Annotated in this window: 205 protein-coding genes and 4 pseudogenes (2 of these 209 cut by a window edge); 110 read left to right on the top strand and 99 right to left on the bottom strand. The window is 72.7% G+C overall.

Annotation, left to right across the window (positions count from 1 at the left end; translation table 11 throughout):
- The 6 genes from ACIQU3_RS04900 to ACIQU3_RS04875 all read left to right on the top strand — a co-directional run.
- Positions 1-11, top strand: partial view of a PmoA family protein gene (locus ACIQU3_RS04900; protein ID WP_403727569.1) — the 3' end only. Its footprint begins 913 nt before the window's first position; 11 of the gene's 924 nt are visible here — the last part of the coding sequence; its start codon lies beyond the left edge, outside the window; it ends in the stop codon at positions 9-11.
- Positions 5-769, top strand: coding sequence for a cupin (locus ACIQU3_RS04895; protein ID WP_403923362.1), 765 nt, complete (start codon positions 5-7; stop codon positions 767-769). The genes ACIQU3_RS04900 and ACIQU3_RS04895 overlap by 7 nt, the downstream gene beginning before the upstream one ends.
- Positions 770-857: 88 nt before the next feature.
- Positions 858-2141, top strand: coding sequence for an ABC transporter substrate-binding protein (locus tag ACIQU3_RS04890; protein ID WP_403923360.1), 1284 nt, complete (start codon positions 858-860; stop codon positions 2139-2141).
- The gene (locus ACIQU3_RS04885; RefSeq protein ID WP_403727576.1) at positions 2138-3076 is read left to right on the top strand and encodes a carbohydrate ABC transporter permease; all 939 of its coding nucleotides are present in this window, start codon (positions 2138-2140) and stop codon (positions 3074-3076) included. The genes ACIQU3_RS04890 and ACIQU3_RS04885 overlap by 4 nt, the downstream gene beginning before the upstream one ends.
- Positions 3073-3933, top strand: a complete 861-nt coding sequence (locus ACIQU3_RS04880) for a carbohydrate ABC transporter permease (RefSeq protein ID WP_403727578.1) — start codon at positions 3073-3075, stop codon at positions 3931-3933. Before ACIQU3_RS04885 ends, ACIQU3_RS04880 begins: the two co-directional genes overlap by 4 nt.
- A gap of 5 nt (positions 3934-3938) precedes the next feature.
- Positions 3939-4547: a hypothetical protein gene (locus ACIQU3_RS04875; RefSeq protein WP_403727581.1), complete on the top strand. Its 609-nt coding sequence runs from the start codon at positions 3939-3941 to the stop codon at positions 4545-4547.
- Positions 4548-4935: 388 nt separating this feature from the next.
- Here ACIQU3_RS04875 and ACIQU3_RS04870 read toward each other — a convergent pair whose 3' ends face one another.
- The 3 genes from ACIQU3_RS04870 to ACIQU3_RS04860 form a co-directional block, all read right to left on the bottom strand.
- Positions 4936-5640, bottom strand: coding sequence for a phosphatase PAP2 family protein (locus tag ACIQU3_RS04870; RefSeq protein WP_403727583.1), 705 nt, complete (start codon positions 5638-5640; stop codon positions 4936-4938).
- 237 nt (positions 5641-5877) lie between these two features.
- A complete protein-coding gene (locus tag ACIQU3_RS04865) occupies positions 5878-8127 on the bottom strand; it encodes a heavy metal translocating P-type ATPase (protein ID WP_403923358.1) in 2250 nt (749 codons plus the stop codon).
- Between the two features lie 3 nt (positions 8128-8130).
- Positions 8131-8343 carry a heavy-metal-associated domain-containing protein gene (locus tag ACIQU3_RS04860; RefSeq protein ID WP_403727589.1) on the bottom strand — a complete coding sequence of 71 codons (213 nt, stop codon included), beginning with the start codon at positions 8341-8343 and terminating at the stop codon, positions 8131-8133.
- Positions 8344-8542: 199 nt separating this feature from the next.
- Between ACIQU3_RS04860 and ACIQU3_RS04855 the strand changes: the two genes are divergently transcribed.
- Positions 8543-9502, top strand: coding sequence for a hypothetical protein (locus ACIQU3_RS04855; RefSeq protein WP_403923356.1), 960 nt, complete (start codon positions 8543-8545; stop codon positions 9500-9502).
- A 3-nt stretch (positions 9503-9505) separates the two neighbouring features.
- Here the strand turns inward: ACIQU3_RS04855 and ACIQU3_RS04850 are convergent, their stop codons facing one another.
- Positions 9506-11314: a glycoside hydrolase family 15 protein gene (locus tag ACIQU3_RS04850; protein ID WP_403923559.1), complete on the bottom strand. Its 1809-nt coding sequence runs from the start codon at positions 11312-11314 to the stop codon at positions 9506-9508.
- Positions 11315-11457: 143 nt separating this feature from the next.
- Positions 11458-12237: a DeoR/GlpR family DNA-binding transcription regulator gene (locus tag ACIQU3_RS04845; protein WP_403727593.1), complete on the bottom strand. Its 780-nt coding sequence runs from the start codon at positions 12235-12237 to the stop codon at positions 11458-11460.
- Positions 12238-12371: 134 nt separating this feature from the next.
- Between ACIQU3_RS04845 and ACIQU3_RS04840 the strand changes: the two genes are divergently transcribed.
- Complete coding sequence (locus ACIQU3_RS04840) at positions 12372-13253, top strand: SIS domain-containing protein (protein ID WP_403727597.1); 882 nt, start codon at positions 12372-12374, stop codon at positions 13251-13253.
- Between the two features lie 13 nt (positions 13254-13266).
- Complete coding sequence (locus tag ACIQU3_RS04835) at positions 13267-14127, top strand: ketose-bisphosphate aldolase (protein WP_403923354.1); 861 nt, start codon at positions 13267-13269, stop codon at positions 14125-14127.
- Here the strand turns inward: ACIQU3_RS04835 and ACIQU3_RS04830 are convergent.
- Positions 14117-15247 carry a methyltransferase gene (locus ACIQU3_RS04830; protein WP_403923352.1) on the bottom strand — a complete coding sequence of 377 codons (1131 nt, stop codon included), beginning with the start codon at positions 15245-15247 and terminating at the stop codon, positions 14117-14119. The genes ACIQU3_RS04835 and ACIQU3_RS04830 overlap by 11 nt on opposite strands.
- A 67-nt stretch (positions 15248-15314) precedes the next feature.
- On the opposite strand from ACIQU3_RS04830, the gene ACIQU3_RS04825 reads away from it, so the two are divergent.
- The 4 genes from ACIQU3_RS04825 to ACIQU3_RS04810 all read left to right on the top strand — a co-directional run bounded on the left by ACIQU3_RS04825 (position 15315) and on the right by ACIQU3_RS04810 (position 18748).
- Entirely contained in the window at positions 15315-16040 is a 726-nt protein-coding gene (locus ACIQU3_RS04825; protein ID WP_403727603.1) for an alpha-ketoglutarate-dependent dioxygenase AlkB family protein, read from the top strand.
- Complete coding sequence (locus tag ACIQU3_RS04820) at positions 16037-17284, top strand: ROK family protein (RefSeq protein ID WP_403727605.1); 1248 nt, start codon at positions 16037-16039, stop codon at positions 17282-17284. The genes ACIQU3_RS04825 and ACIQU3_RS04820 overlap by 4 nt, the downstream gene beginning before the upstream one ends.
- A 141-nt stretch (positions 17285-17425) precedes the next feature.
- Positions 17426-18316 carry an NAD(P)-dependent oxidoreductase gene (locus ACIQU3_RS04815; RefSeq protein ID WP_403727607.1) on the top strand — a complete coding sequence of 297 codons (891 nt, stop codon included), beginning with the start codon at positions 17426-17428 and terminating at the stop codon, positions 18314-18316.
- Positions 18317-18325: 9 nt separating this feature from the next.
- Positions 18326-18748, top strand: a complete 423-nt coding sequence (locus tag ACIQU3_RS04810) for a PPOX class F420-dependent oxidoreductase (RefSeq protein WP_403923350.1) — start codon at positions 18326-18328, stop codon at positions 18746-18748.
- Between the two features lie 18 nt (positions 18749-18766).
- Here ACIQU3_RS04810 and ACIQU3_RS04805 read toward each other — a convergent pair whose 3' ends face one another.
- From ACIQU3_RS04805 to ACIQU3_RS04795, 3 genes are read right to left on the bottom strand one after another with little or no spacing between them, the layout of a single operon-like run.
- Entirely contained in the window at positions 18767-19675 is a 909-nt protein-coding gene (locus ACIQU3_RS04805; protein WP_403727611.1) for a phosphotriesterase, read from the bottom strand.
- Positions 19672-20250 (bottom strand): DUF4865 family protein, encoded by a 579-nt coding sequence (locus tag ACIQU3_RS04800; RefSeq protein WP_403727613.1) that lies wholly within the window; start codon positions 20248-20250, stop codon positions 19672-19674. The genes ACIQU3_RS04805 and ACIQU3_RS04800 overlap by 4 nt, the downstream gene beginning before the upstream one ends.
- Positions 20251-20260: 10 nt before the next feature.
- Positions 20261-20824, bottom strand: a complete 564-nt coding sequence (locus tag ACIQU3_RS04795; protein ID WP_403727616.1) for a TetR/AcrR family transcriptional regulator — start codon at positions 20822-20824, stop codon at positions 20261-20263.
- A 179-nt stretch (positions 20825-21003) separates the two neighbouring features.
- On the opposite strand from ACIQU3_RS04795, the gene ACIQU3_RS04790 reads away from it, so the two are divergent.
- Positions 21004-21288, top strand: coding sequence for an SHOCT domain-containing protein (locus ACIQU3_RS04790; RefSeq protein WP_403728269.1), 285 nt, complete (start codon positions 21004-21006; stop codon positions 21286-21288).
- A 162-nt stretch (positions 21289-21450) separates the two neighbouring features.
- Here the strand turns inward: ACIQU3_RS04790 and ACIQU3_RS04785 are convergent, their stop codons facing one another.
- Together ACIQU3_RS04785 and ACIQU3_RS04780 are read right to left on the bottom strand one after the other, a co-directional pair.
- The gene (locus ACIQU3_RS04785; protein ID WP_403727618.1) at positions 21451-21984 is read right to left on the bottom strand and encodes an ATP-binding protein; all 534 of its coding nucleotides are present in this window, start codon (positions 21982-21984) and stop codon (positions 21451-21453) included.
- Positions 21985-22167: 183 nt separating this feature from the next.
- On the bottom strand, positions 22168-22491 hold the full coding sequence (locus ACIQU3_RS04780) for a hypothetical protein (protein WP_403727620.1): 324 nt from the start codon (positions 22489-22491) through the stop codon (positions 22168-22170).
- 522 nt (positions 22492-23013) lie between these two features.
- On the opposite strand from ACIQU3_RS04780, the gene ACIQU3_RS04775 reads away from it, so the two are divergent.
- Positions 23014-24138 carry a PLP-dependent cysteine synthase family protein gene (locus tag ACIQU3_RS04775; RefSeq protein WP_403727622.1) on the top strand — a complete coding sequence of 375 codons (1125 nt, stop codon included), beginning with the start codon at positions 23014-23016 and terminating at the stop codon, positions 24136-24138.
- Between the two features lie 40 nt (positions 24139-24178).
- Here ACIQU3_RS04775 and ACIQU3_RS04770 read toward each other — a convergent pair whose 3' ends face one another.
- A complete protein-coding gene (locus tag ACIQU3_RS04770) occupies positions 24179-25009 on the bottom strand; it encodes a DeoR/GlpR family DNA-binding transcription regulator (RefSeq protein ID WP_403727624.1) in 831 nt (276 codons plus the stop codon).
- A 292-nt stretch (positions 25010-25301) separates the two neighbouring features.
- Here ACIQU3_RS04770 and ACIQU3_RS04765 point away from each other — a divergent pair, with 292 nt between their 5' ends.
- Positions 25302-27698, top strand: a complete 2397-nt coding sequence (locus ACIQU3_RS04765) for a hypothetical protein (RefSeq protein WP_403727627.1) — start codon at positions 25302-25304, stop codon at positions 27696-27698.
- Between the two features lie 12 nt (positions 27699-27710).
- Here the strand turns inward: ACIQU3_RS04765 and ACIQU3_RS04760 are convergent, their stop codons facing one another.
- The 4 genes from ACIQU3_RS04760 to ACIQU3_RS04745 form a co-directional block, all read right to left on the bottom strand.
- Entirely contained in the window at positions 27711-30146 is a 2436-nt protein-coding gene (locus tag ACIQU3_RS04760) for a right-handed parallel beta-helix repeat-containing protein (protein WP_403923348.1), read from the bottom strand.
- A gap of 229 nt (positions 30147-30375) precedes the next feature.
- Complete coding sequence (locus tag ACIQU3_RS04755; RefSeq protein ID WP_403727632.1) at positions 30376-30981, bottom strand: hypothetical protein; 606 nt, start codon at positions 30979-30981, stop codon at positions 30376-30378.
- A 163-nt stretch (positions 30982-31144) separates the two neighbouring features.
- Entirely contained in the window at positions 31145-31972 is an 828-nt protein-coding gene (locus ACIQU3_RS04750; protein ID WP_403727636.1) for an MOSC domain-containing protein, read from the bottom strand.
- A gap of 45 nt (positions 31973-32017) precedes the next feature.
- Complete coding sequence (locus ACIQU3_RS04745) at positions 32018-32443, bottom strand: DUF6643 family protein (RefSeq protein WP_403727639.1); 426 nt, start codon at positions 32441-32443, stop codon at positions 32018-32020.
- Between the two features lie 298 nt (positions 32444-32741).
- Here ACIQU3_RS04745 and ACIQU3_RS04740 point away from each other — a divergent pair, with 298 nt between their 5' ends.
- The gene (locus ACIQU3_RS04740; RefSeq protein WP_403728271.1) at positions 32742-34037 is read left to right on the top strand and encodes a TerD family protein; all 1296 of its coding nucleotides are present in this window, start codon (positions 32742-32744) and stop codon (positions 34035-34037) included.
- A 16-nt stretch (positions 34038-34053) separates the two neighbouring features.
- On the opposite strand, the gene ACIQU3_RS04735 is transcribed toward ACIQU3_RS04740, so the two are convergent.
- The gene (locus ACIQU3_RS04735; RefSeq protein WP_403923346.1) at positions 34054-35244 is read right to left on the bottom strand and encodes a glycosyltransferase; all 1191 of its coding nucleotides are present in this window, start codon (positions 35242-35244) and stop codon (positions 34054-34056) included.
- A 39-nt stretch (positions 35245-35283) separates the two neighbouring features.
- On the opposite strand from ACIQU3_RS04735, the gene ACIQU3_RS04730 reads away from it, so the two are divergent.
- Positions 35284-36069, top strand: a complete 786-nt coding sequence (locus ACIQU3_RS04730; protein WP_403727644.1) for a glutamate racemase — start codon at positions 35284-35286, stop codon at positions 36067-36069.
- Between the two features lie 106 nt (positions 36070-36175).
- On the top strand, positions 36176-36730 hold the full coding sequence (locus ACIQU3_RS04725; protein ID WP_403727646.1) for a hypothetical protein: 555 nt from the start codon (positions 36176-36178) through the stop codon (positions 36728-36730).
- A 113-nt stretch (positions 36731-36843) separates the two neighbouring features.
- Here the strand turns inward: ACIQU3_RS04725 and ACIQU3_RS04720 are convergent, their stop codons facing one another.
- Positions 36844-37917: an O-antigen ligase family protein gene (locus tag ACIQU3_RS04720; protein ID WP_403923344.1), complete on the bottom strand. Its 1074-nt coding sequence runs from the start codon at positions 37915-37917 to the stop codon at positions 36844-36846.
- A gap of 215 nt (positions 37918-38132) precedes the next feature.
- On the opposite strand from ACIQU3_RS04720, the gene lnt reads away from it, so the two are divergent.
- The 4 genes from lnt to ACIQU3_RS04700 all read left to right on the top strand — a co-directional run bounded on the left by lnt (position 38133) and on the right by ACIQU3_RS04700 (position 43133).
- Positions 38133-39749, top strand: a complete 1617-nt coding sequence (gene lnt, locus ACIQU3_RS04715) for an apolipoprotein N-acyltransferase (RefSeq protein WP_403727652.1) — start codon at positions 38133-38135, stop codon at positions 39747-39749.
- Positions 39750-39818: 69 nt separating this feature from the next.
- Complete coding sequence (locus tag ACIQU3_RS04710) at positions 39819-40298, top strand: NUDIX hydrolase (protein ID WP_403923342.1); 480 nt, start codon at positions 39819-39821, stop codon at positions 40296-40298.
- Positions 40299-40352: 54 nt separating this feature from the next.
- A complete protein-coding gene (locus ACIQU3_RS04705; protein ID WP_403923340.1) occupies positions 40353-41153 on the top strand; it encodes a 3-hydroxybutyrate dehydrogenase in 801 nt (266 codons plus the stop codon).
- Positions 41154-41228: 75 nt separating this feature from the next.
- Positions 41229-43133 (top strand): helix-turn-helix domain-containing protein, encoded by a 1905-nt coding sequence (locus tag ACIQU3_RS04700; protein ID WP_403923339.1) that lies wholly within the window; start codon positions 41229-41231, stop codon positions 43131-43133.
- 61 nt (positions 43134-43194) lie between these two features.
- Here the strand turns inward: ACIQU3_RS04700 and ACIQU3_RS04695 are convergent, their stop codons facing one another.
- On the bottom strand, positions 43195-44583 hold the full coding sequence (locus tag ACIQU3_RS04695; protein WP_403923337.1) for an MFS transporter: 1389 nt from the start codon (positions 44581-44583) through the stop codon (positions 43195-43197).
- A gap of 372 nt (positions 44584-44955) precedes the next feature.
- On the opposite strand from ACIQU3_RS04695, the gene ACIQU3_RS04690 reads away from it, so the two are divergent.
- Both ACIQU3_RS04690 and ACIQU3_RS04685 read left to right on the top strand, forming a co-directional pair.
- Positions 44956-46791, top strand: coding sequence for a lysyl oxidase family protein (locus ACIQU3_RS04690; RefSeq protein WP_403727664.1), 1836 nt, complete (start codon positions 44956-44958; stop codon positions 46789-46791).
- Between the two features lie 161 nt (positions 46792-46952).
- Positions 46953-47492, top strand: coding sequence for a hypothetical protein (locus ACIQU3_RS04685; RefSeq protein ID WP_403923335.1), 540 nt, complete (start codon positions 46953-46955; stop codon positions 47490-47492).
- A 24-nt stretch (positions 47493-47516) separates the two neighbouring features.
- Here the strand turns inward: ACIQU3_RS04685 and ACIQU3_RS04680 are convergent, their stop codons facing one another.
- The gene (locus tag ACIQU3_RS04680; protein WP_403923333.1) at positions 47517-48356 is read right to left on the bottom strand and encodes a tat (twin-arginine translocation) pathway signal sequence; all 840 of its coding nucleotides are present in this window, start codon (positions 48354-48356) and stop codon (positions 47517-47519) included.
- A 347-nt stretch (positions 48357-48703) separates the two neighbouring features.
- Between ACIQU3_RS04680 and ACIQU3_RS04675 the strand changes: the two genes are divergently transcribed.
- Complete coding sequence (locus ACIQU3_RS04675; RefSeq protein ID WP_403923331.1) at positions 48704-49312, top strand: hypothetical protein; 609 nt, start codon at positions 48704-48706, stop codon at positions 49310-49312.
- The gene (locus tag ACIQU3_RS04670) at positions 49309-49686 is read left to right on the top strand and encodes a peptidase inhibitor family I36 protein (RefSeq protein ID WP_403923330.1); all 378 of its coding nucleotides are present in this window, start codon (positions 49309-49311) and stop codon (positions 49684-49686) included. Before ACIQU3_RS04675 ends, ACIQU3_RS04670 begins: the two co-directional genes overlap by 4 nt.
- A gap of 110 nt (positions 49687-49796) precedes the next feature.
- On the opposite strand, the gene ACIQU3_RS04665 is transcribed toward ACIQU3_RS04670, so the two are convergent.
- Positions 49797-50126: a helix-turn-helix transcriptional regulator gene (locus ACIQU3_RS04665; protein ID WP_403727677.1), complete on the bottom strand. Its 330-nt coding sequence runs from the start codon at positions 50124-50126 to the stop codon at positions 49797-49799.
- A gap of 107 nt (positions 50127-50233) precedes the next feature.
- On the opposite strand from ACIQU3_RS04665, the gene ACIQU3_RS04660 reads away from it, so the two are divergent.
- The 3 genes from ACIQU3_RS04660 to ACIQU3_RS04650 all read left to right on the top strand — a co-directional run bounded on the left by ACIQU3_RS04660 (position 50234) and on the right by ACIQU3_RS04650 (position 57848).
- Positions 50234-50632, top strand: a complete 399-nt coding sequence (locus tag ACIQU3_RS04660; RefSeq protein ID WP_403923328.1) for an STAS domain-containing protein — start codon at positions 50234-50236, stop codon at positions 50630-50632.
- 288 nt (positions 50633-50920) lie between these two features.
- Positions 50921-55192, top strand: coding sequence for a HAMP domain-containing protein (locus ACIQU3_RS04655; RefSeq protein ID WP_403727681.1), 4272 nt, complete (start codon positions 50921-50923; stop codon positions 55190-55192).
- A gap of 97 nt (positions 55193-55289) precedes the next feature.
- On the top strand, positions 55290-57848 hold the full coding sequence (locus ACIQU3_RS04650) for a SpoIIE family protein phosphatase (RefSeq protein WP_403727683.1): 2559 nt from the start codon (positions 55290-55292) through the stop codon (positions 57846-57848).
- A gap of 36 nt (positions 57849-57884) precedes the next feature.
- Here the strand turns inward: ACIQU3_RS04650 and ACIQU3_RS04645 are convergent, their stop codons facing one another.
- A complete protein-coding gene (locus ACIQU3_RS04645) occupies positions 57885-59561 on the bottom strand; it encodes an NAD-dependent malic enzyme (protein ID WP_403727685.1) in 1677 nt (558 codons plus the stop codon).
- 468 nt (positions 59562-60029) lie between these two features.
- Here ACIQU3_RS04645 and ACIQU3_RS04640 point away from each other — a divergent pair, with 468 nt between their 5' ends.
- Genes ACIQU3_RS04640 through hypA form a run of 8 tightly spaced genes read left to right on the top strand, consistent with a single transcriptional unit; the run spans position 60030 to position 66550 of the window.
- Positions 60030-61649, top strand: a complete 1620-nt coding sequence (locus ACIQU3_RS04640) for a hypothetical protein (protein ID WP_403727687.1) — start codon at positions 60030-60032, stop codon at positions 61647-61649.
- A 1-nt stretch (position 61650) separates the two neighbouring features.
- A complete protein-coding gene (locus ACIQU3_RS04635; protein WP_403727690.1) occupies positions 61651-62739 on the top strand; it encodes a hydrogenase expression protein HypE in 1089 nt (362 codons plus the stop codon).
- 49 nt (positions 62740-62788) lie between these two features.
- On the top strand, positions 62789-64582 hold the full coding sequence (locus ACIQU3_RS04630; RefSeq protein ID WP_385659112.1) for a nickel-dependent hydrogenase large subunit: 1794 nt from the start codon (positions 62789-62791) through the stop codon (positions 64580-64582).
- Complete coding sequence (locus tag ACIQU3_RS04625; protein WP_403727695.1) at positions 64575-65126, top strand: NifU family protein; 552 nt, start codon at positions 64575-64577, stop codon at positions 65124-65126. Before ACIQU3_RS04630 ends, ACIQU3_RS04625 begins: the two co-directional genes overlap by 8 nt.
- A complete protein-coding gene (locus ACIQU3_RS04620; RefSeq protein ID WP_403727697.1) occupies positions 65123-65719 on the top strand; it encodes a DUF5947 family protein in 597 nt (198 codons plus the stop codon). The genes ACIQU3_RS04625 and ACIQU3_RS04620 overlap by 4 nt, the downstream gene beginning before the upstream one ends.
- Positions 65720-65759: 40 nt before the next feature.
- Positions 65760-65966 carry a hypothetical protein gene (locus ACIQU3_RS04615; RefSeq protein WP_403727699.1) on the top strand — a complete coding sequence of 69 codons (207 nt, stop codon included), beginning with the start codon at positions 65760-65762 and terminating at the stop codon, positions 65964-65966.
- Between the two features lie 34 nt (positions 65967-66000).
- The gene (locus ACIQU3_RS04610) at positions 66001-66192 is read left to right on the top strand and encodes a hypothetical protein (RefSeq protein ID WP_403727701.1); all 192 of its coding nucleotides are present in this window, start codon (positions 66001-66003) and stop codon (positions 66190-66192) included.
- Positions 66193-66199: 7 nt separating this feature from the next.
- A complete protein-coding gene (gene hypA / locus ACIQU3_RS04605; RefSeq protein ID WP_403727703.1) occupies positions 66200-66550 on the top strand; it encodes a hydrogenase maturation nickel metallochaperone HypA in 351 nt (116 codons plus the stop codon).
- A 70-nt stretch (positions 66551-66620) separates the two neighbouring features.
- Here the strand turns inward: hypA and hypE (ACIQU3_RS04600) are convergent, their stop codons facing one another.
- From hypE (ACIQU3_RS04600) to ACIQU3_RS04570, 7 genes are read right to left on the bottom strand one after another with little or no spacing between them, the layout of a single operon-like run.
- Positions 66621-67691 carry a hydrogenase expression/formation protein HypE gene (hypE, locus tag ACIQU3_RS04600; protein ID WP_403727707.1) on the bottom strand — a complete coding sequence of 357 codons (1071 nt, stop codon included), beginning with the start codon at positions 67689-67691 and terminating at the stop codon, positions 66621-66623.
- Positions 67684-68826, bottom strand: coding sequence for a hydrogenase formation protein HypD (gene hypD, locus ACIQU3_RS04595; RefSeq protein ID WP_403727710.1), 1143 nt, complete (start codon positions 68824-68826; stop codon positions 67684-67686). Before hypD (ACIQU3_RS04595) ends, hypE (ACIQU3_RS04600) begins: the two co-directional genes overlap by 8 nt.
- Complete coding sequence (locus ACIQU3_RS04590; RefSeq protein ID WP_403923326.1) at positions 68823-69143, bottom strand: HypC/HybG/HupF family hydrogenase formation chaperone; 321 nt, start codon at positions 69141-69143, stop codon at positions 68823-68825. Before ACIQU3_RS04590 ends, hypD (ACIQU3_RS04595) begins: the two co-directional genes overlap by 4 nt.
- Positions 69144-69146: 3 nt before the next feature.
- Positions 69147-71459, bottom strand: coding sequence for a carbamoyltransferase HypF (gene hypF, locus ACIQU3_RS04585; RefSeq protein ID WP_403727714.1), 2313 nt, complete (start codon positions 71457-71459; stop codon positions 69147-69149).
- Complete coding sequence (hypB, locus tag ACIQU3_RS04580) at positions 71456-72199, bottom strand: hydrogenase nickel incorporation protein HypB (protein ID WP_403727716.1); 744 nt, start codon at positions 72197-72199, stop codon at positions 71456-71458. Before hypB ends, hypF (ACIQU3_RS04585) begins: the two co-directional genes overlap by 4 nt.
- Before the next feature lie 37 nt (positions 72200-72236).
- Positions 72237-72824 carry a hydrogenase maturation protease gene (locus ACIQU3_RS04575; RefSeq protein WP_403727718.1) on the bottom strand — a complete coding sequence of 196 codons (588 nt, stop codon included), beginning with the start codon at positions 72822-72824 and terminating at the stop codon, positions 72237-72239.
- Positions 72821-74566: an enoyl-CoA hydratase-related protein gene (locus tag ACIQU3_RS04570; RefSeq protein ID WP_403923324.1), complete on the bottom strand. Its 1746-nt coding sequence runs from the start codon at positions 74564-74566 to the stop codon at positions 72821-72823. The genes ACIQU3_RS04575 and ACIQU3_RS04570 overlap by 4 nt, the downstream gene beginning before the upstream one ends.
- 299 nt (positions 74567-74865) lie before the next feature.
- Here ACIQU3_RS04570 and ACIQU3_RS04565 point away from each other — a divergent pair, with 299 nt between their 5' ends.
- Positions 74866-75624, top strand: a complete 759-nt coding sequence (locus tag ACIQU3_RS04565; RefSeq protein ID WP_403727723.1) for an IclR family transcriptional regulator — start codon at positions 74866-74868, stop codon at positions 75622-75624.
- A gap of 127 nt (positions 75625-75751) precedes the next feature.
- Positions 75752-76975, top strand: a complete 1224-nt coding sequence (locus ACIQU3_RS04560; RefSeq protein WP_403923323.1) for a PP2C family protein-serine/threonine phosphatase — start codon at positions 75752-75754, stop codon at positions 76973-76975.
- A 22-nt stretch (positions 76976-76997) separates the two neighbouring features.
- On the opposite strand, the gene paaK is transcribed toward ACIQU3_RS04560, so the two are convergent.
- Positions 76998-78353 (bottom strand): phenylacetate--CoA ligase PaaK, encoded by a 1356-nt coding sequence (paaK, locus tag ACIQU3_RS04555; RefSeq protein ID WP_403923321.1) that lies wholly within the window; start codon positions 78351-78353, stop codon positions 76998-77000.
- Complete coding sequence (gene paaI / locus ACIQU3_RS04550) at positions 78354-78740, bottom strand: hydroxyphenylacetyl-CoA thioesterase PaaI (protein WP_403728273.1); 387 nt, start codon at positions 78738-78740, stop codon at positions 78354-78356.
- A gap of 198 nt (positions 78741-78938) precedes the next feature.
- Here paaI and paaA point away from each other — a divergent pair, with 198 nt between their 5' ends.
- From paaA to paaE, 5 genes are read left to right on the top strand one after another with little or no spacing between them, the layout of a single operon-like run.
- Entirely contained in the window at positions 78939-79925 is a 987-nt protein-coding gene (gene paaA / locus ACIQU3_RS04545) for a 1,2-phenylacetyl-CoA epoxidase subunit PaaA (protein ID WP_403727729.1), read from the top strand.
- The gene (paaB, locus tag ACIQU3_RS04540) at positions 79922-80215 is read left to right on the top strand and encodes a 1,2-phenylacetyl-CoA epoxidase subunit PaaB (protein WP_030844556.1); all 294 of its coding nucleotides are present in this window, start codon (positions 79922-79924) and stop codon (positions 80213-80215) included. Before paaA ends, paaB begins: the two co-directional genes overlap by 4 nt.
- A 10-nt stretch (positions 80216-80225) precedes the next feature.
- A complete protein-coding gene (gene paaC / locus ACIQU3_RS04535) occupies positions 80226-81053 on the top strand; it encodes a 1,2-phenylacetyl-CoA epoxidase subunit PaaC (RefSeq protein WP_403923319.1) in 828 nt (275 codons plus the stop codon).
- Positions 81047-81562 carry a 1,2-phenylacetyl-CoA epoxidase subunit PaaD gene (gene paaD / locus ACIQU3_RS04530; RefSeq protein ID WP_403727734.1) on the top strand — a complete coding sequence of 172 codons (516 nt, stop codon included), beginning with the start codon at positions 81047-81049 and terminating at the stop codon, positions 81560-81562. Before paaC ends, paaD begins: the two co-directional genes overlap by 7 nt.
- The gene (gene paaE / locus ACIQU3_RS04525) at positions 81562-82677 is read left to right on the top strand and encodes a 1,2-phenylacetyl-CoA epoxidase subunit PaaE (protein ID WP_403923317.1); all 1116 of its coding nucleotides are present in this window, start codon (positions 81562-81564) and stop codon (positions 82675-82677) included. Before paaD ends, paaE begins: the two co-directional genes overlap by 1 nt.
- A 28-nt stretch (positions 82678-82705) precedes the next feature.
- Here the strand turns inward: paaE and ACIQU3_RS04520 are convergent, their stop codons facing one another.
- Positions 82706-84355, bottom strand: coding sequence for a PucR family transcriptional regulator (locus ACIQU3_RS04520; protein WP_403923315.1), 1650 nt, complete (start codon positions 84353-84355; stop codon positions 82706-82708).
- 227 nt (positions 84356-84582) lie between these two features.
- Between ACIQU3_RS04520 and ACIQU3_RS04515 the strand changes: the two genes are divergently transcribed.
- Genes ACIQU3_RS04515 through ACIQU3_RS04505 form a run of 3 tightly spaced genes read left to right on the top strand, consistent with a single transcriptional unit; the run spans position 84583 to position 87706 of the window.
- The gene (locus ACIQU3_RS04515) at positions 84583-85851 is read left to right on the top strand and encodes an aspartate aminotransferase family protein (protein ID WP_403727740.1); all 1269 of its coding nucleotides are present in this window, start codon (positions 84583-84585) and stop codon (positions 85849-85851) included.
- On the top strand, positions 85848-86270 hold the full coding sequence (locus ACIQU3_RS04510) for a hypothetical protein (protein ID WP_403727743.1): 423 nt from the start codon (positions 85848-85850) through the stop codon (positions 86268-86270). The genes ACIQU3_RS04515 and ACIQU3_RS04510 overlap by 4 nt, the downstream gene beginning before the upstream one ends.
- Positions 86267-87706: an NAD-dependent succinate-semialdehyde dehydrogenase gene (locus tag ACIQU3_RS04505; RefSeq protein WP_403923313.1), complete on the top strand. Its 1440-nt coding sequence runs from the start codon at positions 86267-86269 to the stop codon at positions 87704-87706. The genes ACIQU3_RS04510 and ACIQU3_RS04505 overlap by 4 nt, the downstream gene beginning before the upstream one ends.
- A gap of 316 nt (positions 87707-88022) precedes the next feature.
- Here ACIQU3_RS04505 and ACIQU3_RS04500 read toward each other — a convergent pair whose 3' ends face one another.
- A complete protein-coding gene (locus ACIQU3_RS04500) occupies positions 88023-88457 on the bottom strand; it encodes a hypothetical protein (protein ID WP_403727747.1) in 435 nt (144 codons plus the stop codon).
- Positions 88458-88541: 84 nt separating this feature from the next.
- Here ACIQU3_RS04500 and ACIQU3_RS04495 point away from each other — a divergent pair, with 84 nt between their 5' ends.
- Positions 88542-89249: a helix-turn-helix transcriptional regulator gene (locus ACIQU3_RS04495; protein WP_403923557.1), complete on the top strand. Its 708-nt coding sequence runs from the start codon at positions 88542-88544 to the stop codon at positions 89247-89249.
- 255 nt (positions 89250-89504) lie between these two features.
- The gene (locus ACIQU3_RS04490) at positions 89505-91472 is read left to right on the top strand and encodes a heavy metal translocating P-type ATPase (protein ID WP_403923311.1); all 1968 of its coding nucleotides are present in this window, start codon (positions 89505-89507) and stop codon (positions 91470-91472) included.
- Positions 91473-91621: 149 nt separating this feature from the next.
- On the opposite strand, the gene ACIQU3_RS04485 is transcribed toward ACIQU3_RS04490, so the two are convergent.
- From ACIQU3_RS04485 to ACIQU3_RS04470, 4 genes are all read right to left on the bottom strand, one after another.
- Positions 91622-92692, bottom strand: a complete 1071-nt coding sequence (locus ACIQU3_RS04485) for a LacI family DNA-binding transcriptional regulator (protein WP_403727752.1) — start codon at positions 92690-92692, stop codon at positions 91622-91624.
- Between the two features lie 86 nt (positions 92693-92778).
- Positions 92779-92904 (bottom strand): hypothetical protein, encoded by a 126-nt coding sequence (locus ACIQU3_RS04480; protein WP_403727754.1) that lies wholly within the window; start codon positions 92902-92904, stop codon positions 92779-92781.
- An 88-nt stretch (positions 92905-92992) separates the two neighbouring features.
- On the bottom strand, positions 92993-94759 hold the full coding sequence (locus tag ACIQU3_RS04475) for a glycoside hydrolase family 35 protein (RefSeq protein ID WP_403727756.1): 1767 nt from the start codon (positions 94757-94759) through the stop codon (positions 92993-92995).
- 162 nt (positions 94760-94921) lie between these two features.
- Positions 94922-96103, bottom strand: a complete 1182-nt coding sequence (locus ACIQU3_RS04470) for an MFS transporter (RefSeq protein ID WP_403727758.1) — start codon at positions 96101-96103, stop codon at positions 94922-94924.
- Between the two features lie 284 nt (positions 96104-96387).
- Here ACIQU3_RS04470 and ACIQU3_RS04465 point away from each other — a divergent pair, with 284 nt between their 5' ends.
- Positions 96388-96786, top strand: coding sequence for an SseB family protein (locus tag ACIQU3_RS04465; RefSeq protein WP_234846955.1), 399 nt, complete (start codon positions 96388-96390; stop codon positions 96784-96786).
- 231 nt (positions 96787-97017) lie between these two features.
- Here the strand turns inward: ACIQU3_RS04465 and ACIQU3_RS04460 are convergent, their stop codons facing one another.
- A complete protein-coding gene (locus ACIQU3_RS04460) occupies positions 97018-97443 on the bottom strand; it encodes a MarR family winged helix-turn-helix transcriptional regulator (protein WP_403727760.1) in 426 nt (141 codons plus the stop codon).
- Between the two features lie 150 nt (positions 97444-97593).
- Between ACIQU3_RS04460 and ACIQU3_RS04455 the strand changes: the two are divergent.
- The 12 genes and pseudogenes from ACIQU3_RS04455 to ACIQU3_RS04400 all read left to right on the top strand — a co-directional run.
- Positions 97594-97993, top strand: a pseudogene (locus tag ACIQU3_RS04455) (glycosyl hydrolase 53 family protein); the annotation flags it as partial.
- A gap of 181 nt (positions 97994-98174) precedes the next feature.
- Positions 98175-98432, top strand: a complete 258-nt coding sequence (locus tag ACIQU3_RS04450) for an ArsR/SmtB family transcription factor (protein ID WP_403727761.1) — start codon at positions 98175-98177, stop codon at positions 98430-98432.
- 48 nt (positions 98433-98480) lie between these two features.
- Complete coding sequence (locus ACIQU3_RS04445; RefSeq protein WP_403923309.1) at positions 98481-99440, top strand: SMP-30/gluconolactonase/LRE family protein; 960 nt, start codon at positions 98481-98483, stop codon at positions 99438-99440.
- Positions 99441-99745: 305 nt separating this feature from the next.
- Positions 99746-100201, top strand: coding sequence for a fluoride efflux transporter CrcB (gene crcB, locus ACIQU3_RS04440; protein ID WP_403727766.1), 456 nt, complete (start codon positions 99746-99748; stop codon positions 100199-100201).
- Positions 100198-100578 carry a DUF190 domain-containing protein gene (locus tag ACIQU3_RS04435; protein ID WP_403727768.1) on the top strand — a complete coding sequence of 127 codons (381 nt, stop codon included), beginning with the start codon at positions 100198-100200 and terminating at the stop codon, positions 100576-100578. Before crcB (ACIQU3_RS04440) ends, ACIQU3_RS04435 begins: the two co-directional genes overlap by 4 nt.
- Complete coding sequence (crcB, locus tag ACIQU3_RS04430; RefSeq protein WP_403923308.1) at positions 100575-100922, top strand: fluoride efflux transporter CrcB; 348 nt, start codon at positions 100575-100577, stop codon at positions 100920-100922. The genes ACIQU3_RS04435 and crcB (ACIQU3_RS04430) overlap by 4 nt, the downstream gene beginning before the upstream one ends.
- 81 nt (positions 100923-101003) lie before the next feature.
- Complete coding sequence (locus tag ACIQU3_RS04425) at positions 101004-101840, top strand: undecaprenyl-diphosphate phosphatase (RefSeq protein WP_403727773.1); 837 nt, start codon at positions 101004-101006, stop codon at positions 101838-101840.
- A gap of 165 nt (positions 101841-102005) precedes the next feature.
- A complete protein-coding gene (locus tag ACIQU3_RS04420; protein ID WP_366709871.1) occupies positions 102006-102683 on the top strand; it encodes a FadR/GntR family transcriptional regulator in 678 nt (225 codons plus the stop codon).
- Positions 102680-104122, top strand: a complete 1443-nt coding sequence (locus ACIQU3_RS04415; RefSeq protein WP_403727776.1) for an amino acid permease — start codon at positions 102680-102682, stop codon at positions 104120-104122. The genes ACIQU3_RS04420 and ACIQU3_RS04415 overlap by 4 nt, the downstream gene beginning before the upstream one ends.
- Before the next feature lie 32 nt (positions 104123-104154).
- Positions 104155-105171, top strand: a complete 1017-nt coding sequence (locus ACIQU3_RS04410) for an asparaginase (protein WP_403727778.1) — start codon at positions 104155-104157, stop codon at positions 105169-105171.
- 123 nt (positions 105172-105294) lie between these two features.
- A complete protein-coding gene (aspA, locus tag ACIQU3_RS04405; RefSeq protein ID WP_403727781.1) occupies positions 105295-106704 on the top strand; it encodes an aspartate ammonia-lyase in 1410 nt (469 codons plus the stop codon).
- Between the two features lie 43 nt (positions 106705-106747).
- On the top strand, positions 106748-107671 hold the full coding sequence (locus ACIQU3_RS04400) for a glutaminase (protein ID WP_403727784.1): 924 nt from the start codon (positions 106748-106750) through the stop codon (positions 107669-107671).
- Between the two features lie 34 nt (positions 107672-107705).
- On the opposite strand, the gene ACIQU3_RS04395 is transcribed toward ACIQU3_RS04400, so the two are convergent.
- The 5 genes from ACIQU3_RS04395 to ACIQU3_RS04375 all read right to left on the bottom strand — a co-directional run bounded on the left by ACIQU3_RS04395 (position 107706) and on the right by ACIQU3_RS04375 (position 112506).
- Positions 107706-108020 (bottom strand): hypothetical protein, encoded by a 315-nt coding sequence (locus ACIQU3_RS04395; RefSeq protein ID WP_403727786.1) that lies wholly within the window; start codon positions 108018-108020, stop codon positions 107706-107708.
- Positions 108021-108503: 483 nt separating this feature from the next.
- Positions 108504-109667: a D-alanyl-D-alanine carboxypeptidase family protein gene (locus ACIQU3_RS04390; protein ID WP_403923307.1), complete on the bottom strand. Its 1164-nt coding sequence runs from the start codon at positions 109665-109667 to the stop codon at positions 108504-108506.
- Positions 109668-109825: 158 nt separating this feature from the next.
- Positions 109826-110968, bottom strand: a complete 1143-nt coding sequence (rho, locus tag ACIQU3_RS04385) for a transcription termination factor Rho (RefSeq protein ID WP_403727791.1) — start codon at positions 110966-110968, stop codon at positions 109826-109828.
- Positions 110969-111211: 243 nt separating this feature from the next.
- Positions 111212-112039, bottom strand: coding sequence for a class I SAM-dependent methyltransferase (locus ACIQU3_RS04380; RefSeq protein WP_403727794.1), 828 nt, complete (start codon positions 112037-112039; stop codon positions 111212-111214).
- A 68-nt stretch (positions 112040-112107) separates the two neighbouring features.
- On the bottom strand, positions 112108-112506 hold the full coding sequence (locus tag ACIQU3_RS04375) for a nuclear transport factor 2 family protein (RefSeq protein ID WP_403727796.1): 399 nt from the start codon (positions 112504-112506) through the stop codon (positions 112108-112110).
- A gap of 69 nt (positions 112507-112575) precedes the next feature.
- Here ACIQU3_RS04375 and ACIQU3_RS04370 point away from each other — a divergent pair, with 69 nt between their 5' ends.
- Positions 112576-113139, top strand: a complete 564-nt coding sequence (locus tag ACIQU3_RS04370) for a PadR family transcriptional regulator (RefSeq protein WP_403727798.1) — start codon at positions 112576-112578, stop codon at positions 113137-113139.
- A gap of 4 nt (positions 113140-113143) precedes the next feature.
- Positions 113144-113887 carry a class I SAM-dependent methyltransferase gene (locus ACIQU3_RS04365; protein ID WP_403727801.1) on the top strand — a complete coding sequence of 248 codons (744 nt, stop codon included), beginning with the start codon at positions 113144-113146 and terminating at the stop codon, positions 113885-113887.
- Between the two features lie 3 nt (positions 113888-113890).
- Here ACIQU3_RS04365 and ACIQU3_RS04360 read toward each other — a convergent pair whose 3' ends face one another.
- The 7 genes from ACIQU3_RS04360 to ACIQU3_RS04330 form a co-directional block, all read right to left on the bottom strand.
- The gene (locus ACIQU3_RS04360) at positions 113891-114712 is read right to left on the bottom strand and encodes an alpha/beta fold hydrolase (protein ID WP_403727803.1); all 822 of its coding nucleotides are present in this window, start codon (positions 114710-114712) and stop codon (positions 113891-113893) included.
- A gap of 175 nt (positions 114713-114887) precedes the next feature.
- On the bottom strand, positions 114888-116054 hold the full coding sequence (locus ACIQU3_RS04355) for a serine hydrolase domain-containing protein (protein WP_403727805.1): 1167 nt from the start codon (positions 116052-116054) through the stop codon (positions 114888-114890).
- Positions 116055-116167: 113 nt separating this feature from the next.
- Positions 116168-117136 carry an acetylxylan esterase gene (locus tag ACIQU3_RS04350; protein WP_403727807.1) on the bottom strand — a complete coding sequence of 323 codons (969 nt, stop codon included), beginning with the start codon at positions 117134-117136 and terminating at the stop codon, positions 116168-116170.
- 112 nt (positions 117137-117248) lie between these two features.
- Positions 117249-117830, bottom strand: a complete 582-nt coding sequence (locus tag ACIQU3_RS04345; protein ID WP_403727809.1) for a hypothetical protein — start codon at positions 117828-117830, stop codon at positions 117249-117251.
- Positions 117831-118044: 214 nt separating this feature from the next.
- Entirely contained in the window at positions 118045-118800 is a 756-nt protein-coding gene (locus ACIQU3_RS04340; protein ID WP_403728278.1) for a ferredoxin reductase, read from the bottom strand.
- 7 nt (positions 118801-118807) lie between these two features.
- A complete protein-coding gene (locus ACIQU3_RS04335; protein ID WP_403727811.1) occupies positions 118808-119413 on the bottom strand; it encodes a sulfite oxidase-like oxidoreductase in 606 nt (201 codons plus the stop codon).
- An 87-nt stretch (positions 119414-119500) separates the two neighbouring features.
- Positions 119501-119938: a MarR family winged helix-turn-helix transcriptional regulator gene (locus ACIQU3_RS04330; protein ID WP_403727813.1), complete on the bottom strand. Its 438-nt coding sequence runs from the start codon at positions 119936-119938 to the stop codon at positions 119501-119503.
- A 272-nt stretch (positions 119939-120210) separates the two neighbouring features.
- Between ACIQU3_RS04330 and ACIQU3_RS04325 the strand changes: the two genes are divergently transcribed.
- The gene (locus tag ACIQU3_RS04325; RefSeq protein ID WP_403727815.1) at positions 120211-121014 is read left to right on the top strand and encodes a putative protein N(5)-glutamine methyltransferase; all 804 of its coding nucleotides are present in this window, start codon (positions 120211-120213) and stop codon (positions 121012-121014) included.
- Between the two features lie 6 nt (positions 121015-121020).
- On the opposite strand, the gene ACIQU3_RS04320 is transcribed toward ACIQU3_RS04325, so the two are convergent.
- A complete protein-coding gene (locus tag ACIQU3_RS04320) occupies positions 121021-123099 on the bottom strand; it encodes a SpoIIE family protein phosphatase (RefSeq protein WP_403727817.1) in 2079 nt (692 codons plus the stop codon).
- 250 nt (positions 123100-123349) lie between these two features.
- Here ACIQU3_RS04320 and ACIQU3_RS04315 point away from each other — a divergent pair, with 250 nt between their 5' ends.
- Entirely contained in the window at positions 123350-123718 is a 369-nt protein-coding gene (locus ACIQU3_RS04315) for a hypothetical protein (protein WP_403727819.1), read from the top strand.
- A 64-nt stretch (positions 123719-123782) separates the two neighbouring features.
- Here the strand turns inward: ACIQU3_RS04315 and ACIQU3_RS04310 are convergent, their stop codons facing one another.
- Entirely contained in the window at positions 123783-124952 is a 1170-nt protein-coding gene (locus tag ACIQU3_RS04310) for a M20 family metallopeptidase (protein ID WP_403727821.1), read from the bottom strand.
- 97 nt (positions 124953-125049) lie between these two features.
- Here ACIQU3_RS04310 and ACIQU3_RS04305 point away from each other — a divergent pair, with 97 nt between their 5' ends.
- Positions 125050-127065, top strand: a complete 2016-nt coding sequence (locus tag ACIQU3_RS04305; RefSeq protein ID WP_403727823.1) for an FAD-dependent oxidoreductase — start codon at positions 125050-125052, stop codon at positions 127063-127065.
- Between the two features lie 28 nt (positions 127066-127093).
- Positions 127094-127642 (top strand): PadR family transcriptional regulator, encoded by a 549-nt coding sequence (locus ACIQU3_RS04300; RefSeq protein WP_403727825.1) that lies wholly within the window; start codon positions 127094-127096, stop codon positions 127640-127642.
- A 148-nt stretch (positions 127643-127790) separates the two neighbouring features.
- Here ACIQU3_RS04300 and ACIQU3_RS04295 read toward each other — a convergent pair whose 3' ends face one another.
- Complete coding sequence (locus tag ACIQU3_RS04295; RefSeq protein ID WP_403727827.1) at positions 127791-128330, bottom strand: hypothetical protein; 540 nt, start codon at positions 128328-128330, stop codon at positions 127791-127793.
- Positions 128331-128509: 179 nt separating this feature from the next.
- Positions 128510-129490 (bottom strand): fibronectin type III domain-containing protein, encoded by a 981-nt coding sequence (locus ACIQU3_RS04290; protein WP_403727829.1) that lies wholly within the window; start codon positions 129488-129490, stop codon positions 128510-128512.
- Between the two features lie 421 nt (positions 129491-129911).
- Between ACIQU3_RS04290 and ACIQU3_RS04285 the strand changes: the two are divergent.
- Positions 129912-130592: pseudogene (locus tag ACIQU3_RS04285) on the top strand (glycoside hydrolase family 75 protein); the annotation flags it as partial.
- A gap of 326 nt (positions 130593-130918) precedes the next feature.
- Here ACIQU3_RS04285 and ACIQU3_RS04280 read toward each other — a convergent pair.
- From ACIQU3_RS04280 to ACIQU3_RS04260, 5 genes are all read right to left on the bottom strand, one after another.
- Positions 130919-131329, bottom strand: coding sequence for a PTS-dependent dihydroxyacetone kinase phosphotransferase subunit DhaM (locus ACIQU3_RS04280; protein ID WP_403727831.1), 411 nt, complete (start codon positions 131327-131329; stop codon positions 130919-130921).
- On the bottom strand, positions 131322-131921 hold the full coding sequence (gene dhaL / locus ACIQU3_RS04275; RefSeq protein ID WP_403727835.1) for a dihydroxyacetone kinase subunit DhaL: 600 nt from the start codon (positions 131919-131921) through the stop codon (positions 131322-131324). The genes ACIQU3_RS04280 and dhaL overlap by 8 nt, the downstream gene beginning before the upstream one ends.
- Positions 131922-131970: 49 nt before the next feature.
- Positions 131971-132963, bottom strand: coding sequence for a dihydroxyacetone kinase subunit DhaK (gene dhaK, locus ACIQU3_RS04270; protein WP_403727839.1), 993 nt, complete (start codon positions 132961-132963; stop codon positions 131971-131973).
- 281 nt (positions 132964-133244) lie between these two features.
- Entirely contained in the window at positions 133245-134210 is a 966-nt protein-coding gene (locus ACIQU3_RS04265) for a glycoside hydrolase family 6 protein (RefSeq protein ID WP_403923305.1), read from the bottom strand.
- Between the two features lie 99 nt (positions 134211-134309).
- A complete protein-coding gene (locus ACIQU3_RS04260) occupies positions 134310-136400 on the bottom strand; it encodes a non-reducing end alpha-L-arabinofuranosidase family hydrolase (RefSeq protein WP_403923303.1) in 2091 nt (696 codons plus the stop codon).
- Between the two features lie 572 nt (positions 136401-136972).
- Here ACIQU3_RS04260 and ACIQU3_RS04255 point away from each other — a divergent pair.
- Positions 136973-137899 (top strand): alpha/beta hydrolase family esterase, encoded by a 927-nt coding sequence (locus tag ACIQU3_RS04255; protein ID WP_403923301.1) that lies wholly within the window; start codon positions 136973-136975, stop codon positions 137897-137899.
- 82 nt (positions 137900-137981) lie between these two features.
- On the opposite strand, the gene ACIQU3_RS04250 is transcribed toward ACIQU3_RS04255, so the two are convergent.
- Positions 137982-138794 carry an EamA family transporter gene (locus ACIQU3_RS04250; protein WP_403923555.1) on the bottom strand — a complete coding sequence of 271 codons (813 nt, stop codon included), beginning with the start codon at positions 138792-138794 and terminating at the stop codon, positions 137982-137984.
- Between the two features lie 206 nt (positions 138795-139000).
- Between ACIQU3_RS04250 and ACIQU3_RS04245 the strand changes: the two genes are divergently transcribed.
- The 3 genes from ACIQU3_RS04245 (at position 139001) to ACIQU3_RS04235 (ending at position 141986) form a co-directional block, all read left to right on the top strand.
- A complete protein-coding gene (locus ACIQU3_RS04245) occupies positions 139001-139855 on the top strand; it encodes a LysR family transcriptional regulator (RefSeq protein ID WP_403923299.1) in 855 nt (284 codons plus the stop codon).
- Positions 139856-139913: 58 nt separating this feature from the next.
- Positions 139914-140531 carry a hypothetical protein gene (locus ACIQU3_RS04240; RefSeq protein WP_403923297.1) on the top strand — a complete coding sequence of 206 codons (618 nt, stop codon included), beginning with the start codon at positions 139914-139916 and terminating at the stop codon, positions 140529-140531.
- A gap of 360 nt (positions 140532-140891) precedes the next feature.
- On the top strand, positions 140892-141986 hold the full coding sequence (locus ACIQU3_RS04235) for a glutamate--cysteine ligase (RefSeq protein ID WP_403727854.1): 1095 nt from the start codon (positions 140892-140894) through the stop codon (positions 141984-141986).
- Between the two features lie 39 nt (positions 141987-142025).
- Here ACIQU3_RS04235 and ACIQU3_RS04230 read toward each other — a convergent pair whose 3' ends face one another.
- Positions 142026-142544 carry a DUF6174 domain-containing protein gene (locus ACIQU3_RS04230; protein WP_403727856.1) on the bottom strand — a complete coding sequence of 173 codons (519 nt, stop codon included), beginning with the start codon at positions 142542-142544 and terminating at the stop codon, positions 142026-142028.
- 85 nt (positions 142545-142629) lie between these two features.
- Positions 142630-143859: an acyl-CoA dehydrogenase family protein gene (locus ACIQU3_RS04225; RefSeq protein WP_403923295.1), complete on the bottom strand. Its 1230-nt coding sequence runs from the start codon at positions 143857-143859 to the stop codon at positions 142630-142632.
- Positions 143860-144182: 323 nt separating this feature from the next.
- Between ACIQU3_RS04225 and ACIQU3_RS04220 the strand changes: the two genes are divergently transcribed.
- Both ACIQU3_RS04220 and ACIQU3_RS04215 read left to right on the top strand, forming a co-directional pair.
- Positions 144183-145283: a winged helix DNA-binding domain-containing protein gene (locus ACIQU3_RS04220; protein ID WP_403923294.1), complete on the top strand. Its 1101-nt coding sequence runs from the start codon at positions 144183-144185 to the stop codon at positions 145281-145283.
- A 111-nt stretch (positions 145284-145394) separates the two neighbouring features.
- Positions 145395-145976 carry a hypothetical protein gene (locus tag ACIQU3_RS04215; protein ID WP_403727861.1) on the top strand — a complete coding sequence of 194 codons (582 nt, stop codon included), beginning with the start codon at positions 145395-145397 and terminating at the stop codon, positions 145974-145976.
- Positions 145977-146128: 152 nt separating this feature from the next.
- Here ACIQU3_RS04215 and ACIQU3_RS04210 read toward each other — a convergent pair whose 3' ends face one another.
- From ACIQU3_RS04210 to ACIQU3_RS04180, 7 genes are all read right to left on the bottom strand, one after another.
- Positions 146129-146584 carry a hypothetical protein gene (locus ACIQU3_RS04210; RefSeq protein WP_403923293.1) on the bottom strand — a complete coding sequence of 152 codons (456 nt, stop codon included), beginning with the start codon at positions 146582-146584 and terminating at the stop codon, positions 146129-146131.
- Between the two features lie 167 nt (positions 146585-146751).
- Positions 146752-148416 (bottom strand): purine-cytosine permease family protein, encoded by a 1665-nt coding sequence (locus ACIQU3_RS04205; RefSeq protein ID WP_403923291.1) that lies wholly within the window; start codon positions 148414-148416, stop codon positions 146752-146754.
- Between the two features lie 125 nt (positions 148417-148541).
- A complete protein-coding gene (locus ACIQU3_RS04200; RefSeq protein ID WP_403727868.1) occupies positions 148542-149804 on the bottom strand; it encodes a hypothetical protein in 1263 nt (420 codons plus the stop codon).
- The gene (locus tag ACIQU3_RS04195) at positions 149801-151075 is read right to left on the bottom strand and encodes a glycosyltransferase (protein WP_403727872.1); all 1275 of its coding nucleotides are present in this window, start codon (positions 151073-151075) and stop codon (positions 149801-149803) included. The genes ACIQU3_RS04200 and ACIQU3_RS04195 overlap by 4 nt, the downstream gene beginning before the upstream one ends.
- Before the next feature lie 135 nt (positions 151076-151210).
- On the bottom strand, positions 151211-151732 hold the full coding sequence (locus tag ACIQU3_RS04190) for a cellulase (RefSeq protein ID WP_403727874.1): 522 nt from the start codon (positions 151730-151732) through the stop codon (positions 151211-151213).
- Positions 151733-151743: 11 nt separating this feature from the next.
- Positions 151744-152250 (bottom strand): SigE family RNA polymerase sigma factor, encoded by a 507-nt coding sequence (locus tag ACIQU3_RS04185; RefSeq protein WP_403727877.1) that lies wholly within the window; start codon positions 152248-152250, stop codon positions 151744-151746.
- A 175-nt stretch (positions 152251-152425) separates the two neighbouring features.
- Positions 152426-152791: a DUF6479 family protein gene (locus ACIQU3_RS04180; RefSeq protein WP_403727879.1), complete on the bottom strand. Its 366-nt coding sequence runs from the start codon at positions 152789-152791 to the stop codon at positions 152426-152428.
- Positions 152792-152909: 118 nt separating this feature from the next.
- Here ACIQU3_RS04180 and ACIQU3_RS04175 point away from each other — a divergent pair, with 118 nt between their 5' ends.
- Together ACIQU3_RS04175 and ACIQU3_RS04170 are read left to right on the top strand one after the other, a co-directional pair.
- Positions 152910-153284, top strand: coding sequence for a ferredoxin (locus tag ACIQU3_RS04175; RefSeq protein ID WP_403923289.1), 375 nt, complete (start codon positions 152910-152912; stop codon positions 153282-153284).
- Positions 153285-153361: 77 nt separating this feature from the next.
- Complete coding sequence (locus ACIQU3_RS04170; protein WP_403727883.1) at positions 153362-154540, top strand: acyl-CoA dehydrogenase family protein; 1179 nt, start codon at positions 153362-153364, stop codon at positions 154538-154540.
- A gap of 66 nt (positions 154541-154606) precedes the next feature.
- Here ACIQU3_RS04170 and ACIQU3_RS04165 read toward each other — a convergent pair whose 3' ends face one another.
- Positions 154607-156178: an MFS transporter gene (locus ACIQU3_RS04165; protein WP_403923288.1), complete on the bottom strand. Its 1572-nt coding sequence runs from the start codon at positions 156176-156178 to the stop codon at positions 154607-154609.
- Between the two features lie 92 nt (positions 156179-156270).
- Here ACIQU3_RS04165 and ACIQU3_RS04160 point away from each other — a divergent pair, with 92 nt between their 5' ends.
- The gene (locus ACIQU3_RS04160) at positions 156271-156687 is read left to right on the top strand and encodes a MarR family winged helix-turn-helix transcriptional regulator (RefSeq protein ID WP_403923287.1); all 417 of its coding nucleotides are present in this window, start codon (positions 156271-156273) and stop codon (positions 156685-156687) included.
- A 283-nt stretch (positions 156688-156970) separates the two neighbouring features.
- Here the strand turns inward: ACIQU3_RS04160 and ACIQU3_RS04155 are convergent, their stop codons facing one another.
- A complete protein-coding gene (locus ACIQU3_RS04155) occupies positions 156971-158494 on the bottom strand; it encodes a long-chain fatty acid--CoA ligase (protein WP_403923286.1) in 1524 nt (507 codons plus the stop codon).
- A 150-nt stretch (positions 158495-158644) separates the two neighbouring features.
- On the opposite strand from ACIQU3_RS04155, the gene ACIQU3_RS04150 reads away from it, so the two are divergent.
- The 4 genes and pseudogenes from ACIQU3_RS04150 (at position 158645) to ACIQU3_RS04135 (ending at position 162861) form a co-directional block, all read left to right on the top strand.
- Positions 158645-159829 (top strand): PucR family transcriptional regulator, encoded by a 1185-nt coding sequence (locus ACIQU3_RS04150; protein WP_403727891.1) that lies wholly within the window; start codon positions 158645-158647, stop codon positions 159827-159829.
- 546 nt (positions 159830-160375) lie between these two features.
- Positions 160376-160546 (top strand): annotated as a pseudogene (locus ACIQU3_RS04145) (alpha/beta hydrolase); the annotation flags it as partial.
- Positions 160547-160745: 199 nt separating this feature from the next.
- Positions 160746-161141 carry a hypothetical protein gene (locus tag ACIQU3_RS04140; RefSeq protein ID WP_403923284.1) on the top strand — a complete coding sequence of 132 codons (396 nt, stop codon included), beginning with the start codon at positions 160746-160748 and terminating at the stop codon, positions 161139-161141.
- A gap of 91 nt (positions 161142-161232) precedes the next feature.
- Positions 161233-162861, top strand: a complete 1629-nt coding sequence (locus tag ACIQU3_RS04135; RefSeq protein ID WP_403727898.1) for a multicopper oxidase family protein — start codon at positions 161233-161235, stop codon at positions 162859-162861.
- A gap of 100 nt (positions 162862-162961) precedes the next feature.
- On the opposite strand, the gene ACIQU3_RS04130 is transcribed toward ACIQU3_RS04135, so the two are convergent.
- Entirely contained in the window at positions 162962-163414 is a 453-nt protein-coding gene (locus tag ACIQU3_RS04130; protein ID WP_403727901.1) for a universal stress protein, read from the bottom strand.
- A 192-nt stretch (positions 163415-163606) separates the two neighbouring features.
- On the opposite strand from ACIQU3_RS04130, the gene ACIQU3_RS04125 reads away from it, so the two are divergent.
- Both ACIQU3_RS04125 and ACIQU3_RS04120 read left to right on the top strand, forming a co-directional pair.
- A complete protein-coding gene (locus ACIQU3_RS04125; protein WP_403727906.1) occupies positions 163607-164323 on the top strand; it encodes a CBS domain-containing protein in 717 nt (238 codons plus the stop codon).
- A gap of 105 nt (positions 164324-164428) precedes the next feature.
- A pseudogene (locus tag ACIQU3_RS04120) lies at positions 164429-164743 on the top strand (Hsp20/alpha crystallin family protein); the annotation flags it as partial.
- A gap of 188 nt (positions 164744-164931) precedes the next feature.
- Here the strand turns inward: ACIQU3_RS04120 and hypE (ACIQU3_RS04115) are convergent.
- The 8 genes from hypE (ACIQU3_RS04115) to ACIQU3_RS04080 are packed head-to-tail and all read right to left on the bottom strand — an operon-like array spanning position 164932 to position 172266.
- A complete protein-coding gene (gene hypE / locus ACIQU3_RS04115) occupies positions 164932-165966 on the bottom strand; it encodes a hydrogenase expression/formation protein HypE (RefSeq protein WP_403727908.1) in 1035 nt (344 codons plus the stop codon).
- The gene (gene hypD / locus ACIQU3_RS04110) at positions 165963-167066 is read right to left on the bottom strand and encodes a hydrogenase formation protein HypD (protein WP_403727910.1); all 1104 of its coding nucleotides are present in this window, start codon (positions 167064-167066) and stop codon (positions 165963-165965) included. Before hypD (ACIQU3_RS04110) ends, hypE (ACIQU3_RS04115) begins: the two co-directional genes overlap by 4 nt.
- Positions 167063-167728, bottom strand: coding sequence for a CBS domain-containing protein (locus ACIQU3_RS04105; RefSeq protein WP_403727912.1), 666 nt, complete (start codon positions 167726-167728; stop codon positions 167063-167065). The genes hypD (ACIQU3_RS04110) and ACIQU3_RS04105 overlap by 4 nt, the downstream gene beginning before the upstream one ends.
- 19 nt (positions 167729-167747) lie before the next feature.
- Complete coding sequence (locus ACIQU3_RS04100) at positions 167748-169079, bottom strand: Ni/Fe hydrogenase subunit alpha (protein WP_403727915.1); 1332 nt, start codon at positions 169077-169079, stop codon at positions 167748-167750.
- Complete coding sequence (locus ACIQU3_RS04095) at positions 169076-169831, bottom strand: oxidoreductase (protein ID WP_403727916.1); 756 nt, start codon at positions 169829-169831, stop codon at positions 169076-169078. The genes ACIQU3_RS04100 and ACIQU3_RS04095 overlap by 4 nt, the downstream gene beginning before the upstream one ends.
- Position 169832: 1 nt before the next feature.
- The gene (locus ACIQU3_RS04090) at positions 169833-170651 is read right to left on the bottom strand and encodes an FAD/NAD(P)-binding protein (RefSeq protein WP_403727918.1); all 819 of its coding nucleotides are present in this window, start codon (positions 170649-170651) and stop codon (positions 169833-169835) included.
- A complete protein-coding gene (locus tag ACIQU3_RS04085) occupies positions 170648-171106 on the bottom strand; it encodes a Crp/Fnr family transcriptional regulator (RefSeq protein ID WP_403727920.1) in 459 nt (152 codons plus the stop codon). The genes ACIQU3_RS04090 and ACIQU3_RS04085 overlap by 4 nt, the downstream gene beginning before the upstream one ends.
- Complete coding sequence (locus ACIQU3_RS04080; protein WP_403727922.1) at positions 171103-172266, bottom strand: 4Fe-4S dicluster domain-containing protein; 1164 nt, start codon at positions 172264-172266, stop codon at positions 171103-171105. The genes ACIQU3_RS04085 and ACIQU3_RS04080 overlap by 4 nt, the downstream gene beginning before the upstream one ends.
- Positions 172267-172607: 341 nt before the next feature.
- Between ACIQU3_RS04080 and ACIQU3_RS04075 the strand changes: the two genes are divergently transcribed.
- Positions 172608-173483 (top strand): universal stress protein, encoded by an 876-nt coding sequence (locus tag ACIQU3_RS04075; RefSeq protein WP_403727924.1) that lies wholly within the window; start codon positions 172608-172610, stop codon positions 173481-173483.
- A 48-nt stretch (positions 173484-173531) separates the two neighbouring features.
- Here the strand turns inward: ACIQU3_RS04075 and ACIQU3_RS04070 are convergent, their stop codons facing one another.
- From ACIQU3_RS04070 to ACIQU3_RS04040, 7 genes are all read right to left on the bottom strand, one after another.
- Positions 173532-175853, bottom strand: a complete 2322-nt coding sequence (locus ACIQU3_RS04070) for a heavy metal translocating P-type ATPase (RefSeq protein ID WP_403727926.1) — start codon at positions 175851-175853, stop codon at positions 173532-173534.
- Positions 175854-176034: 181 nt separating this feature from the next.
- Positions 176035-176781: a CBS domain-containing protein gene (locus tag ACIQU3_RS04065; RefSeq protein ID WP_403923282.1), complete on the bottom strand. Its 747-nt coding sequence runs from the start codon at positions 176779-176781 to the stop codon at positions 176035-176037.
- Between the two features lie 32 nt (positions 176782-176813).
- Complete coding sequence (locus ACIQU3_RS04060; RefSeq protein WP_403923280.1) at positions 176814-179510, bottom strand: GNAT family N-acetyltransferase; 2697 nt, start codon at positions 179508-179510, stop codon at positions 176814-176816.
- A gap of 108 nt (positions 179511-179618) precedes the next feature.
- On the bottom strand, positions 179619-179876 hold the full coding sequence (locus tag ACIQU3_RS04055) for a HypC/HybG/HupF family hydrogenase formation chaperone (RefSeq protein ID WP_403727932.1): 258 nt from the start codon (positions 179874-179876) through the stop codon (positions 179619-179621).
- 6 nt (positions 179877-179882) lie between these two features.
- On the bottom strand, positions 179883-182156 hold the full coding sequence (hypF, locus tag ACIQU3_RS04050; protein ID WP_403923278.1) for a carbamoyltransferase HypF: 2274 nt from the start codon (positions 182154-182156) through the stop codon (positions 179883-179885).
- On the bottom strand, positions 182153-182659 hold the full coding sequence (locus ACIQU3_RS04045) for a hydrogenase maturation protease (RefSeq protein WP_403923276.1): 507 nt from the start codon (positions 182657-182659) through the stop codon (positions 182153-182155). Before ACIQU3_RS04045 ends, hypF (ACIQU3_RS04050) begins: the two co-directional genes overlap by 4 nt.
- 132 nt (positions 182660-182791) lie before the next feature.
- Positions 182792-183355 carry a rhodanese-like domain-containing protein gene (locus ACIQU3_RS04040; protein WP_403727939.1) on the bottom strand — a complete coding sequence of 188 codons (564 nt, stop codon included), beginning with the start codon at positions 183353-183355 and terminating at the stop codon, positions 182792-182794.
- 74 nt (positions 183356-183429) lie between these two features.
- On the opposite strand from ACIQU3_RS04040, the gene ACIQU3_RS04035 reads away from it, so the two are divergent.
- Entirely contained in the window at positions 183430-183711 is a 282-nt protein-coding gene (locus tag ACIQU3_RS04035) for a metal-sensitive transcriptional regulator (protein ID WP_403727942.1), read from the top strand.
- Between the two features lie 25 nt (positions 183712-183736).
- Here the strand turns inward: ACIQU3_RS04035 and ACIQU3_RS04030 are convergent, their stop codons facing one another.
- From ACIQU3_RS04030 to ACIQU3_RS04005, 6 genes are all read right to left on the bottom strand, one after another.
- Positions 183737-184486, bottom strand: coding sequence for a sulfite exporter TauE/SafE family protein (locus tag ACIQU3_RS04030; RefSeq protein WP_403727945.1), 750 nt, complete (start codon positions 184484-184486; stop codon positions 183737-183739).
- Entirely contained in the window at positions 184483-184845 is a 363-nt protein-coding gene (locus tag ACIQU3_RS04025) for a rhodanese-like domain-containing protein (protein WP_403923275.1), read from the bottom strand. Before ACIQU3_RS04025 ends, ACIQU3_RS04030 begins: the two co-directional genes overlap by 4 nt.
- Before the next feature lie 34 nt (positions 184846-184879).
- Positions 184880-186256 carry a rhodanese-like domain-containing protein gene (locus ACIQU3_RS04020; RefSeq protein ID WP_403727949.1) on the bottom strand — a complete coding sequence of 459 codons (1377 nt, stop codon included), beginning with the start codon at positions 186254-186256 and terminating at the stop codon, positions 184880-184882.
- Positions 186257-186401: 145 nt separating this feature from the next.
- The gene (locus ACIQU3_RS04015; RefSeq protein WP_403923273.1) at positions 186402-186986 is read right to left on the bottom strand and encodes a hypothetical protein; all 585 of its coding nucleotides are present in this window, start codon (positions 186984-186986) and stop codon (positions 186402-186404) included.
- A 38-nt stretch (positions 186987-187024) separates the two neighbouring features.
- A complete protein-coding gene (locus ACIQU3_RS04010; RefSeq protein WP_403923271.1) occupies positions 187025-187699 on the bottom strand; it encodes a CBS domain-containing protein in 675 nt (224 codons plus the stop codon).
- 162 nt (positions 187700-187861) lie between these two features.
- Complete coding sequence (locus ACIQU3_RS04005) at positions 187862-188047, bottom strand: BON domain-containing protein (RefSeq protein ID WP_403727955.1); 186 nt, start codon at positions 188045-188047, stop codon at positions 187862-187864.
- Positions 188048-188147: 100 nt separating this feature from the next.
- Here ACIQU3_RS04005 and ACIQU3_RS04000 point away from each other — a divergent pair, with 100 nt between their 5' ends.
- From ACIQU3_RS04000 to ACIQU3_RS03980, 5 genes are all read left to right on the top strand, one after another.
- Positions 188148-190526 carry a glycoside hydrolase family 65 protein gene (locus ACIQU3_RS04000; RefSeq protein ID WP_403727957.1) on the top strand — a complete coding sequence of 793 codons (2379 nt, stop codon included), beginning with the start codon at positions 188148-188150 and terminating at the stop codon, positions 190524-190526.
- 187 nt (positions 190527-190713) lie between these two features.
- Complete coding sequence (locus ACIQU3_RS03995) at positions 190714-191784, top strand: zinc-dependent alcohol dehydrogenase family protein (protein WP_403727962.1); 1071 nt, start codon at positions 190714-190716, stop codon at positions 191782-191784.
- Positions 191785-191887: 103 nt separating this feature from the next.
- Positions 191888-192793: a universal stress protein gene (locus tag ACIQU3_RS03990; protein ID WP_403727964.1), complete on the top strand. Its 906-nt coding sequence runs from the start codon at positions 191888-191890 to the stop codon at positions 192791-192793.
- 125 nt (positions 192794-192918) lie between these two features.
- Positions 192919-193800 carry a universal stress protein gene (locus ACIQU3_RS03985; RefSeq protein ID WP_403727966.1) on the top strand — a complete coding sequence of 294 codons (882 nt, stop codon included), beginning with the start codon at positions 192919-192921 and terminating at the stop codon, positions 193798-193800.
- A 192-nt stretch (positions 193801-193992) separates the two neighbouring features.
- On the top strand, positions 193993-194490 hold the full coding sequence (locus tag ACIQU3_RS03980) for a flavodoxin domain-containing protein (RefSeq protein ID WP_403727969.1): 498 nt from the start codon (positions 193993-193995) through the stop codon (positions 194488-194490).
- Between the two features lie 61 nt (positions 194491-194551).
- Here ACIQU3_RS03980 and ACIQU3_RS03975 read toward each other — a convergent pair whose 3' ends face one another.
- Positions 194552-194935, bottom strand: coding sequence for an STAS domain-containing protein (locus ACIQU3_RS03975; RefSeq protein WP_403727971.1), 384 nt, complete (start codon positions 194933-194935; stop codon positions 194552-194554).
- A gap of 287 nt (positions 194936-195222) precedes the next feature.
- Between ACIQU3_RS03975 and ACIQU3_RS03970 the strand changes: the two genes are divergently transcribed.
- Entirely contained in the window at positions 195223-195900 is a 678-nt protein-coding gene (locus tag ACIQU3_RS03970) for a helix-turn-helix domain-containing protein (RefSeq protein WP_403727973.1), read from the top strand.
- Between the two features lie 21 nt (positions 195901-195921).
- Here ACIQU3_RS03970 and ACIQU3_RS03965 read toward each other — a convergent pair whose 3' ends face one another.
- Positions 195922-196380 carry a Crp/Fnr family transcriptional regulator gene (locus ACIQU3_RS03965; RefSeq protein WP_403727975.1) on the bottom strand — a complete coding sequence of 153 codons (459 nt, stop codon included), beginning with the start codon at positions 196378-196380 and terminating at the stop codon, positions 195922-195924.
- Positions 196381-196555: 175 nt separating this feature from the next.
- Between ACIQU3_RS03965 and ACIQU3_RS03960 the strand changes: the two genes are divergently transcribed.
- From ACIQU3_RS03960 to ACIQU3_RS03945, 4 genes are all read left to right on the top strand, one after another.
- A complete protein-coding gene (locus ACIQU3_RS03960; protein WP_403727977.1) occupies positions 196556-197437 on the top strand; it encodes a universal stress protein in 882 nt (293 codons plus the stop codon).
- A 300-nt stretch (positions 197438-197737) separates the two neighbouring features.
- Positions 197738-198520 carry an oxygenase MpaB family protein gene (locus ACIQU3_RS03955; protein ID WP_403728282.1) on the top strand — a complete coding sequence of 261 codons (783 nt, stop codon included), beginning with the start codon at positions 197738-197740 and terminating at the stop codon, positions 198518-198520.
- A gap of 61 nt (positions 198521-198581) precedes the next feature.
- Positions 198582-200810, top strand: a complete 2229-nt coding sequence (locus tag ACIQU3_RS03950) for a tetratricopeptide repeat protein (RefSeq protein ID WP_403727981.1) — start codon at positions 198582-198584, stop codon at positions 200808-200810.
- Between the two features lie 62 nt (positions 200811-200872).
- A complete protein-coding gene (locus ACIQU3_RS03945; protein ID WP_403727983.1) occupies positions 200873-202450 on the top strand; it encodes a phytoene desaturase family protein in 1578 nt (525 codons plus the stop codon).
- A gap of 4 nt (positions 202451-202454) precedes the next feature.
- Here the strand turns inward: ACIQU3_RS03945 and ACIQU3_RS03940 are convergent, their stop codons facing one another.
- Entirely contained in the window at positions 202455-204236 is a 1782-nt protein-coding gene (locus ACIQU3_RS03940) for a serine hydrolase (RefSeq protein WP_403727985.1), read from the bottom strand.
- Positions 204237-204395: 159 nt separating this feature from the next.
- Here ACIQU3_RS03940 and ACIQU3_RS03935 point away from each other — a divergent pair, with 159 nt between their 5' ends.
- The 4 genes from ACIQU3_RS03935 to ACIQU3_RS03920 all read left to right on the top strand — a co-directional run bounded on the left by ACIQU3_RS03935 (position 204396) and on the right by ACIQU3_RS03920 (position 209566).
- The gene (locus ACIQU3_RS03935) at positions 204396-205508 is read left to right on the top strand and encodes a nitronate monooxygenase (RefSeq protein WP_403727987.1); all 1113 of its coding nucleotides are present in this window, start codon (positions 204396-204398) and stop codon (positions 205506-205508) included.
- Positions 205505-207055, top strand: coding sequence for an acyl-CoA synthetase (locus ACIQU3_RS03930; protein WP_403727991.1), 1551 nt, complete (start codon positions 205505-205507; stop codon positions 207053-207055). Before ACIQU3_RS03935 ends, ACIQU3_RS03930 begins: the two co-directional genes overlap by 4 nt.
- A 117-nt stretch (positions 207056-207172) precedes the next feature.
- The gene (locus ACIQU3_RS03925; RefSeq protein WP_403923269.1) at positions 207173-208675 is read left to right on the top strand and encodes an acyl-CoA synthetase; all 1503 of its coding nucleotides are present in this window, start codon (positions 207173-207175) and stop codon (positions 208673-208675) included.
- 57 nt (positions 208676-208732) lie between these two features.
- Positions 208733-209566, top strand: a complete 834-nt coding sequence (locus ACIQU3_RS03920; protein ID WP_403727995.1) for an alpha/beta fold hydrolase — start codon at positions 208733-208735, stop codon at positions 209564-209566.
- A 131-nt stretch (positions 209567-209697) separates the two neighbouring features.
- Here ACIQU3_RS03920 and ACIQU3_RS03915 read toward each other — a convergent pair whose 3' ends face one another.
- Together ACIQU3_RS03915 and ACIQU3_RS03910 are read right to left on the bottom strand one after the other, a co-directional pair.
- On the bottom strand, positions 209698-211602 hold the full coding sequence (locus ACIQU3_RS03915; RefSeq protein WP_403923267.1) for a sulfatase: 1905 nt from the start codon (positions 211600-211602) through the stop codon (positions 209698-209700).
- Positions 211603-211715: 113 nt separating this feature from the next.
- A complete protein-coding gene (locus ACIQU3_RS03910) occupies positions 211716-213335 on the bottom strand; it encodes an acyl-CoA synthetase (RefSeq protein ID WP_403727999.1) in 1620 nt (539 codons plus the stop codon).
- Positions 213336-213510: 175 nt separating this feature from the next.
- Between ACIQU3_RS03910 and ACIQU3_RS03905 the strand changes: the two genes are divergently transcribed.
- The 8 genes from ACIQU3_RS03905 to ACIQU3_RS03870 all read left to right on the top strand — a co-directional run bounded on the left by ACIQU3_RS03905 (position 213511) and on the right by ACIQU3_RS03870 (position 220444).
- A complete protein-coding gene (locus ACIQU3_RS03905; RefSeq protein WP_403728001.1) occupies positions 213511-214311 on the top strand; it encodes a crotonase/enoyl-CoA hydratase family protein in 801 nt (266 codons plus the stop codon).
- 121 nt (positions 214312-214432) lie between these two features.
- Complete coding sequence (locus tag ACIQU3_RS03900) at positions 214433-215374, top strand: Zn-ribbon domain-containing OB-fold protein (protein ID WP_403728003.1); 942 nt, start codon at positions 214433-214435, stop codon at positions 215372-215374.
- Entirely contained in the window at positions 215371-216435 is a 1065-nt protein-coding gene (locus tag ACIQU3_RS03895; protein ID WP_403728005.1) for a thiolase domain-containing protein, read from the top strand. The genes ACIQU3_RS03900 and ACIQU3_RS03895 overlap by 4 nt, the downstream gene beginning before the upstream one ends.
- On the top strand, positions 216432-217598 hold the full coding sequence (locus ACIQU3_RS03890; RefSeq protein WP_403728007.1) for a thiolase domain-containing protein: 1167 nt from the start codon (positions 216432-216434) through the stop codon (positions 217596-217598). The genes ACIQU3_RS03895 and ACIQU3_RS03890 overlap by 4 nt, the downstream gene beginning before the upstream one ends.
- An 82-nt stretch (positions 217599-217680) precedes the next feature.
- A complete protein-coding gene (locus tag ACIQU3_RS03885) occupies positions 217681-217923 on the top strand; it encodes a DUF397 domain-containing protein (RefSeq protein ID WP_234848283.1) in 243 nt (80 codons plus the stop codon).
- A 160-nt stretch (positions 217924-218083) separates the two neighbouring features.
- Positions 218084-218989, top strand: a complete 906-nt coding sequence (locus ACIQU3_RS03880) for a universal stress protein (protein ID WP_403728009.1) — start codon at positions 218084-218086, stop codon at positions 218987-218989.
- 40 nt (positions 218990-219029) lie between these two features.
- Positions 219030-219686: a CGNR zinc finger domain-containing protein gene (locus tag ACIQU3_RS03875; protein WP_403728011.1), complete on the top strand. Its 657-nt coding sequence runs from the start codon at positions 219030-219032 to the stop codon at positions 219684-219686.
- 260 nt (positions 219687-219946) lie between these two features.
- A complete protein-coding gene (locus ACIQU3_RS03870; protein ID WP_033309560.1) occupies positions 219947-220444 on the top strand; it encodes a hypothetical protein in 498 nt (165 codons plus the stop codon).
- A gap of 69 nt (positions 220445-220513) precedes the next feature.
- Here ACIQU3_RS03870 and ACIQU3_RS03865 read toward each other — a convergent pair whose 3' ends face one another.
- Positions 220514-221653 carry an aminoglycoside phosphotransferase family protein gene (locus ACIQU3_RS03865; RefSeq protein WP_403728016.1) on the bottom strand — a complete coding sequence of 380 codons (1140 nt, stop codon included), beginning with the start codon at positions 221651-221653 and terminating at the stop codon, positions 220514-220516.
- A 232-nt stretch (positions 221654-221885) separates the two neighbouring features.
- Between ACIQU3_RS03865 and ACIQU3_RS03860 the strand changes: the two genes are divergently transcribed.
- A protein-coding gene (locus ACIQU3_RS03860) for a hypothetical protein (protein WP_403728018.1) crosses the window boundary here: on the top strand, positions 221886-222672 show its 5' portion. It continues 707 nt past the right edge of the window; 787 of the gene's 1494 nt are visible here — the first part of the coding sequence; it begins with the start codon at positions 221886-221888; its stop codon lies beyond the right edge, outside the window.

The following is a 222672-nucleotide window of genomic DNA, read 5'->3' as shown; positions in this document are numbered from 1 at the left end:
TGCCGTGGTGAGCGGACCCGGCCCGGCGGGTCTTCCGCACCCGCTGCCCGGCGCGATCGGCCTGTCCCACCTCAGTGCCTACGACTGGGAGGCCGCCGACGGCGTCTGCGGTGGCAGCCCGCATCTGCACCTGGTGTGCACGGAGGCGTACGTCGTCACCGGCGGCCGCGGCGCCGTGCAGACCCTGAGCCCCGACGGCTACCGCGACATCCCCCTCGAAGCCGGCGCGATCGCCTGGTTCTCGCCGGGCACCGTGCACCGCATGGTGCAGGGCGGTGATCTGCGCATCACCGTGCTGATGCAGAACAGCGGACTGCCCGAGGCCGGGGACGCGGTGTTCACCTTCCCGCCCGAGGTGCTCGCCGACCCGGAGGTGTACGCCGCCGCGGCCACCCTGCCACCCGGCACCGGACCGGAGACGGCCGCGGCCGCCCGGCGCCGCAGGGACCTCGCCGTGGAGGGGTACCTCGCCCTGCGCGAAGCCCTCGTCGCCGGTGACGACGGCCCGTACCGGGAATTCCAGCGCGCCGCCGTCCGGATCGTGCGCGACAAGGTGCCCACCTGGCGGGCCCTGTGGCGGGATGGTGCCCTGGCCACCGCGGAGCGCACCGGCGCCCAACTCGACGCGCTGGCAGCCGGCGAGCCCGCCTACCTCGGCGAGGCAACCGCCCGTGTGGCCGCGCCCACCCGGCTCGGCGGCTTCGGCATGTGCGGCCGGCGCGACGAGTACGCGCTGCCCGGCTCCACGCTGCCGTACCAAGGGGAGTGACAGCAGGGGCCTGAGGGGGCCAAGGGGGGGGCTGAGGGGGGATCCGAGGGGGGATCAACGAAATTCCGTCGAGAGGAGCGACCTCGGCATGCCCGGACACAGGACAAAGAGGTTCTGCGCGTCGGCCGCCGCACTGGCACTGTGTGCCGTGCCGGCCGGCTGCGGAGAATCCGGGGAATCCACAGGCGGCGGCACCGTGGTGCTGCGATACACCTGGTGGGGCAATCCCGACCGTGCGGAACGCACCGAGCGAGCCGTCGCCCTGTTCGAGGAACGGCACCCGGACATCGACGTGTCGACGTCGTTCTCCGGCTACGACGCCTACAAGCAGAAGCTCGCCACCCAGGCCGCCGGCGGGGACGCCCCGGACGTGATGCAGCTGGACTACCGCCAGATCGACCAGTACGCCTCCGGCGGGGTCCTGCTCGACCTGGGACGACAGAAGCGGGTCCTGCGCACCCACGAGATCGACCCGGGCCTGCTCGCCACCGGCCGCGTCGACGACGTCCAGTACGCGATCCCCCAGGGCCGCGGCACCGAGACCGTCGCCTACGACGTACGGACCTGGAAGAAGTCGGGCGTCCCCCTGCCCGGCAGGAGCTGGACCTGGAGCCAGTGGGCCGACACCATGCGGGCCCTGGCGGAGAAGACCGGCAAGCCGGGCGCCACCGATCCCGGCCAGAGCGAGGACTCCTTCGAGGTCTGGCTGCGCGGCCGGGGCAAGTCCCTCTACACCGAGGAGGGCGGGCTCGGCTTCACCGCCGACGACCTCACCCGCTGGTGGACCTTCACCGACACGCTGCGCCGTGCGGGCGCCGTCTCGCCCGCCGAGCAGACCACCCAGCTCGACGGGTCCGTCGAGAACACCCCGCTGGGACGCGGCACGTCCGTCACCGACGCCAACTGGGACGCCCCGGCCAGCGGCTTCGCCGCCCTCGTAGAGGGCGGCGTCGCCCTCGCCCCGATGCCGTCCGGTGAGGACGGCACACCCGGCCAGTACTTCAAGCCGTCCATGTTCGTGGGCGTCTCGGCCCACACCGGCCACCCGAAGGAGGCCGCGCAGCTCGTCGACTTCCTGATCAATGACCGGCAGGCCGCGAAGATCCTCGGCGCGAGCCGCGGCATTCCCGTCAACGAGACCGTCCGCGACGACATCGGCCCGGGACTCGAGGGCTTCGACAGGACCATCGCCGACTTCCAGGCCTCCCTGGAGGGCCGGCTCAAGGACCCGCCCCAGGCCCCGCCCTCCGGGGACAACGCCCTGCAGAGCACCTTCCAGCGCGACTACGACCAGGTGTCCTACGCGCGTATGTCGCCACGCGAGGCGGCCGAGAACTACATCACCGAGGCGAGGGCGGAGCTGAGGTCATGACCACCACCGCGATCCCCCCGGAGGCGAGGCGCGCCCCCGCCGCCGCTCCCAGGTGCCGCCCCAAGCGCGAACGAGAAGGCGCGGCCTGGGTGTTCCTCTCGCCCTGGGTGCTCGGCGCGATCGTCCTGACGCTGCTGCCGATGGCCGTGTCGCTGTACCTGTCGTTCACCGACTACGACCTGTTCAGCCCGCCGAAGTGGGTCGGCCTGCGCAACTACACGCAGATGTTCACCGAGGACCCGCGCTACTGGCGCTCGGTGGTGACGACCCTGACGTATGTGGCCGTCGCCGTGCCCCTGCAACTCTCCCTCGCCCTCGCCGTGGCCCTCGCCCTCAAGGGGATGAAGCGCGGCAAGGGCTTCTACCGCTCCGCGTTCTACGCACCGTCCCTGCTCGGCGCGTCGATGTCCGTCGCCCTCGTCTGGCGGGCGGTCTTCAACGACGGCGGGCCCGTGGACAACCTGTCCGGCACCGGCGGCTGGGTCAACAGGCCCGGCTGGGCGCTGCTGGCCGTCGCCCTGCTGACGGTATGGCAGTTCGGGGCACCGATGGTCATCTTCCTCGCGGGGCTCCAGCAGATCCCCGCCGAGCTGTACGAGGCCGCCGCCGTCGACGGGGCCGGGAAGTGGCGGCAGTTCCTGTCCGTCACCGTGCCCATGCTCTCGCCGGTGCTGTTCTTCAACCTGGTCCTGCAGACCATCCAGGCCTTCCAGGTCTTCACCCCCGCCTTCGCGGTCAGCGCCGGCAAGGGCGGACCGGCCGACTCGACCCTCGTCTACACCATGTACCTCTACGACCGGGGCTTCGTCGCCTCCCACATGGGCTACGCCTCCGCCATGGCCTGGGTGCTGCTCCTCGTGATCGGCGTCGTCACGGCCGTGCTGTTCCGCACCTCGCGCTCCTGGGTCTTCTACGCCTCCGAGGGGGACCGGTGACCTCAACGACTTTTTCCCACAGGCCTGTCAGGTGGGGCAGGGTCGCCCTGCACGCGGGCTGTCTGGCCGCCCTGCTGGTCATGCTGTACCCGCTGGCCTGGCTGCTGGCCACCTCGCTCAAGCCCGCCGACGAGGTCATAGCCAGCCTCGACCTGCTGCCCGGGCACCTGGAGTGGTCGAACTACTCCACCGCCCTGGACGGCGTCAACGACGTCTCCATCTGGCGGCTGCTCGGCAACTCCCTGCTGATCGCGGGCGGCGCGGTCGCCGGCAACGTCATCAGCTGCTCGCTCGCCGCCTACGCCTTCGCGCGGCTGCGGTTCCGGCTGCGCGGTCCCCTGTTCGCCTTCATGATCGCCACGATCATGCTGCCGCACCACGCGGTGCTGATCCCGCAGTACATCATCTTCAACCAGCTCGGCATGGTGAACACCTACTGGCCGCTGATCCTGCCGAAGTTCCTCGCCACGGAGGCGTTCTTCGTCTTCCTCATCGTGCAGTTCATGCGCGGCCTGCCGCGTGAGCTGGAGGAGGCGGCCCGGATCGACGGCTGCGGGCCGTTGCGCAGTTTCCTCCAGGTCGTCCTGCCCCTCACCCGGCCGGCCCTGATCACCACGGCCATCTTCACGTTCATCTGGACCTGGAACGACTTCTTCACCCAGCTCATCTACCTCTTCGACCCGGACAAGTTCACCCTCACGCTCGCGCTGCGCTCCTTCGTGGACGCCTCCAGCACCTCCGCGTTCGGCCCGATGTTCGCCCTGTCGGTGATCGCGCTGCTGCCGATCGTGCTGTTCTTCCTCGCCTTCCAGCGGTTCCTGGTGGAGGGCATGGCCAGCTCCGGACTGAAGGGGTGAGGAGGATGCCGACTCGCGAGGCGGGCGAGGTGTTCGGGCCGCGCATGACCTTGTTCGGCGACGTGCTGAGCGTCGGACTCGCCACGGCCGTGGCCTGCCTGCCCGTGGTCACGGTCCCGGCGGCACTGTCGACGGCGTGCGCCGTGCTGCGCGGTGCGGGGGAGGACCGGCCGGTCACGGCGGGGCGGTACGTCGCCCTGCTGCAGCGGCGGTTGCAGGCCGGTGACCTGGTGGCGGGTGTAGCCGCCTTGGCGGGTCTTCTGCTGCTCGCGGCCGATCTGGCGCTGGCCGGGGCCGGGCTGCCGGGCGCGCCGCTGTTCGCGGTGGCCGCCGTGGTGATCGGCACGGGCGCGGCCGTGGTCGGACTGCGCGCCTGCGGACGCCCCGAGTCGCTCAGCGACTGGCCGGCGGCGGTGCGCGGGGCCGGCCGGGACGCCGTGGCGGACCTGGGCGGCAGCGGCCTGGTCCTGCTGGCGGTGGTCACGGCGGCGTCGTGCGCGTGGATGCTGGTGCCGTTGGCCTTCCTCGCCCCCGGCCCGCTGGCCCTGGCACTCACCGCCGTCGACGCACGGCGCTCCGCAACCCCTCGGCCCGGACACACAGCCGGACCGTGAGGACACGCCGACCCCGCTCAGCAGCTCAAGCCGACCGGCTCGGCCGCGCAAGCCGACCGGCTCGGCCGCGCAAGCCGACCAGCCCGGCCGCGCCGCCGCCCGGTCAGCCGCGCAACCCGACCAGCCCGGCCGCGTGAGCCGACCGGCTCGGCCGCGTGAGCCGACCAGCCCGGCCGCGCAAGCCGACCAGCCCGGCCGCGCCGCCGCCCGGTCAGCCGCGCAAGCCGACCAGCCCGGCCGCGTGAGCCGACCAGCCCGGCTGCGTGAGCCGCCCGGCTCGCCCGCGCCGCCGCCCGGTCAGCCGCGCAAGCCGACCAGCTCGCCCGCGCGAGCCGACCCCGCTCAGCCACGCAAGCCGGCAAGCTCGGCCCCGCGCACGCCGCCCCGCTCAGCCGCGTACGAGGCCGCCGATGGTGATCCGTGGCCACCGGCTGGCCGCCGTGACAAGGGCCTGTGTCCTCGCCGAGGGCGTGGCCGCTGCCGCCGCCAGGGCCGCTGCCGCGCTGGCGATGCCGAGCACTGCTCCCGCCGCTACGTCGCCCGGGTAGTGCACGCCGGTGTGGACACGGGAGTAGCCGACGGCGCTCGCCAGCGCTCCGAGCGGCACCGCCGCGGGAGGCAGGACCACTCCGACGGCGGTGGCGAACGCGACCGCCGACGCCGTGTGCCCGGACGGGAACGACGCCGAGGTCGGCATCTTGACGTGCCGGTCCACGGTCACCCGGGCTGCCTCCCGGTCCGGCCGCGCCCGGCGTACCAGGCGCTTGCCGAGCAGGTTCGCGGAGGCCGATGCCACGGCGATCGCGCCGACGCCCGCGAAGGCGGCCCTGCGCGGGCGCCTGCCGGCCAGAGCCAGCGCTGCGGCGATGCCGAACGAGATCTTGGAGTGGTCGGCCGCGTGCGACAGGTGGCGCAGCGTCCGGTCCAGGGTCGGGGTCGGGGTCGCGGCCACCGCCGCGTACAAGGCACCGTCCACGGCCCTGAGATCGGCGAACACGGCGCCCAGCAGCCGCCGGCCGCGTGCACCCGCGGAGTCCCGGGTGTTCCGGAGCGGACGGGGGGCGTCCGCGTCTGTGGTCGTCGGATCGGTCATGTGCTTCTCCCCGCAGTGGCCTTTCCCCAGCAAGGTACCGGCTCACGCCCGGCGCACGCTCGGCGCCCCTGCGAGCCGGTACCTCCCGAGTGCCCGGACGGCGGACGGCCACCCCGTGAGCCGGGACACGGGGCGCAGGTCACTCCCCGCGCAGTCCCCCGGGGAATGGCGGGTCTGCGCCGCCGTCTGTTCCGGCGCCACACGCTGGTCTGGCGCCATTCCTGATCCGCCGGTGCCTCAGCGGGCAGACCGGAACGTGCGCAGCCGCAGCGAGTTGGCGACGACGAAGACCGACGAGAAGGCCATCGCCGCCCCGGCGATCATCGGGGTGAGCAGACCGGCCGCGGCCAGCGGCAGCGCCGCCACGTTGTAGGCGAAGGCCCAGAACAGGTTCGAGCGGATGGTGCCGAGCGTGCGGCGGGCGAGCCGGATGGCGTCCGCGGCGGCCCGCAGATCACCCCGGACCAGGGTCAGGTCGCCGGCCTCGATCGCGGCGTCCGTGCCGGTGCCCATGGCCAGTCCCAGATCGGCCCTGGCGAGGGCGGCCGCGTCGTTGACACCGTCGCCGACCATCGCCACCGACCGGCCCTCGGCCTGCAGCCTCTCGACGACGTCGACCTTGTCCTGCGGGAGCACCTCGGCGATGACCTCCTCGATGCCGACCTCGCGGGCGACGGACCGGGCCACCGCCTCGTTGTCGCCGGTCAGCAGGATCGGCGTGAGGCCGAGCGCCCGCAGCCGTGCGACGGCCTCCGCGCTGGTGTCCTTCACCGCGTCGGCCACTTCCAGCACGGCACGCGCCTCGCCGTCCCACGCCACGGCGATGACCGTGCGCCCGGCTTCCTCGGCCGCCGCCCGGGACCGGGCCAGGCCCTCGGGAAGGCGTATCGCCCAGTCGGCCAGCAGGCGCTCCCGGCCGACGAGCACCGCGTGCCCCTCGACAACTCCCTGCACGCCCAGCCCCGGCACGTTGGCGAAGTCCTCGGGCGTGGGCAGCGCGCCCAGCTTCTCCAGCGCCCCGTCGGCGACGGCCCGGGCGATCGGGTGCTCGGAGGAGTGCTCCAACGCCCCTGCCAGCCGCAGCACTTCGGCCTCGTCGGTGCCCTCGGCGGTGTGCACGGCCAGCAGCGTCATACGGCCGGTCGTGACGGTGCCGGTCTTGTCGAGGACGACGGTGTCGACCCGGCGCGTGGACTCCAGGACCTCCGGGCCCTTGATCAGGATGCCGAGCTGCGCGCCCCGCCCGGTGCCGACCATCAGCGCGGTCGGCGTCGCCAGACCCAGGGCGCAGGGGCAGGCGATGACGAGGACGGCGACCGCCGCGGTGAAGGCGGCCGTCAGCCCGGCGCCGCTGCCCAGCCAGAAACCCAGTGTGCCGAGCGCCAGGGCGATCACCACCGGTACGAACACGGCGGATATCCGGTCCGCGAGCCGCTGCGCGGCCGCCTTGCCGTTCTGCGCGTCCTCCACCAGCCGGGCCATCCGGGCCAGCTGGGTGTCGGCACCGACCCGCGTGGCCCGTACGACGAGCCGCCCGCCCACGTTGATCGTGGCGCCGGTCACCGGGTCGCCCGCACCCACCTCCACGGGGACCGACTCGCCGGTGAGCATCGAGACGTCCACGGCGGAAGATCCCTCGTCGACCGTCCCGTCCGTCGCGATCTTCTCGCCGGGCCGGACCAGGAATCGGTCGCCGACCGTCAACTCCGTGACCGGCACGGTCTGTTCGCGGCCGTCGGCGCGCAGCACCGTGACGTCCTTCGCGCCCAGCTCCAGCAGCGCCCGCAGCGCCGCGCCCGCCTTGCGCTTGGCGCGGGCCTCGAAGTAGCGCCCGGCCAGGATGAAGGCGGTCACACCCGCGGCGGCCTCCAGGTAGATGTTCCCGGCGCCGTCCGTGCGCTCGATGGTCAGCTCGAAGGGGTGCGTCATGCCCGGGGTGCCCGCGGTGCCGAAGAACAGCGCCCACAGCGACCACAGGAACGCGGCCGTGGTGCCCACCGAGATCAGGGTGTCCATGGTGGCCGCGCCGTGCCGCGCGTTGGTGAACGCCGCCTTGTGGAAGGGCCACGCCGCGTACGTCACGACGGGCGCTGCCAGCGTGAGCGACAGCCACTGCCAGTACTCGAACTGCAGTGCCGGGATCATCGCCATGGCGACGACCGGGACCGCGAGCAGCACGGCCGTGACCAACCGCTCGCGCAGCGGCCGCAGTTCGTCGGCCTCCTCGCTCGTGTCGTCGCGCTCGGCGGGCGGAGCGGGCTCCTGCGCGGTGTACCCGGTCGCCTCGACCGTGGCGATGAGGCCGCCGACGGAGACCTCGCCGGAGTAGCTGACCTTGGCCTTCTCCGTCGCGTAGTTGACGGTGGCGGTCACCCCGTCCATGCGGTTGAGCTTCTTCTCGATGCGCGCCGCACAGGAGGCGCAGGTCATGCCGCCGATGGCGAGTTCCACCTCGGCGTCGCTCCCGGTCGTCGTACCGGTGCTCATGGCTCAGACCCTCCCGGTCAGCTCGTAGCCGGCCTCGTCGACGACCTCCGCGACCGCGGCGTCGTCGAGCTCGGCGGCGCCGGTGACGGTGACCCGGCCGGTGTCGAGGTCGACCTCGACACCGCTGACGCCGTCCAGCTCGCCGATGACCTTGGTCAGCGTGGCCTTGCAGTGGCCGCAGGACATTCCGGAGACGGCGTAGGTGGTGGCGGGCATCGGGTGCCTCCTCATGGTGATCCGACAGAAGTGAAGATACGGGGCGGGGGTATCCCCTCGCCGAGTTCATGTATACCCATGAGGGGTATGCGATGCAAGCGTCCGCATGACTTGACTGGGTACCCCCCAGGGGTATGGTGAAGTGCATGGAGGCCCCGCAGTCGAGCGGAGACCCCGGTATCCGAAGGAGCCGACGGCCATGAACACCGGACTCAGGATCACCACCTTCGCCGCCGCCCTGGCGGCGACCTTCGGCGCGGCCTACGGCGTCGGACAGGGCGTCGGCCCCGTCGCGGCCGGCAGCCCCCCGCAGCACGAGGGCGGGCACACCCGCCCCGCGCGGGAATCCCAGGAGGGCGGCGCTCACGCCGGACACGACACGCCACCGGCCGGTGGACTGCAGATCTCCGACGGCGGCTACACGCTCGACCTGCAGACCCCGCGTGTCACCGCGGGCGAGCGGACCGACCTGCGCTTCACCGTCCGGGACGCCGCCGGCCGCGCGCTCACCGCCTACCAGCGCGAGCACGACAAGGAACTCCACCTCATCGTGGCCTCACGCGACCTGGTCACCTACCGCCACCTGCATCCCACCCGTGCCGCCGACGGCACCTGGAGCACACCCGTGGACCTGCCCCGCGCGGGCGGCTACCGCGTCTTCGCCGACTTCACCCCGGCGAAGAAGGACGCCCGGAACCTCACCCTCGGCACGGACCTCGCCGCCTCCGGCCCCTACGAGGCCCGGCGGCTGCCGCCCGCGAGCACCACGGCCCGGGCCGGCGGCTACGACGTGAAACTGGCCGGCGCCCTGCGCCCGGGCCGGGCGAGCGAGCTGACGCTCAAGGTCTCCCGCGACGGCAGGCCCGTCACCGACCTCCAGCCCTACCTCGGCGCGTACGGCCACCTGGTCGCCCTGCGCTCCGGCGACCTCGCCTATCTGCACGTTCACCCGAACGGCGAACCCGGCGACGGCAGGACCAGCCCCGGTCCGGACATCTCGTTCACGGCAACGGCCCCCAGCTCCGGCTCCTACCGCCTGTTCCTCGACTTCAAGCACGAGGGCACGGTGCGTACGGCGGCGTTCACCGTCCACGCCGGGGGAGCGGTCACCGGGCCGGACACCCCCGAGGGGCATGAGGCGGACGGCCATGGCCACTGAGTGTCAGCCCAGCGCCCGGTCCAGGTTGAATGCCGCACTGATCAGCGCGAGGTGCGTGAACGCCTGCGGGAAGTTGCCCTGCTGCTGACCGGTGTGGCTGATCTCCTCGGCGTACAGGCCGAGATGGTTGGCGTACGTCAGCATCTTCTCGAAGGCGAGCCGCGCCTCGTCGATCCGGCCCGCGTGCACCATGGCCTCCACGTACCAGAACGAGCAGATGGAGAACGTGCCCTCGTCGCCCCGCAGCCCGTCGGGGCTGGAGCGTGGGTCGTAGCGGTAGACCAGCGAGTCGGACACCAGCTCCTCGGTGAGCACGTCCAGCGTCGACAGCCACTTCGGATCGGTGGGGGCGATGAACTTCGTCAGCGGCATCATCAGCACCGCCGCGTCCAGCACGTCGCCGTCCTCGTGCTGGACGAAGGCCCCGCGCTCCTCGGACCAGCCCCGGCTCATGATCCGCCGGTAGATCGTGTCGCGGCACTCCCGCCAGCGCGGCAGGTCGGCGGGCAGGCCGCGCCGGTTGGCCATCCGGATGGCCCGCTCGATCGCCACCCAGCACATCAGCCGCGAGTACAGGAAGTTCCTGCGCCCGCCCCGCGTCTCCCAGATCCCCTCGTCGGGCTGGTCCCAGTGCGCGCACACCCAGTCCACCAGTGCGCACACGTCGTCCCAGTGGCCGCTGGAGATGGGCTTGGCCCACTTGTCGTAGAGGTAGATCGAGTCGATCAGCGCACCGTAGATGTCGAGCTGGAGCTGGTCGGCCGCCGCGTTGCCGACCCGCACGGGCGCCGAGCCGTGGTGGCCCTCCAGATGGCCGAGGGTGCGCTCGGGCAGCGCGGTGCGGCCGTCGATGCCGTACATGATCTGCAGCGGGCCTGAGGGCTTGCCGTCGCCCGGGCTGATGTGCCGGGTCACGAAGTCCATGAACGCCTCGGCCTCGCCGGTGAAGCCCAGCCGCAGCAGGGCGTAGACGCAGAACGCCGCGTCGCGCACCCACACGTACCGGTAGTCCCAGTTGCGCTCGCCGCCCAGCTCCTCGGGCAGGCTCGTCGTCGGCGCCGCCACGATCGCCCCGGTGGGCGCGTACGTGAGCAGCTTCAGCGTCAGCGCCGAGCGGTGGACCATCTCCCGCCAGCGGCCCTTGTACCGGGACGCCGACAACCAGTGCCGCCAGTACGCCACCGTCGCCGCGAACTGCTCCTCGGCCTCCGTGCGCGCACAACGGCGGGGCGTCACGTCGCCGCCGACCTTGTCCAGCGCGAACACCGCCGTCTCGCCCTCGGACAGCTTGAAGTCGCTCCGCACGTCCGGGCCGTCGGCCTCCAGCGGCACGGTCGCGGTCAGCGCCAGCGCCAGCCCCTCGGCCTCGAACACCGCGGTGTCGCCGGAGAGCCGGACGGTGTGCGGCAGGGAACCGTAGTCGAAGCGGGGCGCCACCCGCGTACGGAACGGGATCGAGCCGCGCACACACACCACCCGCCGGATCAGCCGGTGCCGCTCGGCCTCGGCCGGCCCGCCGCCGACCGGCATGAAGTCCTGCACCTCGCCGACACCGTCCTCGGTGAAGAACCGGGTGATCAGCACATTGGTGTCGGGGAAGTAGAACTGCTTGGTCCGTGCCGGCGCCGACGCCGCCAGTGCGAAGCAACCGCCGCGCTCCACGTCCAGGATCGAGGCGAACACGCTCGGCGCGTCGAAGGCCGGGCAGCAGTACCAGTCGATGGTGCCGTCGGTGCCCACCAGCGCCACACTGCGCAGATCGCCGATCAGCCCGTGCTCGGCGATCGGCACATAGTGCCGTCCCCCCGGCATGCCCCGGTCCTGCGCGCCTTCGCCCATGACGGCCTCCTGCCGGTAGGCGCCTCAGCCCCAGCCTAGAACCGCCGGGGGAAGGCCGCGCCGCAGGATTGCCGCGTCCTGGCCGCCGCCGGACCACCGCCCTCAGATCGCTGCTCTCACACCGTGACGACCCGCACCCCGGCCTCCTCGAAGCGCCGCACCGTCTCCGTGTCGGCCGCCGTGTCCGTGACCAGGGTGTTCACCGCCTCGGCCGCGCAGATCCGGGCGAACGCCCGCTGCCCGAGCTTGCTGGAGTCGGCGGCGACCACCACCCGCTCCGCCCGCTCGCACAGCAGCCGGTTGACCGCCGCCTCCGCCTCGTCGTGCGCCGCAGCGCCGTGCGTCACGTCGAAGGCGACGACACCGAGCACCGCCACATCGACCGTGATCTGCCCGAGCACCCCGTCCGCGAGCGGCCCGACCAGCTCGTACGACTGGGCCCGCGCCACCCCGCCGGTCAGCACGATCTTGAACTGGGGCCGCACGACCAGCTCGTTGGCGATGTTGAGCGCGTTCGTCACCACGGTCAGCGCCGGCGACCCGGACACCAGGTCCCCCCGCACGGCCAGGGCCCGCGCCACCTCGGTCGTGGTGGTCCCCCCGGTCAGCCCGACCGCCTCGCCCGGCGCCACCAGATCCGCCACCGCCGTGGCGATGCGCTGCTTCTCGGAGGCGTGCCGGGCCGTCTTGTAGCGCAGCGGCAGCTCGTACGACACCCCGTGCACGACCGCGCCACCCCGGGTGCGCACCAGCATCTGCTGCTCGGCGAGCCCGTCGAAGTCACGGCGGATCGTCGCCGCCGACACCCCGAGCTCGGCCGCGGCGTCCTCGACGTCCAGCCGGCCGCGCTCCACGAGCAGTTCCAGCAGCGCCTTCCAGCGGGCGTCGCGCGACATCCGCACCTCCACGTCTCGATCTCCGGCGACCCTAACGCACCCCATCCTGAATCGAATGCTTGATGATGCTCGAAAGGTGGCTATATCTTGCAGGAACAAGCATGCCGGTGGGGCAGTGGAGCGGAGGGTGCGGGATGACGCATGTCGAGGACGAACTGACGAGCCAACCCGAGTGCTGGGAACGCGCCGCGTCGGAAGCGGACCGGCACACGAAGGCCCTGCCGGCTCCGGGGGAGCGGGTCGCGATCGTCGGCTGCGGCACCTCGTACTTCATGGCACAGGCCGCCGCGGCCCTGCGCGAGAGCGCGGGACAGGGCGAGACCGACGCGTTCGCCGCGTCGGAGTTCCCCCACGGCCGCCGCTACGACCGGGTCCTCGCGCTCACCCGCTCCGGCACCACGACGGAAGTCCTGGACCTGCTGGTCCGGTTGAAGGGCGGCACCCGCACCACCGCGGTCACCGGCGACCCGGACACGCCCGTGATGACGGCCGCCGACGACATCGTCGTCCTGGACTTCGCGGACGAACGCTCCGTCGTCCAGACCCGGTTCGCGACGACCACCCTCACCCTGCTCCGTGCCCACCTCGGACTGCACCCGGGAACCACCGTCGCCGACGCGCGCACCGCCCTTTCGGAGCCGCTGCCCGAAGGGCTGGTGGAATGCGGGCAGTTCACCTTCCTGGGGCGCGGCTGGACCGTCGGGCTGGCGAACGAGGCCGGGCTGAAGATGCGCGAGGCCGCGCTGGCCTGGACGGAGGCCTATCCCGCGATGGAGTACCGGCACGGCCCGATCAGCGTCAGCACCACGGGCACGGCGACCTGGATGCTCGGCGACGCGCCGGACGGCCTCGCCGACGAGGTACGCGCCACGGGCGCGCTGTGGGTCGCGGGGCGGCTCGACCCGCTCGCCGAACTGATCCGCGTCCAGCGCCTCGCGGTCGCCGTGGCCGCGTCCCGCGGGCTGGACCCCGACAGCCCCCGCCACCTCACCCGTTCGGTGATCCTCACGCCCTGACCCTGGAGACCCCGTGTCCCTCACCACCACAGGCGACCTCGTCACCCGGGCCGCCGCGGCGGGTTCGGCCGTCGCCTCCTTCAACGTCATCACGCTGGAGCACGTCGAGGCCGTCGTCGCGGGCGCCGAGTCGGTGGGCGCCCCCGTCGTGCTGCAAGTCAGCGAGAACGCGGTGAAGTTCCGCGGCGGGCAGCTCCTCCCGCTCGCCCGCGCGGCCGTCACCGCTGCCGAACGCGCCGCCGTACCCGTCGCGTTGCACCTCGACCATGTGCGGAGCGACACCCTGCTCCACCAGGCCGCGGACGCCGGATTCAGCTCCGTGATGTACGACGCGGCCCGGCTGCCCTACGCGCAGAACCTCACCGCGACCCGGGCGGCGGTCGACCGGGCGCACGCGCAAGGCCTGTGGATCGAGGCGGAGCTGGGGCAGATCGGCGGCAAGAACGGCAGGCCGCCGCTGGACGCGCACGCCCCCGGCGCCCGCACCGACCCCGACGAGGCGCGGGCGTTCGTCGCCGCATCGGGTGTGGACGCCCTCGCCGTCGCCGTCGGCAGCTCCCACGCCATGACCACCCGCACCGCCGTCCTCGACCACGACCTGCTCGCCCGCCTCTCGGCCGCGTTGGACGTCCCGCTCGTCCTGCACGGCTCCTCCGGTGTCCCGGACGACGAACTCACCGCGGCCGTGGCGGGCGGCATCACCAAGGTCAACATCGGTACGGCCCTCAACATCGCACTGACGGGAGCCGTGCGGGAGTACCTCGCCGAGCGGCCCGACGCGGTCGATCCGCGCGGTTATCTGACCCTCGCGCGGGAGGCGATGACACAGACGGTGGCGAGGACCCTGAAGGCCCTCCGCGTTCCTACCTCTTGACGGCCTTCAGCACCACGAACTTCGGGTCGCTCGCCACGAGCCGGCTGTTGCCGAACAGCTTGCGCAGCTTGACGTGGTAGCCCAGGTGCCGGTTGCCGACCACCCACAGCTCCCCGCCGGGCCGCAACGCCCGGCGCGCCCCGGTGAACATCCGCCAGGCCGTCGCGTCCGTCGTCGCCTGGTGGGAGTGGAACGGTGGGTTGTTCAGGACCAGGTCGACACTGCCGGACGGCACACCCGCCAGCCCGTCCCCGACCCGGAACTCCGCCTGCCCCGGCACGCCGTTCGCCCGGTACGTCGCCTCCGCCGAGGCCACCGCCTGGAACGACTCGTCCACGAACACCACCTCGGCGCCCGGGTCGGCCAGCGCCACCGACGTACCCACCACGCCGTTGCCGCACCCCAGATCCACCACCCGGCGACCCCGCCCCTCGGGCAGGTGCCGGAGGAAGAACCGCGTCCCGATGTCCAGCCGGTCCGCGCAGAACACCCCGGCGTGGTTGACGACGGTGCCGTGCGCGGCGGGGCCGATGCCGTCCGGCAGCGTGTACACGTACGGCCACGGGTTGGCGGGCCGTTCCAGGGCGGGGTCCGGCGTGCAGAAGATCAACCGGGCCTTCTTCTCGGCGAGGGAGGTGCGGGTCGGACCGAGGATCCGCTCGAACAACCGCAGCGTCGAGGTGTGGATCTCCTTCACCATGCCCGTACCGACGACCACCGTCCCCGCGTGCACGGCCGGCGCCAGCCGCAGCAACTGGTCCTCCAGCAGCGCCAGGCTCTTCGGCACCCGCACCAGCAGCACGTCGATCCGTTCGGGCGGCGGGTCCTGCGTGGTCAGCAGCCGCACCGTGCCCGCCTCGGCCCCGGCCCGGGCGAGGTTGGCGCGGGTCGCCTCCTGCGCGAGGTGGGAGTCGGTGATCTGCACCGGACGGTGCGCCGCGAGCGCCGTGACCAGCGCCCCCCAGCGGTCCCCGAGCACCACGACCGTGCCGTCCAGTGGCACCCGCTGCTCGGCCAGGTACCTCAGCAGGTACTCGTCGGAGGCGTCCCAGGCGCGCAGCCGGTCGCGCGGGTCCTCGGGGAAACGGGTCAGCGCCGGCTCGCCCCACGGCGTCGTCATACGGTTGTCCATCGTGCGACCAGGCTAGCCGAGCCGCAGCTCAGGGAGTGTCGGGCACCATGGAGACATGGACGGCGAGCTGTTCCCGAGGGCCCGTACGCAGGTCGCGCCCGGCGCCGTGCACGTGCCCGGCTGGCTCGACGCGGAACGCCAGTCGGCGCTGCTCGACGCCTGCCGCGCGTGGGCCCGGCCGCCCGCAGGCCTGCGCACGGTCCGCACCCCCGGCGGCGGCACCATGACCGCCCGGCAGGTCTGCCTCGGCTGGCACTGGTACCCCTACGCCTACGCCCGCACGGTCGCCGACGGCGACGGCACCCCCGTCAAACCGTTCCCGCCGTGGCTGGGCGAACTCGGCCGCCGGGCCGTCGGCGACACCCTCGGCGGATCCCCACCGGACTACGACGTCGCGCTGATCAACTTCTACGACGCCGACGCCCGCATGGGCATGCACCGCGACAGCGACGAGAAGTCCGACGCGCCGGTGGTGTCGCTCAGCCTCGGCGACACCTGCGTGTTCCGCTTCGGCAACACCGCGACACGCACCCGGCCCTACACCGACGTCGAGCTGCGCAGCGGTGACCTGTTCGTCTTCGGCGGCCCCTCCCGCTTCGCCTACCACGGGGTGCCCCGCGTCCACGCGGGCACGGCACCGCACGCGCTGGGGCTGACCGGCCGGCTCAACATCACGCTCCGGGTCAGCGGCCTGACGTCCCCGCCGCCCGGCGACCCGGCGGCGCCCGGCGGGCACGCTCGGCCCCCCACCCGGCGGATCATGGGAGACTCGCCCTCATGAGCGGGAAGGCGGGCCCCCGGCAGGCGGGGAACGGGAGCACTTCGAGGGCACGGCTGGACCGGGGGCGCGCAGCCCTCGGACCCGCACTGGAACTCGTGCACACCGGACGAGCCCCCACCAGGGCCGTGCTCACCGCCGAACTCGGGGTGACACGGGCGACCGCCGGCGCGGTCGCCGTCGAACTGGAGGCACTCGGGCTCATCCGGGTCGACGCCCGGCCCGCCGCGGCCGCCGGCTCGCAGGGCAGGCCCTCCCACAAACTGGCCGTCGCCGACGACGGGCCCGTCGCGCTGGCCGCGCAGGTGCACGCCGACGGGTTCCGGGCGGCACTGGTCGGACTCGGCGGCCGGATCGTCGCCACCGCGCCCGGCTGCGAGATCGTCGACGCCGACCCCGCCAAGGTGCTGGCCTCGGTCGTCACCGCCGGCGCCGAACTGCTGCGCACGACAGGGCTGCGGTGCGTGGGCGCGGGCCTCGCCGTGCCGTCCGCCGTCGCCGAACCCGAGGGACTGGCACTCAACCCGCTGCACCTGGCCTGGCCCGCGGGCGCGCCCGTGCGGGACATCTTCGCCGAGCAGGTGCGCGCGGCCGGCATCGACGGGCCCGCGTTCGCCGCGAACGACGTCAACCTCGCCGCGCTCGCCGAGCACCGGCACGGCGCCGGCCGGGGCGCCCGCGACCTGCTGTGCGTCGCCACCGGCCACCGCGGAGTCGGCGGCGCGCTCGTCCTCGACGGCCGCCTGCACCGGGGCAGTTCGGGCCTGGCCCTGGAGGTCGGGCACCTCACCGTGCACCCCGAGGGGCGCCCCTGCCACTGTGGCAGCCGCGGCTGCCTCGACGTGGAGACCGACCCGCTCGCCTTCCTCACGGAGGCCGGACGCGAACCGGGCCCCGAGGTGTCCCTCCTCCAGCAGTCCATCGACCTGATCCGCCACCACTACGACGACCCGGGCGTCCGCACCGCCACCGAGGCACTCATCGACCGCCTCGGTCTCGGTCTCGCGGGTCTGGTCAACATCCTCAACCCGGACCGCATCATCCTCGGCGGCCTGCACCGCACGCTCCTCGACGCCGACCCCGGCCGCCTGCGCGCGGTCGTTGCCGACCGCAGCCTGTGGGGCCAGAGCGGCAGCGTCCCCATCCTGCCCTGCAGCCTCGACCACAACAGCCTGGTCGGCGCCGCGGAACTGGCCTGGCAGCCGGTGCTGGACGACCCGCTGGGGGCGCTCGCCCCGATGGCGTGAGCGGCCCTCGGGCCCCGCTGCGCGAGACCGGCACCACCGGTATCAGGCTTGTCCGCGTCGCGTGCGGGAAGGCGACCCGCTGAGCGGGCAGGCTGGTTCGGGACAGTCCGCCCGCACCGCACCACCGAGGGATCTGACGCAATGACCGACAAGCTCACCGTGAGCGTCCTGGGCACCGGCATCATGGGTGCCGCGATGGCCCGCAACGTCGCCCGGGCCGGACACACCGTCCGGGCCTGGAACCGCACCCGGTCCAAGGCCGAGCCGCTGGCCGCCGACGGGGTACGGATCGCCGACAGCCCGGCGCAGGCGGTGCAGGACGCGCACGTCGTGCTGACCATGCTCCACGACGGCCCCGCCACCCTGGACACGATGCGCGAGGCAGCCCCCGCCCTGCGGCCCGGCACCGCCTGGGTGCAGTCGACCACCGCGGGCATCGAGGGCGTCGCCGAACTGGCCGCCTTCGCAGACGAACACGGCCTGGTCTTCTACGACGCCCCTGTCCTCGGCACCCGCGAGCCCGCCGAGGCCGGGAAGCTGACCGTGCTCGCGGCCGGCCCCACCGAGGCCCGGGACAGGGTCACGCCGGTCTTCGACGCCGTCGGCGCCCGGACCGTGTGGAGCGGCGAGGACGGGGCGCTGGGCGGTGCCACCCGGCTGAAGCTGGTGGCCAACAGCTGGGTCCTGGCCGTCACCGCCGCCACCGGCGAGGCCCTCGCCCTGTCCAAGGCCCTCGGTGTCGACCCGCAGGGGTTCCTCGACCTCGTCGCCGGCGGCCCGCTCGACATGGGCTATCTGCGCGCCAAGTCCGAACTCGTTCTTCAGGACAGGCTCACACCGCCCCAGTTCGCGGTGGGCACCGCCGCCAAGGACGCCCGGCTCATCGTCCGGGCCGGCCTGGACAACGGTGTCCGCCTGGACGTCGCCGAAGCGGCCGCCGCCCGCATGGAGCGCGCCGCCGCCCAGGGCCACGCCGACGAGGACATGGTCGCGGCCTACTTCGCCAGCTTCGACGAGAAGTCCGACTCCTAGGAGGCTCCCATGTCCAAGCCGCCGCTGCCGCCCGGGGCCGAGGCCCTGCTGAGCCGGCCCAACCCGTGCGTCATGGCCACGCTGCGCTCCGACGGGGCACCCGTCTCCACGGCCACCTGGTACGCGTGGAAGGACGGCCGCGTCCTGGTCAACCTCGACGGGGGCCGGGTGCGTCTGAAGCACCTGCGCCGCGACCCCCGGGTCACCCTCACCGTCCTCGCCGGGGACGACTGGTACACCCATGTCACCCTCATCGGCCGCGTCACCGAGATGTACGACGACGAGGGCCTGGCCGACATCAACCTCCTCGCCCGGCACTACACCGGCAAGCCCTACCCGGACCGTGTGCGCCCCCGGGTCAGCGCCTGGGTCGAGGTCGAGCGCTGGCACGGCTGGGGGTCGATGAAGGACAGCGACCAGGCCGGCGGCTGAGGCCGCTCCCCGCGCCGGTCAGCGCCACTCGGCGCCGAAGGCCCGGCCCGGGTTCTCGGTGAGGATGCGTCCCACCAGCTCCTCGCCCACGGCGTGCGCGAGCCGGGGCCGCACCCGGCGCAGCAGGTACGGCATGCCGGGGCCGCCGTCCACCGAGCGGGCGGCGGCCGTGGTGGTGTCCGCGCCCAGCAGCACCCGGTCACCGAACCCGGCCTCGGCGAGGGCCCGTACGGCCTCCGGCATCCGCCAGTCCGTGGCGTGATGGGCGAGGGACGGCCCGTCGAAGGCCAGGTAGCAGCCGTACTCCGCCGCCTGCCGGTGCACCACGAGGTCGGGGGAGCGGTTGAGGTGCCCGAGCACCACCCGGTGCGGCGGCACCCCCAACTCCGCGCACAGCAGGTCCAGTACGTCCAGCGCGCCGGTGCCCATCTCCAGGTGCACGGTGATCGTCGCGCCCGTGGCGTGATGCGCCTCGGCCGCCGCCGTCATGGTCCAGCGGGCGTGCGCGTCCAGTGCGTGGAAGCCGCCCGCGACCTTGACCAGCCCCGCCCGCACCCCCGACGTCCCGATGCCCTCGGTGAGTTCGGAGACGAAGACCTCGGCGAGCCGGCCGCGCAACCCGGCGAGCGTGCCCTCGTCGTAGTGCACGGCCTGGTGCAGCCCGGTCGCCGCGACCACGTGCACGCCGGTCTCCCGGGACAGCGGAGGCAGATCGGCGGCCCGCCGCCCGAGCCCGTAGGGCGTCCACTGCACGACGGCTCCTCCGCCCTGCTCCCGGAACGCGGCCAGTTCGGCGCGCGCCGCCGCCACGCTGCGCAACTCCTGCCCGGGCAGCCGGGGACTGCCGAAGAACAGGTGGTCGTGGGCGTCGCACACCCCCAGATCCGCGGGAATCACGTCCCCCAGCACCGTGCGGACCGCGCTCACCACTGACGTCCCCGGGGCAGCCGGTGCCGGCCGGGCGCGGACAGGTGCAGCACCTGGAAGAGCTCGCCGTCCGCCTGGGGACTGTCGTGCTCCCAGAGGGAGAAGTGCACCGACTCCCAGCGGCCGGTGTCCACGGCCGCGGCGGCGCACAGGGCGCCGTCCGCCGCCGCCAGTCGCCCGGCCTCGCCCACCGCGTCCGCCACCGCATCGGCCAACAGCCCTCCCTCTGGCACCGGTTGACGCCGCCGCACGGCGAACCGCGGGTGGGAGCCGCTTCCTTCCTCGTACGTGAGCCCCGTCCACTGGTGCACCGACGGCCGCCCGAAGTCGTCACCGACTCCCTGGAACCCGCCGCCGAACAGGAAGGCGTTCATGCCGTCGACGGTGTTCCAGAGGTAGAAGGGCGCGTACTGGTTGACCGGCGAGCCGTGCAGGCCGCGCTCGCGTATCAGGTAGGCCTTGAGGCCGAGGCCCCGCCAGTCGTCGAGCAGGTGCCCCCGGCGGGCGACGCGGTCGCGGATGACGTCCATGTCGTAGTCGGCGGGCAGGGTGAGTTCGTACTGCATGGCGTGCATGGAGGTCTCCTCACGCGGTCCGTGGTGCCAGCAGGGAGAGCAGGCCCCGGACCCCGGCGTCGAACGCGGTGGGGGAGCCGGAGGCGCGGGCGAGGACGTAGCCGCCCTGGACGGTCGCGACGACCGCCGCCGCGATCTCCCCGGCGTCGAGGCCGGCCGCGAACTGGCCCTGCGCCTTGCCCTCTTCGACGATCCCGGCGATTCGTCCGCGTAGCCAGTCGAGCGTCTCGTCGACCGGCGCGCGCAGTTCGGCGCTCGCGATCACATCGGGATCCATCGTCAGCCGGCCGACCGGGCACCCCCGCAGCACGTCCCGCTTGCGCCGCAGATACGCCTCGATCCGCTCGTACGGCGTGCCCGGCCCGTCGAGTACCGCCGCCGCGGTGGCCCGCATCTCCTCGGCCGTCCGCCGGATCGCGGCCAGGGCGAGATCGGGCTTGCCCTTGAAGTGGTGGTACATGCTGCCCTGCCCGGCGTCCGCGCGCTCCAGGATCGCCTTGGGGCTGGTGCCCACGTAACCGCGCTCCCACAGCAGCTCGCGGGTGGACTCGATCAACCGTTCCGGGGTACTCATGACGGCACTGTACATACTGGTAGTTACAGAAGTCGAGACCCCCGCAGGGCGTCCGCGAACCGGATGCCTACTCCCCGCGGGGTAGGCCGACTGCCGCCGGCCGTACGACGACCCGGGGCTTACGCGGGGCCACGCTCGAAAGCGACACAGGACCCGACGTGACCGAGGAGTTGGACGACATGCAGACCCTGGCGAACTTCGGCGAGGGCGGCGGGCCCGGGCCGTGGATCCTGCTCTTGCCGCTGATCTGGGCATGGGCGATCGCCGGCGGCGTCGTGCTGCTGCGCCGCACGGTGTGGCGCGGACGGCGTGGCGGTCCCTGGGGGCGGCCCACGGTCGAGGCGGACTCGCCCATCGCCGTGCTCGGCCACCGATTCGCCTCCGGGGAGATCGACGAGGACGAGTACTGGCGCCGACTGTCCGTGCTGAACGAGGAGTTCGGCCGCAAGGGAGGCGCGACGTGATCACGCGCGGCCGGCGCCTCGCGGGTCCGCGACCGGCCCGGCGCGTGGCCCGCGTGAACGTGTCGCGCGCATCCCCGCGGGAGTGACAGCCGCGTACGCCTAGGGAGCACACCCGAGGGCGTGCGCCCCGGGGCCCCCGAGGGGACGGTGGTCACCGCCCGGTCAACCGGCAACGGCGGACCGGGCGGGAGTATGGTCGGTCCGGAGCGCCTCGGCGGACGCCCCGACCTCGGCGAACCTGCGCGCCGGCTTTTCCTGGACCGTGCGCCGCGAATGAAGGGACGGTGCCGTCACCACGGGGGCGGACGTCGGCAGGGTGAACCACACGACCTTGCCGGACTCGCCGTCCGGCCGGACGCCCCAGCTCTCGCTCACCGCGGCGACCATGGCGAGCCCGCGCCCGCAGGTCGCCAGCGGTTCGGCGTCGTCGACCACGGGCATCCGCGGGTCGCCGTCGCGCACCGAGACCGTGAGCCGGTCGAGCAGCAGCTCTATCTCGACCGTGCACGTCTTGTCGGGCTGGGCGTGCCGGTGGACGTTGGACAACAGCTCCGTCACGCCGAGCGAGGCCCGGTCGATCAGGGGATCCAGATGCCAGTAGCGCAACTGCGCAGATACGATTCTGCGGACCTGGCCGATCCGCGACGGCAGGGCTTGGAGCTCCACCGTGCAGTGCCTGCTTGGGTAGCTGATCACGGCTGCGACTCCCCGACGTGAGGTCCGGAAGAACACGGGATTCGGATCCAGCAGGGCGCCTGCGTGACGCTGCCGCCTGCTGTCGTGGCCGGCGGGCTGGTTCGCAGCGTTATCGCCGGTAAACCCAGAGTGACGTGAGACCAGAGTGGCGTAGGGGGTGAGGTACCGCAACTCGCGGACATCTCAGTCGCCACGCCCCGCTGCCCGGCGCACGGCCTCGATGAAGCGCCGCGCGGCCGGCGGGCCCGGTTCCCCCGGGGCGGGGTCGTGCTCGCCCAGGGTGAGCAGGTACCTCTTGCCGTTGAGATCCGCCGTGGCCCGGTCGTCAGGGCCGAACCAGGGCTTGGAGGCCCGCACGGCCTGCACCGGCGCGCTGTCGATCTCACTGCCGTAGCTGGTCAGGAGCTCGAGCCGGCCGTCGCTGATCCTGACCTGGCCGGCCCGGGTGAGCGAACGCAGCCGCTTCCCGATCCGCACGCCCGTGGCCCTGAACTCCGGCTCTCCCATGCCACCCGCCCCCTAGTGCGCGTCGGTGTACCGGCCCCGCTCGCGCGATGCCCGGTACGGGCTCGTGTCCCGATCCAGTGTGCCCCGTCCGGAGGCGTGGTCCGCTCCGGGACGGTGTCCCGCCCGGTCCGAACCCCGACTCCGAACCCCCGGCCCGCCCGCCGGCCCGCCGTCCCGGAACGTGATGCCCGTACCCGGAAGCCGGATCCTGCTGGCGGTCGTGGTCTGCCGCTGTCCGTCGTGGTCTGCGGGCACCCGTCCGGGGCCTTGGTCCCGCCGTGCAGTCTGCCCCCGCCCGGCGCCCGGCACCAGGGTCTGCGAGCCCGTTGCCGGGGGGCGCCCGCAGCACGCCCGGGAATGCGCCCCCGGGACCACGCGCCCCCTTGCCCCGGCTCTGCTCCTGGGGGCGCTTTGGGGGGCTCAAAGATGCGTTTATGCAGGTGAGAAGCGTGCGCAAGGTGCTTATGATCGGGGGTGTCGGCCGCGCGACGCGTCGTCGGCGCGCAGCGATAGGAGCCCCCCGTGAGTACTTCCCCGCAGATCCGCACCGGTGTGACCCTCGACGTCGACCACAGCGACGACGCCTATCGGACATGGCTCAAAGAAGCCGTCCGCAGAGTCCAGGCCGATGCCAACCGCTCGGCCGACACCCACCTGCTGCAGTTCCCGCTGCCCCAGCGGTGGGGCATCGACCTGTACCTGAAGGACGAGTCGACCCACCCCACCGGCAGCCTCAAGCACCGCCTCGCCCGTTCCCTCTTCCTCTACGGCCTCTGCAACGGCTGGATCCGGCCGGACCGGCCCGTCATCGAGGCCTCCAGCGGCTCGACGGCCGTCTCCGAGGCGTACTTCGCGAAGCTGATCGGCGTCCCCTTCATCGCCGTCATGCCGCGCACGACGAGCGCCGAGAAGATCCGCCTCATCGAGTTCCACTCCGGCCGATGTCACTTCGTGGACGACCCCCGCACGATGTACGAGGAGTCCGCCCGCCTCGCGGCCGAGACCGGCGGCCACTACATGGACCAGTTCACCTACGCCGAACGGGCCACGGACTGGCGCGGGAACAACAACATCGCCGAGTCCATCTTCCGGCAGCTGCGCATGGAGCGGTTCCCCGAGCCGGCGTGGATCGTCGCCACGGCGGGCACCGGCGGCACCTCCGCGACCCTCGCGCGCTACGTCCACTACATGCAGTACGACACCCGCGTCTGCGTGGCCGACCCCGAGAACTCGTGCTTCTTCGAGGGCTGGACCACCGGCGATCCGGACGTCACCTGCGACTGCGGCTCCCGTATCGAGGGCATCGGCCGACCCCGTATGGAACCCAGCTTCGTGCCCGGCGCGATCGACCGGATGATGAAGGTGCCCGACGCGGCCAGCGTCGCCGCCGTACGGGCCCTGGAGCGCGCCATCGGCCGCAAGGCCGGCGGATCGACCGGGACCGGGCTGTGGAGCGCGCTGAAGATCGTCGCCGAGATGGTGTCCGAGGGCCGGCAGGGCAGCGTCGTGACGCTGCTGTGCGACCCCGGGGACCGGTACCTCGACAAGTACTACTCGGACGCCTGGCTGGCCGCCCAGGGGCTGGACATCGAGCCCTACACGGCCGCCATCGACTCGCTCCTGGAGACGGGCGTCTGGCCCGACTGAGCCCGCCCCTCCCGGGCCCTCGACCGCCGGTCCGGCGCGGTCAGGCGTCCGCCTCGTCCTCGGGCTCCCCGGCCACCACCAGGCGCCTCAGATGCTCCGCGACCACGCCGCGCGCCTCCTCCGGCAGACCGGCATCCGTCACGAGCGTGTCCACGCGCTCCAGCGCGGCGAACGAACTCAGGCCCACCTTGCCCCACTTGGTGTGGTCCGCGACCACGACCACCCGGCGCGCCGACTGCACGAGCCGCCGGTTCGTCTCCGCCTCCGCGAGGTTCGGCGTCGACAGGCCGGCCTCGACCGATATGCCGTGCACCCCGAGGAACAGCAGGTCGAAGTGGAGCGCCGCGATCGCCTGGTCGGCGACCGGCCCCACCAGCGAGTCGGACGGCGTGCGCACCCCGCCCGTCAGCACCACCGTCGCCGCGCCCTGCCGAGGGCCCGACGTGCGCTGCGCCGCGTGGAACACATCGGCGACCCGCACCGAGTTGGTGACCACCGTGAGGTCCGGCACGTCCTGCAACTGGTGCGCCAGAGCGAACGTCGTCGTACCACCCGACAGGGCGATCGCCGCGCCCGGCGCGACCAGCTTGGCGGCGGCGCGTGCGATGTCCTCCTTGGCGGTCAGCTCCAGACCGGACTTCGCCTCGAAGCCGGGTTCGTGCGTACTCGCCTCGACAACGGGGACCGCGCCGCCGTGCACCTTCTCCAGCACGCCCTGGCGGGCGAGCGCGTCGAGGTCGCGGCGGATCGTCATGTCCGACACGCCGAGCTTGCGGGTCAGCTCGTTGACCCGGACACCGCCCCGGCGGCGGACCTCGTCGAGGATCAGGGATCGCCGCTGCTCCGCGAGGAGGTTCTGATTCTCGCTCACGTACGCTCCGGTCCTTTCGCCTCAATGCCGTCGACACAACCTCGCACACCGGCTCCTACCGGGACATTCTTCCCGGCTGCGATGCGAGGACGCCCCATCCTCGCATGTCGAGGGCCGGACAGCGCCATCGCCCGCTCGTCGCACTTCCGCCACCCGGCGTTCCTCTCCACGCTCCGGTTTCATCACAGATCGGGGAGATTCCGTGACAGGGGGTGTGCGGCGCCGCGGAACCGGAGATCCTTGTGCCCGCACGGGCAGAGCCGACGGCGTGTCACGGGGGAAGTGCGAAGTAGTGGAACACGCGCAGGAACACGCGCAGGAAAACGAGTCGACCGGGGGACCGGACGGTCCCGCCGCGGGGTCCGGTGAGAGCGGAACCGCCCTGGAACTCCTCGTCCACGGCGTGGGCGGCACCACGCCGCAGGAGATGCTCAACGATCCGCGGACGGTGCGGATCACCGGCGACCACATCGCGGCCGTCTTCCGGCGCGCCGACGACGTCGACGCCGAGCACGGCCCCGACCGCCGCGGCGACGGACCGGTGCCCGAGGCCTACGTCTGGTGCAACCTCACCTCCGGCAACGGCACCCGCGCCCTGTGGCTGTTGCTGCTGCCGTTCATGGTCGTCAACCTCGCCCACTGGATGCGCCCCACCGCCCACGGCCGCCGCCGCACCGTGCGCCTGTACGGCCTCCTGGTGCGGCTCGCGGGACTCACCCTGACAGTGCTGCTCGTCGCGGCCGCCTGCGAAGTCGCCCTCGACCTCGCGGCCTGGCAGTGCGCGGGCACGGCCCCGTGCGCCGACCGCCACTCCTGGCTGGGCTTCCTCTCACCCACCGTCTCGGACGGCGGCTGGTGGAGTGCCCCCGGCCGCCGGCTCGCCCTCGCCGCCGTCGTCCCCACCGCCCTGACCGTCCTGCTGTGGTACCTGTCCCGGCGCACGTGGAGCGACTACGAGTCCCAGCAGCCCATCGAACGGGCGCCGGAGCCCGAGGGCGGCGGCGGCCCGACCGCCCTCGGCCGGCCCGGGTTCTGGTACGGGCGCCGGCTCGTGGCCAGGCTGCGCGCCGCGCACACCGCCGCCGGCCTGATCACGGTCGCCGCCGCCGTAGGCAGTGCCGCCGCCCGCCACGACCGCCGCCCCGGTGGCCCCGCCGTACTCGACACCCTGGGACTGGTCCTGGAAGCAGCCCTCGCGGCCTGCGCGGCCGCCGTCGTGTGGGTGGTGTGCCGCCGTGGCCGCAGCGAGAGACGGCTGGACCGCACACTCGACGAGCGCTTCGTACGGCGCCTGCCGCTCGCCGCGCTCGTCCTGCTCGCTCTCGCGGTCGTGTACGCCGGGTGGGAGCGCCCCGGATGGAGGTCGCAGGGCCGGCTGCCGGGTGACACCACCTTCGGCGGGATCGCCCTGGTCCAGGGCCTGCTGGTCATCGTCCTCGGGGTCGTCGCCCTGGTCCTGCACCGCACCGACCCCGACCGGCGGGCGGTGCTGCGGGGCCTGGGCGGACCCGCGGTGGCGATGCTGGCCTGCGCGCTCGGCGGGGTGATGTCCGGCGGCGTCTCCCAGCGTGTGGCCGACTGGCTGGACGGCACCGGGACGTCGATCCAGGGCCCGCCGGTGCTGCTGACCTGGCAGGCGTCGGTGATCCCGCCGCTGCTGGTGGTGCTGCTGGGGCTGATCGGCTGGCTGGCCCACCGCGCCTGGCAGCTCGCCCGCGCCGAGCGCGTCGAGGTGGCACGCGACTACCCGGAGGAGGCCCAGGACCGCGCCCGGACCCGCCGCATCGCCTACACCCGTGCGATGGCCTCGCTCACCGACCGCGGACCCCGCGTCGTCGCCGTCACCTCCGGTGTCACCCTGCTGCTCGGCGCCGCGGCCCTCGTGGGCGCCCTCGCCACCGACGAGACCCCCGGCGAGGCCGCGCAGGGCACCCACCCCGTCGTCCACGGCGCTGCCGAGACCGCCCAGGCCCTCGGCTCCTGGCTGATCGGCCTCGGCTTCATACTCTTCGTCACCTGGGGCCGGCGCGCCTACAAGGACGCCGCGGCCCGCCGCACGATCGGCATCCTGTGGGACGTCGGCACGTTCTGGCCACGCGCCTCCCACCCCTTCGCCCCGCCCTGCTACGCCGAGCGCGCGGTGCCGGACCTGACCTGGCGGATGGCGACCTGGACCGGGACCACCGGCGGACGGCTGGTCATTTCCGGGCACTCGCAGGGCAGCGTGCTCGCCGCCGCCGCGGCCTGGCAACTCGCCCCCTCCGCGCGTAAACGCGTCGCGCTTCTGACCTACGGATCCCCGCTGGAGCGCCTCTACGGCCGCTGGTTCCCGGCGCACTTCGGGCCCGCGGCGCTCAGCTCCCTGCACCGGGACGTCGACTGCTGGCGCAATCTGTACCGGCGCACCGACCCCATCGGCGGCCCGATGCGGCTGCCGGGCGCGCAGGTCGACCACGCCCCTCTGACGGACCCCCTCGCCTACGGGCGCACCGCGCTCCTGCCGCTGCCGGCGCCGATCCTCGGCCATTCCGACTACCAGGCCGACCCGGTCTTCGCGGAGGAACGCCGCACCCTGCTGGCCCGACTGCGGCCGACGGCCCCGGATGTCCCCGGAGGGGGGACTTCGCAGGGACCGGAGGCGGCGGACGTGCCTTCGCCACGGCACGAGCCCGAGCCGCCGGCCGCGTAGGCGGGCGGCTCCTCAGAGCACCTCGGGCAGATCCTCGGCGTAGAGCAGTGACAGGTCGTCCTTGCTCGGCTCCGGGAGCTGGGCGACCCGGCTCGCGTGCCGCTCGACCATGGCCTCGAACGTCTGCCGCGCGGTGCGGCCGTTGCCGAACGCCGGGCCCTTCGGGAGCACGGTGAAGTACTTCCGCAGCGCCTCCGGCGTGCCCGGAGCGAGCCGGTACTCGTGCTCCTCCGCCTGCTGCTCCACGATCCGCAGCAGGTCCTCGGGGCCGTAGTCGCTGAAGGTGATGGTCCGTGAGAAGCGGGACGCCACGCCCGGGTTGACGGAGAGGAAGCGCTCCATCTCGGCCGTGTAGCCCGCGACGATCACCACGACCGCGTCCCGGTGGTCCTCCATCAGCTTCACCAGCGTGTCGATGGCCTCCTTGCCGAAGTCGCGGCCCGCGTCCTCCGGAGAGAGCGCGTACGCCTCGTCGATGAACAGCACGCCCCCACGCGCCTTCTCGAACGCCTCCTGGGTGCGGATCGCCGTCGAGCCGATGTGCTCACCGACCAGGTCCACCCGGGACACCTCGACCAGGTGGCCCTTCTCCAGCACGCCGAGAGAGGCGAGGATCTCGCCGTACAGCCGCGCCACCGTCGTCTTGCCGGTGCCGGGGGAGCCGGTGAAGACCAGGTGCCGCTTGACCGAGGCGGCCTTCAGGCCGGCCTGCTGACGGCGCCGGCCGACCTCGATCATGTCGGTGAGGGCGCGCACCTCGCGCTTGACGCTCTCCAGGCCCACCAGCGCGTCCAGTTCACCGAGGACGTCCTTGGAGGAGCGGGCCGCTGACTCGGGCTCGGCGACCGGTGCCGGGGGCTCCGGTTCCGTGCGCTGTCCCGGGACCGCGCCCAGCAGGCCCACCGAGTGGCTCACCGTCTGCACGGCCGTCTCCCGCGCCGTCGGCGCCCGCAGCCCCGCGCTCTCGTCGCTCGTGCAGTCCTCGACGAGCGGACCCGCCCCGGACGTCGCATCGGCGCCGCTGTCCGCGAACTCGTAACCGCCGCGCGCGCACCGCTCCGTGCGGCACTTGCGCAGTGTCGTCCGGCTGCCGTCGATGACGTGGAAGCCGTAGCCGCCGCTGCCCGTCACCCGGCAGTTCAGGAAACTTCCCCGGCCGCCGGCCGAGACGTAGACACCGGCCTCGGCGGGGGAGTCGATCGTGCAGCGCTCCACGGTGGGGTCGGCGCCCTTGGTGACGATCACGCCGGTCTGGGTGCCGTCCACGGTGCAGCCGCTGAGCGTGCCGCCGCTGCCGTGGTCACGGAACCAGGCGCCCGTCGCCGCGTCGCGGATCCGGCAGTCGTCGAGCTGCGCCGTCGCCCCGTCGCTCACCGACACGGCCGTGTTGCGCACCTGCGACAGGTCGGTGTCGACGACGTCCGCGCGCGAGCCGCGGTCGAGGACGAACAGCGCGTCCGGCACGTCGTGCACCCGGCAGGAGTCCAGTACGGCGGTGGCGCCGTCGCTGACCCACACCGCGGGGTAGTCGCCCGTGCTGTCGAAGATCTCGCACTGGTTGGCGTCCACCCGCGTGCCCGGGTCCCACACCGACAGGCCGTTGCGCCCGAACTGCCGCACGGTGGTGCGGGTCAGCGTGAGAACGGAACGGGAGCGCAGGTCGACCGCGTTCTCAGGGATGTCGTGGATGCGGCAGTCGGCGAGGGTCAGCACCGCGTCCGTGTCGAGGGTGACGCCGTCGGACGTCGTGCGGTGCACATCGCAGTCGGTGAGGTGGGCGGTGGCCCGGCCGGTGATCTGCACACCGCTGCCCCGGACTTCGTACACCTCGCAGCCCACGGCTTCCAGCGCCGAGCTCTCCCCGGTCGCCGACAGGCCCGAGCCCGCGGTGTGGTGCACCCGGCAGCGCTCCAGACGCGGGTGGGCCCCGCCGCGCACCGCCACCCCCGCCTGACCGGCCGCGACGACCTCGCACTCCTCGAACACTCCGCCCGCGCCGTCGAGTACGGCGATGCCGATGCCCGCCGGATTGTCGACCGCGCAACGCCGCACCGTGGGCCGGGCGCTGCCGCGCACCTCGATACCGGCCGCCGACCGCGTCACGACCCGCACGTCCCGCAGCTCCGGGGTGCCCTCCTCCACGAGTACGGCCGGTGCGGCCGCGTCCTGGCCCTCCACATGCAGGTCCTGCACCACCGCCGAGGCGCGCACGGTCAGCGGCACGCCGTCCACGGGCGCGATCCGCACCGAGCCCGGAGAGCCGTCGGGGCCGCGCAGGGTCACCGCGCGCTGCAGGACGAGGTTCTCCCGGTAGGTGCCGGGCGCGACGGTGAGGACGTCGCCGTCGGCCGCGGCCTCCAGGGCGGCGGCGAGCGATGCGTACTCACCCGTGCGGCGCCGCCACCGCGACGTGCCGGTGTGCGTCACCTGGACCGTGCCCTGTGCCATGGTGTAGCTGTGCCCCCACCTCGGTCGTACTGACGGCTCGTCCGCCTTCGGGGCGCTCCGGCCGGGGTCGCGACCGCGGCCGGGCCCGGACCTCGGGGCCTGGGCGCGCACGCGGCATCGACACCGGCGCGTCCTCGAGGCTCGCTCGCGCGCGGGTTGTTGCCGAACGGTTCGGCCGGACCACCGTAGCGTGCGCACGGCTGGTGGGTTGACCAGAGCCGGAAGGCCGTCAGCTGCCGGCGCCCGTCCTGCCCCAGTCCGGGCCCGCCCTGTCCCATGCCTGGTCCCAATGGGCGTACCGGCGGCGGACCATGCGCCAGACGATCAGCCGTCGGCCGCCCTCTATCAGACCGCCCGCCGCCAGGGCCGCGCCGAAGCCGGCGAGGACCGCGTGCGTGGAGGCGGTCGCGGAGTCGAGCGGCCGGGGAACCAGCCGGCCGTGCCGGTCGGTCCATATCCGGAACGCATCGCCCTGTTGCGGGTCCTTGAGGCTCGTCAGCACCGGTCCCCGGTGCACCGTGCCGTCCGGCGCGGTCCAGTCCGCGAGGACGCGGGTGCGCAGATCCCGGCCCGAGGAGGTCTCCGGGTCGGCGTCCAGCGGGGAGCGGTCCAGCTTGCGGACCACGGTTGCGGTCACCAGATGCCGCGCCTCGTGCTGGGCCCGCGCGGAGCGCTGCAGCGCGTTCTGAGTCGATCCCCCGACGAGCGAGCCGACGACCGGCGCCGCCAGCAGGATGAGCAGCAGGGCGGCCAGTGCCACCCAGGCCTCGGCCAGGTCGGTCGCGCGGCAGAGCGGATTGCGCCGCCAGCGCCAGAGTCCGCTGATCGCTCGCACCGCCTGCACCCCCTTCCCGCTCCGTGATACTCCCCGGCGGAGCCGTACACGCACGGACCCGTCGAAGAGAGAGCGACATCACCTCTCCCCAGGGCCTCTCATGAATTTCTCACACAAGCTCAACGCCCGGCCCGGCGGCACGGTTCCCGCTCCGCTCGAAGTGCTACTCGAGGATCCTGACCGGGTCGCCGAGCCGGATCGTGCCGCCCGACAGCGGTACCAGGTTCTGTCCGAAGATCAGCTTGCCGTCGAGCCGCCGGTGCCGTCCCAGAGTGAACAGGGGCTCGTGGCCCCGCTCGCCGGTGCCCTGGTCGGTGGTGGTCACCACGCACCGGCCGCACGGCCCGGCGACACGGAACACCACGCCCCCGATGGCGATGCGGGACCAGTCGTCCTCGGCCCACGCGGGGGTGCCGGCCACGACCACGCTCGGCCGGAAGCGGTTCATGGGCAGCGGGCCCTCGACGGCGTACTCACCTTGTGCGATCAGGGAGTTGAGGGCGTCGAGCGAGGCCGTGGTGGTGAGCAGCAGCGGGAAGGCGTCGGCGAAGGAGACGGTCTCGCCGGCGTGCGCGTACTCCGGGTCGAGGGGGCGGCGCGTGGCCGGTTCGTCCAGGTACACCAGGCGGGTGCCGACGCCCAGGTAGGAACTGCACCAGTCGTGCGCGGCGTCGCCCTCGGCGGGGACCGCCTCGACCTTGTCGCGGAAGATCTCCACCGGCAGCGAGGCGGCGCGCTGGGGAACGGGCACCGACAACGCCGGCATGCCGGGCGCGGACAGCCGGACGCCACCACCGGGCAGAAGCCCGGCGGCGGCGCGCGTGAGTCGCGGATGACGGCGCTGGGTGACGACCTTTCCCCCGTGGTCGATCAGCACCCAGCGCCGGTCTCCGGCCAGCCCCCAGGGCTCCACGACGGCTTCCCGGGGCGCCAGGCCCCCGACCGCCTTGAGCGGATGGACGTGGATCGAGTGCAGGTGAGCGTTCCCCATGGGGCCATCGTGCCAGCCGGCGCCGACGACCCCCTGGAGGGCGGCTCAGTAACCGCGGTACTGCTGGCTGTTGTACGGGTCCTGGTAGGGAGCCGGGGCCGGCCGGGGAGCCGCGGGGCGCATCGCCTCGTAGCCCGCGGGGGCCGCCGGGCGCGGCTGTTGCTGCGGCCCGGGGTAGCCGCGCGGACCGGTGGCCTGCTGCGGGATGTACGCCGCGGGCGCCTGCTGCAGCGGGGAGGGCTGCTGCGCCTGCGGATAGCCGTAGACGGGCTGGGAGGGGGCTGCCGGAAGAGCGGGCAGGGCCGACGGGAGCGCGGGCAGGCTGCTGCCCGGCATGTCGTACTGGGCGGGGACCCGGATCGGCGCGATCTGCGGGGTGCCCCGCTCGGCGACGAGCCTGTCGTAGATCGGGGTGTCCGGGAAGGAGGCGGAGTAGTAGCCGCCGCCATAGGTGGAGCGGGGGGAGGTCATGGCACATAAGTTAAGCCAACGATGTGCTGATTGGGGAGACCGATAAGAGGGTTGTTTTCCGTGTCCACGGTGACCCGGGACCCCCAATGCGAGCGAACTCGCCAAAAAGGGGCGCGCAACGGGGTCCTGATCGTGTATAGGCCGAGTTCCGGGCGGGTTACCAGCGGTTGGCCGACGGCTCTTCCGGGTGCTCACGCATGGGACTTCGCCGCGGCTGGGAATAGGTTGTGCGCACGGAACTCGACGGACGGCCGGGACGGGCCTGGTGCGGTGCCACGCAATGGGGGCGGACATGCAAATGCTGAAAGGTTCAAATACTCCGGTGCCGACCGCCGCGCTGCGGGTGGAATTGGGGTGGCGGGCCGGGGCGGGCGTGCCCGACGCCGACGCGTCCGCTTTGCTGCTGGCGGGTGGCAAGGTCCGCTCGGACGCGGACTTCGTCTTCTACAACCAGCCCCGGCACGCCTCCGGGGCGATCCGGCACGAGGGCAAGCGCACCACCGACGGGCGGGTGACGGACACGCTCCTCGTCGATCTCGCGCGCGTGGAGCCCGCGATCGAGACGGTCGTCCTCGCAGCCTCCGCCGACGGCGGCGCCTTCGGGCAGGTCCCCGGTCTGTACATCGAGGTCCGGGACGCCGACCGGGGCAACCCGGTGGCCCGCTTCGACAACCCCGGTGCCACCACCGAAACCGCTTTCGTGCTGGGCGAGTTCTACCGTCGCCAGGGCGCCTGGAAGTTCCGTGCCGTCGGCCAGGGCTACAGCAGCGGACTCGAAGGGCTCGCCACCGACTACGGCATCACGGTGGACGAGCCGCAGCACGCGGCACCGGCACCGGCACCCGCACCGGCCGTGGCGCCCGCGCCTCCCGCGGCCACGCCGCCCGCCGCGTACCCGTCCCCTCCGACGGCGCGGCCCACCGCTGCGCCCCCGCCCGCCGCGCCTCCCGCGCCCGTGCGCCTCACCAAGGTGACGCTCACCAAGGCGGCCCCTTCCGTCTCCCTCACCAAGCAGGGCGGCACCTCCGGAGCGCTGCACGTCAACCTCAACTGGGAGGTGCGCAAGCAGTTCTCGGGCTGGAGCAGCAAGTTCGGCCGCCCGACGGCGATGCACTCCGACCTCGACCTCGACCTGTGCGCGCTCTACGAACTCGACGACGGCAGCAAGGGCGTCGTACAGGCCCTCGGCAACAGCTTCGGAGCGCTGCACCGCCCGCCCTACATCCACCTCGACGGCGACGACCGCACCGGGGCCGTGTCCACGGGTGAGAACCTCACCGTCAACCTGGACCACAAGGACGCCTTCCGGCGCATCCTCGTCTTCGTCACCATCTACGAAGGCGCCCGTTCCTTCGCCGAACTGCACGCCTCGGTCACGCTCCGGCCCGAGCACGGGGCGCCGATCGAGTTCTCCCTCGACGAGTGCACGGTCCCCTCACTCGTGTGCGCGCTCGCCCTGATCACCAACACCGGCGGTGACCTGGTCGTCCAGCGGGAGGCGCGCTACCTGGTGCCCGAGCGCGGGGTGAGCCCGCAGCGGACCGTCGACCACGCCTACGGGTGGGGCATGAACTGGACCCCCGGCCGCAAGTGACCCCCGCGGCGGGCCGTCACCCCTCCTCGGGCACGGCGTCCGGGCGCGCGTAGGTGCGGCCCTTCCAGGCCGCGCCCCGTCCCCGGTAGTGCTGCACCGCCGAGTCGACGGTCATGAGGAGATAGAGGAACGCCGTGAACGGCAGCAGGGGGGCGAGCCACAGCGGCTGACGGTAGTAGCGGAGCATCGGGACGTACGTCCCCGTCATGACCAGCCACGCGAGACCGCCGAGGACCGGCGCCGCCGTACCGCCGGCGACGAGACCGGCCAGGACCGCCGCCGGCGGCACCAGATACACCAGCGCCAGCCCGGCGACCGTCCCGGCCAGCAGCAGCGGGTCGTGCCGCAGCTGGGCGTACGCGCTGCGCGAGACCATGCGCCACAGGTCGTGCAGCCGCGGATACGGACGCACGCTGTCCACCCGCTCGGCGAGCCCGAGCCAGACGCGGCCGCCGCCGCGCTTGACGGCCCGAGCGAGCGCCACGTCGTCGATCACGGCGTGCCGGATCGCGTCCGGGATCCGTGTCCGCTCCGCGGTGCCCGCCCGCAGCAGGACGCAGCCCCCGGCGGCGGCCGCGGTCCGGCCCGTCGCGGCGATCCGGCGGAAGGGGTAGAGCTGTGCGAAGAAATAGACGAACGCCGGCACCACGAGCCGTTCCCACACGCTCTCCACCCGGAGCCGGGCCATCTGCGAGACGACGTCGAACCCACCGGAACGGGCCGCCGCCACCAGCTCCCGCAGACTGTCCGGAGCGTGCGCGATGTCGGCGTCCGTCAGCAGGAGGTACTCGGGATCACGCGCGCCTGCCAGCCCGATGCCGTGGCGCACCGCCCACAACTTGCCGGTCCAGCCCGCCGGCGGCTCGCCCGGCGAGCCCACCGTCAGCGGCAGCCCGCCGTGCCGGCGGGCCAGCTCACGCGCCAGCTCTCCGGTGCCGTCCGCGCTGCCGTCGTCGACGAGGAAGATCTCCGCCCGCCCCGGATAGTCCTGCGAGAGCAACGACGGCAGCGCGGCGGGCAGCACGGCCGCCTCGTCGCGGGCGGGGACGACGACACACACCGACGGCCACACGTCCGGCTCCGCACGCGACGGCAGGCGCACATCGGTGCGCCAGAAGAAGCCCTGGCCGAGCAGCAGCCACAACCAGGCGAGGAGTGATCCGGCGGCGGTCCACACAACGGCGCTCACGGCCGCAGTCTGCCCCACCGGCCCTGTCCGGTACCGCTCATCGTCTATCGTGATCGGGTGAAGATCGCGCTGATGGACTCCGGAATCGGTCTGCTGGCGGCCACCGCCGCGGTACGGCGGCTGCGCCCCGACGCCGATCTCGTGCTCTCCCTGGACCCCGACGGCATGCCCTGGGGGCCGCGCACGCCCGAGGACCTGACCGAGCGCGCCCTGGCCGTCGCCGAGGCCGCCGCAGCGCGCGGTCCCGAGGCCCTGATCGTCGGCTGCAACACCGCGACCGTGCACGCGCTCAGCGCCCTGCGCGCCCGGCTCGAGCCGGAGCTGCCGGTCATCGGCACCGTTCCGGCCATCAAGCCGGCCGCGGCCGGTGGCGGGCACCTCGCCATCTGGGCCACCCCGGCCACCACGGGCAGCCCGTACCAGCAGAACCTGATCAAGGACTTCGCCGGTGGTGTGCCCGTCACCGAGGTGCCCTGCTGGGGCCTCGCCGAGGCGGTGGAGCACGCGGACGAGGAGGCGATCGACGCGGCCGTGTCCGCGGCCGCCGCCCTCACCCCGGCCGAGGTGACCACCGTCGTCCTCGGCTGCACCCACTACGAGCTGGTGGCCGAGCGCATCCGGGCCGCCGTCCAGCGCCCGGGCCGCCCGCCTCTCGTGCTGCACGGCTCCGCCGGGGCCGTGGCCGCCCAGGCCCTGCGCCGCCTCGGCCTGCAGCCCGCGCCGGGTGCCGCCCCGCACGGCACGCTCACCGTGCTGCTCAGCGGACGCGAGGGCGCCCTGCCCGCCCCGGCGCTGGCGTACGCGGAAGGGCGCCTGCTGCAGGCGGTCACGCCCGCCCGCTGACCGGAGCCGCGGTCGCCGGCCGACCCGTGCGGCACGGCGTCCACCCGGCGCAGTCACGCTCCGCCACGAGGTACCAGCGGAGCGAAATCTGAGTACCCTCAAAGGCATGAGGGACCACCGCCACGGCGAGAACGCCCCGCACCCGCACCCGGACGTCTGGACCGGCCGGGCCACCAACCGGGTGCAGTGGCTGCTGGCGCTCGTGGGCGCCGCCTGCATGGCACTCGGCATCGAGCTGGCCGTCGACTCGGCGTGGACGTCCGGCGTCGCCCCGCTGGTGATGGCCGTCGTCGGGTGCATCGCCGCCGGGCTGCTGGTCCTCTTCGGAACGCTCGCCTTCGTGCACGTCGCCCTGCGGGTCGACCAGGAACACCTCGAGGTGCGCTGCGGCCACATCGGCGTCCCCCGTCGCCGTATCCCGCTCTCCAGCGTGGTCGGTGCCACGTACATCTCCCACGTCACCCCCCGCCACTGGGGCGGCTGGGGTTACCGGTGGCGGCCCGAGAAGGGCACCGCGGTGGTCGTACGACGCGGTGAGGGCGTCGAGCTGGAGCTGTGGGACGGGCACACCTTCACGATCACCGTCGACGACGCGGAGGCGGCCGTACGGGTGATCGAGGCACGGCTGCGGCCCAGCAAGCCGGGCGCTCCCGCGCACTGAGCCACCGGACCGCCGGGCCGCAGGGGCGCCGGACCGCCGGGCCGCAGGGGCGCCGGGAAGGCGTCACGGTTGTGATCAGCGGCCCGCGGCGCCGGGCGCCGGGTGTCCGCCCGTCATCGCGCGGGGGTGCGTCCCGCTCCGCGCGCCGGGACTCCCGCCGTACGGCTCGACGACTCGTCGGCGAGGGGCCGCGCCGTGGCCATGCCCGCCAGCAGGCCCGCACCGACGGACACCGCCGTGAAGCTCAGCGCGTTACCGAGGGCGGCGATCGCGGCGAGCGCCGTCAGGGCGGCGCCCGCGGTGAGTGCCACCGGGGTCGGGCGCGGGCCGCGCCACAGGGCGTACAGCACCCAGCCGAACACCGCCGCGAGCAGGGCCGCCCCGACGATCCCCTGCTCCGCGGCCTGTTGCAGGGGCGCAGAGTGCGGCTTGTCGTCGGACAGCAGGGACTGCGCGGACGCCGTGCTCAGTTCCCCGAAGCGGCCCGGGCCGGCCCCGGCCAGGGCGTCGTCCCCCAGCAGATGCCACGCGTCCCGCCACAGACTTACGCGGTGCGGTGTCAGCCGCCCCTCCGCGGCCGCCACGAAGCCGCCCGGTACGGCCCGCGCGGCAATCGCCCAGACCAGGGCGGTCACCAGGACGGCCACCGCGGCCAGCGTGGCCATCCCGGCGCCCCGTTGCCGCGTACGGCCGACGGCCAGCGAGCACAGCAGCACCGCGAGACAGGTCACCGAGCCGCTGGTGGAGCCGAGCACGACGGCCAGCACCACGGTCCCGGCGGCCAGCAGCCGCAGGGTGATCCGAACGGCCGGTACCGGCGAGGCCCAGGCCGCGCAGCACGCGGCACCGGCCGACAGGGTCAGTACGGCGGCGGTTGCCCCCGCGTGCCCCAGGGGCGCCGCGATCTGCGGGCCCGGCGCGAGATGGGGAACGGCCGCCGTCAGCGCCATGCCGGCCAGCGCCCCGGCCAAGGGCGCACCGACCGGGAGCAGCGCCCCGCTGATCCGTCCGGCGGCGTACCCGGCTGCCACGGCCAGCACCGCCAGGAGCACCCCCTCGGGCCTGCCGTCGTGCACGGCCGCCGTGATCAGGGACCAGGCGGCACAGGCCCCCAGCACCACGATGCCCGCCGCGTCAGAAACGATTCGTCTGTCACCGTCCGCGTCCGGCCCGGACGCGGACGTCATCCCGCTGGAACCCACCCCGCCCGCCCCCCGGCGCACCGTCGCCCCCGACTCGTGAAGACCCCGGTCGCACCGGCCGTCACGGGCCGTACGAGCGAGGCTTGGCACACCGTAACGGCTGGTGGACGGTTTTGGGATGTGTCGTGACGGACTGAACAGGAAGTCCGCCGCGCGTACCGCGCTGTCGGCTCCCAGGTCACGCGCCTTAGACTCCGGGAGTGACCGTCACCGCAACCTCCGTCGGCGAGTCGGACCAGCTGGAGCCGCGGACCGCGCCCGGGGCGCGACCGTGGGCCCGGCGGCTCGTGCGCCTCGTCCCGGCCGCCTCAGCCGCGCTCTCCGGCCTGCTCCTCTACGTCTCCTTCCCGCCCCGCACGCTGTGGTGGCTGGCCCTGCCGGCCTTCGGCGTCCTCGGCTGGGTGCTGCGCGGCCGCGGCTGGAAGGCGGCACTGGGCCTCGGCTACCTCTTCGGCCTCGGCTTCCTGCTGCCGCTGCTGGTGTGGACCGGAGTGGAGGTGGGGCCGGGCCCCTGGCTCGCCCTGGTGGCGATCGAGGCCCTCTTCGTCGCCGCGGCCGGCGCCGGGATCGCGGCCGTCTCGAAGCTGCCCGGCTGGCCGGTGTGGGCCGCGGCCGTGTGGATCGCCGGCGAGGCGGCACGCGCGCGTGCGCCCTTCAACGGCTTCCCTTGGGGGAAGATCGCCTTCGGCCAGGCCGACGGCGTGTTCCTGCCGCTCGCCGCGGTGGGCGGCACCCCCGTGCTGGGCTTCGCGGTCGTCCTGTGCGGCTTCGGGCTGTACGAAGTGGTCCGGCTGGCCGTGCGCTGGCGGAGGACCGGTGCGGTGCGGCGCGGCGCGGCGGCCGTGGGCCTGCTGAGCCTGGCCGTCCCCGTGGTGGGCGCCGTCGCGGCCCGGCCGCTCGTCAGTGACACGGCCGAGGACGGCACCGCCACCGTCGCCGTGATCCAGGGCAACGTGCCGCGCGCCGGCCTCGACTTCAACTCCCAGCGGCGGGCCGTACTCGACCACCACGCGCGCGAGACCGAACGGCTGGCCGCCGAGGTGAAGGCAGGAAAGGTCGCACGGCCGGACTTCGTGCTCTGGCCGGAGAACTCCTCCGACATCGACCCCTTCGCCAACCCCGACGCCCGGGCCGTCATCGACGCGGCCGCCAAGTCCATCGGCGTGCCGGTCTCGGTCGGCGGCGTCGTCGAGCGGGACGGCAAGCTGTACAACGAGCAGATCCTCTGGGACCCGGCCGAGGGACCCGTGAACACCTACGACAAGCGCCAGATCCAGCCCTTCGGCGAGTACCTGCCGCTGCGCTCGCTCATCGGCGCCGTCAACAAGAACTGGACGGCGATGGTCCGCCAGGACTTCAGCCGGGGCACCGAGCCGGGCGTGTTCACCATGGACGGCGCCAAGGTCGGCCTCGTCACCTGCTACGAGGCGGCCTTCGACTGGACCGTGCGCTCCGAGGTCACCGACGGCGCCCAGATGATCTCCGTGCCCAGCAACAACGCCACCTTCGACCGCAGCGAGATGACCTACCAGCAGCTCGCCATGTCCCGGGTCCGCGCGGTCGAGCACAGCCGGACCGTGACGGTGCCCGTGACCAGCGGTGTCAGCGCGATCATCATGCCGGACGGCAGGATCACACAGAAGACCGGCATGTTCGTGGCCGATTCCCTGGTGCAGAAGGTGCCGCTGCGGTCGTCCCGGACCCCCGCCACCCGGCTCGGCACCCTGCCGGAGATCGCCCTCGTCCTGGTCGCGGCCGGCGGACTCGGGTGGGCCGTCGGCGCCGGGCTGCGCGGGCGACGCGCCGGTGACGTGTAGCCGTACGCCCGTCGCACGCCGTTTGAAGCGCACCGGGGCGCCTGTGAGCGGCCCGTTAGGGTCGACGGCATGGCTACTCCCGACTTCATCCGCACCCTCCGCGCCTCGGCCGGTCAGCAGTTGCTCTGGCTCCCCGGCGTCACCGCCCTCGTCTTCGACGACGAGGGGAGAGTGCTGCTCAACCGCCGGGCCGACACCGGCAAGTGGTCCGTGCTCGGCGGCATCCCGGAGCCGGGGGAGCAGCCCGCCGCCTGCGCGGTGCGCGAGGTCTACGAGGAGACGGCCGTACGCTGCGTCGCCGAACGGGTCGTCGTCGTCCAGGCCCTGGCCCCCGTCACCTACGAGAACGGCGACGTCTGCCAGTACATGGACATCACCTTCCGCTGCCGGGCCGTAGGCGGCGAGGCCCGGGTCAACGACGACGAGTCGCTGGACGTGGCGTGGTTCGACATCGACGCGCTGCCCGAACTGAACGAGTTCGGCCTGCACCGGATCAAACAGGCCCTGTCGGGTGCCCCCACATGGTTCGACCCCACTGCCTCCGGCTGAACTATGGGGCGTGACCACATGGGGTGGGGCGCGGGCGCTGCCTAGGGTCGAACCATGACCGCGCACCGTGCCCTCCCCGTCCCCGACGCCGCCCCGCTCGACCTGGGCGGGCGCACCGCGCTCGTCACCGGCGCCGCCGGTGGCATCGGCCGTGCCTGCACGCTGCGGCTCGCGGCGGCCGGGGCCAAGGTGAGAGCCGTCGACCGGGACGGGGCAGGCCTGGAGGCGCTGGCGGGCCAGGGCCACGGCCTCGCCGGAACGGTGGAGCCGCACGTCCTCGACCTCACCGACCTGGACGCTGCCGAGCTCGCCGCCGCGGGCACCGACGTCCTCGTCAACAACGCCGGGATCCAATTGGTCCGCCCCATCGAGGAGTTCCCGCCCGAGGCCTTCCACACGGTGCTCACCGTGATGCTGGAGGCACCGTTCCGGCTCATCCGCGGGGCCCTGCCCCACATGTACGGGCAGGGGTGGGGCCGCGTGGTGAACGTGTCCTCCGTGCACGGGCTGCGCGCCTCGGCCTACAAGTCGGCCTACGTGGCGGCCAAACACGGCCTGGAGGGACTGTCCAAGACCACCGCCCTCGAAGGCGCGCCCCACGGTGTCACCTCGAACTGTGTGAACCCCGCCTATGTGCGCACCCCACTGGTGGAGAAGCAGCTCGCCGACCAGGCCCAGGCGCACGGCATCCCCGAGGAACGCGTCCTGTCCGAGGTGCTGCTGCGGGACAGCGCCGTCAAACGACTCATCGAACCGGAGGAGGTCGCCGAGGCCGTGGCGTATCTCTGCAGCCCGCAGGCGTCCTTCGTGACCGGCACCTCGCTCGTGCTCGACGGTGGCTGGACCGCCCACTGAGCGGCCGCTCCCGTCGGCCCGGGGAGTTGTCCACAGGGCTGACGGGGCGGCCCGGTCTTGGGGAATCCTGTGAGCATGTCCAGCGATCACGTGCAGTCCGCCGAAGTGCCGTTCCTCGAGCTCCTGGCCAGGGGCGCATCGGCCGACGCCTACGAGCAGCCGGAACTGCTCGCGCGGGCCGAAGGCCGCCCGGCGGAGTGGATCGCCCTGCTCCGGCAGGCCAAGCCGCTCGCCCTGCGCGTCCGCGCCGAGCTGGAGGGGCGACGCCGGCGCGAGGCCGAGCTGTCCGCACTGTTCGAGACCGCCCACGACCTAGCCGGGCTGCGCGACCTCGACGCGGTACTCCAGGCGATCGTCCAGCGCGCCCGCTCGCTGCTCGGCACGGACGTCGCCTACCTCAGCCTGAACGACACGGAGCGCGGCGACACCTACATGCGGGTCACCGAGGGCTCCGTCGCGGCCCGGTTCCAGCAGCTGCGGCTCGGCATGGGGGAGGGCCTCGGCGGTCTGGTCGCCCAGACGGCCCGCCCCTACGTCACCGACGACTACTTCAAGGACGACCGCTTCCAGCACACCCTCACCATCGACGCGGGCGTGCGGGACGAGGGCCTGGTGGCCATCCTCGGTGTGCCGCTGACGCTCGGGCACCACGTCATCGGCGTGCTGTTCGCCGCCGACCGGCGTGCCCGCGTCTTCGAGCGGGAGCAGATCGCCCTGCTCGGATCGTTCGCCGCTCTCGCCGCGGCCGCCATCGACACCGCCAACCTGCTCGCCGAGACCCGGTCGGCGCTCGCGGGCCTGGAGCGGGCGAACGAGATCATCCGGGACCGCAGCGGCGTCATCGAGCGCGCCTCCGACGTGCACGACCGGCTCGCCGAACTCGTCCTGCGCGGCGGCGGAGTGCACGACGTGGCCGCGGCCGTCTCCGAGATCCTCGACGGCACCGTCGAGTTCGCCGAGGCCGCCGCCGCACCCGCCGCGGCCCTGGAGAAGTCCGGCGCGCAGGGCCACGCCGTGCTCCACGAGGACGACTGGATCGCCGCCGTCGCCGCCGGTGGCGAACTGCTCGGGGCACTGGTGCTGCACGGGCACCCGGGGCTCGACCCCGTCGACCAGCGCACGCTGGAGCGCGCGGCCATGGTCACCTCCCTGCTGCTCCTGGCCCGCAGATCCGCCGCCGAGGCCGAACAGCGCGTGCGCGGTGAGCTGCTGGACGACCTGCTCGACGCCCGGGCCCGTGACCCGCGCCTGCTGAGGGAGCGCGCGGCCCGGCTCCACGCCGACCTCGACGCCCTCCACGTGGTGCTGGCCGCGCGACTGGAGGGCGAGCCCACCGATGCCGACCAGGAGGCGGACGCCCGCAGACGTCTGGCAGCGGCGGCGTCCCACCTGGCCGCGACCCGGCACGGCCTTGCCGCGGCCCGCGACGGGGGCACCGTCCTGCTGCTGCCGCTCGGCCCCGGCGGCTCCGCGACCGATCTGGCCCGCCGCGTGGCCCGGCACCTGGGCACGGCGGTCCACGCGACGGTCACGGTCGGCGCCTCCGCACCCGCCGAGGATCTCGCCGCCCGCCCCGGGGCCGTGGCCACGGCCTACGCGGAGGCCCGCCGCTGTCTCGAAGCCCTGCGCGTCCTCGGCCGCCGCGGGGACGGTGCGGCCGCCGAGGACTTCGGGTTCCTGGGACTGCTCCTGGCCGGTGACCGGGACATCCCGGGCTTCGTCGACCGCACCATCGGAGAGGTCGTCGCCTACGACCGGCGACGCGGCACGGAACTGCTGCGCACCCTCGACGCGTACTTCACCTGCGGCATGAGCCCCGTGCGCACCAAGGACGCACTGCACGTCCATGTGAACACCGTCGCCCAGCGCCTGGAGCGCGTCGGGCGCCTCCTCGGCGACGACTGGCAGAACCCGGCCCGGGCCCTGGAGATCCAACTCGCCCTGCGCCTGCACCGGTTGTCGGCACCGACACGGCACTGACCCCCGTACGCGGGACGTACGGGGGCCGGCGGCCGTGGCGCGGGCGTGGATTCCTGGCGGCTCAGACGGTCCGGGCGTCCTCCACGGCCGCCGCCCGGCCCGCCTCCTGCCCGGCGGGAACGGCGACGTCGGCCAGGTCGCGGTGGCGGGTCTCCTTGGCCGCCGCCACCGCGATGACCGTGAGCACGGCGGCGGCGATCACGTACAGGGCGATCGGTGTGGAGCTGCCGTAGTCGGACAGCAGGGCGGTGGCGATCAGCGGCGCGGGCGCGCCCGCCGCGACCGAGGCGAACTGGGCGCCGATCGACGCGCCGGAGTAGCGCATCCGTGTCGCGAACATCTCGGAGAAGAAGGCGGCCTGGGGCGCGTACATCGCCCCGTGCAGGACCAGGCCGACGGTGACGGCGAGGATCAGGTTGCCGAAGCCCCCGGTGTCGATCAGCGAGAAGAACGGGAACATCCACAGCCCGACACCGACCGCGCCCACCAGATACACGGGCCGCCGGCCGATCCGGTCGGACAGCGCGCCCCACGCCGGGATGACGGCGAAGTGCACGGCCGAGGCGATCAGCACCGCGTTCAGCGCGGTCTGCTTGGAGACGCCGGCCGAGGTGGTGGCGTAGACGAGGATGAACGCGGTGATCACGTAGTAGCTGATGTTCTCCGCCATCCGCGCCCCCATCGCCACCAGGACGTCACGCCAGTGGTGTCGCAGCACGGAGACGAGCGGCAGTTTCTCGGCGTCCGCCGCCACGTCCGCCCTGCGGGCTTCGGCTGCCGCCAACGCCTGCTTGAAGACGGGCGATTCATCGACGGACAGACGAATCCACAAACCGACCATCACCAGCACCCCGGAGAGCAGGAACGGCACCCGCCAGCCCCAGCTGCCGAACGCGGCATCCGACAGCAGGGCCGTGAGCAGGGACAGCACACCGGTGGCGAGGAGCTGCCCCGCCGGTGCGCCGGTCTGCGGCCACGACGCCCAGAAGCCGCGGCGCCGCGCATCGCCGTGCTCCGACACCAGCAGGACGGCACCGCCCCACTCGCCGCCCAGCGCGAATCCCTGGACCAGCCGGAGCACGGTGAGCAGCACCGGCGCCGCCGTCCCGATGGAGGCGTGCGTCGGCAGCAGCCCGATCGCGAAGGTCGCCCCGCCCATCAGCAGCAGACTCAGCACCAGCAGCTTCTTGCGCCCGAGCCGGTCCCCGTAGTGCCCGAACACCAGCGCGCCCAGGGGCCGGGCGGCGAACCCGACCGCGTACGTCAGGAACGAAAGCAGGGTGCCGACGAGCGGGTCGGAGTCCGGGAAGAACAGCTTGTTGAACACGAGGGCCGCGGCGGATCCGTAGAGGAAGAAGTCGTACCACTCGATGGTGGTGCCGATGAGGCTGGCGACGACGATGCGCTTGAGATTGCCCGGGGGTGGGGGAGCGGTGGTTGCTGAGGCCATGTGCGCCACTTCCTCGTGTGCGGTGGGGACGGGTGGGTGTGCGCACACGGTAGGAATCCGCACGTCAGTGGCACATGTGGTGGGACTACATAGTTCGGGGGCGGGGTGTGCGTGCAGCCCCTATGCGGGTGATGCGTGGGCCGTCTCGAGGCCTTGCACGGTGGCAGGTCGGACAGCACCGGATCTCGTCACTACGGCGGCATTCGGCCAACACTTCGTGCCCTTTCCGCCTCCGGACAACCGCGCGACCGGTCCGTTCCTCTCACAGCGCGGGCGGAGCAAGACGCCTCTCACCTGACGGCCCCGGCCCGTATCCCGCGGACGCGTGGTGCCGCCTGCTTCCTTCTCACAGCACCGGAGGACGAGCCAACCATGACCAGAAGACGCACCGCTCGGCTGCGGCGTACGCTGCTCGCCGGCACCACGGCCGTCGCCGTGACGGCCGTCACGGCCGGCATCGTGGCCGCGGCGCAGGACCCCGCGAAGGCCGCCAAGGGCCCCCAGCTGAGCATCGTCGCGGCGACCGACTCGGTGACGCTCACCTCCTGGAAGGAGGAGCCGGGCGTGTACCTGGACCTCGGCACCTACCTCATCGCCGAGGGGACGCCGCTGGAGCTCAAGGTGACCCGGAAGTCCTACAAGGACCCGGTGACCGTCACTCAGACCGTGTACGAGGGCGGCAAGCCCAAGGCGAAGAAGCTGCCCAAGGGCACCGTGAAGGACTTCTCCGGGCTGCCCGGCTTCTCGGAGATCACCCTCACCGACAAAGCCGGCAAGAAGGTCCTCACCCGCAGCGAGAGCTTCTGCCCGAACAACGCCAGCGGCCGAGTGCGGCCCGACGCGCCCTCCACCTCCAAGTATCCGGAGAGCTGCCCCACCAACCCCTTCACCCTCGGCTCGGTGTGGGGCGTCGAGAAGGGCTGGGCGGCCAACACCTACGCGGGCTCCTACACGGAGCCGGTGCAGCTGCCCGCCGGTACGTACACGGCCAAGGTCGGTGTCGCCAAGAAGTACCGCGACCTGTTCGGCATCGCCGACAAGGCGGCCACGGTCAAGGTGACCGTGGTGGAACGCAGCGGCGAGGACGAAGAGGGCCCCGTCGGCGCGGCGCCCCGCTCCGCGAAGGCCGGCGAGCACGCCGGGCACGGTGCCGGTCACCAGGCGCCGTCCGAGCACGCCGGGCACGGTGCCGGTCACCAGGCGCCGTCCGAGCACGCCGGGCACGGCGCCGGTCACCGGGCCCCGTCCGCGCACGCCGGTCACGGGCCGGGGCATGCCCCGACCGCCGCCGAGGCCGCCGCGCCGGTGACGAGCGGCGCGGGTCCCTCGTACAACGTGGGCCACGGTCCGTTGAAGGCGGCGCCGCCGGCCCTGCCGTGGGCGCTGAAGAAGAAGCAGATGTCCGCGCAGTCTCCGCAGGCCGGGGACACCGGCGGCCAGACCGACGGCTCGCGTCAGGCGCCCGCTCTCAAGCCGCTGTCGAAGCGCCCCACCGGCAAGGCCTCCGTCCCGGACGTCCCCAAGCCGGACCTGCGCTCGCTGCCGGCCTACGGCATCACGATCAGCGACGGCGACAAGGACATCCCGGGCAAGGACTACCTGGCGTTCAGCGCCAACGTCTGGAACGCCGGCCCGGCGCAGCTCGTGGTGGACGGGTTCCGCAAGCCCGGCAAGGCCAAGATGGACGCCTTCCAGTACTTCTACGACGCCAAGGGCAAGCAGGTCGGCTACACCCCCACCGGCACCATGGAGTGGGACCCGCGCCCGGGACACGTGCACTGGCACTTCACCGACTTCGCCAGCTACCGGCTGCTGAAGGCGGACAAGAAGGAGGCCGTGCGCAGCGGCAAGGAAGCGTTCTGCCTGGCCAACACCGACGCGATCGACTACACCGTGAAGAACGCCAACTGGCACCCGTACAACACGGACCTGGCCACCGCCTGCGGCGAGGAGAACTCGATCTCCGTCCGCGAGGTGCTGGACGTCGGATCCGGTGACACCTACACCCAGGACCTGCCGGGCCAGTCGTTCGACATCACCGGCGTGCCCAACGGCACCTACTACATCCAGGTGCTGGCCAACCCCGAGAAGCGCCTGAAGGAAACCGACCTCGGCAACAACAGTGCACTCCGCAAGATCGTGCTCGGTGGCGAGCCGGGCAAGCGGACGGTCAAGGTGCCGGCGCACGACCTGGTGAACGCCAACTGACCCCGCCGCGCGACTGGTAGGGCGTCCCCGCCCGGGATCAGGGCGGGGACACTGCCGTTCGCGGCATTCTCTGAGCGGGAGTTGATTACGGGCCGCTCAGCGCGGCGTCGGGGCCTCGCAGACCAGGGAGGCGTCGGATCTACCAGCAGATCGGTCACGCCATGTTCGACGGGCCTGCGCCGGACGGTGCTCCAGCTCCCGGTGCGGGCACCCCCGAGCCGGATTCGAACAGCCGCGATTCGGCCGATCTGTGGCCCCGGGCGCTCGACGTCGGCGAACACCTCCACCGCGCCATGGTGGACGCCGAGTTCCAGGCCTACGTGTGGTGGTACATCCGGCGCGGATACGGCCCCATGCGGGAGGACGGCCGGATCAGCAAGCGGGGTGCCGCCATGGCGCACTTCTCCAAGTTCGTCCGGCCCGGGCCGGTACGGATCGCGGCGACCCCGACCCCTCAGCCGAACGTCCACGTCTCGGCGTACCGGGGGATCGGCTCCCGGCTGGTCGTCGTCGCCGTCAACAAGGAGACCTCGCACGTGAGTCAGCAGTTCGTCCTGCGGAACGACACCTCGTCCGGTGTGTCGTCCCGGCTGACGGACTCCGGCCGGACCCTCGCGTCCCAGGGCAGGAGCACCGTGACGAACGGCTCCCTCACCGGTCAGCTTCCCGCTCGGAGCGTGACGACCTTCGTGACCGGGTGACACTCCGCACCGACGGCCGGTGTCCTACCAGCCCCCGTCGAGGAAGGCGGCCAGGGCCTGGGACGAGTGTGCGGCGCTGGTGGTGTTCGCGACGGCGATGACGAGGGTGAGGACGGCGCAGAGGGCGGAGGCCGCGATGCCGGCCTTCGTCGCGCGTCTCGACCGGGCGTCGGGCACCGCCCTGTGCCGCCTCCACAGGACGGCGGCGACGCCGGCCAGGGCGAGTCCGACCGTGGCAGCCATGGCGGCCAGGACCGCGTGGTACAGGGCGAAGTCGCCGGTCATCGCGGTGAGAGCGGGCGAGTGCCCCTCGGTGGGATGGTCGGCGATCTGCTGCCGCATCTGGGCCAGGGTGCGGGCCAGTTCGCCGTCGGAGTGCGCGTCGCCGCCGGTCAGCATGGGGAGCAGGGAAGCGAAGGGGGCCACCGCCCCTTGCACGTTGGCCACCAGCGCGACCAGGGCGAACGGCCCGAGCAACGCGACCAGGGCGCCTGCCGGCACGAGGAGGAGGCGGCCGGGCCGCTCTTCCGCCCGCTGCCGGGCCAGCCGCCCGAGGAGGACGCCGAGCACGACGACCGCTGCGAGGAGCAGGGCGGACAGGGAGGCCTTGACGAGGTGGAAGCGGAACCAGAACTCGACCGTGGAGTCCAGTTGCCGGGGGAAGTCCGGACTGCCGGAATCCCAGTAGGCGACCAGGCCGCGGCGGAAGGACGCCGCGACGTTCCCGGAGTCGACGCCGTCGTGTGCCAGCGTGCCCGGCACCACGAAGAAGGCGGCCAGCAGCGCTCCGCTCGTCGCGGTCAGCACGCCGACCCGCCACCCTGGCGCGGTGGTGAGGCGAGGGTGGGACAAGTGGCTGTTCATGAAAGGGCCTTGGTCTAGGAGGCGACGCCGTTCCGCGCGGACGGAGGGACGGGAAAGCTGCAGCCCTCGGCACAGAAGCTAACGCGGCCGCGCGCAGGCGGTCTGTGGGGCCACCCGCCGAGTTCTTGCTGGGGCTGCCCCCACCTCCACCGCCGCTCCTGACGTCGAGGAGGGGTGACCCGGCCTCTGCGGCCAGGATGTGACGCGCCGGCGATCGCACACCGGGTGACGCACCGGGCCGGGCCGGGAAGCCGTGCGCGCACATGCCGTGTCTGCGCACGTTCTTGATCGTTCCAAGTGACGTGGAAACGAGCGCTGCTTGGGCCCGGGGTGCGGGCAGGACGGCGGTGGCCGCCGTACTCGCGGTACTGCTGGCCGGAGGCTGTGCCGGGCCGCCGCAAACTGAACTGCCCACATCGGAGCAGGCGCGCAACGACCTGATCAGGTCAGCGCAGCAGGTGCTGGTGGACCGGTGCATGACCGCCCGTGAGGCCGCGGGGCCGTCCGCGTCGCGGGAGGACGCGCTCTTCGGCACGGCCCCGGCCGAACTGGAGATCACCCTTGCCACCGGACACACCGTCCGCACCCACACGGACGGCTGCCTGGCGCAGGCGCACCGCTACCTCTACGGCGACCAGGCCCGTTGGTTCCGAGCCGAGGTCACCGTCAACCAGCTGCGCCCCGAGGCGCAGGCCCGGCTCAAGGAGGACCCCCGCTACCGGGCAGCGCTCGCACGCCGGGCCGCCTGCCCAGAGGACGACACCAGGTGTGCGCGAGAGAGCGGGCTCGGCGACCTCAGGGCACGGCTGGAGCCCGCCCGGCTCGCCGCCGTCCGCGCCGCGCACCGTGACGACATCGCCACCTACGAGCGGTTGCGCGACCACGCACTGCACCGCGCGGCACGGCTACTGGCCGGCCGCCCCACCCCCCACCGGAAAGGTCCCGTCCCGTCATGACGCACAGCAGGCTGTTCTCCGCCCTCGCGGCGGTCTTCCTCTTCTTCACCGGCGCGCTCACCACCGCCGGCACGGCCGGTGCCGCGGACTGCCCGAGCGGTGAGTTCTGCGTGTGGCAGAACGCCGACTTCTCCGGTCAGCGCGCCAACTGGTCCGGTGACGACCACTGGTGGGAGAGCTGGATCGCGGACACGGACTCCTCCTGGGCCAACCACGGGATCTCGGGGCCGGGCATCAAGGACCACGTCCGGGTCTACTCCAGTGCCAGTCTGGGAGGACACATGACGATCTGTCTCGCCCCCGGCCAGGAGGTCGGCCACAACGGCGCGGCGAACGACCAGGGTGATTCCCACACCTGGGCCATGAGCTGCTGACACGGCCGAGCGAAGCCCCTGCCCGACGTACGTCACGCAGGGGCTTCGTACTGCGACCGAGCACCCGGTCCCCGCACCGGGACCGGGGCGGGGGTTCCGGGACCGGCCGGCTACCCGGCGACGGGCTTCCTGACGCGGGCGGTCTCGTCCCGCACGAGCAGGGAGAGCAGGGAAGCCACGGAGAGTCCGGCTTCGGCCGGGTGGCGCAGCACCTTGTCCGGTTCGATGCGGTAGGTGTTCGTGCGGCCGTCCCGGGTGTGGGAGAGATAGCCGTCCTGCTCCAGATCGGAAATGATCCGCGAGACGGCGCGTTCCGTGAGACGGCAGCGGGCGGCGATGTCGCGGATGCGGACGTTCGGGTTGTCGGCAATGGCTGCCAGTACGCGCGCGTGGCTGGTGATGAACGTCCATCCGCTGTGGGACTCGGGCACTCCGACCATGCGCAGCATATTAAGGGGCACCGTTGCCTGAACATAGATACATGACATACTTTTCATGCAACGCAGGACGTGCTCCCCTCGGGGAGAGTCACAGAAGGAGCCCGAAGGTGCCCTGGGACGAGACCGGCATGCCGGCACCCGCACGCGACACCGGCGCCCAGGTGCAGATAGCAGGCGCGCACACCCCGGACGGGGCCGTGGTGAAGCAGTACGCATGGCGCGGGGCCTGGGTCATCATCGCCCGCGGCTCCTACGACATGGACTCGATCACGCCACTGGCGGACGCGATGGCGGCGGCCGTCAGGAAGCACCCGAAGGTGATCCTGGACGCCTCCGGCATCACCTTCGCGGACTCGACGCTGCTGAACCTGCTGATCCTCACGCACCAGACGGGCGCCCTGCGGGTGGTCGCGCCGTCCCCGCAGCTCCAGCGCCTCTGTGAGATCACCGGAGTCGACCGTCTCCTGGAGGCACGGGATTCCGTCGACGCCGCCGCCGTCTCCTGAACGGGGCGGCCCGGCTGAACGGGTCCGCTCGGCTCTCGTGACCCGCCTTCCGGCCCGCCTGCCGCCGTCGCCGACGGGGTCCGGGGTGTGCTGACGGAGTTCGGCCGAGGTTGATGACTCCTGCTTTGTTCAGGGCTTGAAATGTGGGTTAACCTGCGGCGTATTTCCACATCGCATACACATCTGTAAGCGTGGAACACGCATGCACGACAACCGGCGCCGCTCATCGGCCCGGGGGTTCCGAGTCCTCGGCTTCGAGGGCTCTTGGGGAGCGGAACGAGGGTGCGCATGACCAGCGACAGCACTGGGGTCGTCGATGCGGTGCCGGGCGACCAGGAGTTGCGTCGGCTGCTGGCAGGTCTGACGGCTGTCCGTGACGGGGACTTCGGTACCCGGCTGCCGGACGACGCCGACGGCCTCATGGGCGACATCGCCACGGTCTTCAACGGCATGGTCGACCAGCTGTCCGTGTTCACCTCCGAGGTCACGCGGGTGGCCCGCGAGGTCGGTACCGAAGGCACCCTCGGCGGTCAGGCGGAGGTGCCCGGGGTCTCCGGCACCTGGGCCGACCTGACCGACTCGGTGAACGCGATGGCGGGCAACCTGACCACCCAGGTCCGCGACATCGCCCAGGTGGCCACGGCGGTCGCCAAGGGCGACCTCTCACAGAAGATCGACGTGCCCGCCCGTGGCGAGATCCTCCAGCTGAAGGAGACCGTCAACACGATGGTCGACCAGCTGTCCGCGTTCGCCGACGAGGTCACGCGGGTCGCCCGCGAGGTCGGCAGCGAGGGGCGCCTCGGCGGCCAGGCGCAAGTGCCCGGCGTGGCCGGGGTCTGGCGCGATCTGACCGACTCCGTCAACCACATGGCGGGCAATCTCACCAGCCAGGTCCGCTCCATCGCACAGGTCACCACGGCGGTAGCGGAGGGCGACCTGTCGCAGAAGATCACCGTGGACGCGCGCGGGGAGATCCTGGAGCTGAAGAGCACCATCAACACGATGGTCGACCAGCTGTCGGCGTTCGCCGACGAGGTGACGCGTGTCGCCCGGGAGGTCGGCACCGAGGGGCGCCTCGGGGGCCAGGCGGACGTCAAGGGCGTCAAGGGCACCTGGCGGGACCTCACCGACTCCGTGAACTTCATGGCGGGCAACCTCACCGGCCAGGTCCGCAACATCGCGCTGGTGGCCACGGCGGTCGCCAAGGGCGACCTGTCGCAGAAGATCACCGTGGACGCGCGGGGCGAGATCCTGGAGCTGAAGAGCACCATCAACACGATGGTCGACCAGCTGTCGGCGTTCGCCGACGAGGTGACGCGTGTCGCCCGGGAGGTCGGCACCGAGGGACGTCTCGGCGGCCAGGCCCAGGTCCGCGGGGTCTCGGGGACCTGGAAGGACCTCACCGACAACGTCAACGTCATGGCGTCCAACCTGACCGGCCAGGTCCGCTCCATCGCCCAGGTCGCCACCGCCGTGGCGCGCGGCGACCTGTCGCAGCGGATCACCGTCGAGGCCGCGGGCGAGGTCGCGGCACTGGCCGAGGTCATCAACACGATGGTCGACACCCTCTCGGCGTTCGCCGACGAGGTCACGCGTGTCGCCCGCGAGGTGGGCACCGAGGGGCGTCTCGGCGGCCAGGCACACGTGCCGAACGTCGCCGGCACCTGGAAGGACCTCACCGACAACGTCAACTCGATGGCCAACAACCTCACCGGCCAGGTGCGCAACATCGCGCTCGTGACGACCGCGGTGGCCCGGGGAGACCTGTCGAAGAAGATCGACGTGGACGCCCGCGGCGAGATCCTCGAACTCAAGACGACGATCAACACCATGGTCGACCAGCTGTCGGCGTTCGCCGACGAGGTCACCCGCGTCGCCCGCGAGGTCGGCACCGAAGGACGCCTCGGCGGCCAGGCCGAGGTCGAGGGTGTCTCCGGCACCTGGAAACGCCTCACGGAGAACGTCAACGAACTGGCGGGCAACCTGACCCGCCAGGTGCGGGCCATCGCCGAGGTCACCAGTGCGGTGGCCGAGGGCGACCTGACCCGGTCGATCAACGTGGAGGCCTCCGGCGAGGTCGCCGAGCTCAAGGACAACATCAACTCGATGGTGGAGTCCCTGCGCGAGACCACCCGGGCCAACCAGGAGCAGGACTGGCTCAAGACGAACCTCGCACGCATCTCGAGCCTGATGCAGGGACACCGGGACCTGCCCGTCGTGGCCGAGCTGATCATGGACGAGCTGGTTCCCCTGGTGTCGGCCCAGTACGGCGCCTTCTACCTCGCCGAGGACGGCGACGACGGGCCCGAACTGCGGCTCGTCGGCTCCTACGGCTACCCGGAGGAGAGCAGCCGGCCCTCCCGCATCGCCTTCGGCCGTACCCTGGTCGGCCAGGCCGCCCGCAGCCGGCGCACCATCATGGTGGAGGAACTGCCGGACGGCTACGTGACCATCTCCTCGGGACTCGGCCAGGTGGTGCCGTCCGCGCTGGTGCTGCTGCCCATCGTGGTCGAGGGTCAGGTCCTCGGCGTCATCGAGCTGGCGTCGGTCACCCCCTTCACACAGATCCACCGGGACTTCCTCGCCCAGCTGATGGAGACCATCGGCGTCAACGTCAACACCATCGTGGCCAACGCCCGCACCGACGAGCTGCTGGTCGAGTCCCAGCGCCTCACGGTCGAACTCCAGGCCCGCTCCACGGAGTTGCAGGTCCAGCAGGAGGAACTGCAGCGCTCCAACGCGGAACTGGAGGAGAAGGCCTCGCTGCTGGCGGCGCAGAACCGCGACATCGAGGCGAAGAACCTGCAGATCGAGCAGGCGCGCCAGGAACTGGAGACCCGCGCCCAGCAGCTGTCGCTGGCCTCGAAGTACAAGTCGGAGTTCCTGGCCAACATGAGCCACGAACTGCGCACCCCGCTCAACAGCCTGCTGATCCTCGCCCAGTTGCTGGCCCAGAACCCGTCGCGCAACCTCACGCCCAAGCAGGTCGAGTACGCCCAGATCATCCACTCCGCCGGTTCGGACCTGCTCCAGCTGATCAACGACATCCTCGACCTGTCGAAGGTCGAGGCCGGAAAGATGGACGTCACGCCCGAGCGGGTGACGCTGCGTCAGCTCATCGAGTACGTGGAGGCCACTTTCCGGCCGATGACCACGCAGAAGAGCCTGGAGTTCACGGTGACGACCGCGCCCGGCGCACCGGCGGACGTGCTCACCGACGACTCCCGGCTCCGCCAGGTCCTGCGCAACCTGCTGTCGAACGCCGTGAAGTTCACCGAACAGGGCGGCGTGGAACTGAGCATCGAGCCCGCGGACGAAGACGAGGTGCCCGCAGGCGTCGTGCGGGGCGCCTCCGTGGTCGCCTTCCGTGTCAAGGACACCGGCATCGGCATTCCGGAGCAGCACCTGGAGACGATCTTCGGAGCGTTCCAGCAGGCGGACGGCACGACGAGCCGGAAGTACGGCGGCACCGGTCTGGGCCTGTCCATCACGCGGGAGATCGCCCAACTGCTCGGCGGAGCCGTCTCGGTGCACAGCACGCCCGGCCAGGGCAGTACGTTCACGCTGTTCCTGCCCGTGGCACGCCCCGACTTCGAGGAACTGCTCCACTCCGGCAGACCCCTGGAGCGCGTCTCGGCGGAGCCCGTACCGGAGGGACTGACCGGTTCGGTGCCGGTGCCCCAGATCGGGCCCGGCCCCCGGCCCCGGCGGCTGCTCGTCGTGGAGGAGCGGTCCCGCGGTCTGCTGACCCTCGTCGCGGAGAGCGTGGTCGCCGACCTGACACACGGCCGGACGGACGGTGCCCAGCGGCCCGCGGTCGATGTCATCACCGCCGTCGGAGCGCAGGAGGCGGCCGGTGCCCTCGCGTCCGAGCCGTGCCACTGCGTCGTCCTGGAGCTGGGCATGCGCGACGACGAGGCGTCCCGCTTCCTCCAGGCCCTGGAGGGCGACTCGGCGCTGACCAGTGTTCCGGTGCTGGTGCACAGCAGCCACCCCATGGACGCCCCCCTGGACGAGACACTGCGCTCCCGTTCCGAGGGCGGCGCGCTGGAGCTGCTGTCCAGCCTCGACGAACTGCGCGAGCGCATCGCCCTGCACCTGTCCGCCGAGGAACCCGGGGACGTGCTCTCCCTCGTCCGCACGGAGGGGCCGCAGCAGCTGACGCCGCCCGTCGCCCATGACGCGTCGGCCGGCCGTACGGTCCTCGTCGTCGACGACGACGCGCGCAACCTCTTCGCGCTGAGCGGGATCCTGGAGCTGCACGGCTTCCGCGTCCTGCACGCCGAGAACGGACGCAGAGGCATCGAGACGCTCGTGAACAATCCGGACGTGGCCCTCGTGCTGATGGACGTGATGATGCCGGAGATGGACGGTTACACCGCGACGGCCGAGATCCGCCGCATGCCGCAGTACGCCGAGCTGCCCATCATCGCCGTCACGGCGAAGGCGATGCCGGGCGACAGGGACAAGAGCCTCGCCTCGGGGGCCAGCGACTACGTCACCAAGCCCGTCGACACGCGCGACCTCATGGCCTGCGTCCGCCGCTGGCTGCCGGCATGAGCACACCGGCGTCCGACCCGTACACCGGCGGGCCGGGCGCCCCCCAGCGCCTGTCGTTCCGCGCCCCAGGGCACCCCAGCCGAGGAGCATCCACACCGTGAGCATGTCCGAGCAGTCGCGCGAGCCGGGTGACGGCGAGCCGAAGCGCGGTTCGGCCGCCGGTCCGGAGCCCTCCCCGTCACCGGTGAGCTCCGACGCGCTGTCCCGCACCCCCGACGCGGTACTCGAAACCCCTGACCAGGAAGCGGCCTCCGGAGGGCCGGTCACCTCCGACGGGCCGCCCGAGTCCGGAGCCGCACCGCCCGCCGACCCCGAGGATCCGTCGGCCGCGACCCCCGTGGGCCGGCTCGCCGCCACCGTGGAACGGCTCAGCCGGGAGGTGCGGGCCGCCCAGGCGGAGGCCGAGGGGCGTGCCCTGATCGAGCTCGCCAAGGGCGTCCTGGTCGAACGGTTGCAGTGCGGTCCGGCCCAGGCCGCCCGGCAGCTCGCCCAGTTGGCCGAGCAGGCCCAGGTCACCCCCCTGGAACTGGCCGTCGACGTCATCAACCAGGCCGCCCGGGACCGGATGTCCGAGGTGACGGACGCCTTCCTCGCCGCCACCCGGGCCGCCGACGAGGCGGACACCGAGTCGGCCGCCGTACGCCTGCGCGCGGCCGAGAGCGGCGTCCTGGCGGCGGACGACGCCCAGGCCGTGGCCGACGCCCTGCTGGAGCAGGCGTTGCGCCCGCTCGGCGCGGTGGCCGTGGCCATATGGGCCGTGGGCGCCGACGGTTCGCTGACTCTGGCCGGCAGCGCCGGTTTCTCGCCGGCCGAGGCGGAGCGCTGGCGTTACGTCCCGCCGGACGTGGTGACCGTGGCGCGGCGGGGCCTCATCGAGCGCGAGGGGCAGTGGATCACCACCCTCGGCGTGACCGGACTGCCCACCATCGGCCTGCACCACCACCCGGACGGCGGCCGGGCCGCCCTGCCCGCCGGCACCGGAGGCCGTATCCACGGTGTGCTGGAGATCGCCTGGCCGGCCCCGCTGGAACCGCAGCCCCCGCAGATCGTCCGGCAGGTGGAGGCGCTGGCCGAACTGTGCGCCCACACCCTGGAGATGTACACGCCGCCGCAGGGAGCGGCCCAGGAGCCGCGCGTGCTGCCGGACGCCGCCGAGCTGATGGACCTCGCCGACGGGCTGTACGACCCCGCCCTCGTCCTGGTTCCGCATCTGGACACCGACGGGCACCTGGTGGACTTCCGCATCCAGCACGTGAACAGCCGCTTCCTCGACCCGGCAGGCCGGCCGCGGGCGGTCGTGAACGGGGCGCTGCTCCTGGAGGCCTACCCGATGGCCGCCGGGGACAGCGAACTGTTCCAGCGCGTCGAGCGGGTCTACGCCACGGGCGAGCCCTTCCGGGCCCGCCGGATGAACCTCACCGCCCTCGTCGACCAGGTCCCCCTGTCGGCCGTCGCGGACATCAGCATCAGCCGACACGGCATGTCCGTCCTCCTCATCTGGCGCATCGAGGACGAGACGGCCCGGCTGGCGAGCCTGCTCCAGCACGCCCAGCGGCTGGGCCGCATCGGCGGGTTCGAGGAGAACGTGCTCACCGGCGAGATCACCTGGAACGGGCAGCTGTTCGACCTCTACGGACGCCCCGAGACGAGCACCCCGGTGCCGCTGGAGGAGCTGCCGGCCCACGCCCACCCGGACGACGGCGTATCCATCGGCCGTTTCCTGCGCACCTTGCTGCACCACCAGCGGCCGGCGGCCGCCGCCTTCCGGCTGCAGCGGCCGGACGGGGTGACCCGTCACATCCGGATCGTCGCCGAACCGGTGCTCGACACCGACGACCGGTTGCTCCTGGTGCGTGGCGCCTACCAGGACATCTCGGCCCAGCACTGGACCGAGGTGGCGCTCGCCGCGACCCGCGACCAACTGGCGCACACCGAACAGCAGGCCACCGAACGCAACCGGCTGACCCTGCAGTTGCAGCACGCCATCATGCCGCCCACTCAGGCGCCGTTGCAGGTGTCCGGTCTCCAGGTGGCCGTGCGCTACCGCCCCGCGGAGACCGAGCAGTTGGTGGGCGGCGACTGGTACGACGCCGTCGTCCTGCCGTCCCGGAAGGTGCTGTTGTGCGTCGGGGACGTGGCCGGGCACGGCATCGAGGCCGCCACCAGCATGGTCGTCCTGCGCAACGCGCTGCGCGGCCTGGCCGTGACCGGCGCCGGTCCGGGCCAGCTGCTGTCCTGGCTCAACATCGTGGCGCACCACCTGACCGGCGCCGTCACCGCGACCGCGGTGTGCGGACTGTACGACCCGGTCACGCGGACGCTGCGCTGGGCCCGGGCCGGGCACCTCCCGCCCGTCCTCGTCCGGGACACCGAAGCGGCCCCCCTGCCCCTGGTCAAGGGCCTGCTGCTGGGGGCAGTCCCCGAGGCCGTGTACGAGGAGACGGAGCTGCAACTGGCCCCCGAGGACACCCTGCTGATGTACACGGACGGCCTGGTCGAGCGCCGGGACCGGCCCGTGGAGGAGTCCCTGACCCACCTCCTGACCACCGCCCGTACGGCACCCAGCACGCTCGACCAGCAGCTGGACCGCCTCCTGACCTACAGCAAGTCGGACACCGACGACGACACCTGCATCGTGGGCATAAGGGTCGGCTGAGGCGACAGTACGTCCCGTGGGGCCGGCGCACGGTTCCTAGTCCTCGTACCGGGGCGTCCACTGCGCCCGGGCGACTGCCTCGCGCAGTTCCTCCTCCGTGGCTTGCGGTGCCACCCCGTCCTCGACGGCGGCGAGGGCCGCGGCCAGCGCGATCTCGCGGGCGGACTCCCGCATGCCGGTCAGCGGCGGCAGCAGCGGCACGGGGAGGTCGTCGCCGTCCGCCGCACGCACCGCGCACCTCGCCACGGCCCGGGCGGCCGCCACGAGCATGCGGTCCGTGACCCGCGTGGCCCCGCTCGCGGTCACCGCGAGGCCCATCGCCGGGAAGACGTACACGTTGTTCGACTGCGCCACGGGAACCTCGCGCCCGTCGACCTTCAGCGGCGGGAAAGGCGAGCCGGTGGCGATCAGCGCCCGCCCGTCGGTCCAGCGGGTGAGGTCGGCGGGGTCGGCCTCGGAGTGCGAGGTGGGGTTGGACAGCGGGAAGACGACGGGCCGTTCGCAGGTGGAGGCCATCTGCCGCACGATCTCCTCGGTGAACGCGCCGTGCGCCGTCGACAGCCCGATGAGCGCCGTCGGCTCGGCTCGGCGCACCACCTCGGCGAGGCCGGTGCCGTCCCAGCGGGCCACCTCACTGTCGTCTCGCGCGAACACTCGCTGCTGCGGGGTCAGTTCGGTGCGGGTGGACACCAGCAGTCCGTCGACGTCGACGATCCAGAACCGCGCCGTCGCCTCGTCCTCCGACAGGCCCTCGTCGACCATGGCCGTACGGATCATGCCGGCGACGCCGATGGCGGCGGACCCCGCGCCGAGGATCACCACGCGCTGCTCGGTGAGCGGGGTGCCGGCCACGTCCGCCGCCGTGGACAGGGCGCCGAGCGTGACGGCCGCGGTGCCCTGGATGTCGTCGTTGAACGTGAGCAGCCGGTCCCGGTAGCGGGCGAGGATCGGGTGGGCGTGCGCCGTGGCGAAGTCCTCCCACTGCAGCAGCGTCCCGGGCAGCTCCGCCTCCACCGCCGAGACGAACGCCTCGATCATCTCGTCGTACTCGGCGCCGGTCAGCCTCCGGGCGCGCCGGCCGAGGTAGCGGGGGTTGTCGAGCAGGGTCTCGTTGTCGGTGCCGACGTCGAGCAGGACCGGCAGGGTGCGGGCGGGGTGGATGCCGCCGATGGCCGTGTAGAGGCTGAGCTTGCCGATGGGGATGCCCATGCCGCCGACGCCCTGGTCGCCCAGCCCGAGGATACGCTGCCCGTCGGTGACGACGATGACGTCCACGTCGTGGTCCCGGTGCGGGCGGTTGCGCAGGATGTCGCGGAACCGGTGCCGGTCCTCCCAGGTCAGGAAGAGACCGCGCGGCCGCCGGTAGATCTCGCTGAACTTCTGGCAGGCCTCGCCCACCGTCGGCGTGTAGACGACGGGCAGCAGTTCCGACAGGTACTCCGTGACCAGACGGTAGAAGAGCACCTCGTTGGTGTCCTGGAGCTGCCGCAGGTAGATGTGCCGGTTCAGGGCCTTGTCATAGCCGTGGAACGCCTCGTAGGCGCGGGCGACCTGCTCGTCCAGCGTCTCCACGGCGGGCGGCAGCAGCCCTTCGATCCCGAGCTCTTCGCGTTCCTTGCGGCTGAAGGCAGTGCCCCGGTTGACCAGCGGGTCGGCCAGGGTCGTGACGGCGGGGCTGGTGGTGGGGCGGGGGTGATGTGTCGGCTGGTCCATGAGATGACGCCTTCCCGTGACGCGCCGGTTCGTGCGGGTGACGTGTGCCATCCGGACCAACCACAGGCCCCGTGAAAACGTCCCCGGGCACCGACGAGTTCCGCGCCGCCCTCCGGTCCGCCCGTCCGTACGCCCCACCGCGCCCCAACCCCCCGGCAGGAGACAGTGACATGAGGTGACGGCACCTCAGACGCCGCGTCCCATGGGGTGGCCGCCGCCCTCATCGTCCCGCTGCCGGCGCGCAGGCTCCCCCCATGCGGCGCTGACCCCGCACCACCGGCACGGGCCCGTCGCGCGCCCTGGCGCCGGACGGGCCCGTAGGCGAGCCCCTGCCCTGCGCAGCGCAGGGCAGGGGCTGGACGACCACCCCGAACGGCCCAATCGCGCTGCGCCGGAGGAGGCGACCTCGGATGAGCGGTGTGACCGTGGTGGAAGGGATGAGCGTGCACACAGGAACGAGGAGGCGCGATGGCGGAGGCACTGGTCGAGGACGGCACCGATGGCGCTGCCACGACGGACGGCGCAGACCCCTGGCCGGGCGTCTTCGAGCAGCTCAGCGCCGTCGCCGACGCCGTCCTCTACGAGGGCTACCTCCTGTACCCCTACCGCCGCTCCTCCACGAAGAACCGCGTCCGCTGGCAGTTCGGCGTGCTCTTCCCCCGGGACTGGGTGGAGGCGGACGGCCCCGTCACTCCCGGTGTCTCGGGTTCCGCCGACTCCTGGTACCAGCAGACCGAGTGTCTGCTGCGCGTCCGGCGGCCGGACAGCGCCCGCGTCCGGGTGCGGGTCCGCTACCTCCAGATGCAGCGCAAGCAGGTGGAGGAGGCGGGCCGGCCCGTCGAGTCGGTGCGCACCGACGACGGCACCGTGCACCTGACCTTCGACGAGGCCCTGCCGCGCGAGTGCGAGGTCGGGGTCCCGCTCGGCCAACTCCTCGGGGACGCGCGGGTTGTCGCGGTGAGCGCCGCGGCGGGCGAGGACGTCGAGACGCTCCCCGGCGACGCCGGGCGGGTGGTGCGCAGCCGCGAGGAGATCCGGGCCGAGACCGCCGTCACCGCCGAGCGGCTCTCCGGTGACCTGTACCGGATCCGCGTACGGACCACGAACACCGCGCCCGCACCGCCGCCGCGCACCCCCCGGGACGAGGCACTGCGCCGGGCCCTCATCGCGACCCATACCCTGATCGGTGGCGACGGGGTGGAGTTCGTCTCGCTCATCGACCCGCCGACGGACCTGTACGCACCCGTGCGCGCGTGCCGCAACGAGTTCACCTTCCCGGTGCTCGGCGGCGAGACCGGGGACACCGCACCCGTTCTGCTGTCCGCGCCGATCATCCTGCCCGACCACCCCCAGGTCGCCCCCGAGAGCCCCGGCGACCTGCACGACGCCGCGGAGATCGACGAGATCCTCACCCTGCGCACGATGCTGCTGACCGACGAGGAGAAGCGCGAGGCGCGTGCCACCGACCCGCGTGCCGCGGCGATCCTCGACCGGGTCGACACCATGCCGCAGGAGGTCTTCGAACGACTGCACGGCGCCGTCCGCTCCCTCACACCGGCCGCCCCCAGAGCGCAGGCCGGCCACCCCGTCACCCACGTCACGCCCACGGCGCAGGCCGGCCACCCCGTCACCCACGTCACGCCCACGGCGCAGGCCGGCCACCCCGTCACCCCCACGGCGTCCGCGGACCGCGCCGCCTGGTGGCAGGAGGGCGGCGACGACGGTCTCTCCCCGACCACCGACACCGTGCTCGTCGACGGTGTCCGGCTCGGCGGCGGCAGCCGGGTCCGGCTCCGCCCCCGCGGACGCGGCGCCGACGCCCAGGACATGTTCCTGGCCGGGCGCACCGCCGAGGTCGCCGCCGTCTTCCACGACGTGGACGGCAGCGTGCACCTCGCCGTCACCCTCGACGACGACCCGGCCGCCGAACTGAACAACTGGTACGGCCGCTTCCACTACTTCCGGCCCGACGAGCTCGAACCCCTCGGGCCCGCCGGATCCCCGGACGAGCCGTCGGCACCGGCTCCCGCCGCAGCTCCCGCGCGGCACACGACCGACTCCGAGACCCCCGCAGCGGAGGCCGAGTGACATGACCACCCACAGCAGCACCGAAGAAGTCAGCAAGGAACCCGAACGGTCCGAGGACCGGCAGGGCATGGACGAGATCCACATCCTCTGGATCTCCGAGGGCATGAGCTGCGACGGCGACACCGTCTCGCTCACCGCAGCCGACCAGCCCTCGATCGAGGACCTGGTGCTCGGGCTGATCCCGGGCCTGCCGAAGGTGAACCTGGTCAACAAGGTGCTCTCGCCCAGCCTGGGCGGCGAGGACTTCCTCGCGCCCTACCGGGCGGCCGTACGCGGTGAACTGGGCCCGTTCATCCTCGTGATCGAGGGCTCGATCCCCAACCAGAACATCATCGAGGGCGACGGCTACTGGACGTCCTTCGGCAACGACCCGGAGACCGGTGAGCCGCAGACCCTCAACTGGTGGATCGACCAACTGGCCCCCAAGGCCTGGGCGGTGGTCGCCGCCGGCACCTGCGCCACCTTCGGCGGCATCCACGCCATGTCCGGCAACCCCACGGGCTGCATGGGCCTCGCCGACTACCTGGGCTGGGACTACACCTCCCAGGCCGGCCTGCCCGTCGTCAACGTGCCCGGCTGCCCGATCCAGCCCGAGAACTTCATGGAGACCCTGATCTGGGTCCTCTACCACGCGGCCGGCTCCGCACCCCCGCCGCCGCTGGACCACATGCTCCGCCCGCAGTGGCTGTTCGGGAAGACCGTCCACGAAGGCTGCGACCGCGGCTCGTACTACGAGCAGGCCGGTTTCGCCAAGGATTACAACTCGCCCAAGTGCCTGGTCAAGACGGGCTGCTGGGGTCCGGTCGTCAACTGCAACGTGCCCAAGCGCGGCTGGATGGGCGGTCTCGGCGGCTGCCCCAACGTCGGCGGCATCTGCATCGGCTGCACCATGCCCGGCTTCCCCGACGCGTTCATGCCGTTCATGGACGAGCCTCCCGGCGGCACCCTGTCGTCCCTGGCCATCAAGCCGTACGGAGCCGTCATCCGCAGGCTGCGCGGCATGACCAACGAGCTCGTCAACCACGAGCCCAGGTGGCGCCACAACAAGCGCAAGCTGACCAGCGGTTACGACCCGCGCTGGCGCCCGTGATGAAACCCCCGACCCCACCCACCACCGACAGCGAGGGGCAGTACCGCAGATGACCACCACCGAGGCCCGGCCCACGGACCGCAAGCCACCACAGCTCGTGGACATGTCCTGGGATCCGATCACACGGATCATCGGGAACCTGGGCATCTACACGAAGATCGACTTCGCCAACCGGGAAGTCGTCGAATGCCACAGCACCTCGTCGCTGTTCCGCGGCTACTCGGTGTTCATGAAGGGCAAGGACCCGCGCGACGCGGGCTTCATCACGTCCCGGATCTGCGGCATCTGCGGCGACAACCACACCACCTGCTCCGACTACGCCCAGCAGATGGCCTACGGCGTCAAGCCGCCCCCGCTGGCCGAGCACATCGTCAACCTCGGCGAAGCCGCCGAGTACATGTTCGACCACACGATCTTCCAGGACAACCTGGTCTTCGTGGACTTCTGCGAGGCGATGGTCAAGGCCACCAACCCCGGTGTCCTGGCCCGCGCCGAACGGACCGACGCCCCCCGCGGCGACATCCACGGCTACCGCACGATCGCCGACATCATGAAGGCCTTCAACCCCTTCGAGGGCGAGGTCTACAAGGAGGCCCTGAAGGTCAGCCGGGTCACCCGCGAGATGTTCTGCCTGATGGAGGGGCGCCACGTCCACCCCTCCACGCTGTACCCGGGCGGCGTCGGCACGATGCCGCAGCCGACCGTCTTCACCGACTACCTCAGCCGCCTCATGCGGGTCATCGACTTCGTGAAGAAGGCCGTCGCCATGAACGACGACGTCTTCGACTTCTTCTACGAGGCACTGCCCGGCTACGAGGAGGTCGGCCGCCGCCGCGTCCTGCTGGGCTGCTGGGGCGCCTTCCAGGACCCCAAGGTCGTCGACTACCGCTACGAGACGATGAACACCTGGGGCAAGGCGATGTACGTCACCCCCGGCATCATCGTCGACGGTGAACTGGTCACCAACAACCTCGTCGACATCAACCTCGGCCTGCGCATCATGCTCGGCAGCTCCTACTACGAGGACTGGGTCAACGAGCAGCCGTTCGTCACCCACGACCCGCTCGGCAACCCCGTCGACATGCGCCACCCGTGGAACCAGACGACCGTGCCGGTGCCGCAGAAGCGCGACTTCGACGACAAGTACAGCTGGGTGATGAGCCCCCGCTGGTTCGACCAGCGCACCGGCGACCACCTCGCCCTCGACACCGGCGGCGGCCCCCTGGCCCGCCTGTGGTCGACGGCGCTGAGCGGCCTGGTCGACACCCCGTACGTCAAGGCCACCGGCCACAGCGTGCGCATCTCACTGCCGAAGGGCGAGTCCCTGCCGGAGACCACCCTCGAGTGGCGCATCCCGCAGTGGAGCAACACCATCGAACGCGACCGCGCCCGGCCGTACTTCATCGCCTACGCGGCCGCCATGGCCCTGCAGTTCCTCGAAGAGGCCATGGGCATGGTCCGCGCGGGCGAGACCAAGGTGTTCGAGAACTTCGAGGTGCCCGACGAGGCGATCGGCTGCGGCTTCCACGAGGCCGTGCGCGGCGTCCTCTCCCACCACCTGGTGATCAAGGACAAGAAGATCGCCAACTACCACCCGTATCCGCCCACCCCGTGGAATGCCAGCCCCCGCGACAAGTTCGGCACCCCCGGCCCGTACGAGGACGCCGTCCAGGGCCAGCCCATCTTCGAGGAGAACGGGCCGGACGACTTCAAGGGCGTCGACATCATGCGCACGGTCCGCAGCTTCGACCCGTGTCTGCCGTGCGGGGTGCACATGTACGTCGGCAAGGGCAAGACGCTGACCACCCTGCACTCGCCGACGTACGGGGCGAACCATGGCTGAGGCCGTCGGCGCCCGGCTGGCCGACCCGGACGTCGAGGCCCGGCTCGGCCGGCTCGACGAGCTGCTGGAAGGCCTCGAAACCGCGCCCGGTCCCACGACCCGCTCCGCGACCGAGGCGGTGGCCCTGCTCACCGAGGTCTACGGCGAGGCCCTGGCCCGCGTCCTGGACCTCGCGGACGAGCAACTGGCCGGACGCCTCGCCGAGGACGAGCTGCTGGGACACCTCATGGTGCTGCACGCCGTCCACCCCGAGCCCGCCGAACGCCGGGCGGCCCGCGCGGTCGAACGGCTGCGTCCCGCCGTGCAGGAACGGGGCGGCGACGTGGAGTGGGCCGGGGTCGAAGGGCAGACCGCCCGGGTCCGTCTGACGACGGGCGGCGGCGGATGCGGGTCCGGCTGCGGTGGCGGAGGCTCGGAGGTCACCGACGCGGTCAGCGCGGCGGTGCTCGCCGCGGCGCCCGAACTGACGGCGGTGGAGCCGCTGACCGAGACGGCCCCCGCCTTCGTCCCCCTGACCACACTGACGCACCGGGGCGCACCGTGACCACCGACGGGGCACTGGCCCGCCTCATCCGCTCCTCGGCCGACCGTACGGCGGCGGCCGAGCGGGAGGTGTGCGACCTGTGCGCCGCACCGGTCGCCGACGAGCACGCCCACCTGTACGACACCGGACGGCAGGAGGTGCGCTGCGCCTGCGGCCCCTGCTCCGTGCTGTTCGCCGACGCGGCGGCGGGGGACGGCCAGTACCGGCTCGTGCCCCGGCGGCGGGTGCGGCTGCCCGAGGTCGACACGACGGTTCTGGGCGTACCGGTCGGCCTGGTCTTCTTCGTGCCCCGGGCCGACGGCACCGTCACCGCCGAGGGCCCGAGCCCCGCGGGAGCCATGCGATGGGAGGTGGACGCGGCGGCCTGGCAGGAGCTGGCCGGGACGTGTCCACCGCTCGCGACCGTGGAACCCGAGGTGGAGGCGCTGCTCGTGAACACCGTCCACGGCCTCGACCACCACTGGATCGTGCCGATCGACGACTGCTACCGGATGGTCGCCGTGGTACGCCGGGAGTGGCGCGGCCTGTCCGGCGGCGGGCGGATCTGGCCGGCCGTCGAGCAGTTCTTCGAGGGCCTCACCGAGCGGCCGTAGCCACGCACTCCGCAGGTCGGAGGCGAGGAAGGAGAGCATCATGGGCAGCATCAGAGTGGGCCGGCCCCAGGCGAAGCCCGACACGCCCGGGCACGTCGCCGGCATGCACCAGGGCAACAAGGGACCGCGCGAGCGGCAGAAGGGTCACCACGAGGACGGCACCGCCGACGCGCGCCGCTCCACGGGGATCCACTGGAAGCGGCATGACACCCTCGCGGAGACCATGCCGAACATCTCGCCGGGATGAACACCGTGACGCGAACGAGCAGGGAGTCGCCGCAATGAAACGAGCATGCAGACCCGCCGCGCGCAGGCGGGGCGGGGTGAGCGGGCAGCGGGTGCTGAAGGCCGAGGCCGTCCTGGTGGGCGGTGCGGTCCTGGCCCTGCTGTGCTGGGAGTTTCCCAGCCTGAGGCGGGAGATGCGGATCTGGCGGATGGCCGGCGGATTCCGCGCCGGCCGCCGCTACCCGTGAGCCGGCCGTGCACGAACTGTCGATCGCGACCGCGATCATCGAGCGGGCCGACGAGCTGGCCCGGGCGGACGGGACGGACGCCGTCTCGAAGGTGACCGTCCGGGTCGGCGAGCTGGCGGGCGTCGTTCCCGACGCCCTGGACTTCGCCTTCGAGGTGGCCCGTGACGGCACCTCCCTCGCAGGGGCATGCCTCGTCGTCGAGCAGGTCCCCGCGCAGGCCTGGTGCGGCCCGTGCGCCGAGGAGTTCGCGGTGGGCATGCCCCCGTTCTTCTGGTGCCCGCGCTGCGACCGGCCCTCCAGCGACCTGCGCAGCGGCCGGGAGCTGGAGATCGCCGGGATCGAGCCGGTCCCGGCATAGACACCGGTCCCGGCATGGACAAAGGAGGGCCCCGCCGACGGACCGGCGGGGCCCTCCTCCTGTCCGGTGGTCAGCAGATACGCGGCAGCTGCTCTCCGAGGGGGAGGTCCACCACCCGCGTACCGCCGAGTCCGGTGGCGACCACCACCATGCCCGGATGCTCGGCGACGCACTCGCCGATCCGTGCCGCCCCGGCACCTTGCGGATGGGCCCGCATGGCCGCAAGCACCTCCTCGGCCTCCGCAGGGGGAACGAAGGCGACCAGCCGCCCCTCGTTGGCGACGTACAGCGGATCGAGCCCGAGGAAACCGCAGGCGTTCGCCACCGCGTCCGGCACCGGGATCGCCCGCTCCTGAAGCCGGACACCGGTCCCGGAGGCGCGGGCGATCTCGTTCAGCGAGGCACCCAGGCCGCCCCTGGTGGGATCGCGCAGCACATGGACGTCCGGCGTGACGGCCAGCACGGCCGCCACCAGATCCGCCAGCGGCGCGGTGTCGCTTGCGACCTCCACCCCGAACTCCAGGCCCTCCCGGACGCTCATGATCGCCACGCCGTGCAGCCCGATGGGCCCGCTGACGATGACCGCGTCCCCGGGCCGGGCACGCTGGGGCCGGATGTCCACCCCGTCCGGCACGAGCCCGACCCCGGCGGTGGTGACGTAGACCCCGTCGCCGTGCCCGGACTCCACCACCTTGGTGTCGCCCGTCGCGATGGTGACCCCGGCGGTCCGGGCGGCCGCCCCCATCGAGCGTGCGATCCGCTCGACGACCGTCAGCTCCACGCCCTCTTCCAGGACGAAGGCGGCGGACAGGTACGCGGGCCGGGCGCCGCTCATCGCCAGGTCGTTGACGGTGCCGTTGACCGCGAGGTCGCCGAGGCAGCCGCCCGGGAAGAACAGCGGCCGGACCACATAGGAGTCGGTGGAGAAGGCCAGCCGCGCTCCGCCCAGTTCGAGGACGGCCGAGTCGGCCAGGCCGGACAGGGTGGCGTTGCCGTAGGCGGGCGTGAAGATCCGCTCCATCAGCTCGGCCGACAGCGCACCCCCTCCGCCGTGCCCCATGACCACCACGCCCTGGTCGCGCAGGGGTGCGGGGCAGGTCCAGGCGGCCGGGTCGACCACATCGGCGAGTCGCTCAGACAACGGGGGTCACCTCCTGCCGCGCGGCCCCGCCGGCCTGCTGTGCCGGGGCGTTCATCCGTCGGTAGAGGTAGTACGCCGCGCAGGCGCCCTCGCTGGAGACCATGGTGGCGCCGAGCGGGGTGCGCGGGGTGCAGGTGGTGCCGAACGCGGCGCACTCGGTCGGCTTGATCAGGCCCTGGAGCACCTCGCCGGCCCGGCATTCGGCGGGCTCCTCGGTGCGGATCCCGCCGACGTCGAAGCGGTGCTCCGCGTCGTACGCCCGGAAGGCGTCGGTCAGGCGCCAGCCGCTGGCGGGGATCCGTCCGATGCCCCGCCAGGACCGGTCGGTGACCTCGAAGACCTCCTCGATCATGCGCACCGCGGCCGGGTTGCCCGCTTCGCGTACGGCGCGCGGGTAGGCGTTCTCCACCCGATGCTCCCCGCGCTCCAGCTGGCGGACAGCCCGGCGGATGCCCTCCAGGATGTCCAGCGGCTCGAACCCGGTCACCACCATCGGCACGCGGAACCGCTCGGCGAGCTCCGGGTACTCGGCCGTCCCCATCACGCTGCACACGTGCCCGGCGGCCAGGAAGCCCTGCACGCGGCACTCGGGCGCCGACATGATCGCTTCCACGGCCGGGGGCACCCGCACGTGCGACACCAGCAGGCTGAAGTTGGTCAGGCCCAGGCGGCGCGCCTGGTGCACGGCCATCGCGTTGGCCGGGGCGGTGGTCTCGAAGCCGATCGCGAAGAACACCACCTCCCGGTCCGGGTTGCGGCGGGCCAGCTCCAGGGCGTCCAGCGGCGAGTACACCACCCGTACGTCGCCGCCCTCGCCCTTGACCCGGAACAGGTCGCGGTCGGTGCCGGGCACCCGCAGCATGTCGCCGAAGGAGCAGAAGATCACTCCGGGTCGTGAGGCGATCTCCAGTGCCTGGTCGATGACCTCCAGCGGTGTGACACAGACCGGGCAGCCGGGACCGTGGATCAACTCGACCTGTTCGGGAAGCAGTTGGTCGATGCCGTGCCGGATGATCGAGTGGGTCTGCCCGCCGCACACCTCCATGAGGGCCCAGGGCCGGGTGGCGGTGGCACGGATCTCGTCCAGCAGGCGCCGCGCCAGCTGAGGGTCGTTGAACTCGTCGATGTACTTCACCGGGCCTCGCTCCCGCTGTCCTGGGGCTCCGTCACCGCGGCGGTGCCCGCCTCCTTGGCCGCCTGCTCCCAGGCGTCCCCGAACTCCTCCTCCAGCAGCCCCAGTTCCTCGAACAGCTGCAAGGACGCCAGGGCCGACTCCTCGTCCAGGCGCTGGAGCGCGAAACCGACGTGCACGATGACGTACTCACCCACCTCCACGTCGGACACGTACTCCAGACACGCCTGTTTCTGCACACCGCCGAAGTCGATCAGCCCGGTGAGCGGGTCGGCGCTGTCGTCGATGGACACGACCTTGCCGGGCACTGCCAAACACATGGGTCACTCCTCCTGTCGTAGGTGCGCCGCGACCACCAGCTGGCCGAGGGCCAGCCCGCCGTCGTTCGGCGGGACTTCGCCGTGCCGGAGCACCGCGAAACCGTCTTCGGACAGCAGCCGCGCGCACTCCTCCTCCAGCAGCGCGTTGGCGAACACCCCGCCGCTGAGGGCGACGGTGGCCAGACCGGTGTCCTGACGCGCGCGTCGGCAGATCCCCGCCACCGTCCGCGCCACGCCGCGGTGGAAGCGGGCCGCGAGGACGGCGGCCGGTGTGCCGCGCCGCAGGCCGGCGATCAGCGCGCCGAGTACGGGTGCCGGGTCGAGATCCCCGGCGAAGGTGTACGCCGACCCGTCGGCGTCCCACGCCGAGGCGGCCGCCGCCTCCAGCTCCAGCGCGGCCTGAGCCTCGTACCCGGCGCGGTGGCACACGCCCACGAGCGAGGACACGGCGTCGAAGAGCCGGCCCATGCTGGAGGTCGCCACACAGGCCAGGCCTCCGGACAACTGCCTTTCGAGCAGCGTGAGCTCGTCCGGTGCGCAGGCGGTCACGCACGGCAGGTCCGCGTCCCACGGCAGTCCCGCCGCCCACAGCCGGGCCAGGGCCAGACGGCAGGGGTTGGCGACCCCCGCGTCGCCACCGGGCAGCGGGGCGGGGGAGAGGCGGGCGTAGCGGCGGAAGCCGGTGTAGTCGGCGAGGAGGACCTCGCCGCCCCAGACGGTGCCGTCGTCGCCGTAGCCCGTGCCGTCGAAGGCGACGCCGATCACGGGGGTGGTGCCGTCGAGACCGTGCTCGGCCATCGCGGAGGCGATGTGCGCGTGATGGTGCTGGACCAGTACGGGGGCGTGCCCGGCGAGCCGGGCGGCCCACCGGGTCGAGTGGTACCCGGGGTGCCGGTCGGCGGCGACCAGTTCGGGGCTCACGCCGGTGAGGGCCCGCAGGTGCGCCTCCGCCCTCCGGGCCGCCTCCAGGGTGGCCATGTCGCCCATGTCGCCGATGTGCGGGCCGAACCAGGCCTGGTCGCCTGCTGCGAGGCACAGGGCGTTCTTCAGGTCACCGCCCACGGCGAGGGCGGGCCGCACCGGCACCGGAAGCCGCAGCGGACGGGGCACGAAGCCCCGCGAGCGGCGCAGCACCTGTTCGGTGCCCTCGGGGCGCACCCGCAGCAGGGAGTCGTCGCACGGGGAGGCGATGGGCCGGTCGTGGGCCAGCCAGGCGTCCGCCAGCCCGGCCAGCCGGTCCAGCGCCTCGTCGTCGTCCGTGACGATCGGCTCCCCGGAACGGTTGCCGCTGGTCATGACCAGCACGCGCGGGCCGGGCGGGTCACCGGGCAGGCCGAACAGCAGGGTGTGCAGGGGTGTGTAGGGCAGCATCACGCCGAGATGCGGGCTGCCGGGGCAGACGCCGGGCGCGAGGCCGTTCGCCTGGGGACGCCGGCGCAGCAGGACGATGGGACGGCGGGGGCCGGTGAGCGCGGCCCGTTCGGACGAGGAGAGCAGGGCGACGCGCCGTACCTCGCCGAGGTCCGCGCACATCACCGCGAACGGTTTGCCACCGCGTGCCTTGCGCGTGCGCAGGGTGTCGACGGCTCGTGCGTCGGCCGCGTCGCAGGCCAGGTGGTAGCCGCCCAGGCCTTTCACGGCGACGATCCGCCCGGCTGCCAGCAACGCCCGTGCCGACGCCAGGGCTTCGGCATCCCGGGCCGGACGGACCCCGTTCCCGGGCGCGGGCACCAGACTGAGCCGGGGGCCGCAGTCGGGGCAGGCCACGGGCTGGGCGTGGAAGCGGCGGTCGAGGGGGTCGCCGTACTCACGTGCGCACCCCGCGCACATCGGGAAGCCGGACATGGTCGTGACCGCCCGGTCGTACGGCATGCCCGTGGCGATGGTGAAGCGGGGGCCGCAGTGCGTGCAGGTGACGAACGGGTGCCGGTGCCGGCGGTCGGACGGATCGCCCAGCTCCCGCAGGCAGTCCGGACAGGTCGCCGTGTCGGGCGGGAGCAGGGTGCTGCCGGGGGAGCGGTCGGTGGAGCGGATGTCGAACGTGCCGCCGGTGCCCGTCGCGGGCAGGTCCTCGAAGCCCAGGCCGGTGACGGTGGCCAGCGGCGGCGGCTGCTCGGCCAGCCGGTCGCAGAAGTCGGCGACGCCGTCCGGCGGGCCCTCCACCTCGATGAGGACGCCGCTCGCCGTATTGCCCACGAAACCGGTGAGCGCGAGCTCCGAGGCGAGGCGGTGCACGAACGGGCGGAACCCCACACCCTGCACGGTCCCCCGCACGGTGACGCGACGGCGCACCGCCCGGGCGGCGGGCGCCGTCACGATACGAGGCCGGCTTCGGCGCCCCCGTGGCTGTGACTGTGGGTGTGCGGGCGGGGCGCCAGGGGCGGCCGGTGGGCGGGGGACCCGTCCCGGACGCCGAGCACCCGCTCCAGAAGGGCGTCGACGCCGGTGCCGGTGCGGGCGCAGGACCGCACCACCTCCACCCCCGGGTTGACCCGCTGGACGTTCGTCACGAACGCCGCCTCGTCGAATCCGGCCGGTCCGGCCAGATCGGTCTTCGTCAGCACCACCAGGTGGGCGGACCCGAAGGCCGTGGGGTACTTGAGGGGCTTGTCCTCGCCCTCCGTCACCGCCATGAGCACGATCCGCAGGCTCTCGCCGAGGTCGTAGGACGCGGGGCAGACGAGGTTGCCGACGTTCTCGACGAACAGCAGCGAGGTCCCCTCGGGCAGCCAGCTCTCCACGTGACCGCGCAACTGCCGCGCCTCCAGGTGGCACAGCCCGTCCGTCAGGAGCTGTTTCACCGGGGCTCCCGAACGGGCCAGCCGGTCGGCGTCGTTCTCGGTCGCCAGATCGGCGGTGAGCGCGGCCACCGGAAGGCTCCGCTCCACCGCCCTGGCCAGCACCCGCCCGAGCAGTTCCGTCTTGCCGCTGCCGGGGCTGGACAGCAGGTTGACCACGCTCACTTCGCGCCGGGCGAGCTCCTCGCGCAGGCCCGCGGCCAGCCCGTCGTTCTTGGCCAGGACGGCCTGGGTGACCTCGTCCACGGAATCGCACATGGGCGCCGCTCCTCGCGCGTCGGTAGGGAAATCGTTCCTACCGATCCTCCGCGCCGCCGCTCACCGAGTCCGGCAGCCCGGCCGGGGACAGCACAGTGGATTCGTCCGGGCGGCTCAACGGGGGCGTGGCCGCCGGGTCCGCGAGCAGCACGGGCACCAGCGTGTGCAGCGCCGTCACGGCCCGCCCCACCGCCTCCCGCACCGTCGCGCTGATGCCGGGGGCGATGTCCTCGTCGGCGGGGGCCCGCAGCTCGGGCTCGCAGGCCAGCACCAGGACGCGGGGGAGCGGCTCGTCGCCCAGGTGGGCGGCCAGGGCCAGGACTTTCGCCGGGTCCATGCCGTGCGCCTCCGGCGGGTCGCCCGCGGTGGGGGACCGGGGCAGGTCCGGCTCGATCAGCGACAGGGTGCCCGCCCTGTGCCCCCGCACGGCAGCGTCGACCAGGACGGCCGTGTCGTAGCCGTCGAGCAGCTCGTAGGCCAGGTCCATGCCGCGGATGCCGAAATCCCGCACCCGTACCTCCGGCGGCAACGGGTGCCGGTCCAGCGCGCGGACGACCTCGGGGCCGAAGGCGTCGTCCGCGAGGAAGATGTTGCCGACACCCGCCACGAGCAGCCGCGCGCTCACTTCGCTCCTCCCGTGGCCTGCGGCCGGGCGGAGCTGCTCGGGAGCTTGCGGACGAACGCGGACCGCAGCGCGTGATACGGCGCCCCGGGGTCGTCGAAGACGGCGCGCATGCGGGCCAGCTCGGCCCGCCGGTACTCGGCGAGGGGCCGGTGAAGCTCGTCCGCGTGACGCGCCGTGGCCTTGGCGGTGATCCGGCGCGGCAGATCCGGGTCGTCGGCCAGGTCGCCGGCCAGCCGCTCGACCTCGGCGGCGAACTCCTGTGGCCCCGCGGGCACCAGGCGGTCCACCAGACCGATCCGCTCGGCGGACGCGGCGCTCACCGGCAAGGCCTCGGACGTCAGCCGCTCGGCCGTCTCCGCACCCACCCGGCGGGGCAGCGAGTACGTCCAGTATTCCGACCCGTACAGGCCCATGTTCCGGTAGTGCGGGTTGAGGACGCTGCCCGTGCGGCACCACACCTCGTCGGCGGCCAGGGCGAGCATGACGCCGCCGGCGGCCGCGTTGCCGCCGAGGGCCGCCACCACCAGCCGGTCCGTGGTCCGCAGCACCGCCTTGACCAGGTCGTTCATGGCGTTGAGGTTGGACCAGGACTCGACCGCCGGATCACTCGACGCCTCGATGACGTGGAGATGGATGCCGTTGGAGAAGAAGTCGCGCGCACCGCCGAGCACCAGCACCGAGGTGGGGCGGGTGAGCGCGTAGCGCCAGGCGGCGAGCAGCCTGCGGCAGTGGGTGGTGCTCATCGCCCCGCCGGGGAACGAGAAGCTCAGGAAGCCGACGGGGCCGCGCTGCCGGTAGCGGATGTCGGTCCAGGTGGTGCGGGCCGGGGGCAGTTCGAGCGGGGCGGCGATCTCCGGCAGCCAGTACGGGCGGTCCTGCGTGCCGGGCATGCCCGGGCCGCTGCCGGGCGGGGCGGGAAAGCCGGCGAGCACCGAGGCCGCGGGGCGGCGGAAGGGGGCCGGGTCACCGGAGCTCTTGCGGGGGCGCAGTTCCGGGATCCACACCGCGCCGTCCCGGGTGGCCCGGCAGAGCGCGCCGGCCCGGGTCGCGAGCAGCTCCCCGGGCTCCCCGCGCAGCCGGTCCTCGGGGTGCCCGCCGTGCAGGAACACCTCCCGGCCGCAGATCTCGTCCCGGACACCCGGCTGCGAGTCGGCCCCGCGGAGCTTGCGCAGCACCGTCGCCGTGTCGTCGTTCTCCCAGTCGATGCGCCGCTGCTCCTGGCGGAAGAAGTCCCGCCACACCACGTGGATCCCGGGCTCGCTCTGCGGGCGCGGTTTGTAGGACCCGTCGGCGTAGCGCCGCACGGCCAGCAGCACGGCGGCCGTGGCGGCGTCCGCGACCTCGTTGCGGTACAGGTCGCTCTTGCCCGTCGGCGGCACCGTGAAGGAGGCGTCCGCCCACACGTCCCCGGCGTCCATGGCGGCCTCGGCCTGAAGCACCGTGACGCCCCACTCCGTCGCGTCCTCGGCGATCGCCCAGTCCAGCGACGAGGGGCCCCGGTCGCCGGGTGGCCCCGGGTGCACGATCAGACAGGTGTGCTCCCGCCACACGTCCTCCGGCAGGGCCGACTTCAGCATCGGGGCGACGATGAGCTCCGGGCCCGTCTCGCGTACGGCGGCCCGGACGGCGTCGGGGCCGTGCGAGGCGAGCACGACGTCCACGTGGTGCCCCTCGTCCGACAGTTCGGCGAACACACGTTGGGACAGGCTGTTGAACGCGCTGGCGACGAGCAAGATGTCCATGACCCGGCATGGTCGTACCTCCCGGGAGGGCCGTGAAGGACCACGGCGGCGTTTCGCTGTGGTCGTCCGCTTCCGGCCGAACGGATACGCGAGACTTCCGTCCGAGTCCGAGTCCGAGTCCGAGTCGGGGTCCGAGTCCGAGTCGGGGTCCGAATCCGAGCCCGAGCCCGAGTCCGGGTCCGTCGGCCGCCGCCCGGGACGCCGGTTCGCGCTGCGGGTCGTCCTGCGAGGGCAGCCGGTCCCAGCCGGTCCGTCGGCCTCCCCTTGCCCGGGACGTACGCCTGACGCACGCTGTTCCTATGGGTGCGCAAGACGGCCCTACGCTCATCAACTCCGTCCAGCGGGCCATGCGGCTGCTGGAGGCGGTGAGCGCGCACGACAACGGCGCGCCGGCCAAGCAGCTGGCGCGCGAGACGGACCTGCCCCTGGCCACCACCTACCACCTGCTGCGGACCCTGGTGCACGACGGGTACGTGCGGAAGCTGGACGACGGCGGCTTCGTCCTCGGCGACAAACTGCAGACGCTGCAGTCCACGGGCCGTGCGCAGGCGCTGCTCAGCCGGGTCCGGCCCACCCTCGCCGCGCTGCGGGACGAACTCGCCACCGCCGCCTACCTCACCTTCTACGAGGACGGCGAGATCAGGGTCGCCGAAATCGTCGACGGACCGGGGACGCCCCGGGTCGACCTCTGGGTGGGCTTCGAGGACGCGGGGCACGCCACCGCACTGGGCAAGTCCGTCCTGCGGGAACTGGACGAGGACGCCCGGCAGGACTACCTCTCCCGGCACCACCTCGCCGACCTCACCCCACGGACGATCACCAGCCTCCCGGAGCTCCTGCGCCGGCTGGAGGCCCCGCCCCTGGCACCGGCCATCACCGACATGGAGGAGTACGCCCTCGGCACGGTCTGCGTCGCCGTCCCGGTGTACAGCGGGGACGTGCTGGGCTCCCTCGGCGTCTCCCTGCCGTCCCACCGGCTCTCCCGGCTGCCGGAGATCCGCGAGCGCCTGCTCCCGACCGCGAGCCGCGTGACCAGGACTCTCTCGCTCACGACGTGATCAGGACCCCCTCGTTCACTATCTGAAAATCCGCTCCTTGCCGATGCCACCGCTCACCCCGTTCTCTGGATGAAACCGACATTTCAGAGTCGTGCCCCGCGCACAGGTGAGGACTGCGGACCCAGACATGAGTCAAGCCCGTAACCATGGCGTCGACCACCGGCCGGTACGGCCGTCCGGCAACCGAGTGGCCGGTCCCGGGGCTTCGGCCCGCAGGCGCGTCGTCTCGCGCCTGGCCGTCGGCGTGCCCGTCCTGCCCGTCCTGGTCGTCGCCGCCGTCGTGTCCGCCGACCTCGTCGGCGGGGCGGGGATGATCTGGCTGCCCCTGCTCGCGGCCGGGCCCGCCCTCGCGGCCACGACCAACGGGCCGCGCGGGGTCTGCTGCGTCGGCGTGCTCGCCGTGGTGGTCGGCGCGACGCTCGGGGTCCGCGACGGAGTGCCGGGCCGGGAACTGGCGGCCGTGCTGTCGGCCCTGGTCGCCGTCACGCTCGCGAGTGGCCTGGCCGGTGTGCTGCGCGGACGCCGGGAGCGGGTGCTGGCCGCCGTCCGGTCCGTCGCCGAGACGGCACAGCACGCTCTGCTCAAGCCGGTGCCGGCGATCGTGGGGCCGTTCCAGGCGGCCGTCCGCTACAGCGCCGCGGCGGCCGAGGCCCGAATCGGCGGTGACCTCTACGCCCTGATACCCACCCCGCACGGGGTGCGGCTGATCGTCGGCGACGTACGCGGCAAGGGGCTGCCCGCCGTCGGGACCGCCGCGCTGGTGCTCGGGGTCTTCCGTGAGGCCGCCCATGACGAGCCCGATCTCCTCGACGTGGTCGACCGCATCGAGCGGAGCCTCGCCCGCAACCTCGGTCGCGACGACTTCGTCACCGCCGTGGTCGCAGGCTACCCGCGGGAAGGGCAGCTGGAAGTGGTGAACTGCGGGCACGCGCCCCCGCTGCTGGTGCGCGCCTCGGGGAGCATCACCGCGGTGGAGCCCGCGCACCCGGCCCCGCCCCTGGGCCTGCGCGACCTCACGGGACACACTCCGGGACTCCAGACGCTGCCCTTCGCCGACGGGGACCAGCTGCTGCTCTACACCGACGGGGTCACCGAGGCCCGCGACGGCGGCCGCGCCTTCTACCCCCTCGCCGAGGGTCTGGAGCGGCACGTCTCCCCGGAGCCGGCCCACACCCTCGACGCGCTCCACGAGGAACTGCTGGCCCACGTGGGCGGCCGGCTGCACGACGACGCGGCCCTGCTCCTCATCCGCAAACCGGCCGTGTCGGGCGCGCAGCCGGAGGTTTCCGGGGCGAGCGGCACCGGCCCGGGCGCTCCCGCCCCGGTGCCCGAGGCGAAGTGCTGCTCCTGAGGGGCCCGGCGGCCGCACCGGCTCAGCTCTCGCGCAGGTCCTTCACCCGGCGCAGCTTGCCGAGGGAACGCTCCAGCGTCTCCGGTTCGACGATCTCGACCTCGGCGGTGATCCCGATGCCGTCCTTGACGGCCCCGGCGATCGCCGCGGCCGCGGCCGTGCGCTGCTCGGGGCCGGTGCCGGGGCGGCTCTCGACGCGGACGGTCATGTGGTCCAGGCGGCCGCGCCGGGTCAGCCGGATCTGGAAGTGCGGGGCGACACCGGGCGTGCGCAGCACGATCTCCTCGATCTGGCTGGGGAAGACGTTGACCCCGCGCAGGATGATCATGTCGTCGCAACGGCCGGTGATCTTCTCGATGCGGCGGAACGCGGGCCGGGCCGTGCCGGGCAGCAGCCGCGTCAGATCACGGGTGCGGTAGCGGACGACCGGCAGGGCCTCCTTGGTCAGGGACGTGAAGACCAGTTCGCCCTCCTCGCCCTCGGGCAGCACCTCGCCGGTGACCGGATCGACGACCTCGGGGTAGAAGTGGTCCTCCCACACGTGCAGGCCGTCCTTGGTCTCCACGCACTCCTGGGCGACACCCGGGCCGATCACCTCGGACAGGCCGTATATGTCGACGGCGTGGATGTCCGTGCGCTCCTCGATCTCGCGGCGCATCTCCTCCGTCCACGGCTCGGCACCGAAGATGCCCACCCGCAGACTGCTCGCGCGCGGGTCGAGGCCCTGGCGCTCGAACTCGTCGAGCAGCGTGAGCATGTAGGACGGGGTGACCATGATGACCTCGGGCCGGAAGTCCTGGATGATCTGCACCTGGCGCGCGGTCATGCCCCCGGAGGCCGGGATCACCAGACACCCGGCGCGCTCCGCCCCGTAGTGCGCGCCGAGGCCGCCGGTGAACAGCCCGTACCCGTAGGAGACGTGCACCTTGTGGCCCGGCCGCGCGCCCGCGGCACGGATCGAGCGGGCGACGAGGTCCGCCCACATCGACAGGTCGTTCTCCGTGTAGCCGACCACCGTGGGGCGGCCGGTGGTGCCGCTGGAGGCGTGCACACGCCGCACCCGGTCCATGGGCACGGCGAACATGCCGAAGGGGTAGGTGTCCCGCAGGTCGGCCTTCGTGGTGAAGGGGAAGCGGGCCAGGTCCTCCAGCGAGCGGCAGTCCTCGGGACAGACCCCGGCCGCGTCGAACTTCTTCCGGTACGCCTCCACGTTGTCGTAGGCGTGCCGGAGGCCGCCGCGCAGGCGGTCGAGCTGGAGCTCGCGCAGCTGCTCACGGGTCAACCGCTCACCGTCGTCGAGAAGGTCGTGGGGCAGGGGTTCACCGAGCCGCCGCGGCGTCGGCTCAGGGGCCCGGGTGGCCGCCGTCTCGCTGGTCATTCAGGACTCCTCCGGCCTCGTGCTCCTGATGCTCCGGCTGCGGCCCCGGAACTCGGCGATCACCTCGTCGCCCCGCCGGACGCTCACGTCGTACAGGCCGCTGCGTCCGAACCGGGTGCGTTCCTCGGCCCGGGCCACGAGCACGTCGCCCCGGTGTGCCGGGGCCACGAAGGTGATGTCGGCCCCGGCAGCGACGGTCACCGGGCCGTGGCTGTTGCAGGCGCAGGCGAAGGCGGTGTCGGCGAGCAGGAAGACATACCCGCCGTGCGCGATGCCGTGCCCGTTCACCATCGCGCCGGTCACGGTCATGCGCAGGACGGCGGTCCCCTCGCCCTGTTCCAGCAGCTCGATGCCGAGCCCGCGGGAGGCCTCGTCCGCGGCGAACATCGCCTCCGCCGCGGGTGTCGCGTCAGCCGTATGACTCACTTCTCGCACCACCTTGTAGCCCGACCGAACATTCGGTTAGCTTCGGTGCCGCCAAGTAATCAACTCGCCTCGGCGCCTGTCAAGGGCCGGGGTCTTACCAAGGCGCGGCGCCTTGTCATACGATGTACCGAACGAATGGTCGGTTGGGAAGTGGGACGGATGGACACGACACACTCCAGCCCCCCGGGGGCGGACGGCGCCGAGCCGGATCTCCAGCAGCACTTCGACGCGACGATCGCGCGGGACCAGCGGATCGAGCCGCGCGACTGGATGCCTGAGGGCTACCGGAAGACGCTGATCCGGCAGATCGCGCAGCACGCGCACTCGGAGATCATCGGCATGCAGCCCGAGGGTGAGTGGATCACCCGCGCCCCCTCGCTGCGCCGCAAGGCCATTCTGTTCGCCAAGGTCCAGGACGAGGCCGGGCACGGGCTGTACCTGTACTCGGCGGCGGAGACGCTGGGCGCCGACCGCGCGGACCTCACCGAGCGGCTCATCGAGGGCCGCCAGAAGTACTCGTCGATCTTCAACTACCCGACGCTGAGCTTCGCCGACGTCGGCGTGATCGGCTGGTTCGTGGACGGCGCCGCGATCTGCAACCAGGTCCCGCTGTGCCGTTCCTCCTACGGGCCGTACGCGCGCGCCATGGTCCGGATCTGCAAGGAGGAGTCGTTCCACCAGCGGCAGGGCTACGAGCTGCTGATGACGATGATGCGCGGCACCCCGGAGCAGCGCGAGATGGTGCAGGACGCCGTGAACCGCTGGTGGTGGCCGTCACTGATGATGTTCGGCCCGCCCGACGACGCCTCGCCCAACTCCGCGCAGTCCATGGCCTGGAAGATCAAGCGGCACAGCAACGACGAACTGCGCCGGCGCTTCGTCGACATGACCGTCCCGCAGGCCGAGAAGCTCGGCGTGACGCTCCCCGACCCGGAGCTTCGCTGGAACGAGGAGCGGGGACACCACGACTTCGGCACGCCCGACTGGGACGAGCTGATGCGGGTCATCAAGGGCGACGGCCCGTGCAACGACCAGCGGATGCAACGGCGCCGCACGGCCCACGAGGAGGGCGCCTGGGTGCGCGAGGCGGCCACCGCCCACGCCGCCAAGCAGGCGTCCCGGACGCGGAAGGGAGCGGTGGCATGACCGCCGACAAGCAGGACTGGCCGCTGTACGAGGTGTTCGTGCGCGGCAAGCGCGGACTGAACCACGTCCACGTGGGATCGCTGCACGCCGCCGACGACCGCATGGCCCTCACCCACGCCCGCGACCTGTACACCCGCCGCAACGAGGGCGTGTCCATCTGGGTCGTGCGCTCGGAGCACATCGCCGCCTCCACCCGCGACGAGAAGGACCCCTTCTTCGAACCCAGCGCCGACAAGGTCTACCGCCACCCGACCTTCTACGACATCCCCGAAGACGTCCCCCACATCTGAAGGAGAGGGCATGAGCGACGACCACGTCTACCTGACCCTCGCCGAGGGACACGACGACGACACCCGCTGGGCCTACGGCACCGGCTTCGAGGACCCCCTGCACGGCGTCGACACCACCGTGCCCGACGACTTGGACGCCGGCGAACTCGCCGCCGTCTGTGTCACCCTGGCCGACGACGCCCTGGTCTGCGCCCAGCGGCTCGCCGAGTGGACCACCCGCGCCCCCGAGCTGGAGGAGGAGGTGGCGCTCGCCAACATCGGGCTCGACCTGCTCGGGCAGGCCCGCCTGCTCTACTCCCGCGCGGGCCAGGCCGACGGCACCGGCCGCGACGAGGACGCCTACGCCTACTTCCGCGACGCCGGCGACTTCCGCAACGTCCGCCTGGCCGAACTGCCCAACGGCGACTTCGCGTTCTCGATCGTGCGGCTGCTGGTGTTCAGCAGCTGGCGCCTCGCGCACTTCGAGCGGCTCACCTCACACCGTGACCCGGTGCTCGCGGCTATCGCGGCCAAGGGCGTGAAGGAACTGGCCTACCACCGCCAGTACGCGGCCGAGTGGGCCGTGCGCCTCGGCGACGGCACCGAGGAGTCCCACCGCCGGATGCGCAGGGCGCAGGAGCAGGTGGCGCCCTACCTGGGCGAGCTGTTCACGGCGTACGACGTCCGCGACGAGGTCGTCGCGGTCCTCCGCCAGGTCACCGAGGCGGCGGGGCTGCCCATGCCGGTCTACCGGCCGCTGCCCGGCTCGGGCCGCACCGGGGACCACACCGAGCATCTCGCCCCGCTGCTCGCCGAGTTGCAAGGCGTGGCCCGCGCCCACCCGGACGCGACATGGTGACGGCACTCCTGGACGAGCGGCGGGCCCGGCGCATCGCCGAGCAGGTGCCCGACCCCGAACTTCCCATGCTCACCCTGGCCGACCTCGGTGTCCTGCGCGAAGTGAGCCTGGCCCCGGACGGCACGGTGGTCGCCAGCCTCACCCCGACCTACTCGGGCTGCCCGGCGATGGCCGAGATGCGCGCGGGCGTCGCCGCCCGGCTGCGTGCGGCGGGATACGCGCGCGTGGAGATCCGCACCGTCCTCGACCCGCCGTGGAGCAGCGACTGGATCACGGCGGAGGGCAGGCGCAAGCTCGCCGAGCACGGCATCGCCCCGCCCGGCGCCGCGCCCGCCCGCCCCGCCGGACCGGTCCCGCTCGTGCTGTCGCCGCCCCGCCGCTCGGTGCCCTGCCCGCGCTGCGGTCACCCCGACACCGAGGAGACCTCCCGCTTCGGCGCCACGTCCTGCAAGTCCCTGTGGCGCTGCCTCGCCTGCCGCGAGCCGTTCGAGTACGTCAAGGAGATCTGATGGAGGACCTGATGGAGCCGGCCCCCGCCCCGGCGGCACGCCCCCGTGCCCGCCGACGTCCGGTCTTCCACCCGCTGCGGATCGCGGCCGTGCAACCGCTGTGCGAGGACGCGGCAGCCGTGAGTTTCGACATCCCGGACGAACTGGCCGAGGAGTTCGCCTTCGCGCCCGGCCAGTCGCTCACCCTGCGCCGCGACGTCGAGGGCCGGGACGAGCGCCGCTCGTACTCGATCTGCGCCCCGGCCGGCACGGCGCCGCGCATCGGTGTCCGGGTGGTGCCGGGCGGCCTGTTCTCCTCCTGGCTGGTGCGGGACGTCCGCCCCGGCGACACGGTGGAGGTCATGGCGCCCACCGGCGCCTTCACCCCCGATCTCACCGCACCCGGCCACCACGTCCTGATCGCCGCCGGCTCCGGCATCACCCCCATGGTCTCCATCGCCGAGTCCGTCCTGGCCGCCGACTCCCGCTCACGCGTCACCCTCCTCTACGGCAACCGCCGCACCGGCACGGTGATGTTCGCCGACGAACTCGCCGACCTGAAGGACCTCTACCCGACGCGGTTCCAGCTCGCCCACGTCCTCTCCCGCGAGCCCCGCGAGGCCGAGGTGCTCTCCGGCCGGCTCGACGCCGAGCGGCTCTCCGCCCTCGTCGACGCGCTGGTCGACGTGGACTCGGCCGACCACTGGTGGCTGTGCGGCCCGCACGGCATGGTCCGCGCCGCCCAGCAGGTCCTCACCGGCCTCGGCGTCCCCGCCGACCGCGTCCACCAGGAGCTGTTCTACGCCGACGACGAACCCGTACGCGAGGTCCGCCACGCCGAGACCGGCCCCTCCGGCCCGGTCAGCCAGGTCACCGTCACCCTCGACGGCCGCTCCACCACGGCCCCGCTGCCCCGCGACCGCACCCTCCTCGAAGGCGCCCAGCAGACCCGCCCCGACCTGCCCTTCGCCTGCAAGGGCGGGGTCTGCGGCACCTGCCGGGCCCAGATCACCGACGGCAAGGCCGACATGCGCCGCAACTTCGCCCTGGAACCGTCCGAGGTCGACGCCGGCTACGTCCTCACCTGCCAGACGTTCCCGGTGTCCGAGACGCTGACGGTCGACTTCGACACCTGATCCCCCCGGGGACGGGACGCGAACCGCGTCACGGCGGGTGCGGTCCCCGGTCGGTGCGCAGGACTCGCAACGCCGTGAGCGCCACGTGGAGTTCCGTGCGGTGGGCGCCGGATTCGAGGTCGGTGCCGAGGAGACGTTCGACGGTACGCAGACGCTGGTACACGGTCTCCCTCGACAGACCGCCGCGCCGGGCCGCCGTGGTCTTGTTGCCGGCGGCGTCGAGGTAGTGGCCCAGGGTCGTCAGCAGCTCGGTGCCGTGCCGGTCGTCGTGCTCGACGATCCGGCCCAGCCGGCGTTCCGTGTAGTCCTGGATCCTGGTGTCCTCGCGCAGCGCGTACAGCAGCCGGCGCAGGTCGACGTCCGGCAGCTCGTGGAAGGAACGGCCCGCGGGCAGGGCCTCGCCGGGCGGCGTGGCCTCCATGACCCGGGCCGCCTCGCGGAAGGAGCGGGCGGCGTCGGCGAGATCCGCCACCTCCGAGCCGACGCCGACGATCGCTCCCGGCGCCAGGGCCAGTGCCGTGCGGCTCAGCCGTTCGGCCACCGGCCGCCAGGGCTGGGCGTGGCGCAGCGCCAGCAGCACACCGAGGCGGCCGGGGGACAGCTCGCCGACCAGCGCCGGGACACCGGCCGACCGCAGCTCCCGGTGCAGCCGGCTCTCCCGCTCGGAACCCTCCCCGCCGGGCCCCAGGCCCACGAGGACCGCCAGGAACACGGCGGTCTCCCCGGGCAGGCCCAGCGCGGCACAGCGGGCGCGGGCGTCCTCGGGGGAGTGGTGGCGCTGCTCGGCCAGCTCCCGCAGGGCGTTGCGGTGGGCCGTGTGCTCCCACGGCGTGGCGTGGATGAGCCGGGCCACGGTCAGGGCCATCGCGGTCCGCTCCAGGACGGTGGTGTGCTCCGGCCCGAAGAGCGGCCCGTCGGCAGGCAGCATGACCAGCCGTCCCCAGCGTTCGCCCTGGTAGGAGACCGGCGTGGTGAGCCAGCCCTCCGGGCCGCCCACCTCGGTGTGATCGCCGGGCCCGGTCGCCCGGGAGCGCCGCTCCCAGTCCCCGAGCGCCTCCCGCAGAGTGCTCCCCGAGGGCTCGCAGATCAGCGCCTGGTGCACCAGGTTCTCCAGCACGACCGTCCGGCCGCTCATCTCCGCCGCCGCGCGCAGCACGTCCTCCGGACCCGCCCCGCGCAACGTCAGGGCCGTGAACGCCTCGTGGATCCGCTGGGTCCGCCGCATCGCCTCCGCCTGGCTGCCGAGGATCAGCGCGTGCACGACCTGCGTGACCTCCAGGAAGTTGACGTCCCGGGCGAGGGTGACCAAGGGGAGCCGCCGGGCCCGGCAGGCCTGCACGAGGGCGTCGGGCGGCCGGTGGTAGCGCCGTACGAGCTCGATGACCAGGGCGGCCGCCCCCACCTCGGTGAGCTCCTCGACGTACCGGCGGACACCCGCGGCGTCCTCGGGCAGGGGCATACCCGTGGTCAGGACCAGCTCCCCGCCCTTGAGGAAGGAGGCGGGGTCCGTCAGCTCGGTGATGTGCACCCAGCGCACCGGCCGGTCCAGCTGCGCCAGCCCCGTGACGACCTGGGGCAGCCCGGCGGCCAGGACCGGCAGGGCGAGGACGTCGGCGAGGGTCGGCGCGCGCCCGGCCGGGGCTAATTCACGGCCGGCTGCCGGGGGGTGAGCGTTCACGGTGCCTCCCTGCGTGCCCGGCCACTGTGACAAGCGGGGCTGACCTGCGCAAGAGCTGTCCACGCGCGGGGCGGGCGGTGCGGTGGGGGTTCGGCGGTTGACACAACGTCCGAACACCGGGCTCCGGCTGGACAGATCACGCGTTGTCCCGTTTCGCGACGGCCTGGATGCTCGGGAACCGGAGCTGAGCCATGCAACCAGACCTCGACGTACGGCCGGGAGACCACATGACCGCACTGTCGCCGCACCTTCGCCAGGCCACCCCCGTCGTGGCGGCCCGGGGCGAGGGCGTCCACCTCTACGGTGAGGACGGCCGCCGTTACCTCGACTTCACCGCCGGCATCGGCGTCACCAGCACCGGGCACTGCCACCCCGAGGTCGTGGCGGCGGCGCAGGAGCAGGTGGGCACGCTGATCCACGGCCAGTACACGACCGTCATGCACCAGCCGCTGCGCCGCCTCGTCGACAAGCTGGGCGAGGTGCTGCCGCCCGGCCTGGACAGCCTGTTCTTCACCAACTCCGGCAGCGAGGCCGTCGAGGCCGCTCTGCGCCTGGCCCGCCAGGCCACCGGCCGGCCCAACGTCCTGGTCTGCCACGGCGGCTTCCACGGCCGTACCGTCGCCGCCGCCTCCATGACCACGTCCGGCATCCGCTTCCGGTCCGGCTTCTCGCCCCTGATGAGCGGCGTGGTCGTCACCCCGTTCCCGACGGCCTTCCGGTACGGCTGGGACGAGGAGACCGCCACCCGCTTCGCGCTCGAGGAACTCGACTACACCCTCCAGACGATCTCGTCGCCCGCCGACACGGCGGCGATCATCGTCGAGCCGGTCCTCGGCGAGGGCGGCTACGTCCCCGCCAACCGCGCCTTCCTCGAAGGCCTGCGGGAGCGGGCGGACCGGCACGGCTTCCTGCTGATCCTCGACGAGGTACAGACGGGTGTCGGTCGCACCGGCCGCTTCTGGGGCCACGACCACTTCGGCGTCACCCCCGACATCCTGGTCACCGCCAAGGGCCTCGCCAGCGGCTTCCCCCTGTCCGGCATCGCCGCCTCCGGGGAACTCATGACGAAGGCCTGGCCCGGTTCGCAGGGCGGCACCTACGGGGCCAACGCCGTCGCCTGCGCCGCCGCCTGCGCGACACTCGACGTCGTACGCGACGAGAAGCTCGTGGAGAACGCCGAAGCCATGGGCAAGCGGCTCCGCCGGGGCCTGGAGGCTGTGGCCGGCCGAACCCCCGGCATCGGGGACGTCCGCGGCCTCGGTCTCATGCTCGCCAGCGAGTTCGTCACCGAGGACGGCAGCCCCGATCCGGAGACCGCCGCCCGCGTCCAGCGGGCCGCCGTCGACGAGGGCCTGCTCCTGCTGCTGTGCGGCGCCTGGAACCAGGTCGTCCGCATGATCCCGGCGCTCGTGATCGACGAGACCGGCGTCGACGAGGGTCTCCGGGCCTGGGCGAACGCCGTCGACACCGGAACCTCGGGAGCGTCGGGCCGATGACCACCGCCACCCGCGACCTGGAGGGGCTGACGGCCCGCATCGCCGAGCTCGCGCCCGGTCTGCGGGTGGAGACCGGACCGGGGGCCACCGGCGCCTACGCCCAGGACGCGTCCCACTGCCTCGGCACCGAGGCCGCCCGGCGCGTGGCCGACCGCGTGCAGACCTTCACCGGGGCACTGACCGACCTCGCCGAGAAGGGCTGGACCGCACCGCCCCTGCCCGAGAACGACACCTCCGTCGCCGTCGCCGACCTCGCTCTGAAGCCCCGCCTGGACCGCCTCGACGGACGACCCGTCGTCGCCGACGGCTTCAGCTGCGCCACTCAGATCGACCACCTCGCCGGCGAGCGGGGCGTCCGCGCCCGGCACCTCGCCGAACTCCTCGACCCCGCCGCCGATCAGCCAGGAGAGACGACATGACCGAGGTTCTGACGCAGTTGTTCATCGGCGGTGCGTGGGTGGACGCCACCGACGGTGCCACCATGCCCGTCGACGATCCGGCGACCGGCGGGATCCTCCGCCACGTCGCCGACGCCGGCCCGAAGGACGCCCGGCTGGCCGAGGAGGCCGCCGTCGGTGCCCAGGCCGCCTGGGCCCGTACCGCGCCCCGGGCCCGCAGCGAGATCCTGCGCCGTGCCTACGAGCTCATCCTGGAGCGCACCGACGAGCTCGCCCGGCTGATGACGTCCGAGATGGGCAAGCCGCTCGCCGAGGCCCGGGGAGAGGTGGCGTACGCGGCCGAGTTCTTCCGCTGGTTCTCCGAGGAGGCCGTCCGGGTCGACGGCGGCTGCGGCATCCTGCCCGACGGCCGCAACCGCATGCTGCTCTCCCGGCGCCCGGTCGGGCCCTGCCTGCTGATCACGCCGTGGAACTTCCCGCTGGCCATGGGCACCCGCAAGATCGGCCCGGCGATCGCGGCGGGCTGCACGATGATCCTCAAGCCCGCGCCGCAGACCCCCCTGTCCAGCCTGGCGCTCGCCGGGATCCTGACGGAGGCGGGCCTGCCGGACGGCGTGCTGAACGTCGTCACCACCTCCCGTGCCGGTGACGTGTGCGAGCCGCTGCTGCGCGGCGGGAGGATCCGCAAGCTTTCCTTCACCGGGTCCACCGCCGTCGGCCGGCTGCTGCTCGCGCAGTGCGCCGACACCGTCGTGCGCACCTCGATGGAGCTGGGCGGGAACGCGCCCTTCATCGTCTTCGACGACGCCGACCTGGACGTGGCCGTGGACGGGGCGATGATCGCCAAGATGCGGAACATGGGGGAGGCCTGCACGGCGGCGAACCGCTTCTTCGTGCACCGGCCGGTGGCCGACGAGTTCGGGCGGCGGCTCACCGAGCGGATGGGCGCCCTCGTGGTCGGGCCCGGGACCCGGGACGGCGTCGACGTCGGCCCGCTGATCGACGCCGCCGGACGCGCCAAGGTCGCGGAGCTGGTCGCCGACGCGGTGGAGCGTGGCGCACGGGTGCTCGCCGGGGGCCGCACGCCGGAGGGGCCGGGCCATTTCTACCCGCCGACCGTGCTGGCCGGTGTCGACCCCGGCAGCCGTCTGATGGACACGGAGATCTTCGGCCCCGTCGCCGCCATCCTCACCTTCGACGACGAGGACGAGGTCCTGCGCCGTGCCAACGACACGCCCTGGGGCCTGGTCGGTTACGTCTTCACCCAGGGGCTGGACCGCGGGCTGCGCGTCAGCGAGGGCCTGGAGGTCGGCATGGTCGGCCTGAACACGGGCCTGGTCTCCAACCCGGCGGCTCCGTTCGGCGGGGTCAAGCAGTCCGGGCTCGGGCGAGAGGGCGGCCGGGTCGGGATCGACGAGTTCCTGGAGTACCAGTACCTCGCGGTGCCCGTGCGGTGACGTCTGCGCGGCGACGAGGCGGTCGCGGCGCTCCGGCCGTTCCTGCTCGGGGCGCCGTCGGTTGCTCGGTCCCCTCGTCGGGGCCAACCGGCCACTGGCGAGTCGCTCCCGGTTCGGGCCCTCCAGCCGGACCGCTACGGCGGCCGGCCCATCCAGGTTCACGCTCCCCAGCTTCTCCCCGCGCGTCGCTCGGGCTGATCCCCTCCGCTTGCCGCCCGGTCCGTCCGCGGACGGCACACTGACCTCGTTCACACCGGCGGGTGGGCCGATGAAGGGGCCCACCCGCCTCGTCACCTCCCGTCGCTGCTGCCTTCCGTCAGTCAGACCGCCGCCTGTCGTACTGCCGGGCGAGCCGGGCGAGGGCCACCGCGCCGAGCAGCAGGCCGAAGTCGCGCAGCGCGACGTCGTAGTAATCGGGGATGGTCAGCAGATTGACGATGATCCCGGCGAGCCATCCGGCCACCAGCCAACCGCCGAAGCGCGGAGCGAGCGCGACGACGAGGCCCGCAACGATCTCGATCACTCCGACTGCGTACATGGCCGCCTGGGCGCTCCCCGGAACGATGTCGTCGATCCACGGCGCGAGGTAGGTGGGCCAGTCCACGAGCAGGTTGGCGAACTTGTCCAGCCCGAACAGGATCGGCGCCACGGTGAACCCGACGCGCAGGATGACGAACGCCTGGTAGCCGGGATCGCTGAGCGCGGGCCGCCGGGAGGCGGCGGATGTGGTGGTTGTGGTTGCGGACGACATGACGCCCTTCCTTCTATCGACAACTCTCATTAACGATAGAAGCGCGGAAGCCTTCTTTAGTCAATCGCTGTGGGTTTTACACTGGTGTTCGTGGATTCCTCGAAGGAAGTAGCCCGCCCCGGCGTCTCCGCCGTCGCCGCACTCGACGAGCCGACTCGCAGGAGGCTCTACGACCACGTCGTGCGCCAGCCGGAACCGGTCAGCCGCGACGAAGCGGCCGAGGCCCTCGGTCTCGCCCGGCAGACGGCGGCCTTCCATCTGGACCGGCTGGCCGGCGAAGCGCTGCTCGACGTCGTGTACGAACGGCGCAGCGGCCGTACCGGACCCGGAGCCGGCCGCCCTGCGAAGCTCTACCGGCGGTCCGCCCAAGAGGTCACGGTCAGCCTCCCGGAGCGGCATTACGAGCTGGCCGGACGTCTGCTGGCCCAGGCGTTGGAGGAGTCGGAATCCACAGGTGAACCGGTTCGTTCGGTTCTGCATCGAAAGGCCTACGGGCTGGGAGCCCGACTCGCCGGACCGGGCCGGGCGGCAGAGGTGTTCGCCGTGCTCGAAGAGCAAGGCTTCGAACCCCGATCCGACGGTGAGGCCATCGTCCTGGGAAACTGTCCTTTCCATGCGCTTGCCCGCGAGCACACCCAGACGGTGTGCGGCATGAACCTCCACCTGCTCCGCGGTCTGCTGGACGGGCTCGCCGAAAGCGGCCTCCGGGCACGCCTGGCGCCCAGCCCCGGTCACTGCTGTGTCCGTCTGGAGCCGGATCCCTCACCGTCCACCGGCGGGCGCCCGTCCTGACGGCACCACCCGCCACTCGTGGCCCCTGACCAGCAGGGGGGTGGGGGCGGGCCCGCGAGGGGATCTGCGGCCGCATCGGGATTCACCTTGGCGACAACCGCATCGCCGCCTTCGGGGCCGCCACCTCCCCGGCCCGCGAGGCCTTCCGGCGGCCGGGTATCAGGATCGCTGCATTGCTCACATGAAGGTATGAATGAGTCTTCATGTGTTCCTGTATGGTGAGGTAGCCACGCGACCCCGCCAGAAGGACCCCTGATGACCTCCACGCTCGCGCCTCAGCCGGTCGAACGGGCGAAGCCCGCACGCACCGGAGAGGTGGCCCGGCGGCGCACCCGTGTCCTCGCGCTCCCCGAGGCGCGCTGGGCCGCCGCGGCCACCGTGCTCTTCCTGCTCGCGCTGCCCGTGCAGTTGACCGGCGCCCCCGCCTGGACCTGGGGCACCCTGTACGCCCTGTCGTACGCCACCGGCGGGTGGGAGCCGGGGTGGGAGGGGCTCAAGGCGCTGAAGGACCGCACCCTCGACGTGGACCTGTTGATGGTCGTCGCCGCACTGGGCGCGGCAGCGATCGGGCAGGTCATGGACGGCGCCCTGCTCATCGTCATCTTCGCCGTCTCGGGTGCCCTGGAGGCCCTGGCCGCGGCCCGCACCGCCGACTCCGTCCGCGGCCTGCTCGGCCTGGCCCCCGCCACCGCCACCCGGCTGGGCCCGGCAGGTGGGGAACAGGCCGTGCCGGTCGAGGACTTGGAGGTCGGGGACACCGTACTCGTACGGCCCGGCGAGCGAGTCGGAGCCGACGGTCGTGTGCTGGACGGGGCGAGCGAGGTGGATCAGGCGACCATCACCGGTGAGCCGCTGCCCGTGCCGAAGGGGCGGGGCGACGAGGTCTTCGCGGGCACCCTCAACGGCACCGGCGCGCTGCGGATCCGGGTAGAACGGGACGCGTCCGACTCGGTGATCGCCCGGATCGTGCGCATGGTGCAGGAGGCGTCCGAGACCAAGGCGCCCACGCAACTGTTCATCGAGAAGGTCGAACAGCGCTACTCGCTGGGCATGGTGGCCGCGACCCTGGCCGTCTTCCTGGTGCCGCTCGCCTTCGGGGCGCAGCTGACCGACTCACTGTTGCGCGCCATGACCTTCATGATCGTGGCCTCGCCGTGCGCGGTGGTGCTGGCCACCATGCCGCCCCTGCTGTCGGCCATCGCCAACGCCGGACGTCACGGCGTGTTGGTGAAGTCGGCCGTGGTGATGGAACGGCTCGGCCAGGTGGACGCGGTCGCCCTGGACAAGACCGGCACCCTCACCGAGGGCGGACCCCGGGTCACCGACGTCCGGCCGCTGCCCGGATCCGGCCTGGACGAGGAGGAGTTGCTGACACTGGCGGCGGCCGCCGAACGGCCCAGTGAGCATCCGCTGGCCCGGGCGGTCGTGGACGCGGCCCGCGAACGCGGTCTCCACTTGCCCGACGCGCGGGACTTCACCTCCGCGCCCGGTGTGGGGGTCACCGCCGTCGTCGGCGGCCGTAAGGTCGCGGTCGGCGCGCCCGCCCGGCTCGCGGACGACACCGTCGGCACCGCCGTGGAACTGGAGGAATCCGGCCGCACCGCCGTCCTGGTCGTGGTCGACGGCACCCCCGCAGGACTGCTCGGCGTCGCCGACCGGCTGCGTCCGGACGCCACCGCCACGGTCGCCTCCCTCACCCGACTCACCGGCACCGCCCCCGTGCTCCTCACCGGCGACAACCCCCGCGCCGCCGCGCGCCTCGCCGCCGAGGCAGGCATCGACGACGTGCGCGCCGGTCTGCTGCCGCAGGACAAACTGACGGCCGTCCAGGAGATGGAGAGCACGGGCCGCAAGGTGCTGGTCGTCGGGGACGGCGTCAACGACGCACCCGCCCTGGCCGCCGCGCACACCGGCGTCGCCATGGGGCGGGCCGGCTCCGACCTGGCCCTGGAGACCGCGGACGCCGTCATCGTGCGCGACGAACTCGCCGCCGTCCCCGCCACCGTCGCCCTGTCCCGCCGCGCCCGCAGGCTGGTCGTGCAGAACCTCGTGATCGCCGGGGTATTCATCGCCGGTCTCGTCGTCTGGGACCTGGCCGGTGACCTGCCGCTGCCGCTGGGCGTCGCGGGCCACGAGGGCTCCACGGTCCTGGTCGGCCTGAACGGGCTGCGGCTGTTGCGGGAAGCTGCCTGGCAGCGGGCCATGGCGGGGGGAGAGGGCTGACGAACACCGGCCGGCGCACCGGGACCGTGGCCCGGGCAGACGGCTGACAACGCCGGTCGGGGTGGAGGGGCCGTGGCCCGGGCGTACGGCTGACAACGCCGGTCGGCGGGCCGGGGCCGTGGCAGGGGAGGTCGGCTGGCGAGCGCCGCTCAGCGAGCCGCAGGCGCAGCGCTGCTCGCCCGCACCACCAGGTCCACCGGCACCAGGGTGTCGGCGCGGGGCCGCTCGCCCGGGCCGTCGATGCGGTCGACGAGGAGCCGCAGCGCACGGGTGCCGATCTCCGCGAAGTCGGTGCGGACGGTGGTCAGCGGCGGCAGGAAGTGCGCGGCCTCGGGGATGTCGTCGTAGCCCACGACGCTGATGTCCCCCGGGACGGACCGCCCGCCCTCGTGCAGCGCGTGCAGCAGGCCGAGCGCCATCTGGTCGTTGGAGGCGAACACCGCCGTCACCTCCGGGCGCCGGGCCAGCCGGCGGCCGAGGTCGTAGCCGGAGTCGGCGCTCCAGTCCCCGACGAGGGGGTCCGGAACGGCGGCACCGGCGGCCCGCAGCGTCGACTGCCAGCCCGTCAGCCGGTGGTCGGCGGAGGTCCAGCCCGTCGGGCCCGCGATGTGCCACACCGTGGTGTGCCCGAGACCGAGGAGATACTCGGTGGCCTTGCGGGCGCCGGTGCGGGAATCACCGGTGACCAGGGCCGTTTCGTCGTCCAGGGCGTTCTCCAGGACGACCAGGGGCGTGCCCAGGCCGGTCGCCTCCGCCAGGGTCCGGCCCACCCACAGCTGGGGCGCGATGGCGAGCACCCCGTCCGCGCCCTCGGCCGACAGCCGGTTCACGGCCTCGACGACGGTGTCGTGGTCGGCCGTCTCCAGGGCGATGGAGCTGACGAGGTAACCGGCCTCCAGGGCAGCCCTGTTGATCGCGGTGAGGATCGAGGCGGGCCCGTACCGGGCGGCGTCGAAGGAGATGACGCCGAGCATCCGGGTCCGGCCGCTGGCCAGGGACCGTGCGCTGCGGCTGGGCCGGTAGCCGAGGGTGTGCATGGCCGCCAGGACCGCCTCACGCGTCTGTGCACGGACGGCCGGATGGTCGTTGAGCACCCGCGAGACGGTCTGCTTGGAAACCCCGGCCATCCGGGCTACATCGGCCATCACCGGCCGCGTCCCCGCGAAGTTGCGCCGGCTGCGGCCCCTGGGGGCCGGGCCGTCGCCGGCGCTCGGTGTCATGGCGGATGATTCCTCGGTGTCGGGTGCGGCGGCCTGAACCCGCCCGGCAGGAGCACAGCATAGACAGGGCACCGCCCGTGAGCTCCTCAGCCGGCCCGGACCCTCCAGCGGCGCGTGACCACCCGGGCCGCGTCCAGCACCCGGGCCGCCCGCAGGCCGTCACCCGGCTGTCCGGGCACATACACGGGTGCGTCGGGGGACAGCGGCAGCACCTTCAGCCGCAGTCCCCGCGTGCGCAGCGCCCCGGCCGGCAGCCGGCCCAGGGCGGGGCGGCGGGCGGGGGAACCCGCAGGTGATGTCTCACCAGGTGTTCTCCGGCCCGAGGTCGGGGGCGTCGGTGAGCAGGGCCTGGGCGGCGGTGGCGCCGTGCAGCTCCAGCAGGACCAGTTCGTTGGTGCCCGGGCGCAGCACCGGCGCGGGAACGTACAGCGTGCGCTGCGGGCCGCGATTCCAGTAGCGGCCCAGATGGAAGCCGTTGACCCAGGCCTGGCCCTTCGACCAGCCCGGCAGCGAGAGGAAGGCGTCGGCGGGGGTGTCGACCTCGAAGGTGCCGCGGTGGAAGGCGGGCACGGCGACCGGCGCCTCACCGGCCGGTGCGAACGGCACCGTGTCCATGTCGTCCAAGGGCAGCGGGCGGCACTCCCAGCCCGTGAGGACCGCTCCGTCGAGGGAAACAGGACCCAGCAGTCCCTTGGGCGCGCCGATACGGGGACCGTAGTTGACGCCGCCCATGTTCTCGACGAGCACCTCCAGCGTCGCGCCGGGACGCGGTACGCGCACGCTCAGTGTCTCGTCGTGGCGTTCACGCTCCAGCACGCCGACGGGTGCGCCGTCGACGAAGACCTGGGCGCGGTCGCCGACCCCGCCGGAGAAGTGCAGCAGGCCGTCGCCGTCGGCCGGGAGGGCGGTGCGGTAGAGCGCGTAGCCGGTGCGCTGCCCGAGTTCGTCCATGGTCACGGGCACGTCGGCGCGCACGGCCCCGGGAAGCGAGGCGGCGAACGGCAGCAGGGACGCCCGGCCGTCCAACTCGACTCGCATGGGGGTAAGTTTGGGCCCCGGGGCGGGTGCGGGCCCTTCGGGAACGGTGGCGTGACGGGCGATGACCTCGCGGAAGGCGTGGTACTTCGGGCCCGGGTCGCCGCACTCGGTGAGCGCGGCGTCGTAGTCGTAGGAGGTGACGGTGGGCGTGTAGGCGTGCTTGTGGTTGGCGCCGTTGCCGAAGCCGAAGTTGGTCCCGCCATGGAACATGTAGATGCTCACGGACGCCCCGGCGGACAGCAGCCGGTCCAGGTCGGCCGCGGCGTCGGCCGCGTCCCGCACGTGGTGGGGGCCGCCCCAGTGGTCGAACCAGCCGATCCAGAACTCCGCGCAGAACAGCGGGCCTTCGGGCCGGTGCTCGCGCAGCCGGGCCAGGGACTGCTCGACGCGGCCGCCGAAGGTGCCGGCGGCGAGGACGCCCGGCAGACTCCCCGCCGCCAGGTGCCCGGGATCGGCCTGGTCGCAGGTGAACAGCAGCTCCTCGACACCGCGGAAGCGGAACGCGCCGGCGAGGTGCTTCAGATAGGCGCTGTCGCCGCCGTAGGCCCCGTACTCGTTCTCGACCTGCACGGCGATGACCGGACCGCCCGCCGCCGCCAGGTACGGCCGGAGCGCGGGCAGCAGCAGGTCGAGGTAACGGTCGACGGCCCCGGTGAAGCGGGGATCGCTGGTCCGCAGCCCGATGTCCGGGTCTAAGGTCAGCCAGTCGGGCAGGCCGCCGCCGTCCCACTCGGCGCAGATGAACGGCCCCGGGCGCAGCAGCACTAACAGCCCCTGCTCCTGCGCGAGCCGGAGGAACCGGGGCAGGTCGAGGAGGCCGTCGAGGACGAGAGAGCCCCCGGGGTCGGGCTGGTGGCGGTTCCACGGGATGTACGTCTCCACCGCGTTGAGGCCCATCAGGCGCGCCTTGCGCAGTCGGTCGGACCACAGCCCGGGGTGGACGCGGAAGTAGTGCAGCGCGCCGGAGATGATCCGGAACGGCTCGCCGTGCAGCAGGAATCCGTCGGACGTGGTCGTCAGGGCGGGCATGCGGAGGCTTCCCTTCGGGAGGCAGAGGCAGAGGCAGAGGCAGAGGCAGAGGCAGAGGTAGAGACAGAGACAGAGACAGAGACAGCGGCGGGAGACGGAGGCAGAGGCAGAGACAGACCGCGGCGGAGGCGGAGACGGACGCAGAGGCAGAGGCAGAGGCGGTCAGTGGGAGCGGGTGGCGCGGATCAGCCAGAGCGTGGCGGTCAGACAGAGCGCCGAGGTGCCGCAGAGCAGGAGCGGCACGGCGCGCACCCCGGACCACTCGATGGCCTTGCCCAGGGCGGGCCCCGCGGCCACCCCGCCGGCCATGGAGGCCGCGATGACCAGCGCACCGGCCCGCCGGGCCCGCGGCGCGGCGCGGTTCAGCCACGGCAGCCCCGTGGGGAAGACCGGCGCGATGAACAGACCCACACCGGCGTACGCGTAGGGCGCGAGGGCCGGGACCGTCGCCGCCAGCAGACACAACGTCATGCCCGCGCACGAGACGGTGATGATGGCCTGGGCGGAGAAGCGCAGTGCGAGCGGGGCGACCAGGAATCGGCCGACGGTCATCATGAGCCAGTACACGGACGTGGCGGTGGCGGCGGCCCCCGCGCCGTAACCCACGGTCTCCAGATGGGTGGGCTCCCAGCCGCCGACCCCGGCCTCGATGCCGACGTGCAGCACGTAGAGGACGACGAACACGGCGAGTACGGAGCCGAGGCTGCGCCCGAGGACGGCTCCGCCGCCGGCCCGTTCACCGCCCGCGGCGGGCACCTGGTTCCGCACCCCCCTCAGGCACAGCAGCAGCGGCAGGTTGGCGGCGGCGAAGACGAGAAACACGGCCGGGTACTGCTCGGAGCCGACCGCGCCGATCACGGCCGGGCCGAGGATGGCGCCGACGCCGAAGTGCGCGTTGAGGATGTTCAGCATGGCGGTCGAGCGGTGGCCGAAGCCCACGGCGAACAACTGGTTGAGGCCGTAGTCGATCCCGCCGAAGCCGAACCCGGCGAGCAGGGCGGCCGCCAGCGCGGTCGGCCAGTCGGGCGCCAGCGCGAAACCGGCCGCGCCGACGGCCATCAGCAGGTACGAGCTGCCGAGGACGTGCCGGTTGCCGATCCGCCCGTAGAGCCGGTCGAACAGCAGCACACCGGCCACGCCGCCGACGAAGTGGGCGCTGAGTCCGAGGCCGGCGGCGGACGGCGACAGCCCGAACTCCGTGCGCAGGGCGGGAATCGCCGGTCCGTAGAGAGCCTGCAACGCCCCGATGAGGACGAATCCGGCACAGGAGGCCACCACGGCGGCCCTGCTGAAGAGCGGGCCGGGCGGTGCGGGGGAGAGACGGGCAACGCGCTCTTCGATCACGCGGACTCCGGGAGACGGGCCACCGAGGGGTGGACGGAGGGCAGCACGGTCGCGCAGGTCTGGATCAGAGGAGTGATGTTACCGGTAACACCCTGGGCGTCAACATCCCCCGGTGGGGCCCGGACATCACCCTGGCCCGGCCACAAGATCTCCCCGCGGCTCCCACGAACCCTGAAGATCCACCAGGATTGCCCCGGTGCCGTTCGGGTACGCGAGCAGGACCGTACCCGGGGCGGATCTTGCCCCGGGCTGGCCGCACGACTGCCGCTACCAGGGAATGTGCCATGGAGACACCTGCAAACGACCCCACGCCCACGCCCGCCCAGCGGGCACTGGACGTCCTCGCCGAGAACACCGAGGACGCGGCGGCTCTGGACGCGCTCGCCAACAGCGACGTGCTCATCCCCGTGCCCGACGACGCGGCCGACGCCGACGCCGCCAACCCCTCGGCGGTGGCGCTGCCGGTGCTGGAGCAGCCGGGCGGCGAACCGGTGGTGCCCGTGTTCACCTCCGAGGTGGAGATGGCCGGGCTGCTGCCGTTCGTCTCCCGCTACCGCATGGTGCCGCTCGGTGCCCTCGCCGCCCAGTGGCCGGCCGACGACCTGTCGCTCACCATCGACGGCAGCTCGGAGCACCGGCTGACGCTCACCTCGGAGGGAGTCCGCACCCTGCTGGCCCGCTGAGCCGTGTCCGCACAGTCCCGCCTGCCGCGCGGCGTCCGGCACGCCCTCTCGCCGCACCGGGCGACGCCCCGAGTACGTCCAGTACGAGGGTCTCCGCCCGGCACGCCGAGAGCACGCACCAGACGCCGCGCGGCCCGCCCTCCGGGCGGACGACGGGACTCTGTGGACACGACCTATGGCCCGTCGTGAAAGTGGCGTCGTCGACGGCAGGCGCCGCCTTCGCGGCACGTCCTACTGAGGGAGCCGGCCCGATCCCGGCCTGGGCGGCTGTCCGCCCAGCGCCCGGGTCAGCGCCGCCCGCTGCAACGGCAGCACCTCGGCGTGCAGGTCACGGCCTTTTGGCGTCAGGGCGACCCACACGCCCCGCCGGTCCTCCGCGCAGACGGACCGCGTCACCAGGCCGTCCTTCTCCAGCCGGGCGATCAGCCGGGACAGCGCGCTCTGGCTGAGGTGGACCCGCCCCACGAGATTCTGCACCCGGCACTGCTCGCCCTCCTCGGGCGCGGCGGTCGCGAGCATGTCCAGGACCTCGAAGTCGGACGCCCCGAGCCCGTGGGGATGCAGGGCCCGGTCGATCTCGCACATCGTGCGGGCATGCGCAGACAGGATGTCCCGCCACCGTTCCTCGAGCTGTCCGCCAGCCGTACTCGCCGCCATAGGGGAACGGTAACACCGGTGCAGGGTTCAATGACCGTGCATGGATCATCGCCTCGGCGCCTACGCCGACTCCCGTTTCACCAGTTCCGTCGGCAGGATCACCGCCGCCGGATCCTCGCCCCGATCTGTGCGAGCAGCACCCGCACCATCTACGGCTACTGGCACGGAACCCTCGCCGGCTTCCGGACGACCCTCGACGACGCGGCCGCCCGCTGGGGCAAGCCGGTCTTCGTCGCCGAGACCGCCTACCCGTTCCGGCTGGACAGTGAGGACTCCCACGAGAACATCAGCAACACCTCGGACGAGCTTGTCTCCGGCTATCCGGCGAGCGTGGCCGGCCGGACACGGTGGACCACATGACCAGCATCGTCGAGCCGTCCCGAACGGCCCCGGCCCGGGCGTCTTCTACTGGGAGGCGACCTGGACCGTGGCGGGCGGCAACGGCTGGGACCCGACCGACGCGGCCTCCGGCAACGCCTGGGAGAACCAGGCACTGTTCGGCCACGACGATCGCGCGCTGTCGTCGATGTCCTGGTTCCGGCGCCGCTGAGCGCACGGGGAAGGGCCCGCCGGCCGGGCCCTTACCGCTGCCGGGTCGCGCTACCCGAAGTCCCGCGTGGAGTAAGGCGGCTCGGTATCGGTCAAGCGTGCCGAGTGCCGGACACGGCGGCCTTCGCTGCGAGACAGTGGGAGGACGCGGTGAGGGCGGAGCCGCGAGGCAGGGGCACGACATGCTGAGGACTCCCACGGACGAGACGCGGCTGCGCATCCTGGCCTGGCTGGAGGAACCCGGGGCCGCGCAGGACGGTGTCACCGCGGACGCCGTCGCCGAGCGGTTCTCGTTGGCACGCCCGGTCGCCGTCACCCATCTCCGGCTTCTCGAGGCCACCGGCATGCTGCGCACCAGCAGGTCCTCGGGCCGGGTCCGCTACCACCGCGACGACATACGGATCGCCGAAGTCGCCCGCATGTTTGAAAAGGGCTGGTAGGCGACCCGGCAGGCGGTATCGCTCCCGACGGTGAAGGACACGCACGCGATGGACCGACCCACGGCACTCGTCCCCCGCCACTACGTCGCCGTGGGCCCCGGCCCCGAGGACGTGGTCGCCGACCCACGCGGCCGCGTCCTCACCGGCGTCGCGGACGGCCGCATCCTGCGGCTCGACGCCCTCGGCGATCGGGTCGCGGCCCGCGTCGAGGTGATCGCCGAGACCGGTGGCAGGCCGCTCGGGCTCGAACTCCTTCCGGACGGCGACCTGTTGGTGTGCGACGCGACACGCGGACTGCTGCGCGTCGGCACCGGCGACGGCACCGTCCGTGTCCTCGCCGACTCGGTGGCCGGGGAACCGCTGCACTTCTGCAGCAACGTCGTGTCCCTCTCCGACGGCAGCGTCTACTTCACCGTCTCCAGCCGCCGCCACCCGCTGGAGCACTGGATCGGCGACATCGTCGAGCACACCGGGACGGGACGGCTGCTGCGGCTCGCCCCCGGCGGTGACCCACCCGAGGTGGTGCTGGACGGACTGCAGTTCGCCAACGGCGTCGCCGTCGGCGCGGACGAGTCCTTCCTCGTCGTCGCCGAGACCGGCGCCCGCCGGATGCTGCGCCTCCGGCTCACCGGGCCCGGGGCCGGCCGGAGCGAGTCGTTCGCCGAGGACCTCCCGGGCATGCCCGACAACCTGTGGCGCGGCGCGCCCGACGGACCGATCTGGGTCGCGCTCGCCGGGCCCCGCGTCCCGGCCCTCGACCTGCTGCACCGCAGCGCTCCCGGCGTCCGGGCCGCCGCCGCGCGCGCCGCCGTACGCGCCCCGTTCCGCCCGGTCGGCACGATCGCCCTCCAGGCCTACGACGACCAGGGCCGCCTCGTCCACCACCTCGTCCGCCGCCACTCCGGCTACCGCATGCCGACCAGCGTCTGCGAGGCGGGCGGGCACCTCATCCTCGGCAGCATCTGGGAACGCGGCGTCGCCGTCTGCGAGCCGCCCGCCCGGAAGTGACCCGCCCGCCTGCTCCGGAGCCGCCCGTGCCGCCTGCACCGCCTGCTCGGGAGCGACCTGCACCGCCCGCCGTGCGGTGACCCTCACCGCCGCCTCCGCCGCCGCGTAGTGACCCTCACCGTCGCCTCGGAGTGACCCCGTTCGGCCCCCGGGGTTAACCTGAACTCCGGCCGCGGCTGACGTCGCGGCGCGGCGGTGGGGCCCGCCGTACCCGAACCGCGGCAAGGACGCCGCCAACGGTCCCTACTTGCGACGGCACGCGCCCGCACGACCCCGGGCTCCCGGCGAGTAGGAGACGCACCCCCATGACATCCCCCGAGAGCCTCCATGTGCGAGCCTCCACCCCACGGCGGTGCTCCTGGCGCGCCCAGGCGCCCGTCGTCACCGTCGTCGCGCTCGGCGGGGGAGCGGGGGCTACCGCCCGCTATGCCGCCTCCCTCTGGTGGCCCACGCCCGCGGGCGGCTTCCCCTGGACGACTCTGGTCGTCAACATCGCCGGCTGCGCGGTGATCGGCGTGTTCATGGTGATCATCACCGAGGTGCGGACCCCCCATCCCCTCGTCCGCCCCTTCTTCGGCACCGGCGTCCTCGGCGGCTTCACCACCTTCTCGACGTACGCCGTGGACATCCGAAGGCTCGTCGACGGCGGACAGGCCGGCCCCGGTCTGGCCTACCTGGTCGCGACCCCGCTCGCGGCTCTCACGGCGGTGTGGCTCGCGGCCGGGACGACCCGCCGCGTCCTGCGGAGGAGGCAACGATGACGAGACCGACCGGCAGGGCCCTGCGCCTGACCGTCTTCGTCGGCGAGAGCGACACCTGGCACCACAGGCCCCTCTACTCGGAGATCGTCCACCGGGCCCACGCGGCCGGCCTGGCGGGCGCCAGCGTCTTCCGCGGCATCGAGGGGTTCGGCGCCTCCTCCCTGATCCACACCTCGCGGCTGCTGTCCCTGAGCGAGGACCTGCCGGTGGCCGTGGTGATCGTCGACACCGAGCCGCGTGTCCGCGCGTTCCTCCCGCACCTCGACGACATCGTCACCGAGGGCCTCGTCACCCTCGACGAGTGCGAGGTGATCCGGTACACCGGCCGCGGGGACGATCCCGGCAGCGCCGGCACGAAGGGTAAGAAGTCGTTGTGAACTGGCTGCTGGTCGTCTGCGGCGCGATGGTGGGCGCCCCGCTGCGCTACCTCACCGACCGGGCGGTCCAGGCGCGGCACGACTCGGTCTTCCCCTGGGGCACCTTCACGGTCAACGCCGGCGGGTCGCTGATCCTCGGCCTGCTCACCGGCGCCGCCACCCACCTCCAGCTGCTGCTCGGCACCGGCCTGTGCGGGGCCCTGACGACCTACTCGACGTTCTCCTACGAGACGCTGCGGCTGGCGGAGACCGGGGCACGGCTGCAGGCCGCCCTCAACGTCGTGCTCAGTGTGACCGCGGGCCTCGCCGCGGCCGTCGCGGGGGCCGCACTGGCGCGCATGTGAGGTGCGTCCATGAACCGCGTTCTCGTCCGGATGTAGTAAGACGGTCCCCTCCGCTCCCGCCCCCGAGCAGAACTGGATCCCATGAGCGTCATCAGCGTCGGTCAGGCCGTCGTCCTCGGAGCCGTCGAGGGGGTGACCGAGTTCCTGCCCGTCTCCTCCACCGGCCATCTGAAGATCGTCGAGGGGCTGATGGACATCCCTGTCGACGACCACGCCGTGGTCGGCTTCTCGGCCGTCATCCAGGTCGGCGCGATCGCCGCGGTGCTCGTGTACTTCTTCCAGGACATCGTCCGGATCGTCTCCGCCTGGGGGAGGGGTCTGCGCCACCGGGAGGAGCGTTACCACCACGACTACAGGTTCGCCTGGTGGGTCATCTGCGCGACCATCCCGATCGTCGTGGTCGGGCTCGCCGCCAAGCCGCTCATCGAAGGCCCGCTCGCCTCGCTGTGGGTGGTCGCCGGCTCGCTGATCGTCGGCAGCGGCGTGATGTGGGCGGCGGACCGGATGGGCCGGCACAAGCGCGGTGAGGACGACACGTCGTTCAAGGACGCGATGCTCGTCGGCAGCTCCCAGATCCTCGCCCTGCTCTTCCCCGGCTTCTCCCGCTCCGGCGCCACCATGTCCACCGCGCTGATGCTCGACCTGGACCGCGTCGCCGCCACCCGGCTCTCCTTCTTCCTCGGTATCCCCGCGCTGACCGGCGCCGGCCTGTACGAGCTCAAGGACGCCCTGGGCACGGGGGTGGGCGCCGCGCCGCTCGCCGTGGGCACGGTCGTCTCGTTCGTCGTGGCGTACGCCTCCATCGCCTGGCTGCTGAAGTTCGTCGCCAAGCACTCGTTCAACGCGTTCGTGATCTACCGGATCGTGGTGGGTGCGCTGCTGTTCGGGCTGCTCGGAGCGGGTGTGCTCAGCAGTTGACCGTGCCGTCTGGGGCTTCCGCGGCGCCATCGTGGCGTGTCGCGCAGTTCCCCGCGTCTCTCGGGGGCACCCTCTTGACAGCCGCCTTCCGCCGGCCGGAGTATCTCTCCCGTGAACCTGTCAGACAGCCGGACAGCCGGACAGCCCGTGCGTCGCGTCAGTGCCATGGAAGCGGTGCTGGCGTACCTGCGCGGTGCCATCGAGCGCGGCGAGTACGCCATCGGCGACAAGCTCCCCTCCGAGGCGGAGCTCTGCCGCACCCTGGAGGTCTCCCGGCCCGTGCTGCGCGAGGCGCTGCGGGCCCTGCAGACCATGGGCCTGACCGTGTCCCGAACCGGCAAGGGCACCTTCGTCGTCGCCAGCACCGTCGAGGACCCCACCTTCGGCGACTACGCGGCCAGCGACCTGCTGGAGGTGCGCCGTCACGTCGAGATCCCGGTCGCCGGGTACGCGGCCCGGCGCCGCACCCCGGAGAACCTCGACCATCTGGCGCACCTGCTGGACCGGATGGAGCGGGAGACGGACACCACCGCGTGGGTCGCCATGGACACGCTGTTCCATCTCGCCGTGGCCGAGGCCGCCCAGAACCCGGTGTTCCGCCGGGTCATCGAGGAGATCCGGGACGCCCTGGCCCGCCAGTCCGCCTTCCTCAACGAGCTGGGCGGCCGCCGCGAGCAGTCCAATCGCGAGCACCGGGCGATCGTCGAGGCACTGACCGACGGTTCCGAGAACGACGCGGTGGAGGCCATGGCCCACCACCTCGACCGCGTCGAGACGACCCTCACCGACATCGTGCGTTCCTCGCGCACGGACACCCCCATGGAAGGCGGAACCGAGGCGTGAGCGAGCAGTCCCTGCACGACGATGTGCAGAAACGTTCCATCCATGTCGATGCCGGAGACGCGGGCTACAGCAAGTCCCTGAAGTCCCGGCACGTCAACATGATCGCCATCGGCGGGGCCATCGGCACCGGCCTGTTCCTCGGCGCCGGAGGCCGTCTCGCCGACGCCGGCCCCTCCCTCTTCATCGCCTACGCGGTCTGCGGCCTCTTCGCCTTCCTCGTCGTGCGCGCCCTCGGCGAACTCGTGCTGTACCGGCCCTCCTCGGGTGCCTTCGTCTCCTACGCCCGCGAGTTCATGGGCGAGAAGGGCGCCTACACCGCCGGCTGGATGTACTTCCTCAACTGGGCGACCACCGGCATCGCCGACATCACCGCCGTCGCCACCTACACCCACTTCTGGGGCATGTTCTCCGACATACCGCAATGGGTGATCGCGCTGATCGCGCTGGCCGTGGTGCTCACCGTGAACCTGATCTCGGTGAAGATCTTCGGCGAACTGGAGTTCTGGTTCGCGATCGTCAAGGTCGGCGCCCTCGTCGTCTTCATGTGCATCGGCATCTTCCTGCTGGTCACCCAGCACCCCGTCGACGGCCACACCCCCGGCCCGTCCCTCATCGGCGACAACGGCGGCGTCTTCCCGCAGGGCCTCCTGCCCATGCTGCTGATCATCCAGGGCGTCGTCTTCGCCTACGCCTCCGTCGAGCTGGTCGGCGTGGCGGCGGGCGAGACCGAGAACCCCGAGAAGATCATGCCGAAGGCGATCAACTCGATCATGTGGCGCGTCGGCGTCTTCTACGTCGGCTCGGTCGTGCTGCTGTCGATGCTGCTGCCGTGGAACAAGTACACGGCGGGGGAGAGCCCCTTCGTGACGGTGCTGTCCAACATCGGCGTCCCGGCGGCGGGCGGCGTGATGAACCTCGTCGTCCTCACCGCCGCCATGTCCTCCCTCAACTCCGGCCTCTACTCCACCGGCCGCATCCTGCGCTCCATGGCCATGGCCGGATCCGCGCCGAAGTTCACCGCCGTGATGAGCCGCAGCCAAGTCCCCTACGGCGGCATCCTGCTCACCAGCGGCGTCTGCGTCCTGGGCGTCGGCCTCAACTTCGTCGTGCCCGCCGAGGCGTTCGAGATCGTGCTGAACTTCGCCGCGATCGGCATCCTCGCCACCTGGGGCATGATCATGATCTGTCACCTCCTCTTCTGGCAGAAGACCCAGAAGGGCGAGCTGACCCGCCCGGGCTACCGGCTCCCGGGCTCTCCCTGGACCGAGATCGTGACGCTGGCCTTCCTCGCCTCCGTCCTGGTCCTCATGTACGCCGACGGCGGCGCGGGACGCACCACCGTGCTGTGCCTGCCGCTGATCGTCGGTGCCCTGGTCGCCGGATGGTTCGGCATCCGCGGCCGTATCGCACACGAGTCCACCAGCGGGGCCGACGCGTGAGGAACGCGCCGCTCCCCGAGAAGCAGGCACTGATGTACAGCAGTTCTCTCGCGGACGCACCCCTTGTCCGTGAACCTCTCCACGCCCCCGTCGCCCACCTCGTCCGCGGCGGAATCACCGAAGGCATCCACTACGGCTCCGTCGTCGTCCTCGACGCCGACGGAAGGGTCCGGCTCCAGATCGGGGACATCGAGGCCGCCTTCTATCCGCGCTCCGCGATCAAGCCCGTCCAGGCCGTGGCCATGGCCCGGGCCGGGCTGCCCCTCGACGGCGAACTGCTGTCGCTGACCGCCGCCAGCCACTCCGGCGAGGAACGCCACCTCGCCGGAGCCCGGCGCATCCTCGAACTCGCGGGGCTCACCGAGGACCACCTGCGCAACGTCCCGGACCTGCCGTTCGACCCGGTCGTCCGGGACGCCTGGGTGCGCGAGGGCCGGCTGCCCTCCCGGCTCGCCCAGAACTGCTCCGGCAAGCACGCGGCCATGCTCTACACCTGCACCCTCAACGGCTGGCCCCTGGAGAGCTACCTCGACCCCGGCCACCCGCTCCAGCAGGCCATCGCCGAGATCGTCGAGGACCTCACCGGGCAGCGCATCGCCCGGGTCACCGTCGACGGCTGCGGCGCGCCCCTGTTCTCCCTCTCCCTGCACGGACTGGCGCGGGCCACCGCCCGGATCGTCACCGCCGCGCAGGGCACGCCCGAGGCCCGGGTCGCCGACGCGATGCGCGAACACGCCGAGATGGCCTCCGGCTCCGGGCGGGACGTCGCCGCGCTGATGCGGGCCGTGCCCGGGCTGCTCACCAAGGACGGCTTCGAGGGCGTGCAGGTCGCCGCGCTGGCCGACGGGCGGGCCGTCGCGGTGAAGATCGCGGATGGTGCGAACCGGGCCCGGGTGCCCGTGACCGCCGGGGCGCTGGCCCGGGCGGGCGTCGACCCGGAACTGCTCACCGAGTTCCGGGGCGAGCCGCTGCTGGGCGGTGGCCGGGAGGTCGGGCGGGTGCGGCCCGTTCGTTCGCTGCAGCCGCTCGCCGGTGCTGCCCGCGCCTGACGACGTGCCGGTTACACCCAGCCGGGCGGCTGCGGACCCCCGTGGCTGATCGCGCAGTCCCCGCGCCCCCCGAAGGGGCGCAGACCCCACCTCACTTCCCTCAGAAAGAGGACCCTCACCGTCATGACCGCCGCCACCCGCTCCGAGCACGATCTGCTCGGCGACCGTGACGTTCCCGCCGAGGCGTACTGGGGTGTGCACACCCTGCGGGCCACGGAGAACTTCCCCATCACGGGCATGCCCATCTCCGCCTACCCGCACCTGATCGACGCCCTCGCAGCCGTCAAGGAGGCCGCCGCCCTCGCCAACGAGGAACTCGGCCTGCTGGAGCCGAGGAAGGCCGCCGCCATCGTCGAGGCCTGCCGGGAGATCCGCGACGGCAAGCTGCACGACCAGTTCGTCGTGGACGTCGTGCAGGGCGGCGCCGGCACCTCCACCAACATGAACGCCAACGAGGTCGTGGCGAACCGGGCGCTGGAACTGCTGGGCCACGCCAAGGGCGAGTACGGGTTCCTGCACCCCAACGAGGACGTCAACCTCGGCCAGTCCACCAACGACGTCTACCCGACCGCCGTCAAGATCGCGACGGTGTTCGCGGTGCGCGGGCTGCTCGACGCGATGTCCGTCCTCCAGGACTCCTTCGCCCACAAGGCCGTCGAGTTCCGCGACGTGCTCAAGATGGGCCGCACCCAGTTGCAGGACGCCGTCCCCATGACCCTGGGCCAGGAGTTCTCCGCCTACGCCGTCATGCTGGACGAGGACCGGGCCCGGCTCGCCGAGGCCGTCCGGCTGATCCACGAGATCAACCTCGGCGCCACCGCGATCGGCACCGGCCTCAACGCACCCGCCGGCTACGCCGAGGCCGCCCGCCGCCACCTCGCGGCCATCACCGGACTGCCCCTGGTCACCGCGGCCAACCTGGTCGAGGCGACCCAGGACTGCGGCGCCTTCGTGCAGATGTCCGGCGTGCTCAAGCGCATCGCGGTCAAGCTGTCCAAGAGCTGCAACGACCTGCGGCTGCTCTCCTCCGGCCCGCGCGCCGGCCTGGGCGAGATCAACCTGCCGCCCGTGCAGGCCGGTTCGTCCATCATGCCCGGCAAGGTCAACCCGGTCATACCCGAGGTCGTCAACCAGGTCGCCTTCGAGGTCATCGGCAACGACGTCACCATCACCATGGCCGCCGAGGCCGGACAGCTCCAGCTCAACGCCTTCGAGCCGATCATCCTGCACTCCCTGTCGGAGTCCATCACACATCTGCAGAGCGCCTGCCTGACCCTGGCCGAGCGCTGCGTGTCCGGCATCACCGCCAACACCGAAGCGCTGCGCGCGAGCGTCGAGAACTCCATCGGCCTGGTCACCGCCCTCAACCCGCACATCGGCTACACGGCCGCCACCGGCATCGCCAAGGAGGCCCTCGCCACCGGCCGGGGCGTGGCCGAACTCGTCCTGGAGAAGGGGCTGCTCCCCGCCGAGACCCTCGCCGGCCTGCTGCGCCCCGAGGTCCTCGCCGGCAGCGGCCGGACCCCGGCCTGACCTGCCGGAGCGCACCGGGACCGGTGGAGGGACAATAGCGATCATGACGTCGTCGACGACCTTCCAGCCGGTCCTGGAGCGCATCGCCGAGGAGATCGAGCGGACCCCCGGCCGCGGCCGGCCCGCCGACTACATCCCGGCGCTCGCCGCCCGTGACCCGCGCAGCTTCGGCATGGCCGTCGCCGAGCCGGACGGCACGGTGTACGGGGTGGGGGACTGGCGGGAGCCGTTCTCCGCCCAGTCCCTCACCAAGGTCTTCACCCTCGCCCTCGACCTGGCCCGCGAGGGCGACGTCCTGTGGGAGCACGTGGGACGCGAGCCCTCCGGCAACCCCTTCAACTCCCTGGTCCAGCTGGAGTACGAGAACGGCATCCCGCGCAACCCGTTCATCAACGCGGGCGCCCTCGTCGTCACCGACCGGCTGCACACCCGTACCGGGGACGCGTCGGGTGAACTGCTGGCGTTCCTGCGGGCCGAGAGCGGCAACCCCGACCTGGGCTTCGACCAGGAGGTCGCCGCGTCCGAGACCGCCCACGGCGACCGCAACGCCGCGCTCGGCCACTTCATGGCGTCCTACGGCAACATCGACAACCCCGTGCCGACGCTCCTGGAACAGTACTTCCGGCAGTGCTCGATCGCCGCGTCCTGCGCCGACCTGGCCCTCGCCACGGGCTTCCTGGCCCGGCACGGCATCCGCGCCGACGGCACCCGTCTGCTCACCCGCAGCCAGGCCAAGCAGATCAACGCGATCATGCTGACCTGCGGCACGTACGACGCGGCCGGTGACTTCGCCTACCGGGTGGGTCTGCCCGGCAAGAGCGGAGTGGGCGGCGGCATCATCGCGGTCGTGCCCGGCCGCTGCACCCTGTGCGTGTGGAGCCCCGGCCTGGACGAGCGGGGCAACTCGGTGGCGGGCGTGGCGGCGCTCGACCGGTTCACGACCCTGACCGGCCTGTCGGTGTTCTGACCGCAGATCTCATCCCGCCCGGGGCCCGGGACGCTCAGCCGAGGAACTCCTCCGGCATCGGCAGCAGCAGTGCCGTGAGCCGCATGAGCGCCATGTGGGTGGTGTCCGGGAGCACCGCCGGCCGGGCGTCGGCAACCAGATCACGCATCTCGGCGGCGTGTTCGACACGCAGGAAGTCCGTGTCGCCGAGCACCAGGAGCGTGGGGGCCGCCGGACCGCGCAGGTCGTCCGAGGCCCAGGGCAGCGGGGCGTGCGCCGCGGTCCCGTACTTGGCCAGGTCCGCGAAGTGCCCGAGGTCCGGCGCGACGGCATCCTGCGGCTGCTCGCCGGACCGGACTGGCGGCGCCACGCGCCCTCGCGGCCCGGGTGGACCCGGACGCCTCGCGCTTCTACTGGACAGGCGCTGTGGGACCCCGACCGCGTGGGACGCCTCGGGTACGTCTCGAACCAGTCGGCGCAGGGCATCCTGGCCGGGCTCGGCGAACCGGACCGTGTGGTGTGGGCCCCGGCGGTGCTGCTGGTCCTCGGTGTGGGGCGGTGCGGGCCCGCCGGGCGGTTGCGGCGGGGGACTGGACGGCGGTGTTCACCCTGACGGATATCGCCGCCTGTCTCGTCAGCCCGATCACCTGGGTGCACCATTTGGTGTGGCTGCTGCCTTGCTTCGCCGTGCTGGTCCGCGCGGGCGCTGCCGGGTGGCGGGCGCCCTGTACGCCGTGCAGTGCACGAGCGTGGTGTGGCTGTGGTTCGACGACGCGTCCGGCGTCGACGGGTTCCTGGGCGGCAACATCTACGCCCGGATCACTCCGGGCCCGCTGCTGTGGCTGCCGGCGGGTCAGCTCCGCCGGGGCCTGCGGACCGGAAGCCGCAGCACCAGCACCACGACGGCCGCGCCCGTTCCGGCGGCGCCCGCGATCATCCCCGCCTCCGTCCAGACCGACCCGTGCTCCTGCGGCGCGGCCGCCGCCACCGCGGGCGGTGTCGTCGCGGACGTGCCCGGCGCACCGAGCGAGCCCACCGCCTCGACCTTCCCGGCCGACCTGAAGCCCCAGTCGAGCAGCGAACGGGCCTCCTCGTACACGGCGGACCCGCCGCCCTCCTGAGGGTTCATCACCGTCACGACCAGGGTCCGTCCGTCCCGGCGGGCCGCCGCGACGAGCGTGCTGCCCGCCTTGGAGGTGTAGCCGTTCTTGATGCCGATCAGGCCCCGGTACGGCTTCACCCCCTTGGCGCCGCTCAGCAGCCGGTTGGTGTTGAGGATCGGGTACGACCCGTTGCCGCCGTCGGGGAACGTGGCCTCGACGGTGGCGCAGTACCGGGCGAAGTCCGGGTTGTGCAGCCCCACCCGGCCGAACACGGCCAGGTCGTACGCCGACGACACCTGCCCCGGTGCGTCGTAGCCGTCGGGTGACACCACGTGGGTGTCACGGGCGCCGAGGGACCTGGCCTTGGCCTGCATCCGCCGGGCGGTGACCCGCCAGCCGCCGTTGAGCTCGGCCAGGACGTGCACGGCGTCGTTACCCGAGTTGAGGAAGACACCGCGCCACAGGTCGGCGATCCGGTACGTATGGCCCTCGGCGACCCCGACCAGGCTGCTGCCCGCGCCGATGCCCCGCAGCTCCTGCTCGCGGACCGTGTGCCGGACGCCCGCCGGCAGCCCGGGCAGCACGGTGAGGGCGAACAGGGTCTTCAGGGTGCTGGCCGGGGGCAGCTTGCGGTGTGCGTTGTGGGCGGCCAGCACCTCTCCGGTGCCGGCGTCGGCCACCAGCCAGGACAGTGCGGAGACCTTCGGGAGGCGCGCGGCTCCGGTACGCGGTCGGACCTGGGTGCCGGGGCGGTACAGCAGCGAGGGGTGCGGGCCCCCGGCCCTCGGGCCGCCCGGTGGAGTGGGCTCCGCCCCGCCGGGGTCGGCCACCGCCGCGGGCGTCAGCGCCAGAAGCCCTGCCACGCAGAGCGCACCGGCCGACACGGCCACCCGGGAAGAGAATCCGTTGATCATACGGTCAACGTAGAAACGCAGATGCTTCGCGCGGCGACGACGGGGCCGCACTGCCCGCGCTAGCACCCGGATGGATGATCCCCCGTGCCCGGCTCCCCGACCTCCGCCGCGTCCTCGGCGACCGGCCCCGGTGACGCCCTGGGAAGGGCACGGTCGGGTCAGTCCGAGGGCAGGGTCGGCTGGATGCGCCGCAGGAACGTCGCATTGTCCGGCGTCTGGCGCATCCGTTCCAGGAGGGTCTCCAGGCCGCCCTGCCCGTCCCGGCCCTGCAGCACGCGCCTCAGGCCGTGGACGGCCGTCAACTCGGCCGGTCGCAGCAGGAGTTCCTCGCGACGGGTGCCGGAGAGGGCGATGTCGACGGCCGGGAACACCCGGCGGGACGCCGGGTCCCGGCTCAGCCGGAGTTCCATGTTGCCGGTGGACTTCAACTCCTCGAAGTAGAAGTCGTCGGCCCGCGAACCGGTCTCCACCAGGGCGGTCGCGAGGACCGTGAGCGAGCCTCCCTCCTCGGCCGACCGGGCGGCGCCGAAGAACCGCTTGGGGCCGGTCAGCGCGGACGCGTCGACGCCCCCGGTGAGGATGCGGCCACCGGAGGCGGCGGCGTTGTTGTGAGCCCGGCACAGCCGCGTCAGCGAGTCGAGGAGGACGACGACGTCCTCACCGGCCTCCACGAGCCGCTTGGCACGCTCGATCACCAGGTCGGCGAGCGCGATGTGCTGCTTGGCACTGCGGTCGAAGGTCGAGGCGTACACCTCGCCCCGCACGCAGCGCCGCATGTCGGTGACCTCCTCGGGCCGCTCGTCGAGCAGCAGCATCATCAGCCGGCACTCGGGGTGGTTGCCGGTGACGGCGGCGGCGAGCTGCTGGAGGAGGACCGTCTTGCCGGTCTTGGGCGGGGCCACGAGGAGCCCGCGCTGGCCCTTGCCGACGGGTGCGATCAGGTCGACGACGCGCCCGGCGAGGCCGGCCGCCGGGTGTTCGAGCCGCAGCCGTTCGTGCGGGTGCAGTGGTGTCAGGTCCCGGAAGTGGCGCCGTCCGTGCGGGCCGCCGGGCGCACGGCCGCCGACGCGTGCGACGTCGGTCAGGGCGCGCCGGTCGCCGGTCACGCCCTCGACGAGGTCGCCCCTGCGCAGGCCGTACCGGCGGATCAGCGCGGGGGAGACCACGGCGTCGGCGGGCGAGGGCAGGCAGTTCTCGCCACGCAGGTGTCCCTTGCCGTTCGTGTCGACGTCGAGGACACCGGACACGGTCCGTTCCGGGGACTGCTGCTGGACGGACGGGTTGTCGAGTGTGGTGGTCATGGTGGTGTGTGTCCTTTCACGGACGGCAGGCATGGGACATGCGAGGTAGGGGAGAGAGCCGCGAGGGGAGGGCCGGTGGCACGCCTCCGGGCGGCGGGGAACAGCACCTCGGATACGACGAACACGTCGTGGTGCCGGAAAGAAGGAGAGAGTGAAGAAAACAGCACCGGCGCCCGTCAACAGGGGCGTACACACGTGCTGTTCGCACTGTACCACCGAACGCGGTGGAGGCAAGCCGTTACCTCAACGCGTGGCCAGCAGCCCGTACAGCAGCGGAATGCGCGGCTCGGGCAGCCGCCACCAGCCGGACGCCGTGCGGACCATCCGCGGCCAGCGCGGCCAGGGGAGCTCGTCACCCTCCCGCAGTCGCCGCACGGTGAGTCCCGCACCCGACAACGCGTTGACGACCTCGCCCATTCCGTGCGGCCACTCGTAACTGTCCGTCGCACCCTCGAGGGCCGGGCCGTCGGTGTAGGTGTGGGTCCCGTCGCGGTGCACCGGGCCGGCACCGCCCAGATAGTCGTGGCGCAACAGCAGCTCGGGCCCCTCGCCCGGACCGGGCTTCGGCCCGAGCGCGTTGAGCAGGGGGTGGAACTCGACGACGTACAACAGGCCGCCGGGACGCAGGAGCCGGGCGATGATCTCCGCCCACCGGCCGAGGTCGGGGAGGTAGCACAGGGCGCCCTTGCCGGTGTAGACGACGTCGAACCGCCGCCCGCCCAGCGCCTCGACCGCGTCGTACACGTTCGCCCGGACGTACGTCACGTCCGCTCCGGCCTGCGCCGCGATGTCCCGGGCGGCCGACACCGACGCCTCGGAGAAGTCGAGGCCGACGGCCCGGGCGCCGCGCCGCGCGAACGCGATCGTCTCCGTCCCGAGGTGACACTGGAGGTGCAGCACGTCACGTCCGGCGAGCTCGCCGAGGTCCTCCCACTCGAACGGGGCGAACCAGCGCCCGGGGTCGAGGTCCTGGTCGAGACCGTAGAAGCGGCTGGCGAGATGGACGGGCGTGCGGGCGTCCCAGTTCGCCTGGTTGGCCCGCATCAGCCGCTCGTGCTCGACGGACGTCATGGGGACATCCAACCGCGAACCGGTCGCCCGTACCGGGAGAACGCGGGAACGGAATCGGGACGTGGCGCTCAGAGCGAGCGGGAGCGCGCCTCCTCGGTGATCCGTTCGAACTGCTCGCCCATGGCCGCAGCGAGAGCCTGGGCCGCCGACAACGGGCGGACCATGACCGTGAATTCGTCGATGAGTCCGTCCTCGTCGACATGGATGAAGTCGCAGCCGTTGATCTCCCGGTCGCCCACGCGTGCGGTGAAGACCAGGGCGGAGTCGCGGCCGCCCGCGTCGTTGATCTCGCGTACATAGCGGAAGTCCTGGAAGACCCCGGAGACGGCGCGCAGGATCGCCGCCGTGATCGCCTTGCCGCTGTACGGCTTGAACACGACGGGACTGGTGAAGACGACGTCCGGCGCCAGCAGCGCCTCGGCGGCATCGAGGTCGAGCTTCTCGATCGCCTCACGGAATGCACGCATCGAAACCGCCTTGGTCAATTTGTTGAGTAGGTGCGGAGTAGAATAATCATCTGTTGGTACGGTGTCCACATGTCTCTCAAGTACGCCGTGCTGGCGGCCCTCCTGGAGGGCGAGGCCTCGGGGTACGAGCTGTCCAAGGTGTTCGACGTGTCACTGGCCAACTTCTGGGCCTCGACCCCCCAGCAGCTCTACCGCGAACTGGAGCGCCTCGCGCAGGACGGACTGATCGAGGCGAGGGTGGTCCGCCAGGAACGACGGCCCGACAAACGGATGTTCACGCTGACCGAAGCCGGCCGCCGGGACCTGGACGCGTTCGCCGCCACGCCGCCGCGGCGGCCCACCGCCATCCGCGACGAACTCCTCATCAAGATCCAGGCGATGGACGGCGTGGACCCGGACGCCACGCGTGTGCTGGTCGAGGAGCGCGAGGCGTGGGCCCGCGGGAAGCTCGCCCGCTACCGGCGGGTGCGCGAACGCCTCCTGGCCGGACGCACCGAGGCGGAGTACCTCCGGGAGGCCGACCGCATCGGCCCGTACCTCACGCTGCTGGGCGGCATCTCCTTCGAGGAGGAGAACGTCCGCTGGTGCGAGCGCGTACTCACCGTCCTGCGGCAGCGGGCTCCCCTAGGCTGAGCCGATGTTCAGCCCCGAAGGCCCCAGTGTGCGCGAACTCGCCGTCCAGGCGCTGTCGTCCGTCGAGCACGGCTACGACCTCCTCGCGCCGAAGTTCGACCACACGCCGTTCCGGACACCCGACGCGATCCTCGACGCCGTCGGCTCGGTACTGCGAAGGACCGGGCCCTTCGACGCCGGACTCGATCTGTGCTGCGGTACCGGGGCGGGCGTCGGTGTGCTGGCGCGGGTGTGCCGGGAGAGGGTCACCGGTGTCGACTTCAGCGCGGGCATGCTCGACGTCGCGCGCGAGCGGGTCGGGCCGCCGGGCCCGCCGGTCTCGTGGGTCCGGGCCGACGCCCGGGCGCTGCCCTTCGGGCCCGCCTTCGACCTGGTGGTCAGTTTCGGGGCCTTCGGGCATTTCCTGCCCCGCGAACTGCCCGGGCTGTTCGCCCAGGTCCGTTCCGTCCTGCGGCCGGGCGGCTGCTTCGCCTTCCCGCTGGTCGCCCCGCCCCGCCCGGGCTCGCCCGGCTACTGGGCGCTGCTCGGCTTCGACACCGTGATGCGGGTGCGCAACGCGCTCTGGCGGCCTCCGTTCGTCATGTACTACCGCGCGTTCCGCCTGGCGGACGTGCGGCGCGAACTCACGGAGGCCGGCTTCCGGGTGGAGCTGTGCGCCCTGCCGGAATTCGGCCGTCGGCCCGACGGCAGCCCGCGGGTGCGTCTGGTCATGGCGCGGCTGCCGGACCCGGCCCGGGCGCGGGCGTGAGGATCAGCCGCGCAGGAAGTCCAGCAGGTCGTCGTTGAAGGCCTTCTCGAAGTCGCCGACCAGGCCGTGCGGGGCGCCCGGGTACACCTTCAGTGTCGCGTCCTCGACGAGTTCGGAGGTCCGGTGGGCCGAGGCGGCGATGGGCACGATCTGGTCGTCGTCCCCGTGCGCGACGAGCGTCGGCACGTCGATGCGCCGCAGGTCCTGCGTGAAGTCGGTCTCGGAGAACTGCTCGACGCAGTCGTGGGCACCCTTCAGGCCGGCCTGCATGCCCCACCGCCAGAAGGCCCGCCGCATGCCCTCCGAGACGGCCGCACCGGGCCGGTTGAAGCCGTAGAAGCTCTCGCTCAGCTCCCAGTAGAACTGCGAGCGGTCCGCCGCCACGCCGCCGCGGATCCCGTCGAAGACCTCCTTCGGCGTGCCCTGCGGATTGGCGTCCGTGCGCAGCATCAGCGGCGGCACCGCCCCCAGCAGCACGGCCTTGGCGACCCGCGCGGTCCCGTGCCGCCCGAGGTAGCGGACCACCTCGCCGCCGCCGGTGGAATGCCCCACCAGGACCGCGTCGTGGAGGTCCAGGGCCTCGATCAGCTCGGCCAGGTCGTCGGCGTACCGGTCCATGTGGTTGCCCTGCCAGGGCTGGCCCGAGCGGCCGTGCCCGCGGCGGTCGTGGGCGATCGCCCGGAAGCCGTGCTCGGCGACCAGCCGGGCCTGCCCGTCCCACGCGTCCGCGTTGAGGGGCCAGCCGTGGCTGAACACCACGGGCTGCCCCTCGCCCCAGTCCTTGTAGTAGAGCTCGGTGCCGTCGGAGGTCGTGAACATGGTCATGGGGATCCTCTCGGGTCTCGCCGGGGGAAGCCGTGCCGTCTCTCGATGATCTCCGTCATCTCCGCCGGCCCGCGTCGGCAGTCCGCCGAACGGGTGAGCGACGACTGCCGGCCGCGAGCGGCGACTTCTGCCCGGCAGGGGGCGTCCGGAACCGGCGCCCCCCCGGGGCCCACCCTCACAGCACCCTGTACAGGGCGTCGATCAGCGCCGTCTTGCGCGGGTCGTCGGCGATGCGGGGCCCCATCCGGTTCATGACATAGCCCAGGGACACCCCCGCTTCCGGGTCCGCGAGCCCGCAGGAGCCGCCGAAGCCGTCGTGTCCGAAAGCGCGCGGGTTGGGTCCGTAGGAGCCCGCGGGGCCGCTGAGCCAGAGCCCGAGGCCGGCCTCCGTCTCGTGCTCGAAACCGGCGCCGAGCACCAGGTCCCGGCAGCCGCCCTGTCCCTCGCGCACCCGCTCGGCGGCCTCGGGCGACAGCAGGCGGTGGCCCTCGTGGGCGCCGAGACCCGCGAAGACGCCGTACAGCCCGGCGACCCCGCGCGCGGTGCCGTGGCCGTTCGCCGCCGGGATCTCCGCGGCCCGCCACTGCGGGGTGTTCGCCGTGGCGGCGGACACCGCCGGATTGGTCAGCGCGGCGACGGCCGCCGGCGCCAGCCGGGCGAAGACCGCGGCCTGTTCACTGCCGCCCGTGGCCGGTGCCTGAACCAGCTCGGCCGCCCGGCCGTACTCCCCCTCCGGCAGGCCGATGCGGAAGTCCAGGCCGAGCGGGCCGGTCACCTCCCGCTCCAGGAACGCTCCCGGCCCGAGTCCCGACACCCGACGTACGACCTCGCCCACCAGATGGCCGTAGGTCAGCGCGTGGTAGCCGGACCGGGTGCCCGGTTCCCACCAGGGCTCGGTCGCCGCGAGCCGCTGCGTGGTCAGCTCCCAGTCGCACAGCTGCTCCAGCGAGTGCGGCTCCCGCAGACCCGCGAGACCGGCGCGGTGGGACAGCAGATGCCGGACGAGGACCTTCTCCTTGCCCGCCGCCGCGAACTCGGACCAGTACCGGGCCACCGGCGCGTCCAGGTCCAGCAGCCCCCGGTCGGCGAGGATGTGCGCGCACAGCGCCACCGGCCCCTTGGTGGTGGACCACACGTTGACCAGGGTGTCCCGCTCCCACGGGCGGGAGCACGCCGCGTCCGCCCAGCCGCCCCACAGGTCCACCACCGTCCGGCCGCCGACGGTGACGGCCACCGCGGCGCCCAGCTCACCGCGCTCCCGGAAGTTCTCCTCGAACGCCTCGCGTACCGCCGTGAAGCGCGCGTCGCAGTGACCGCGCACCTGTGTCCCGAACTCGGACATGAGCCCCCTCCGCCGACCGTCCCGGGCCCGGTACGCCGCGTCGCGGGCCGGGCGCGATGAACGTACCGACTGGTCGGACCGCGCGGAAGTGCGGCGGTGGGAAACCGGCTGGATCAGATGTACGAGCGCATCCAGCGCAGTTTGACCGCCTCCTGGAAGGGGCCGCCGCCCTCGTGGTCGTTGAAGTCGTAGACCTCGATCGCCTTGTCGTCGTGGGCCCAGGCGTTGAAGGCCGCGAAAACGGTCGACGGCGGGCAGGTCTGGTCCTCCAAGGCGGCCGAGAACAGCGCGGGCGCCCGGCCGCGGGCGGCGAAGTGGACGCCGTCGAAGTACGACACCGTGCGCAGGGCGTCCTCGGTACGGCCGCGGTGAGTCTTGAGGTAGAGGCCGATCTCCCGGTACGGGTGCCGCTCCGTGAGCGTCGCCGCGCGCGGGAAGTCGCACAGGAACGGCACGTCGGGCGCGATGCCCGCCAGATCCGGGACCAGACCGCCGACCGCGATCGTGATGCCGCCGCCCTGGCTCGTACCGACCGCCACCGTGCGCGTCGGGTCGGTCAGGGGGTGGGAGCGGGCCGCCTCCACGGCACGCACCGCGTCCGTGTACACCCGGCGGTAGTAGTAGTTCTCCGGGGCGTCGATGCCGCGGGTCATGAAACCGGGGTACGCGGGCGCGCCGCCCACCGGGTCCGCCGTGCCGCCGCCCCCGCCCCAGGCGCTGCCCTGCCCACGGGTGTCCATCACGAAGTGCGCCCGGCCCGAGGACGCCCACAGCAGGTGCTCGTGGGGGAGCCCGCGCCCGCCGCCGTAGCCCAGGAACTCCACGACCAGCGGCAGCGGGCCGTCCGCGCCGGCCGGGAGCGTCAGCCAGCCCTTGACCGGATGACCGCCGAAGCCCGCGAACGTCACGTCGAAAACCTGCACCGTGGTCAGGCCCGTGTCGACCGGTTCGAAGCGGGCGTCCAGGTCGTGCAGACGCGCCTCTTGGAGGGTCTTTGACCAGAAGGCGTCGAAGTCCTCGGGCTCGTCGGCCGCGCTGCGGTATTCACGGAGCTCGTCGAGCGGAAGGTCGAACAGGGCCATACGGGACCGCCTTGGGTGGGAAGCAGCTACGGGGCCGTGCGGATGATCACCCTACGGGCGGGGTCGGAGGGCGGGCCAGGCGTTCGTCCGGACCGTTCCGGGGCCCGGAACGTCACGCGTTGCGACGCGTCCACTCCGGCTCCGTACGGGACCACGCGCGGTCCCATTCGGCCATCCGCCGGCGCCACGCCACCCGGCGCACCAGGGAATGACCGAAGAGCACCACGAACACGGTCCCGCCCGTGGCGCACGTCCCGACGGTGAGGGTGTGCTGCCACACCGCCGAGCCGTCCACCGGCGGCGCGACACTGCGCCCCCGATCGTCGAACCAGACCTCCACGGTCTCGCCCTGCCGGGTGTCCGCGGGGACCCGGGCCGTCGCGGTGCGCTTGGCTCCGCCCGGCTCCGTCCAGCGCACGTTTGCCCGGTAGGCGTGCTGTCCGCCGGCCTGCACCGACGGCAGCGAGTCGTTCCTCTCGACCACCTCGGCCCGGACCGAGTGCCGCTCGGCCCGTTGCTCCGCCGCAAGCGACCGCGCCTCGCCGTGTGCCCACCGGGCGGCGGCCGTCCCCGCCAGGGGCGCGCCCACGAGGAGGAGGACGGCGACCGCCGGCACCGTCCACGCCTCGACGACGTCCGACCGGCGCCGCAGCGGACTGCGCCGCCAGCGCCGGCTTCGCTTCAGGGTCCGCACATGCCCACCTCCTCGCCGTCATCGCGGCCGGATGGCCGGACCGGCCGTGCGGTGCGCCGCCGTTCCTCCGCGTCACGTCACGCGTGCGATGTGCCCCCACCGACCGGATACCCCGTCCGGCACCGTCGATCGCCCTGCGGCCACCTGCGGGGCAGGAGCGGCCGGCCGGAATCCACGGCTGGGTGCCCGGCGCGAGCGCGGCGAAACACCGCGGTCAGCCGAACCGTTCGATGCGGATCCGATCGACCGGCTGACCGGCCGTCACCAGCAACCGTGAGGCGTGCTCGGCGAAGGAGTTGGAGCCGCACACATAGGCCTCCCACCCACCGGAAGGCTGCTCGGCCAGGAGAGGTGCCACATGTGCGGTCGCCATACGTCCGATGGCCGTGCCCTCCGGCGCGCTCCTGGTGAAGACCGTGGTGGTCTCCGCACCCAACTCCCGGGCGTAGACGAGCTCCTCAGGACTGCGCGCCGACACCACCATCCGCAGCGGCACCGTCAGGTGCCGTGCCCGGTGGTGCCGGACCATCGACATCAGCGGCACGACCCCGGAGCCGGCGCCGATGAGCAGGGCGGGCCGGTCGCCCGGCCACGCGAAGAAGCCGCTCACCGGGCCCCGCACCTCGATCCGGTCACCGGGCCGGGCGACCGCGTGGAACCAGCCCGAGACCTCTCCGCCCTCGACGTGGTCCAGGGTGAGCTCGACGTGCCCGGAATCGTCCGGCGCGGACGCGAGCGAGTAGTGCCGCTGGGCGGTGTAGCCGTCCTCGGCGGTCAGCCGCACCATCAGGTGCTGGCCCGGCAGATGGCCCGGCCAGCCGGGCACGGCGAGCCGGAAGGTGGCCACGCGCGGGGTCTCGCGGCGGATCTCGACGAGGGTGGCGGTCTGCCACTCGGACGCGGCCTGCTCGTGCACGGCGATGCGCCCGGGCACGGCGAACCGCGTGGGCGGCACGAAGCGCTCCGTCACGGCGGTCTCAGTCACCGGAGTACCTCTGCTCCTCCCAGGGGTTGCCCCGCTCGTGATACCCGTTGCGTTCCCAGAAGCCGGGCTCGTCGTGGTCGAGGACCCGCAGGCCCGCCACCCACTTGACGCTCTTCCAGAAGTACAGGTGCGGCACGAGCAGCCGGGCGGGGCCGCCGTGCTCGGGGGCGAGCGGCCGCCCGTCGTACTCCCAGGCGATCCAGGCGCGGCCGCCGGTCAGGTCGGCGAGCGGCAGGTTCGCGGTGTAACCGGTGTGCGAGTAGGCGACGGCATGGGTGGCCGACCCATGGGGCCGGACCACATCCAGGAACGCGTCCAGGGACACGCCCGCGAAGCGCACCCCGAACTTCGACCAGCTCGTCACGCAGTGGATGGCACCCTCGTACGCCGACGGTTCCAGCCGGTGCGCCGCCTCCCAGTCCCAGGAGCGGGGCTCGGTCACCAGCCCGTCGACGCGGAAGGTCCACTCGGCGGCCGCCAGCTCGGGAGTGACCTCGGCCGACAGGACGGGCCAGTCGTCGCCCGCGTCGTACTGGCCGGGCGGCAGTCCGGGGTCGGCGACGCGGGGACGCCCGGTGAAGCCTCGGGTGATGTGCATGCGGTGGTGCCTCCGGGCCGGGCCGACGGTGCCCCGCCGGACCGGAGTGCTCGGTGTGTGCGTACTCAACCGTACGTGCCGGGTGTGCTAGTCCTGCCGGCCGGGACCCGGCGAGGCGTTGTAGCGCACGAGGTAGTCCGCGAACCGGCTCAGGTCCTCCACGGGCCAGTCCGCCAGACGCTCCCGGAAGGCCGCCCGGCGGCTCTCGGTGACCTGGGCCAGGATGTGCCGCCCGGCTCCGGTCAGGTGCAGCACCTGGACGCGGTGGTCCGCCGGGTCGGGGCGGCGCTCGATGAGACCGGCGCGCTCCAGTCCCGTCACCTGGCGGCTGACGGTGGACTTGTCGAGGGCGTAGTGGGCGGCCAGGTCGGTGGCCCGGCACCCACCGCTCTCCTCCAGGTGCCCGAGCAGCGTGTACGACACCAGTGACAGCTCGGGGTGCATCCGGCCCGCCGCCGCCCGGGCCCGGCGGGCGAAGACGGTCATCTCCCGCTGGATGGTCTCCACGGCGTCTGCGGTGTGCACGGGACCTCCTCACCGGCGGTGGTTCTCGACTTCCTCCATGGTTGCACGACCCAACCACCCGGCCGGACGCCGTCCCGAGGGCCGTACCGGGCCGCGGGCCCGTCGGGTAGGGTTGCCGTCCGGCCCGGGGAGGACCCGGCCGTCGGAAGCCGAGGAGGTGAGACCCATTACCGCTGTGTCAGCTCGGGTGCTCTCCTCTCGATGTCACGCCGATCGCCGGTCGTAGGCGATCACCGGAGCGCCCTTCGGTTCCCGAAAGGCTCTGGGCTTCCATGCCGTCTGTGTCCGCAGTCCCCCCTTCCACGCCGTCGTCCCGTGACTCCGTCGTCGCCGCCCTGCGCGCCGCGGGCTGCGTCTTCGCCGAGGACGAGGCCGCGATGATCCTCGACGCCGCGCGCACCCCGGCCGAGACCGCCGCCATGGTCGAGCGTCGTGTCGCGGGCCTGCCACTCGAACTCGTCGTCGGCTGGGCCGAGTTCCGTGGCCTGCGCATCGCCGTCGCCCCGGGCGTCTTCGTGCCGCGGCGGCGCACCGAGTTCCTGGTGGAGCAGGCCCTGCGGCGGGCCTTTGGCGCCGCCGTGGTCGTGGACCTGTGCTGCGGATCGGGCGCCGTGGGAGCGGCCCTGGCCGCCGGGCTCGGCGACGTGGAACTGCACGCCGCCGACATCGACCCGGCCGCCGTGCGCTGTGCCCGCGGCAACGTCGCCGCCGTCGGCGGACGTGTCCACCGGGGCGATCTGTTCGAGGCGCTGCCGGTCGCCCTGCGGGGCCGCGTCGGCATCCTCGCGGCCAACGTGCCGTACGTGCCGAGCGACGAGATCGGGCTGCTGCCGCAGGAGGCCCGTGATCACGAGCCGCTGGCCGCCCTCGACGGCGGCACGGACGGCCTCGACGTCCTGCGCCGGGTCGCGGCCGGGGCGCCCCACTGGCTCGCCCCCGGCGGCTGCGTCCTGGTGGAGACGAGCCGGCACCAGGCCCCGGCCGCCGTCGAGGCGTTCGAGCGCAACGGACTCACGACCCATCTGGCCGTGTCGGAGGAGCGGTACGCCCACGTGGTGGTCGGCGTCCGGCCGTGAGGTCGCTCAGTCCGGTGTGGTCGCCCGCGCGATGAGCAGGGCCACGTCGTCGAAGTTGTCCGGCTCGTGCAGGGTGCGCAGCAGCAGGTCGCAGACGTCCTCCAGCGGCAGGTCGGGCCCGTCGAGCAGGGACAGCAGCCTCTCGAGCCGTTCGTCGATCGGGTCGCGGCGGGTCTCGACGAGACCGTCGGTGTAGAACACCAGCCGGTCGCCGGGCTCGAGGTCGACGGTGGTCGTGGAGAAGGCGACACCGCCCACGCCGAGCGGCACCCCGGTCGGCAGACCGAGCAGCTCCGGCGGCCGGCCGGCCCGGACGCGCACTGGCGGCAGATGCCCGGCGTTGGCGATCCGGCACTGCCGCAGATGCGGGTCGTGGACGGCGTAGACACAGGTGGCGATGGCCTGCTCGAGACCCGCGGTGATCTTGTCGAGATGTTCCAGGAGCACGTTCGGTTCGAGACCGAGGGAGGCGAGGGTGTGGGTCGCCGTGCGCAGCCGCCCCATCGCCGCGGCCGCGGGGATGCCGCTGCCCATCACATCGCCCACGACGAGCGCCGTCCTGCCGCCGTCCAGTGGGATCACGTCGAACCAGTCGCCGCCCACCTCGCTGGTGGCGCCCGCCGGCTGGTACCGGGAGGCGACCTCCAGCCCGCCCGTCACCGGCGGATGAGTGGGCAGCAGACTGCGCTGCAGGGTCAGCGCGGTCTCACGGGCGCCCTGGTACCAGCGGGCGTTGTCGATCTGCACGGCGGCCCGGGCGGCCAGCTCGCGCGCCAGCAGCAGGTCGTCCTCGCTGAACGGCAGCGGATTGCGGGTGCGCTTGAGGTCCAGTGCGCCGAGCACCTCACCGCGCGCGATCAGCGGTACCGCCAGATAGGAGTGCACCCCGGCCCGGCCCAGCAGCTCGGCCGCCTCCGGGGAGCGGGCGATGTGCACCAGGTCCTCGTCCTTGACCTCCGGCAGCATCACCGGGCTCGCCGTGCGCACGCACTGCGTGACCAGCCGGTCGGGGGCGTACCGCGCCACGTGGCCGGGAGCGTCGGCCGCCTCCAGGGCCTCGGCGGAGTCGTACCCCTGGACCGCCAGCGCACGGATCACGGCCGACTCGGCGGGCCCCAGACTCGTGCGCCGGCCCTGCACCACCGCGTCCAGCAGATCGACCGCCGCGATGTCGGCGAGCTCCGGCACGGCCACGTCGGCCAGCTCGCGGGCCGTACGGTCCAGGTCCAGCGTGGTGCCGATCCGGCCCGAGGCGTCGGCGATCAGGGCCAGACGCCGGCGCGCCGCCTCCGCCTCGATGCCCGCCCGGTACTGCTCGGTGACGTCGACGATCGACACGGCGACGCCCAGTACGGTCCCGAAGGCGTTCTCCAGCCGGTACAGCGAGACCGACCAGGCGTGGTCGTGGTGGGGGTCGGCCGGGGTGCGGCCGATCGTGGACCGGTCGACGACCGGCGTGCCCGTCTCCAGCACTTGGCGCGTGGCGGCTTCCAGCGCGTCCACGTCCATCCCGGGCACCACCTCGCGCGGAGTGCGGCCCAGGTGCTCCTCCGCCGGTACCCCGTTGATCTCCTCCAGCGCCTTGTTGACCGAGACGTAGCGCAGCTCGGTGTCCAGCACGGCCAGCCCGCTCGGGGACTGCGCGATCATCCGCGTCGACAGCGCCACCTCGCGCTCCAGCCGGTGCACGGTCCGCTGGTCGGCGCACAGTCCCAGCGCGTAGACGTCGCCCTGGTCGTCCAGCAGCCGCATGTTGCGGAACTCCACGAGCCGGGTGGCGCCGTCCTTGCGGCGGATGGGGAAGGCTCCCGCCCAGCTCTGGCCGGTGCCCATGACGTCGGCGAACAACTTGACGACGAGGTCGACGTGTTCTTCGTGGACCATGATCCGGGCGGCGTACTGCCCGAGGGCCTCCCGCGCCTCGTACCCGAACAGTTCCTCGGCCTGCGGGCTCCACAGCACGATGCGGCCCTCGGCGTCCAGGACGACCGAGGCCACGCGCAGCACGTCGAGCAATCCGCTCGGGCGCGCCGATCCGCGCACCGGACCGTCGCCTGCGGATTCGGGAGACCCGGCTGCACTCATCCCACGCCCCGCCTTCGCCGTCCTCGCGGCACGCCGTCGTGTGCCGACACCCCATGTTCTACCGCGCGGAGCCGTTCCCGAAGGCCCCTTCCGTCACCTTCCACCATCTCCCAACACGGCCCGGACCGCCCCGCAAAATCCGTCACCCGGAGAAGGGCACCGCCGGTAGTGCTCGCCGGAAGGTGGTGCTTTGCTGGGGTAGGGGCGGATACGGCAGCGGGTTGTCACGTAAGGAGCGATCACGATGGTGATGAACCACGAGCGACCGCACCCCCACTCCGTCTCGGTGGAGATCAGCGGGTGCAGCAAGCACGACGCCCGGACCGTGTTCGACGCACTGTGCTCCTGCTTCGAGTCCGACCGGTGTGCCGACGACGTGCCGGAGGAACTGCACGAGACCCGCCCGACCGTGTGGCTCGGCACGTTCGACGTCGCCGACGAGCACGAGGGCGCGCGGCCGGTTCACCTGTCGTCCTCCGTCGACGCCGACCTGCACGGCGGCTACTGGGCGATCGAAAGGTTCCGCACCACCCTGGAATCGCTGTTCGACGTGCACGACCTGAGCACGGTCTCCGGCGACCAGGAGAAGGAGCTGCACGTGCGTCTGCAGAGCCGGTGACCGCCTCCTGGGTCGTGTCCGCCAAGCCCCGCCTGCCGCGCGGCGACTGGCACGACCTGGCGCCTCATCCCGTGAGAAGGCCGAGGACCGCCCGCCGGTAGACGGCGTGCACCACGGGCAGGTCGGCCAGGTGCACGAGTTCGTCCACGCCGTGCAGCCCCTCGTGGGGCAGGCCGAATCCGGCCGTCGCCGGGATGCCCTCGGCCGCCAGGAGATTGCCGATGTTCGACGGGCCCGCCGTCTTGGCCCGCACCCGCAGCCCCTGCCCGGCCGCCGCGTCCAGGAGCGCCGCGGCCGGCTGCTCGTCCGCGGCCAGCCGGTACGGCGGCCAGGACGCCACCGCGGTGACCTCGGTCGGCCGCGGGGCGGGCAGAGCCGCGTCCAGCCCTGCCGCCGCCGTACGCACCAGGTCCTCGGCGTCCCTGGCGCCGAACCCGGGTGTGGTGCGCACGTCGACGCCGATCTCGCACCGGCCGGGGACGGCGGAGAAACCCTCACCGCCGTGGCAGTAGGTCACCGTCAGCCTCGGCGGCAGCGGGAAGTCCCCGCGCGCCCCGGGGAGCGGGGACGCCTCCAGCAGCCGCACGAGATGCGCCGCCCGCGACACGGCACCCACCGCCGTCCGGCGCGCCCCGGAGTGCCCCGGCATGCCGTGCACGGCGATTCCGGCCCGCCAGAGCCCGCGTCCGCCGACCACGACCTCCTCCAGGCCCGGGTAGCCGATCATCACCCCGGCCGGGCGGGCCGCGTCCGGGTCGGTGAGGTAGGCCCGGGCGCCCCCGAAGCCGCCGGTGTGTTCGTCGGCGTCGAGCAGCACCGCGAGCCCGCCGCGCAGCTCGTCCGTCCGGCCGTGCAGCTCGGCCGCGATGCGGCAGAACAGCGCGGCGGCGAGCTTGGAGTCCGCGGCGCCCCGGCCGCGCAGCCGGCCGTCGACGACGTCCCCGGCGGCGGGCGGGAACGACCACGCCGTCTCGTCGCCGTACGGCGCGGTGTCCACGCAGGCGTCCAGCGCCCACCAGGGCCCGGGCCGTCCGCCGGCGATCTCCACCAGCAGCGCGACCGGGCTGCCCGTGTCGCCGTACAGACGGCGGTACGGCAGCCCGTGCCCGGAGAGCCAGTCCTCCAGGACCCCCAGGACGGGTGCGGGGTCGTCGAGCCCCGCCCGGCTCGGCCGGCGGATCAGCTCGCCCGCGAGGTCCACCACGTCGGTCAGCGGGTCAAGGTCCCTGGTCATGGCTCCACTGTGCCCTCCATCACCTTGTGCAACTAGTTGCATAAACGGTCGGTAGTCCTCTACAACTACAGGCACGACACCGCGCACGGAGGGCCCGATGAGCCGTTACCCGCACCTGCTGACCCCCCTCGACCTGGGCTTCACCACCCTGCCCAACCGGGTCCTCATGGGCTCCATGCACGTCGGCCTGGAGGAGGCCGAGGGCGGCTTCGCGCGCATGGCCGCCTTCTACGCCGCCCGCGCCCGTGGGGGAGTGGGCCTGATCGTCACCGGCGGTATAGCCCCCAACGACGAGGGACGGCCCTACGAGGGCGGCGCCAAGCTCACCACCGAGGAGGAGGCCGGGCAGCACCGGGTCATCACCGACGCCGTGCACCGCGAGGGCGGGCGGATCGCGATGCAGATCCTGCACTTCGGCCGGTACGCCTACCACAAGGACCTCGTCGCGCCGAGCCCGGTCCAGGCGCCGATCAGCCCCTTCCCGCCCCGCGAGCTCACCGACGCGGACATCGAGCGGACGATCGACGACTACGCCCGCGCCGCCCGCCTCGCCCGGCAGGCCGGCTACGACGGCGTCGAGATCATGGGCTCCGAGGGCTACCTCATCAACGAGTTCATCGCCCTGCAGACCAACCACCGCACCGACGGCTGGGGCGGCTCCTACGAGAACCGCATGCGCTTCCCGCTGGAGATCGTGCGCCGGGTGCGCGAGGCGGTCGGTGAGGACTTCATCGTCATCTACCGGCTGTCCATGCTCGACCTCGTCCCGGGCGGCTCGACGCTGGACGAGGTCGTCACCCTCGCCAAGGCCGTGGAGGCCGCCGGGGCGACGATCATCAACACCGGCATCGGCTGGCACGAGGCCCGCATCCCCACCATCGCGACCTCCGTGCCGCGCGGCGCGTACACCTGGGTGACCAAGCGGCTCATGGGCGAGGTGTCCGTCCCGCTCGTCACCACCAACCGCATCAACACCCCCGAACTCGCCGAGGAACTGCTCGCCGAGGGCGCCGCCGACATGGTGTCGATGGCCCGCCCGATGCTCGCCGACCCCGACTTCGTCACCAAGGCCGCGGCCGGGCGCCCCGAGGCGATCAACACCTGCATCGGCTGCAACCAGGCCTGCCTCGACCACACGTTCAGCGGCCTGATCACCTCCTGCCTGGTCAATCCGCGCGCCTGCCACGAGACGGAACTCGTGCTCTCCCCGACCCGGCTGCGCAAGCGCGTCGCGGTCGTCGGTGCCGGACCGGCCGGCCTCGCCTGCGCGGTCTCCGCCGCCGAACGCGGCCACGACGTGACGCTGTTCGACGCGGCGAGCGAGATCGGCGGCCAGCTCAACGTCGCCCGCAAGGTTCCCGGCAAGCAGGAGTTCGACGAGACGCTCCGCTACTTCCGCACCCAGCTCGACTGGCACGGCGTCGACGTCCGGCTCGACACGCCCGTCACGGCCGCGGACGTCGACGACTACGACGAGGTCGTCGTCGCCACCGGTGTCACCCCGCGCACCCCGGAGATCCCCGGTGCCGACCACCCGAGCGTCGTCGGCTACCTCGACGTCCTGCGCGACGGCGCACCCGTCGGCGACCGGGTCGCGATCCTCGGTGCGGGCGGCATCGGCTTCGACGTCGCCGAGTTCCTCACCGACGGCGGGGACAAGGCCCACGAGGACCCGGCGACCTACTTCCGCCAGTGGGGCGTCGACATGGACTACAGCGGCCCCGGAGGTCTCGCCGCGCCGGAGCGGCCCGCCCCGCCGCGCACCGTCCACCTGCTCCAGCGCAAGACCTCGAAGGTCGGCGCCGGCCTCGGCAAGACCACCGGCTGGATCCACCGCACCGAGCTCAAGCTCCGCGGCGTCACCATGGTCCCGGGCGTGCGCTACGACCGGATCGACGACGCCGGTCTGCACATCACCGTCGGTGAGGAGAGCACGGTCCTCGAGGTGGACACGATCGTGCTGTGCACGGGCCAGGAGCCGCGCCGGGGCCTGTACGAGGAACTGATCGCCGCCGGCCGGAGCGCGCACCTCATCGGCGGCGCCGACGTGGCCGCCGAGCTGGACGCCAAGCGCGCCATCAAGCAGGGAACGGAGCTCGCAGCCGCCCTGTAGTGCGGATACGCGTCCCTAGGATGAGGCCATGTCACTCCCGCACGCGATCCTCACCGCCCTGCTCGAGAAGCCGTCGTCGGGCCTGGAGCTGACCCGCCGGTTCGACCGGTCGATCGGCTACTTCTGGTCGGCGACGCACCAGCAGATCTATCGCGAGCTCGGGAAACTGGAGGCCGACGGCCTCATCAGGGCCCTGCCGTCCGAGCAGCCGGCCCGAGGGCAGAAGAAGGCCTACGAGGTCCTGCCCGCGGGCCGTGCCGAACTCGCCCGGTGGACCGCCGCCTCCCAGGACCCCCGGCCGCACCGCGACCCGCTGCTGCTGCGGCTCAGGGCGGCGGCCGTGGTCGGCACGGAGGGCCTGGAGGACGATCTGCGCCGCCACCTGGAGCTGCACGAGCGGCAGCTCGCGGAGTACGAGGAGATCGAGAAGCGCGACTTCCCGCCTGGCCGGGACGGCGCCGAGGTCCGGCTGCGGCACCTCGTGCTGCGGGCCGGGATCGACCTGGAGACCTTCTGGACCCGGTGGCTCAGGCAGGCCCTGGCGGACTTCGCCGAACTCCCTGACGAGGCAACCTGACCGATTGACCGATTGACCGGCTGACCGGCTCACCGGCTGACCGGTTGACCGGCTGAACCAGCTGTCCGGCCGGCCGACCCGGTCGGGGCATGACGTCGGCCCGCCCGCCCGGAGCGCTTCGGGGGAGCGGGCCGACGTACGTACCGGGTCAGAGCCGGTACGGCTTGTTGCGCCTGCGCAGGTACCAGGCCGTCCCCAGGAGGCCGGCCCCGACCAGCGCGCCGCCCGCCACCAGTGTGACGGTCCCGTAGTCCGTCGTGCTGCCGCCGACCCCGCCCATGACGCCACGGGACGGCGACGCGGAAGGGGACGCGGACCGCGAGGGGGAGGGGGCGGTGGAGACCACGACGGACTGCGTGCCCGCGGTGGTGCCGTCCGAGCAGACGACGATGACCGTGTACGTGCCCGGGGAGACGTTCGACCAGGCCGCCGACTGACTCGCGGACGTCCCCGACAGCGTCACCTGGCGGCCCTGGGCGAAGCTGCCCTGGCTGCTGGTGAGGAGCGAGGCGGTGCCCCAGCTGCCGTTGATCTGGGTGCACGAGCTGGTCGTGACCGACACCGTGGAGCCCGTCGTGCTGACGGAGATGCCCGGGCCCGCGACGGCGGGTACCGCGGCCAGGGCGAGGGGCAGCGCGGCGACTGCCACGGTCAGGCCGGAGCGGAGAACTGACGATGAGTTGCGCATGTGGACTGCCCTCCGGCGGCACGGTCGGCGGTACATCCCTTGCGCCGCCGAGGGTCGGGGAACGCCCGTGCTGCCTCGGGGTCAGCCAAAGCGACCACGGCCCCGGCCGCACTTCGAGCGCCCCCGTGCAGGTGACGGCCACCTCCTGCCGGCCGATGACCGCCGATGACATGGAGCCGTCAGCTCCCCGTCGTCACCACGCGCTCCGCGGAGAGACCTCCCCAGGTGCCGTCCGGCAGCATCGCCCGGACGCGGACCCGGTGCGTGACACCGGCCGTGCGCCCCACGTAGAAGCTGTACGTCGCCCGCTCGCGCGGGGCGCTGCCGCCGTACACGAGGGACGTCGCCGCCCGGCCGTCGAGCTGGATCCGGTACTCGGTCACCTCACCGTCCACCCGGGGCGGCACCCAGCTCAGGTCGAGATGGTAGGCCCCGTCCTCGCGGTGGCTCGTCGCCCGGAACTCCGTGGGGGCGGTGGCGCGGCCGTCGTCGGTGCCCGCGGTGGTGAGGTGGACGGCGGGCCCGGCGGGGGAGACGTTCCCGGCCGCGTCCCTGGCCCGGACGGTGAACGCGTAGCGCGTGCCGGGCCGCAGCCCCGTCAGTACGGCGGCCGTCTGCTGCCCGCCCACACTGTGGATCTTCGTGTCACCCTGATGGATGTCGTACGACGCCACCCCCCGGTCGTCCGTCGAGGCGGACCAGGACAGCTGGACCGTTCGGCTCCCCGCCGCCCGCCCCTTTGACGACGACGGCCGGCTCGGTGCGGAGCGGTCGTCCGCGACGGCCGGGGACGTCCTGGCCCGCACCTCGCGGCTGGGCGGCCCGATCCGCCCACCGGCGTCCCGCGCACGCACGGAGAAGACGTACGGCGTGGCGGGACGAAGGCCGGTGACATCCACCATGTGCTGCGAACCCGCTACCTCCTCGACCTTCGTGGCGCCCCGGTACACCTCGTAGGCCTCGGCCAGGGCGACCGTGTTCCACATGACGTGCACGCTCCTCGCGCTGCCCGCCACCGCGGTGACACCCGTCGGCGCGCCGGGCACACGGCCGCCGTCACCCTCCTGCGCCCCGGCCCCGCCGCAGGCCGTCACCAGCGTGAGGGTTCCGCAGACCGCCAGGCGGCGGAGGAGGAACGAGGGAGTGGGACGTCCTCGCACGGCACTGCCTCCCGGGGGTGGTCGGCCGACAGAGACACCGGAATGGTCCGTACCAATATGACGGCCTTGGCGGGAGCACATCAAGAGGGCATCCGGGTGAACCGGCATGACCCTGACCGGATCGGCGTCAGCCCCGGCTGTGCCCGACCGCCCGGGAGTGCTGTGCATGCTGGGGGTGACACGGCCGAACCCCCCCTGTACAGCGGGTGATTGGGACCCGTCACCCGGACCGCTGTCATGACGGTTCCCGCCCGGGGCCGTGGGGTCGGGGCGGCCGGATCCTTACGCGGACTCAGGTCTCCGGCCCCCGTCGGACGTTGGAGGCATGCACCGTCCGGCCCCCCAGCGGTAGCCGGGTGATCACCCGGGGGACAGATTGGGCTGAGTGCCCGTCAGGTCCCCAGCGAGAGGCTCCCGTATCGTGCGTGTCCATTCGCTCACTCTGGCCGCCGCCAGTGCCGCCCTGCTCGCCTCGACGACGCCCCACGCCGCCCACCCCCGGCCCGCGGCATGGCGCGAGAGCACGGTGAGCGCCGCCGACCTGCTGGCCCAGGTGCGCGACTGCGACCCCGTCTCCCGCGGCCGCTACCGCAGCGACGCCGGCGCTTCCGCCAAGATCCCGGTCTGCGGCACCCGCGACGTCGTGTTCTGGAAGGCCGACATGGACATCGACTGCGACGGCCGGCCGGGGCCGCGCTGCAACTCCCGGACCGACCCGTACTTCGCGGCGAGCACGGCCTACCCCCAGTCGGACGGCCGCCCGTTGAGCGCCGAACGCCTGCCCTTCGTCGTCGTACCCGCCCCGAGCGCCCGTTGGGACTACCGGGCCCACGGCATCGGCGGCGGCTCGCTCGTGGCCGTCGTGTACCGCGACCGCGTGCAGTACGCGGTGGTGGGCGACGCGGGCCCGCAGGACGTCATCGGGGAGGCTTCCTACGCGACCGCCAAGGCCCTCGGCATCCGCGCCGACCCGCACGGCGGCGGCGCACCCTCCGGAGTCACCTACATCGCCTTCAAGAACACCAAGGTGTCGCCCATCGAGGACCACACCGCCGCCGTGGCAAAGGGGGAGCGGGTCGCGAAGCAGTTCGTCGCCGGGAAACGGGCGAACGAAGGCGGAACATCTGACGACACCTCACCGGCGGGCCTGCGGCAGGGCGGACCGCCGACGGGCTCGGGGGCGGGTGCACCGCTCGCGGGTCTGTGGCCGGGCGGATCTCCGGTGGGCCCGTGGCCGGGTGCACCGCTCGCGGGCCGGCGACCGGGCGGATCTCCGGCGGGCCCGCGGTGGCCCGGGCATCTCACGGGCGGGCCTGTTGCCGGCCCTGCGGCCGGGCGCGCCACGGGCGGCCCCGGGGTCGGGTGCGTCACCGGCAGACCTGCGGCCGGGCCCGGCACCGCCCGGGTGTGCCCGGCCGCATCCGCCGCTCACACCTTCCGGTAGGTGTACGCCTCCGTGGCGGCCGCCTCCACCGCCGCCAGGTCCGCCCCCGTGGACGCCGTGACGACCGCGGCCACGGCACCCTCCAGGAAGGGCGCGTCCACCAGGCGTGTGCGCTCGGGGAGTTCGTCGCCCTCCGCGAGCAGCGCCTTCACCGTGAGCACCGCGCTGCCCAGGTCGGTCAGGACGGCCACACCGGCACCGCGGTCGACGGAAGCGGCCGCCGCGGCGATCAGTTCGGAGCTGGTGCCCAGTCCGCCGCCCTCGGTGCCGCCCGCCGGAGCGACCTGCACCGCCGGAGCGCCACCGGCCAGGCCTTTCGCCAGCTCGGCGACCGAAGCGGCCACCTCCGCGCTGTGCGACACCAGTACGATCCCCACCAGCTGCTCGTCACTCACCGGCGGCCTCCACGAGGCCGGCGATCAGCAGGGCCGCCGACGTGGCCCCGGGGTCCTGGTGGCCGATGCTGCGCTCGCCCACATAGCTCGCCCGGCCCTTGCGCGCCTGCAGGGGCGTCGTCGCCACGGCGCCCTCCTCCGCGGCGGTCCGGGCCGCGGTGAACGAGTCGCCGAGCGCGTCCACCGCGGGCACCAACGCGTCGATCATGGTCGCGTCACCCGGGGCGGCGCCGCCGAGCGTCATGACCGCGTCCACTCCCGCCCGCAAGGCCTCGGCCAGCTGCTCCGCACTGACCTCGCCGGCATCGCCCAGGGCCTTGCCGGTACGGCGCAGCAGCGTGCCGTACAGCGGTCCCGCGGCGCCGCCGACCGTCGAGATCAACTGGCGTCCGGCGAGGGTCAGCACCCCGCCGGGCGTGCCGGGGGGCTCCTTCTCCAGGGCGGCCGCGACGGCCCTGAACCCGCGCTGGAGGTTGGTGCCGTGATCGGCGTCCCCGATGGGGGAGTCGAGGGCGGTGAGCCGTTCCGCCTCGCGGTCGACGGACGCGGCGGTCACCGTCATCCAGCGGCGGAAGAATGCGGCGTCGAGCACTGGGTCTCCTTGCCTGGTAGGTACGTGGTGATCCTCTGCCCTGTGCGCGTCACATGCCCCAGCGCAGACCCGGGGTACTCACCGGCGCGTCGTACAACCGCAGCAGTTCCTCGTCGACCTGGCACAGGGTGAGCGAGGCGCCCGCCATGTCCAGGGAGGTGACGTAGTTGCCGACGAGGACGCGGGCCACGGGGACGCCGCGCTGCGCGAGCACCCGGTGCACCTCGGCGTTGAAGCCGTACAGCTCCAGCAGCGGCGTCGCGCCCATGCCGTTGACCAGGACCAGCACCGGATTGCGCGGTTGGAGGTCCTCCACCACCGCTTCCACGGCGGCCTCGGCGATCTCCCCGGAGGTCATCATGGCGCGCCGCTCCCGGCCTGGTTCGCCGTGGATGCCGATGCCCAACTCCAGCTCACCGGGCGGCAGATCGAAGGTCGGGCTGCCCTTGGCCGGGGTGCTGCAGGCGCTCAGCGCGATCCCGAAACTGCGGGAGCTCTCGTTGACCTGCCGGGCGATGGCCTCGACCCGCTCCAGGGGCATGCCCTCGGCTGCGGCGGCGCCCGCGATCTTCTCCACGAACAGGGTCGCGCCGGTCCCGCGCCGGCCCGCCGTGTACAGACTGTCGGTCACCGCCACGTCGTCGTTGACCAGCACCTTCGCCACCTGGATGCCCTCGTCCTCGGCCATCTCGGCGGCCATGTCGAAGTTGAGCACGTCACCGGTGTAGTTCTTCACGATGAACAGCACGCCGGCGCCGCTGTCGACGGCGGCGGCCGCGCGCAGCATCTGGTCGGGCACGGGGGAGGTGAACACCTCGCCCGGGCAGGCCGCCGACAGCATGCCGGGACCCACGAAACCCCCGTGCAACGGCTCGTGCCCCGAGCCTCCGCCCGACACCAGCCCCACCTGTCCGGCGACGGGAGCGTCCCGCCGCACGATCACCCGGTTCTCCACGTCCACGGTCAGCTCCGGGTGGGCAGCCGCCAGACCGCGCAGTGCATCCGCGACCACGTTCTCCGGGACGTTGATCAGCATCTTCACGGGTACCTCCTAGACAACCTAGTAGATGAGCCCTCGAACTCCAGCTTCGCAGCCCAGATGACGTTTGACCAGTTGTCGATCTTGGCTGCTCCCCGTCGGTCCGCGGCGGGCGGTGGTGCAGTCACCGAGGCCGTCGGCCGCATCAAGGACCTCGTAGATCAGGGAGGCCCGGCGCACCGGGGCCGGGGCCGTCCGCGTCCTTCACGGGTGCGGTCGGCCCCGGCCCGCGGGGCGTTGCGGTGCGAGAGCAGGGAGTCCGGGAAGCGCCCGAACCGCCGGGATCAGTAGCCGTGGATCATCTTGTAGGCGACCTCGGGGAGGAACTGCCCGGCCGTGGAGCCGCCTCCCACACCGCAGTTGCCGTCGGACTCCCCGGGAACCTTGATCCACAACAGCATTTCGGCGCCTCCGCCCAGCCGCGTGGGCGTGCCGATACGGCGGCCCGCCGGGTTGCACCACTGGCCGTTCGAGCCGTTGCCGTTGCGGCTGGTGTCCACGACGAACGGCTTGGTGTAGCCGTAACGGGCGCCGAGTTCCCTGTTGACGGCGTCGCCGTAGGCCTTGTTCTCCGCCGTGGTGAGGTAGTTGGAGACGTTGAGCGAGAAGCCGTGAGCCTGCCGGACACCGGCTTCGTGGAGCCGCCGGGCCATGGTCGCCGCGTCCGTCCAGGCCGGGTTGCCGGCGTCGAGGTAGACCCAGGTGTTGGGTGCCCGGCGGCTGAACTCGGTGAGCGCACCGGTCAGCATGCTCTCGCGTTCGTCGATCTGCGCCTGGCTCATGCAGCCGTAGTCCCCGAGGGAGTCCGGTTCGAGGACGACGACCGCCGGGCGGCCACCGATCCCGCCCGCGAACTGGGCGATCCAGCTCGCGTAGGCGGACGGCGAGGAGGCTCCGCCCGCGGAGTGCCCGCCGCAGTAGTCACGGTTGTAGATGTTGTAGGCGACGAGGAGGGGCAGCTTGTCGCGGGCGTCGGCGGCGCCCGTGTAGGCGCCGGTGGCGGTGCCGATGCCGCCGCTCCAGGAGCCGAACCAGCGGGCCGTCGGCGTCTGGGCGATGGCGGCGTTGATCGCGGGGGCCCGGCCGTCGCCGGGGTTGGCGGCGACCCACCGTTTCGCGCTGGAGTCGGGGTCCACGTAGAACCCGTTGGTCATGGTCGTCGGGTCGGCCGCCTGAGCGGCCGGGGCGGCGGCGAGCGCCAGCGGCAGTGAGGAGAGCGCTGCCACCAGGGCGAGGAGACTGCGGCGCATGACGGTACCTCGGTTTCCGGCAGGGAGCGTGCGGAGGTCGGCGGCGAGCCGGGGAGGGGGAGCGCTCCCATGAGGCGGCGCTCCCCACGGCTCGGCCGGTCAGCAGGACGAGTTCGTCTGGGCGAGCAGGGCGAGCCGCCACGGGAGCAGGTTGTAGTCGCCGCCCGCGTTGGGGTTCATGCCTTGGTAGAGGTACTGGAACCGGCAGGCGGGGATGGTCAGCGTCTGGTCGTAGCCGGCCCGGATCATCTCGCCGTGGCTGATGTCCCGCGTCCAGGCGCCCGCCGGGAAGGAGACGTTGCCGGCCCGTGCGAAGGGGTTGCTCTCGGACGCGGCCAGAGGCGTCCAGGAGCCGGCCAGGCTGCCCGAGGTCCAGGACCGGAAGTAGCGCCGGCCGTCCGATCCGATGGCTTCGACCAGTAGCAGGTACTGGTTACTGCCCTGCACCTTGTACACGTTGCTCGCCTCGAACAGCGCGTACTTGGAGTCCTGGGCCGCGATGACGGTGTTGGTGAACCCGTTCGGGAACTGACCGGTGGTCGTCTGCGAGCGGTACAGGTGTCCGTTGTCGTCGGAGGAGAACAGGTAGCAGTTGCCGCTGTCGCAGATCACCCACATGTCGACCCAGTGGCCGTTGCCGATGTTCTGCCTGATGATGTCCGGCATCGACGAGTAGAAGTTGCGCGGCGCGCTCCATCCGTTCGGGTTGCTGATGTCGGGGTTGGTGGAGTACGACGCGTTGCCGGTCTGGTACACGAGGTACCACAGGCGTTGCGGCGCGTAGTAGAACACCTGCGGCGCGGCCCGGTAGCCGCGGCCGATGGCGGTGCGGTCGAGGTAGTGGTGCGTGGCCGAGCCGGCCTGGGACCAGTCGCTGAAGTTCAGGTAGACCAGGTTGTAGCCGGAGGAACCGGCGGTGCTGGCGAACACGTGGTACTTGCCGTTGTACTGCACGACCGTGGGGTCCTTGATCCCGGCGATGTTGTGGGCCGAGTCGGACTTCGGCGAGATCAGCGGGCCGCTCGAACTCCACGAGTAGCGGTTGGGCAGTGCGGTGACCTCGGCGGCGCCGCGTGCGCCGGCGGGCGTGCCGACGGTGACCGGATTCCTGCCGCGGAACGCCGCGGGCGTGCCGACGGTGACCGGATTCCTGCCGCTGGCCGCTGCGGGCGTGCCGCCCATCGTCGTCAGGGTCGCGTTGTAGGCCGGCTTCTTGTTGCCGTTGCGGTCGAAGAGCAGCGGGTTCTCGCCGCTGCGCCAGGAGTCGCTGTCGCGGATGCCCCAGACCGTGATGCCGGTGCAGCGCGCGACGTTCATGCAGGCCCGTACCGTGTTCGCGTAAGCCGTCGTCGATGCCTGCGCGATGTCCAGCTCGGTGATCTGGACGTCCACCCCGAGGGCGGCGAAGCTCGACAGCGTCGTCTGGAAGCTGCCGGGCGGGCCGCCGGCACCGAAGTGGGCCTGGAGGCCGACGCAGTCGATGGGCACCCCGCGCGCCTTGAAGTCGCGCACCATGCGGTAGACGCCCTGGGTCTTGGCGTCGTTCCAGTTCTCGATGTTGTAGTCGTTGTAGCAGAGCTTGGCCGCCGGGTCCGCCGATCGTGCCGTGCGGAAGGCCTGCTCGACGAAGCCGGTGCCCAGCACGTCCCGGAAGACCGAGCTGCGCATCTGGCCGCTGCCGCCGTCGGCGAAGGCCTCGTTGACCACGTCCCAGGAGTGGATGCGGCCCTTGTAGCGGTTCATCACGGTGGTGATGTGGTGGTTCATCACCCCGCGCAGTGTGTTCGCGTCCCTGATGGAGCCGACCCAGCCGGGCAGTTGGGAGTGCCAGACCAGTGTGTGTCCGCGCAGGCGCTGGCCGCGGGCCTGTGCGCGCTGGGCGATCTGGTCGGCGCGGGCGAAGGTGAACGAGCCGCGGGAGGGTTCGGTCGCGTCCCACTTCATCTCGTTCTCGGGAGTGACCGAGTTGAACTCGCGGTCCAGGATGCCGGTGTACGTACCGTCGCCGAGCCGTCCGGCGGCCACGGCGGTGCCGAAGTACCGCCCTGACTGGGCCGCCTGGGCGCCCAGGGTGGAGGCCTGCACGGCGTCGGGCGCACCGGTCGCCGTCCCCGGTGTCACCAGGACCGTCGCGGCCAGCAGGCCGAGGACCGCGGCACGGCGACCGCCGAGCCGTTTCAGTGGGTTCATGGTTCTCCTCGTGGAGGGTGGGGGGTCGCGCAGTGCGATCGGTCGCCTCCGGGGGCGCGGCCGGCTCGATCCGTGTGCGTGCCGCGGACCGAGCCGCCGAGCGGCTGCATGGCGTGGTGAAGAAGAGCGAACGGTTGGCCCATGACCCTGGAGGTGCCTTGCCTCGTACAGGTGGAGCACTACGCCTGTTCGGTATGTCGAATGCTCATCGACATGTCGAGCACCCTGGATGATAGGAGGCCCGCCGGTCACGTCAATCCCTCTCGCATTATTCGATTTCATTACCGAAACATTCGATGGGCCGGGTGCCAAATTGCCGCTGGTCAGTCGCTTGCCGTATGCGGATGCTCGTACTGTTGACATGCTCCGGCCTCCGTCTACCATCTCTGGCAACGCGAGTTTCGGAATGGCGTACGAAATTTCGAACTGGTCAGGCTGTCATGTACGTGGCATACCTGATCGCCGCCCATGTGACGCCGGCGACACCGAGCCACCATCCCGGGCCCGCAACGGGCAGTCCCACCAGAAATGGAGCCGCGCGTGAACCGCGGTTCCGGTAGGGGAGTTTCACGATGACGAGGACCGGATCCCTCTTATGGAGCGCCGTGCTGGCGGTGCTGGTCGTCCTGAGCACGGGAGGCACGGTGCTGGGCCACGGCCGGGGCGGGGGCACCCCGCTCACGGCGTCCACGGCCGCCGCCCCGAGCTCGGGGTGTGGCAAGGCCCCCACCCTGACGAGCGGAACGCACACGATCCGCAGCGGCGGCAAGAACCGGACCTTCATCCTGCGCGTCCCCGACGGCTACGACCGCAACCGTGCGCACCGGCTGGTCATCGGCTTCCACTGGCTGGGCGGCACCTCCACCGACGTCGCCACCGGCCGCACGGTGGAAACGGGCTCCTGGGCCTACTACGGACTCCAGCGCCTGGCGAACAACAGCACCGTCTTCCTGGCGCCCCAGGGCCTCAACAACGGCTGGGCCAACAGCGGCGGAGAGGACGTCACGTTCGTCGACGACATGCTCAAGCGCGTCGAGACGGACCTGTGCGTCGAGACGACACAGCGCTTCGCTCTCGGGTTCAGTTACGGAGGCGCCATGTCGTACGCCCTCGCGTGCTCCCGCGCGACGGTCTTCCGCGCGGTCGCGGTGCAGAGCGGCGGGCAGCTCAGCGGATGCAGCGACGGTACCCGGCCGATCGCCTACCTGGGAATGCACGGCCTCAGGGACAACGTCCTCGGTATCGCCGGCGGACGCGCGATGCGGGACAGGTTCGTCAGGAACAACGGCTGCACTCCCCAGAACCCGCCCGAGCCGGCGCAGGGCAGCCTGACGCACCGGGTCACCACCTACTCGGGCTGCTCGACCGGGCATCCGGTCGCCTGGGCCGCGTTCGACGAAGGGCACATCGCGGCACCGCAGGACGGGGCACCCGGGGACAGCGGCAGGAGCTGGCTGCCGGGAGAGGTCTGGAAGTTCTTCACGCAGTTCCGGAGCTGAACGCCTCCCCCGGCAGCACCATCGCTCCGCCGATCCGCCGGGGGATTCGGCGACCCGGCTCGCGGCGCGCCCTCCCGCCGGGTCAGCCGCGGCGCGCGAGGATGCTCGACACGTTGGCCAGCACCACCGCCGCGATTCCGGCCCACTCGGCCCGTCCGAGGTGCTGGCCGAGGCCCAGCAGGCCCACCACCGCGGCGAGGACGGGGTTGACGCTCATGAACAGCCCGAAGGCCTGAGCCGGTACGGTGCGCAGCGTGAACAGGTCCGCCAGGTACGGCACGGCGGACGACAGGACCCCCGCGGCGACGGCACAGCCGACGGCCTGCGCGGTCGGCGGCTGGCGGACGACGAGGACGGCACCGACGGGCAGGAACATCAGGGCCGACAGCCCCGCCGCCGCCGCTGAACCCTGCGCACCCGGGATGCGCTGTCCGACCGTGCGGTTGAGCAGGATGTACGACGCCCAGCACGCGGCGGCCAGCAGGCCCAGCCCCATGCCCGCGTAGTCGGCGGACGGCTGAGGCCGCATCAGAACGGCCACCCCCGCCGCCGCCGTCACCGCGCAGCACGCGTCCACCCGGCGCCGCGCGGCGGCGAGCGCGATGGTGAGCGGGCCGAGGAACTCCAGTGTCACGGCGAGGCCGAGACCGATGCGTTCGACGGCGCTGTACAAGGACAGGTTCATCGTCCCGAAGACGACGGCCAGCGACAGGACCGGCCACCACTGCCGCCGGGTGAAGGACCGCAGCCGGGGCGGGCTCACCGCGCACAGCACGGCGGCGGCCACGTACTGACGGACCGCGACGACGCCGACCGGCCCGATGACGGGGAAGGCGAGGGAGCCGATCGCCGCGCCCGTCTGGTTGGACAGTCCGCTGCCCACCATCGTGGCCACGCCGGCGAGACGGTGCGGGCCATGCACGGCGGCCTTCGCCGCAGCCGGGAGCGCGGGCGCGGCGGGAGGGCCGGACGCGGCGGCGGAGGCGGCAGGGGCGGAGGGGGCGGGGCCGGAAGCGGCAGAGGCGGCTCGCATGCGCTGATCGTGCGACGAGCCGGTCCTTGCGCCAAATGCGTCCCGAGTTCGATCTATACGATGCAGTCATGGATGTGGAGTTCCGGCAGTTGCGCTGTCTCGTCGCGATCATCGACGAGGGCACGTTCACGGACGCGGCCAACGCGCTGGGCGTCTCCCAGGCGGCGGTCTCCCGAACCCTCGCCTCGCTCGAACGGGCCCTGGGTGCCAAGCTGTTGCGCCGCACCTCCCGGGAGGTCACCCCAACCACGACCGGGCTGCGGGTGGCGGCCCGGGCCCGCAGGGTGCTCGGGGAGGCCGACGACCTGGTCCGGGAGGCCACGTCGGGTCACGCAGTCCTGCGCATCGGCTACGCCTGGTCGGCGCTGGGCCGCCATACTTCGGCCTTTCAGCGCCGCTGGGCTCTGGACCGTCCGGAGACCGAACTGCACCTGGTCCGCGTCAACTCGGCCACGGCCGGCCTGGCCGAGGGGGCATGCGACCTGGCCGTGCTGCGCAGACCCACGGAGGACCGGCGGCTCGACTCGGCCATCGTGGGACTGGAACGACGCATGGTCGCCCTGTCCGCCGACGACCCCTTGGCCGGACGCCGCTCGGTACGGCTCGCCGACCTGAGCGGACGCACCCTGCTGATCGACCGCCGGACCGGCACCACCACCCCCGACCTGTGGCCACCCCACTCCCGCCCGGCGACCGAGGAGACGCACGACGTCGACGACTGGCTCACGGTCATCGCCACCGGCCGCTGCGTCGGCATGACCGCGCAGTCCACCGCCCACCAGTACCGGCGCCCCGGTGTCGTCTACCGCCCCGTACGCGATGCCGAACCCATCGCCGTACGCCTCGCGTGGTGGCACGACGAGCCCCACCCGGCCACGCAGTCGGCGATCGAACTCCTCACCGCTCTGTACCGCAACGATTGAGCGTCCCCCTGCGGAAACCCGGCCGGGAGGGCCCGGCCGTGATGAGAGAGTCGACATCATGTCCACCTCAACGCCGGTCCGCCCGCTCCGCCTCGTCGCCGTGACTCTCGCCGTCGTTGCGGCTGTCGGGGCCTGCGGTGACCTCCACGCCCCGGACTCCCGGACCGGGGCGGCCCCCTCTCCGCCGGGCGCCTCCTCCCCGTCGGGCACCTCCTCGCCCAGCACGCCCGGAGCGTCGCCCTACGTGGAGCCCGGCGCCGGCGACGGTGCCCCGCACTACGGTGAGAACAACGCCTACCGCCGAGAGGGCGACATGGCCCCGGCCCATGCGAAGGACGCCGAGCGGGAGGCCGCCCGCATCCGGCCGGTGATCGAGCGGCTGTGGAAGCAGCGGAAGTGGGACCCCGCGGTCGTACGGACGGCACTGCTCCGGCTGGGCTACGAGGAGGAGCGCGTCACGCAGGACGGCAGACGCCTCGGCGGCACGCTCACCGTCACGCAGATGTCGCCGCGCTGGAAGGACGACGGCTACGTCACGCCCGAGGGGACGCGGCTCGCCCTGCGCGTGCGCGACCACGCCTGCGTGTCGGGCTTCGTGCAGAAGTCGAACGTCGAGGTGCGGGTCAACGGTCCCTACCCGGAGACCGGCTGTCTGGAGCCGCCCTACGGCCACTGAAGCCACCAGTCCGTGCGGGGTGAGCGCCGGCGTCAGCGTGTAGGCGGCACCGCATGACCGGGCGGCATCGCGGCAGGGGCTGGTAGCCGGAGCCGCCGGGCCGCAGCGACGGCCGGGGGAAGGTCCTGGCCCGGGCGGCGAGCGCCGTCCGCCGCCCGGGCCGCCGTGGGCTCCGGCGGCGTGCTGTCACGGCTCTGGCCCGCGTAAGCGGTTGCTGTATCTGTGTCATGTTTTGTCCCGGCCGGAGCGCGGCACTCGGGAGTCCACGAGCGTGCCCCGAGAGGTGGCCTCCGCTGCGTGAGGTGCGCCCGGAGCGCGCCGGAATCCGGCCGGCCGCCGGGCGGAACAAAAGGATGGTCGATGACGACGATCGGCGTGGAAGAGGAGTACCTGCTGCTCGACCCGGTCACGGGCCTGCCGGTACCTCAGGCGGACAAGGTGCGCGCGGCGGCGGGTGTGGGGCATCTCGTGGCCGACCAGGAGGTGCAGTACGAACTGCTCCAGGCCCAGGTCGAGGTGGCCACACCGGTCTGCGACACCCTGGAGGAGGTCGGAGGCCATCTCCTGCGGCTGCGGCACGCCGTCGGCGTGGCCGCCGAGGAGCACGGCTGCAGGATCGGGGTGTGCGGCACCCCGCCGGTGCGGCACGGCCGCCCCATCGCCGTGACCGACCAGGCCCGCTACCGTGCCATGGTCACGCAGGCCCCCCAGCTGGTGGCGGAACAACTGGTCAACGGCACGCACGTGCACGTCGGCGTGCCCGACCGGGAAGCGGGTGTGCAGGTCCTGAACCGGATCCGTTCCCGGCTGCCGACACTGACGGCCATGGCCGCGAACTCCCCGCTCTGGGACGGCCACGACACGGGCTTCGCCAGCTGGCGCACCGTGATCTTCAGCCGGTGGCCGGTCAGCGGCATGCCCCCGCACTTCCAGGACGCCTCCGACTACGACCGGCGGGTGGACCGGCTGCTGGAGTCCGGCCTGATCTCCGACACCGGTCAGCTCTACTGGCAGGCCCGCCTCTCGGCCACGTATCCCACGGTCGAGGTGCGGTGCCTGGACGTCCAGCTGCGCGCCGACGAGGCGGTCATGCTCGCCGCGATCGTCCGGGCCCTCGTGGAGACCGCGCTGGCGGAAGCGACCGCCGGCGTGGAGCTGCCCGACAGCCCGCCGGAGCTGTTGCAGGCCGCCATGTGGCACGCCGCCCGGCACGGGCTCGGCGACACCCTGGTCGACCCGGGCGGCGCACCTCACCGGGCCGGCGATGTGCTCTACGAGTTCCTGCGGCACGTCGCACCCGCCCTCGACGCGTCCGGCGACTCCCGGCAGGTCACGTCCCTGGTCCACCGGCTGCTCCAGGACGGGACCGGCGCCGACCGGCAGCGCGCCGCCCTGGCCCACGGGGGTCTGCGCGCGGTCACCGAGCTGATCAGCGCCCAGAGCACGATGCCGTGAGGCCCCGGAACCGCTTCTCGTCGCCACGGCCGGTCGGCGTCAGGGGGCGGGCCGGGCTGCGGGATCCCCGGCGCGCCGGTCGTACGCCGGATGGTAGGCGGTGATGTCGTAGCGGGCCTCGTCGTCGACCGCGTTCTCCTGCCGGTCGAGGACGATGCGTACGGGGTGCCCGTCGGCCGCGTACCGCGCCTCGGCCCTGTCCGCGTCGTCCCGGCGCGCCTGCTCCAGTTCGGCGAGGAGTTCGCCGAGCGTGGGCACGGTGCCGGGTGCGCTCTCGACCACCCTGCGCGCGGAGTCGTCCAGGCCCACCGCCTTCACCACGGTGCCCTCGCGGACCGAGATCCGGAAGGTGCCGAGCAGGCTCCGTTCCCCCTCGCTCGACCGGAGCGTGTAGGTGTAGGAGGCGGGCTCCTGCCAGCCGCCCCGGATGCGACCCGGTGCGTTCTCCGCCTCAGGTGACGTCGGCGTCGTGGTGCCGCAGGAGGCGAGCACGCCGGCGACGCCTCCGATCAGCACGGCAGCGGAGACGGCTCGGGCGGCGCGGGGCACGGCGGTCATGACGGAGGTCCCTTCGACGGCGGATACCGCTATGACGCCGCCCACCGGCGCAACGTTCGGCGGCCCTTCGTCGGTCTTCGCGTGGTCAGACGGGGAGGACGAACGGGGGGTGCGCACCATTGAGGAAGTAGTCCCCTACGTCCCGGAGCCGGTCGCCGACGGGTTCGTACAGGGTGTGCGTCCGGGCGTTGCGCCAGAACCGGTCGAAGCCGAGCCGCGCGGAGGCGGAACGGGCGCCGATGATGTCCAGGGCCCGGGCGGTGGACTCCTGGGCGGCCCTGGACGCGGCGGCTTCGGCCATGGCCACCAGGACGGAGATCTCCGCGTGGTCCTCGTAGGTGAGGTCCTCGCCGTGGGCCAGCCCGCCCTGCACGGCCCGGCGCGCCTCGTCGGCGAGTGCGGACGCCGAGCGGGTGAGCACGGTGAGCTCGCCGTACGCCGTCAGCACCTGTGGATCCTGCGGAGAGCCGACGGGCCAGTCGGGGTGCCGGCGCGAGTGGCCGGTCCTGCTGTACTCCCGGGCCTCGGCGAGCACACCCTCCGCCATGCCGAGCCGGAGCTGCGCCGACAGCAGCCGGCCGACCGGTGACACCAGGGCCGTCAGCGGCGACAGGACGTCCTCGTCCGCCGCGAGGGACCCCAGCACGTCGTCGGCGGGGACCGGCACCGCGTCGAACTCCACGCTGCCGCCGGCCGCCAGGCGCTGGCCGAAGGGATCGGCGTCACCGTCGACGGCCACGCCCGGGAGGGCGGGATCGACCACGACGGCGACGGGCTCGCCGGTGCCGGCCCGCACCGCGCGGACGGCGAGGCGGTCGGCGACCAGAACCCCGGCGGCGTAGCTCTGCCGGCCGTTCAGTACGTATCCCCGTGTGTGCCGCGTGAGGGTCAGCTCCGGTTCCTGGCGGGCCAGGCCGCCGCCCCAGCACCACCCCTCCGCCGTGGATCGCCGCTCCAGCCGGGCACCGAGGGCCGGGCGGGCGAGGAACCGGGCGCTCCACGACATGAAGTAGTGACAGCCGAGGAGCTGGCCGATGGCGCCGTCGGCCGCCGCGATCTCCCGGACCACCGCGTACGCCCGGGACCAGTCCGCGCCGCCGCCTCCGAGTTCGGCGGGGACGAGCAGGAGCAGCAGCCCCGACTCACGCAGCCGCGACACCTCGTCGAAGGGGGGCTTGCCCGCCTGGTCCCGGGCGACCGCGTCCGTGGCCAGGTCCTCCGCCGTCTCGCGGGCCACCCGCAGCCAGTGCCCGCTGCCGGACCCGGGGCGTTCGAACTCCATGGCGGGGCCGGACTGCGCCGGGGCAACGCCCATGGCGGGAATCTCCTCAAGTTCGTGTGCAGAGCGGGGAGTTGTGCCTCACGGACGGGAAGGTGCGGGGACCATGCGCATCATCCTGCGCAAGAGCACAACGCCCCGTCAATACTTTCCTAGTAATTCGATAGGGAAAGTAGGGAACATGGGAAACGGCGGTTCGGGGCGGACCGGAGCCGCGGTGCCGGACCGGATGGCCGACACACACGCCGTCGCCGGATGCGGTCACGAACCGACCGCGTCCCGTGCGACCGTGAGCGCGCAAGCCGCCCGGACACCTGGACCACGGGTCGGCCCACGACCCGAAGGCCGAGGTGCTGCCGATGAGCGTTCTCGACGCCCGCGCGCTCAACCGCGCCACCCTGGCACGGCAGTTGCTCCTCGAGCGTGCCGACCTGCCGGTCCTCGACGCCGTCGGCCACCTGTGCGGCCTGCAGGCGCAGGAGCCGCAGGAGCCCTTCGCCGGGCTCTGGTCGCGGCTGCGGGCCTTCGACCCGGCGGAGCTGTCCGGCCTGCTGACCGGGCGGCGGGTCGTGCGCACCCACCTCATGCGCCGCACCGTCCATCTCGTGACCGCCGACGACGTCGTGGCCTGGCGCTCCCGCCACGACGGCATGCTCCGTCAACGGGTCCTCGGCGTCCACCGGCGCGAGCTCGCCGGGATCGATCTCGGTGCGCTCGCGGCGGCGGGGCGCGCGGTCATGGCCGACGGCGAAGCCCGCTCCATGCCCGAACTCGCCCGGGCCGTCGCCGAACACCTGCCCGCCGCGGAGCCGCGTCCTCTGGGCGAGATGCTGGTCGCCGCCCTCCTGCCCACGGTCCAGGTGCCGCCGCGCGGCCTGTGGCGCACCACCGGCGGAGCGCGCTACGCGCAGCTCCCCTCCTGGCTCGGGCGCGAGATCGACCCGCTCTCCCCGGACGTCTCCGACCCCGTGGGCCAAGCGCTGGTACGGCGTTACCTGACCGCGTTCGGCCCCGCCGCCCCCGCCGACCTGCGTGCCTGGTGCGGGCTTGCCGGACTGCCCGCCGCGGTCTCCGCCCTCCGCGGCGAACTGGTCGCCTTCCGCGACGAACGGGGCCGCGAACTGCTCGACCTCCCCGACGCACCCCGCCCCCACCCCGACACCCCGGCACCGGTGAGGTTCCTGCCCGCGTTCGACAACGCGATCCTGGGCTACCACGACCGCAGCCGGATCATCGACGACACACACCGCCCGTTGTCCGTCGCCGGTGCCCGGGTGGTCCTGGTCGACGGGCGGGTCGCCGCGACCTGGACCGTCGAGGCGGACACGGTGCTCGTCACCCCGCTGCGCCGCTTCTCCCGGGCCGACCGCACGGCTGTCGCCGAGGAAGGACGGGCGATGGCCTGCTTCCTCTCCGACGACCGGAGCGACCGGGTACGCGTCGCGGCCTCACCCGGCTGAACCACGCCCCCGTCCTCCGGGACGGGACGCCCGCAGTGATCGGCGGGCGTTCCGGGCCGACAGGCGCACACTGGAAGGGTGCTGCCGGTGCTCACGAGGGGGTGTCGGCCGATGGAAGCGTCAGAACGCGTGACCGTGCGGTGGTGGCGGTGGCGACGCAACGCGCTCCGACGGCGCGTCGACGTCGTCGAGGCCTGGGTCGTGCTCGCCGGCTGGCTGCTCGCCCTGCTGGGCGGGCTGCTCGCGGGGCTGCTGGCGGCGGGCACGGTCGAGCAGGCCGTCGAACGGCAGCGGGCCGAGAGCCGCCAGGTCCGGGCCGTGCTCGTCGAGGACGCACCCGGCCCGTCACAGACCCGAACGGCGAGCGACCACCGGGTGTGGGGCAAGGTGCGGTGGACCGCGCCCGACGGTTCGACCCACCGGGAGGAGGCCCGGGTACCTGCGAGAGCACCCGCCGGGAGCACCCTCCCCGTGTGGGTGAACCGCAGCGGTGACCTCACGAGCCCACCCGTGTCCGGCGGCGAGGCCTGGCTGCACACCGCCATGGGCGGCGCGCTCGCGGGGATCTTCACCGGCGGTGCGGCACTGGGAGCCACCTGGCTGATCCGGATGGTCCTCGACCGGCGCCGCATGAAGCAGTGGGACGCGGAGTGGGAGCGGATCGACACGCGCAGGGGCTGGAAGACGGGCTGAAACGGGCACCCCTCGGCTGTTCCGCCGACGCTCACCGGCCGGCGTTCGCGGCCGCTCCGTCCAGCGGGCGGTCAAGGGGGACGAAGAGGACCAGGATCAGTACGTACGCCGTGGCCGGGGGCGGGTTCGATCCCGCACCCGTCGCGCGTGGGCTATCGGGACGGCCGTACGAAGGGGGACGCGGAGGGGAGAGGGGTGGCCGTGGACAGGTGCGCGGTCGCGCCCTCGACCTGCCGCACCGGGCTCTCGCCGGGCCGGTGGTCCGCGCCCGCGCCGGTGGACAACTGGGACCAGGCGCCCAGGGCGATCGCGACGGCGGCCGCGGTGGCGGACACCCGCCCCGCGCGCCGGACCTTGGCGCGGCGGTCCAGGTCCCGCCACGGGACGCGCACCCACGGGTCGTCCGGCTGCCACAGGTCGCCCACGGCGTGCGGAGGCTGGAGCTGCCGTCCCGCCGCGCGCTCCGTGGCGGAGGGCTCCCGGGGAGCCGTGACACGTATGGCGGACTCGCTGTCCGTGAGGAACCTCAGCCACACGTCGTCGGGGACCGGAGGAACGCCGGGCGGCTCGTGGGGGATTCTCCGCCCGTCCGGCTCTTCGGAGGTCACGTCCCGTCATCCCCTTCCCGACTGTCGGCCCGATCCGCACGTCGTGCAAGATCAGTATGCCGCCCGTTTCCCGGAGCCGCGCCCCCGTCGGGTCCCGGTCCGTGCCCGCGAGACCGACTCGGTACCTGCTGTGGGGGGGAGCGGCCGGCCGCTCCCCCCCACGCGGGTCAGACCGTGGCGGGCAGGACGTGGTCGCCGGCCTTGTCGGTGCTCAGGCACAGCGAACAGACGACCGCGTCGTGGGTCGGGCAGGCGGCCACGTCGGGCCGCTCGAACCGCTGCCGGCACACATGGCACGCGTAGGTGACGGCGCTGGGGTTGCCGTCCTCGTCCAGCAGGGGTTCGGCGATGCCGTCGCCCGTGCGCCGCAGGTAGTAGCGGCCCTTGGTGACCACGGCCATCAGTGGCGTGACGACGAAGGCGATGACGGCCGCGGCGACGGGGGAGTAGGGCTGGAGCGTGTCCCCGAGGACGTGGAAGTACATCGCGATGGACAGCCCCGAGGCGGCGACGAACGCCACGACACCGACGGGGTTGACCGCGTAGAGCATGCCGCGGCGGAACTCCGGGGCATGCGGTGACAGCTTCAGCACGTACTTGTTGATGCCGATGTCGGTGGCCACGGTGACCACCCAGGCGATCGCGCAGTTCGAGTAGAAGCCCAGGATGCTGTTGAGGAAGCTGAACATGTCCGCCTCCATCAGGGCGAGGGCGAAGCCCAGGTTGGCCAGGACGAAGACCATCCGGCCCGGGTAGCGCCGGGTGACCCGCGTGAAGGAGTTGGTCCAGGCGAGGGAACCGGAGTACGCGTTCGTCACGTTGATCTTGATCTGGCTGATGACGACCAGCACCACCGCCAGCGGCACGACGAGCCATGACGGCATCATCGCGTCGAAGGCGCCCTTGAACTGCTGGATCGGCTCGGGCGCGGCGGAGGCGCCGACCTCGGCGATGACGTACACCGCGAGGAACACACCGATGGCCTGTTTCAGTGCCCCAAGCACAACCCATCCCGGGCCGGCCATCACCACGGCCGCCCACCAACCGCGCTTGTTCGCCTCGGTCTTGGGCGGCATGAAGCGCAGGTAGTCGATCTGCTCGCCGATCTGCGCGATCAGCGACAGGCACACGCCCGCGCCGAGCAGCACGGAGGCGGTGTCGATGCCGCCGTCCCCGTCGGTGCCCGCGTAGGCGAGGAAGCGGTCGACGGTGCCCGGGTCGGTGGCGACCAGGTAGAGCAGCGGGCCGACCATCAGCAGCAGCCAGATCGGTGTCGTCCACACCTGGAGCTTGCTCAGTGCCGTCATGCCGTAGACCACCAGGGGGATCACCATCAGCGTGGAGACCAAGTAGCCCAGCCAGAGCGGCAGTTGGAGGCCCATTTTCAGCCCCTGCGCCATGATCGAGCCTTCCAGGGCGAAGAAGATGAAGGTGAAGCTGGCGAAGATGACGCTGGTGAGGACCGAGCCGAAGTAACCGAAGCCGGAGCCTCGGGTGATCAGGTCCAGGTCGATGTTGTAGCGGGCCCCGTAGTAGGCCAGCGGGAAGCCGGTCACGAAGATGACGACCGCGGCGACGGCGATCGCGAGAAGCGCGTTGCCGGTGCCGTGGGCCAGGCCGATGCCGGCCCCGATGGAGAAGTCGGCCATGTAGGCGATGCCGCCGAGCGCGGTCGTCGCCACGACCATCGGGGTCCAGCGCCGGTAACTGCGGGGCGCGAAGCGGAGCGTGTAGTCCTCGAGGGTCTCCCTGACGGCCTGGTCCGTGCCCGGTACTGCCTGTGGTGCGGGTTCCGGCTCGGCCACTGCGGCCAGTCGCGGCTCGGCACTCATGCCACGCCTCCTTGCTGCGCGTCGGGTACTGACAAGGCAGGCACGGTAGGCAGCGGCCGTTACCCCTGAATGCTTCCTGGGTGATGGGAGTGTTTCGGGGCCTTCTCACCCGGTACCAGCGGCCTCTACGGCACTCCCAGCACGAACAGCACGTATCCCGCGTACGACCCGGAGGTCAGTGCGGCCGTGCCGAGCACGGCGGCCAGGGACGGCCGGCGGAGCCGGCGCATCGCCAGAGCCAGGGGCACGAACAGCGGGAAGAGCGGCAGCAGATAGCGTGAGACGTTGCCGAAGTACTGCTGGGTGGTCATCACCATGAGGTACGAGAGGACCGTGTACACCACGAGCACGGCGGGCGGTCGCAGACGCGCCAGCAACACGGTCAGCACCGGCACCGACAGCACCACGCAGAGGCCGATCACGTCCTCGAAGGGCATCGCGAAGAGGTAGTCGAAGTGGCCGACGGGGATGGATGTCAGCACGTTGAACGAGTGGACTCCCCAGTCGAACTTGTGCCCCCAGGCGCCGTCCTGGAGCTTGGAGTATCCGTTGATGTCGCCCATGCGGTAGTTGACCCAGGCGAGATAGCCGAACAGGCCCAGGGGCGCGATCGCCACGGCGGCCAGGGGGCGGCGGACCCCGTCCGCACGTCGGCGCAGGGACAGCACCGCCGCGACGGCCAGGGCGGCGACCAGCGCCACGGCGGTGGGCCGGCAGAGCCCGGCCGCGCAGGTCAGCAGACCGGCCGTGAGCCAGCGGCGGGTCATGACGGCGTGGCAGGCCCACGCGGCGAGAGCCGTGTACAGGGACTCCGAGTAGCCCGACCACTCCGTGCCCGAGCCGGGCCAGACCGCCCACAACCCCGCCGCGACCAGCCCTCCCCGGTGGCCGCCGAGACGCGCGGTGACGGCGTACACGCCGAGCGCGGCGGCGAACGAGGCGATGACGGACACCGTCAGGCCGGCGCCGTACAGGCCGAGTCCCGTGCACTCCGAGACCAGCCGCATCAGGGCCGGGTACAGCGGGAAGAACGCCGCCGAGTTGCCCTCCAGCGTGATCATGCCCGTCGCGCCCGGGACCGGTTTCAGGGCCGGGTCGTACCCGTGCGCCGCGATCTGCTGGTACCACCAGCCGTCCCAGCTGGCCAGGACGTCCCAGGGGTGCTCACCGCCTCCGAAGCGCGGGTTCTTCTTCCGGAAGTCGCCGGCCGCGTCCAGCAGATACATGAAGACGGCGAAGCCGGCCAGCTTCAGCACGCCGTACGTCAGCAGCACGGGCCCGTAGCGCGCGGCGGCGGCGCGCAGCCGCGGCCGGAACTCCCGGGAGCCGCGGGGGACTCGGTGCTCTTCGGCGCGTGAGGGCGGGCGGCGCAGCTGGACGGTGCTCATGGGGCGGAGGGTCCTGTCGTGCGGCGGGCCGGGAAGACCCAGGCCCGGAAGAGGAGGAAACGCAGCAGCGTCGCGGCCAGGTTGGCGGCGATCAGAGTCACGAGCTCGACCCGGTGGCCGGCGCCCGGCGCGCTGTGGTGGAGGACGGCCAGCGAACCGCTCGTCAGGGCCAGCCCGACCAGGAACGTGGCGAGGCCCTTGAGGTGGTGGCGCAGTGCGCCGCCACGGCCCCGCACACCGAAGGTGAGCCGGCGGTTGGCCGCCGTGTTGGCGAGCGCGCTGGCGAGCAGGGCGAGCGCGTTGGCGGCCTGCGCCCCCGCCGCCGGTCTGAGCAGGCTGTACAGCAGCACGTAGCACAAGGTGCTGGCGGCACCGACGGCGCCGAAACGCACCACCTGCCGGGCCAGCCCCGTGGGCAGGTCCCCGGCGAGGCCGCCGCCGCTGCGGCGCAGCGCGGACAGCGGCAGCCTGCCGCGGGCCAGGGCCCCGCCGAGCCTGGCCATGCCGCGCAGATCCGCCAGCGCCGTGGAGAGGATGTGGACCCGGCTGTCGGGGTCGTCCACCCAGTCCACCGGCACCTCATGGATCCGCAGGCCCGCGCGCTCCGCGATGACCAGCAACTCGGTGTCGAAGAACCACTCGCGGTCCTCCACCAGCGGCAGCAGCCGCTCGGCGACGTCCCGCCGCACCGCCTTGAATCCGCACTGAGCGTCGGAGAAGCCCACGGCGAGCGTGCCGCGCAGCAGCCCGTTGTAGCAGCGGGAGATGATCTCCCGCTTCGGCCCGCGCACCACCCGTGAACCCCGGGCCAGCCGGGTGCCGATGGCGATGTCGGAGTGGCCCGAGATCAGCGGCGCGACCAGCGGCAGCAGCGCGGCGAGGTCGGTCGACAGGTCGACGTCCAGATACGCGAGCACCGGGGCGGGGGAGCGGGACCACGCGGTGTGCAGCGCCCGGCCCCGGCCCTTCTCCGCGAGCCGGATCCAGCCGGTGCCGGGCAGTTCCGCGGCCAGCCGCGCGGCGATCTGCGGGGTCCGGTCGGTGCTGGCGTTGTCGGCGATGGTGATGCGGAAGGCGTAGGGGAAGGTCTCGCCGAGATGCGCGTGCAGGCGCCGGACGCAGGGTTCCAGGTCGTTCTCCTCGTTGTACACGGGAACGACCACGTCCAGGACGGGGTCCGGATGGTGCGCGGGCAGCGGCGCCCGGCGGGGCAGCGCGGACGGTTCGGGTACGGGGCGGTCGACCAGGGCCGACCGCCGTGCGGTTCTCATGGCGTCTCACGGTCTCTTTCTGGTGCGCGGGCAGGCCGGCGCGCCGGTTCCGGGCATGCCGAAGGTGCCCGTGGCGGGTGGTGCGGTGAAGGATGCGGGGCGGGGAGCCCCTGACGTGGAGGGCCGCTCAGGCGGCTACTCGGTGGAGGCCGACGCGGAGGGTTCCTCGGAGTCCAGCGCCGACGGAGGGACCGCCGTCGGTGTCGGGGAGGGCGGCGGCGCGGGGGGCGTCGTGCCGGTCCGGCTCTCCGAGGCCGTGGCTGTCGGCGTGGGGTCGGGCGGCCGGGTGGTCGTCCCGGACGGTGTGATGCCGCCGGTGGTGGTCGCGGGCAGGGACGTCTCGGGCTGCAGGGTCGGGGTGGGACTCGTCGCCGACGGGTCGGGCGTCGGCGTGCCGTCCGGTGAGGCCGTCGGGCTCGTCGCCGGCTGCGGGCGGGGATCGGCGGGCTGCGCGCGGGTGAGCACGCCGGGCAGAAAGGCCAGTCCGACGCTGAGCCCGGCCACCGCCACCGCGGAGCCGCCCGCCTTCCACAGCATCCGCGACCGGCGGCGGGCCCGGATGCCCGCGTGCAGCCGCTGCCGGTGCGCGGGCTCGTAGGGGGTGTGCTCCCGGGTGTCGTGCATGAGCCGCGACAGGTCCCGCTCGAAGTCGTCCATCGGTTCTCCTTTCACCCCACGGGCCTGACGGTGTCGGACAGGATCTGGCGGAGCCGGGCGACTCCGCGTGACGCATGGGACCGGGCGGTGCCCACCGGACAGCCCAGGGCCTGGGCGACCTGGGCCTCGGGCAGGTCCTCGCAATAGCGCAGCACCACCGCGGCGCGCTGCTTCGGCGACAGCTGGGCCAGCGCCGCCTCCAGCCGGGAACGCTCGGCGACGTCGGAGGACACGTCGCCCGGGTCGGCCCGGTCGGGCAGCTGGTCCACGGGGCGCTCGCCCCACCAGCGCCGCCGCGCCGAGCGGGCCGCCAGCCGCACCAGCACCGTCCGGACGTACGCCTCCGGAGCCTGCTCGGCGACCTTCGGCCACGCGAACCACAACTTGACCAAGGCCTCCTGCACCAGATCCTCGGCCCGCTGCCGATCGCCCCCCGTGAGCAGACGCCCGACATGGAGCAGCGCCGACCAACGGGCGGCCGCGAAATCGTCGAAGCCGTCCGCCCGAAACTGCTCCATCCTCACCGTCCTGCGTCTCAGTGGCCCCCTACACCTCTCAAAAGACGCTGGCCCCCGCCCCACGATGCACTCAAAACCTGTGATCCACATCACCTCGGGCAGGGCGGGTCAGAGCATGGGAAAGGGGCCCGTGCACCGGCACGGGCCCCTTTGCGGGTTCGCGGTCCTCCCAGGCTCAGCGGGCTCCGGGGCCGCCGCTGCCGAAGCCGCCGCTGCCGCCCTCGTTCCACCGCGGACGCTCCTGCGACGCGCTCGTGCGGTCGCTCATGTTGCCGTGTCCCTTGAGCTGGTGCGGGGTCAGGCGCTCCTCGCTTCTCGGGACCTCCTCGGGCTCACGGCGCTCACTGGTCTCACGGACCGGGCCCCCGTCGGGCAGCCGCGGCTGCTCGTCCGGCCGTGGTGCGGGCAGTTCCCTGCGCTTGAGGCGAACGCCGAGGACGAAGGCCCCCAGCAGCAGGGCCACGACCACCACACCCGCCACGATCAGCCCGATGCCGACGGCGCCACGGCCCGCGGCCATCTCCATCCATGCGCTATTCATGGCACGCGGGTACCCCTGGTCCCCTGCGTGAACCCGCTGGACACGGGGGGCGCCGCACCGGGGGGAACACAGGAGAACACCGGGTTTGACAAGCGCCGGCCGGGGCTACCCGCGCGGTGTGACTTCGACGACATCCCAGGAGGAGCTGTTCCGGTTCCTGGAGGACCGTTTCGCCTGTGCGCAGGCGTGCACGGAGTGCGCGCGGGCGTGCGCGCTGCGCGCCAGCCTCGTGGATCCCGACGGCACCGAGAACCAGGAACTCGTACGACGCAAGGGCATCATGTGCGCGGAGGTCTGCGACGCGACCTGCCGAGTGCTGTCCGAGCAGAACCAGGTGGATGAGAGCACCATCCGCGTCCAAGTGGAGTGGTGCCGGACCGTGTGCCTGGAGGCCGCCCACGTCTTCGACCGGCAACCGGGAGCGGAGGACTCGGCGGCGGCGTGCCGCGCCTGCGCGCGGGCGTGCACGGATTTCCTCGCCACGCTCGAATGACCGACACCATTCCCAATTTCTGAAACACGTTCTACGGTGTGCGCCGACAGGACCGGTCTGGGGAGCCTGGAGGCGCCGTGCACCTCGAATACACGCCCGAGCAGCAGCGGTTGCGCACCGAACTGCGGTCCTACTTCGCCGAACTGGTCCCGGACCACGCCTACGCCCGGCACGGCGACCCGGCCGCCCAGAAGCGGTTCTACCGCGAGACCATCCGGCGGCTCGGTGCGGACGGCTGGCTGGGTGTGGGCTGGCCGAAGGAGTACGGCGGGCGCGGCCTGACGGCCATGGAGCAGTTCATCTTCTTCGACGAGGCCGCCCAGGCCGGTGTCCCGCTGCCGCTCATGGCGCTGAACACCGTCGGGCCGACGATCATGCAGTACGGCACCGAGGAGCAGAAGGCCCGCTTCCTGCCGAAGATCCTCGCCGGCGAGATCGACTTCGCCATCGGCTACAGCGAGCCCGGCGCGGGAACCGACCTCGCGTCCCTGCGCACGCGGGCCGTGCGGGACGGCGACCACTACGTCGTCGACGGCCAGAAGATCTGGACGACCAACGGCGACACGGCCGACTGGGTGTGGCTGGCCGTGCGCACCGACCCGCAGGCCCCGCCGCACAAGGGCATCACCATGCTCCTGGTGCCGACCACCGACCCGGGCTACTCCTGCACCCTGATCAACACCCTCGCCTCGCACGACACCACCGCCAGCTACTACGAGAACGTACGCGTCCCCGTCTCGCACCGGGTCGGCGCCGAGAACCAGGGCTGGCGGCTGATCACCAACCAGCTCAACCACGAACGCGTGACCCTGGCAGCCCACGGCACCATGGCGATCCGCGCCCTGCACGACGTGCGGCGCTGGGCGCAGGAGACCAAGCTCGTCGACGGCCGCCGCGTCGCCGACCTGCCCTGGGTGCGCCGCCTGCTGGCCCGCACCCACGTCCGGCTGGAGGCGCTGAAACTGCTCAACTGGCAAATGGTCGGCGCGGTCCAGGACGGCACCCTCACCCCTCAGGACGCCTCGGCGGTGAAGGTCTACGGCTCGGAGGCCCGGCGCGAGGCCTACGCCTGGCTCATGGAGATCGTCGCGGCTCCGGGTGCCCTGAAGGAGGGCTCGGCCGGTGCGGTCCTGCACGGCGAACTCGAACGGGGCTACCGCTCGGCCGTCATCTTCACCTTCGGCGGCGGCAACAACGAGATCCAGCGCGAGATCATCTCGTGGATCGGGCTGGGGATGCCGCGGGTGCGGCGCTGAGGGGTGTCAGGGCCGTCAAGCTCTGCCGGCCCCGCAGGTGGACGCGGCACCCGAGGGCGGCGCCGGTCAGACCGTGACGGCCGGGCGTGCGGGTGCGGTCTCGGTGTCGTCGGAGGGAGCCGTGTCGGTGGCAGGCGAGGGGGACCTGCGACGGATCGCCAGGCCGACCATGGCCACACCGATGACCAGCAGGAATGCCATGCCGGCGAGGGCGAAGCTCAGGGTGTACTGGCTCTCGGCGGGCAGGGCGGGGACTCCGGCGGGCAGGTTGTCGAGCGTCCGGGAGGCGAGGAGCGAGGTGACGACCGCGCTGCCGATCGCACTGCCGGTGGAGCGGGAGATGGAGTTGATGCCGTTGGCGATGCCGGTCTGATGGTGCGGGACACCGGCCACGATCAGGGCGGGCATCGCGGCGTAGCCGAAGCTGACGGCGACGCCGACGACCATGCCCGCCAGGATCACCGACGCGGTGGTGTCGTGGGCGAGGGTCAGCCAGGCGAAACCGATCACGCCGAAGGCGGCGCCGACGGCGAGGGTGAGGCGCGCGCCGATACGGCGTACCAGCATGCCTCCGAACTGGGCGGCCGCGAGCGAGACGAGGGCGGAGGGCAGCAGGTAGACGACGGAGGCGCGCAGGACGGAGGCGCCGAAGCCGTAGCCGGCGATGTCGGAGGGCGTCTGGACGAGGTAGGAGACGCCGATGAACTGCGCGAACATGGCGAATCCGACGAGCAGTCCGGCGGCGTTGGTGAACAGCACCGGCCGGTGGACGAACATCTTCATGTCGACCAGGGGGTCGCGGACCCTGCGCTCGATCACGACCCAGAGGGCGGTCATGACGGCGGCGCCGATGAAGAGGCCGAGCGTGCGGGCAGAGGTCCAGCCCCAGGTGTGGCCCTGTGAGATGGGCAGCAGAAGCAGGACGAGCACCAGGGCGAGACCGGTGGCGCCGAGCCAGTCGGTCCGGCCGCCGGTCCGGGTGCGGGGTGCGGGGACGGCGACCGCGACCGCGACGAGGGCCGCGGTGGCCAGTGCGGCGGCCAGCCAGAAGACCTGGTGGTAGTCGGGGTGGGCACCCTTGGAGAGGAGTCCGGCGCTCACCAGGGCGAGGCCGCTGCCGAACCCGAGTGTTCCGCTGACCAGGGCCATGGCGCCGGGCAGCCGGGCGGGCTGGACCTCGGCGCGCAGCACGGACAGCGCGAGCGGGAAGATCGCGGTGGCGGCACCCTGCATCACCCGGGCCACGATGAGCCACAGCATGGAGCTCGTGGTCGCGGCGAGCACGGATCCGGCGACCATCACCACCAGCACGCCGAGCAGAGTCGGCTTGGTGCCGTGCTGGTCGCCGAGGCGGCCGAGGAGCGGGGTGAAGACCGCGGCCGACAGCAGCGTGGCGGTGGTGACCCAGCTGACCTGGGCGGTGGTGGCGCCGAGGTCGTTCTGGATGATGCCGAGGATCGGGATGACCAGGGTCTGCATCATCGACACGACCATGGCGGCGAGGCCCAGTACCAGGACGAGGCTGAGACTGCCGGTGCGGCGCTCCGGCGTGGCGGCAAGGGAGGACTTCACGGTCTTCTTTCCGGTGGAGGGGGTGCCCGAAGGATGGATGCATCGATGGTCGAGGACAGAGACCATTGAGGTACTATATGCTTGAGGACATCAAACGATAAGAGCTTGGTGAATGTCAAAGGTTGGGAGGTTCAAGCTTTTCGCGGTACCCTCGGGACATGTCCCCGATCCCGTCCAAGGCGCAGCTCATGGAGCTGCTCGCCCATTCGGTCAGTACGCACTACGCCGACTTCACGGCTGCCGCCGCCGACACGGGCCTCACGTCCAGCCAGGCGAAGACCCTCTCGGTGCTGCGTCGCGCGCCCGCCTCGATGCGCTCGCTCGCACAGACCCTCGCCTGCGACGCCTCGAACATGACCGGAATCATCGACCGGCTCGAAAAGCGGGACCTGGTCCGCCGCGAGGTCAGCCCCACCGACCGCCGCGTGAAGAACGTCGCCCTCACCGAGGTGGGCGAGAAGGCGATCGACACGATCCGCGAGCGGATGGAGCAGACGCAGACCGGCCTGGACCAGCTGTCCGACGAGGAGCGCGCCGAACTGTTCCGTCTCCTGACGGCCGTCTTCCCGCGCTGATGCGCGCTGGGTGAGTGCTGGCCCGCCGAGCACTCGAACGGTGACGTGGCGGGTCGACGGGGCCCGTGGGCCCGGGGCGTCCGGGCGGGCCCGACTCCAGATGGAGCAGTGCCGCGGGCTCCTGCCCTAACGCCCTCCGGCCGGCTCACCGTCCATGGCGGCAGGAAGTCCCTGGACGCCTAGGGTGAAGCCGCGAGTAGCGCCACCGAGGCCGACACCCGCGACTGCGACGGGCAGGGCAGCCTGGAGCTGCCCTGCCCGTCCACACTGATCAACCGGAGGATCAGCCCACCGGGTCGGTCACCGTGACAGAGCCCGTCCGGAGGGCCGGCGCGGTGATCTCCCTCTTGAGGATCTTGCCGCTGGGGCCCGTGGGCAGTGTGTCCACGAGCCACACCCGGCGCGGGTACTTGTACGCCGCCACGCGCTCCTTGACGAACTGCTGGAGCTCGTCCGGAGTGACCTGCGCCTTCGGGCGCAGCACCACCGCGGCCGCGATCTCCTCGCCCAGATGCGCGTCGGCCACGCCCACCACCGCGGCCAGGGCGACGGCCGGGTGCTCGTGGAGCACCTCCTCGATCTCGCGCGGGTAGACGTTGTAGCCGCCGCGGATGATCATGTCCTTCTTGCGGTCGACGATGTACAGGTAGCCGTCCTCGTCCTGGCGCGCGAGGTCGCCCGAGCGCAGCCATCCGTCCTGGATGGTGGCCGCTGTCTCCTCCGGACGGTTCCAGTATCCCTTCATCACGTTCGGCCCGCGGACGGCCAGTTCGCCGATCTCGCCCTGGGCCACCTCCTGGCCCCTGTCGTCGAGGAGCCGCACCTCCACGTCCTTGATCGGGGTGCCGACGGACCCGGCCTTCCGCGGCCGGTCGGGGTGGTTGAACGTGACCACCGGACTGGTCTCGGACATGCCGAAGCCCTCCAGCACCACACAGCCGAAGCGACGCTCGAAGCCGTGCAGGACCTCCACCGGCAGCGAGGCTCCGCCGGAGACGCACATCCGCAGCGTCGACACGTCCGCCTCCGGGGGGTGCTGGAGCAGCGCCGCGTACATGGTCGGCACGCCCTCGAAGATCGTCGCCCGGTCGCGGGCGATGGCGTCCAGTACGGTCTGCGGGTCGAAGCGGGGGATCAAGGTGAGGGAGGCACCGGCGCGGAGGGTCACGCTCATCGTGCAGATCTGGCCGAAGATGTGGAACAGCGGCAGACAGCCCACGACCACGTCGTCCGCCGTCATCTGCTGCACATGAACCGTGTTGACCTCGGTGTTGTGCCGCAGTCCGGCGTGGGTGAGGGTGGCGCCCTTGGGGCGGCCGGTGGTGCCGGACGTGTACAGCAGCACGGCCACGTCCTCGCCGTCCGGCTCACTCACCTCCGGCAGCGGCTCGTGACCAGCCAGTAGGCCCGCGAAGGCGACGGACTCGACGGCCATGTGCCGTACTCCGGCGGCGGCCGCCCCCTGCGCGCCCTCGCCGGGCGCCTGGTGCCACTCGCAGAGCAGCACCGCGCCGGAGTCGCGCAGGTGGTACTCGGTCTCCCGGGTCTTCAGCAGCGGGTTCATCGGGACGACGACCGCGCCGGCGCGCAGCACCCCGTAATACAGGACCACGAACTCGGGAACGTTGGGCAGCATCAGGGCGACCCGGTCTCCCGGTCGTACGCCCTCGGCCCGAAGCAGAGCGGCGGCGCGGGCGCTGCGCTCGTCGAGCTCCGCGTAGCTGGTGACCTGGTCCCCGAGTCGCAGCGCGGGGCGTTCCGGTTGCAGCCGTGCCGTCTCCACCAGGAACTCCGCCAGATTGGCCATGACCCGCCTCCAGGAACGTCACCGTTGAAATCCGTTGTTCACGTTGTCGACATGGTGCTGGCATGCGTGGCGACGGCCTATGTGCGGTACGACAGCGCGTGCCCTCCCGGATTGTCCGTGATGACAAAACAGGGGCATTAAGCTGCTGGAATGGACATCTCGGGGGTTGTCTCGGCGCTTCATGCGAGGCTGCCGGAACTGGGCGAGCGGATGGCGCAGCGCATCCGCTCGGACGTCGACGCCTACAAGGACGAGGCGCTGATCCCCTTCGACTCGCTGCGCCGCTCGTGCACCGCCAACGCGGACCTGCTCCTGGGCCAGCTCGGCCGCGCAGGCGCACAGGACCCGAGCCCGGCCCGGGAGACCGGCCGCCTGCGCGCAGAGCAGGGCGTGCCGCTGGCGGACACCCTGCACGCGTACCGGATCGGCTTCGAACTCCTGTGGACGGACATCCTTGCCGAGGCACGCACCCATCCCGAGGTCACCGACGCCCAGTTGGTGTCCCAGTCGGCGGAGGTCTGGGCCCTGTTCGGCCGCTACGCGGAGGCGGTGGCGGCGGCCTACCGGGAGACCACAGCCGAACTGACCTCGCGGCGTCAGGCCCGCCGCTCGGCACTGGTGGAGGCGCTGTTCACCGGCGTCATCGCCGACCGCACGCTGTGGGAGGCGGCCCGCGAGCTGGGACTGCCCGACCGCGGACCCTACGTGGTCGTCGCGGCGGCAGCCGACGCCCCCGGTGAGGAGCCGCTGGCCGGGACGGAAACGGCGCTGCGTCAGGCCCAGATCCGCTTCGCCTGGCGGCTGCTGCCCGACCAGCAGATCGGTCTGGCCGCGCTGCCCACCACGACCGCGGAGGGCACCTGCCTGCGCATCCTGCGCCGCGCGGGCGCCCGCGTGGGCGTCAGCCCGTGCTTCCCTTCGCTGCGGGACACCCCACAGGCCCTGCGCTTCGCCCGTCTTGCTCTGGCCGGCATCCCGGGCACCGGCCCCGGCGTCGCGCGCTTCGACGACGACCCGCTGGCGATGGTGGTTGCCGCCGCCCCGGCCGAGGCGGCGCACTTGGTGGAGGTGGTCCTGCAACCCCTGCTCGATCTCCCGGCCGCCGAGCGTGCCCGGCTCCTGGAGACCGTGGAGCACTGGTTCGCCGCCGCCGGCTCCGCCACGGAAGCGGCGCGCAGCCTGTTCGTCCACCCCAACACCGTCCGCTACCGGCTGCGGCGCGTCGAGGAGCTCACGGCCCGCTCGCTGTCCGATCCACGGGCGGTGGCGGACATCCGCGTCGCGCTCCTGGCGGCACGCCGGGCGAGCGCGTCGTTCAGTGACGTCATCCGGTGACTCGGCTGTGTACTGATGCCGCACATGCCGCACACGGCGTGTCGTGATGCCCGGAGCCCCGGGCCGCGCCGGCGATGGTGGGCGACATCTGCGCCGGGCGGGTGCGTGAGAGGAGAAGGGGCGAGGTGCTCATGCGTCGCTGCCGGGTGGTCGCGTCGTCTTGGTGGGAGGGCAGGGGTACAGCGAGTTAAGACATCCCTCTGCGAGCGGGCGGCGGTCTGGGCCGAATGGCCCAGAACCAGTGGGCCACTCAGGGGCCGGGTTCCCTCGGCTTCGCCGGCTGCATGAATTATGAACGCCGGATCGCCTGAGGCGGGCCGTCCGGAACCGCTTTGCCGAACCGGCAACAAGACTCGTACGCCCGCGCCGTTACTCGCATGATCGGGTACTGATCTCGGCGCATGGCAGATCAAGGATCCCGGAGGAGCCATGTCGAAGCAGGCCACAGCAGTGACGCCCCGGCTGGTCCCCTCGCCCGCGGGCCGGATCCACCTGGTGGAGCAGGGCACCGGGCCGCTGGTGCTGCTGGTGCACGGCTTCCCGGAAGTGGACGCCTCCACGACGTGGATGGCCGACGCGATCAAGGCTTACCCTCACACCCTGCCCGGTCTGGTCTCTTCCCGCATCCTCGACGGCTGCGGCCACTGGATCCAGCAGGAGCGCCCCGCCGAGATCAACCGGCTCCTTGTCGACTGGCTCGCCTCCCTGCCCGCCTGAAGGCTCTCCGAGTGCTGCTCGTTGCCGCGACCGGAGCCACCGACACTCCAGTCGCCGACTCCGGTCGCCGAATTACCCCTCCCCGGTAGATTGACGACGGCGGGCCGATTCAGCTCAAGCGCGGATGGAACCCATGACGACAGTCGCTCACCGAGGAGGCACGGCCCACGGTGCCGTGCTCCGGTGGACACGCGCTGCCGTGATCGCGACGGTGACGGTGCTCGCCGTTCTCATCCACCACGAAACGGTCGCCGCCATCACCCACGTGCCGCCGACGGGAACGGCGGGCGGAAGCGGCTCCAGAGGGGTGCACCACCCGCCCCCACCGAGCACACCTCCGCACCCGCACGGGCACACCGCGCCGACCGATGCCGCGGCCGAGACTGCGGCCGACGACGACGGGGCCTGCTCCGGCACGGCGATGCAGCACTGCACCGCCGCCGACATCGACATCGAGAAGCCGGCGCCTGCCCACCAGCCCTCCACAGGCCGGCCTCGGGCCGTCCACCACGGAGCGGCCGGCGGCCGGGACGTCCCGGGAACGACGGGAAGGGCACCACCCGATCTTTCGGCTCTCTCTCGCTTGCTGCTGTAGGCCGCATCCGCGGCCGAGCGCGGCCATACCTGCGCTCGGCCACGCCGGTATGCGGTCCCACCACAGCGACATCGAGACAAGGAACCTCCTCGTGAACAGCATGAACCGCCGCTCCGTCCTGCTGGCCGGCCTCGGCGCCGCAGGCGCCGGCGCGCTCGCCGCGTGCGGCAGCTCCGGCGACACGCTCGCCCTGACCGGCCCCTCCGGACCCGCCGTCACCGCCGCGGAAAAGAAGCGCACCAGAACCGGCAGGACGCACCAGGTGACCCTGACAGCGGCCCGGGCCAAGGTTGACCTGGGCGCCGGGATCACGACCAGCACCTGGGCGTTCAGCGGCCGCACGCCGGGCACGGAACTCCGGGTCTCGGCCGGTGACACGCTCGACGCCACGCTGTCCAACCAGCTGCCGGACGGGGCCACCACCTCCGTCCACTGGCACGGCATCGCCCTGCGCAACGACATGGACGGCGCGCCGCCCGCCACCCAGACCGCCGTCCGGGCGGGACACAACTTCACGTACCGGTTCACGGCGAACGCCCCCGGCACCTACTTCTTCCACCCGCACGTCGGTGTACAGCTCGACCGGGGGCTGTACGCACCGTTGATCGTTCAGGACCCGAGGGAACCTCTGTCGTACGACGAGGAGTGGGTGATCGTCCTCGACGACTGGCTCGACGGCGTCACCGGCACCCCGGACGAGGCCTTCGCCGAGTTGAGGCAGGGCATGGGCGGGATGCACATGGGCCACGATTCCGGCAGACCGTCCGGCTCAACCGCCCCCTCGGGCCACGAGGGCCATGACATGGGCGGCATGGACATGGGTACCGGCGCGGGCGCGGCGAGCAGCTCACCGTCCCCCTCCTCCAGCGGCCGCAAGGGGTCGGAGTTCATGCTCATGGGCGCCCGGAGCTCCCTGCTCGGGGGTGACGCAGGCGACGTGAAGTACCCCTACCACCTGGTCAACGGGCGTGTCCCTGCTGACCCGGACGTCTTCCGCACCAGGCCCGGCAAGCGGGTCCGGCTGCGCCTGATCAACGCCGGCGGCGACACCGCCTATCGCGTCGCCCTCGGCGGCCACAGGCTCACCCTCACCCACACCGACGGATTCCCGATCCGGCATCAGCAGGTCGACGCCGTACTGATCGGCATGGGCGAGCGCTACGACGCCCTCGTCACCCTGGACGACGGCGTCTTCCCGCTCGTCGCACTGGCGGAAGGCAAGAACGCCGGCGGCATGGCTCTGGTCCGCACGGGCTCGGGCGGTGCGCCGAAGCCGACGGCCCGCCCGAGAGAACTGGACGGAATGATCACGACCGCGGCGAGGCTGCGCGCGGCGGACGACGTGCGGCTGCAGCCGAGGAAGGCGGACCGCGTCCACCGCATCGAGCTGACCGGCGGCATGATGACGTACGACTGGGCCATCAACGGCGAACGATTCGACATGAACAACCCGGCCGCGAACCCGATCACGGTCGAAGAAGGCCAGCGGGTACGGCTGGACTTCGTCAACACCACCACCATGTGGCACCCGATGCACCTGCACGGCCACACGTACCAGATCGGCAGCGGCGGCCCGCGCAAGGACACCGCGATCGTCCTGCCGAAGAAGACACTGTCGGTGTACTTCGACGCGGACAACCCGGGGCAGTGGATGCTGCACTGCCACAACGCCTACCACGGTGAAGCCGGAATGATGGCGCTGGTGGGCTACGAGGGCTGATCCAGCGGTCTTGCCGCCGTCACCGCCCGGTCGTGGGCCGCCGGCCGTCCCTGCGGAGGCCCGCGCGGCCGTCCGGTGAGGGGGAGTACGGGGCCCACGATCAGCCGGCGGGATCCTTCTCCTGACGGACCACCACCACCGGGCAGGCCGCGTGCTGGGCACATCGCTGGCTGACGGACCCCAGCATCGCCCGGGCGAAGCCGCCGATTCCCCTGCGGCCCACGACGAGAAGCTCGGCCCCCTCGGAGGCCTGGATCAGCGCCTCAGAAGGGTCGCCCTGGACAAGGTGTTCCTGCAGCCGGGGCGGACGCTCGCCCGGAAGGACGGCGCGCAACTCCTGCGCGAACCGCTCCCGTGCCTGCTCCAGATCGAAGTCCGGGTCGGCCGCCGGTCCGCTCCAGCCCCGGGCGGACGGCGTGTCCCAGACATAGATCGCCTCCACGGACCCGCCGACCATCTGTGCGTGATGCACCGCCCACCGCAACGCGGCATGGGAGGCGGGAGATCCGTCCACGCCCACGACCAGCCGTGGAATAGGTTCAGAGGATTGCATGGTGACCTCACTCGGCAGTGGCTGTCCCCGTACTCCACGCTGCCCGGATCCGTGCGCCGGAGGAAGGGCCGACCGGCCCTGGCCGGGGCATCGGGGCCGGCGGCGGGCAGGGCCGTTCGGCCCATGACGTCCCGGGGGGTATGGGCGAGCCTGGAATCGTCGGGAGACACTTCCCAGGCAGTGGAGGACGTCATGCACGGCTCTGTGTACACAGTGGGCGATGTGATGACCTGCACCGTTGTCGCTCTGTCCGCTGGGGCGACCTTCAAGGAGATCGTGCGGACCGTGGAAGGGCGGCGGATCAGCGCACTGCCCGTCGTCGACACCCGGAAGCGGGTCGTCGGCGTCGTCTCGGAGGCAGATCTGCTGCGCAAGGAGGAGTTCCGCGACAGCGCCCCCGACCGGGGACCTCGGGCCCGGCCCCCGGAAGGGCTCGAGAAGGCGCAGGCGATCACCGCGGCCGACCTGATGACCTTCCCGGCCGTCACCGTCCACCCCGACGCGACCCTCGCCCGGGCCGCCCGTGTCATGGCCCGGCACAAGATCAAACGGCTGCCGGTGGTCGACGACGACGGTGTGCTGCGCGGAATCGTGAGCCGTTCGGATCTGCTGCGGGTGTTTCTGCGGCCCGATCACGACATCGCACAGGAGATCCGGCACGAGGTCCTGGCCGGCCGGCTGCCCGACGGAATCGATGCGGTCCGCGTCGAAGTGAACGAGGGCGTCGTCACGCTCACCGGCCGCGTGCCCGACACCTCCGTCGTACCGCTGGCCGTGCGTCTCGTGCGGGCCGTCGAGGGAGTGGTGGACGTACGCCCCGAGTTCACCGGGCCCCCGCACCGTCCCGCCCTCGAACCGGACCTGGCGCAGGAGGAAGGGCGGCGGACCACGCCACGGCCGAGGGCATGAGCGTCCCGCGAGCGACGGGCCGCGCAGCCCGGCGGGGCAGGGCCGTTCGGCCCTCGTCACCCGCACCCGGCAGGCGGAGACTGGACCTGTGGGAAGGAGGGCGACATGACCGGCATGCTGGAGCGAGTGCCGGGCCGGCCCGACCTGTTCGACCGGGTGGAGACGGGGCTCCCGGCGGCGCACGTCGCCCCAGGGCTGCACGGCATCCGCATCGAGGAACACCTCGGGAAGGGCACGTACGTCGTGCGGGCCGAACTTCCCGGTGTCGACCCCGGCAACGTCGAGATCACCGTCGAGGACGGGCTGCTGATGCTGCGCGCCGAGCGCACCGAGCAGACCACCGAGAAGCACCGCACCGAGTTCCGCCACGGCACCATCGCCCGTGCCGTCAGGCTTCCCGCCGGAGCGCGGGGCGACGACACGACCGCCGAGTACGAGGACGGTGTCCTGACCATCACGGTCCCGGTCCCGGAGGAGAAGACGGGAACCAGGGGCCATCCCGGTGCGGCACGCCTGAGAGCGGCGGGCGTCCGCACCACAACCGTGTGCGCGGCCGGTGTCACACCGGCCGCGCACACGCCGTCCGGGCCCCGGACGCCCCTGATGTCTCAGCAGATGCGCGGAAGTTGCTCGCCCAGGGGCATGTCCACCACGCGCCGCGCGCCGACCAGTGTGTGCAGAACGACCCAGCCCTCCGGCCCCCGGGGCGACACCTCTCCGATGCGCACCGCCTGCCGACCCTCGGAAAGGGAGCGCAGACCCGCGAGCGCCTCGTCCGCCGCCGTCGGGGCGACGAAAGCCACCAGACAGCCCTCGTTGGCGACGGTCAGGGGATCGAGGCCGAGCAGATCGCAGGCGGCGCCGACGGCCTGAGGCACCGGGACGGCACTCTCGTCGACGTGGACGGTCACGTTCGAGTCGCGGGCGATCTCGTTGAGGGCCGCGGCCAGTCCGCCGCGGGTCGGGTCGCGCAGGCTGTGCACGTGGTCGCCGAGGGGCGCGAGGGCGTCGACCAAATGGTGCAGCGGGCGGCTGTCCGAGGCGATGTCGCTTTCGAAGCCGAGCCCTTCGCGCGTGGACAGGACGGTCGTGCCGTGCAGCCCGATCGGGCCGGACAGGAGTACGGCGTCCCCGGGCCGCGCGAGCGCGGCGGACGGGCGCAGCCCCAGGTGCCGGTGTCCCACACCCGTGGTGTTGACGAAGATCTTGTCCACCGCGCCACGGCCCACGACCTTGGTGTCGCCGGTGACGACGGGGACCCCGGCGTCACGAGCCGCCTCGCCCAATGACTCGACCACACCGCGCAGTTCGGCGAGCGGCAGACCCTCCTCGACGATCAGGGCCACGGACAGCGCGATCGGCCGCGCTCCCCGCATGGCCAGGTCGTTGACCGTGCCGTGCACGGCCAGGGAGCCGATGTCGCCGCCGGGGAAGAACAGCGGGCTGACGACGAAGCTGTCGGTGCTGATCACGAGGTCCGGGCGGCCGGGCAGCAGCGCGGCGTCCTCCAGAGGTCCTTGGTGCCCGTCGAGGGCGGGCAGCACCAGCGTGTCGAGGAGCTCGGCGGTCAACCGCCCTCCCGCGCCGTGACCGAGCAGGACGACGTCGTCCTCGTGGTGGGGGACGGGGCAGTCGGGGGTCATGGCGCATGCACTTCCGTCGTGCGGCCGGCGGCGTGGAAGGCCGCGCAGGTGCCTTCGGCGGACACCATCGGTGCGCCGAGCGGATGGCGGGGCGTGCAGCGGGTGCCGTATGCCGGGCAGTCCGTGGGCAGCCGGGCACCGGTGAGTACGGCGCCGGCGATGCACTCGGGGTCCTCGACGGTGCGAAGACCGCCGACGTCGAACCGCAGCGCGGCGTCGAAACGCGCGTACGTCCCGGTGAGTTCCAGGCCGCTGCCGGGCAGCTCGCCGATGCCGCGCCAGGCACGGTCGGTGACACGGAACACGGTGCGGACCGCGTCCTGCGCCTCGGTGTTGCCCGAGCGGCGCACGGCCCGCACGTACTGGTTCTCGACCTCGCAGCGGCCCTGTTCCAGCTGGCGTACCGCCATGAGGACGCCCTCCAGCAGATCGAGCGGTTCGAAGCCGGTGACCACGATGGGCACGCGGTAGTGGGCGGCGATCGGTTCGTACTCGCGCCAGCCCATCACCGCGCACACGTGCCCCGCCGCGAGGAAGGCCTGGACCTCGCAGTCCGGGTCCTCCAGCAGGGCGGTCATGGCGGGCGGCACCAGAACGTGACTGACCAGCATCGAGAAGTTGGCCAGCCCCAGACGTGCGGCGTGCAGCACCGCCATGGCGTTGGCCGGCGCGGTCGTCTCGAACCCGACGGCGAGGAAGACGACCTGGCGCTCCGGGCACTCCATGGCGATGCGCACCGCGTCCATCGGCGTGTACACGACCCGTACATCCGCGCCGCGCGCCCGCAGCGACAGCAGGTCGGTGTCCGTGCCGGGCACCCGCAGCATGTCGCCGAAGCTGGTGAGGATCGTGCCGGGGCGGCCGGCGATGGCCATCGCCCGGTCCAGGGTCTCCAGCGGGGTGACGCACACCGGGCAGCCCGGGCCGTGGATCATGCGCATGCCGGCGGGCAGCAGTTCGTCGATGCCCTGGCGGACGAGGGTGTGGGTCTGGCCGCCGCAGACCTCCATGATCCGCCAGGGCGTGGACGCGGTGCGGCGCAGTTCGTCCAGCAGCCTCCGGGCGAGTGCCGGGTCACGGTATTCGTCGAGGTACTTCATCCGGGTTCCCTCACTCGTGCTCCGCCGGACAGGGCCAGGTCGACGTCGACGACGCCTTCGACGGAGCGCACGATGCGGGCGACGATCGGTACCAAGGAGGCGTCCCCGACCCGGCCGGTGAGGGTGACGACGCCGTCGGTGACGTCCACCAGGACCGGCTCGGGTGTGGTGGGGAAGAGGGGCAGGAGGATCTCGTGGCGGATCTCCTCGGCGATCTCGTCGTCGGTCCGCAGGAAGACCTTGAGGAGGTCGGCGCGGCTGACGACGCCTTCGAGGAGGCCTTCGTCGTTGACGACGGGCAGTCGTTTGACCTTGCGCTGGGCCATGACGCGGGCTGCCTGGGCGAGGGTGGCGTCCGGGTGGACGGTGACGGCGGGGGTGCTCATGACGTCGGCGGCGGTCATGCCTCCCGCTTTGGACAGGTCGGACAGACGGTCCATCTGGGTGAACCGGTCGGGGTCGCTGTCGCGGAACTCCTCCTTGGGCAGCAGGTCGGCTTCGGACACGACACCGATCACCCGGCCCTCGCCCTCCAGTACGGGCAGGGCGCTGACCTTCCATTCCTGCATGAGGGTGACGATGTCCTTGAACGGGGCGTCACGGCCCACCGCCACCACGGTGTGGGTCATGACGTCGCTGACGAGGTGCGGACTGATGCGCATGGTGTTCCTCCTGAGGGCATCAGGTGCGGTCGACGGTCAGGTCCAGGAAGTGCGTGGAGCACGAGATGCACGGGTCGTGGTTGCGGATGGCCCGTTCGCACAGGCGCGTCAGTTCCTCGTCGGACGGATCGCTCTCGGCGAGGACCTGCTCGACGGTCCGGACCAGGTCGTCCTCGATGGCGCCCTGGTTCTGCGCGGTGGGCGGCACCAGGCACGCGTCCGTGACGGTCCCCTCGGTGTCCAGCTCGTAGCGGTGGTAGAGCAGTCCGCGAGGTGCCTCGGTGGCGCCATGGCCGGTGCCCGCGACGGGGGGAACGTCGACGTGGGGACGGTCCGGAGGCTCATACGCCTCGATGATCCGCAGCGCCTCGTCGATCGCGTGGACCACCTCCACGGCCCGCACCAGCACCGACCGGTACGGGTTGCGGCACACCGCTCCCCGGGCGGGATCACCCAGCCCCGCCTCGAGTGCGGCCTCCCGCGCCGTGGACGAGAGCCCGGCGCCGCCGACCGCGAACCGGGCGAGCGGCCCGGTGAGATGGCGCCGGCCGTCGAGCCGGGAGTGCAGTGCGGTCGAGTGGGGCACCTGCTCCTCGCGCACATGATCGAGGAAGGCGCGGACCGGGAACTTCGCCCGTCCACCGTCGCCGCGCAGCACGGTCGGGACGCCGTCCTCGACGGCGTACGTCGCCGGAGAGGCGAGGGCCAGCAGGTCGGCGTCGAGTGCGGCGTCCGGAAGGTCGAAGCCCGCGACCCAGCGGACCGTGTCCCACGCGTCGTCGGCGGCCCGCCGCAGACGCTCCCGCAACGGCCGCAGCTCGGCTCGGGCGGGCGCCCGGTGAAAGCCGCCGATCCGGACGTTGACCGGATGGATCGCACGGCCACCGAGCTGTTCGAGAATCGCGTTGCCCGCCTGTTTCAGCCGCAGTCCCCGCTCCACGTCGGCGCGCCGGGTGCGGGCGAGGCCGACGGCACTGTCGCAGCCGAGGAAGTCCGGGGCGTGCAGGAGGTAGATGTGCAGGGCATGGCTTTCGATCCACTCTCCGCAGTACAGCAACCGGCGCAGTTCGCGGATCGGGCGTCCGACCTCGACCCCGCAGGCGTCCTCGATCGCCCGGCAGGCGCTCATCTGGTACGCCACGGGGCAGATCCCGCACACCCGGGCGGTGATGTCGGGCGGCTCGGTGTACGAGCGGCCGCGCAGGAAGGCCTCGAAGAAGCGCGGCGGTTCGTAGATCCGCAGGCGCGCCTCCTCGACCCTGCGGCCGGCTACGCGCAGGTGCAGGGCTCCCTCCCCTTCCACGCGGGCGAGGGAGCCGACCCGCAGGACGCGGGAGCCACGGTGGGTCATGACCGTGCCTCCTTGTCGAAATCGGGTGCGTTGAAGGTGTGCAGGAGGCGTTCGACGTCGCGGTCGTCCAGGCCGTCGCGGTGCAGCAGCGGGATCAGTGCCCGCAGGTTCGGCGAGCCCGACGGGCCGAAGCAGCCGTAGCAGCCGCGCCCGTACGCCGGGCAGATGGCCCCGCACCCGGCGTGCGTGACGGGGCCGAGGCAGGGGGTGCCGTGTGCCACGGTGACGCACACCGTGCCGCGGCGTTTGCAGGCGAAGCACACGCTGTGGTTCGGGACGTCCGGTTTGCGGCCGGCCAGACGGGCGGTGATCACCTCGATCAGCTGCCCGCGGTCGATGGGGCAGCCGCGCAGCTCGAAGTCCACGTCCACGTGGTCGGAGACGGGGGTCGAGGTGGCGAGGGTGTCGATGTAGTCGGGCCGTGCGTACACGGTGCGGGTGAACTCCTCGACGTCGGCGAAGTTCCGCAGCGCCTGGATGCCCCCGGCGGTGGCGCAGGCGCCGATGGTCACGAGGTAGCGGGACTGCGCGCGGATCTCCCGGACCCGCTCGGCGTCGGCGGGTGTGGTGACCGAGCCCTCGACGAGCGTGAGGTCGTACGGGCCGGGCTCCACCGCGCTGGACGCCTCCAGGAAGTGGACGATGCGCACCTTCCCGGCGAGTGCGAGGAGCTCGTCCTCGCAGTCCAGGAGCGTGAGCTGGCAGCCGTCGCAGGAGGCGAGCTTGAACACCGCGAGCGTGGGGACGGTCATCTCACAACTCCCTCACCGAGAGCAGGGATTCGGCCCGGTCCCAGCCGATCACGGGGCCGTCGCGGCACAGCAGCACACCACCGAGCTGGCAGTGGCCGCAGTGCCCGGTGGCGCAGCGCATGTTCCGCTCCAGCGAGACCCGGATCCGGTGCGCGGGCACGTCCCGGTGGAGCAGGTCGCGGGCGGTGGCCCGGATCATGACCTCGGGGCCGCACACGAACGCCGTGGTGTTCTCCGCCGTGAAACGCACGGTGTTCAGCAGTGTGGTGACCAGCCCGACATGCCCCCACCAGGCCGGGGACGGCCGGTCGGCCGTGACCCGGCAGTGCGGCGGGCCGGACGAGGCGGCCCAGGTGCGTATCCGCTCGGCGAACAGGAGATCGTCGGGACAGCGCGTGCCGACGAGCACGTTCAGCCGCCCGTAGGCCGGCCGAGCCGCCAGTGCGGCCAGTACCAGAGGCCGCAGCGGCGCGAGACCGATCCCGCCCGCCACGACCACGACGTCCCGGCCGGCCGCGCGCTCCAGTTCCCAGCCGGTGCCGAACGGGCCGCGCACGCCGACCTCGTCGCCCGGCCGGAGCGCGCACAGCGCGGCCGAGACGGCGCCCACCGAACGGATCGTGTGGACCAGCTCCCGCTGCCCGATCCGGGACACCGACACAGGGATCTCCCCGACTCCGAAGGCATACACCATGGCGAACTGCCCGGGGGCGAAGGGCCCGAGCGCCTCGTCGCCGGCGGGCGCGAGCGTGAGACTGACCGTGTCGGCCGTCTCGCGCCGCACGTGGTTCACCCTGTAGGGCACGGGGAGATCCGTCATCGCTCGCTCCCGCCGCCGTAGGGCGCGTACAGGTCCAGCAGGCGGATGCGCGTCGCCTGCAGCCGGTGAGCCACGACCCGCCCCACCCAGGTCGCGATCGCCCTGCCGAACTCGGGATCCTGCGCACCCGCCGCCCGTACGGCCCCCGCGTCGAATTCCCAGGCACGTACGGGGCTGAGTGCCTCGGCGCCCAGCTGCCACACGAACGGTGCGTAGTGCCAGGACCAGCCGAGCAGCTCGCCATGTCCCAGGGACTCGATGACGGCGGCGCGCCGGCCGGGTACGTGCAGGTCCAGGAGGACCGTTCCGGTCCGGATGATCCAGAACCGGTCGGCCTTGCGGCCCTCTTCGAAGAGCCGTTTCCCGGCTTCGAAGGAGACCTCGCGGGCGAGGCCCATCAGCCGATCGCGGTGCTCGACCGGGAGAGCCATGGAAAGAGTGGTGGTGGAGGTCATCGTTCCGTCTCCCTCTGCTTCTCGCGCCGCAGACGGCCGGTGAGTTCGTCGTGCAACGCCGTGGCTTCCTCGGTGATGTCGATGCCGGCCGGGCACCAGGTGACGCAGCGTCCGCAGCCCACGCAGCCGGAGCTGCCGAACTGCTCGTACCAGGTGGAGAGTTTGTGGGTGAGCCACTGGCGGTAGCGACTGCGTGCCGAGGACCGCACGGGCCCGCCGTGGAGGTGGGAGAAGTCGACGTCGAAGCAGGAGTCCCAGCGCAGCCACCGCTCGGCGTGGTCGCCGGAGAGGTCGGTGACCTCCTCCGTGGTGGTGCAGAAGCAGGTGGGGCACACCATGGTGCAGTTGCCGCAGGTCAGGCAGCGGGCCGCGACGTCGTCCCAGCGGTCGGCCTCCAGGCTCTCGCCCATCAGCGTCCTCAGGTCCACGGGCGGCATGGTCCGTCCCATCCGGTCACGGGCGGCGTCGACCGCGGCATGGGCCGCGTACTCCGTCGCGGGGTCGGCGGGTTGATGACAGACATGCGCCAGGACGTCCTGCCCGGCCTCGCTGCCCGTGCGAACGAGGAAGCGGTGACCGGTCTCGTCCAGGACCTCGGTCAGCGCGAGGTCGAACCCGGCGTCCGCCGCCGGGCCGCCGCCCATGGAGACGCAGAAGCACGTGGCACCCGGTTCGGTGCACTCGGCGGCGATCAGGAAGGCTCCCGTCCGCCGTTCCTCGTAGCCCCTGTCCCGGTACCGGCCGCCGGCCAGGACCCGGTCCTGGATCGCGATCGCCCGCAGATCGCAGGGTCGTACGCCCAGAAAGGCGTACGACGGCTGCGTGGGGTGCTCCTCGGTGACCGACAGGCGGCCGTCCGGCGTCCGCTCGGCGCTCCAGAGCTTCTCGCGCTGCGGGTGCAGGAACGTCTTCCACGACTGAGGGCCGGCCGTGTGGGCGAACACGGCACCGTCAGCACGTGGCACGAGGCCGTAACGACCGGCCTCGACCTCCGTGCCCCATCCGAAGGGCAGGTCGTCGGCCGACGCTATCGCGTCGAGGACGACCGCACCGTCCCGGACCGTGGGGCCGATGACCGTGCGCCCCCGCGCATCCAGGAGCCGGACCAGAGCGCTCAACCCGTCCCGGTCCAGGACGCCGTTCGTCGGGCTGTTCGTCATCGTCGCCCTCCGCATCCCGTGCGGGTCCCTGCTGTCAGCCTCTTCCTCCGGGCGGTGCGACACCACGGGCCGCCCGGGCACCGTCATGGGGACCTTCGGCCTCCATGACGCGGTCGGTCGCGACGGGCCCGGCGCGGGGCGGCTCGGCGCACACAACGGGCAGGACGTCCCAAGGCTCCGGCCGGTGCGGAGGGACCCCATCGGGTCTCCTGCCCGAGATGGGCCGAACGTCCCCGGCCGGGGACCGGCCGTCCCTGCCCCCGAGGGAGCCGGAGTGGGACCGTTGGAGGGAGACCCCTTGCTGTACGTGATGGCAACCCGAGAAACAGGCGGTGGGGATCATGGAACTGCCCTTGATCGTGGGCGTCGACGGATCGGACGGCAGCATCCTGGCCATCGACTGGGCGGTGGACGAGGCCGTCCGTCACGGTCTGCCGTTGCGGCTGGTCCACGGCTCCCTGTGGGAGCGCTACGAAGGCGCGTTGCCGTCGCTGGGCCGGGAGCGTCCCTCGGAGCGCGTGATGGCGGACCACATAGTGGCTTCCGCCGTGGAACGCGTTCGACGCCTCAGCCCCGACCTCAAGGTGACGGGCGAGGCGGTGGCCGCGGAAGCGGTGTCCGCCCTCCTGCGCGAGGGAGACAACGCCTCCGCCCTGGTGACCGGGTCGCGCGGTCGTGGAGAGCTGAAGGGGGCGCTGCTGGGCTCGGTGAGCCTCGCTGTCGCGGCCCGTGCGTACTGCCCGGTCGTCGTGGTCCGGGGCGACAGGGCAGGTCTGGCCGGTACGCACGGCCGGATCCTGCTCGGTGCGGGGGAGCCCGACACGAGCGGCGAAGCCGTCCGGTTCGCGTTCCGTGAGGCCGAGGCCCGTCGGTGCGAGCTCGACGTCGTCCGCGCGTGGCGCCTTCCGCTGAACGAGGGCACCGACCCCCCGGCACCGGCTGAGGCCCCCGTGTACGAGCACGAGAAGCGGGCGACGGACCTGGTGGACGAGCTGGTGGCCGACGTCATGGCCGACCACCCGGCCGTGCGGGTGCGCCGCGCCGCGGTCGAGGGACCGGCGCGCAGGGTGCTGGTGAACCGCTCGGCCGCCGCCGACCTCGTGATCGTGGGCGCGCGACGCCGGGCGGGCCACTTCGGCCTCCAGCTGGGCCGGGTGAGCCACACCCTGCTGCACCACGCGGACTGCCCCGTCGCGGTCGTGCCTCAGCGGACATGACCGTCCGACGGCCCGCACCCCGCCGAACAGCCGGCACTTCCGCGGCACTCACGGCGCCAAGGAGAAGTAGCTCTCCTCTTCCTGCGTGAAGTGCAGGCGCAGCACGGTGTGCAGGCCGTACAGACAGGAGCGGAGGTCGTCGAGCTGCTCCGGGGCCAGGCCACCCGCGGCATGGGCGAGGCGCAGATGGGTGGCGACACGGCGGGAGAGACGCTCGATCTCCGTGTGGGCACGGCTCATGGTGGCGGTGGCCTCGGGGCCGCCGAGAGCGGGAGCCAGGGCGGGGTAGAGCCGGTGTTCCTCGGCGTCCTCGTGCGGCAGCAGCCGCTCCGTGAGCAGCCGGTGCGCCTCCTCGACTGTCGCGAGGGCCTCGGGGCCCGGGGCGTCGGACAGCCGGTCGGCGGCGGCGCGTACGGCTTCGAGGACATCCTGGAGGTCGTCGTGTTCGGCGGCGAAACGATGGATCAGCGCCTCGGTGTCCGGCGTGAGGGCGGGACGCATCGCCCGGTCCACGCGCAGGGCGCGCAGCGCGTTGAGGATGACGGCGGCGTCGATGCCCTCCTGGAGCAGCGCGCCGACGGCCGGCGGGAGCAGCCCGGCCGCCGCCGCTGCCATCGCGGCGAGAGACAGCAGCATGCCGCCGAGGGCGCTCTGCACAGCGATGCGCCGGGCGCGTACGGCGATGGTGACGGCGTCGGCCAGCCGGTCGACGCGGTCGGCGGTGAGGACGATGTCGGCCGCTTCGGAGGTGGCGGTGGAGCCCCGGGCGCCCATGGCCACGCCGACGTCGGCGGCGGCGAGGGCGGGGGCGTCGTTCACGCCGTCGCCGACCATCACGGTGACCGCACGGTCCCGCTCGGCACGCACGGCCTCGACCTTCTCCGCCGGCCCGAGCTCGGCGCGTACGTCGTCCAGGCCCAGGACGGCGGCGACCTCGCGGGCGGGTTCGGCGCGGTCCCCGGTGAGCATCAGCACCCGGTCGATGCCCGCCGCACGCAGGTGGCGCAGGGTACGCGGTGCGTCATGGCGCAAGGGGTCGCGCAGGAGGACGGCGCCGGCCGGCTTCCCGTCGACGGTGAGCCAGGCGACGGCCGCCCCGTCGAGGAGGGCACGGTTGTCGACCGCCCCGGCCCAGGCGGGACGGGACCGGCCGAAGTCGGTGCGGCCGACGGCGACGCGGTGTCCGTCCACCGTCCCGGTGGCGCCCCGGCCTGGTTCCTCGGTGACGTCGGCGGGAACCGACAGATCCAGCTCGCGTTCGCGTGCGGTGGCTGCGATCGCCCGGGCGAGCACGTGGGGCGAGTACTGGTCGACCGACGCGGCCAGGCGGAGCACTTCCGAGGGTGTCCAGCCGGGCGCGGCGGTGACGTCGACGACGCGGGGACGGCCGCGGGTGAGGGTGCCGGTCTTGTCCAGCAGCAGGGTGCGGGACCGGCCGAGATTCTCCAGAGCGCCACCGTCCCTGATGACCACACCCAGGCGTGAGGCACGGGAGAGACCGGAGACGATGGCGACCGGCGCGGCGAGCAGCAGCGGGCACGGAGTGGCGACGACGAGGACCGCCACCGCCCGCACCGCGGAGCCACTGATCAGCCAGGCCAGACCCGCGACGGCGAGGGACAGCGGCAGGAACCAGGCCGCGTAGCGGTCGGCCAGCCGCACGACGGGCGCGTTCTCCGCGCCCGCCTGTCTGGCCAGCCGCACGATCCCGGCGTACGTGCTGTCCTGCTCGGTCGCGGTCGCTCGCAGTTCGAAGGCGCGCCCGGCGTTCACGACGCCGCTGCGCGCTGCGGTGCCTCGGGGCCGTTCGGTCTGGAGGGGCTCGCCGGTGAGGACGGACTCGTCGAGGACGGCCGCCGAGCTCTCCACGGTGCCGTCCACGGGGACCACCTCGCCGGGGCCGACCACGAGCAGGTCGCCGACGGCGATCTCGGAAAGCGGCACGATGAGCACCCCGTTCTCCGTGCGGCGACGAGCCGAGCGCGGGGCGTGTTCCAGCAGGGCACGCAGGTCGTGGGAGGCGCGCCTGCGGGCGGCCGCCTCCAGGGTGCGGCCGGTGGCGAGCATCAGGCCGATCAGGGCACCGGCCAGGTACTCGCCGACGGCCAGGGTGCCCGCGAGGGCCAGCACGGCGATCACGTCCACGCCGGCATGCCCATGCCGCAGCGCCGACCACACCCACCCCACCGCGGGTACGACGGCGGACACCGTGCCCAGGCCCCACAGAAGGTCGGCGAGACCGCCGGCACCGAGGAGCCATGCGATGCCGCCGGCGGTCACCGCCGCCGTGGTGACGACCAGAAGAGCAGGTTCCAGCGAGGCCGCCGACGCCAGGCGGCCGAGCCGGGCTTTGCGGATGGCGGGATTCATGGCTCACCTCGGTCCGTCCGAAGCGGCGGCCGTCTCACAGGTCCCCGACCAGGACATCGCGGCTCACGGTGCCGGCGGCAGGGGACGAACGGCCCTGTGCGGGGGCCGCCCGGCCGCGCGGCGTCACGACGAAGGCCGATCGGCCCGCGCAGACCCGGCGGGGGCCGGCCGGCGCACGTTCTCACAACTTGCGCAGCCAGTTCCCGGTGATCCCCTGCGGGGCCGGATCGTCGGGCCGGCGCCAGGAGTCGTCGAAACGGTGGGTGAGGTGGTCGACGACCGCGACCACGCCGTCCGTCCGGCGGCACATCTCCACCGCCGTGGCGCACTCGCTGCGCCGCTCCAACTGCCCGGTGAGCGTGACCACGCCCTCGTGCACGTCCACGTCGACGGAGTAGGGGGTGAGCCACAGGGCTCGGACGAGGACGTCGTCGCGGATGCTCGAGCGGATCTCCGGGTCGGGGCGCAGGAAGACCTGGAGGAGATCGCGGCGGGTGACGATGCCGACGAGCCGCTCCTCGTCGTCGACGACCGGGAGCCTTTCGACGCGTCGGCGTGCCATGACACGGGCCGCCTCGGCGACGGTCGCGTCACTGTGGACGGTGATGGCCGGGCTGGACATGAGCTGTCCGGCCGTACGCGCCCGTGCCTTGGTACGACGAGCGCGCGATCCCGGCGTCCACCCGAGCGGCGTCCACCCGGGCCGGTGGAACCGATGGTGCGGCTCCGGTGGGCCGGGAGCGTCGGCCTGCCTCGCCATCAGATCCGTCTCGGAGATCACGCCGAGGACCTTCTCGTCGTCGTCCACCACCGGCAGGCCGCTGATCCGGTGCTCGGCGAGCAGCCGGGCCACCTCCTTGAACGGCGTGCCGTACTCGGCGCGGACGACGTCGGACGTCATCAGGGCACCGACCTTGCCGTGTTTCATGGTGTCCCGCCTTTCTTCCGTGCTGCGCGCGTTCATCGCAGGCGGCGCAGATAAGGATCGTGTGTACGGCGTGGGAGCAGCCGGATCCGGGCGTCGAGGGCGGTGACGCGCTCGGGCAGGGCGAGCACCGGATTGAAGTCCGCCTCCGCCACCTGCGGCAGGTCACCGGCCATCTGCGACAGCCGCACCAGGAACTGCTCCAGCCCCGCGAGATCGACCGGGCCGGTGCCGTCACCCCCGAGAAGGAGCGGCGCGCAGCGCGGCGCGGTGATCAGATCGTGCACGTCCTGGTCGGTGAGCGGGGCCAGCCGGGCCGCATGGTCGGCCAGAACCTCGGTCGCCGTACCGCCCAGCCCGAACAGGATCAGCGGCCCGAAGACCTCGTCCTGCACCACACCCGCGAACAACTCGATGCCGCGCGGGGCGAGCGGCTGGACCACGGCCCCCGTCATGAGGTGACCGAAGCGGGCATCGAAGTCCCGGAAGGCCGCGCGCACCTGTGCGTCGCCGCGCAGGTCCAGGTGGATCGCGCGCCGGGCGGTCTTGTGCACGAGCCCCGGCCAGTGGGCCTTGAGCACCACACGCCCGTCCGGCCCCTTCAGCCGGTCGGCGGCCCACACCGCCTCGTCCTCGGTCTCCACCCAGGCCCACGGCGACTGGGGGATGCCATAGCAGTCGAGAAGCTCGGCGCAGGTCCGCGGGTCGAGCCACCCTCCGCCGGGATGCCGCGTGAGGAACCGCTCGGTCACGGCCCGGCCGCGCGCGGTGTCGATGCCGTCCGCAGCCGGGACGGTGCCGGGCGGACGGGCCAGCCAACGGGCGCGCTCGGCGGCATGGGCGAGTGCCCGGGCCGCGGCCTGCGGGTCCGCGTACGCCGGTACCCGGCCGGTGTCCGAGGGCAGCAGCCGCACCGGCACGTCCTGGTCCAGGAGGACGGCGGCGAGGGTGCGGGAGCGGCGTTCCGGGGCGTGGGTCAGGGCCTTGACCAGGACGTCGCCGGTCGCGGCCGCGACGGCGGTGGGCACCAGTGCGACGAGTACCGCGTCGATGCCGTCATGGGCGGCGAGCCGGTCCAGACAGGCACGCAGCTGCTCCTCGGAGACCGCCGCCGTAGCGTCGACGGGGTTGGCGGTGCTCGCGCCCCGCGGCAGCACGGCCAGCAGATCCTCGGCGACGCCCGGTGGCAGCGCGGGCAGGGCCAGCCCGGCCTCCGCGCAGGCGTCCGCGGCCAGCACACCGGCGCCACCCGCGTTGGTCACCACGACGACCCGGCTTGCCGCGGGCAGCGGCTGGGAGTGCAACAGGGCCGCCGTCTCCAGCAGTTCGGGGATCGTGCGGGTGGCGGTGATCCCGGCCTGGGCGAAGAGCGCGCGCCGGGTCATGGTCGTCGTGGCGGCAGCGGCGGTGTGCGAGGCGGCGGCACGACGGCCCGCCTCCGTACGGCCCGCGTCGACGGTCAGGATGGGCATGCGGCGGGTGACCCGGCGCGCGGTACGGGAGAAGGCGCGCGGATTGCCGAACGACTCCAGGTGCAGCAGCGCCAGGTCGGTGCGCCCGTCGGACTCCCACCACTGGAGCATGTCGTTACCGCTGACGTCGTACTTGTCGCCGAGCGAGACGAAGCCGGACACGCCGATACCGAGCCGCTCCAGACCGCCGAGCAGTGCGATACCGACCCCGCCGGACTGCACGGCGACGCCCGCGCTGCCCGGCGCGGGGTGCGCGGCGGCGAAGGTGGCGTCGAGGCGGATGCGGTCCTCGGTGTTGGCCAAGCCCAGGCAGTTGGGGCCGACGAGGCGCATGTCGTGATCACGGCAGGCTGCCAGCAGGGCCCCGGACTGCCCGGCGTCGAGCCCGGCGGAGACGACCAGCAGGGCACGGACACCGAACTGACCGCATTCCTGTGCCACTTGTGCGACACCCTCGGCCGGTACGGCGATCACGGCCAGGTCGGGGACCCGGGGCAGGGCATGCACGGCCGGGTAGGAGCGGATGCCGAGAATCGACCGCGCCGCCGGGTTGACCGCGTAAAGATGGCCCGTGAACCGGCCCGTGGCCACGTTGTGCAGCAGGGCCCGGCCCACCGAGCCGGGCCTGCGTCCGGCGCCGATGACGGCGACGCACCGGGGCCGCAGCAGCGGCGTCAGACTGGCCACATCCGCGGCCTGCCCGCGGTGCTCGACGCTCGTGCGGTAGTCCTCCGTGTCGTCCAGCGGGATCACACAGCGCACCTCCGGCCCCTCGAAGTGCCGTTCGGCGCGCAGCCCCAGGTCGGCGAAGACCTTGAGCACCGCGTGATTCTCGGCGAGCGCGTCCGCGGTGAAGGTCGTGATGCCTCGTGCGCGGGCCGCGGAGACCAGGTGCTCCAGCAGCAGGGTGCCCACTCCGCGGTGGTGGCGGGCGTCGCTGACGGCGAGCGCGATCTCGGCACTGCCGGGCGTCTTCGCGTCGTCGACCTCGTACTCGGCGATTCCGATGATCCGGCCGCCGTGCTCGGCGACGAGCGTGCGGTTGCCGGAGCCGGCCGGCCGGGCGAGGCGGGCGGCTGCCTGCTCGGCGGAGCGCCGGCTCACGGAGAAGAAGCGCAGCCGCAGGTTCGCGTCCGACATCTCCGTGTAGAACCGCAGGACGGCCTCCTGGTCGTCCGGTCCCGCGGGCCGTACGCACACCGTCGTGCCGTCGGTGAGGAGGGCGTGCACCCGTTCGCCGGATGCCGGGATGGCGGTCATGATGTGCCTCTCGTCGGCAGGTCTGCACTTTCAGCCTCGTCCTCGCGCAGCGGTGGGCCGATGGGCCGATCGGGCACGGCGGCAGGCCCGACGGTCCCGGACCGGCCCTCACGGCAGTGGCTCGCCGAGCTCCGTCTCCACGGCGTCCGCCATCGCCCGCAGGACGTCGAGCGTGCGCCGCGCCTCGGCTTCGTCGACCTCGGTGATCGCGAAACCGACATGCACGATGACGTACGCCCCGACACCCGCACCGGGGGTGCAGGCGAGGCAGACCTCGCGCCGCACACCCCCGAAGTCGACGGTGGCCATGCGCAGCCCGGCGTCGTCACGGATCTCCAGGACCCGTCCCGGAATGCCCAGGCACATGACCGCTCACCTCTCCTTCGCGACCCGGGCGGCGGCCACCGCGGCCTGGCCGTAACTGATGCCGCCGTCACCGACCGGGACCTCGCCTCCCACGAGGACCCGCAGCCCCTGAGCGCGCAGCCGCCTCCGCACCTCGACGAGCAGCCGGCCGTTGACGAAACAGCCCCCGCCCAGGCAGACGGTGCGTGGAGCACCCTCCTCGACGGCCCGTGCGACGAGGTCGGAGGTGGCGTGCGCGAGGGTCAGATGGAACGCGGCCGCGAGGTCCGGCACCGGCTCCCCCCTCGCCCGCCGCTCCAGCAGGTCGGTCACCGTGGGCGTCGAGTCGTACACCCACAGACCGCCCACCCGGACGACCCGGTGGGCGAGGGGGACGGAGTGCGTCGTCCCGGCCGCGGCCTCCAGGCGCACGGCCGCCTCACCCTCGTAGCCGGCAGTGTCCGCCAGCCCGAGCAGTGCGGCGGCGGTGTCGAACAGACGTCCCGCACTCGAGGCACGGGGACAGTTCACGCGGCGCGTGACCATCGCGCGCACGGCCGAGACCTCGGCCGGGTCGAGGAGATCGGTGAAGCGCCCGACGAGCCCGGGGGAGGGGCGGGGCGTGCCCAGGGCCTCGGCGTCCAGCAGATGACCGAGGGCCGTGCGGGAAGGATGGCGTACCGCGGCGTCGCCGCCGGGCAGGGGCGCCGTCGCGAACCTGCCCACCCGGCGGTAGCCGCTCAGATCGGCGACGAGGATCTCGCCGCCCCACAGGGTGCCGTCGTCCCCGAGGCCCAGGCCGTCGTAGGCGATGCCGAGGAAGGGGCCCCGCACCCCGTGCTCCGCGGCGACCGCGGCCACGTGCGCGTGGTGGTGCTGGACGGCGATCCGGCGCAGGGGCCGGTCCAGCGCCCATCGCGTGGACAGGTAGCCGGGATGGAGATCGTGCGCGAGGATCTCCGGTTCGATGCCGGTGAGCCGTCTCAGGTCGTCGTAGGAACGGCGGAAGGCGTCGTACGTCGCCACGTCGGACAGATCGCCGGTGTGCGCGCCCAGGTACGCCCGGCCGCCCCCGGCGAGTGTGAACGCGTGCTTGAGCTGGGCTCCGACTCCGGCCATGGGCACCGTGACCGCGAGCGGCAAGGGCGCGGGGGCCAGGCCGCGTGCCCGGCGGACGGTGATCCGGGTCCGGTCCGTGATCCGGACCACCGAGTCGTCGTAGCGGGCCCGGATCGGCCGGTCGTGGGTGAGGAATCCGTCCGCGACGCGAGCGAGATCGCGCTGTGCCCTGTCGTCCGCGATGGCGATCGGTTCGTCGCTGGGGTTGCCGCTGGTGACGACCAACGGCCGGGCCGTTTCGTCCAGCAGCAGATGGTGCAGGCCGGTCGTGGGCAGGAAGAGGCCGATCCGTGGGACTCCGGGAGCGACCTGCGGGGCGAGGGAGTGCCGTCGACGTGCCGCCAGCAGCGTCACGGGACGGACCGGTGAGGTGAGCACCGCGCGTTCCGTGCCGCCGACCCGTGCCAGGTGCGCAGCCGTTTCGATGTCCCTGACCATGACCGCGAACGGTTTGGCAGGACGGTGCTTGCGCAGCCGCAGCCCGGACACGGCGTCATCGTTGTCCGCGTCGCACACCAGCTGGTAGCCGCCCAGTCCCTTCACGGCGACGATGCCGCCGTCGGCGATCGTCTTCGCCGCCGCCCGCAGCGCGTCCTCGCCCCGCAGACCGGCCCAGGCCAATCGGGGGCCGCAGTCGGGACAGGCGACGGGCTCGGCGTGGAAGCGGCGGTTTCCCGGGTCGACGTACTCGGACGCGCATGCCGGGCAGAGCGGGAAGCGACGCATGGTGGTGCGTTCGCGGTCGTAGGGGAGGCCCTCGATGATCGTGGCCCTCGGTCCGCAGTCGGTGCAGTTGATGAACGGGTAGCGGTGGCGCCGGTCGGAGGGGTCGTACAGCTCCCGCAGGCAGGCGTCACAGACGGCAGCGTCGGGCGGGACGTCGCGGGGTGCCGCCCGTGCGTGTCCCGGGGAGCTGCGCCGTACGTGGAACCCCTTGCGGGGGACGGCGTACGCGGTGGACAGGCCGACCTGCCGCACCTGGGCCAGGGGCGGCGCCCCGGTGCGGATGCGGGCGGCGAACTCGTCGATGGCCCGGAGGTCACCCGCGACCTCGCCCTCGACGTGACCGTCCACGTTCGCCACCCAGCCGTCCAGCCCCAGGCCGACGGCGGTGCGGTACACGAAGGGCCGGAAGCCGACACCCTGCACCGTCCCGAGCACCAGGAAGCGCCGGACGCTCATGACGGACCCCTCGCCCCGGCGACGCGATGGCGGACGATCTCGTCCTCGACCGAGGCCACGAGCGGTTCCACTACGCCCTCGACGGCAGGCGACAGACCGGCACCCACAGAGGTGTCGGCTCCCTCGACCGCGTACACGACGAGGTGCCCGGGCAGCCGGCCCAGCACTCTGGCGAGCTCGACGGCCTCACCGAGCCCGAGGCCGTGCGAGCTGGTGGTCGGCTGCCGGGCGAGACGCTCGGCGCCGAGCTCGATCCGGTGGACCAGCCCGGGATGCCCGGGCTCCGCGTGTGCCGCGTCCACGACCACGGCCAGACCGGCGCCTTCCCACAGCCCGATCAGGCGGGCAGGATCACCGTCGCAGGTCGCGACCACGGTTCCGGGTGGGAGCGCACGGCTCTCGGCCCGCTCGAGCAGCCGGGCGGCGACGGAACAGCCCACGCCGTCGTCCCGCCGGAACTCGTTTCCGACGCCGATGACAGCGATCCGCGTATGCGTCCCCATGAGTCCACGCTGCGCCCGTCCCGGTCCCCGTGCCCAGGGCCGAACGGCCCCCATCGGCGGTTCGGACCGCCCGCGTGCCCGAGAGGGCAGGCCGAGACCGGACGTATGCGCGGGTCGGCTGCGGCGGGGGCATCAGCGGCTCAGCGCGGCGAGCGTGGCGTCCAGGTCGGATGCCTTGGGCCTGTTGTGAGGAAGCCTGGCGAGCACGCGGGCCATGCCGCAGGTGTCGGTGAGCGCGGAGAAGACCAGGCCGCCGGCGACAGCGGCGGAGAGCCGGCGCGCCCCCGGCCGGAGCCGCCCGGCGAACAGGCCCGCAAGCACGAGGGACCCTGCGGTCAGGCGGACCTGGCGATCCATCGGCCAGGGCGCGCGGGTGCCGGTGGGGCGGTGGACGTCGTGACCGAGCTGGGTCCAGGTGGTGATGCCGCCGGTGAGGGTGGCGGCTGCGACGCCGGCCTCCGCCAGCCGCCGACAGGCTTCGGCGGAACGGGCACCCGAAGCGCACACGACCAGGAGGTCGCCGCGCTGGGCGGACGTCCTGAGAGCGGGCAGGGCCGCGTCGAGGTGGTCGAGGGGGATGTTGTGGGCGTCCGGCAGGTGGCCGGTCGCGTATTCGCCGGGGGTGCGAACGTCGATGACGGTCAGCTCGTGCAGGCGGGCGCCGGCCTGGTCGGCCGTGAGGGCGCTGTGTGCCATGGGAATTTCCTTTGCTCTCTGTGCGTCACCCCTTCGGTACGATACCCGCGGGGGTATCCGAAGGAGTGTGGATCGTGGAACTGGCGATGGCAGCTGAGGAACTGAAGACGGTGGTCAACCGGTTGCGCCGGGCGCAGGGTCAGATCGCCGGTGTGATCAAGATGATCGAGGAGGGGCGGGACTGCGAGGACGTGGTGACGCAACTCGCGGCGGCGTCCAAAGCACTGGACAAGGCGGGCTTCGCGATCATCGCCACCGGCCTCCAGCAGTGCCTCACCAGCGAGGACATGGCAGTCTCCGAGGATCGTGAGGAGATGCGGACCCGGCTGGAGAAGCTCTTCCTGTCGCTGGCCTGAGGGGGTGTGCCGCAACCGGGTCCGGTCATGTCAGGGCGTCGGCGAGCATGAGCGCGGCCACGGCCAGCAGGACAACCGCGAACGTGCGTTGCAGCAGGGAGCCGGAGATCCTGGCCGCCAGCCTCTTGCCGTCCCGGGCGCCCAGGATCGCGGCCCCGGTGAACGGCCCCAGCACCGTCCAGTCGACGCCCGCGGTAGTGGCCCCCCGGGTGGCCAGCGAGGCCAGTGAGTTCGCCGAGATGACCAGCAGGCTCGTGCCGATCGCGGCCTGCATCTCGAACGCCAGCACCGTGACCAGGGCGGGCACGGCCAGAAAGCCCCCGCCGACGCCGAGCAGTCCGGTCAGGGCTCCCAGTCCCGCCCCCGTGCCGGCGGCCCGCGCCGGGCGCGACCCCCGGTGGCCCGCGGGGACGTCCCGGACGGGGCGCAGCATACGGACGGCCGCGACAGCGGCCACGGTGGCGAACGCGGCGGTCAGCAGCGGCTGCGGCAGGCGTACCGACAGTGCCCCGGCCGCGGCGGCGGGCAGCAGCCCCGCCGCCGCGAAGAGGGCACCTGTCCGCCACCGCACGTTCCGGGCGCGGGCGTGGCCGTACAGGGCGGTCAGCGAGGTGGCGAGGACGATGAGCAGGGCGGCCGTGGAGGCCGCGGCGGGGGTGAACCCCAGCAGGTAGACGAGGGCGGGCACCGCCAGGACGCTGCCACCGCCACCCAGTGCGCCGAGGGCCAGGCCCACCACACCTCCGGCGATCAGGGCCGGGATCAGCTCGCTCACCCTGTGACACCGCCGCTTGCGTTCACACCGCTGACCGGCAGTCCTGCTCGGACCCAGGCGGTCATGCCCCCGGTGACGTCGGTGGCGTCCAGGCCGGCGGCGGTCAGGAGGTCCACGGCAGCGCGGGAGCGGTTCCCGGAGCGGCACACGGCCACCACCCGTCTGCCGTCGGCACCGGCGGGCAGCGGAGCGCGCGCCATGAGGCGGGAGAGAGGCAGGTGCAGCGCCCCGGGCGCGTGGCCGGCTTCCCACTCCGGTGTCTCACGGACGTCGAGCAGGACGGCCCGCCCGTCGGCGAACTGCCGATGGGCCTGTTCTGGGGTGAGGCGGCCGGGGCCGCGAGGAAAGAGGGGCGGCATGGTGGGTGTCTCCCTACGGAAGGCGCGGTGTGGATCAGGCGGTGGCGACGGGTCCCGTGACGGGCAGCCCGGCCTCGCCGGCGGCGGTGAAGGCGTCGTCGACGGCGACGACTTCGCGGCCGGCGGCGTCGAGGAGGGAAGCGGCGATCGCGGCGCGCATCCCACCGGCGCAGTGCACCCACACCACCCCGGCGGGCACCTCGCCGAGACGGCCGTGCAGCTCGTGTACGGGGATGTGCAGCGACCCTTCGACGTGGCCTGAGGCGCGCTCGGAGTCGCGGCGCACGTCCAGCACCACCGCCTGCTCGCCGCGCCCGTGGACCTCGGCGAGATCGGCGAAGCGGGCGCGCGGGAACGAGGCCGGACGCTCGCCGTCGCGTATCCAGGCCCGCGGCTCGCCGGTTGCGGCGGCGGCAGGGCGGTCGATGCCCACCCGGGTCAGCTCCCGCTGCGCCATGGCGATCTGCTCCGGTGTGGAAGCCAGCAGGGTCACGGGCTTGCCCCAGGGGATCAGCCACGCCAGATAGGTGGCGAGTTTCCCCTCCCCCTCGACATTGAACGAACCGGCGACATGGCTCTCGGCGAAGGCGACACGGTTGCGCAGGTCCACCACCCACTCGCCGGCAGCCAGCCGGGAAGCGATCTCCTCGGCATCGGCTGATCGCGGCGGGGTGAGGTCGACAGGCGCGGGGCCCGCGGCGTTGGCCGGACCCATGTGCGCGTAGTAGGCGGGCACATCGTCCAGGCCGGCGAGCAGTCGCGCGACGAAGGAGTCCACGTCGGTGGTCAGGGCCTCGTTGTTCTCGCGCTCCGCACCGATCGTCGTCGCGTCCCCCGCTGCCTGTGAGGAGGAACAGAAGCTGCCGAAGCCGTGTGTGGGCAGCACGCGCACCTCGTCGTCGAGGGAGTCGGCCAGCCGGTGCACGGAGGCGTGCTGGGCACGGGCCAGCCGTTCGGTCAGCCGCGGTTCCACCAGGTCGGGCCGCCCTACGCTGCCGATCAGCAGCGATCCACCGGTGAAGGCCGCCACCGGCTGCCCGTCCTCCTCCAGGACGTAGGACGTGTGGTGCGGTGTGTGACCGGGGGTCGCGACGGCGCGCAGCAGCAGTCCCTCGTCCACCGCGATCGCGTCGCCGTCGGTGACCGCGGTGCGCTCGAAGGACACCGAGGCCCCGGCCGGTACCAGATATCGGGCGCCGGTCGTGCGGGCCAGCTCCAGGCCGCCGCTGATGTAGTCGTTGTGCAGGTGAGTCTCGGCCACGTAGGCGATGCGTACCCCGCGACGGGCGGCTGCGGCGATGATCCGGTCCACGTCGCGCGGGGGATCCACCACGACTGCGGCATCCGGTCCGCCGGACAGATAGCTGCGGTTTCCCAGACCCTCGAATTCCAGGGTGTCGACGAAGAACACGACTACGACTCCTCTAGGGACGGTTTACCCCGGGGGGTATCTGTCCTCACCGTAACAGAGATACCCCGGGGGGTATTGCGGCGGTGTGTTGACCCTGGATGGGGCGTCGCCGCGGGGCCCCTTCGGGGCTGACGGGTCGGCGGGATCAGTCGGCGGTTCGGCCCCACTGGGACCCGAGCCTCCGCCATTCCGCGTCCCACGCGCGGCTGCGGCGCCGGTCCAGGGCCAAGCGCGCGCCGTGGACACCCGCGGCGGCCGCGACGGCGACGGCGCCGAAGGAGGCGGCACCCATGAAGGCCGCCTCGACGTTCGCATCGCCCGGAGTCTGCGGTTCTCCGGTGAGCCGGTCCTTCTGGTCCAGCCACACCACGACCCGCTCACCGGCCTTCCGGCCGGCGTCCACCTGCGCACTGCCCGTGTGCGAGGTGCCGTCCGCAGCGGTCCAGCGCACCGGCGCTGTCACGCGCTCGATCGTGATCTCACCGTTGACGGTTCTCCGGGGCGAGTCGCCGAGCAGGGTCGCCGTGACGGGGTGCCGCTCCACACGTCGTTGCGCGTGCCGGTCCACCGTGGCCTGCGCGCCGAGCACACCCGCGACAGGGCCGGCCACGACGACGACGAACCAGGCGACCAGCAGGATCCAGGCCTCCCATACGTCTTCACGGCGGCGCAGCGGGTTACGGCGCCAGCGCCACAGGGGCGAGCGCCGGCCGGCCGCGCTCGAGCCCATCGTGCTTCGCCTCCGTCTTCCGCTGCCGCTGTCCCGCCTCAGCCGGGAAGCCCGGCTTCGGGCGGGCCGTCGACACCGCAGGTCAGATCCGATTCCACCGACACGACCCCGTCGACCCCGCGGCACAGCCGCTCGATGACCGGGACGAGCCGGCCGGACTCCACCCGGCCCTTCAGCCGCACCCGGCCCTGCCGCACTTCCACGGTCACGTCGGCGGGGGCGAGACCGAGAGTCCGGGCCAGGACGTCAAGGGTGATCTCGTCGCGCAGCGCCTCGTCCCGGCGCAGGAAGACCCGGAGAAGATCACCACGGCTGACGATGCCGATCAGCGCGCCCGCCTCATCGGTCACGGGAAGTCGTTTGACGCCTTCGCCGTCCATCAGGCGTGCGGCCTCGACGACCGTCCACTCCGGGCGCGCGCAGACCGCGGGAACCGTCATCAGCTCCCCGGCCGTGCTGCCCTCGCCCACGGGGTGTGCCCCGTTCGAGCGGCCCTTCGACGGCGGCAGTCCGCCGGGATCCGGCTGGGCCGCGACGGTGCGGAGCAGGTCGGCTTCCGACACCACCCCCACCGGCTGATCCAGTTCGTCGACCACGGGCAGGGCCGTCACACCGTGGTCGGCCAGCAGCCCGACGACCTCCTTGAACGACGTGTCCGGTCGCACCCGTACGACGTCACGGGTCATGAGGTCTCCGATCGTGCGGTGCTGCATGACGCGCCTCCCTTCGGTCCGCGAGCGACCGCTGTGGGTGTCGGCCCGGCGGTCGACCGCATGGCCACTCACCTTCAGCCTGCTCCCCGGACGAGGTGACGGGCTTGGGCCGTCGCGCAGAGGGAGGGGGGCTGCACGTCCCTGAACCGAGGGACCTTCGGCTCACCCGGGGCCGGTCGCCCGCATGCCGCCGGACAGGGCCCGGCCGACGTCGACGACGCCTTCGACGGAGCGCACGACGCAGGCGACGATCGGTACCGAGGAGGTGTCCCTTACCTGGCCGGTGAGGGTGACGACGCCGCCGGTGACGTCCACCGGGACCGGCTCGGGTGTGGGCCCTGAGGGCATGGGGTGCGATCGATGCGGCGCCTCCCGGGCCGGGCAACACTGGTCATGCGGGAGTCTCAACCGGAGCACCCGGCCTCCCGTCCGTGAAAGGGGCAGCCGCATGACGGCCCGAACCTGGGATTACGAGGGGTACGACCCCGCGGACGAGCGGCTGAGGGAGGCGCTCTGCACGCTGGGCAACGGGCGCTTCGCCACGCGCGGCGCCCTGCCGGAGTGCGCGGCCGACGACGTGCACTATCCGGGCTGCTACGTGGCCGGCTGCTACAACCGGATCACCTCCCTGGTCGCGGGACGCCGGGTCGAGAACGAGGACATGGTCAACCTGCCGAACTGGCTGCCGCTGCGCTTCCGGCGCCCGGGCGGTGCGTGGCTCACCCCGGACACCGCGCCGGTGCTCACCCACCGGCAGTCCGTGGACCTGGACGCGGGTCTCCTCGAACGCGTGACCGACTACCGCTTGGACACGGGACAAGTGCTGTCCGTACGCCAGCTGCGGCTCGTCCACATGGCCGACCCCTGTCTGGCGGCCCTGCGCACCGAGTTCACCCTGGCGGGGGCCCCGGCGGAGCTGGAGGTGGAGGCGGCGCTGGACGGGGGAGTGACCAACAGCGGGGTGCAGCGCTACAGCGGCCTGGAGGGCCGCCACCTGACCCATGTGCACACCGGTACCGCCGGGCCCGGCACGGTGTGGCTGCGCTGCCGGACCCGCACGTCGGACATCCGGATCGCCATGGCGGCCCGGCTGACGGCCCCGGAGCCCGTCTCGGAGGCGCACGAACCCGCACGCGCCGTCCAGCGTGTGACGCTCTCCCTGGCCCCCGGGCGTACCGTCACCGTCGACAAGACCATCGCCCTGCACACCTCTCACGATCCGGCGATCAGCGACCCGCTGCAGGCAGCCGTGGACCGGGTGAGCGGGGCCCCGGGCTTCGACGGCCTGCTGGCACCGCACCGAACCGCCTGGGAGCAGCTGTGGCGCCGGGCCGGGATCGACGTCCCCGGAGAGGCGGGCGCCATCCTGCGCCTGCACCTCTTCCACGTCCTGCAGACCCTGTCCCCGCACACCGCCGAACTGGACGTGGGCGTGCCGGCCCGTGGGCTGCACGGCGAGGCCTACCGCGGGCACGTCTTCTGGGACGAACTGTTCGTCCTGCCGTACCTGAATCTGCACTTCCCGGAGGTGTCCCGGGCCCTGCTCCACTACCGCCACCGACGTCTGGACCGGGCCCGCGCCGCCGCACGCGCCGCCGGCCGCCGGGGCGCGCTGTACCCGTGGCAGAGCGGAAGCGACGGACGCGAGGAGACCCAGCGGCTGCATCTCAATCCCCGCTCGGGCCGCTGGCTGCCCGACCACACCCATCTCCAGCACCACGTCGGTTCGGCGATCGCGCACAACGTATGGCAGTACTGCGAGGCCAGTGGGGACGCGGAGTTCCTGCACACCAAGGGTGCCGAGATGCTGGTGCAGATCGCGCGTTTCTGGGCGGACTCGGCCACCTGGGACGACCATCTGGAGCGGCACCGCATCCGGGGCGTGGTCGGCCCCGACGAGTATCACGACGCCTACCCGGGTGCCGAGCGTCCGGGCCTGGACGACAACGCGTACACCAACGTCTCGGCGGCCTGGGTGCTCGCCCGGACCCTGGAGGTGCTGCGCGATCTCCCGGCCCCCCGCCGCCGTGAACTCGCGGAACGTGCCGAGTTGGGCGCCGCGGAGCTGCAACGGTGGGAGGAGGTCTCCCGCACACTCCACGTCCCCTACCACGACGGCGTCATCAGCCAGTTCGAGGGGTACGGCGACCTCGCCGAACTCGACTGGCACGGCTACCGGAAGCGGTACGACGACATCCGGCGCCTGGACCGGATCCTGGAGGCGGAGGGCGACAGCGTCAACCGCTACAAGGCCTCCAAGCAGGCGGACGTGCTGATGCTCGGCTACCTCTTCTCGCCCGGCGAACTCCGCGACGTCTTCGGGCGCCTGGGCCACCGCCTGGACGAGGAGAGCTGGGCGCGGACGGTCGACTACTACCTGGCCCGCACCAGCCACGGCTCCACCCTCAGCGGTCTCGTCCACGGCTGGATCCTCGCACGCGCCCGGCGCGGCGAGGCATGGTCGTTCTGCCAGGAAGCCCTCAGGGGCGACGTGGCCGACCTCCAGGGCGGAACCACCGGCGAGGGCATCCACCTCGGCGCGATGGCGGGCACCCTCGACCTGGTCCAGCGCGGGCTGACCGGCCTGGAGACGCGTCAAGGGGCGCTGTGGCTCGACCCGGTGCCGCTGCCGGAGCTGTCGTCGTACGGCTTCTCCCTTCAGTACCAGGGGCATTGGGGAGTGCGGGTCCGGCTGGAGAGCGGCCGGCTGGAGATCGCCGTCCCGTCCTCCGGGGGCCCGCCGATCGTCGTGCGGCTCCCCGACCGGACCGTCTGCGTCGGCCCCGGGGAGACGAGCCGGCTGCTGCTGGCCGACGGCCGTGCGTGAGGCACTCGTCCCCGCGTGACGAGCCGCGGAGCGGGGACGCACGGCTCTGCCCCGGGGACGTCCGGACCAAGCGAAGGCCACCACTCTGGCCGAAGATGGAACCGAGGGGCATCTCCGATGCGCTCCGTGCCCGCCCCGGCGATCCGCCACCACGAAACGATGGGCCGGAGACCGAGGAGGAACGGCCATGAAAGGCTTCGTTTTCCACGGACCCGGGCAGTCCGCCTGGGAGGACGTCCCGGATCCCGCCGTCAAGGACCCCACCGACGCCATCGTCCGGGTCGATGCCGTCACCATCTGCGGAACGGACCTGCACATCCTCAAGGGCGACGTCCCGGAGGTGCCCTCCGGGACGGTGCTGGGACATGAAGCGGTCGGAGAGATCGTCGAGACCGGCAGCGACGTGCGCACCGTCCGGCCCGGCGACCGGGTCCTGGCCTCCTGCATCACCGCCTGCGGCCGCTGCCGCTTCTGCCGGGACGGCTCCTACGGTCAGTGCCGGGGCGACGGAGGCTGGATCCTCGGCCATCTGATCGACGGCACGCAGGCGGAGTACGTGCGTGTGCCGCACGCCGACCTGTCCGTGCATCCGCTGCCGGGCGGGCTGGCGAGCAAGGACGCCGTGCTGTTCGCCGACATCTTCCCGACCGCCTACGAGGTGGGCGTGCTCAACGGAGGCGTGCGGCCCGGTGACACCGTCGCCGTCGTCGGCGCCGGCCCGATCGGTCTCGCCGCGATCCTCACCGCACGGCTGTACTCACCGGAGCGGATCATCGCCGTGGATCTCGCCGACTCCCGGCTCGAGGCCGCCAGGCGGTTCGGTGCCGACGCCGTCGCTTCCGTGCGCGACCAGCCGGAGCAGCTCGTCGACGATCTCACCGGCGGTATGGGCGCCGACGTCGTCGTCGAGGCGGTGGGAGTGCCGGAGAGCTTCGAGATGTGCACCCGCATGGTGCGGCCCGGCGGCCGGGTGGCCAACGTCGGCGTCCACGGCAGGCCCGCGACCCTGCACCTCGAAGATCTGTGGATCAAGAACGTGACCATCACCACCGGCCTGGTCGACACGTCCTCGACGCCCATGCTGCTGAGGATGGCGGCCTGCGGCCGGGTGCCGACCGAGGCACTGGTCACCCACACCTTCGCCCTGGACCGGATGGAGGAGGCGTACGAGGTCTTCGCGCACGCCGCCGACACCGGCGCGCTCAAGGTCGTACTGGGCGGACAGCCCCACGACGAACTGGCCGTCCCGGCCCCGTGACGGCCAGGGCCGAACGGCCCCGATCCAGGACCTGCGGCCCCTGCATGGTGGCCGCTGCCCGGCGCGAACCTGGAGACGGATACCGATTCGGGAGGTGGACGGCATGACGCGTTCCGTCCTGGTGGGCCTCGACGGCTCCTCCGAGAGCCGTGCGGCCGCGGAGTGGGCGGCCCGTGAGGCGAGGTTGCGTGGGCTGCCCGTGCGGCTGGTGCACGTGTGGGAGCCCGTCCCGGAGCCGATGGCGCAGGCACCGATGCTCGGCACGGAGACCCTGAGGCACTGGAGCGAGCGGATCCCGCGCGGAGCCGCCGAGGGGTTGAGGGCGCGTCACCCGGGGGTGGAGGTGACAGCGGTCCAGCTGACCGGCGTTCCGGCCCAGGAGCTGGTGGACGCCGCCGGGGACGCCGAACTCGTGGTCCTGGGCTCCCGGGGACTGAGCGGGATCGCAGGCTTCATGGTCGGTTCCGTGGGCCAGGCCGTCATCGCGCGTACCGAGGCACCGGTGGTCGTGGTGCGGTCCGGAGAGCAGGCGGCGGACGAGCACGCCATGGACCCGGCCGGCGTACCGTCCGCGGCGACGCGGTTCCGTCCGGTGCTGCTCGGGCTCGACACCCGCAGCCCCGACGACGCGGTCATCGCGTTCGCGTTCGAGGAGGCTGCCCGCCGTGGCACCTCCCTGCGCGTCCTGCACGCCTGGACCCCTCCGCCCTACAAGATCTACGGCCTGTCCGACCACGTGAGCGTGTACGACGAACTCGCCGGGCAGAACGCCGCCGAACTCACCGAGGCGCTGCGCCCCTGGCGGGACAAGCATCCGGCCGTCGAGGTCATCGAGGCCTCCCGCGCCGGCAGCGCCGCGGACCAGATCGTGAGCTCCTCCCGCTATGCGTCGCTCGTCGTCGTGGGCCGGCGGATACGGCGCAGCCGGTTCGGCGCGCACATCGGCCCCGTCACCCATGCCGTACTGCACCACGCCGTCGCTCCCGTGGCCGTGGTGGCGCACACCTGACGCCCCCGCCGCCGCCGACGGACCCCCGGACGCGGCGACGTGGGCCGGAGTGGGGCCGGTGGCCGGCGAACGCCTCCACGATCGGCCGGGCCACCCGTGCCCGACGCCCCGAGGGGATGAGGACGATGGACCAGCCGCTGGCTGTCGGCGTGGACGGTTCCGAGGCGAGCATGCGCGCCGTGGACTGGGCGGCGGACGAGGCCGCGCTGCGCGGGGTCCCGTTGCACGTGGTGCACGCCTCCCTGTGGGAGCGATACGAACACGCGGTCTTCCCCACCGGACGGGAGCCGGCGTCGGAACGGCTGCTCGCCGACGTCCTCGCGGTGACCGCGGCCAAGCGGGCCCGGGCGCGCGTTCCCGGCCTGGAGGTCACCACCGAGGTCGTTGCCGAGGGGCCCGTGCCCGTACTCCGCCGGCTGGCAGGCAAGGCCGCAGCGCTCGTCGTCGGCTCGCGTGGCCGCGGCAGCGCGGCCGAGGCACTGCTCGGTTCGGTCGGCCTCGCCGTCGCCGGGCGGGCCGACGGCCCGGTGATCGTGGTGCGCGGTGACCACGACAACCGGCCCGGGCCCGGGCGGGGCCGCCCCGTCGTGGTCGGGGCCCCCGACAAGCCGGCGGATTCGGAGGCGGTGCGCTTCGCCGTCGGGGAAGCGGCCCGTCGCGGGGCGCCGGTCGAGGCCGTACGGGCCTGGCATCGCCCGGCGTACGAAGTCACCGGCCAGTCCCGGTCCACCGGCGAAACCGCGCGGGTGCACCGGCAGCGGGCCGTCGAAGCCCTGGACACCGGGCTGCGCACACCGTCCGAGGAACACCCGGACGTCGAGATACGCCGGCGGATCGTCGAAGGACAGGCCCGGGCCGTGCTGCTCGATGCCTCGGCCGGTGCCGCCTTGCTCGTGATAGGCGCCAGACAGCCCCACGGACGCCTCGGCCTCCACATCGGCCGCGTCACGCATGCCGTGCTGCACCACGCGGCCTGCCCCGTCGCGGTCGTCCCCGAGCAGGCGTGATTCCGGCCCCGGGCCGGTCGGGCCCGCGCCTGCCCCGGACGGCCCATGCGCCGGCCCTCTCGTCCGGCGGATGCTTGAAGAAGGAGGCCCGGTGAGACCGACGGGACGACTCGTGCCCGCGGGCGGACGGACAACTGATGCACGACGTGGCCGACTACCGGCTGCGCGAAGGGTGAGAGAAGGCGGACCATCATGCCGACGAACGTGCTCGTCGCCTATGGAACGACGAACGGATCGACCGAGGAGATCGCCGAGACGATCGCACGGGTCCTGCGCAAGGAGGGGCTGACCGCCGAGGCCCTCCCGGCCGGTGTCCCGCCGAGCGTGGCGGAGTACGACGCCGTCGTGGTCGGTGGCGGTCTGTACGCCGGTCACTGGCACAAGGACGCCCGCCGCTTCGTCCGCCGCCACCGCACGGCGCTGGCCGAGCGCCCGCTGTGGTTCTTCAGCAGCGGCCCGCTCGACCCCTCGGCCTCGGAGCGGGACATCCCGCCCGTGCCCTGGGTGAAGCGGGCCATGATCCGGCTCGACGTGAGGGAACACGTCACCTTCGGCGGCTGCCTGCGGGAGGGAGCGAAGGGCTGGGTCGCCCGGATGATCCTCCGCAACGGCAAGGGCGGGGACTTCCGCGACTTCGAGCGGATCGAGGCATGGGCGGCGAAGATCGGAAACGAGCTGGCTCCCGAGTGACGCGGCCGGTTCCTGTCACCCGTCAGTTCGCCCGAACCTGCCGGGGGTTCGTGTGACCCCGTCACCTCGCCACACTGTCGACAGGTTCTGCGGCGGGCACCCCCGGCACGCCCGCCGGCATGCCGGGAAGCACCTCGAAGACCCCGGCCAGACCGGAGTGCCGGAGGAGGCGCGGGAGGGAAGTGCCACCGATGACCAGGCGAAGCCGGCCGCGGCGCGCCCGCACGCGGTTCCGCACCCGGCACAGGACTCCGAGCCCCGCGCAGTCGATGAACGACACCGGACGCAGATCGAGCACCAGGTCGGGACAGGGATCGGCGGTCGCCCTGTCGAGGTCGGCCCGCAGGACGGGTGCCGTGAGCAGGTCGAGTTCGCCATGCAGCGTCACGACGCGCGTCGTGTGCTTCCGAGGCGGCGGTGCGGACGTGCCGGGGTCGTCGTGCATGGACCGAGCAAAGCCTGGCGGGCGGGGCACGCGGTAGGGCCGATCGGCCCCCGTCGACGTGGGCCGGAAGGACTCGCGGGGTGCGCAGTCCCGGTCGTACGCCCCTCGGCACCCCCTCGGTCCGGTGCCCGGGGCCGACCGGCCCAAGCGCGTCCGGACGATTCGCGCGAAGCTGGAAATGGTGTGCACACCGGCACATCGCCCGCCCGGTGACGTGCCGGGCGTGGAGCGGCATACAGACGTCGTCCCCGACCGGGCGGCCCGACGATCGAGAGAGGTGACGCGCCATGACCGAACGTGCCTCGTCGCACGCCGCGGAAGGCAGCCCGAAGGGCGACCTCGGGCGGCGGATCACCCAGCGGCGTACCGAACTCGGCCTGAGCCGGCAGGAGACGGCCGCACGGGCGGGCATGTCACCCGCCTACCTGCAGTACCTGGAGGAGCGGCCGCCGGCCGACCCCGGCGCGGGCACCCTCCTGCGGCTGGCCGGGGCACTGAAGACCACGGTGTGGCACCTGACCGGTGGGGACACCGAACTGCCCCCCGGCCTCGGCCGGGCCGCCCGCACACCCCGGTTCCGGGAACTCACCGAAGCGGAATGCCGCTCCCTGCTCTCCACACACGGGGTGGGACGCCTCGCCGTGCCCGCGGACTCCGGGCCGGTCGTCGTCCCGGTCAACTACAGCGTCGTCGACGGCGGGATCGTCTTCCGCACGGAGCCCGGAACGGCCCCCGCCCAGGCGGACGGCCAACGGGTCGCCTTCGAGGCCGACCGCATCGACGAGGCGTTCAGCGAGGGCTGGAGCGTACTGGTGCGAGGGCCCGCGACGACCGTGACGGACCCGGACGAGGTCGCCCGTCTCGCGGAGCAGGCGTACAGCACACCCTGGGCGGGAGGCCCGCGCGACCTGTGGCTGCGTATCGAACCCGTCACCGTCACCGGGCGCAGGATCACCGTGGTCTGAACGCCCGCGCGCCCCGGCCGCTCACAGCCCGCCGCCGCTGCCGTAGGGGGCGTACAGGTCGAGCAGCCGGACCCGGGTCGCGTGCAGCCGGTGGGCGACCACCCGGCCGAGCCAGTCCGCGATCGCACGGCCGAACTCGGGGTCCCGGAGGCACATCTCCCGCACGGCATCCGCGTCGAACTCGTGGGCACGCACCGGAGTCACCGCTTCCGCGCCCAGATGCCACACGTACGGCGCGAAGTGCCAGGACCAGCCGACCAGCTCGCCGTGTCCCAGGGACTCGACCACGGCCGCGCGCCGGCCCGGGATGTGCAGGTCGAGCGCGACCGTCCCGGTGCGCACGATCCAGAACCGGTCGGCGCGCATCCCTTCGTCGAAGATGCGTGTACCCGTGTCGAAGGACACCTCGCGGGCCGCCCGCATCAGCCGCTCGCGGTGTCCGGCTGTGAGGCCCGCGGCCAGGTTGGTGGTGGAGGTCATCGCTCGGCTCCCTTCAAGCCCGTGGTCTGCCGACTTCAGCCTGGGCCCGCTGCCGGCCGCGCACCACGGGCCGAACGGCCCCGGAAGGGGGCCCGACCGCCCCTCGCGTCCGGCGGCCCCGGATGCGACGGTGAGAGCGGATCGGCACCATGCCGTGAACGAGGCGGTGGGAACGATGACGAGGGAACTTCCCCTGGTGGTGGGTGTCGACGGATCCGACGGATGTCTGCCGGCGGTCGACTGGGCAGTGGACGAGGCGGCCCGTCACGGGCTTGATCTGCGGCTGGTCCACGGCTCCCTGTGGGAACGGTACGAGGGCCGCACTCCGTCGCTCGGCCTTGACCGCCCCGCCGGGCAAGTGAGGGCCGACCACATCGTTGCCTCCGCCGCGGAACGCGCCGTGCGGCGCGACCCCGACGTGAAGGTCTCCACCGACGTTCTCCTCGCCGATGCGACGGACGCCCTCCTGCGGGCGGGCGACGACGCCACCGCGCTGATCACCGGCTCGCGGGGCCGCGGCGAACTGAAGGGGCTGCTGCTCGGTTCCGTCGGCCTGACCGTCGCGGCGCGCGCCCACTGCCCGGTCGTGGTGGTCCGCGGTGACAAGGCCGGCCTGGCGGGCACCCACCAGCGGATCCTCCTCGGCGCCGGTGGCCCGTCCACCAGTGGAGAGGCGGTGCGTTTCGCCTTCCGGGAGGCCGAGGCCCGGGGTGGTGTCCTGGACGTGGTCCGGGCCTGGCGCCGCGCCGCGCACGCGCCCACCGACGCGCCCGACCGGGACCACGAGGAGAAGGCCGGCGCGGAGCTCGAAGAACTGCTCGCCGTCGCCATGTCCGAGCATCCCGGAGTCCGGGTGCACCGCACCGCGGTCGAGGGCCCGGCTCGCAAGGTGCTCGTGCACCGCTCGGCCGCGGCCGACCTGGTCGTCGTCGGGGCACGACGCCGGCAGGGCCACTTCGGGCTCCAGCTGGGCACGGTGGCCCACACGCTGCTGCACCACGCCGCGTGCCCGGTGGCCGTGGTGCCCCAAGGGGCCTCGTGGGAGCCGCTCGTGTGACGGAGGACCGGACGGGCCGCGTCGTTCAGCGTCGGCCGGGGCGGTCCCGTCGAACAGGACGTGCGGGGCGCGGGCGGCGGTGGCCCGGCGCGGGAGGCGCGGCACCGCGAACGGAGGCCGGTGCAGCGCGGGGCAGGTGATGGCCCGGCGACCGGACCTCCGGGTTGCCAAGGGGAGCCTCTCGACCCGCTGTTCGAGCTGTGCCATCGTGTGCGCCGGGCGGAGGTGAGGCGCGTGAACGGCGCGGACCCCGGACTGTTCGGTCCGGAATCGGTGACCTGGCAGCTCCACAGCGACCCCATGATGTGGATCGCGGGCGTCCGGGCGCTCCATCTCCAGGCCCTGCATCCCCGCGCCGTACGCGGCGTCATGCAGAACTCCGACTTCCGGCGCGACGCCTGGGGCCGGCTGATGCGCACCGCGGGCTTCGTCGGAACGACGACGTACGGCACCACCGAGGCGGCCGAGCGCGCCGGTGCCCGGGTCCGGAGGATCCACCGCGCGCTGAGCGCGACCGACCCGGACACCGGCGAGCGCTACGGCCTCGACGAGCCCGCCCTGCTGCTGTGGGTGCACTGCGCCGAGATCGACTCGTATCTGCACGTCGCGCGCCGGTCCGGGTTCCGGCTCACCGACGCGGAGGCCGACCGCTACATCGCCGAACACCGGCAGAGCGCACGCCTGGTGGGCCTCGACCCCGACGCCGTACCGGGCGACCGGGCGGAGCTGGCCGCGTACTTCGAGAAGGTGCGCCCCGACCTGGCCGCGGGACCCGAAGCACGCGAGGTGGACGACTTCCTCCTCCGCCCGCCGACGCACCCCCTCCTCGTACCGGCGCGCGAGGTGCTGTGGCGGCGAGTGGCGCACTTGGCGTACGCCTCCCTGCCGCCGTACGCCCACGAGTTGTACGGCAGACCCGCCCCCGCGCCCGCCACCGTCACCCGCCGGCTGCGCCTCGCGGGCCTCCTGCTGCGCCGCGTTCCCGCACGTGTGCGCTGGCAACTCCCGCCCAAACACATACTTCGGGCCATGGCGAGGCTCGGCCCCGGCGCGCGTCCGGCACCGTGCAAACTCGGACGGTAGGCCGCCATACTGGGTGGGCCGAGGGGCGGGCGGACAGCTACCGGGGGGAGCGTCGCGCAAGATGGGGGACAGCAGGCTCATCCAGGGCCGGTACCGGCTGCTCGATCTGATCGGGCGCGGCGGCATGGGTGAGGTGTGGCGGGCACGGGACGAGTCCCTGGGCCGGCACGTCGCCGTCAAGTGCCTCAAACCGCTGGGCCCGAACCACGACCACGCCTTCACCCGGGTGCTGCGGGAGCGGTTCCGCCGCGAGGCCCGGGTGGCTGCCGCGCTGCAGCACCGGGGCATCACCGTCGTGCACGACTTCGGCGAGTCCGACGGTGTGCTCCACCTCGTGATGGAGCTGCTGGACGGCCGCAACCTCAGCCAGCTCCTGGAGGACAACAAGCAGCACCCGCTGCCGGTCGCGGACGTCGAGGAGATCGCCGAGCAGGTCGCCGCCGCCCTCGCCTACTGCCATGAGCAGGGCATCGTCCACCGGGACCTGAAGCCCGCCAACATCATGCGTCTCGGCGACGGCACCGTTAAGATCTGCGACTTCGGCATAGCCCGACTCGGCCACGACATCGGCTTCACCTCCCGGCTGACCGGCACCGGCATCGCCATGGGCACCCCGCACTACATGTCCCCGGAGCAGATCGGCGGCACCGAGGTCGACCAGCGCAGCGACCTGTACTCGTTCGGCTGCGTGCTGTACGAGATCGCCACCGGCGTACCGCCGTTCGACCTCGGCGACGCCTGGGCCGTCCTCGTCGGCCATCGCGACACCCCGCCCCGCCCGCCGCGCGAGCACCGGGCCGACCTGCCGGAATACCTGGAGCAGGTCATCCTCGGCCTGCTCGCCAAGGACCCCGGGCAACGCCCCGACGACGCCCGCGAGCTGGCCCGGCGGATCAGCGCCCACCGGGCCGCGCCGGCGTATGTGCCCGCCGCGGCGGTCCGCCCGGTACCCGGCGTGCCGGCCGGCGCGGCCCGGCTGCCGTCCTGGACGCACGGCATGACCACCGGCCGCAAGGCCACCGGCACGGCACTGCGCACCGCACCGCCGGACCCCGCGGCGGGACTGTCCGGCGAGTGGATCGCACGGCCCGCCACCGGCCCCGTCGTGGCGGAACCGGCCCCCGCGCGGCGGCCCGCCCCGCCCACGGAGGTCCTGACCGCCCTGGCCGGCCGGCACAACGCGGGCCTGAGCCTCGGACGGCTCGGCCGCTGGACGGAGGCGGGCGAGGTGCACCGGGCCGTCGCCGCCGAGCGCGAGCACCTCCTCGGCCCCGACCACCCCGACACCCTCGCCAGCCGCTACGAGGTCGCCTTCACGCTCAGCCGCACCGGCCGCGCCGCTGACGCCCTGCGCGAGTACAAGCACGTCGCCGGAGCCAGGATCCGCACCCTCGGCGCCGACCACCCCGACACCCTCGCCGCCCGCCAGGAGATGGCGTACGTGCTCGGCCAGCTCGGCCGCCCCTTCGACGCCCACCGCGTCTACACGTCGGTGCTCACCGCCCGCGAGCACCTCATGGGCCCCGACCATCCCGACACCCTGCGCTGCCGCCACAACCTCGCCTTCAACCTCGGCCGTCTCGGCCGCCTGGAGGACTCCTACCGGATGGCCCGCGAGGTGGCCGCCGCCCGTGCCCGCGTGCTCGGCCCGGACCACCCCGACACGCTCGTCACCCGGTACGAAGTCGCCTACACCCTCGGGCAGCTGGGCCGTTGGCCGGAGGCCCTGGAGATCTACCGTGACGTCGCCGAGGCCCGTGGCCGCGCTCTCGGCCCCGACCACCCAGACACGCTCGCCGCCCGGCACGAGACCGGCATCAGCCTGGGCCGCCTCGGCCGCGGCGCGGAAGCGCTCGACCTCTACACCGACCTGGTCGCGGACCGCACCCGCAGCCAGGGCGCCGCTCACCCCGAGACGCTGCGCGCCCGCCACGGGCGCTGCGTCAACCTGGGCCGGCTCGGCCGCTGGGAGGAGGCGCTCGGCGAATCCCGCGACGTGGCCGCGCTCCGCGCACAGGTCCTCGGCCCCGGCCACCCCGACACCCTGGTGAGCCGCCGCGAGGTCGCCGTCGGTCTCGGCTGGCTGGGTCGCTGGCACGACGCGCTCACCGAGTACCGGCAGGTGGCCGCCGCCCGCGAACGCGTCCTCGGCAGCGACCACCCCGACACCCTCGCCAGCCGAGGCGACGAAGCCCACTGTCTGGAACAGCTCGGCCGCGGCGCCGAGGCCATGGCCCTGTACCGGAGAGTCGCGGCCCTGCGGGAACAGCGGGCCGCGGCCGGCCTCTGACTCCGCCGGGACGGGGCGGGCGCCGTCTGGCCGATCCGGATCACCCCGTGTTACCAAGAACCATGACCGCACCCGAGGGACCCCGCGCCAACCGGACGTACGACGCCGTCATCGTCGGGGGCGGCCACAACGGCCTGGTCGCCGCCGCCTACCTGGCCCGGGCCGGGCGCTCCGTGCTGGTCCTGGAACGGCTCGACCACACGGGCGGCGCGGCGGTGTCCACCCGGCCCTTCGCCGGGGTCGACGCCCGGCTGTCCCGCTACTCGTACCTGGTCAGCCTGCTGCCCAGGAAGATCGTCCGGGACCTCGGGCTGGACTTCCGGGTCCGCACCCGCGCCGTCTCCTCCTACACGCCCGCCGAACGCGACGGCCGTGCCACCGGACTCCTCGTCGGCGGCGGGGAACGGCGTACCCGCGAGGCGTTCGCCCGGCTCACCGGCTCCGACCGCGCGTACCGGTCCTGGCAGGAGTTCTACGGCAGGACCGGCCGCGCCGCCCGGCGGATCTTCCCGACCCTCACGGAGCCGCTGCCCGCGCGCGACGAGCTGCGCCGCCGCCTCGACGACGAGGACACCTGGCGGATGCTGTTCGAGGAGCCGATCGGTGCGGCCGTGGAGGAGCACTTCGACGACGACCTGGTGCGCGGCGTCGTCCTCACCGACGCCCTCATCGGCACCTTCGCCGACGCCCACGACCCCTCCCTGAAGCAGAACCGCTGTTTCCTCTACCACGTGATCGGCGGGGGCACCGGCGACTGGGACGTACCGGTCGGCGGCATGGGGGCCCTCACCGACGCCCTCGCGGACGCGGCACGCGCGGCGGGCGCGGTCCTGGCCACCGGCCACGAGGCCGTGCGCGTCGCCACGGACGGCCGGACCGCCGAGGTCACCTGGCGCACGGCGGACGGCGAAGACACCGTCGCCGCCCGGCACGTCCTGGTGAACGCCTCACCCCAGGTCCTGGCGGACCTGACCGGCGACCCCGCCCCCGCGCCCGCCGAGGGCGCCCAGCTCAAGGTGAACATGCTGCTCGAGCGGTTGCCGCGGCTGCGTGACAGCTCCGTCGACCCGCGCGAGGCCTTCGCCGGCACCTTCCACATCGCCGAGGGCTACGAACAACTGGCCACCGCCCACGCCCAGGCGGCCGCCGGCCGCCTGCCCGCCGCGCCGCCCTCCGAGATCTACTGCCACTCACTCACCGACCCGAGCATCCTCGGCCCCGACCTGGCCGAGCGGGGCTACCAGACGCTCACCCTCTTCGGGCTGCACACCCCGGCCCGCTTGTTCGAGCGGGACAACGACTCCGTGCGCGCGGAACTGCTGAAGTCCACACTCGCCCAGCTCGACGCCCATCTGGCCGAGCCCCTGGCCGACTGCCTGGCCACCGATGCCGACGGCCGCCCCTGTATCGAGGCCAGGACGCCGCTGGACCTGGAGCGGGACCTCGGCCTGCCCGGCGGCAACATCTTCCACCGTGAGCTGAGCTGGCCCTACGCCCAGGAGGGCACCGGCCGCTGGGGCGTAGAGACCGGGCACGCGAACGTACTGCTGTGCGGGGCGGGCGCGGTGCGCGGGGGAGGGGTGAGCGGTGTGCCGGGGCACAACGCGGCCATGGCCGTGCTGGAGAACACGGGAGGGTGACCGGTCAGTCGGCCTCGCGCGTCCACCCCACCGCCTTCAGGCGCGCCGCGTCCGACGGGCGCCGCTCGTCGAACAGGACGTCCCCGGCGCTCTCCACCCGCAGTCCGTCGACGTGGCAGCCGCGCCCGACGTACAGCCGGTCCGTCGCGTAGCGCCAGCGCAGGACGAGTTCCCGGGCGGCCGGGAGGTCGGCGGTGAGCCGGTGCCAGACGCGGCCGGAGAAGCCGCTGACCGAGCCCGACGGGTGCTGCTCGGGGGCCTGGCCGCGGCGGGACGTCATGAAGGGCACGGGCCGCCAGTCCGTGCCGCCGTCGGTCGAGGCCTCCAGGGCCAGCAGGTCGGCCGTCGGCTCGGTGTCCCACCACAGTGCGCAGCGCAGCCGCGCCCGGCCGGCGGACGTGCCGAGCGCGGGGAGCGTGAGTGTCGCCGTCGTGGACAGGGCCATGCCGGAGAACCAGGCCGTGCGGCCCCGCACGGGCCGGACCGGCACGGCCCGCGCCATGGCGTTCGCCGCGGCGACCCTGGGCGCCGAACCGGAACGCCAACTCCGCACCGGGTGAACCGAGTTGCCGAGGACGATCAGGAACGAATCGGTCGTCGGGTCGAGCACCAGCGAGGTCCCCGTGAAACCGGTGTGCCCGGCGGTGCGCGGGGTGGCCATCGCGCCCATGTACCAGTGCTGGTAGAGCTCGAAACCGAGACCGTGCTCGTCCCCGGGGAAGGCCGTGTTGAAGTCGGTGAACATCAGCTCCACCGACTCCGGTCTCAGGATCCGGGCCCGTCCGTACGTACCGCCGTTGAGCAGCGTACGGCCGAGGACGGCGAGGTCCCAGGCGTCGGAGAACACACCGGCGTGGCCGGCGACGCCGCCCAGGCTGAAGGCGTTCTCGTCGTGCACCTCGCCCCACACCAGACCGCGGTCGAGCCCGGACCACGGTCGGCGTGCGTCCTCCGTGGCCGCGATCTTCGGCCGCCAGGACGCGGGCGGGTTGTACCGGGTGCGGCGCAGGCCGAGCGGTCCGGTGACCTCGTCGCGCAGCAGGGCGTCGAGGGCGCGGCCGGTGATCCGTTCCAGCACGAGTTGCAGCGAGATGAGGTTCAGGTCCGAGTACAGGTAGGCCGTGCCGGGCGCGCTGAGGGGTTTCTCGTTCCAGATGAGCTGGAGCCTGTCCTCGTGAGTGGGCGCGCTGTAAAGCGGGATCCACGCGCGGAACCCCGAGGTGTGGGTGAGGAGCTGACGGATCGTGATGTCCTGCTTGCCCGCGCGCGCGAAGTCCGGCAGGTACGAGGAGACCCGCGCCTCCAGTTCCAGTGCGCCCCGCTCGATCTGCTGCACGGCGAGGAGGGAGGTGAACAGCTTCGACACCGACGCCAGGTCGAAGACGGTGTCCTCGGCCATGGGGATCTGTTCGCCGGGCGGGAACTCCACGCCCGTGTCGGTCTTCTCGTCGTAGGACCGGTAGCGGACCGCCATGCCGATGGGCCTGTGCAGGGCGACGGTTCCGCCGCGGCCGGCGAGCAGGACGGCGCCCGCGTACCAGGGGTGCTTGGGGGAGGGGCCGAGGAAGGCTTCCGCATCGGCGACGAGCCGGCGCAGGTGGGAGGGGAGCAGCCCGGCGCGTTCCGGGGAGCCGTGCCGCAGGGTGGGGCGGCGGCCGGTCGCCGCCGGGGCCGCCTCGGCGGGTCCGGCGGGCAGCGGTGCGAGGGCCAGAGCACCGCCCAGGGCCAGCCCCGCTCTGCCCAGTTGACGCCGGGTCGGTCCGCTGTTCGCCGCTTCGTCGGTCACCGCGTACCCCTTCGCCTCTGCCGACTCGCATGTCCCGTGCAGTATGTCCGCCACCCGCCTCCGCCCATAGACCGCGCGCAGGGGCCAACCGGCTCTTAGATCTGACGGAGCATCAGAAAACCCCTTCCGTCCTCCGGAGGACTCCGGCATCCTGCGCCCATGCAGACGGAGCTGAGCCAGACCCTGGGAATCGAGCACGCCGTCTTCGGCTTCACGCCGTTCCCCGCCGTCGCCGCGGCCATCAGCCGGGCGGGCGGCTTCGGCGTGCTCGGCGCGGTCCGCTACACCGCCCCCGACGAGCTCAAACGCGACCTGGACTGGATCGAGGCACACGTCGACGGCAGGCCGTACGGGGTGGACGTCGTGATGCCGGCGAAGAAGGTGGAGGGCGTCACCGAGGCGGACGTCGAGGCGATGATCCCCGAGGGACACCGCCGGTTCGTCCGCGACACCCTCGCCCGGCACGGCGTCCCCGAACTCGCCGAGGGCGAGGCGTCCGGCTGGCGCATCACCGGCTGGATGGAGCAGGTCGCCCGCAGCCAGCTGGACGTCGCCTTCGACTATCCGATCCGGCTCCTCGCCAACGCCCTCGGCTCCCCGCCCGCCGACGTCGTCGCCCGCGCCCACGACCGGGACGTCCTCGTCGCCGCCCTCGCGGGCAGCGCCCGGCACGCCGAGAAACACCGGGACGCCGGAATCGACGTCGTCGTGGCGCAGGGCTACGAGGCGGGCGGCCACACCGGCGAGATCGCCTCGATGGTCCTCACCCCCGAAGTCGTCGACGCCGTGGCCCCCCTGCCCGTCCTGGCCGCCGGCGGCATCGGCAGCGGACAGCAGGTGGCCGCCGCGCTCGCCCTCGGCGCTCAAGGCGTGTGGCTCGGCTCCCTGTGGCTGACCACCACGGAAGCGGACCTCAGCTCGCCCGCCCTGACCCGCAAACTGCTCGCGGCCGGCTCCGGCGACACCGTGCGCTCCCGTGCCCTGACCGGCAAGCCCGCACGCCAGTTGCGCACCGAGTGGACCGACGCCTGGGACGATCCGGCCGGGCCCGGCGCCCTGCCCATGCCGCTGCAGGGACTGCTGGTCGCCGAGGCCGTCTCACGCATCCAGAAGTACGAGATCGACCCGCTGCTCGGCACCCCGGTCGGCCAGATCGTCGGCCGGATGAACAGTGAACGCAGCGTCCAAGCCGTCTTCGACGACCTCACCCGCGGCTTCGAGCAGGCCGTGGACCGCGTCAACCGTGTCGCCGGAAGGAGCGGACCGTCATGAGCACACCCCCCGTGGGCTTCTGGGCCCAGGCCGCACAGCACCCCGACCGGAAGGTGCTCGTCGCACCCGACGGCGAACAGTGGACCGCCGGACGCCTGCACGCCGCGGCCAACCGGCTCGTGCACGGCCTGCGCGCTGCCGGTCTCGAACGCGGCGACACCTTCGCCGCGGTCCTGCCCAACGGCGTCGAGTTCCTCACCGCCTATCTCGCCGCCAGCCAGGCCGGTCTCTACCTCGTCCCCGTCAACCACCATCTGGTCGGGCCGGAGATCGCCTGGATCGTCTCCGACTCCGGCGCCAAGGTACTCCTCGCCCACGAGCGCTTCGCCGACGCGGCCCGGGCCGCCGCCGACGAGGCCGGCCTGCCGGGCACCCACCGGTACGCGGTCGGCTCGTTCGAGGGCTTCCGTCCTTACGCCGAACTCCTGGACGGCCAACCGGAGACGGCGCCCGCCGACCGCACGCTCGGCTGGGTCATGAACTACACCTCGGGCACCACCGGCCGACCCCGCGGCATCCGCCGCCCGCTGCCCGGCAAACCGCCGGAGGAGGCATACCTCGGCGGTTTCCTCGGCATCTTCGGCATCCGGCCGTTCGACGACAACGTGCACCTGGTGTGCTCACCGCTCTACCACACGGCCGTCCTGCAGTTCGCCGGCGCGTCCCTGCACATCGGCCACCGGCTGGTCCTCATGGACAAGTGGACGCCCGAGGAGATGCTCCGCCTCATCGACGCCCACCGCTGCACCCACACCCATATGGTCCCCACCCAGTTCCACCGCCTGCTGGCCCTGTCCGACGAGGTGAAGGACCGCTACGACATCTCCTCCATGCGGCACGCCATCCACGGCGCCGCCCCCTGCCCGGACCACGTGAAGCGGGCCATGCTCGACTGGTGGGGTCCCTGCGTGGAGGAGTACTACGCGGCCAGTGAGGGCGGCGGCGCCTTCGCCACCGCCGAGGACTGGCTGAAGAAACCCGGCACCGTCGGCAAGGCCTGGCCCATCAGCGAACTCGCGATCTTCGACGACGACGGCAACCGGCTGCCGCCCGGTGAACTCGGCACCGTCTACATGAAGATGAACACCGGCGGCTTCTCCTATCACAAGGACGAGGCCAAGACCCGCAAGAACCGCATCGGTGACTTCTTCACCGTCGGCGACCTCGGGCACCTGGACGAGGACGGCTACCTCTTCCTGCGCGACCGCAAGATCGACCTCATCATCTCCGGCGGCGTCAACATCTACCCGGCCGAGATCGAGTCGGCCCTGCTCGCCCACCCGGCCGTCGCGGACGCCGCCGTCTTCGGCATCCCGCACGACGACTGGGGCGAAGAGGTCAAGGCGGTCGTGGAACCGGCACCCGGACACCGGGCCGGGCCCGCCCTCGCGGCCGACCTCCTCGACCACTGCGCCCACCGGCTCGCCGGGTACAAACGGCCCAGGACCGTCGACTTCATCACCGAGATGCCCCGCGATCCCAACGGCAAGCTGTACAAGCGGCGGCTGCGCGAGCCGTACTGGGAGGGCCGGACCCGACCGGTGTGAGCCCCCGCCGCCCCGCCGGTGGCGGCAGGGCCGCTCGCGCCCGGACACGAGCGGCCCCGGGCCCCGGCCGCCGGGGGGCCTTGACCTCCCCGGGCGGTGAACCGAGGATCATGTGTCATGACGACGCCCGGACATGGCAGCACGGTCGACGGAGTCCTGCGGCGCAGCGCCCGGCGCACACCGGCGCGCGTCGCCGTGGAGTACGCCGAGCGGGCCTGGACGTACGACGAGCTCGACACCGCCGTCTCCCGCGCGGCGAGCGTCCTCCTCGGCGAGGGCCTGGCCCCCGGGGACCGGGTCGGTGCCTACGGCCACAACTCCGACGCCTATCTGATCGCCTTCCTGGCCTGCGCCCGGGCGGGCCTGGTGCATGTGCCCGTCAACCAGAACCTGACCGGCGACGACCTCGCCTACATCGTCGGCCAGTCCGGATGTGCCCTGGTCCTCGCCGACCCGGACCTGGCCGGCCGACTGCCGGGCGGGGTAAGGACGTTGCCCCTGCGCGACGCCGACGACTCGCTGCTCGCACGGCTGCCCGGGGCACCGGTCCACGACGGACCCCAGCCGCGCACCGACGACCTCGTGCAACTGCTGTACACCTCGGGGACGACCGCCCTGCCCAAGGGCGCGATGATGACGCACCGGGCCCTGGTGCACGAGTACCTCAGCGCGATCACCGCCCTCGACCTCAGCGCGGGGGACCGCCCCGTGCACTCCCTGCCGCTCTACCACTCGGCGCAGATGCACGTCTTCCTGCTGCCCTGCCTCGCCGTCGGCGCGACGAACATCATCCTCGACGCACCGGACGGCGACCGGCTCTTCGACCTGATCGAAGCGGGCCGCGCGGACAGCCTGTTCGCGCCGCCCACCGTCTGGATCGCCCTGGCCGACCGCCCCGACTTCGCCACCCGCGATCTCAGCGGCCTGCGCAAGGCCTACTACGGCGCGTCGATCATGCCGGTCCCGGTACTCGAACGCCTCCGCGAGCGCCTGCCGGAGCTGGCCTTCTACAACTGCTTCGGCCAGAGCGAGATCGGTCCCCTGGCCATGGTTCTCGCGCCCGGCGAACACAAGGGGCGCCTGGACTCCTGCGGCCGGCCCGTCCTGTTCGTCGACGCCCGCGTGGTCGACGAGGACGGCACGGACGTCCCCGACGGCACCCCCGGCGAGATCGTCTACCGCTCTCCCCAACTGTGCGAGGGCTACTGGGACAAGCCCGAGGAGACCGCAGCAGCCTTCCGCGACGGCTGGTTCCGCTCCGGCGACCTCGCCGTACGCGACGCCCACGGCTACTACACGATCGTCGACCGGGTGAAGGACGTCATCAACTCCGGCGGCGTCGTCATCGCCTCACGCCAGGTCGAGGACGCGCTGTACACCCACCCCCGGGTGGCCGAAGCCGCGGTCGTGGGTCTGCCGGACGAACGCTGGATCGAGGCGGTGACGGCCGTCGTCGTCCCCCGCGGCGACGTCTCCGAGGCGGAACTGATCGCCCACGTCCGCGAGCACCTCGCCCCCTTCAAGGCGCCGAAGCGGGTGGTGTTCGTGACGGAACTCCCGCGCAACGCCAGCGGGAAGATCCTCAAGCGGGAACTGCGGAACGACCTGGGGAACGGCTAGCGCACGGGCCGGAAAACCCGGTTGTGCCGGACGGCCCCGGACCCCAGGATCGACGGCATGCCGATCTTCCGCGCGCCGGACGGGACCCGACTCGCCTTCCACCTGCGCGGCGGGGGCGAGCCCCTCGTCGCGTTGCCCGGCGGGCCCATGCGGGCCTCCGCCTATCTGGGCACCCTGGGTGGTCTGGACGCACACCGGCGGCTGGCCCTGCTCGACCTGCGGGGCACAGGGGCCTCCGAGACGCCGGCGGATCCGGCGACCTACCGCTGTGACCGGCTCGTCGACGACGTCGAGGCGCTGCGACTGCATCTGGGCCTGGAGCGGATGGACTTGATCGCGCACTCGGCGGGCGGGAGCCTCGCCATGCTGTACGCGGCGCGGTATCCACGGCGGGTGGGGCGGCTGGCGCTGGTCACCGCCACTCCGTGGGCGCTGGGGTGGCCGGCGACGGCCGAGGACCGGTTGGCGGCCGCCCGGCTGCGGTCGTCGGAACCCTGGTTCGCGGACGCCTTCCCGGCGTTCGAGGCCTGGCTCGACGGCACGGGAGACTTCGACCCGGTGTTCCTGCCGTTCTTCTACGGCCGCTGGGACGACACCGCCCGGGCCCACACCGACCGCGAGGAGGCCGAGACCAACGACGCCGCGGCGGACGCCTACGGTGCCGAGGGCGCCTACGACCCGGAGGCGACGCGCAGCGCGCTGGCCCGGCTGACGGCCCCGGTGCTCGTCCTGGCCGGCGGGGCCGACGGCGGCCCGGCCCCGGCCCTCGCCCGGCGCGTCGCCGACGTCTTCCCGAAGGCCGAGTTCGTGGTGCAGCCGGGTGCGGGGCACTACCCCTGGCTCGACGACCCGGAGTGGTTCACCCACCGAGTCTCCACCTTCTTCGCCTGACGCCCGCGGCCCGCAGCAGATCGCCGCGCTCGCCGGGCTGCTGCCCGATGCCCGGCACATCACCGTGGACGCCGGGCACCTCGTGCACGAGAGCCGGCCGCGGGAGTTCCTCGCGGCCGTCGAGGAGTTCCTCAGCCCTGCGGCCCGTACGCCGTCATGAAACGGTCGCGGAACCTGTCCATGCCCCACCGGGGTGCGTCCTCGGCCGGCTTGAGGCCGTCCGTCCAGCCCCAGTCGGCGACCCGGTCCAGGACCTTCTTGTCGTGGGCGACGATCGTCACCGGCACGTCCCTGCCGGTGTCCCCGGCGAGGACGGTCGGCACCGGCTGGTGGTCGCCGAGGAACACCAGCACCGTGTCGTCGTCGCCGTAGCGCTCGACCCACTCGGTGAGGCTGCGGATCGAGTACTCGATGGCCTTGCGGTACTCGGCGCGCACCTTCTCCGGGTCCTTCCAGACCTCGGCCGGGTCGGTGCCCTCCTTCTTGATCCGGTGGAACACCGAGCCGTCGCCGAGGTCCTCCCAGTCGATCATGTGGGCGATCGGGGACCAGGGATTGTGGCTGGAGGCGAGGATGATCTCCGCCATGATCGGCTCGCGGTCCTTCCTGCCGTGCTCCAGACGCTGGAAGGCCTCCAGGCTGAACTGGTCGGGCACGGGCGTCCAGCTGAAGTACGGGCCGTGGTAACCGAGGTGCTCGGAGTCGTAGATGTGGTCCAGGCCGAAATACTTCCCCTCCGGCCAGGCGCGGCGCACACCGGGCACGATGCCGACGGTCCGCCAGGCGCCGGTCTTGCCGAAGTAGTTCGTCAGCGTCATCCGGTCGCTCGTGGTCAGACTGCGGTACCGCTGCTGGTTCTTGATCCACAGCCCGGACAGGAACGTCGAGTGGGCGAGCCAACTGCCCGCACCCGTCACCGGCGACTGAAGCCAGCCGCTGCGCGACTCGAATCCGGCCGCCTTCAGCCTGCCGGTGCCCTCCTTCAGCACGGCGTCGGTCTGTTCGGCCATCGCCGGGTCGTCGATCGCGACCCGGCCGTAGCTCTCGATGAACGTGAACAGGACGTCCTTGCCGCGCAGCCCGGTCAGCAGCCGGTCGGGCGGTGTCTTCGCGAACGCGTCCACCGCGGCCTGCTTCTCGAAGACCCGGGCGTCCCGCAGCCCCGCGCGCACCTGGTCCACCCGGTTGCCCACGAACTCGGCGTTGCCCTTGGTGGCGACCGGCACGGTGCCGATCTGCACACCCAGCGTCATGCAGGTGATCCACGCCGTGCCGAGGATCAGGATCGTACGGCCGGCGACGGGCCGGTGCCGCACCATCAGGTTCGTCAGCCGCACCACCGCGAGGGTGGTGAGCACGAGCAGCGCGACGAGCAGCACGATCACCCCGGCCACGGCCAGCACCTGGCCGGTGCGCCCGAACGTCTCCCTCAGGAAGTCCGTGCCGTTCTGGATGAGGATCCAGTCCAGGACCAGGTCGAACGGCCGGGCCAGGATCTGGTAGAAGCCCATGTCGACGAACTTCAGGACCGTGAGCAGCCCGAGGAACGCGCCGGTGACCACCGACGTGATCCGCCGGGGCTTCGGCGGCAGGGCGAGGAGCAGACCCGCGAGCAGCACGCCCTCGGCGGGGATGCGCACGAAGGACGCGAACTCGATGCGCTCGATGCGGTTCGGTACCAGCAGCGCGAACAGCACCAGGGCCCCGGCCAGCACCGTCGTGCCGAGGGAGACGCCCCGTGCGGTACGGGGGTAGCGGTGCCGCCAGCCGAACCAGCCGGGTTTCGTCGCCGGGGGCTGCTCCCCGGGGGACTCCGGCGACGCGGCGGTGCGCCCGGGGTCGTCATCAGAGGCGGTGTTCGCGGGGGCGTCGTCCGACGCGGTGCTCCCGGGCGCGTCAGCCGAAGCGGTGTTCCCCGGGGCGTCGTCGGCTGCGGCAGTGCCCTCCGGATCCGCCGCGCCGGTGTCCTCGTCCGGTTTCGCCCTGCTCTCGGCCGTGTCGTCCGGGAGTTGACGGGAGCGAGTGAAGAGCGACACCCGGTGGTCCTTCCGTGCGGTCTTGCATGCATGACGAACAGAGCCCGGAGACCGGGCCTGCCACCACCAGTACGTCCGCACGTCACCGAGGGTTCAATGATCCGGCCGGAGAATCACCCGTCCGCCGTCACCGCCACCTCCCGCGCCCACCGGTAGTCCGCCTTGCCACTCGGCGACCGCCGGATCGATTCGGTGATCACCAGCTGGCGTGGGATCTTGTAGCCGGCCAGCCGGTCGCGGCAGTGCCTCCGGATGTCCTCCAGCGACGGCCGCACCGCCCCCCGGCGCAACTGCACCACGGCCGCCACGTGGTGACCCCACTGCGGGTCCGGCACCCCGGCCACCAGCGCGTCGTAGACGTCGGGGTGGGACTTGAGAGCCTGCTCGACCTCCTCCGGGTACACTTTCTCGCCGCCGGTGTTGATGCACTGCGAGCCGCGGCCGAGGACGGTGACCACGCCCTCCTCGTCGACGGTGGCCATGTCGCCGAGCAGCACCCACCGCACGCCGTCCCTGACGAAGAAGGTCGCGGCCGTCTTGGCCGGGTCGTTGTAGTAGCCGAGCGGCACGTGTCCGCACTGGGCGATCCGTCCCGCCTCGCCGGGCGCCACCGGCCCGTACGTGACCGGGTCGACCACCTGGGTGCGGGCGTTGACCCGCACCCGGAAGCCCCGCTCGGGCCCGGCGTCCTCGGTCGCCGTGCCGTTGAATCCCGACTCCGAGGAGCCGAAGTTGTTCAGCAGCATGGCGTTCGGCACCAGCTCCCGGAACTGCCGGCGCACCGTGTCCGACATGATCGCACCGGACGAGGACACGCTGAACAGCGACGAGCGGTCGATGTCCCGCAGCGGCCCGCTCAGCGCGTCGACCAGCGGCCGCAGCATGGCGTCCCCCACCAGCGAGATGCTGCTGACCCTCTCCTTCGCCACGGTTCGCAGCACCTCCTCGGGCACGAACTTGCGGTGGATCACCACCCGCTGCCCGAAGTTGAAGCCGATGAAAGCCGTCAGGGTGGACGTGCCGTGCATCAGCGGAGCCGTCGGGAAGAACGTGATCCCCGCCCCGCAGGCTGCGACCCGCTCGGCGAGCTCCTCCGGCTTCTTCACCGGCTCCCCGGTCGGGGCGCCCCCGCCGAGCCCGGCGAAGAACAGGTCCTCCTGCCGCCACATCACGCCCTTGGGCATCCCGGTCGTGCCACCGGTGTAGATGATGAACTGGTCGTCGCCCGAGCGGGCCGGGAAACCCCGCTCGTCCGATCCGGCGGAGTCCACCTGCGCGAACTCCACACAGGGCAGCTCCGCGGCCCCCTGGGCCGGAGTGCCCACCCGGATCAGCCGCCGCAGCTTCTCCGCCCGCGGCCGTGCCGCCGCCACCCGGTCCGTGAACTCGGCGTCGAAGACCAGCGCCGCCAGATCGGCGTCCCGGTAGAGGTACACCAACTCCTCTTCTACGTAACGGTAGTTGACGTTGACGGGCACGATCCGCGCCTTCAGGCACCCCAGTACCGTCTGCAGGTACTCCACTCCGTTGTAGAGGTGCAGCCCGAGGTGCTCCCCGGGGCGTATCCCGCTGTCGAGCAGGTGGTGGCCGACACGGTTGGCCGCGGCGTCCAGCTCGGCGTACGTCAGGCGGCGCTCGGCGCCCGTGCCGGGGTGGTCCACGTACACCAGCGCCTCACGGCCGGGGACGACGTCGACGACCGACTCGAACAGGTCGGCAAGGTTGTACTCCACCGCTCCTCCTGACCCCGGGCGTGCCTGGCATCGGACGGTTCGCCGGTCATCAGAGCAAAGGGCGGTCCAACTGTGAAGGGTCCGCGCGAAAGAATCTGACTGCCTGTCAGAAAACCCTTGAAGTGCCTCCCGCACTACTGCAACCTGTTCTCGTTCCTTGAGAGGGGAGTTCGCCATGGGCGGGACGGAACACCTCACCGTGCAGCGCGAAGGCGCCACACTGGTGCTCACGCTCAACAGGCCCGAAGCCAGGAACGCGCTCTCATTGCCGATGCTCGTCGGCCTCCACGACGGGTGGCTGGAGGCCGACGCGGACGACTCGGTCCGCTCGATCGTCCTCACCGGCGCGGGCGGCTCGTTCTGCTCCGGCATGGACCTCAAGGCGCTCGCCGGCAACGGCATGGCGGGCGAGGGGTACCGGGACCGGCTCAAGGCCGACCCCGACCTGCACTGGAAGGCGATGCTGCGCCACCACCGCCCGCGCAAACCGGTCATAGCCGCCGTCGAGGGGCACTGCGTCGCGGGCGGCACCGAGATGCTCCAGGGCACCGACATCCGCGTCGCCGCCGAGTCCGCGACCTTCGGCCTGTTCGAGGTACGGCGGGGCCTGTTCCCCATCGGCGGCTCCACCGTCCGCCTGCCACGCCAGGTCCCGCGCACCCACGCCCTGGAGATGCTCCTCACCGGCCGCCCCTACAGCGCCCGCGAGGCCCTCGCCATCGGCCTGATCGGCCACGTCGTCCCCGACGGCACGGCACGCGAGAGGGCGCTGGAGATCGCCGAACGGATCAACGCCTGTGGCCCGCTGGCCGTGGAAGCCGTCAAGGCCTCCGTGTACGAGAGCGCCGAGATGACCGAGTCCGACGGCCTCGCCGCCGAACTCACCCGCGGCTGGCCCGTCTTCGACACCGCCGACGCCAAGGAGGGCGCCCGCGCCTTCGCCGAGAAGCGGCCACCCGTCTACCGGCGCGCGTAGCACCGCGCCGGCTTCGGCCGGTTCGGAGCCGCGGGCCGTCGGTGGCTGCGCGCGCACCTTCCCCGCGCCCCTGACGGGGGCGCGCCCCGTGCACGCCGATCTCGAAGGAGGCGGGCCCTCGATGTCCGCAGTTCTCAAGGCGCCACTTGTCGTGGAATTCCCCTTCACCCGCTCCCTCGGGCCCGTCCAGAGTGCCTTTCTGACCGGTCTGCGGGAACGGGTGATCCTCGGGGTGAAGACCCGCGACGGCCGGACCCTGGTCCCGCCCGTCGAGTACGACCCCGTCACCGCCGAGGAGATCAGCGACCTCGTCCACGTCGGTCTCACGGGCACCGTCACCACGTGGGCCTGGAACCACGAACCGCGCCGCGGCCAGCCCCTGGACACGCCCTTCGCCTGGGTCCTGGTGCAACTCGACGGCGCCGACACCGCCCTCCTGCACGCCCTCGACGCCCCCGGCCCCGACGCCGTCCACACCGGCATGCGCGTCCGTGTCCGCTGGGCCGGGGAACGCACCGGTGCCATCACGGACATCGCCTGCTTCGAGCCGTACGACGGAGAGGCCTCCACCGTCACCGTCCACGCGGGCGAGTTCGAGGACCCCGTCACCGGCATCGTCGCCGAGGCCCGCCTCGACTACACCTACTCGCCCGGCCGCGCCCAGACCGCCTACATCAACGCCCTCTCCGGCCGGCGGACCGTCGGTGAGCGCTGCCCGTCCTGCCGCAAGGTGTACGTCCCGCCGAGGGGCGCCTGCCCCACCTGCGGCGTTGCCACGTCCGAACAGGTCGAGGTGGGTCCGCGCGGCACCGTGACCACGTTCTGCATCGTCAACATCAAGGCGAAGAACCTCGACATCGAGGTGCCGTACGTCTACGCCCACATCGCCCTCGACGGCGCCGGTCTGGCCCTGCACGGCCGGATCGGCGGCATCCCGTACGACGAGGTCCGCATGGGGCTGCGGGTCGAGCCCGTGTGGACCGAGGGAACCCGCCATCCCGACCACTACCGGCCCACGGGCGAACCCGACGCGGACTACGACACCTACAAGGAGCTGCTGTGACGAGCCCACCGCGGGACCGCGAGATCGCCGTCGTCGCCTTCGCCCAGACCGACCACCGGCGCACCAGCGACGACCTCTCCGAGGTGGAGATGCTGATGCCGGTGCTGCACGAGGTCCTGGACCGGACCGGTCTGAAGACCGCCGACATCGACTTCACCTGCTCCGGCTCCAGCGACTACCTCGCCGGCCGCGCCTTCTCCTTCACCCTCGCCCTCGACGGCGTGGGCGCCTGGCCCCCGATCTCCGAGTCGCACGTCGAGATGGACGGCGCCTGGGCCCTGTACGAGGCCTGGACGAAACTCCTCACGGGGGACGCCGACACCGCCCTCGTCTACGCGTACGGCAAGTCCTCGCCCGGCTCGGTCCGCGACGTCCTCACCCGCCAGCTCGACCCCTACTACGTGGCACCCCTGTGGCCCGACTCCGTGGCCCTCGCCGCCCTCCAGGCGCAGGCCCTCATCGACGCCGGGGACGCCGACGAGACCGCCCTGGCCGCCGTCGCCTCCCGCAACCGCGAGGCGGCGAGCACCAACCCGCACGCACAGCTGCGCGGCCCCGTGCCGCAGGGCGACTACCTCGTCCGCCCCCTGCGCACCGGCGACTGCCCGCCCATCGGCGACGGGGCCGCCGCCGTGCTCCTCGCGGCGGGGGACCGGGCCCGTGAACTGTGCGCACGCCCGGCCTGGATCCGCGGCATCGACCACCGCATCGAGGCCCACGCCATAGGTGTGCGCGACCTGACCGACTCGCCGTCCGCCCGCCTGGCCGCCGAGCGCGCCGGAGCGTTCGAGCGGCCCGTCGACACGGCGGAACTCCACGCGCCCTTCACCGCGCAGGAGATCGTCCTGCGCAAGGCCCTCCGGCTGGGCGAGGACGTGGACGTGAACCCGTCCGGGGGAGCGCTCGCCGCCCACCCGATCATGGCCGCCGGTCTCATCCGCATCGGCGAGGCCGCCGCCCGCATCCACCGCGGCGCGTCCGGCCGCGCCCTCGCCCACGCCACGTCCGGCCCCTGCCTCCAGCAGAACCTGGTCGCCGTACTCGAAGGGGAACCCCGATGAGCAAGGAGCCCGTGGCCGTCGTCGGCATCGGCCAGACCAGGCACGTCGCGGCACGCCGGGACGTGTCCCTCGCCGGACTGGTCCGGGAGGCGGCGCAACGCGCCCTCCAGGACGCCGAGTCGACCTGGGCCGACATCGACGCCGTCGTGATCGGCAAGGCGCCCGACTTCTTCGAGGGCGTCATGATGCCGGAGCTCTACCTCGCCGACGCCCTCGGCGCCGTCGGCAAACCCATGCTCCGCGTCCACACCGCCGGCTCCGTCGGCGGATCCACCGCGCTCGTCGCGGCGAACCTCGTCGCCGCCCGCGTCCACGGCACCGTCCTCACCCTCGCCTTCGAAAAACAGTCCGAGTCGAACGCCATGTGGGGCCTGTCCCTGCCCATCCCCTTCCAGCAGCCCCTGCTGGCCGGGGCCGGGGGCTTCTTCGCACCGCACATCCGCGCCTACATGCGCCGCAGCGGCGCCCCCGAGACGATCGGTGCCCTCGTCGCCTACAAGGACCGCCGCAACGCGCTCAAGAACCCCTACGCCCACCTGCACGAACACGACATCACCCTCGACAGGGTCATGTCCTCGCCCATGCTGTGGGACCCGATCCGCTACTCGGAGACCTGCCCCTCCTCCGACGGCGCCTGCGCCATGATCCTCACCGATCGCGCCGGCGCGGCCCGGGCACCACGACCGCCCGCCTGGATGCTGGGCGGCGCCATGCGCAGCGAACCGACCCTCTTCGCCGGCAAGGACTTCGTCTCCCCGCAGGCCGGCCGGGACTGCGCGGCCGACGTCTACCGGCAGGCCGGCATCACCGACCCCCGCCGCGAGATCGACGGCGCCGAGATCTACGTGCCGTTCTCCTGGTACGAACCCATGTGGCTGGAGAATCTCGGCTTCGCCGACGAGGGCGAGGGCTGGAAGCTCACCGAGGCGGGCGTGACCGAACTGGACGGGGACCTGCCCGTCAACATGTCGGGCGGTGTGCTGTCCACCAACCCCATCGGCGCCTCGGGCATGATCCGCTTCGCGGAGGCGGCGCTCCAGGTGCGGGGGCAGGCCGGAGAACACCAGGTGGACGGGGCCCGCCGGGTCCTGGGACACGCTTACGGCGGCGGATCGCAGTTCTTCTCGATGTGGCTCGTGGGCGACCGTCCCCCGGAGTCCTGAAAGGTCCCCCTCACATGCCCTGTTGGCCGTGGGACACGATCGCTAGGCTGGCCGCGGACGACGAATCGGGAGGAGCACCGACGTGGCCGAGACCACCACCCAGCAGCGCCCGCTCGCAGGCTGGGACAAGCCGGAGCTTGACCTCACGGACGCACAGTGGCAGTCCAGCAGCCGGGGGCGGGGGGATGTGCAGATCGCCTTCGTGGAGGGCTTCATCGCCATGCGGAACAGTGCCCGCCCGGAGAGCCCATCGCTGATCTTCACCCCCGCCGAGTGGGGCGCGTTCGTGTCAGGAGCGCGGGAAGGGGAGTTCGACCTCACCTGACGACGGGGCGAACCGTTCCGGACGGCCGCGGCCCGACGGCCGATCCGGGGGTGTTCCGCCCGCATTTCCGGACACGCGACCGGAGGCATCTTCCCGGAGCCGCCGCCTCAGTCAGGCTGGCCCCGGGAGGGGACGGTCGGATCCCGGAGGTGAGGAACCCATGAGCACCCTGCCCGTCGTCGCGGCGGTCGACGGTTCGGACGACAGCCTGCGCGCCCTGGAATGGGCCGTCGACGCCGCCCGCCGGCGCGCGGCACCCCTGCGCGTGGTACATGTCCGCCAGCACGCCCGTTGGGCACAGTCCGACATGCTCGCGGCCCTCCAGCAGGCGGACCCGCAGGACGACCCCGTCATCGAGCAGGTCCGCACCCACCTGGCGGGCCGCGCCGATCAGCCGGACACGGAGTACGTCGGCCTGGACGGCGCGGCCGGCGCCGTCCTGCCCGGACTGGGAGCCGGCGCGCAACTGCTGGTGCTCGGTTCCCGCGGCCGGGGCGGCTTCGCCAGCCTGCTGCTCGGCTCCACCAGCATGGCCGCCGCCCGGGACGCCGAATGCCCCGTCGTCGTGGTCCCCCGGCCCGGGCGCGAGGCCCAGGGCGAGGTGCCGGGCGGTCCCGGCTCACGGGTCGTCGTCGGCCTGAAGGCCGACGGCCCCGACGAGGCCACACTCGCCTTCGCCTTCGCCGAGGCCGCCCGGCGCGATGCCCGCCTCCAGGCGGTCGCCGCCTACCCGTGGCCCGCGCAGCCCTGGATGATGCCCGGCGAGATGCCCCCGCCGGTCGTCGACCAGGACGTCATCGAGGACGAGACCCGGGTCCTCGCCGACGGCTTTCTCGCCCCCCACCGCGAGCGGCACCCGGAGGTCCCGGTCGAACTTCTCCCGTCGGCAGGCGACGCGGCGGGCCACCTCGTCGCGGCCTCCGTGGACGCCGACCTCGTCGTGGTGGGACGCCACCAGCGGCGTCTGCTCTCACCCGTCCGCATGATGGGCTCGGTCACCCACGCCGTCCTGCTGCACGCCGTGAGTCCGGTCGCCGTCGTACCGCCCTCGCCCTCGGAGACCTGAGCCCGCGGTAATGGATACGGCCGGGCCTATCATTAGCCACATGCGGGAACCGATCAGCGGGGACGCCCGGCTCGCCCTGGACCTGGCCCTCACCATCCGCCACGACGGCGACGGCGGCGTCGCCGACGACCTGACCGACGTGGCCGGCCTGACCGCGTGGGTCCGGGCCCATCGCGACGCCCTGCCGGACGTCGGCGGCGACGCTGCCGACGGCGGGAGTGCGGCACAGCGGCCGGCCGGCGTCGACGGTGGCGCGTTCACCGCCGACGCCGGGCAACTCGCCGCCGTGCGCGAGCTGCGGGCCGCCGTCCGCGCGCTCTTCGCCCGGGCCGTGCGCCCCGGCGAGCCGAGCCCCGCGGACGCGTCCCGGCTCCTGCCGCTGCCGGAAGCGGTGCGGCGCCTGAACGAGGCGGCCGGCCGCACACCCACCGTGCCGGTGCTGGACTGGCCCGAAGGAGCAGGCCCGCGGGTGCGCCGACGGCCCGCCGGTGCCGGTGACGACCTGACCGCGGCCCTCGCCCACGCCGTGATCGCGTTCCTGGCGAGCCCCGACCGAGACCGGCTGCGGGCCTGCCACGCGCCGCGCTGCGTGCGGTACTTCCTCAAGGAACACCCGCGCCAGGAGTGGTGCAAACCGTCCTGCGGCAACCGCGCCCGGGTGGCCCGGCACCACCGGCGGCACAAGGCGACCACCTAGCCGGGACCGGCGGGCCACCCGTCGGGGTCCGGGCCGGCGCCGCGCCGGTGGCCCGGCCGTACACCCGTACAGGGCGACCACCCGGACCGGCCGGCGCCGCGTGGCCGGCCCCTCACCACCGCCGGCGCGGGGCGACCGCCCGGGCGGGTCCGGACCCCGACGGGTGGCCCGGCACCACACTTCGCACGGGGCGTCCACCCGGCCCCCGGGGCCGCCGCCCGCTCCGCGCTTCGCAGGCCCGGGCACGTACCATGGGCGACATGTCGTTCCTCCGCCGCCGCAGCGCCACTCCCGCCGGGCCCGACTTCGACGTACTGGCCATGGACCCGGGTGACTGGCCCGGCAATCTGGGTGCGGGACTGCTGCCCGCGCCCGACGGCACCTGCCAGGGTGTCTTCCTGCGCTACGACCTGTTCGGCGGCCGCGGCCCCGCGATGATCATCGGCAATCTGCCGGAGGGCTCCCCGGCCCGTGAGGTCCCCGAGGGGGAGGTCCCCTTCGAGGTGGCCCAGCTGCTGCTGGCGCTGGAGAACGACGAGGAGGTCACCGTCGTCGGCACCGAGGACGTCCCGGTGATGCAGGGCGACAACCTGCTGATCGTGCGCCGCGTCAAGCTCTCCGAGAGCCGTATCTCCTGCGTGCAGTTCGACCGCAGCGACAACGTCCTCGTGACCATCGCCGCCTGGGACCGCCCCATCACGGACGACCTCTACGCCCTTCTCAAACCGCTCCCCGCGGAACTCTTCCAGCAGGGCTGAGCCCGACCGACCGCATACGAAGGGGCCGTTGTCCACCCGATCAGGTGGACAACGGCCCCTTCGTCCCCGTCAGCGAGTGCCGACCGCCGCGCGCACGGCACGCCGGGCCAATTGGCAGTCGTCGTGCAGCCGCCGCAGCAGCAGCCTCTGCTCCTCGCCGGTCGGCGCAGCACCCGGGTGGGCCGTGCCCGGTGCCGCCGGGGCCGGATCGTGCATCGAACGCTGCACGGCCGTCTCGTAGGTGCGGATCTCACGGGTCAGCACCAGCATCAGATTCACCAGGAAAGCGTCCCTGGACGCAGGCCCCGCCGACTGCGCGATCTGGCTGATCTGACGACGGGCGACCGGTGCGTCCCCGAGCACCGACCACAGGGTCGCCAGGTCGTATCCCGGCAGGTACCAGCCCGCGTGCTCCCAGTCCACCAGCACTGGACCGGCCGGTGACAGGAGCATGTTCGACAGCAGTGCGTCGCCGTGGCAGAACTGGCCCATGCCCTGCCGTCCGGCGGCCTGCGCGATCCCGTGCAGCAGTTTCTGCAGATCACCCAGGTCGCGGTCGGTGAGCAGACCCAGCTCGTGGTACCGGGAGATCCGGGCCGCGTAGTCGAGCGGCGCGTCGAACGTACCCGCCGGGGGCCGCCAGGCGTTCAACCGGCAGATCGCGCCGAGTGCCGCTCTGATGTCCGCCCGGGGCGGCGCCTCCGCAGGGTGCCGCTGGAGCGCCGCCACCCGGCCCGGCATCCGCTCGATCACCAGGGTGCAGTTGTCCGGGTCCGCCGCGATCAGTCTCGGCGCCCGCACGGGTGGGCGGTGCCGGACGAACGAGCGGTACGCCGCTATCTCGTGGCGGATCCGCTCGGACCAGGCGGGCGAGTGGTCCAGTAAACACTTGGCGACAGCCGTGCTGCGACCGGTCGTGCCGACCAGGAGCACGGACCGTCCGGTGCGGCGCAGCACCTGCACCGGGGCGAACTCCGGGCAGATGCGGTGCACGGACGCGATCGCCGTGCGCAGCTGCGCGCCCTGGGGGCCGGACAAGTCGAGTCTCCCGCTGAGCGGTTGGGTGCCGAGGACCGCGCCGCGCCGAGCCCGCCCCGCACCGAGCACGGGGGCCGCCGGCCGCGCGGGGGCGAGGTAGGGGCCGCTGTCCGTGGGACGCGGGTGCAGCGACCGGGGCGGTGCGGACACGGAGGACGATGCTGCGTACATGGGCGAAACAGATCCCTTCGTGTGCCTGCGACGACAGCGCACCACCCGGCCCGGGTACCCGGGAGGACCCTGGGGAGTGTCCCTGGCGACCGGGGCGGGGTGGCGCGTTCCTACCTGACACCGGATGGCCCCTGGCACACCATCTGGCGCACCCTGGCGAACCCTGGCGAATAGTCGCCCGGCATGTCTGCCCGGGCTACTGTCAACTCAGCCGAGAACCTGGGGGCTTGACGTGAGCGGACAACCCAACACCCGGCTCGCGGACCTGTTCGGCCTGGCCGGCTGGTCCAAGGGCGAACTCGCGAGGCTGGTCAACCGGCAGGCGGCGGCCATGGGCCATCCCCAGCTGTCGACCGACACCTCCCGGGTGCGGCGGTGGATCGACACGGGAGAGATCCCGCGCGATCCGGTGCCGCGGGTGCTGGCGGCTCTGTTCACCGAGCGTCTCGGCCGTGTCGTGACCATCGAGGACCTCGGTCTGGTCCGGCACGGGCGTGCGGGGAAACGGCAGGGCGGCGGGAGCGCCGATGCTCCCGACGGCGTGCCGTGGGCGCCCGAGCGGACGGCTGCGGTCCTCACCGAATTCACGGGAATGGACCTCATGCTCAACCGACGCGGCTTGGTGGGCGCGGGCGCCGCGCTCGCCGCGGGATCCGCACTCAGCAGCGCCATGTACGACTGGCTGCACACCGACCCTTCCCTGGCTGTCGACGCCCCCGGCCCCAACCATCCCCTGCACGCCGACCCCGCTGGGTTCGACCGCTACGAGGCCGCCCCCATCGGGTCGCAGGAGATCGAGGAACTGGAGCGCTCGGTCGAGGTGTTCCGCGCCTGGGACGCGGCCCGCGGCGGCGGGCTCCAGCGCAAGGCCGTGGTGGGCCAGCTCAACGAGGTGGGCGGCATGCTCGCCTACCGTCACCCACCCCACCTCCAGCGGCGCCTGTGGGGCGTCGCCGCCAACCTCGCCGTCCTCGCGGGCTGGATGTCGCACGACGTCGGCCTGGAGCCCACGGCCCAGA

The sequence above is a fragment of the Streptomyces sp. NPDC101110 genome, assembly GCF_044759525.1.
Lineage (GTDB): Bacteria > Actinomycetota > Actinomycetes > Streptomycetales > Streptomycetaceae > Streptomyces.
The sequence above is the reverse complement of the archived record's forward strand: the minus strand, read 5'-3'. Positions and strand labels throughout refer to the sequence as shown.

What these genes read in the sequence shown, in the direction of transcription:
- ACIQU3_RS04890 (WP_403923360.1), top strand. Translation starts at nt 858, where the DNA reads ATGCCCGGACACAGGACAAAGAGGTTCTGCGCGTCGGCCGCCGCACTG.
- ACIQU3_RS04885 (WP_403727576.1), top strand. Translation starts at nt 2,138, where the DNA reads ATGACCACCACCGCGATCCCCCCGGAGGCGAGGCGCGCCCCCGCCGCC.
- ACIQU3_RS04875 (WP_403727581.1), top strand. Translation starts at nt 3,939, where the DNA reads ATGCCGACTCGCGAGGCGGGCGAGGTGTTCGGGCCGCGCATGACCTTG.
- ACIQU3_RS04870 (WP_403727583.1), bottom strand. Translation starts at nt 5,640, where the DNA reads ATGACCGATCCGACGACCACAGACGCGGACGCCCCCCGTCCGCTCCGG.
- ACIQU3_RS04865 (WP_403923358.1), bottom strand. Translation starts at nt 8,127, where the DNA reads ATGAGCACCGGTACGACGACCGGGAGCGACGCCGAGGTGGAACTCGCC.
- ACIQU3_RS04860 (WP_403727589.1), bottom strand. Translation starts at nt 8,343, where the DNA reads ATGCCCGCCACCACCTACGCCGTCTCCGGAATGTCCTGCGGCCACTGC.
- ACIQU3_RS04855 (WP_403923356.1), top strand. Translation starts at nt 8,543, where the DNA reads ATGAACACCGGACTCAGGATCACCACCTTCGCCGCCGCCCTGGCGGCG.
- ACIQU3_RS04850 (WP_403923559.1), bottom strand. Translation starts at nt 11,314, where the DNA reads ATGCCGGGGGGACGGCACTATGTGCCGATCGCCGAGCACGGGCTGATC.
- ACIQU3_RS04845 (WP_403727593.1), bottom strand. Translation starts at nt 12,237, where the DNA reads ATGTCGCGCGACGCCCGCTGGAAGGCGCTGCTGGAACTGCTCGTGGAG.
- ACIQU3_RS04840 (WP_403727597.1), top strand. Translation starts at nt 12,372, where the DNA reads ATGACGCATGTCGAGGACGAACTGACGAGCCAACCCGAGTGCTGGGAA.
- ACIQU3_RS04830 (WP_403923352.1), bottom strand. Translation starts at nt 15,247, where the DNA reads ATGACGACGCCGTGGGGCGAGCCGGCGCTGACCCGTTTCCCCGAGGAC.
- ACIQU3_RS04825 (WP_403727603.1), top strand. Translation starts at nt 15,315, where the DNA reads ATGGACGGCGAGCTGTTCCCGAGGGCCCGTACGCAGGTCGCGCCCGGC.
- ACIQU3_RS04820 (WP_403727605.1), top strand. Translation starts at nt 16,037, where the DNA reads ATGAGCGGGAAGGCGGGCCCCCGGCAGGCGGGGAACGGGAGCACTTCG.
- ACIQU3_RS04815 (WP_403727607.1), top strand. Translation starts at nt 17,426, where the DNA reads ATGACCGACAAGCTCACCGTGAGCGTCCTGGGCACCGGCATCATGGGT.
- ACIQU3_RS04810 (WP_403923350.1), top strand. Translation starts at nt 18,326, where the DNA reads ATGTCCAAGCCGCCGCTGCCGCCCGGGGCCGAGGCCCTGCTGAGCCGG.
- ACIQU3_RS04800 (WP_403727613.1), bottom strand. Translation starts at nt 20,250, where the DNA reads ATGCACGCCATGCAGTACGAACTCACCCTGCCCGCCGACTACGACATG.
- ACIQU3_RS04795 (WP_403727616.1), bottom strand. Translation starts at nt 20,824, where the DNA reads ATGAGTACCCCGGAACGGTTGATCGAGTCCACCCGCGAGCTGCTGTGG.
- ACIQU3_RS04790 (WP_403728269.1), top strand. Translation starts at nt 21,004, where the DNA reads ATGCAGACCCTGGCGAACTTCGGCGAGGGCGGCGGGCCCGGGCCGTGG.
- ACIQU3_RS04780 (WP_403727620.1), bottom strand. Translation starts at nt 22,491, where the DNA reads ATGGGAGAGCCGGAGTTCAGGGCCACGGGCGTGCGGATCGGGAAGCGG.
- ACIQU3_RS04760 (WP_403923348.1), bottom strand. Translation starts at nt 30,146, where the DNA reads ATGGCACAGGGCACGGTCCAGGTGACGCACACCGGCACGTCGCGGTGG.
- ACIQU3_RS04750 (WP_403727636.1), bottom strand. Translation starts at nt 31,972, where the DNA reads ATGGGGAACGCTCACCTGCACTCGATCCACGTCCATCCGCTCAAGGCG.
- ACIQU3_RS04745 (WP_403727639.1), bottom strand. Translation starts at nt 32,443, where the DNA reads ATGACCTCCCCCCGCTCCACCTATGGCGGCGGCTACTACTCCGCCTCC.
- ACIQU3_RS04740 (WP_403728271.1), top strand. Translation starts at nt 32,742, where the DNA reads ATGCTGAAAGGTTCAAATACTCCGGTGCCGACCGCCGCGCTGCGGGTG.
- ACIQU3_RS04725 (WP_403727646.1), top strand. Translation starts at nt 36,176, where the DNA reads ATGAGGGACCACCGCCACGGCGAGAACGCCCCGCACCCGCACCCGGAC.
- ACIQU3_RS04720 (WP_403923344.1), bottom strand. Translation starts at nt 37,917, where the DNA reads ATGACGTCCGCGTCCGGGCCGGACGCGGACGGTGACAGACGAATCGTT.
- ACIQU3_RS04710 (WP_403923342.1), top strand. Translation starts at nt 39,819, where the DNA reads ATGGCTACTCCCGACTTCATCCGCACCCTCCGCGCCTCGGCCGGTCAG.
- ACIQU3_RS04705 (WP_403923340.1), top strand. Translation starts at nt 40,353, where the DNA reads ATGACCGCGCACCGTGCCCTCCCCGTCCCCGACGCCGCCCCGCTCGAC.
- ACIQU3_RS04700 (WP_403923339.1), top strand. Translation starts at nt 41,229, where the DNA reads ATGTCCAGCGATCACGTGCAGTCCGCCGAAGTGCCGTTCCTCGAGCTC.
- ACIQU3_RS04695 (WP_403923337.1), bottom strand. Translation starts at nt 44,583, where the DNA reads ATGGCCTCAGCAACCACCGCTCCCCCACCCCCGGGCAATCTCAAGCGC.
- ACIQU3_RS04690 (WP_403727664.1), top strand. Translation starts at nt 44,956, where the DNA reads ATGACCAGAAGACGCACCGCTCGGCTGCGGCGTACGCTGCTCGCCGGC.
- ACIQU3_RS04685 (WP_403923335.1), top strand. Translation starts at nt 46,953, where the DNA reads ATGTTCGACGGGCCTGCGCCGGACGGTGCTCCAGCTCCCGGTGCGGGC.
- ACIQU3_RS04680 (WP_403923333.1), bottom strand. Translation starts at nt 48,356, where the DNA reads ATGAACAGCCACTTGTCCCACCCTCGCCTCACCACCGCGCCAGGGTGG.
- ACIQU3_RS04670 (WP_403923330.1), top strand. Translation starts at nt 49,309, where the DNA reads ATGACGCACAGCAGGCTGTTCTCCGCCCTCGCGGCGGTCTTCCTCTTC.
- ACIQU3_RS04665 (WP_403727677.1), bottom strand. Translation starts at nt 50,126, where the DNA reads ATGGTCGGAGTGCCCGAGTCCCACAGCGGATGGACGTTCATCACCAGC.
- ACIQU3_RS04655 (WP_403727681.1), top strand. Translation starts at nt 50,921, where the DNA reads ATGACCAGCGACAGCACTGGGGTCGTCGATGCGGTGCCGGGCGACCAG.
- ACIQU3_RS04645 (WP_403727685.1), bottom strand. Translation starts at nt 59,561, where the DNA reads ATGGACCAGCCGACACATCACCCCCGCCCCACCACCAGCCCCGCCGTC.
- ACIQU3_RS04640 (WP_403727687.1), top strand. Translation starts at nt 60,030, where the DNA reads ATGGCGGAGGCACTGGTCGAGGACGGCACCGATGGCGCTGCCACGACG.
- ACIQU3_RS04635 (WP_403727690.1), top strand. Translation starts at nt 61,651, where the DNA reads ATGACCACCCACAGCAGCACCGAAGAAGTCAGCAAGGAACCCGAACGG.
- ACIQU3_RS04630 (WP_385659112.1), top strand. Translation starts at nt 62,789, where the DNA reads ATGACCACCACCGAGGCCCGGCCCACGGACCGCAAGCCACCACAGCTC.
- ACIQU3_RS04625 (WP_403727695.1), top strand. Translation starts at nt 64,575, where the DNA reads ATGGCTGAGGCCGTCGGCGCCCGGCTGGCCGACCCGGACGTCGAGGCC.
- ACIQU3_RS04615 (WP_403727699.1), top strand. Translation starts at nt 65,760, where the DNA reads ATGGGCAGCATCAGAGTGGGCCGGCCCCAGGCGAAGCCCGACACGCCC.
- ACIQU3_RS04610 (WP_403727701.1), top strand. Translation starts at nt 66,001, where the DNA reads ATGAAACGAGCATGCAGACCCGCCGCGCGCAGGCGGGGCGGGGTGAGC.
- ACIQU3_RS04590 (WP_403923326.1), bottom strand. Translation starts at nt 69,143, where the DNA reads ATGTGTTTGGCAGTGCCCGGCAAGGTCGTGTCCATCGACGACAGCGCC.
- hypB (WP_403727716.1), bottom strand. Translation starts at nt 72,199, where the DNA reads ATGTGCGATTCCGTGGACGAGGTCACCCAGGCCGTCCTGGCCAAGAAC.
- ACIQU3_RS04570 (WP_403923324.1), bottom strand. Translation starts at nt 74,566, where the DNA reads ATGGACATCTTGCTCGTCGCCAGCGCGTTCAACAGCCTGTCCCAACGT.
- ACIQU3_RS04565 (WP_403727723.1), top strand. Translation starts at nt 74,866, where the DNA reads ATGGGTGCGCAAGACGGCCCTACGCTCATCAACTCCGTCCAGCGGGCC.
- ACIQU3_RS04560 (WP_403923323.1), top strand. Translation starts at nt 75,752, where the DNA reads ATGAGTCAAGCCCGTAACCATGGCGTCGACCACCGGCCGGTACGGCCG.
- paaK (WP_403923321.1), bottom strand. Translation starts at nt 78,353, where the DNA reads ATGACCAGCGAGACGGCGGCCACCCGGGCCCCTGAGCCGACGCCGCGG.
- paaI (WP_403728273.1), bottom strand. Translation starts at nt 78,740, where the DNA reads ATGTTCGCCGCGGACGAGGCCTCCCGCGGGCTCGGCATCGAGCTGCTG.
- paaA (WP_403727729.1), top strand. Translation starts at nt 78,939, where the DNA reads ATGGACACGACACACTCCAGCCCCCCGGGGGCGGACGGCGCCGAGCCG.
- paaB (WP_030844556.1), top strand. Translation starts at nt 79,922, where the DNA reads ATGACCGCCGACAAGCAGGACTGGCCGCTGTACGAGGTGTTCGTGCGC.
- paaC (WP_403923319.1), top strand. Translation starts at nt 80,226, where the DNA reads ATGAGCGACGACCACGTCTACCTGACCCTCGCCGAGGGACACGACGAC.
- paaD (WP_403727734.1), top strand. Translation starts at nt 81,047, where the DNA reads ATGGTGACGGCACTCCTGGACGAGCGGCGGGCCCGGCGCATCGCCGAG.
- paaE (WP_403923317.1), top strand. Translation starts at nt 81,562, where the DNA reads ATGGAGGACCTGATGGAGCCGGCCCCCGCCCCGGCGGCACGCCCCCGT.
- ACIQU3_RS04515 (WP_403727740.1), top strand. Translation starts at nt 84,583, where the DNA reads ATGACCGCACTGTCGCCGCACCTTCGCCAGGCCACCCCCGTCGTGGCG.
- ACIQU3_RS04510 (WP_403727743.1), top strand. Translation starts at nt 85,848, where the DNA reads ATGACCACCGCCACCCGCGACCTGGAGGGGCTGACGGCCCGCATCGCC.
- ACIQU3_RS04505 (WP_403923313.1), top strand. Translation starts at nt 86,267, where the DNA reads ATGACCGAGGTTCTGACGCAGTTGTTCATCGGCGGTGCGTGGGTGGAC.
- ACIQU3_RS04500 (WP_403727747.1), bottom strand. Translation starts at nt 88,457, where the DNA reads ATGTCGTCCGCAACCACAACCACCACATCCGCCGCCTCCCGGCGGCCC.
- ACIQU3_RS04490 (WP_403923311.1), top strand. Translation starts at nt 89,505, where the DNA reads ATGACCTCCACGCTCGCGCCTCAGCCGGTCGAACGGGCGAAGCCCGCA.
- ACIQU3_RS04485 (WP_403727752.1), bottom strand. Translation starts at nt 92,692, where the DNA reads ATGACACCGAGCGCCGGCGACGGCCCGGCCCCCAGGGGCCGCAGCCGG.
- ACIQU3_RS04475 (WP_403727756.1), bottom strand. Translation starts at nt 94,759, where the DNA reads ATGCCCGCCCTGACGACCACGTCCGACGGATTCCTGCTGCACGGCGAG.
- ACIQU3_RS04465 (WP_234846955.1), top strand. Translation starts at nt 96,388, where the DNA reads ATGGAGACACCTGCAAACGACCCCACGCCCACGCCCGCCCAGCGGGCA.
- ACIQU3_RS04460 (WP_403727760.1), bottom strand. Translation starts at nt 97,443, where the DNA reads ATGGCGGCGAGTACGGCTGGCGGACAGCTCGAGGAACGGTGGCGGGAC.
- ACIQU3_RS04450 (WP_403727761.1), top strand. Translation starts at nt 98,175, where the DNA reads ATGCTGAGGACTCCCACGGACGAGACGCGGCTGCGCATCCTGGCCTGG.
- ACIQU3_RS04445 (WP_403923309.1), top strand. Translation starts at nt 98,481, where the DNA reads ATGGACCGACCCACGGCACTCGTCCCCCGCCACTACGTCGCCGTGGGC.
- crcB (WP_403727766.1), top strand. Translation starts at nt 99,746, where the DNA reads ATGACATCCCCCGAGAGCCTCCATGTGCGAGCCTCCACCCCACGGCGG.
- ACIQU3_RS04435 (WP_403727768.1), top strand. Translation starts at nt 100,198, where the DNA reads ATGACGAGACCGACCGGCAGGGCCCTGCGCCTGACCGTCTTCGTCGGC.
- ACIQU3_RS04425 (WP_403727773.1), top strand. Translation starts at nt 101,004, where the DNA reads ATGAGCGTCATCAGCGTCGGTCAGGCCGTCGTCCTCGGAGCCGTCGAG.
- ACIQU3_RS04420 (WP_366709871.1), top strand. Translation starts at nt 102,006, where the DNA reads ATGGAAGCGGTGCTGGCGTACCTGCGCGGTGCCATCGAGCGCGGCGAG.
- ACIQU3_RS04410 (WP_403727778.1), top strand. Translation starts at nt 104,155, where the DNA reads ATGTACAGCAGTTCTCTCGCGGACGCACCCCTTGTCCGTGAACCTCTC.
- aspA (WP_403727781.1), top strand. Translation starts at nt 105,295, where the DNA reads ATGACCGCCGCCACCCGCTCCGAGCACGATCTGCTCGGCGACCGTGAC.
- ACIQU3_RS04400 (WP_403727784.1), top strand. Translation starts at nt 106,748, where the DNA reads ATGACGTCGTCGACGACCTTCCAGCCGGTCCTGGAGCGCATCGCCGAG.
- ACIQU3_RS04390 (WP_403923307.1), bottom strand. Translation starts at nt 109,667, where the DNA reads ATGATCAACGGATTCTCTTCCCGGGTGGCCGTGTCGGCCGGTGCGCTC.
- rho (WP_403727791.1), bottom strand. Translation starts at nt 110,968, where the DNA reads ATGACCACCACACTCGACAACCCGTCCGTCCAGCAGCAGTCCCCGGAA.
- ACIQU3_RS04380 (WP_403727794.1), bottom strand. Translation starts at nt 112,039, where the DNA reads ATGACGTCCGTCGAGCACGAGCGGCTGATGCGGGCCAACCAGGCGAAC.
- ACIQU3_RS04375 (WP_403727796.1), bottom strand. Translation starts at nt 112,506, where the DNA reads ATGCGTGCATTCCGTGAGGCGATCGAGAAGCTCGACCTCGATGCCGCC.
- ACIQU3_RS04370 (WP_403727798.1), top strand. Translation starts at nt 112,576, where the DNA reads ATGTCTCTCAAGTACGCCGTGCTGGCGGCCCTCCTGGAGGGCGAGGCC.
- ACIQU3_RS04365 (WP_403727801.1), top strand. Translation starts at nt 113,144, where the DNA reads ATGTTCAGCCCCGAAGGCCCCAGTGTGCGCGAACTCGCCGTCCAGGCG.
- ACIQU3_RS04360 (WP_403727803.1), bottom strand. Translation starts at nt 114,712, where the DNA reads ATGACCATGTTCACGACCTCCGACGGCACCGAGCTCTACTACAAGGAC.
- ACIQU3_RS04355 (WP_403727805.1), bottom strand. Translation starts at nt 116,054, where the DNA reads ATGTCCGAGTTCGGGACACAGGTGCGCGGTCACTGCGACGCGCGCTTC.
- ACIQU3_RS04350 (WP_403727807.1), bottom strand. Translation starts at nt 117,136, where the DNA reads ATGGCCCTGTTCGACCTTCCGCTCGACGAGCTCCGTGAATACCGCAGC.
- ACIQU3_RS04335 (WP_403727811.1), bottom strand. Translation starts at nt 119,413, where the DNA reads ATGCACATCACCCGAGGCTTCACCGGGCGTCCCCGCGTCGCCGACCCC.
- ACIQU3_RS04325 (WP_403727815.1), top strand. Translation starts at nt 120,211, where the DNA reads ATGCCGTCTGTGTCCGCAGTCCCCCCTTCCACGCCGTCGTCCCGTGAC.
- ACIQU3_RS04320 (WP_403727817.1), bottom strand. Translation starts at nt 123,099, where the DNA reads ATGAGTGCAGCCGGGTCTCCCGAATCCGCAGGCGACGGTCCGGTGCGC.
- ACIQU3_RS04315 (WP_403727819.1), top strand. Translation starts at nt 123,350, where the DNA reads ATGAACCACGAGCGACCGCACCCCCACTCCGTCTCGGTGGAGATCAGC.
- ACIQU3_RS04310 (WP_403727821.1), bottom strand. Translation starts at nt 124,952, where the DNA reads ATGACCAGGGACCTTGACCCGCTGACCGACGTGGTGGACCTCGCGGGC.
- ACIQU3_RS04305 (WP_403727823.1), top strand. Translation starts at nt 125,050, where the DNA reads ATGAGCCGTTACCCGCACCTGCTGACCCCCCTCGACCTGGGCTTCACC.
- ACIQU3_RS04300 (WP_403727825.1), top strand. Translation starts at nt 127,094, where the DNA reads ATGTCACTCCCGCACGCGATCCTCACCGCCCTGCTCGAGAAGCCGTCG.
- ACIQU3_RS04295 (WP_403727827.1), bottom strand. Translation starts at nt 128,330, where the DNA reads ATGCGCAACTCATCGTCAGTTCTCCGCTCCGGCCTGACCGTGGCAGTC.
- ACIQU3_RS04265 (WP_403923305.1), bottom strand. Translation starts at nt 134,210, where the DNA reads ATGCGCCGCAGTCTCCTCGCCCTGGTGGCAGCGCTCTCCTCACTGCCG.
- ACIQU3_RS04260 (WP_403923303.1), bottom strand. Translation starts at nt 136,400, where the DNA reads ATGAACCCACTGAAACGGCTCGGCGGTCGCCGTGCCGCGGTCCTCGGC.
- ACIQU3_RS04255 (WP_403923301.1), top strand. Translation starts at nt 136,973, where the DNA reads ATGACGAGGACCGGATCCCTCTTATGGAGCGCCGTGCTGGCGGTGCTG.
- ACIQU3_RS04245 (WP_403923299.1), top strand. Translation starts at nt 139,001, where the DNA reads ATGGATGTGGAGTTCCGGCAGTTGCGCTGTCTCGTCGCGATCATCGAC.
- ACIQU3_RS04240 (WP_403923297.1), top strand. Translation starts at nt 139,914, where the DNA reads ATGTCCACCTCAACGCCGGTCCGCCCGCTCCGCCTCGTCGCCGTGACT.
- ACIQU3_RS04235 (WP_403727854.1), top strand. Translation starts at nt 140,892, where the DNA reads ATGACGACGATCGGCGTGGAAGAGGAGTACCTGCTGCTCGACCCGGTC.
- ACIQU3_RS04230 (WP_403727856.1), bottom strand. Translation starts at nt 142,544, where the DNA reads ATGACCGCCGTGCCCCGCGCCGCCCGAGCCGTCTCCGCTGCCGTGCTG.
- ACIQU3_RS04225 (WP_403923295.1), bottom strand. Translation starts at nt 143,859, where the DNA reads ATGGGCGTTGCCCCGGCGCAGTCCGGCCCCGCCATGGAGTTCGAACGC.
- ACIQU3_RS04220 (WP_403923294.1), top strand. Translation starts at nt 144,183, where the DNA reads ATGAGCGTTCTCGACGCCCGCGCGCTCAACCGCGCCACCCTGGCACGG.
- ACIQU3_RS04215 (WP_403727861.1), top strand. Translation starts at nt 145,395, where the DNA reads ATGGAAGCGTCAGAACGCGTGACCGTGCGGTGGTGGCGGTGGCGACGC.
- ACIQU3_RS04205 (WP_403923291.1), bottom strand. Translation starts at nt 148,416, where the DNA reads ATGAGTGCCGAGCCGCGACTGGCCGCAGTGGCCGAGCCGGAACCCGCA.
- ACIQU3_RS04200 (WP_403727868.1), bottom strand. Translation starts at nt 149,804, where the DNA reads ATGAGCACCGTCCAGCTGCGCCGCCCGCCCTCACGCGCCGAAGAGCAC.
- ACIQU3_RS04195 (WP_403727872.1), bottom strand. Translation starts at nt 151,075, where the DNA reads ATGAGAACCGCACGGCGGTCGGCCCTGGTCGACCGCCCCGTACCCGAA.
- ACIQU3_RS04190 (WP_403727874.1), bottom strand. Translation starts at nt 151,732, where the DNA reads ATGGACGACTTCGAGCGGGACCTGTCGCGGCTCATGCACGACACCCGG.
- ACIQU3_RS04185 (WP_403727877.1), bottom strand. Translation starts at nt 152,250, where the DNA reads ATGGAGCAGTTTCGGGCGGACGGCTTCGACGATTTCGCGGCCGCCCGT.
- ACIQU3_RS04180 (WP_403727879.1), bottom strand. Translation starts at nt 152,791, where the DNA reads ATGAATAGCGCATGGATGGAGATGGCCGCGGGCCGTGGCGCCGTCGGC.
- ACIQU3_RS04165 (WP_403923288.1), bottom strand. Translation starts at nt 156,178, where the DNA reads ATGGTCTCTGTCCTCGACCATCGATGCATCCATCCTTCGGGCACCCCC.
- ACIQU3_RS04160 (WP_403923287.1), top strand. Translation starts at nt 156,271, where the DNA reads ATGTCCCCGATCCCGTCCAAGGCGCAGCTCATGGAGCTGCTCGCCCAT.
- ACIQU3_RS04155 (WP_403923286.1), bottom strand. Translation starts at nt 158,494, where the DNA reads ATGGCCAATCTGGCGGAGTTCCTGGTGGAGACGGCACGGCTGCAACCG.
- ACIQU3_RS04150 (WP_403727891.1), top strand. Translation starts at nt 158,645, where the DNA reads ATGGACATCTCGGGGGTTGTCTCGGCGCTTCATGCGAGGCTGCCGGAA.
- ACIQU3_RS04130 (WP_403727901.1), bottom strand. Translation starts at nt 163,414, where the DNA reads ATGCAATCCTCTGAACCTATTCCACGGCTGGTCGTGGGCGTGGACGGA.
- ACIQU3_RS04125 (WP_403727906.1), top strand. Translation starts at nt 163,607, where the DNA reads ATGCACGGCTCTGTGTACACAGTGGGCGATGTGATGACCTGCACCGTT.
- hypE (WP_403727908.1), bottom strand. Translation starts at nt 165,966, where the DNA reads ATGACCCCCGACTGCCCCGTCCCCCACCACGAGGACGACGTCGTCCTG.
- hypD (WP_403727910.1), bottom strand. Translation starts at nt 167,066, where the DNA reads ATGAAGTACCTCGACGAATACCGTGACCCGGCACTCGCCCGGAGGCTG.
- ACIQU3_RS04105 (WP_403727912.1), bottom strand. Translation starts at nt 167,728, where the DNA reads ATGCGCATCAGTCCGCACCTCGTCAGCGACGTCATGACCCACACCGTG.
- ACIQU3_RS04100 (WP_403727915.1), bottom strand. Translation starts at nt 169,079, where the DNA reads ATGACCCACCGTGGCTCCCGCGTCCTGCGGGTCGGCTCCCTCGCCCGC.
- ACIQU3_RS04095 (WP_403727916.1), bottom strand. Translation starts at nt 169,831, where the DNA reads ATGACCGTCCCCACGCTCGCGGTGTTCAAGCTCGCCTCCTGCGACGGC.
- ACIQU3_RS04090 (WP_403727918.1), bottom strand. Translation starts at nt 170,651, where the DNA reads ATGACGGATCTCCCCGTGCCCTACAGGGTGAACCACGTGCGGCGCGAG.
- ACIQU3_RS04085 (WP_403727920.1), bottom strand. Translation starts at nt 171,106, where the DNA reads ATGACCTCCACCACCACTCTTTCCATGGCTCTCCCGGTCGAGCACCGC.
- ACIQU3_RS04080 (WP_403727922.1), bottom strand. Translation starts at nt 172,266, where the DNA reads ATGACGAACAGCCCGACGAACGGCGTCCTGGACCGGGACGGGTTGAGC.
- ACIQU3_RS04075 (WP_403727924.1), top strand. Translation starts at nt 172,608, where the DNA reads ATGGAACTGCCCTTGATCGTGGGCGTCGACGGATCGGACGGCAGCATC.
- ACIQU3_RS04070 (WP_403727926.1), bottom strand. Translation starts at nt 175,853, where the DNA reads ATGAATCCCGCCATCCGCAAAGCCCGGCTCGGCCGCCTGGCGTCGGCG.
- ACIQU3_RS04065 (WP_403923282.1), bottom strand. Translation starts at nt 176,781, where the DNA reads ATGAAACACGGCAAGGTCGGTGCCCTGATGACGTCCGACGTCGTCCGC.
- ACIQU3_RS04060 (WP_403923280.1), bottom strand. Translation starts at nt 179,510, where the DNA reads ATGACCGCCATCCCGGCATCCGGCGAACGGGTGCACGCCCTCCTCACC.
- ACIQU3_RS04055 (WP_403727932.1), bottom strand. Translation starts at nt 179,876, where the DNA reads ATGTGCCTGGGCATTCCGGGACGGGTCCTGGAGATCCGTGACGACGCC.
- hypF (WP_403923278.1), bottom strand. Translation starts at nt 182,156, where the DNA reads ATGAGCGTCCGGCGCTTCCTGGTGCTCGGGACGGTGCAGGGTGTCGGC.
- ACIQU3_RS04045 (WP_403923276.1), bottom strand. Translation starts at nt 182,659, where the DNA reads ATGGGGACGCATACGCGGATCGCTGTCATCGGCGTCGGAAACGAGTTC.
- ACIQU3_RS04040 (WP_403727939.1), bottom strand. Translation starts at nt 183,355, where the DNA reads ATGGCACACAGCGCCCTCACGGCCGACCAGGCCGGCGCCCGCCTGCAC.
- ACIQU3_RS04025 (WP_403923275.1), bottom strand. Translation starts at nt 184,845, where the DNA reads ATGCCGCCCCTCTTTCCTCGCGGCCCCGGCCGCCTCACCCCAGAACAG.
- ACIQU3_RS04015 (WP_403923273.1), bottom strand. Translation starts at nt 186,986, where the DNA reads ATGGGCTCGAGCGCGGCCGGCCGGCGCTCGCCCCTGTGGCGCTGGCGC.
- ACIQU3_RS04010 (WP_403923271.1), bottom strand. Translation starts at nt 187,699, where the DNA reads ATGCAGCACCGCACGATCGGAGACCTCATGACCCGTGACGTCGTACGG.
- ACIQU3_RS04005 (WP_403727955.1), bottom strand. Translation starts at nt 188,047, where the DNA reads ATGCCCTCAGGGCCCACACCCGAGCCGGTCCCGGTGGACGTCACCGGC.
- ACIQU3_RS04000 (WP_403727957.1), top strand. Translation starts at nt 188,148, where the DNA reads ATGACGGCCCGAACCTGGGATTACGAGGGGTACGACCCCGCGGACGAG.
- ACIQU3_RS03995 (WP_403727962.1), top strand. Translation starts at nt 190,714, where the DNA reads ATGAAAGGCTTCGTTTTCCACGGACCCGGGCAGTCCGCCTGGGAGGAC.
- ACIQU3_RS03990 (WP_403727964.1), top strand. Translation starts at nt 191,888, where the DNA reads ATGACGCGTTCCGTCCTGGTGGGCCTCGACGGCTCCTCCGAGAGCCGT.
- ACIQU3_RS03985 (WP_403727966.1), top strand. Translation starts at nt 192,919, where the DNA reads ATGGACCAGCCGCTGGCTGTCGGCGTGGACGGTTCCGAGGCGAGCATG.
- ACIQU3_RS03980 (WP_403727969.1), top strand. Translation starts at nt 193,993, where the DNA reads ATGCCGACGAACGTGCTCGTCGCCTATGGAACGACGAACGGATCGACC.
- ACIQU3_RS03975 (WP_403727971.1), bottom strand. Translation starts at nt 194,935, where the DNA reads ATGCACGACGACCCCGGCACGTCCGCACCGCCGCCTCGGAAGCACACG.
- ACIQU3_RS03970 (WP_403727973.1), top strand. Translation starts at nt 195,223, where the DNA reads ATGACCGAACGTGCCTCGTCGCACGCCGCGGAAGGCAGCCCGAAGGGC.
- ACIQU3_RS03965 (WP_403727975.1), bottom strand. Translation starts at nt 196,380, where the DNA reads ATGACCTCCACCACCAACCTGGCCGCGGGCCTCACAGCCGGACACCGC.
- ACIQU3_RS03960 (WP_403727977.1), top strand. Translation starts at nt 196,556, where the DNA reads ATGACGAGGGAACTTCCCCTGGTGGTGGGTGTCGACGGATCCGACGGA.
- ACIQU3_RS03955 (WP_403728282.1), top strand. Translation starts at nt 197,738, where the DNA reads ATGATGTGGATCGCGGGCGTCCGGGCGCTCCATCTCCAGGCCCTGCAT.
- ACIQU3_RS03950 (WP_403727981.1), top strand. Translation starts at nt 198,582, where the DNA reads ATGGGGGACAGCAGGCTCATCCAGGGCCGGTACCGGCTGCTCGATCTG.
- ACIQU3_RS03945 (WP_403727983.1), top strand. Translation starts at nt 200,873, where the DNA reads ATGACCGCACCCGAGGGACCCCGCGCCAACCGGACGTACGACGCCGTC.
- ACIQU3_RS03935 (WP_403727987.1), top strand. Translation starts at nt 204,396, where the DNA reads ATGCAGACGGAGCTGAGCCAGACCCTGGGAATCGAGCACGCCGTCTTC.
- ACIQU3_RS03930 (WP_403727991.1), top strand. Translation starts at nt 205,505, where the DNA reads ATGAGCACACCCCCCGTGGGCTTCTGGGCCCAGGCCGCACAGCACCCC.
- ACIQU3_RS03925 (WP_403923269.1), top strand. Translation starts at nt 207,173, where the DNA reads ATGACGACGCCCGGACATGGCAGCACGGTCGACGGAGTCCTGCGGCGC.
- ACIQU3_RS03920 (WP_403727995.1), top strand. Translation starts at nt 208,733, where the DNA reads ATGCCGATCTTCCGCGCGCCGGACGGGACCCGACTCGCCTTCCACCTG.
- ACIQU3_RS03905 (WP_403728001.1), top strand. Translation starts at nt 213,511, where the DNA reads ATGGGCGGGACGGAACACCTCACCGTGCAGCGCGAAGGCGCCACACTG.
- ACIQU3_RS03900 (WP_403728003.1), top strand. Translation starts at nt 214,433, where the DNA reads ATGTCCGCAGTTCTCAAGGCGCCACTTGTCGTGGAATTCCCCTTCACC.
- ACIQU3_RS03890 (WP_403728007.1), top strand. Translation starts at nt 216,432, where the DNA reads ATGAGCAAGGAGCCCGTGGCCGTCGTCGGCATCGGCCAGACCAGGCAC.
- ACIQU3_RS03880 (WP_403728009.1), top strand. Translation starts at nt 218,084, where the DNA reads ATGAGCACCCTGCCCGTCGTCGCGGCGGTCGACGGTTCGGACGACAGC.
- ACIQU3_RS03875 (WP_403728011.1), top strand. Translation starts at nt 219,030, where the DNA reads ATGCGGGAACCGATCAGCGGGGACGCCCGGCTCGCCCTGGACCTGGCC.
- ACIQU3_RS03870 (WP_033309560.1), top strand. Translation starts at nt 219,947, where the DNA reads ATGTCGTTCCTCCGCCGCCGCAGCGCCACTCCCGCCGGGCCCGACTTC.
- ACIQU3_RS03865 (WP_403728016.1), bottom strand. Translation starts at nt 221,653, where the DNA reads ATGTACGCAGCATCGTCCTCCGTGTCCGCACCGCCCCGGTCGCTGCAC.